This window comes from Chelatococcus sp. XZ-Ab1 (assembly GCF_029309855.1).
Lineage (GTDB): Bacteria > Pseudomonadota > Alphaproteobacteria > Rhizobiales > Beijerinckiaceae > Chelatococcus_A > Chelatococcus_A sambhunathii.
Genome location: NZ_JARKII010000008.1, coordinates 55,603 through 258,288, shown reverse-complemented (window position 1 = coordinate 258,288; position 202,686 = coordinate 55,603). Strand labels below are relative to the sequence as shown.

The 202,686-nt window shown below is 66.5% G+C and carries 193 protein-coding genes, 2 tRNA genes, 4 pseudogenes and 1 CRISPR repeat array (1 of these 200 only partly in view); of the genes and pseudogenes, 100 read left to right on the top strand and 99 right to left on the bottom strand.

Going from position 1 to position 202,686, the window contains the following annotated elements; genetic code table 11:
- Positions 1–128: pseudogene (locus P2T65_RS14180) on the top strand (IS5/IS1182 family transposase); the annotation flags it as partial.
- 561 nt (positions 129–689) lie between these two features.
- On the opposite strand, the gene P2T65_RS14175 reads toward P2T65_RS14180, so the two are convergent.
- From P2T65_RS14175 to P2T65_RS14165, 3 genes are all read right to left on the bottom strand, one after another.
- Positions 690–1,493, bottom strand: a complete 804-nt coding sequence (locus tag P2T65_RS14175) for a DUF1828 domain-containing protein (RefSeq protein ID WP_157672327.1) — start codon at positions 1,491–1,493, stop codon at positions 690–692.
- The gene (locus tag P2T65_RS14170; RefSeq protein ID WP_157672326.1) at positions 1,490–1,795 is read right to left on the bottom strand and encodes a hypothetical protein; all 306 of its coding nucleotides are present in this window, start codon (positions 1,793–1,795) and stop codon (positions 1,490–1,492) included. The genes P2T65_RS14175 and P2T65_RS14170 overlap by 4 nt, the downstream gene beginning before the upstream one ends.
- A 437-nt stretch (positions 1,796–2,232) precedes the next feature.
- Positions 2,233–2,871 carry an FMN-binding negative transcriptional regulator gene (locus P2T65_RS14165; RefSeq protein WP_055460079.1) on the bottom strand — a complete coding sequence of 213 codons (639 nt, stop codon included), beginning with the start codon at positions 2,869–2,871 and terminating at the stop codon, positions 2,233–2,235.
- A 179-nt stretch (positions 2,872–3,050) separates the two neighbouring features.
- Between P2T65_RS14165 and P2T65_RS14160 the strand changes: the two genes are divergently transcribed.
- The 11 genes from P2T65_RS14160 (at position 3,051) to P2T65_RS14110 (ending at position 18,964) form a co-directional block, all read left to right on the top strand.
- On the top strand, positions 3,051–3,653 hold the full coding sequence (locus tag P2T65_RS14160) for an ANTAR domain-containing response regulator (protein ID WP_055460078.1): 603 nt from the start codon (positions 3,051–3,053) through the stop codon (positions 3,651–3,653).
- Complete coding sequence (locus tag P2T65_RS14155; RefSeq protein WP_055460077.1) at positions 3,650–4,888, top strand: CmpA/NrtA family ABC transporter substrate-binding protein; 1,239 nt, start codon at positions 3,650–3,652, stop codon at positions 4,886–4,888. The genes P2T65_RS14160 and P2T65_RS14155 overlap by 4 nt, the downstream gene beginning before the upstream one ends.
- A 496-nt stretch (positions 4,889–5,384) precedes the next feature.
- Positions 5,385–6,695 (top strand): CmpA/NrtA family ABC transporter substrate-binding protein, encoded by a 1,311-nt coding sequence (locus P2T65_RS14150; RefSeq protein ID WP_276200035.1) that lies wholly within the window; start codon positions 5,385–5,387, stop codon positions 6,693–6,695.
- Positions 6,696–6,748: 53 nt separating this feature from the next.
- On the top strand, positions 6,749–7,645 hold the full coding sequence (gene ntrB / locus P2T65_RS14145; RefSeq protein WP_055460075.1) for a nitrate ABC transporter permease: 897 nt from the start codon (positions 6,749–6,751) through the stop codon (positions 7,643–7,645).
- Positions 7,646–7,657: 12 nt separating this feature from the next.
- On the top strand, positions 7,658–8,455 hold the full coding sequence (locus P2T65_RS14140; protein WP_063185682.1) for an ABC transporter ATP-binding protein: 798 nt from the start codon (positions 7,658–7,660) through the stop codon (positions 8,453–8,455).
- A gap of 501 nt (positions 8,456–8,956) precedes the next feature.
- The gene (locus P2T65_RS14135; RefSeq protein ID WP_276200034.1) at positions 8,957–10,246 is read left to right on the top strand and encodes a nitrate/nitrite transporter; all 1,290 of its coding nucleotides are present in this window, start codon (positions 8,957–8,959) and stop codon (positions 10,244–10,246) included.
- A 17-nt stretch (positions 10,247–10,263) separates the two neighbouring features.
- Positions 10,264–12,711 carry a nitrite reductase large subunit NirB gene (nirB, locus tag P2T65_RS14130; protein ID WP_276200033.1) on the top strand — a complete coding sequence of 816 codons (2,448 nt, stop codon included), beginning with the start codon at positions 10,264–10,266 and terminating at the stop codon, positions 12,709–12,711.
- 6 nt (positions 12,712–12,717) lie between these two features.
- The gene (gene nirD, locus P2T65_RS14125; RefSeq protein ID WP_055460073.1) at positions 12,718–13,068 is read left to right on the top strand and encodes a nitrite reductase small subunit NirD; all 351 of its coding nucleotides are present in this window, start codon (positions 12,718–12,720) and stop codon (positions 13,066–13,068) included.
- Between the two features lie 11 nt (positions 13,069–13,079).
- Positions 13,080–15,752, top strand: a complete 2,673-nt coding sequence (locus P2T65_RS14120; RefSeq protein ID WP_276200032.1) for a nitrate reductase — start codon at positions 13,080–13,082, stop codon at positions 15,750–15,752.
- The gene (cysG, locus tag P2T65_RS14115; RefSeq protein WP_276200031.1) at positions 15,724–17,217 is read left to right on the top strand and encodes a siroheme synthase CysG; all 1,494 of its coding nucleotides are present in this window, start codon (positions 15,724–15,726) and stop codon (positions 17,215–17,217) included. The genes P2T65_RS14120 and cysG overlap by 29 nt, the downstream gene beginning before the upstream one ends.
- 301 nt (positions 17,218–17,518) lie before the next feature.
- On the top strand, positions 17,519–18,964 hold the full coding sequence (locus tag P2T65_RS14110; protein ID WP_055460070.1) for an MATE family efflux transporter: 1,446 nt from the start codon (positions 17,519–17,521) through the stop codon (positions 18,962–18,964).
- 76 nt (positions 18,965–19,040) lie between these two features.
- On the opposite strand, the gene P2T65_RS14105 is transcribed toward P2T65_RS14110, so the two are convergent.
- A complete protein-coding gene (locus P2T65_RS14105) occupies positions 19,041–19,775 on the bottom strand; it encodes an SIMPL domain-containing protein (RefSeq protein WP_055460069.1) in 735 nt (244 codons plus the stop codon).
- Positions 19,776–19,942: 167 nt separating this feature from the next.
- Between P2T65_RS14105 and P2T65_RS14100 the strand changes: the two genes are divergently transcribed.
- The 4 genes from P2T65_RS14100 (at position 19,943) to P2T65_RS14085 (ending at position 22,287) form a co-directional block, all read left to right on the top strand.
- A complete protein-coding gene (locus P2T65_RS14100) occupies positions 19,943–20,500 on the top strand; it encodes a DUF2478 domain-containing protein (RefSeq protein ID WP_055460068.1) in 558 nt (185 codons plus the stop codon).
- On the top strand, positions 20,494–21,447 hold the full coding sequence (locus tag P2T65_RS14095) for a formate dehydrogenase accessory sulfurtransferase FdhD (protein ID WP_276200030.1): 954 nt from the start codon (positions 20,494–20,496) through the stop codon (positions 21,445–21,447). The genes P2T65_RS14100 and P2T65_RS14095 overlap by 7 nt, the downstream gene beginning before the upstream one ends.
- Positions 21,440–22,072 (top strand): molybdenum cofactor guanylyltransferase MobA, encoded by a 633-nt coding sequence (mobA, locus tag P2T65_RS14090; protein WP_055460067.1) that lies wholly within the window; start codon positions 21,440–21,442, stop codon positions 22,070–22,072. Before P2T65_RS14095 ends, mobA begins: the two co-directional genes overlap by 8 nt.
- Positions 22,073–22,152: 80 nt before the next feature.
- Positions 22,153–22,287 (top strand): hypothetical protein, encoded by a 135-nt coding sequence (locus P2T65_RS14085; RefSeq protein WP_276200029.1) that lies wholly within the window; start codon positions 22,153–22,155, stop codon positions 22,285–22,287.
- Positions 22,288–22,301: 14 nt separating this feature from the next.
- On the opposite strand, the gene P2T65_RS14080 is transcribed toward P2T65_RS14085, so the two are convergent.
- Positions 22,302–22,553 (bottom strand): sulfurtransferase TusA family protein, encoded by a 252-nt coding sequence (locus P2T65_RS14080; RefSeq protein WP_063185695.1) that lies wholly within the window; start codon positions 22,551–22,553, stop codon positions 22,302–22,304.
- Between the two features lie 17 nt (positions 22,554–22,570).
- Between P2T65_RS14080 and P2T65_RS14075 the strand changes: the two genes are divergently transcribed.
- Together P2T65_RS14075 and P2T65_RS14070 are read left to right on the top strand one after the other, a co-directional pair.
- Positions 22,571–23,890 (top strand): c-type cytochrome, encoded by a 1,320-nt coding sequence (locus P2T65_RS14075; protein WP_276200028.1) that lies wholly within the window; start codon positions 22,571–22,573, stop codon positions 23,888–23,890.
- 153 nt (positions 23,891–24,043) lie between these two features.
- Positions 24,044–25,033 carry an LLM class flavin-dependent oxidoreductase gene (locus P2T65_RS14070; protein ID WP_055460065.1) on the top strand — a complete coding sequence of 330 codons (990 nt, stop codon included), beginning with the start codon at positions 24,044–24,046 and terminating at the stop codon, positions 25,031–25,033.
- A 6-nt stretch (positions 25,034–25,039) separates the two neighbouring features.
- On the opposite strand, the gene P2T65_RS14065 is transcribed toward P2T65_RS14070, so the two are convergent.
- The gene (locus P2T65_RS14065) at positions 25,040–27,118 is read right to left on the bottom strand and encodes a 4Fe-4S dicluster domain-containing protein (RefSeq protein ID WP_245280567.1); all 2,079 of its coding nucleotides are present in this window, start codon (positions 27,116–27,118) and stop codon (positions 25,040–25,042) included.
- Between the two features lie 71 nt (positions 27,119–27,189).
- On the opposite strand from P2T65_RS14065, the gene P2T65_RS14060 reads away from it, so the two are divergent.
- The 12 genes from P2T65_RS14060 to glp all read left to right on the top strand — a co-directional run bounded on the left by P2T65_RS14060 (position 27,190) and on the right by glp (position 38,418).
- A complete protein-coding gene (locus tag P2T65_RS14060) occupies positions 27,190–27,969 on the top strand; it encodes a biotin/lipoate--protein ligase family protein (RefSeq protein WP_276200027.1) in 780 nt (259 codons plus the stop codon).
- Positions 27,966–28,499 carry a DUF6505 family protein gene (locus P2T65_RS14055; RefSeq protein WP_055460063.1) on the top strand — a complete coding sequence of 178 codons (534 nt, stop codon included), beginning with the start codon at positions 27,966–27,968 and terminating at the stop codon, positions 28,497–28,499. Before P2T65_RS14060 ends, P2T65_RS14055 begins: the two co-directional genes overlap by 4 nt.
- Positions 28,496–29,518: a DUF6352 family protein gene (locus P2T65_RS14050; RefSeq protein WP_276200026.1), complete on the top strand. Its 1,023-nt coding sequence runs from the start codon at positions 28,496–28,498 to the stop codon at positions 29,516–29,518. The genes P2T65_RS14055 and P2T65_RS14050 overlap by 4 nt, the downstream gene beginning before the upstream one ends.
- A gap of 12 nt (positions 29,519–29,530) precedes the next feature.
- The gene (locus P2T65_RS14045; RefSeq protein WP_276200025.1) at positions 29,531–30,040 is read left to right on the top strand and encodes a DUF3305 domain-containing protein; all 510 of its coding nucleotides are present in this window, start codon (positions 29,531–29,533) and stop codon (positions 30,038–30,040) included.
- Positions 30,037–30,717 carry a DUF3306 domain-containing protein gene (locus tag P2T65_RS14040; protein ID WP_276200024.1) on the top strand — a complete coding sequence of 227 codons (681 nt, stop codon included), beginning with the start codon at positions 30,037–30,039 and terminating at the stop codon, positions 30,715–30,717. The genes P2T65_RS14045 and P2T65_RS14040 overlap by 4 nt, the downstream gene beginning before the upstream one ends.
- Positions 30,718–30,895: 178 nt before the next feature.
- Entirely contained in the window at positions 30,896–31,678 is a 783-nt protein-coding gene (locus P2T65_RS14035) for a molecular chaperone TorD family protein (protein WP_276200023.1), read from the top strand.
- Positions 31,679–31,703: 25 nt separating this feature from the next.
- Complete coding sequence (locus tag P2T65_RS14030) at positions 31,704–31,901, top strand: twin-arginine translocation signal domain-containing protein (protein WP_071923622.1); 198 nt, start codon at positions 31,704–31,706, stop codon at positions 31,899–31,901.
- A 13-nt stretch (positions 31,902–31,914) separates the two neighbouring features.
- Positions 31,915–34,821 carry a formate dehydrogenase subunit alpha gene (locus tag P2T65_RS14025; RefSeq protein WP_276200022.1) on the top strand — a complete coding sequence of 969 codons (2,907 nt, stop codon included), beginning with the start codon at positions 31,915–31,917 and terminating at the stop codon, positions 34,819–34,821.
- 11 nt (positions 34,822–34,832) lie between these two features.
- A complete protein-coding gene (gene fdh3B / locus P2T65_RS14020) occupies positions 34,833–35,429 on the top strand; it encodes a formate dehydrogenase FDH3 subunit beta (protein ID WP_019400967.1) in 597 nt (198 codons plus the stop codon).
- A 37-nt stretch (positions 35,430–35,466) separates the two neighbouring features.
- Positions 35,467–36,498 carry a formate dehydrogenase subunit gamma gene (locus P2T65_RS14015; protein ID WP_145979740.1) on the top strand — a complete coding sequence of 344 codons (1,032 nt, stop codon included), beginning with the start codon at positions 35,467–35,469 and terminating at the stop codon, positions 36,496–36,498.
- Between the two features lie 146 nt (positions 36,499–36,644).
- Positions 36,645–37,184 carry a molybdopterin-guanine dinucleotide biosynthesis protein B gene (gene mobB / locus P2T65_RS14010; RefSeq protein WP_055460055.1) on the top strand — a complete coding sequence of 180 codons (540 nt, stop codon included), beginning with the start codon at positions 36,645–36,647 and terminating at the stop codon, positions 37,182–37,184.
- On the top strand, positions 37,168–38,418 hold the full coding sequence (glp, locus tag P2T65_RS14005) for a gephyrin-like molybdotransferase Glp (protein WP_276200021.1): 1,251 nt from the start codon (positions 37,168–37,170) through the stop codon (positions 38,416–38,418). Before mobB ends, glp begins: the two co-directional genes overlap by 17 nt.
- Here the strand turns inward: glp and P2T65_RS14000 are convergent.
- Genes P2T65_RS14000 through P2T65_RS13985 form a run of 4 tightly spaced genes read right to left on the bottom strand, consistent with a single transcriptional unit; the run spans position 38,400 to position 42,242 of the window.
- Positions 38,400–39,152: an ABC transporter permease gene (locus P2T65_RS14000; protein ID WP_082464850.1), complete on the bottom strand. Its 753-nt coding sequence runs from the start codon at positions 39,150–39,152 to the stop codon at positions 38,400–38,402. The genes glp and P2T65_RS14000 overlap by 19 nt on opposite strands.
- A complete protein-coding gene (locus P2T65_RS13995) occupies positions 39,149–40,135 on the bottom strand; it encodes an ABC transporter ATP-binding protein (RefSeq protein WP_063185712.1) in 987 nt (328 codons plus the stop codon). The genes P2T65_RS14000 and P2T65_RS13995 overlap by 4 nt, the downstream gene beginning before the upstream one ends.
- Complete coding sequence (locus P2T65_RS13990; RefSeq protein WP_055460051.1) at positions 40,132–41,322, bottom strand: ABC transporter permease; 1,191 nt, start codon at positions 41,320–41,322, stop codon at positions 40,132–40,134. Before P2T65_RS13990 ends, P2T65_RS13995 begins: the two co-directional genes overlap by 4 nt.
- Positions 41,323–41,336: 14 nt before the next feature.
- Complete coding sequence (locus P2T65_RS13985) at positions 41,337–42,242, bottom strand: ABC transporter substrate-binding protein (protein WP_055460050.1); 906 nt, start codon at positions 42,240–42,242, stop codon at positions 41,337–41,339.
- Positions 42,243–42,493: 251 nt separating this feature from the next.
- Here P2T65_RS13985 and P2T65_RS13980 point away from each other — a divergent pair, with 251 nt between their 5' ends.
- The 5 genes and pseudogenes from P2T65_RS13980 (at position 42,494) to P2T65_RS13960 (ending at position 45,901) form a co-directional block, all read left to right on the top strand.
- Positions 42,494–43,147 carry an exopolysaccharide biosynthesis protein gene (locus tag P2T65_RS13980; protein ID WP_071924430.1) on the top strand — a complete coding sequence of 218 codons (654 nt, stop codon included), beginning with the start codon at positions 42,494–42,496 and terminating at the stop codon, positions 43,145–43,147.
- A 108-nt stretch (positions 43,148–43,255) separates the two neighbouring features.
- Positions 43,256–43,762, top strand: coding sequence for a hypothetical protein (locus P2T65_RS13975; protein ID WP_276200020.1), 507 nt, complete (start codon positions 43,256–43,258; stop codon positions 43,760–43,762).
- 50 nt (positions 43,763–43,812) lie between these two features.
- Positions 43,813–44,432: pseudogene (locus tag P2T65_RS13970) on the top strand (L,D-transpeptidase).
- Between the two features lie 23 nt (positions 44,433–44,455).
- The gene (locus tag P2T65_RS13965; RefSeq protein WP_276200019.1) at positions 44,456–45,478 is read left to right on the top strand and encodes an amino acid ABC transporter substrate-binding protein; all 1,023 of its coding nucleotides are present in this window, start codon (positions 44,456–44,458) and stop codon (positions 45,476–45,478) included.
- A gap of 93 nt (positions 45,479–45,571) precedes the next feature.
- Entirely contained in the window at positions 45,572–45,901 is a 330-nt protein-coding gene (locus P2T65_RS13960) for a hypothetical protein (protein ID WP_055460047.1), read from the top strand.
- Positions 45,902–46,284: 383 nt separating this feature from the next.
- Positions 46,285–47,643: a CRISPR direct-repeat array (repeat unit 32 nt; unit sequence GTCGCTCCCCGTGCGGGGGCGCGGATTGAAAC).
- 201 nt (positions 47,644–47,844) lie between these two features.
- On the opposite strand, the gene P2T65_RS13955 is transcribed toward P2T65_RS13960, so the two are convergent.
- The 6 genes from P2T65_RS13955 to P2T65_RS13930 form a co-directional block, all read right to left on the bottom strand.
- Positions 47,845–48,789, bottom strand: a complete 945-nt coding sequence (locus tag P2T65_RS13955) for a zinc metalloprotease HtpX (RefSeq protein WP_144863645.1) — start codon at positions 48,787–48,789, stop codon at positions 47,845–47,847.
- 10 nt (positions 48,790–48,799) lie between these two features.
- Positions 48,800–49,918, bottom strand: a complete 1,119-nt coding sequence (locus tag P2T65_RS13950) for a trypsin-like peptidase domain-containing protein (protein ID WP_144863644.1) — start codon at positions 49,916–49,918, stop codon at positions 48,800–48,802.
- Positions 49,915–50,406, bottom strand: coding sequence for a phosphate-starvation-inducible PsiE family protein (locus tag P2T65_RS13945; protein ID WP_276200018.1), 492 nt, complete (start codon positions 50,404–50,406; stop codon positions 49,915–49,917). The genes P2T65_RS13950 and P2T65_RS13945 overlap by 4 nt, the downstream gene beginning before the upstream one ends.
- A 115-nt stretch (positions 50,407–50,521) precedes the next feature.
- Positions 50,522–51,013, bottom strand: a complete 492-nt coding sequence (locus tag P2T65_RS13940; protein WP_276200017.1) for an Hsp20/alpha crystallin family protein — start codon at positions 51,011–51,013, stop codon at positions 50,522–50,524.
- A gap of 20 nt (positions 51,014–51,033) precedes the next feature.
- A complete protein-coding gene (locus P2T65_RS13935; RefSeq protein WP_276200016.1) occupies positions 51,034–51,432 on the bottom strand; it encodes an Hsp20/alpha crystallin family protein in 399 nt (132 codons plus the stop codon).
- Positions 51,433–51,446: 14 nt separating this feature from the next.
- A complete protein-coding gene (locus P2T65_RS13930) occupies positions 51,447–51,872 on the bottom strand; it encodes an Hsp20/alpha crystallin family protein (protein ID WP_276200015.1) in 426 nt (141 codons plus the stop codon).
- A 201-nt stretch (positions 51,873–52,073) separates the two neighbouring features.
- Between P2T65_RS13930 and P2T65_RS13925 the strand changes: the two genes are divergently transcribed.
- The 11 genes from P2T65_RS13925 to P2T65_RS13875 all read left to right on the top strand — a co-directional run bounded on the left by P2T65_RS13925 (position 52,074) and on the right by P2T65_RS13875 (position 63,916).
- Positions 52,074–52,502, top strand: coding sequence for a MarR family transcriptional regulator (locus tag P2T65_RS13925; protein ID WP_276200014.1), 429 nt, complete (start codon positions 52,074–52,076; stop codon positions 52,500–52,502).
- Positions 52,503–52,518: 16 nt separating this feature from the next.
- Positions 52,519–54,351, top strand: coding sequence for an ATP-dependent zinc metalloprotease FtsH (gene ftsH, locus P2T65_RS13920; RefSeq protein ID WP_276200013.1), 1,833 nt, complete (start codon positions 52,519–52,521; stop codon positions 54,349–54,351).
- A gap of 63 nt (positions 54,352–54,414) precedes the next feature.
- Positions 54,415–57,321: an AAA family ATPase gene (locus P2T65_RS13915; RefSeq protein WP_276200012.1), complete on the top strand. Its 2,907-nt coding sequence runs from the start codon at positions 54,415–54,417 to the stop codon at positions 57,319–57,321.
- 77 nt (positions 57,322–57,398) lie between these two features.
- Positions 57,399–58,541 carry a sigma-70 family RNA polymerase sigma factor gene (locus tag P2T65_RS13910; protein ID WP_276200011.1) on the top strand — a complete coding sequence of 381 codons (1,143 nt, stop codon included), beginning with the start codon at positions 57,399–57,401 and terminating at the stop codon, positions 58,539–58,541.
- Positions 58,542–58,568: 27 nt separating this feature from the next.
- A complete protein-coding gene (locus P2T65_RS13905; RefSeq protein WP_276200010.1) occupies positions 58,569–59,216 on the top strand; it encodes an HdeD family acid-resistance protein in 648 nt (215 codons plus the stop codon).
- 208 nt (positions 59,217–59,424) lie between these two features.
- Positions 59,425–60,063 (top strand): hypothetical protein, encoded by a 639-nt coding sequence (locus P2T65_RS13900; RefSeq protein ID WP_036791994.1) that lies wholly within the window; start codon positions 59,425–59,427, stop codon positions 60,061–60,063.
- Positions 60,047–60,622: an NADH dehydrogenase ubiquinone Fe-S protein 4 gene (locus P2T65_RS13895; RefSeq protein ID WP_026784111.1), complete on the top strand. Its 576-nt coding sequence runs from the start codon at positions 60,047–60,049 to the stop codon at positions 60,620–60,622. Before P2T65_RS13900 ends, P2T65_RS13895 begins: the two co-directional genes overlap by 17 nt.
- A 36-nt stretch (positions 60,623–60,658) precedes the next feature.
- A complete protein-coding gene (locus P2T65_RS13890) occupies positions 60,659–61,411 on the top strand; it encodes a rhomboid family intramembrane serine protease (protein ID WP_026784112.1) in 753 nt (250 codons plus the stop codon).
- Positions 61,402–62,244, top strand: a complete 843-nt coding sequence (locus tag P2T65_RS13885) for an ATP-dependent Clp protease proteolytic subunit (RefSeq protein WP_026784113.1) — start codon at positions 61,402–61,404, stop codon at positions 62,242–62,244. The genes P2T65_RS13890 and P2T65_RS13885 overlap by 10 nt, the downstream gene beginning before the upstream one ends.
- A gap of 52 nt (positions 62,245–62,296) precedes the next feature.
- Positions 62,297–62,719, top strand: coding sequence for a thioredoxin TrxC (gene trxC / locus P2T65_RS13880; protein WP_276200009.1), 423 nt, complete (start codon positions 62,297–62,299; stop codon positions 62,717–62,719).
- 48 nt (positions 62,720–62,767) lie between these two features.
- Positions 62,768–63,916 (top strand): cation:proton antiporter, encoded by a 1,149-nt coding sequence (locus tag P2T65_RS13875; RefSeq protein ID WP_276200008.1) that lies wholly within the window; start codon positions 62,768–62,770, stop codon positions 63,914–63,916.
- A 34-nt stretch (positions 63,917–63,950) separates the two neighbouring features.
- On the opposite strand, the gene P2T65_RS13870 is transcribed toward P2T65_RS13875, so the two are convergent.
- The 13 genes from P2T65_RS13870 to P2T65_RS13810 form a co-directional block, all read right to left on the bottom strand.
- Complete coding sequence (locus P2T65_RS13870; protein ID WP_026784116.1) at positions 63,951–64,202, bottom strand: hypothetical protein; 252 nt, start codon at positions 64,200–64,202, stop codon at positions 63,951–63,953.
- A gap of 162 nt (positions 64,203–64,364) precedes the next feature.
- Positions 64,365–65,039: a D-Ala-D-Ala carboxypeptidase family metallohydrolase gene (locus P2T65_RS13865; protein ID WP_026784117.1), complete on the bottom strand. Its 675-nt coding sequence runs from the start codon at positions 65,037–65,039 to the stop codon at positions 64,365–64,367.
- Between the two features lie 73 nt (positions 65,040–65,112).
- Positions 65,113–65,400: a DUF6127 family protein gene (locus P2T65_RS13860; RefSeq protein WP_026784118.1), complete on the bottom strand. Its 288-nt coding sequence runs from the start codon at positions 65,398–65,400 to the stop codon at positions 65,113–65,115.
- Between the two features lie 19 nt (positions 65,401–65,419).
- Positions 65,420–66,481 (bottom strand): DUF2793 domain-containing protein, encoded by a 1,062-nt coding sequence (locus P2T65_RS13855; protein WP_276200007.1) that lies wholly within the window; start codon positions 66,479–66,481, stop codon positions 65,420–65,422.
- Positions 66,482–66,511: 30 nt separating this feature from the next.
- On the bottom strand, positions 66,512–70,489 hold the full coding sequence (locus P2T65_RS13850) for a glycoside hydrolase TIM-barrel-like domain-containing protein (protein ID WP_276200006.1): 3,978 nt from the start codon (positions 70,487–70,489) through the stop codon (positions 66,512–66,514).
- Positions 70,490–70,492: 3 nt separating this feature from the next.
- Positions 70,493–70,969, bottom strand: coding sequence for an NlpC/P60 family protein (locus tag P2T65_RS13845; protein WP_276200005.1), 477 nt, complete (start codon positions 70,967–70,969; stop codon positions 70,493–70,495).
- On the bottom strand, positions 70,966–71,850 hold the full coding sequence (locus P2T65_RS13840; protein WP_276200004.1) for a DUF2163 domain-containing protein: 885 nt from the start codon (positions 71,848–71,850) through the stop codon (positions 70,966–70,968). Before P2T65_RS13840 ends, P2T65_RS13845 begins: the two co-directional genes overlap by 4 nt.
- Positions 71,851–71,866: 16 nt before the next feature.
- Complete coding sequence (locus P2T65_RS13835) at positions 71,867–72,391, bottom strand: hypothetical protein (protein ID WP_276200003.1); 525 nt, start codon at positions 72,389–72,391, stop codon at positions 71,867–71,869.
- Positions 72,388–73,137, bottom strand: a complete 750-nt coding sequence (locus tag P2T65_RS13830; protein ID WP_276200002.1) for a glycosyl hydrolase 108 family protein — start codon at positions 73,135–73,137, stop codon at positions 72,388–72,390. The genes P2T65_RS13835 and P2T65_RS13830 overlap by 4 nt, the downstream gene beginning before the upstream one ends.
- A gap of 3 nt (positions 73,138–73,140) precedes the next feature.
- Positions 73,141–73,272 (bottom strand): hypothetical protein, encoded by a 132-nt coding sequence (locus P2T65_RS13825; RefSeq protein WP_276200001.1) that lies wholly within the window; start codon positions 73,270–73,272, stop codon positions 73,141–73,143.
- Entirely contained in the window at positions 73,265–73,612 is a 348-nt protein-coding gene (locus P2T65_RS13820; RefSeq protein ID WP_276200000.1) for a hypothetical protein, read from the bottom strand. Before P2T65_RS13820 ends, P2T65_RS13825 begins: the two co-directional genes overlap by 8 nt.
- Positions 73,609–74,235, bottom strand: coding sequence for a DUF2460 domain-containing protein (locus tag P2T65_RS13815; protein WP_276199999.1), 627 nt, complete (start codon positions 74,233–74,235; stop codon positions 73,609–73,611). The genes P2T65_RS13820 and P2T65_RS13815 overlap by 4 nt, the downstream gene beginning before the upstream one ends.
- A gap of 9 nt (positions 74,236–74,244) precedes the next feature.
- Positions 74,245–76,419, bottom strand: coding sequence for a tape measure protein (locus P2T65_RS13810; RefSeq protein WP_276199998.1), 2,175 nt, complete (start codon positions 76,417–76,419; stop codon positions 74,245–74,247).
- 67 nt (positions 76,420–76,486) lie between these two features.
- Here P2T65_RS13810 and P2T65_RS13805 point away from each other — a divergent pair, with 67 nt between their 5' ends.
- Positions 76,487–76,699 carry an AbrB/MazE/SpoVT family DNA-binding domain-containing protein gene (locus tag P2T65_RS13805; protein WP_276199997.1) on the top strand — a complete coding sequence of 71 codons (213 nt, stop codon included), beginning with the start codon at positions 76,487–76,489 and terminating at the stop codon, positions 76,697–76,699.
- Between the two features lie 72 nt (positions 76,700–76,771).
- Positions 76,772–76,972, top strand: coding sequence for a hypothetical protein (locus P2T65_RS13800; RefSeq protein ID WP_053239919.1), 201 nt, complete (start codon positions 76,772–76,774; stop codon positions 76,970–76,972).
- 43 nt (positions 76,973–77,015) lie between these two features.
- Here the strand turns inward: P2T65_RS13800 and P2T65_RS13795 are convergent, their stop codons facing one another.
- The 6 genes from P2T65_RS13795 to P2T65_RS13770 form a co-directional block, all read right to left on the bottom strand.
- Positions 77,016–77,174 carry a hypothetical protein gene (locus P2T65_RS13795; RefSeq protein WP_169507165.1) on the bottom strand — a complete coding sequence of 53 codons (159 nt, stop codon included), beginning with the start codon at positions 77,172–77,174 and terminating at the stop codon, positions 77,016–77,018.
- A gap of 80 nt (positions 77,175–77,254) precedes the next feature.
- Positions 77,255–77,692 carry a hypothetical protein gene (locus tag P2T65_RS13790; protein WP_276199996.1) on the bottom strand — a complete coding sequence of 146 codons (438 nt, stop codon included), beginning with the start codon at positions 77,690–77,692 and terminating at the stop codon, positions 77,255–77,257.
- A 2-nt stretch (positions 77,693–77,694) separates the two neighbouring features.
- On the bottom strand, positions 77,695–78,639 hold the full coding sequence (locus P2T65_RS13785; protein WP_276199995.1) for a phage tail tube protein: 945 nt from the start codon (positions 78,637–78,639) through the stop codon (positions 77,695–77,697).
- A 25-nt stretch (positions 78,640–78,664) separates the two neighbouring features.
- On the bottom strand, positions 78,665–79,084 hold the full coding sequence (locus P2T65_RS13780; RefSeq protein WP_276199994.1) for a hypothetical protein: 420 nt from the start codon (positions 79,082–79,084) through the stop codon (positions 78,665–78,667).
- A gap of 32 nt (positions 79,085–79,116) precedes the next feature.
- Positions 79,117–79,461: a type II toxin-antitoxin system RelE/ParE family toxin gene (locus P2T65_RS13775; protein WP_276199993.1), complete on the bottom strand. Its 345-nt coding sequence runs from the start codon at positions 79,459–79,461 to the stop codon at positions 79,117–79,119.
- On the bottom strand, positions 79,461–79,718 hold the full coding sequence (locus tag P2T65_RS13770; protein ID WP_276199992.1) for a type II toxin-antitoxin system ParD family antitoxin: 258 nt from the start codon (positions 79,716–79,718) through the stop codon (positions 79,461–79,463). Before P2T65_RS13770 ends, P2T65_RS13775 begins: the two co-directional genes overlap by 1 nt.
- A 233-nt stretch (positions 79,719–79,951) precedes the next feature.
- Here P2T65_RS13770 and P2T65_RS13765 point away from each other — a divergent pair, with 233 nt between their 5' ends.
- On the top strand, positions 79,952–80,152 hold the full coding sequence (locus tag P2T65_RS13765; protein ID WP_276200037.1) for a GDCCVxC domain-containing (seleno)protein: 201 nt from the start codon (positions 79,952–79,954) through the stop codon (positions 80,150–80,152).
- A 22-nt stretch (positions 80,153–80,174) separates the two neighbouring features.
- On the opposite strand, the gene P2T65_RS13760 is transcribed toward P2T65_RS13765, so the two are convergent.
- The 9 genes from P2T65_RS13760 to P2T65_RS13720 all read right to left on the bottom strand — a co-directional run bounded on the left by P2T65_RS13760 (position 80,175) and on the right by P2T65_RS13720 (position 88,161).
- The gene (locus P2T65_RS13760; protein WP_276199991.1) at positions 80,175–80,831 is read right to left on the bottom strand and encodes a DUF6441 family protein; all 657 of its coding nucleotides are present in this window, start codon (positions 80,829–80,831) and stop codon (positions 80,175–80,177) included.
- Positions 80,828–81,145, bottom strand: a complete 318-nt coding sequence (locus P2T65_RS13755; RefSeq protein ID WP_276199990.1) for a hypothetical protein — start codon at positions 81,143–81,145, stop codon at positions 80,828–80,830. Before P2T65_RS13755 ends, P2T65_RS13760 begins: the two co-directional genes overlap by 4 nt.
- Positions 81,145–82,167, bottom strand: a complete 1,023-nt coding sequence (locus P2T65_RS13750) for a major capsid protein (RefSeq protein ID WP_276199989.1) — start codon at positions 82,165–82,167, stop codon at positions 81,145–81,147. The genes P2T65_RS13755 and P2T65_RS13750 overlap by 1 nt, the downstream gene beginning before the upstream one ends.
- A gap of 94 nt (positions 82,168–82,261) precedes the next feature.
- A complete protein-coding gene (locus P2T65_RS13745; protein WP_260349164.1) occupies positions 82,262–82,651 on the bottom strand; it encodes a head decoration protein in 390 nt (129 codons plus the stop codon).
- Positions 82,652–82,668: 17 nt separating this feature from the next.
- Entirely contained in the window at positions 82,669–83,988 is a 1,320-nt protein-coding gene (locus P2T65_RS13740; RefSeq protein WP_276199988.1) for a S49 family peptidase, read from the bottom strand.
- A 7-nt stretch (positions 83,989–83,995) separates the two neighbouring features.
- Complete coding sequence (locus P2T65_RS13735) at positions 83,996–85,474, bottom strand: phage portal protein (RefSeq protein WP_276199987.1); 1,479 nt, start codon at positions 85,472–85,474, stop codon at positions 83,996–83,998.
- Positions 85,475–85,477: 3 nt separating this feature from the next.
- A complete protein-coding gene (locus P2T65_RS13730) occupies positions 85,478–85,690 on the bottom strand; it encodes a hypothetical protein (protein ID WP_260349167.1) in 213 nt (70 codons plus the stop codon).
- Between the two features lie 10 nt (positions 85,691–85,700).
- A complete protein-coding gene (locus P2T65_RS13725) occupies positions 85,701–87,677 on the bottom strand; it encodes a phage terminase large subunit family protein (RefSeq protein WP_276199986.1) in 1,977 nt (658 codons plus the stop codon).
- The gene (locus tag P2T65_RS13720) at positions 87,592–88,161 is read right to left on the bottom strand and encodes a hypothetical protein (protein WP_260349169.1); all 570 of its coding nucleotides are present in this window, start codon (positions 88,159–88,161) and stop codon (positions 87,592–87,594) included. The genes P2T65_RS13725 and P2T65_RS13720 overlap by 86 nt, the downstream gene beginning before the upstream one ends.
- 147 nt (positions 88,162–88,308) lie before the next feature.
- Between P2T65_RS13720 and P2T65_RS13715 the strand changes: the two genes are divergently transcribed.
- The 3 genes from P2T65_RS13715 to P2T65_RS13705 all read left to right on the top strand — a co-directional run bounded on the left by P2T65_RS13715 (position 88,309) and on the right by P2T65_RS13705 (position 89,427).
- Entirely contained in the window at positions 88,309–88,530 is a 222-nt protein-coding gene (locus tag P2T65_RS13715; RefSeq protein ID WP_276199985.1) for a hypothetical protein, read from the top strand.
- Positions 88,531–88,632: 102 nt separating this feature from the next.
- The gene (locus P2T65_RS13710) at positions 88,633–89,178 is read left to right on the top strand and encodes a DUF3489 domain-containing protein (RefSeq protein ID WP_276199984.1); all 546 of its coding nucleotides are present in this window, start codon (positions 88,633–88,635) and stop codon (positions 89,176–89,178) included.
- Between the two features lie 3 nt (positions 89,179–89,181).
- Positions 89,182–89,427, top strand: a complete 246-nt coding sequence (locus P2T65_RS13705) for a hypothetical protein (protein WP_276199983.1) — start codon at positions 89,182–89,184, stop codon at positions 89,425–89,427.
- Between the two features lie 52 nt (positions 89,428–89,479).
- Here P2T65_RS13705 and P2T65_RS13700 read toward each other — a convergent pair whose 3' ends face one another.
- The 8 genes from P2T65_RS13700 to P2T65_RS13665 form a co-directional block, all read right to left on the bottom strand.
- Positions 89,480–89,701 (bottom strand): hypothetical protein, encoded by a 222-nt coding sequence (locus P2T65_RS13700; protein WP_260349173.1) that lies wholly within the window; start codon positions 89,699–89,701, stop codon positions 89,480–89,482.
- Positions 89,698–91,020, bottom strand: a complete 1,323-nt coding sequence (locus P2T65_RS13695) for a DNA modification methylase (protein ID WP_276199982.1) — start codon at positions 91,018–91,020, stop codon at positions 89,698–89,700. Before P2T65_RS13695 ends, P2T65_RS13700 begins: the two co-directional genes overlap by 4 nt.
- Before the next feature lie 437 nt (positions 91,021–91,457).
- The gene (locus tag P2T65_RS13690; RefSeq protein ID WP_276199981.1) at positions 91,458–92,333 is read right to left on the bottom strand and encodes a hypothetical protein; all 876 of its coding nucleotides are present in this window, start codon (positions 92,331–92,333) and stop codon (positions 91,458–91,460) included.
- 159 nt (positions 92,334–92,492) lie between these two features.
- On the bottom strand, positions 92,493–92,924 hold the full coding sequence (locus P2T65_RS13685; RefSeq protein WP_276199980.1) for a DUF6362 family protein: 432 nt from the start codon (positions 92,922–92,924) through the stop codon (positions 92,493–92,495).
- Positions 92,917–93,117 carry a hypothetical protein gene (locus P2T65_RS13680; RefSeq protein WP_276199979.1) on the bottom strand — a complete coding sequence of 67 codons (201 nt, stop codon included), beginning with the start codon at positions 93,115–93,117 and terminating at the stop codon, positions 92,917–92,919. The genes P2T65_RS13685 and P2T65_RS13680 overlap by 8 nt, the downstream gene beginning before the upstream one ends.
- Positions 93,114–93,371, bottom strand: coding sequence for a DUF6378 domain-containing protein (locus P2T65_RS13675; protein WP_072602030.1), 258 nt, complete (start codon positions 93,369–93,371; stop codon positions 93,114–93,116). The genes P2T65_RS13680 and P2T65_RS13675 overlap by 4 nt, the downstream gene beginning before the upstream one ends.
- Entirely contained in the window at positions 93,368–93,907 is a 540-nt protein-coding gene (locus P2T65_RS13670; RefSeq protein ID WP_276199978.1) for a hypothetical protein, read from the bottom strand. The genes P2T65_RS13675 and P2T65_RS13670 overlap by 4 nt, the downstream gene beginning before the upstream one ends.
- A 105-nt stretch (positions 93,908–94,012) precedes the next feature.
- Complete coding sequence (locus tag P2T65_RS13665; protein WP_276199977.1) at positions 94,013–95,821, bottom strand: hypothetical protein; 1,809 nt, start codon at positions 95,819–95,821, stop codon at positions 94,013–94,015.
- A gap of 6 nt (positions 95,822–95,827) precedes the next feature.
- Here P2T65_RS13665 and P2T65_RS13660 point away from each other — a divergent pair, with 6 nt between their 5' ends.
- On the top strand, positions 95,828–96,970 hold the full coding sequence (locus P2T65_RS13660) for a hypothetical protein (RefSeq protein WP_276199976.1): 1,143 nt from the start codon (positions 95,828–95,830) through the stop codon (positions 96,968–96,970).
- Here the strand turns inward: P2T65_RS13660 and P2T65_RS13655 are convergent.
- From P2T65_RS13655 to P2T65_RS13595, 13 genes are all read right to left on the bottom strand, one after another.
- A complete protein-coding gene (locus P2T65_RS13655; protein WP_276199975.1) occupies positions 96,933–98,213 on the bottom strand; it encodes an ATP-dependent RecD-like DNA helicase in 1,281 nt (426 codons plus the stop codon). The two genes, P2T65_RS13660 and P2T65_RS13655, sit on opposite strands and share 38 nt — an antisense overlap.
- Complete coding sequence (locus P2T65_RS13650; protein ID WP_276199974.1) at positions 98,210–98,980, bottom strand: hypothetical protein; 771 nt, start codon at positions 98,978–98,980, stop codon at positions 98,210–98,212. The genes P2T65_RS13655 and P2T65_RS13650 overlap by 4 nt, the downstream gene beginning before the upstream one ends.
- 8 nt (positions 98,981–98,988) lie before the next feature.
- The gene (locus tag P2T65_RS13645; RefSeq protein WP_276199973.1) at positions 98,989–99,204 is read right to left on the bottom strand and encodes a DUF6511 domain-containing protein; all 216 of its coding nucleotides are present in this window, start codon (positions 99,202–99,204) and stop codon (positions 98,989–98,991) included.
- Positions 99,205–99,344: 140 nt separating this feature from the next.
- Positions 99,345–99,572 (bottom strand): hypothetical protein, encoded by a 228-nt coding sequence (locus P2T65_RS13640; protein WP_276199972.1) that lies wholly within the window; start codon positions 99,570–99,572, stop codon positions 99,345–99,347.
- Positions 99,573–99,577: 5 nt separating this feature from the next.
- Positions 99,578–100,309, bottom strand: coding sequence for a hypothetical protein (locus P2T65_RS13635; protein WP_276199971.1), 732 nt, complete (start codon positions 100,307–100,309; stop codon positions 99,578–99,580).
- A gap of 6 nt (positions 100,310–100,315) precedes the next feature.
- Positions 100,316–101,149, bottom strand: coding sequence for an ATP-binding protein (locus tag P2T65_RS13630; protein WP_276199970.1), 834 nt, complete (start codon positions 101,147–101,149; stop codon positions 100,316–100,318).
- Positions 101,149–101,448 (bottom strand): hypothetical protein, encoded by a 300-nt coding sequence (locus P2T65_RS13625; RefSeq protein WP_063185816.1) that lies wholly within the window; start codon positions 101,446–101,448, stop codon positions 101,149–101,151. Before P2T65_RS13625 ends, P2T65_RS13630 begins: the two co-directional genes overlap by 1 nt.
- Positions 101,445–101,939 (bottom strand): hypothetical protein, encoded by a 495-nt coding sequence (locus P2T65_RS13620; protein ID WP_276199969.1) that lies wholly within the window; start codon positions 101,937–101,939, stop codon positions 101,445–101,447. The genes P2T65_RS13625 and P2T65_RS13620 overlap by 4 nt, the downstream gene beginning before the upstream one ends.
- Positions 101,939–102,280 (bottom strand): hypothetical protein, encoded by a 342-nt coding sequence (locus P2T65_RS13615; RefSeq protein WP_276199968.1) that lies wholly within the window; start codon positions 102,278–102,280, stop codon positions 101,939–101,941. The genes P2T65_RS13620 and P2T65_RS13615 overlap by 1 nt, the downstream gene beginning before the upstream one ends.
- Before the next feature lie 34 nt (positions 102,281–102,314).
- Positions 102,315–102,890: a sigma factor gene (locus P2T65_RS13610; protein WP_276199967.1), complete on the bottom strand. Its 576-nt coding sequence runs from the start codon at positions 102,888–102,890 to the stop codon at positions 102,315–102,317.
- Between the two features lie 190 nt (positions 102,891–103,080).
- The gene (locus tag P2T65_RS13605) at positions 103,081–103,794 is read right to left on the bottom strand and encodes a hypothetical protein (RefSeq protein ID WP_276199966.1); all 714 of its coding nucleotides are present in this window, start codon (positions 103,792–103,794) and stop codon (positions 103,081–103,083) included.
- 37 nt (positions 103,795–103,831) lie between these two features.
- A complete protein-coding gene (locus tag P2T65_RS13600) occupies positions 103,832–104,812 on the bottom strand; it encodes a hypothetical protein (RefSeq protein WP_276199965.1) in 981 nt (326 codons plus the stop codon).
- Complete coding sequence (locus P2T65_RS13595; protein ID WP_276199964.1) at positions 104,772–106,019, bottom strand: hypothetical protein; 1,248 nt, start codon at positions 106,017–106,019, stop codon at positions 104,772–104,774. Before P2T65_RS13595 ends, P2T65_RS13600 begins: the two co-directional genes overlap by 41 nt.
- Before the next feature lie 357 nt (positions 106,020–106,376).
- Between P2T65_RS13595 and P2T65_RS13590 the strand changes: the two genes are divergently transcribed.
- From P2T65_RS13590 to P2T65_RS13545, 10 genes are all read left to right on the top strand, one after another.
- Positions 106,377–106,823, top strand: coding sequence for a DUF2924 domain-containing protein (locus P2T65_RS13590; protein WP_276199963.1), 447 nt, complete (start codon positions 106,377–106,379; stop codon positions 106,821–106,823).
- A complete protein-coding gene (locus P2T65_RS13585) occupies positions 106,820–108,136 on the top strand; it encodes a recombinase family protein (RefSeq protein ID WP_276199962.1) in 1,317 nt (438 codons plus the stop codon). The genes P2T65_RS13590 and P2T65_RS13585 overlap by 4 nt, the downstream gene beginning before the upstream one ends.
- Positions 108,133–108,537: a hypothetical protein gene (locus P2T65_RS13580; RefSeq protein WP_276199961.1), complete on the top strand. Its 405-nt coding sequence runs from the start codon at positions 108,133–108,135 to the stop codon at positions 108,535–108,537. The genes P2T65_RS13585 and P2T65_RS13580 overlap by 4 nt, the downstream gene beginning before the upstream one ends.
- A gap of 85 nt (positions 108,538–108,622) precedes the next feature.
- Positions 108,623–108,817, top strand: a complete 195-nt coding sequence (locus tag P2T65_RS13575) for a helix-turn-helix domain-containing protein (protein WP_276199960.1) — start codon at positions 108,623–108,625, stop codon at positions 108,815–108,817.
- 1 nt (position 108,818) lies between these two features.
- The gene (gene brxF / locus P2T65_RS13570; RefSeq protein ID WP_276199959.1) at positions 108,819–109,328 is read left to right on the top strand and encodes a BREX-3 system P-loop-containing protein BrxF; all 510 of its coding nucleotides are present in this window, start codon (positions 108,819–108,821) and stop codon (positions 109,326–109,328) included.
- Complete coding sequence (locus P2T65_RS13565; protein WP_276199958.1) at positions 109,325–113,020, top strand: DUF6079 family protein; 3,696 nt, start codon at positions 109,325–109,327, stop codon at positions 113,018–113,020. The genes brxF and P2T65_RS13565 overlap by 4 nt, the downstream gene beginning before the upstream one ends.
- A gap of 5 nt (positions 113,021–113,025) precedes the next feature.
- The gene (locus tag P2T65_RS13560; protein ID WP_276199957.1) at positions 113,026–115,854 is read left to right on the top strand and encodes a DNA methyltransferase; all 2,829 of its coding nucleotides are present in this window, start codon (positions 113,026–113,028) and stop codon (positions 115,852–115,854) included.
- A gap of 8 nt (positions 115,855–115,862) precedes the next feature.
- A complete protein-coding gene (locus P2T65_RS13555; RefSeq protein ID WP_276199956.1) occupies positions 115,863–118,682 on the top strand; it encodes a helicase-related protein in 2,820 nt (939 codons plus the stop codon).
- Positions 118,679–120,733, top strand: a complete 2,055-nt coding sequence (pglZ, locus tag P2T65_RS13550; RefSeq protein ID WP_276199955.1) for a BREX-3 system phosphatase PglZ — start codon at positions 118,679–118,681, stop codon at positions 120,731–120,733. Before P2T65_RS13555 ends, pglZ begins: the two co-directional genes overlap by 4 nt.
- Complete coding sequence (locus tag P2T65_RS13545; RefSeq protein ID WP_276199954.1) at positions 120,730–121,464, top strand: hypothetical protein; 735 nt, start codon at positions 120,730–120,732, stop codon at positions 121,462–121,464. Before pglZ ends, P2T65_RS13545 begins: the two co-directional genes overlap by 4 nt.
- A gap of 271 nt (positions 121,465–121,735) precedes the next feature.
- Here P2T65_RS13545 and P2T65_RS13540 read toward each other — a convergent pair.
- Positions 121,736–121,827 (bottom strand) — tRNA-Ser (locus P2T65_RS13540).
- A 247-nt stretch (positions 121,828–122,074) separates the two neighbouring features.
- Between P2T65_RS13540 and pyc the strand changes: the two genes are divergently transcribed.
- From pyc to P2T65_RS13525, 3 genes and pseudogenes are all read left to right on the top strand, one after another.
- Complete coding sequence (gene pyc, locus P2T65_RS13535; RefSeq protein ID WP_276199953.1) at positions 122,075–125,518, top strand: pyruvate carboxylase; 3,444 nt, start codon at positions 122,075–122,077, stop codon at positions 125,516–125,518.
- Positions 125,519–125,677: 159 nt separating this feature from the next.
- Positions 125,678–126,409, top strand: a complete 732-nt coding sequence (locus tag P2T65_RS13530) for a cold-shock protein (protein ID WP_055460045.1) — start codon at positions 125,678–125,680, stop codon at positions 126,407–126,409.
- Positions 126,410–126,560: 151 nt separating this feature from the next.
- Positions 126,561–126,890 (top strand): annotated as a pseudogene (locus P2T65_RS13525) (acetoacetate decarboxylase family protein); the annotation flags it as partial.
- 3 nt (positions 126,891–126,893) lie between these two features.
- Here the strand turns inward: P2T65_RS13525 and phnF are convergent.
- A complete protein-coding gene (gene phnF, locus P2T65_RS13520; protein ID WP_276199952.1) occupies positions 126,894–127,619 on the bottom strand; it encodes a phosphonate metabolism transcriptional regulator PhnF in 726 nt (241 codons plus the stop codon).
- A 240-nt stretch (positions 127,620–127,859) separates the two neighbouring features.
- On the opposite strand from phnF, the gene P2T65_RS13515 reads away from it, so the two are divergent.
- Together P2T65_RS13515 and P2T65_RS13510 are read left to right on the top strand one after the other, a co-directional pair.
- Positions 127,860–128,750: a PfkB family carbohydrate kinase gene (locus tag P2T65_RS13515; RefSeq protein WP_071923627.1), complete on the top strand. Its 891-nt coding sequence runs from the start codon at positions 127,860–127,862 to the stop codon at positions 128,748–128,750.
- 79 nt (positions 128,751–128,829) lie between these two features.
- Positions 128,830–129,867, top strand: a complete 1,038-nt coding sequence (locus tag P2T65_RS13510) for a substrate-binding domain-containing protein (RefSeq protein WP_055460041.1) — start codon at positions 128,830–128,832, stop codon at positions 129,865–129,867.
- Positions 129,868–129,896: 29 nt separating this feature from the next.
- Here P2T65_RS13510 and P2T65_RS13505 read toward each other — a convergent pair whose 3' ends face one another.
- Positions 129,897–130,481 (bottom strand): cupin domain-containing protein, encoded by a 585-nt coding sequence (locus P2T65_RS13505; protein WP_063185861.1) that lies wholly within the window; start codon positions 130,479–130,481, stop codon positions 129,897–129,899.
- Positions 130,482–130,648: 167 nt separating this feature from the next.
- Here P2T65_RS13505 and P2T65_RS13500 point away from each other — a divergent pair, with 167 nt between their 5' ends.
- Together P2T65_RS13500 and P2T65_RS13495 are read left to right on the top strand one after the other, a co-directional pair.
- On the top strand, positions 130,649–131,152 hold the full coding sequence (locus tag P2T65_RS13500) for a fasciclin domain-containing protein (protein ID WP_055460040.1): 504 nt from the start codon (positions 130,649–130,651) through the stop codon (positions 131,150–131,152).
- Between the two features lie 76 nt (positions 131,153–131,228).
- Positions 131,229–131,450 carry a DUF378 domain-containing protein gene (locus P2T65_RS13495; RefSeq protein WP_055460039.1) on the top strand — a complete coding sequence of 74 codons (222 nt, stop codon included), beginning with the start codon at positions 131,229–131,231 and terminating at the stop codon, positions 131,448–131,450.
- A gap of 63 nt (positions 131,451–131,513) precedes the next feature.
- On the opposite strand, the gene P2T65_RS13490 is transcribed toward P2T65_RS13495, so the two are convergent.
- The 6 genes from P2T65_RS13490 to P2T65_RS13465 all read right to left on the bottom strand — a co-directional run bounded on the left by P2T65_RS13490 (position 131,514) and on the right by P2T65_RS13465 (position 138,783).
- Positions 131,514–132,290, bottom strand: a complete 777-nt coding sequence (locus P2T65_RS13490) for an ATP-binding cassette domain-containing protein (protein WP_055460038.1) — start codon at positions 132,288–132,290, stop codon at positions 131,514–131,516.
- Entirely contained in the window at positions 132,287–134,530 is a 2,244-nt protein-coding gene (locus tag P2T65_RS13485; RefSeq protein WP_276199951.1) for an ABC transporter permease, read from the bottom strand. The genes P2T65_RS13490 and P2T65_RS13485 overlap by 4 nt, the downstream gene beginning before the upstream one ends.
- Positions 134,531–134,683: 153 nt before the next feature.
- Positions 134,684–135,796, bottom strand: a complete 1,113-nt coding sequence (locus P2T65_RS13480; protein WP_245280564.1) for a substrate-binding domain-containing protein — start codon at positions 135,794–135,796, stop codon at positions 134,684–134,686.
- An 86-nt stretch (positions 135,797–135,882) separates the two neighbouring features.
- Complete coding sequence (locus tag P2T65_RS13475) at positions 135,883–136,815, bottom strand: sugar-binding protein (RefSeq protein ID WP_055460036.1); 933 nt, start codon at positions 136,813–136,815, stop codon at positions 135,883–135,885.
- Positions 136,816–136,987: 172 nt separating this feature from the next.
- A complete protein-coding gene (locus tag P2T65_RS13470; RefSeq protein WP_276200036.1) occupies positions 136,988–138,043 on the bottom strand; it encodes an ABC transporter permease in 1,056 nt (351 codons plus the stop codon).
- On the bottom strand, positions 138,043–138,783 hold the full coding sequence (locus tag P2T65_RS13465; protein ID WP_055460034.1) for an ATP-binding cassette domain-containing protein: 741 nt from the start codon (positions 138,781–138,783) through the stop codon (positions 138,043–138,045). Before P2T65_RS13465 ends, P2T65_RS13470 begins: the two co-directional genes overlap by 1 nt.
- 265 nt (positions 138,784–139,048) lie before the next feature.
- On the opposite strand from P2T65_RS13465, the gene P2T65_RS13460 reads away from it, so the two are divergent.
- The 3 genes from P2T65_RS13460 to P2T65_RS13450 all read left to right on the top strand — a co-directional run bounded on the left by P2T65_RS13460 (position 139,049) and on the right by P2T65_RS13450 (position 143,537).
- The gene (locus P2T65_RS13460; protein ID WP_055460033.1) at positions 139,049–139,807 is read left to right on the top strand and encodes an SDR family oxidoreductase; all 759 of its coding nucleotides are present in this window, start codon (positions 139,049–139,051) and stop codon (positions 139,805–139,807) included.
- Positions 139,808–140,561: 754 nt separating this feature from the next.
- Positions 140,562–141,869 (top strand): porin, encoded by a 1,308-nt coding sequence (locus tag P2T65_RS13455; RefSeq protein ID WP_055460032.1) that lies wholly within the window; start codon positions 140,562–140,564, stop codon positions 141,867–141,869.
- Positions 141,870–142,247: 378 nt separating this feature from the next.
- Positions 142,248–143,537 (top strand): porin, encoded by a 1,290-nt coding sequence (locus P2T65_RS13450; protein ID WP_276199950.1) that lies wholly within the window; start codon positions 142,248–142,250, stop codon positions 143,535–143,537.
- A gap of 77 nt (positions 143,538–143,614) precedes the next feature.
- Here P2T65_RS13450 and P2T65_RS13445 read toward each other — a convergent pair whose 3' ends face one another.
- Positions 143,615–144,505 carry an alpha/beta hydrolase gene (locus P2T65_RS13445; protein ID WP_055460030.1) on the bottom strand — a complete coding sequence of 297 codons (891 nt, stop codon included), beginning with the start codon at positions 144,503–144,505 and terminating at the stop codon, positions 143,615–143,617.
- Between the two features lie 64 nt (positions 144,506–144,569).
- Positions 144,570–146,663, bottom strand: coding sequence for a lytic transglycosylase domain-containing protein (locus P2T65_RS13440; protein WP_071923633.1), 2,094 nt, complete (start codon positions 146,661–146,663; stop codon positions 144,570–144,572).
- A 218-nt stretch (positions 146,664–146,881) separates the two neighbouring features.
- Between P2T65_RS13440 and dapA the strand changes: the two genes are divergently transcribed.
- Genes dapA through P2T65_RS13425 form a run of 3 tightly spaced genes read left to right on the top strand, consistent with a single transcriptional unit; the run spans position 146,882 to position 148,725 of the window.
- On the top strand, positions 146,882–147,775 hold the full coding sequence (dapA, locus tag P2T65_RS13435) for a 4-hydroxy-tetrahydrodipicolinate synthase (protein ID WP_063185875.1): 894 nt from the start codon (positions 146,882–146,884) through the stop codon (positions 147,773–147,775).
- A gap of 49 nt (positions 147,776–147,824) precedes the next feature.
- Entirely contained in the window at positions 147,825–148,313 is a 489-nt protein-coding gene (gene smpB, locus P2T65_RS13430; protein WP_055460027.1) for an SsrA-binding protein SmpB, read from the top strand.
- A 28-nt stretch (positions 148,314–148,341) separates the two neighbouring features.
- Entirely contained in the window at positions 148,342–148,725 is a 384-nt protein-coding gene (locus P2T65_RS13425; RefSeq protein ID WP_055460026.1) for a VOC family protein, read from the top strand.
- A 9-nt stretch (positions 148,726–148,734) separates the two neighbouring features.
- Here P2T65_RS13425 and P2T65_RS13420 read toward each other — a convergent pair whose 3' ends face one another.
- Positions 148,735–149,730 (bottom strand): bile acid:sodium symporter family protein, encoded by a 996-nt coding sequence (locus P2T65_RS13420; protein ID WP_276199949.1) that lies wholly within the window; start codon positions 149,728–149,730, stop codon positions 148,735–148,737.
- A gap of 101 nt (positions 149,731–149,831) precedes the next feature.
- Here P2T65_RS13420 and P2T65_RS13415 point away from each other — a divergent pair, with 101 nt between their 5' ends.
- Positions 149,832–150,686: a LysR substrate-binding domain-containing protein gene (locus tag P2T65_RS13415; protein ID WP_063185877.1), complete on the top strand. Its 855-nt coding sequence runs from the start codon at positions 149,832–149,834 to the stop codon at positions 150,684–150,686.
- 6 nt (positions 150,687–150,692) lie between these two features.
- Here P2T65_RS13415 and P2T65_RS13410 read toward each other — a convergent pair whose 3' ends face one another.
- From P2T65_RS13410 to P2T65_RS13370, 9 genes are all read right to left on the bottom strand, one after another.
- A complete protein-coding gene (locus P2T65_RS13410) occupies positions 150,693–151,361 on the bottom strand; it encodes a uracil-DNA glycosylase (protein ID WP_055460024.1) in 669 nt (222 codons plus the stop codon).
- Complete coding sequence (locus tag P2T65_RS13405) at positions 151,339–151,989, bottom strand: NYN domain-containing protein (protein WP_055460023.1); 651 nt, start codon at positions 151,987–151,989, stop codon at positions 151,339–151,341. Before P2T65_RS13405 ends, P2T65_RS13410 begins: the two co-directional genes overlap by 23 nt.
- 476 nt (positions 151,990–152,465) lie before the next feature.
- Positions 152,466–154,673 carry a bifunctional (p)ppGpp synthetase/guanosine-3',5'-bis(diphosphate) 3'-pyrophosphohydrolase gene (locus P2T65_RS13400; protein WP_055460022.1) on the bottom strand — a complete coding sequence of 736 codons (2,208 nt, stop codon included), beginning with the start codon at positions 154,671–154,673 and terminating at the stop codon, positions 152,466–152,468.
- A gap of 170 nt (positions 154,674–154,843) precedes the next feature.
- Positions 154,844–155,227 (bottom strand): DNA-directed RNA polymerase subunit omega, encoded by a 384-nt coding sequence (gene rpoZ, locus P2T65_RS13395; RefSeq protein ID WP_055460021.1) that lies wholly within the window; start codon positions 155,225–155,227, stop codon positions 154,844–154,846.
- A 317-nt stretch (positions 155,228–155,544) separates the two neighbouring features.
- Positions 155,545–155,889 (bottom strand): MmcQ/YjbR family DNA-binding protein, encoded by a 345-nt coding sequence (locus P2T65_RS13390; RefSeq protein WP_063185879.1) that lies wholly within the window; start codon positions 155,887–155,889, stop codon positions 155,545–155,547.
- 4 nt (positions 155,890–155,893) lie between these two features.
- Positions 155,894–156,646, bottom strand: a complete 753-nt coding sequence (locus P2T65_RS13385) for an NUDIX hydrolase (RefSeq protein WP_083586035.1) — start codon at positions 156,644–156,646, stop codon at positions 155,894–155,896.
- Between the two features lie 4 nt (positions 156,647–156,650).
- Positions 156,651–157,070: a DUF983 domain-containing protein gene (locus tag P2T65_RS13380; protein WP_083585926.1), complete on the bottom strand. Its 420-nt coding sequence runs from the start codon at positions 157,068–157,070 to the stop codon at positions 156,651–156,653.
- Complete coding sequence (gene rnr / locus P2T65_RS13375) at positions 157,070–159,406, bottom strand: ribonuclease R (protein ID WP_276199948.1); 2,337 nt, start codon at positions 159,404–159,406, stop codon at positions 157,070–157,072. Before rnr ends, P2T65_RS13380 begins: the two co-directional genes overlap by 1 nt.
- A 130-nt stretch (positions 159,407–159,536) precedes the next feature.
- Positions 159,537–161,222 (bottom strand): acyl-CoA dehydrogenase family protein, encoded by a 1,686-nt coding sequence (locus P2T65_RS13370; RefSeq protein ID WP_276199947.1) that lies wholly within the window; start codon positions 161,220–161,222, stop codon positions 159,537–159,539.
- A gap of 207 nt (positions 161,223–161,429) precedes the next feature.
- Between P2T65_RS13370 and P2T65_RS13365 the strand changes: the two genes are divergently transcribed.
- The 8 genes from P2T65_RS13365 (at position 161,430) to gmk (ending at position 170,194) form a co-directional block, all read left to right on the top strand.
- Entirely contained in the window at positions 161,430–163,520 is a 2,091-nt protein-coding gene (locus P2T65_RS13365; protein WP_276199946.1) for a methyl-accepting chemotaxis protein, read from the top strand.
- Between the two features lie 52 nt (positions 163,521–163,572).
- Positions 163,573–164,520, top strand: a complete 948-nt coding sequence (fabD, locus tag P2T65_RS13360) for an ACP S-malonyltransferase (RefSeq protein ID WP_071924433.1) — start codon at positions 163,573–163,575, stop codon at positions 164,518–164,520.
- Between the two features lie 14 nt (positions 164,521–164,534).
- A complete protein-coding gene (fabG, locus tag P2T65_RS13355) occupies positions 164,535–165,272 on the top strand; it encodes a 3-oxoacyl-[acyl-carrier-protein] reductase (RefSeq protein WP_055460015.1) in 738 nt (245 codons plus the stop codon).
- A gap of 258 nt (positions 165,273–165,530) precedes the next feature.
- On the top strand, positions 165,531–165,770 hold the full coding sequence (locus P2T65_RS13350) for an acyl carrier protein (protein WP_019401507.1): 240 nt from the start codon (positions 165,531–165,533) through the stop codon (positions 165,768–165,770).
- Positions 165,771–165,842: 72 nt separating this feature from the next.
- The gene (fabF, locus tag P2T65_RS13345; RefSeq protein ID WP_055460014.1) at positions 165,843–167,102 is read left to right on the top strand and encodes a beta-ketoacyl-ACP synthase II; all 1,260 of its coding nucleotides are present in this window, start codon (positions 165,843–165,845) and stop codon (positions 167,100–167,102) included.
- A 191-nt stretch (positions 167,103–167,293) separates the two neighbouring features.
- Positions 167,294–168,541, top strand: coding sequence for an endolytic transglycosylase MltG (mltG, locus tag P2T65_RS13340; protein ID WP_245280561.1), 1,248 nt, complete (start codon positions 167,294–167,296; stop codon positions 168,539–168,541).
- Positions 168,542–168,638: 97 nt separating this feature from the next.
- The gene (locus P2T65_RS13335) at positions 168,639–169,526 is read left to right on the top strand and encodes a YicC/YloC family endoribonuclease (protein ID WP_055460012.1); all 888 of its coding nucleotides are present in this window, start codon (positions 168,639–168,641) and stop codon (positions 169,524–169,526) included.
- Positions 169,523–170,194, top strand: coding sequence for a guanylate kinase (gene gmk / locus P2T65_RS13330; RefSeq protein WP_055460011.1), 672 nt, complete (start codon positions 169,523–169,525; stop codon positions 170,192–170,194). Before P2T65_RS13335 ends, gmk begins: the two co-directional genes overlap by 4 nt.
- On the opposite strand, the gene P2T65_RS13325 is transcribed toward gmk, so the two are convergent.
- The 6 genes from P2T65_RS13325 to lptF all read right to left on the bottom strand — a co-directional run bounded on the left by P2T65_RS13325 (position 170,163) and on the right by lptF (position 178,178).
- Positions 170,163–171,344 carry an acyltransferase gene (locus P2T65_RS13325; protein ID WP_055460010.1) on the bottom strand — a complete coding sequence of 394 codons (1,182 nt, stop codon included), beginning with the start codon at positions 171,342–171,344 and terminating at the stop codon, positions 170,163–170,165. The two genes, gmk and P2T65_RS13325, sit on opposite strands and share 32 nt — an antisense overlap.
- 156 nt (positions 171,345–171,500) lie before the next feature.
- Positions 171,501–172,358, bottom strand: a complete 858-nt coding sequence (gene rsmA, locus P2T65_RS13320) for a 16S rRNA (adenine(1518)-N(6)/adenine(1519)-N(6))-dimethyltransferase RsmA (protein ID WP_055460009.1) — start codon at positions 172,356–172,358, stop codon at positions 171,501–171,503.
- Positions 172,355–173,365, bottom strand: a complete 1,011-nt coding sequence (gene pdxA / locus P2T65_RS13315) for a 4-hydroxythreonine-4-phosphate dehydrogenase PdxA (protein ID WP_276199945.1) — start codon at positions 173,363–173,365, stop codon at positions 172,355–172,357. The genes rsmA and pdxA overlap by 4 nt, the downstream gene beginning before the upstream one ends.
- Before the next feature lies 1 nt (position 173,366).
- Positions 173,367–175,925, bottom strand: coding sequence for an LPS-assembly protein LptD (locus P2T65_RS13310; RefSeq protein ID WP_245316320.1), 2,559 nt, complete (start codon positions 175,923–175,925; stop codon positions 173,367–173,369).
- Entirely contained in the window at positions 175,925–177,016 is a 1,092-nt protein-coding gene (gene lptG, locus P2T65_RS13305) for an LPS export ABC transporter permease LptG (protein WP_055460006.1), read from the bottom strand. Before lptG ends, P2T65_RS13310 begins: the two co-directional genes overlap by 1 nt.
- A 1-nt stretch (position 177,017) precedes the next feature.
- Positions 177,018–178,178, bottom strand: coding sequence for an LPS export ABC transporter permease LptF (lptF, locus tag P2T65_RS13300; protein ID WP_276199944.1), 1,161 nt, complete (start codon positions 178,176–178,178; stop codon positions 177,018–177,020).
- A gap of 219 nt (positions 178,179–178,397) precedes the next feature.
- Here lptF and P2T65_RS13295 point away from each other — a divergent pair, with 219 nt between their 5' ends.
- From P2T65_RS13295 to P2T65_RS13280, 4 genes are all read left to right on the top strand, one after another.
- Positions 178,398–179,900, top strand: a complete 1,503-nt coding sequence (locus P2T65_RS13295) for a leucyl aminopeptidase (protein WP_276199943.1) — start codon at positions 178,398–178,400, stop codon at positions 179,898–179,900.
- Positions 179,901–179,910: 10 nt separating this feature from the next.
- Entirely contained in the window at positions 179,911–180,363 is a 453-nt protein-coding gene (locus P2T65_RS13290) for a DNA polymerase III subunit chi (protein WP_055460003.1), read from the top strand.
- Between the two features lie 121 nt (positions 180,364–180,484).
- Positions 180,485–182,053, top strand: coding sequence for a peptidase S10 (locus P2T65_RS13285; RefSeq protein ID WP_276199942.1), 1,569 nt, complete (start codon positions 180,485–180,487; stop codon positions 182,051–182,053).
- A gap of 19 nt (positions 182,054–182,072) precedes the next feature.
- A complete protein-coding gene (locus P2T65_RS13280) occupies positions 182,073–182,441 on the top strand; it encodes a hypothetical protein (protein WP_055460001.1) in 369 nt (122 codons plus the stop codon).
- A 445-nt stretch (positions 182,442–182,886) separates the two neighbouring features.
- Here the strand turns inward: P2T65_RS13280 and P2T65_RS13275 are convergent, their stop codons facing one another.
- The gene (locus P2T65_RS13275; protein ID WP_276199941.1) at positions 182,887–184,758 is read right to left on the bottom strand and encodes an ABC-F family ATP-binding cassette domain-containing protein; all 1,872 of its coding nucleotides are present in this window, start codon (positions 184,756–184,758) and stop codon (positions 182,887–182,889) included.
- 164 nt (positions 184,759–184,922) lie between these two features.
- Here P2T65_RS13275 and P2T65_RS13270 point away from each other — a divergent pair, with 164 nt between their 5' ends.
- The 3 genes from P2T65_RS13270 (at position 184,923) to P2T65_RS13260 (ending at position 186,949) form a co-directional block, all read left to right on the top strand.
- Positions 184,923–185,144, top strand: coding sequence for a hypothetical protein (locus P2T65_RS13270; RefSeq protein ID WP_141659690.1), 222 nt, complete (start codon positions 184,923–184,925; stop codon positions 185,142–185,144).
- 262 nt (positions 185,145–185,406) lie between these two features.
- Entirely contained in the window at positions 185,407–186,099 is a 693-nt protein-coding gene (locus tag P2T65_RS13265) for an aquaporin (RefSeq protein ID WP_071923646.1), read from the top strand.
- A 163-nt stretch (positions 186,100–186,262) separates the two neighbouring features.
- On the top strand, positions 186,263–186,949 hold the full coding sequence (locus tag P2T65_RS13260; protein ID WP_063185915.1) for a Crp/Fnr family transcriptional regulator: 687 nt from the start codon (positions 186,263–186,265) through the stop codon (positions 186,947–186,949).
- Positions 186,950–187,015: 66 nt separating this feature from the next.
- Here the strand turns inward: P2T65_RS13260 and P2T65_RS13255 are convergent, their stop codons facing one another.
- Both P2T65_RS13255 and P2T65_RS13250 read right to left on the bottom strand, forming a co-directional pair.
- Positions 187,016–188,296 carry an FAD-binding oxidoreductase gene (locus P2T65_RS13255; protein ID WP_276199940.1) on the bottom strand — a complete coding sequence of 427 codons (1,281 nt, stop codon included), beginning with the start codon at positions 188,294–188,296 and terminating at the stop codon, positions 187,016–187,018.
- 27 nt (positions 188,297–188,323) lie between these two features.
- A complete protein-coding gene (locus P2T65_RS13250) occupies positions 188,324–189,718 on the bottom strand; it encodes a glutamine synthetase family protein (RefSeq protein WP_055459995.1) in 1,395 nt (464 codons plus the stop codon).
- Positions 189,719–189,880: 162 nt separating this feature from the next.
- Between P2T65_RS13250 and P2T65_RS13245 the strand changes: the two genes are divergently transcribed.
- From P2T65_RS13245 to P2T65_RS13235, 3 genes and pseudogenes are all read left to right on the top strand, one after another.
- On the top strand, positions 189,881–191,056 hold the full coding sequence (locus P2T65_RS13245; protein ID WP_055460089.1) for an ABC transporter ATP-binding protein: 1,176 nt from the start codon (positions 189,881–189,883) through the stop codon (positions 191,054–191,056).
- Positions 191,057–191,079: 23 nt separating this feature from the next.
- Positions 191,080–192,016: pseudogene (locus P2T65_RS13240) on the top strand (ABC transporter permease subunit).
- Positions 192,013–192,804 (top strand): ABC transporter permease, encoded by a 792-nt coding sequence (locus P2T65_RS13235; RefSeq protein ID WP_071923648.1) that lies wholly within the window; start codon positions 192,013–192,015, stop codon positions 192,802–192,804. The pseudogene P2T65_RS13240 and the gene P2T65_RS13235 overlap by 4 nt, the downstream one beginning before the upstream one ends.
- 3 nt (positions 192,805–192,807) lie before the next feature.
- Here P2T65_RS13235 and P2T65_RS13230 read toward each other — a convergent pair whose 3' ends face one another.
- A complete protein-coding gene (locus tag P2T65_RS13230; RefSeq protein WP_071923649.1) occupies positions 192,808–194,670 on the bottom strand; it encodes an AsmA family protein in 1,863 nt (620 codons plus the stop codon).
- A 203-nt stretch (positions 194,671–194,873) separates the two neighbouring features.
- Here P2T65_RS13230 and P2T65_RS13225 point away from each other — a divergent pair, with 203 nt between their 5' ends.
- Positions 194,874–196,832: an acetoacetate--CoA ligase gene (locus P2T65_RS13225; RefSeq protein WP_276199939.1), complete on the top strand. Its 1,959-nt coding sequence runs from the start codon at positions 194,874–194,876 to the stop codon at positions 196,830–196,832.
- Positions 196,833–197,006: 174 nt separating this feature from the next.
- Here the strand turns inward: P2T65_RS13225 and P2T65_RS13220 are convergent, their stop codons facing one another.
- Together P2T65_RS13220 and P2T65_RS13215 are read right to left on the bottom strand one after the other, a co-directional pair.
- Positions 197,007–198,746, bottom strand: a complete 1,740-nt coding sequence (locus P2T65_RS13220; RefSeq protein WP_071923650.1) for an iron ABC transporter permease — start codon at positions 198,744–198,746, stop codon at positions 197,007–197,009.
- Between the two features lie 180 nt (positions 198,747–198,926).
- Positions 198,927–199,955, bottom strand: a complete 1,029-nt coding sequence (locus P2T65_RS13215) for a Fe(3+) ABC transporter substrate-binding protein (RefSeq protein ID WP_055459989.1) — start codon at positions 199,953–199,955, stop codon at positions 198,927–198,929.
- Between the two features lie 303 nt (positions 199,956–200,258).
- Here P2T65_RS13215 and P2T65_RS13210 point away from each other — a divergent pair, with 303 nt between their 5' ends.
- A complete protein-coding gene (locus P2T65_RS13210) occupies positions 200,259–200,648 on the top strand; it encodes a hypothetical protein (RefSeq protein WP_082464847.1) in 390 nt (129 codons plus the stop codon).
- Positions 200,649–200,906: 258 nt separating this feature from the next.
- Positions 200,907–200,980: transfer RNA gene (locus P2T65_RS13205), tRNA-Gln, on the top strand.
- 137 nt (positions 200,981–201,117) lie between these two features.
- On the opposite strand, the gene P2T65_RS13200 is transcribed toward P2T65_RS13205, so the two are convergent.
- Complete coding sequence (locus P2T65_RS13200; RefSeq protein ID WP_157672588.1) at positions 201,118–201,258, bottom strand: hypothetical protein; 141 nt, start codon at positions 201,256–201,258, stop codon at positions 201,118–201,120.
- A 198-nt stretch (positions 201,259–201,456) separates the two neighbouring features.
- On the opposite strand from P2T65_RS13200, the gene P2T65_RS13195 reads away from it, so the two are divergent.
- Positions 201,457–201,678, top strand: a complete 222-nt coding sequence (locus P2T65_RS13195; protein ID WP_055459987.1) for a hypothetical protein — start codon at positions 201,457–201,459, stop codon at positions 201,676–201,678.
- A gap of 230 nt (positions 201,679–201,908) precedes the next feature.
- Positions 201,909–202,686, top strand: partial view of a lysylphosphatidylglycerol synthase transmembrane domain-containing protein gene (locus P2T65_RS13190; protein ID WP_276199938.1) — the 5' portion only. 1,478 nt of this gene lie beyond the right edge of the window; only the first 778 of its 2,256 coding nucleotides appear in the window; it begins with the start codon at positions 201,909–201,911; its stop codon lies beyond the right edge, outside the window.

Sequence of the window (202,686 nt, the reverse complement as noted above, 5' to 3'; positions counted from 1 at the left end):
TCTTCAACAAGATCAAACACTTCCGCCGTATCGCCACCCGCTTCGACAAGACGGCGGAAAACTTCCTCGCCGCCGTGAAGCTCGCGTCCATCCGCATCTGGCTACGCGGTTATGAGTCTACGGCCTAGGTCGTCCTGGCGCACGTGATCAGGATACGCGCGTCGCATTTGGCCTGGTTCACGTGGGGAGACGAACTCATCCGTGCTGATGAGCGGTGCTGCCAAGGCAGACGCAATCGCTTTTGCAATCGTCGTCTTGCCAGCGCCCATGAAGCCTTCTACTCCCACGAGGTGGGTGCCGAGCGGGATAAGCCGGACGATCGACGCGGCGGTCTCGGCCGGTGTGGGGGCTGCATCCACCACGAGCTGGGCGTGGGGGCGGAGGGGCGTGCCGACTGGCATCAGATTGTTCCTACGGCCGGCGAGTATCCACAAGAAACACCAAATAGCACATCGGGTGAGGCTGGGGGGCACCCGTGCTCGGGAGAGGGGCCTTAGATGTTGGTCTTTCTGATGGTCTATGGCGCGTCGGTGGGGAAATTAAGAAATAGCTATCAGGTCGTTATAAGAAAAATGTGAAGCCAGCTCTGGCACCATTCCCCCCAATCATGTTAGAAATTGCTGCGGCGCTCCAACATTGGAGTGGGTGTAGGGGAATAACGCCCGTCCGCAGTTTACGTAGATACTGCGCTAATGGGGCAAACTGTTAATCGTCAGATCGACACCGATCAGCTCCATTAATGCGTGCATCGCTGATTGTTCCTCGCCCCGAAAAACGAGAACCTTGTCGAGCCGGTTCATGGCACGGCCAAGAACACGGGATGATAACGCCGTCGGCCGTTGGCTCTCCACAATCGACACGACTCGAAGGGGGATTTGCGCCTGGTATTTAGCTTCCAGACGTAAGACCTGAGCCTCGGTCAGGCGCATGTCGTTCGTTCCAAAAAAAACGGCTATTGGCGTAACGCCATGCCGTTCTACGACGGCATCTGCAACAATATCAGGTAGATGGTCGCTAACAATTTTGTCGAACGCTAGATGGGCTTTTCCCTCAAGCGCAATTTCCATCGCTCGACGTACGTCGTCTTTGAATGTGTTCGCGACGGATTTTGGATGAAGCAGGAGGAAATCCTGCAGCCGAAGCCGTAGACTGACGAAACGCATTGCAGCTTCCGGCAGCGCCTCTTCGTCAAATGGGCCGCTTATTAGTTCCGCGTCGGACTCGTTAAAGGAAAACCCGTATTCCGCGAGGAGTTCCGATAACGCACTTGCTCGGGTGCTCCCATCGAACGAAATCCCTTGTGCCTCCAGGAATGGAATCGTCGTTCCATCGTCAGATATCCAAAAGCCATCATTCGCGCTTGTAACATAGAAGCCGATGCGATCCCCATCCGAGAGGCTAAATTCGGTGCCGACGGCAATCACGCCGCCAGCGAGATGCCGCGTGGTGATCGTGCCGCAAAGGGCTTTTTGAAGAACGTCGACCGGATTCACAGCAGACCTCCAACGGTCTTGGACGCCACTTTGAAGAAACCATACGCCAGAGACAAGGCATCTTGCTCGGTGAACGCGCCCCGCCGACGATAGTGCCGGTTCGGCAGGCGCTGCATACCCCCGTAGCTCTGACGACCGATCGGGGGTAGCGTTTCTGGATCGCAGCAGACATGAACGTGAAGCCCGGGGTGAGTGCCGTGATCCTCAAGGCGGATCAAGACCAAGATATCGTCATTTAGGTGCTGTTCGGCCAGCCAAGCACCAAAGTTCTCCCGATCCGCTCGGAAGAAGGTCAGAAGCAAGAATTTGCGCTCGCCCGTCTCAAGTCCATCAACGCGCCAACGGAAGGCCGGTCCGAGCTTTATTGCATTCCGCGGATGCAGCGGAAAGGCAGCGTGTGCAATGCGGCCTGAGGTCCACCTGCCAGGTGCTACCAGATGCTTGGGCGCTTTCGCGAGTTGAGCTACACGCATTCGGCAGCGATCCAGCAGTACGTCAGTCAGCCGCTCCAAGAACTATATAAGAAAAGTTCATGGCCTCTTAATCGGCCCTTTCAAGGCTACTAGGCCGTAGACTCATAACCGCGTAGCCAGATGCGGATGGACACGATCTCGCAAAGCTCCCGAAAAGGAGCTTGAATCACAATTGCCACCGTCAGGGAACCCAGAGCCGTTTATGGGTTTACGGTCTAGAGGGAAATGGAGCATATGGTGCTTCATTCGCTGGCAGCCATCACACCTCACACCCCACCATAGTCTCGCACCAGCCGCTCCATCCGGGCAGCCTGCGGGTCGGTCTCGGCGGCGAGGCCTTCGGCGACGCCGATGCGGTCGGGGGCGGGGCGGTTCTGGCTCACCTTCCACTTGCCCTCGATGCTCTCGATCGTCATCTCGATGCCGACGATGCCCTTGAGCTGCGCCGCCACGAAATCCTCCGGCGCGTCCGTCACGGCCCAGGGTTGCGTGCGGCCCTCCTCGTGCTGCGCGGTCAGCGCCGTGATCTGGCGCCGCAGCCATTCCCGGTCTTCGATGACGCGCACCGGGCCGCGCACCTGCACGATCGCATAGTTCCACGTCGGCACGACCTTGCCTGTCTCCTTTTTCGTCTCGTACCAGGAGGGCGTCACATAGGTATCGACGCCCTGGAAGACGGCGAGGGCGGGCTCACCGGCCGCGAGCGCCTGCCATTGCCGGTTGGCGCGGGCCAGATGCGCCCTGACCACGCCCTTCGGGGCCGCTGCCGCATCGAGCAGGAACGGCACCGGATTGGCGAGGGGGCCATCCTCGCCCGAGGAGATCAGCAGGCCGAGGGGATGGGCGCGGATCAGCGCGTGCTGGACCTCGAGCCTCTCCTCGCGGAAATGGGGCGGCTGGTACATCGACGTTCTCCCGGCATGCCGCGATCGCTCGCGTGCCTCGAGCGTATTCTTAAGCGCCTTCGCGCTGCACCGCCACGGCCGTTTTCGGGGCGCCGAACGGCTACGCGAGCGGCAGGCGTGCCCGATCTTTTTGCAGCATGCCGCGTTGCACAAAACGGCGGCATGAGCATGATGCGGGCATGCCCCGTGCGTCGCTCGCCATTCTCGTGATCGATGAGAACCGCATCCGCGCCTCCATCATCGAGGCGGGGCTGCGCGAGGCCGGCCATGATAACGTCACCCTGGTGCATGACGTGACCGGCATCGCCCGCCGCATCGCCGAGATCAACCCCGACGTCATTGTCATCGACCTCGAGAACCCCAACCGCGACATGCTGGAGAACATGTTCCAGCTCTCGCGGGCCGTGAAGCGCCCCATCGCCATGTTCGTCGACCGCTCCGACCAGGCCTCCATCGAGGCGGCGGTCGAGGCCGGCGTATCGGCCTATGTCGTCGACGGGCTGAAGCAGGAGCGGGTCAAGCCCATCCTCGACATGGCCATCAGCCGCTTCAACGCCTTTGCCCGCCTGTCGCGGGAGCTGGAGGAAGCGCGCAGCGAACTCGCCGACCGAAAGCTGGTCGAGCGCGCCAAGGGCATCCTCATGAAGTCGCGCGGCATGACGGAGGAGGCGGCCTATGCGCTCCTGCGCAAGACGGCGATGAACCAGAACCGCAAGATCGCCGAGATCGCCCAGAGCCTCGTCACCGCCGCGGGGCTGCTCGAACCGGGAGACGAGGGATGAGCGAGGCGCCGCACGAGATCGCCGCCGGTTTCATGCCGCTGCTCGACAGTGCGCTCGTCGTGGCGGCGCACGAGAAGGGCTTCGCTGAGGCCGAGGGCGTCGCGCTCAAGCTGGTGCGCGAGACCTCCTGGGCCAATATCCGCGACAGGCTCGCGGTCGGCCATTTCCAGGTGGCGCATGTGCTCGCGCCGATGCCGATCGCCTGCAACCTCGGCCTGACGCCGCTCGCGGCGCGCTCCGTGGTGCCGATGGCGCTCGGCCTCGGCGGCAATGCCGTCACCGTCTCCAATGCCCTGTGGCAGGCGATGGCCGGGCACGGCGCCGTGCTGGACCTCAGCCCGCGCGCGGCGGGGAAGGCGCTGCGCGCCGTGGTCGTGGCGCGGGGCCGGCAAGGCCTGCCGCCGCTGCGCTTCGCCGTCGTCCACCCGCACTCCGGCCACAACTACGACCTGCGCTACTGGCTCGCCGCCTGCGGCATCGATCCCGACCGGTCGGTGGAGATCGTCATCCTGCCGCCGCCCTTGATGGCGGATGCGCTCGGCTCTGGCGTCGTCGACGGCTATTGCGTCGGCGAGCCGTGGAACACGGCGGCCGTGATGCTGGGCACGGGTCGTATCGCGACCGTGAAGGCGAAGATCTGGCGCTCCAGCCCCGAAAAGGTGCTCGCCGCCGACGCGCGCTGGGCCGAGGCCGCGCCCGAGGCGCTGGCGGCGCTGCTGCGCGCGCTCTATCGCGCGGCCGAGTGGTGCGCCGATCCGGCCAACGGGCAGGAACTCGCCGCCATTCTGTCCGCACCCGCCTATGTCGGCCGGCCGGCCGAATGGCTGATGCCGGCGCTCACGGGGCACCTCGCCATCGGACCCGATGCGGCAATGGAGGTCGAGGACTTCTTCGTGCCGCAGGCGCGGGGTGCCACCTTCCCGTGGAAGAGCCACGCGCTGTGGTTCTACAGCCAGATGGCGCGCTGGGGGCAGGTGCTTCACACGCCGGCGAATGCCGCCCTTGCGCGCGAGACCTACCGGCCCGATCTCTACCGCGCCGCGCTGAAGCCGCTCGGCGTCGCGCTGCCCGGCGCCAACGCCAAGGTGGAGGGCGCGCTGACGCGGCCAACCGCCGTCGGCTCGGCCGGCGCCAGCCTGATCCTCGGCCCCGACGGTTTTTTCGACGGCAGCCTGTTCGATCCTGACGATCTCGATGCCTATATCGCAGCGCAGGGGGCGGCCGAGGCGGTGTGAGGGGCGGCTATGATACCAGTTGCCCTGATCGCGACCGTCATGCCCGCGCTTGTCTCGGGCATCCACGCCTTGCACGGTGAGCAAGATCAAAGGCGTGGATGGCCGGGACGAGCCCGGCCATGACGGATTGCATGCGTCGGAAGGCAAGCTGACTGCATTTTCAGCATCCTTGTGCGCTGCACAATAAAGGTGCGGTATGCTGCCGCGATCTGATCAAGCCTTGGTCGCTTGTCCACAGGTCTCTGTTCGCGCTTCCGAGGCATAATCTATTGTGAAACAACGTAATTCTGGCGCATTGGGAACTTGGCACGCTTCCTGCGTTGCCTTTCCGTGAGGCCATAGGGCCCACATAGGGCGTCCAGCGTCGGGCGCTGCTGGCAAGGCTGCCGATCAGGGAAAGCGCGCGTCCGGGAGGAGGGCGCCTGTTCCTGGCCGGCGGCTTTTTTGTTGCACAGCACACCGATCGCGGATGCCGCCTGCTCCAGAGGGGGACGACATGAAACGGACGCAGACGACCACCCTTTCCATGGCTCCCGGGCGCCGCGCCTTCCTGAAGGGGGCTGGCGCCACCGCGACCTTCCTCGCCGCCAAGGCGCTGCTGCCGGCCGGCGCCCATGCCGCCGGCTCGGGTCCCGAGGTCACCGGCGCGCGCCTCGGCTACATTGCGCTCACCGATTCCGCCCCGCTCATCATCGCCAAGGAGAAGGGCTTCTTCGCCAAATACGAGGTGCCGGACGTCGCCATCGAGAAACAGGCCTCCTGGGGCGCGACGCGCGACAACATGGCGCTCGGCGGCGGCGCAGGCGGCATCGACGGCGGCCACATCCTGAGGCCGAAGGTCCACCTCTATTCCTCCGGCGCCGTGATGCAGAACGGCCAGAAGCTGCCGATGTACACGCTCCTCAACCTCAACGAGGACTGTCAGGGCATCTCCGTCGCGCAGGAATATGCCGAGACGGGCGTGAAGCTCGATTCCGGCGCCTTGAAGGAGGCTTTCGCCAGGAAGAAGGCGTCCGGCAAGGACGTGACGGCCGCCATGACCTTCCCCGGCGGCACGCACGACCTGTGGATCCGCTACTGGCTCGCCGCCGGCGGCATCGACCCGGACAAGGACCTCAACCTCATCGTCGTGCCGCCGCCGCAGATGGTGGCCAACATGAAGGTGGGCAACATGGACTGTTTCTGCGTCGGCGAGCCGTGGAACGAGCAGCTCGTCAACCAGAAGATCGGCTTCACCGCGGCGACCACGGGCGAGATCTGGTTCCGGCACCCCGAAAAGGTGCTCGGCATGCGCGCCGACTGGGTGGACAAGCATCCCAAGGCGACCCTTGCCATCCTGATGGCGGTGATGGAAGCCCAGCAGTGGTGCGAGAAACAGGAGAACAAGCAGGAGATGGCCGAGATCATCGGCCGTCGGCAATGGTACAACGTGCCCGTCAAGGACATCGTTGGCCGCATCAAGGGGGACATCAACTACGGCAACGGCCGCACCGTCGCCGGGTCCGACCTGCGCATGAAGTTCTGGGGCGAGAAGGGCGAGACGTCCTATCCCTGGAAGAGCCTCGACACCTGGTTCATGATCGAGAACATCCGCTGGGGCAAGTTCCCCGCGTCGGTCGACGTCAAGGCCATGGTCGACGCCACCAATCGCTCGGACCTGTGGCTCGCGGCCGCCAAGGGCCTCGGCCTCGCCGACCTGCCGGCCGGCGACAGTCGCGGCGTGGAAAAGTTCTTCGACGGCAAGACCTTCGATCCCGAGAACCCCTCCGCCTATCTCGACAGCCTCGCCATCAAGGCCGTCTCGTGAAAGCCGGCCGGCGGCCCGCGCCGGCCCCTTCCGCCAAAACGAGGGCAAGCCCCATGACATTGCCGTCCATCAAGGGCGATGCGATCGCCGCATTTCCCGCCGAGCGCCAGAAGGCGACGGTGGTGACGCTTCCGCCCGCCGTGCCCCGCAGGTTCGATATCATCGCTCTTGCCACGCGGCTCGCACAATCCATCGTACCGCCCCTCGTCGTCCTCCTCGTTCTCCTTGCCGTGTGGCAGGTGGCCTTCTCGGGCCCCGGGTCGTCGCTGCCGCCGCCGAGCGAGATCTGGAACGAGAGCAGCGACCTGATCCTGGACCCGTTCTTCGTCAACGGCACGCAGGACATCGGCCTCGGCTGGCGCGTCATCGTCTCGCTGGAGCGGGTCGCCATCGGCTTCGGCCTCGCCGCGGTGGCGGGCGTGCTGCTCGGCGCGCTCGTCGGACAGTCGGTGTGGATGATGCGCGGGCTCGATCCGATCTTCCAGGTACTGCGCACGGTGCCGCCGCTCGCCTGGCTGCCGATCTCGCTCGCCGCTTTCATGGATTCGCGGCCATCGGCGATCTTCGTCATCTTCATCACGGCCATCTGGCCGGTGATCATCAACACCGCCGCCGGCGTGCGCAACATCCCCGAGGACTATCGCAACGTCGCTCGCGTGCTGCGCCTCAACCAGGTGGAGTTCTTCTTCAAGATCATGGTGCCGGCGGCCGCGCCCTACATCTTCTCGGGGCTCCGGATCGGCGTCGGCCTCTCTTGGCTCGCCATCGTCGCGGCCGAGATGCTGACCGGCGGCGTCGGCATCGGCTTCTTCATCTGGGATGCATGGAATTCCTCGCGCCTCACCGACATCATCGTGGCGCTCGTCTACATCGGCCTCGTCGGCTTCCTGCTCGACCGGCTGGTCGGTTTCGTCGGCGTCATCGTCACCCGCGGCCCCGCGGCCAGCTGAGGGAGAAGACCCATGAGCGGCTATCTCAAGCTCGACTACATCGGCAAGAGCTTCTCGCGCGGCGGCAAGGTGAGCGAGGTCCTGCGCGACATCCGCCTCACCATCGACGAAGGCGAGTTCGTCTCCATCATCGGCCATTCCGGCTGCGGCAAGTCGACCCTGCTCAACCTCGTCGCCGGGCTGACGCCGGTCTCCTCCGGCGCCGTGCTCCTGGAGAACAGGGAGGTCAATGCGCCGGGGCCGGACCGCGCCGTCGTCTTCCAGAACCACTCGCTGCTGCCGTGGCTCAGCGTCTACGGCAACGTGGCGCTCGCCGTCACCAAGGTCTTCCGCGGCCGGAAGAGCAAGGCCGAGCAGCATGCGTGGATCATGGAGAACCTCGACCTGGTGCAGATGGCGCACGCGGCCGACAAGCGACCGGGCGAGATTTCCGGCGGCATGAAGCAGCGCGTCGGCATCGCGCGGGCGCTCGCCATGGAGCCGAAGATCCTGCTGCTCGACGAGCCCTTCGGTGCGCTCGACGCGCTGACCCGCGCCCATCTGCAGGACCAGTTGATGGAGATCCACGCCCGGCTCGGCAACACGATGATCATGATCACGCACGATGTTGACGAGGCCGTGCTGCTCTCCGATCGCATCGTGATGATGACCAACGGGCCGGCCGCCACCATCGGCGAGGTGCTCACCGTGCCGCTGCCGCGCCCGCGCGAGCGGCTGGCGCTCGCCTCCGACCGCACCTACCTGCGCTGCCGCGAAGCGGTGCTGAAGTTCCTCTACGAGCGCCATCGCTTCGTGGAGGCGGCGGCGTAGGGAGCAGCGGGACGTCTCCAATCTCCGCCTTCTGCAGGGGAGGGTAGGGGTTTGGGTGGTCAGCATGCAGGAGGCCGTGTCCTTGCGTCCTGCCCCCCACCCCCAACCCCTCCCCGCGAGGGGGAGGGAAGTAATCGCGCTCCTTGTAGCAAGGCACGCGCCGGGCCGGACGCGTTGTGCGCTGCACAAGAAATGGGCGGATTGCTGCGCCGCTCAGCAATTCGGCAGGGCAGGGCAGAGGCTGCCAAAGCGCCGGCAAGGCGCTCCAACGCATTGTAACAACTAAAAATTCGCCTCCTTCCGTTGAGTTGGCACGCCTCGTGCAGGAAAGAGGGCGAAGGCCGTAACGGCCGACATAGGGCGTCCAAGGGCGGGCGCCGCAGGCAAAGCTGCCGATCGGGTGAACCCGCGCTTCCGCCGGAGGAGGTGCGTGCGGCCCGGCCGGCGGCTTTTTTGTTTTGCTTTTCCCATCGCGGCCGCGAGCCGCCAACGGAGCCGATGATGACCGCACCCCACCAAGCTGCGCCCGGCAAGGACGAAGCGACGCGGGCTCTCGCCATGTCCACCATCGCCTTCACCATCTGCTTTGCGGTGTGGACGATCTTTTCCATCATCGCCGTGCGCATCAAGGACGAGCTCGGCCTCTCCGAAACCCAGTTCGGGCTGCTCGTGGGCACGCCCATCCTCACCGGCTCGCTTGTGCGCGTGGCGCTCGGCGTATGGACGGACCGCTACGGCGGCCGCCTCGTCTACACCGCCACCATGCTGGCAGCGGCCATCGCCACCGTCCTCCTTGCCTTCGCCCAGACCTATCCGCAGATGCTGGCCGCGGCACTGGGCGTCGGCCTCGCGGGTGGAGCTTTCGCAGTCGGTGTCGCCTATGTGGCGCGTTTCTACCCGGCGGAGCGGCAGGGCACGGCGCTCGGCATCTTCGGCGTCGGCAATGTCGGCGCCGCGGTCACCAAGTTCGTCGCGCCCCTCATCCTCATCGCCTGGGGCTGGCAGGCAGTGGCGCTCATCTGGGCGGCGGTGCTCGTCGTCATGGCACTCCTCTTCTGGTTCACTACCGAGGACGATCCCGTCATCAAGGCGCGCCGCGCCGGCCTCGCCCCTGCCCCGAAGAGCTTCTGGTCGGAGTTCGCGCCGCTGAAGAACGTGCAGGTGTGGCGCTTCGCCCTCTACTACTTCTTCGTTTTCGGCGCCTTCGTCGCGCTGGCCCTGTGGCTGCCGCGCTATCTCATCGGCGTCTACGGCTTCGACATCAAGACGGCCGGCATCGTCGGCGCGGCCTATTCGATCCCGGCCAGCATCTTCCGTGCCTATGGCGGCGCCCTGTCCGACCGCATCGGCGCGCGTGCCGTCATGTACCGCACCTTCGCCGTCTCGGCGCTCGCCACGCTCGTCCTGTCGCTGCCGACGGGCGACTACGTGCTGCGCGGCATCAACGGGCCGGTCGCGCTCCATGTCGAGGTCGGGCCGGCGCTCTTCATCGCCGTCGCCTTCGTCCTCGGCTTCGTCATGAGCCTTGGCAAGGCGGCGGTCTACAAGCACATCCCGGTCTACTACCCCTCGAGCGTCGGCGCGGTCGGCGGTCTCGTCGGCATGATCGGCGGGCTCGGCGGCTTCGTCCTGCCGATCGCCTTCGGCGCGCTCAATGATCTCACCGGCCTGTGGTCGAGCTGCTTCATGCTGCTCTTCGCCATCGTCGCCGTCTCCTTCGTGTGGATGCACGTTGCCATCCGCCGCATGGAACGCCGCGCCGCCGGCGGCCTCGGCTACGCCGCCCAATGAACAACGGATTGACGGACATGACCCAGAAACTCGTCGTCGTCGGCGCCGGCATGGCCTCGGGCCGTGCGCTGGAACATCTCTTCGAAGCAGCTCCCGAAGCCTTCGACGTCACGCTGTTCGGCGCCGAGCCGCGCGGCAACTACAACCGCATCATGCTCTCGCCCGTTCTGGCGGGAGAGAAGACCTACGGCGACATCGTCACTCACGACGCCGCCTGGTATGCCGCGAACGGCGTCACCTGCCGCTTCGGCGAGACGGTCACGAAGATCGACCGCAAGCGCAAGGTCGTCGTCTCCAAGGGCGGCGAGACGCCTTACGACAAGCTGCTCATCGCCACCGGCTCGGCGCCCTTCATCATTACCGTGGCCGGCAAGGATCTGCCCGGCGTCATGGCCTTCCGCGACCTCGACGACGTCAACGCCATGGTGGAGGCCGCGCGCAAGCCCGGCGCCAGGGCGGTCGTCATCGGCGGCGGCCTGCTCGGCCTTGAGGCTGCAGCGGCGCTCAGGCTGCGCGGCATGGAGGTCACGGTGCTGCACCTCATGGGCCATCTCATGGAGCGGCAGCTCGACCCCGCCGCCGGCTATCTCCTGAAGAAGGAACTGGAGGGTCGCGGCATCAAGGTCCACGTCAAGGCGCAGACCAAGGCGATCCTTGGTGAGGAGAAAGTGGAGGCCGTGCTTCTGGAGGACGGAACCGTCTACCCCGCCGACATTGTGGTCATGGCCGTCGGCATACGCCCCGAGACGCGCATCGCCGTCGATGCCGGCCTCCATGTGGAGCGGGGCATCGTTGTCAGCGACCAGATGGTCACCTCGGACCCGGACATCCTCGCTGTCGGCGAATGTGTCGAGCATGAGGGCGTCTGCTACGGCCTCGTCGCACCGCTGTATGACATGGCCCGCGTCGTCGCCAAGACGCTGGTCAAGGAGGATGCCGCGTTCCGCCCCGTCGAGACGGCGACACAGCTCAAGGTCACCGGCATCAACCTCTATTCGGCCGGCGACTTCGCGGACGGCGACGACCGCGAGGAGATCGTGCTGCGCGACGCCTCGGCCGGCGTCTACAAGCGCCTCGTCCTGAAGCAGAACCGCATCATCGGCGCAGTGATGTATGGTGAAACGTCCGACGGGGCGTGGTTCTTCGACATGCTGCGCAAGGGGACGGACATCGCCGAGATGCGCGAGACGCTCATCTTCGGCCAGGCCTACCAGGGAGGGTCTCCGCTGGACCCTACGGCGGCCGTTGCAGCCTTGCCGGATGATGCGGAGATCTGCGGCTGCAACGGCGTGTGCAAGGGCAAGATTGTCTCGGCGATCACGAGCAAGGGCCTGACGTCGCTCGATGACGTCCGCGCCCATACCAAGGCCTCCGCCTCCTGCGGCTCCTGCACCGGCCTCGTCGAGCAGGTGATGAAGCTGACGCTCGGCGACAGCTACAACCCGGCCGCCGTGCAGCCCATGTGCACCTGCACTGACCTCGGCCACGACGACGTGCGCCGCCTCATCAAGGCCAAGGGGCTCAAGACCATCCCCGCCGTGATGCAGGAACTCGAATGGAAGACCTCCTGCGGCTGCGCCAAGTGCCGGCCGGCGCTCAACTACTATCTCGTCTGCGACTGGCCCGACGAATATGCCGACGACTACCAGTCGCGCTTCATCAACGAGCGCGTGCACGCCAACATCCAGAAGGACGGCACCTATTCGGTCGTGCCGCGCATGTGGGGCGGCGTGACCAATGCCGCGGAGCTCAGGGCCATCGCCGATGTGGTGGACAAGTTCAACATCCCGGCGGTGAAGGTTACCGGCGGCCAGCGCATCGACATGCTGGGAGTGCGGAAGGAAGACCTGCCGGCGGTCTGGGCCGAGCTCGGCAAGGCCGGCTTCGTCTCCGGCCACGCCTATGCCAAGGGCCTGAGGACGGTGAAGACCTGCGTCGGCTCCGACTGGTGCCGCTTCGGCACGCAGGATTCGACCGGTCTCGGCATCCGCATCGAGAAGTTCATGTGGGGCTCGTGGACGCCGGCCAAGGTCAAGATGGCCGTCTCCGGCTGCCCGAGGAATTGCGCCGAGGCAACCTGCAAGGACGTCGGCGTCATCTGCGTCGACTCAGGCTTCGAGATCCACTTCGCCGGCGCCGCAGGGCTCGACATCAAGGGCACCGAGAAGCTCGGCCTCGTCGCCACCGAGGACGAGGCGCTCGAGGTCATCGTGGCCCTCACCCAGATGTACCGCGAGCAGGCGCGCTATCTCGAGCGTATCTACAAGTGGGCCAAGCGCGTCGGCTACGACGAGGTCCGACGCCAGATCCTCGACGACAAGGACAGGCGCAAGGCCTATTTCGACCGTTTCGTCTTCTCCCAGAAGTTCGCCCAGGTCGACCCGTGGTCGGAGCGCGTCTCCGGCAAGGACAAGCACGAGTTCAAGCCGATGGCGAGCGTCGGCTTTGCAGAAGCCGCGGAGTGAAAGGCGATGAGCGACTGGGTTGAAATCGGCCGGCTGTCCGACATTCCGCGGCGCGGCGCGCGCTGCGTCGATACGCCGATCGGCCGCATCGCGGTCTTCCGCACGGCGGCGGACGAGGTCTATGCCATCGAGGATCGGTGTCCGCACAAGGGCGGCCCCCTGAGCCAGGGCATCGTCCACGGGGCGCAGGTCACCTGCCCGCTGCACAACTGGGTATTTTCGCTCGAGACCGGCCTCGCTCAGGGCGCCGACGAGGGCGCCGTGCGGACCTTCCCGCTGAAGCGCGACGGCGAGCGCATCCTGATGGACGCTTCGGCCATCCTGGCGGCGGCCTCCGCCCGCATCGCGGCCGAATAGGGCAGGCGGCGATGGAGGAAACCGTCCCGACCATCACGAAGACGACCTGCCCCTATTGCGGGGTGGGCTGCGGCATCCTCGCCACGGTCGGTGCGGACGGTACCCTTGCCGTCCGCGGCGATCCCGACCACCCCGCCAATTTCGGCCGGCTGTGCTCCAAGGGTTCGGCGCTTGCCGAGACCGTCGACCTCGAAGGCCGCCTGCTCTTTCCCGAAATCGACGGCCGCAGGGCCGGGTGGGACGAGGCGCTCGACCGGGTGGCCGAGACCTTCTCGCGCACCATCGCCGAGCACGGACCGGATTCCGTCGCCTTCTACGTCTCGGGCCAGCTCCTGAACGAGGATTACTACGTCGTCAACAAGCTGATGAAGGGCTTCATCGGCACGGCCAACATCGACACCAACTCGCGCCTGTGCATGGCCTCCTCGGTCGCGGGCCACCGCCGCGCCTTCGGCGCCGACACGGTGCCGGGCAGCTACCGGGACCTCGAGCTTGCCGACCTCGTCGTCCTCGTCGGCTCCAACCTCGCCTGGTGCCACCCGGTGCTGTACCAGCGCCTCGCCGCCGCCAAGGCCGAGCGGCCTGAGATGAAGGTCATTGTCGTCGATCCGCGCCGCACCATGACGGCCGATATCGCCGACCAGCACCTCGCCATTGCGCCCGACGGCGATGTCGCGCTCTTCAACGGTCTTCTCGCCCATCTCGCCGAGGCGGGTGCGCTCGACGAGAACTACATCGCCGAACACACGACCGGCTTCGCCGAAGCGCTGGCCGCCGCCTGGCGCCTCGACATGGACGGCATCGCCGCCGAGACGGGCCTCGACCGGGCGAGCATCGCGGAATTCTACCGGCTCTTCGCGGCGACGGAGAAGGTCGTCACCGTCTACAGCCAGGGCGTCAACCAGTCGTCGGTTGGCACCGACAAGGTGAGCGCCATCATCAACTGCCACCTCGCCACCGGCCGCATCGGCCGGCCCGGCATGGGGCCCTTCTCCGTGACCGGCCAGCCCAACGCCATGGGCGGGCGTGAGGTCGGCGGGCTCGCCAACATGCTGGCGGCCCATATGGACATCGACAATGCGGCCGATCGCGAGCGTGTGCAGCGCTTCTGGAGGGCGCCGGTCATCACCTCTGCGCCGGGCCTCAAGGCCGTCGACATGTTCCGCGCCGTCGCTGACGGGCGCATCAAGGCGCTGTGGATCATGGCCACCAACCCGGTCGATTCCATGCCGGACGGTGACATGGTCGAAACCGCGATCCGGGCCTGCCCCTTTGTCGTCGTTTCCGACGTGGTCGGCGAAACCGACACGGTGCGCCACGCCCATGTGAAGCTGCCGGCCGCCGCCTGGGGCGAGAAGGACGGCACGGTGACCAATTCCGAGCGCCGCATGTCGCGCCAGCGCCCGTTCCTGCCCCGGCCGGGGGAGGCGAAGCCCGACTGGTGGATCGTCACGGAAGTGGCACGCCGCATGGGTTTTGCCGAGGCCTTTCCCTATGCCTCGCCGGCCGAGATCTTCGCCGAGCACGCGGCGCTCTCCGCCTTCGAGAACCATGGCACGCGCGACTTCGACATCGGCGCCCATGCCGGCATCGATGCCGCCGGGTTCGATGCGCTCGCGCCCTTCCAGTGGCCGGCGCGGGCCGGCGAGACGCCGGCCGATGACATCCGTTTCTTCGCCGAGGGCGGCTTCTTCACGCCGGATCGCAAGGCCCGGCTCGTGCCCGTCACCACGATGGCGCCCGCGCGGACGAGCGAAGGCTTCCCCCTCGTGCTCAACACCGGCCGCGTGCGCGACCAGTGGCACACGATGACGCGAACCGGCAAGAGCCAGCGCCTCTCGCAGCATCTCGCCGAGCCCTTCGTCGAGATCCACCCCGCCGATGCGGCGACATACGGCATCGCCGATGCCGATCTCGTGCGCGTCACCTCTGCCCGCGGCGCCATCGTCGTCAGGGCGCTGCTGACGAGCCGCCAGCGCGAGGGCTCGATCTTCGTGCCCATGCACTGGACCGACCAGTTCGCCGCCGACGGCCGTGTTGATCGCCTCGTGCCGCCCATAATCGATTCGACCTCCGGCCAGCCGGCGCTGAAGCACGTCGCCGTCCGCATCGCACGCTTCACCGCCGCGGCCTACGGCTTCGCCGTGCTCACCGGGAAGCCCAAGCGCATTGCCGCCGATTACTGGGCCATCGCCCGCTGCGAAGGGGGCTGGCGCGTTGAACTCGCCTTCGCCAACGCTGTGGCGGACTGGCCGGCGGTGGCGGACGCCATCCTGCCCGGGGTACCTGATGCCGACACCCTGTCCTTCCAGGATGCGGTCGCCGCCCGCCGACGTTTTGCGCGCTTCGTCGGCGAGCGCCTCATCGGCGCGCTTTATCTCGCAGCCGAGCCGGTCGCCGTGCCGCGCGACTGGGTCGTCGAGCAGCTGTCGCAGGCCCATGCCGACCAGCGGGCGCGCCTCGCCGTTCTCGCCGGCCGGCCGGGCAAGGGCGGTGAGGACAAGGGGGCCATCGTCTGCTCGTGCTTCGGCGTCGGCGTGAGGCAGATCGCGGGCGCCGTCGTCGCCGGCTGCCACACGGTGGAGGCCGTGGGCGATGCCCTGCTAGCGGGCACCAATTGCGGCTCTTGCCGCGCGGAGATCAGGAGCATCATCCATGCGCATCGTCTCCAGGCAGCCGAGTGAGCGGGCACCGGGCGAGCGCGCTCCCGCGCGGATCGCACCGCTCAGCGTCTTGCCGGTCTTCCTCGACCTCGCCGGCAAGCGCGCGATCGTCGCTGGCGGCGGCGACGCTGCGGCCTGGAAGACGGAGCTGCTGGTCGCCGCCGGCGCCGAGGTGCATGTCTATGCTCCGCGCGAAGAGCTGAGCGGGGAGTTCTCTCGCCTTCTCGCCACGGCGGACCTGCCTGGACGGCTTGTCCACCACGACGCCCGTTGGGAGGCGGCGGCCTTCTCCGGCGCCGCGGTCGCCGTCGCCGACGCGGAGGGGGACGCGGAGGCGGCCGCCTTCCGGGCTGCCTCGCTCGGGGCCGGCGTGCCGTGCAACGTCATCGACAAGCCGGCCTTCTGCACCTTCCAGTTCGGCACCATCGTCAACCGCTCCCCGCTTGTCGTCGGTATCTCGACAAGCGGCGCCGCACCCGTGCTGGGGCAGGCTGTGCGCCGGCGCATCGAGGCGCTGCTGCCCGCCTGGCTCGCCGACTGGGCGCGCCTTGCCGCGGACATGCGCGAGCGCGTGATGGCGCGCCTCGGCCCCGGCGCCCGGCGCCGCGCCTTCTGGGAGGCCTTCGTCGACCGTGCCTTCCGCGCGGCACCCGGAGGCGACGACGCCGGCGCGCTGGAGGCCGAGGCGGGCCGCATCGCGCGGGGCGAACGCCATGGCTGCGGTCACGTCACCTTCGTCGGTGCGGGCCCCGGCGATGCCGAGCTTCTGACCATCAAGGCCGTGCGCGCCCTGCAGGCGGCCGACGTCATCCTCTTCGACGATCTCGTCTCCGAGGACGTGCTGGAACTCGCCCGCCGCGAGGCCAAGCGCATCCTCGTCGGCAAGCGCGGCGGCCGGCCGAGCTGCAGGCAGGACGAGATCAACGCCATGATGCTGACGCTTGCCCGCGCCGGAAAGCACGTGGTGCGCCTCAAGTCCGGCGACCCGATGATCTTCGGCCGGGCGGGGGAGGAGATCGACAGTTTGCGCCGGGAAGGCATCGCCTTCGACGTCGTGCCCGGCATCACCGCCGGCATCGCCATGGCCGCCGCGCTCGGCGTGTCGCTGACGCACCGCGATCACGCCAAGTCCGTCCGCTTCGTCACCGGCCATTCGCGCCACGGCGGCCTGCCGGAGGACGTCGACTGGCACGCCATCGCCGATCCTTCCGCCACCACCGTCTTCTACATGGGCGGCCGCACGGCCGCGCAGATTGCGGCCCGGCTCATGGATCATCGCATGGCGGCGGATACGCCCGTGGCGATTGCCGAGGCGCTCGGCCGCCCGGAGGAGGTGCTCAGCCGCTGCCGCCTCGCCGACCTGCCGGCGCGCATGGCCGAGCGGGATGAAAGGCAGCCGCTCGTCATCGGGATTGGCGCGGTCTTCGCCGAGGCGAGGACGGCCGCCTTGGGCGAGGGCCGGCCGGCGGTGGCTTCAGCCGGTTGAGAACACGCGAACGCATGAGAGCGTGGTGGAGCGCCATTCCCCTTTCCCCGCTTGCGGTGGGAGGGGTTTAGGGTGGGGGGCGATGCCGCTGGCCCGATGCGTCCAGTCGCAGTCGCCAAACACGATCGAACCGCCGGCCGGCGGCACTGCCCCCCATTCCAGCCTTGCCCACCAGGTCGTGGAGGGAGAGGACGGCACGCACGGGTCCTTGCAGCAGGATCAAAGCCATCCCCCATTTTCGCTGCCTAATTTTGCGGCAACAGCATGGGCGAACGGGCATTTTACCTATAGATTGCCCGCCATGACGCAGAACGACACCGCGGAGAACGCCGCGCCGAGCGCGTGGGCGAAGGAGTGGCGCGCCACCTTGGCGCTGGCTTGGCCGCTCGTGCTCACCAATCTCGCCCAGACCGCGATGGGCACGACGGACGTGATCATGCTCGGCTGGCTGGGGGCCGAGTCGCTCGCAGCCGGGGCGCTCGGCTTCAACCTCTATTTCGCCATGCTCATCTTCGCCATCGGCATCGTCACGGCGACCGCGCCGATGATCGCGCGCGAGATCGGCCGGCGATCCTACGAGGTGCGGCAGGTGCGCCGCACCGTGCGGCAGGGGCTGTGGGTGTCGGCCGCCATCGCTCTGCCGATCTGGCTTCTGCTATGGCAGGGGGAGGCCATCCTTCTCGCCATGGGGCAGAAGCCGGACCTTGCGGCGGCCGCCGGCACCTATCTGCACGCCCTGCAATGGGCAGTGCTGCCGTTCTGCGGCTATGTCGTGCTGCGCTCGTTCCTGTCGGCGCTGCAGCGGCCCATGTGGGCGCTCGCGGTCAGCATCGCGGCCAATCTCTTCAACATCCTCGCCAACTGGTGCCTCATCTTCGGCAATCTCGGCTTCCCCGCTCTGGGGCTGACGGGCGCCGGCGTGGCCACGACGGCGTCGAGCCTCTTCCTCTTTGCCGGGCTCGTCATCGCCATCGCGCTCGACCGCCGGCTGAGGCGCTATGCCCTCTTCGGCCGCTTCTGGCGGCCGGACTGGTCGCGCTTCACGGAGATATGGCGCATCGGCCTGCCCATCGGCGCCACCTTCGCCTTCGAGGTCACCATCTTCAACGCCGCCGTGTTCCTCATGGGGCTCATCGGCACGGCCTCGCTCGCCGCCCATTCCATCGCCATCCAGATTGCCTCGCTCACCTTCATGGTGCCGCTCGGCATCGGGCAGGCGGTGACGGTCAGGGTCGGCCGCGCCTTCGGCGCCGAGGACAGGCAGGGCGTGCGGGTCGCCGGCTGGACGGGCTTCGTCATGGCCATCGCCTTCATGGCGACGATGGCCTTCTTCATGCTGGTGACGCCGCAGCTGCTCGTCAGCGCCTTCCTCGATGTCCGGGCGCCGGAGAATACAGAGGTGGTCGCGCTGGCCGTCTCGTTCCTGGCCTTGGCCGGTCTCTTCCAGATCTTCGACGGGGCACAGGCCGTGGGCGCGGGCATGCTGCGCGGCCTGCAGGACACCCGCGTGCCCATGGTCTATGCGGCGCTCGGCTATTGGGGCATAGGCCTGCCGCTCGGCGCCGCGCTCGCCTTCCGCGGCGGCCTCGACGGTGTCGGCATCTGGATCGGCCTCGCCGCCGGCCTCGCCGTCGTGGCCGCTCTCATGCTGGTCCGCTGGCTGCGGCGCGAAAGACTCGGGCTCCTCGCCTTCGATGCTGGTCGGCCAGCGGCCGCGCCGGCCGATTGCGTGCCCGGCAGCGCATGAAGAAAGCGGCTGGGCGGCCGGCCGCTTCCTCATTCATGATCCGCAGGCGCGATGGCGGAAGATCGGTGTCCTTCCCTTAATCCGCCAGTTCCCAGGTAAGCCGCACCTGGGCGCGCAGCGTCTGCTCGCCTGCTTCCACGGGCACGGCCTTGGCTTCGGCAAAATCCATCGATCTTGCCATCATCATCGGCCGGGGCGGCATCTGCATGCTGGTTTCGTCAATCTCGATGAGGCGGCCAAGCTTGGCGCCAGCGGCCTGCACGTACAGCGCGGCCTTGCGCTTGGCGTCCTCCACGGCGGCGGCACGCGCCTTGTCGATAAGGACCGCCGGCTCGGCGACGTCGAAGGAGAGCCCGCCCATCTGGTTGGCGCCGGTGGTGACGGCGGCGTCGAGCACCGTGCCGAGCTTGGCGAGCTCGCGCACACGCACGATCACCTGGTTGCGCACCTCGTAGCCATCGATGCGCGGCGGCTGGGTCGAACCGTCCTTCGGCTCGGGATAGACGTAGCGCGGCTGCACCGAGAAGCCGTCGGTCATGATGTCCTTGGCGGCGATGCCGGCCTTCTTGAAGGCCTCGATGACGCCCGCCATCGCCTCGGTATTCGCGTCGAGCGCTTCACGAGCGGTCGACGCCGAAGTGACGACGCCGGATGTGAGCGTCGCCATGTTGGGGACCGCATTGACGGTTCCTTCGCCGACGATGGTGATGCGTCCTGGCGCGCGCTCGGCAGCCGTCTCAGCCGCGGGGGCCGAGGTGGCGGCGGTCGCGACAAGGGCGGCGACGAGGACGGTACGACGAAGATCGATCATTTTCCGTTGGTTCCTGCAATCAATCGGCGCAGTTGCTTCACCATGCAACTGTGACCGAGATGAGACCGCGGCCGGCTGGCTGGCACGGGCAGCCTTTTCTCCCCTCGCCCGACTGCCTAGATTGTCGGGGCGGGCGGCACAATAGAATGGTGCCGTGGAGTATGCCAATGCAACCGGCCATCGGCGTCGTCGTCTATCAATCGCAGCACCTCGTCGACGGCCTGCTCGTCGCGCTGAGCCGGCGCCTCCGGCAACGCGACCTGCGCCTCGCCGGTCTCGTGCAGCACAACGAGGACGATGCCTGCACCGCCTGCGGACACATGGCGCTCGAGGACCTCGCCACCGGCCGCCTCGTCCCCATCAGCGAGCAGCGCGGACGGGGCGCACGCGGCTGCCGGCTCGACGCGCAGGGTCTTGCGACCTCGGCCGGCCTTGCCGCGGCGGCCATCGGGTCGGACCGCGTCGACCTCGTCATCCTCAACAAGTTCGGCAAGGCGGAAGCCGAGGGCAGGGGTCTGCGCGACGAATTCGGACTCGCCGTCGGTCGCGGCCTGCCGACGCTCACGGCGGTCGGCGAGGCGCTGCTGCCGGCCTGGCGATCTTTCGCCGGCGAGGACTGGCAGGTTCTCGAGCCGTCGCTCGAGGCGCTCGAAGCGTGGTGCCTCGCGCAGGTCGCGGACGAGGCTCGCGCCGCCGAGAGGATCACCGGGGGGATCACATGGTAAACGGTCATCCGGACAGCCTGGCGTCGCCGTCACGCGCCGACGAGAGCGAGGACCTCGCCTTCCTTGCCGATTACCTCGTGCGGCCCGATCCGCTCGACCCGCGTCTCGGCATCATCGTGGCCGGCATCGACCAGGGTGGCGTCCCGGTCGAGACCCGCGTCGTCACCGAGCGGGCCCTGACGCTCTATCTCAACGCGCAGGAGATCGTCACAATGATGACGATCGGCGACCATCCGCAGCATCTCGCCGTCGGCTACCTGCTCAACCAGAACATGCTGAAGCCGGACGACGTCGTCACCGATGTCGACTACGACGCCGAACTTGACGTCGTCGTGGTGCGCACCGAGCGCAAGACCAACTACGAGGACAAGCTGCGCAAGCGCACCCTGACGTCCGGCTGCGCCCAGGGCACCGCCTTCGGCGACCTGATGGACGTGATCGACGAGGCCCGCCTGCCGCATGCGGAGTTGCGCACGTCCTGGCTCTACGCGCTCACCCACAAGATCAACCGGACACCCTCGCTCTATCTTGCGGCGGGCGCCATACACGGCTGCGTTCTGTGCGAGCGCGACCGGCCGCTCGTCTATATGGAAGACGTCGGCCGCCACAATGCGGTGGACAAGGTTGCCGGCTACATGCACCGGCACGGCATCGATCCGGCGGACAAGATCTTCTACACAACGGGGCGCCTCACCTCCGAGATGGTCATCAAGACGGTGCGCATGGGCATTCCCGTCCTCGTCTCGCGCTCCGGCTTCACCGCCTGGGGCGTCGAGCTCGCCCGCAAGGCGGGGCTGACGCTCGTTGGCCGCGCGCGGGGCAAGCGTTTCATCGTCCTCTCGGGTGCCGAGCGTATCGTCTTCGATCAGGATCTTGCCTATGTGGCGGAGGAATCGGCGAAGCATCGGCGCAAGGGAGCAAGCGACAAGGAAGGCGCAGATGATTGAAACCTGCCCGCCAACCATCGGCGCGCTGCTCGCCGGCGGGCTCGCCCGGCGCATGGGCGGGGGCGACAAGCCGCTGCGCCATGTCGGCGGCCGTCCGATCCTCGACCATGTCGTCGAGCGCATGGCGCCGCAATGCGCCGGGCTGGTCATCAACGCCAATGGCGATCCGGCGCGCTTTGCGCCCTATGGCCTGCCGGTCGTTCCCGACGACGTGCCCGGCTTCGCCGGCCCGCTCGCCGGTATTCTCGCCGTGCTCGACCACGTGGCGGTGCGCCGGCGCGACGTGGAATGGATCGTCAGCGTCGCCGCGGACACGCCGTTCCTGCCGCCGGATCTCGTCGCGCGCCTCCATGCCGCGCGCCAGGAAGAGGGGGCGATGCTCGCCTGCGCCGCCTCCGGCGGGCGCACCCATCCGGTCGTCGGGCTTTGGCCGGTCGGCATCCGCGAGGATCTGCGCCGGGCGCTCGTTGGCGAGGGCGAGCGCAAGATCGACCGCTTCACGGCCCGCTTCCCGCTCGCCGTCGCCGAATGGCCGACGGAGCCCTTCGACGTTTTCTTCAACGCCAACGCGCCGGCAGATCTAGAAGCCGCCGAGGCGATCCTCGTTCACGCACGCCTGAGTTGACGGGGCGCGCTTTCGCACGCACCCTCCTCAGGCGATGCAGGGAACAGGAAGATTGGGTGGAGACATTGGGGGAGGGAGCAATGCGCGCATTCATCGTTGCCGTGGTCGTCGCCATCGTCGTCGCGGTGGGTGCCGATTTCGTCCTGTCCGATCTGCAGAAGCCCGTTGACGTGGCCTTCACGACGAGCGGCGTGCGCCTCGGTGACATTCACTGAGCGGGACGCGCTTCTTAGGCCTTGCGGATGGAGAAGAGGAGGTTGTCGCCGCGCCTTTCCTGCGCCTCGAGCATGTCTCCCGTCTCGCGCACCAGGTTCGGGATGTCGATGGCGGCCATCGGATCCGTGCATTCGACGACGAGGAGCATGCCCGCCTTGAGGCTGCGCAGGGCCTTGCGGGTGTGAAGGGCAGGCAGGGGGCATTTGAGGCCGCGCAGGTCGAGCGTTTGTCCGGCGGTCGCATCATGGCTGGTCTCGTCGCTCATGGGGAGGCGTCCCTTCGATGATTCGCCCGGATCATGCACCGCGCCGCTTCGCCCGGGCAATGCGGGGCCTCGCCGCGCTGTTCCTCACGCTCTCCCTGACCGGTGCCCCCGAGGCGCAGGAACTGCGCGGCCACGGCGGCCCGGTGCGGGCGATCGCTGTCGATCCCGCAGGAGAGGTGGCGCTGACCGGGAGCTTCGATACCTCGGCCATCCGCTGGCGGCTGGCCTCCGGCGTGGCGGAAGCGGTGCTGCGCGCCCACGACGGCTCGGTCAACGCGGCCGTGGCGCTTGGAGAGGGACGCTTCGCCACGGGCGGCGAGGACGGGCGCATCGCGATCTGGCCGGCCGCAGGCCGCACGCCCGAGCGCGTGATCGTGGCACACGAGGCGCCAATCGTCGCGCTCACGGCCGGTCCGGATGGCACCTTCGCGTCGGCGGCCTGGGACGGCACGGCGGCGCTCTGGTCGCCGCAGGGCGAGGAGCGGCGGCGCCTCGGGGGCCATCAGGGCAACGTCAACGGCGTCGCCTTCATGCCCGCGGGTGGGCTCGTCACCTCCGGCTATGACGCGACGCTGCGCCTGTGGCCGCAGGATCCCGCGCGGCCGCCCGTCGTCGTGACCTTGCCGACGCCGCTCAACGGCGTCGTCGTCGCTCCCGATGGCGAGATCGTCGTCGCGGGAGCCGACGGCAAGCTGCATTTCGTCTCGGCGACGGGGGAGGTGCTCGGCGAGCGCGAGGTGGGCCCGACGCCCCTCATCGCTCTCGCCCTGTCGCCGGACGGTAAGCGCGTCGCCGCCGGTGGCATTCGCGGTGACGTCGCCATCGTCGAGCGCAGCACCCGGGCGGTGGTCGCGACGCTCGTCGGGCCGGGGCTGCCGGTGTGGTCGCTCGCCTTCTCGCCCGACGGCGGCGAGATCTATTCGGGCGGCGGCGACCGGATGGTGCGCCGCTGGGACGCGCGCACGGGCGAGCATATCGGTGCCGTCATTCCGCAGGCGGGAGAGGATCCGCTCGCGGCTTTCTCCGGCGAGCGCGGGGCCGAGGTCTTCCGCGCCTGCGCCGCCTGCCACACGCTGACCCCGGACGGCGGCAACCGGGCCGGCCCGACGCTCTACGGCATCTTCGGCCGGCGCATCGCCTCCGCGCCCGGCTACGACTATTCGCCGGCACTCAGGGCCCTGAGCATCGTCTGGTCGGGCCAGACCATCGCCCGCCTCTTCGAGATCGGCCCCAATGCCTATCTGCCCGGCACCAAGATGCCGGAGCAGCGGGTGACGAGCGAGGCAGACCGACAGGCGCTGGTGGACTTCCTGAGGAAGGCCACTGCGCCGCGCTGAACGCCCGTTGCATCGCTGCAACCTGCCGCCGCTATTCTTCCGAAAGGTGCGCCGGGCGCATGGCTCGGCGCCGGGGCCGGGCGCGTCTGGCGGTTCCGCCTCGTCCGCGGGCTCCCCATCTGGCCCGCACAACGGCTCGACGGGGATGACGACATGGTTGCACTTTCGATTCTCGATCTCGTCCGCATCACGGAGGAGACGGATGCGCGCGGCGCGCTCGACAACGCCCGCGACCTTGCGCGCCACGCGGAGGGCTTTGGCTACCGCCGCATCTGGGTGGCGGAGCACCACAACATGCCGGGCATCGCGAGCGCGGCGACCTCCGTCGTCATCGCCCATATCGCCGCCGGCACCAGCACCATCCGCGTCGGTGCAGGCGGCATCATGCTGCCCAACCATTCGCCGCTCGTCATCGCCGAGCAGTTCGGCACGCTCGAGGCCCTGTTCCCCGGCCGCATCGACCTCGGCGTCGGCCGGGCGCCGGGCACGGACCAGCGCACCCTGCGCGCCTTGCGCCGTTCCCCGGCCAGCGCCGATACCTTCCCGCAGGATGTCGTGGAACTGCAGGCGCTTCTCGGTCCGCCCGCGCCGGACCAGATGATCCGCGCCGTGCCGGGGGCGGGATCGAACGTGCCGATCTGGATCCTCGGCTCCAGCATGTTCGGCGCGATGCTCGCTGCCGAACTCGGCCTGCCCTATGCCTTCGCCTCGCATTTCGCGCCCGAGATGCTGCTGCCGGCGCTCGAGGCCTATCGCTCCCGCTTCAAGCCCTCCGCCCAGCTCGCGCGGCCCCATGCCATGGTGGGCGTCAACATCATCGCCGCGCCGAGCGATGTGGAGGCCCGCCGCCTCGCCACCACCCAGCAGATGTCCTTCGCCAACATCTTCCGCGGCGCGCGCGGGCTGAGCCGCCCGCCGATCGACGACATCGAGACCTACTGGACGCCCATGGAGAAGGCGCAGGCCATGCGCATGCTGGCCCGCTCGATCGTCGGCTCGCCGCAGACCGTCCGCGAGGGCATTGCGGCGCTCGTCGCCGAGACTGCCGCCGACGAACTGATCGTCGTCTCCGACGTCTACGACCATGCGGCGCGGCTCAGGTCCTTCGAGCTCATCGCCGCCGCGGCGCAGGACCCGCGCTGACGCCGGTCAGTGGTGCTTCTTCTCCCGCGCGCGCAGGTAGTCCTCGCTCGTGCGCGGCGCCGGCCGGGCGGGAGCATCGTGCGGGTCGAAGCTCTCGTTGACCACGGCCTCGACGCGGCAGTCCTCGCACATCTTGATGACGGCGATGCGCCGGGCGTGCTCGCCCGAGAACATCCAGTGCCGGCCCTCGAGCCGCGAGACGATCCGCTCGATGGTGGAGCGGGTGCCGAAGGGCTTGCCGCAGGCGACGCAGTGGAAGGGCTCCTCCTCCTTCTTCGTCACCGGCGGGGCGGCCCAGGCGGCGAAGTCGATGCGCGGCTCGAGCGTGATGACCTTCTCCGGGCAGGTGGCGGCGCATAGCCCGCACTGCACGCAGCGGTCCTCGGCGAAGGTCAGCATCGGCTTGTCGGGATTGTCGCCGAGCGCCCCCGTCGGACAGGCGGCGACACAGGCATGACACAGCGTGCAGCCCTCCGTCTCGACATGCACGGTACCGAAGGGCGCGCGCTCGGGCAGGGGCAGGACGTCGACGGCAAGCGGCGCGACATTGCGCAGTTCCTTGAGCGCCATCACGGTGAGCTCGCGCCCCTGGCCGAGCGGCAGGAACTTCGCCGCCCGCCGCTCCGGCACGCCCGCCACCGGCACACCGGCGAGTGCCGCCGCGAGCTGGTCGGGGTCGTCCGTCTCGATCGTCGCCACGCAGCCTTCGCCGAAGCCAAGCGGCGCCGCGATGGCGTCCATATAGGCAAGGTTGCGCACGAGGCCGCCCGTGTCGTGCTTGGGCTTGGCGCGCGTCAGCACGCGGATCGCCGTCGCGCCATAGGCGAGGGCCGCAGCGAAGGCATCGAGCCCGAGTTGCGTCGCCTCGTTGACGGCAACCGGCAGGACATGGGCTGGCAGGCCCTCGCCGTAACGGGCAAGCGCATCGATCAGCTCCGCTCCATGGGTCTCGTCGTGGAAGAGCACCACCGCCCGCTCGCCGCCGGCCTCGGCATAGGTGTGGAGCAGGGCGCGCAGCCGTGCCATCAAGGTGTCGCTCGCCGGCAGGGCATAGGTCGCCGCGCCGGTCGGGCAGACGGCGGCGCAGGCGCCGCAACCGGCGCAGATCTCGGCCGAGATGGCGACATGGTCGCCGTCCGGCGTGATGGCGCCGGTGGGGCACAGGTCGAGGCAGCGCGTGCAGCCGGTCTTCTTCGAGCGCGAGTGGGCGCACAGCGCCGCATCGAAGGTGACGTAGCGCGGCTTGTCGAACTCGCCGACGAGCTGCGACGCCTCGAAGGCAAGGCGCGCCACGGCCGCCGGGTCGCCGGGGTCGGCGCGCAGGTAGCCGGCGCGCAGTTCCCCCGCCGGGAAGAGCGGCACGCCACCGCTGACATCGAGGACGATGTCGCAGCGCGACAGGGCGCCGTCGCGTGGCGCGCCGAAGGCGAGCCTGGCGCGCGAGGACGGGGCCGGATGCGCGAAGTCGTTGACCGTCAGCTCGAAGGCGCCGAGCCAGCCGGTCGCCTGGGCGATAGTGCCCTTGAGCACGGGAAAGTCGCTCCGGCGCGGCGCCGGCACATCACCGGGGCGCGTCAGCAGCACGGTGACGTCCAGCACGTCCTTGAGCCGCTCGGCGAGGGCGATCGCCGTCTCGTCGCGGCCATAGACGAGGGCGACGCCCTCGCTCTTCAGGGGCACCAGCGGCGCCTGCGACGGCGCGATCCGCGCCGCGGCGATCAGCGCCGCCATCTTGGGGCCTGCCGCATCCGCCTCGGCCGACCAGCCGGCGTTCTCGCGCAGATTGACGAAGGTGAGATTAGCTTCCGGGGCGTTCTCGCCCGCTACCTCCTCGAAAAGCGGCGCCTCCTGGGTGCAGCCGACGAGGATGTCCGCCTCCGGGCCGAGCGCGGCCTTGAGCCGCTCCAGCTCGCGCCGGCACAGCTGGTCGGCGAAGCGCATGTCATGGCCCGGGCAGGCCCGCGTCAGCAGCTTTTCGTCCAGCGGCATCGTGCCCTCGCAGGAGCAGACGAAGGCGACGGGCCTTGCCTCGACCACCGGGCCGTTGGCGATGGGGCGCTTGCCGCGACCGGGGCCTTCAGCCATTGCGTTCACCTCCGCGATACCGATACCGACAGCGCTTGCATTCGCACCATTTCGCGTCAGCTTATATCGAATTGGATGAATTCCAATCGAATGGCGAAGGGGAGGAAGCCATTCCGGTCAAGATCACGTCACTCGGCCGCCGCGAGCTCGTGCTGCCGCCCCCGTTCACGCTCATCACCCTGCGCGAGGCAAGGGATGCATTCGCCCACGCCCGGGCGATCGCGAGCGAGGCAGGGGCGGGCACACTCGTGTGGGCGCGCCGCTTCGATCTCGTCGACTGCGCCGTGGTGCTGGAGCCGGCCGAGCCGCTCGCTCTCGCACGCCTCGCCTTCTACCCGGCGATAAATGCGCTCGCCGATGCCGTCGCGGCCCATTGCGCGCCGGAGCATCCGCTGACCTTCGACTGGCCGGGCGGCATCCGCCTCGACGGCGTGCTCGTCGGCGACGGGCAACTTGCCTGGCCGGCGGGCGCGCGCGATGCGGCGGTGCCGGACTGGCTCGTCTTCGGCGCGCGACTGCGTATCGCGACGCTCGACGGTCCGGAAGCGACCAGCGGGAGCCTCGGCATCGATATGGTCGGCGGGCTCGAGGGGGATGCCGAAAGCCTCGTCGAGAGCTTCGCGCGCCACTTGATGGCGAATCTGCATGGCTTCTCGGACGACCACGGCGCTTCTCAGATTTTACATTATGTTGAACGTCTGGCGCCAAGCGATTCCGGCGATTCGTCTTTTGCCATCGACGTGAACGGCGATCTGCTCGTCACGACGGGCCGCGGCCGCCGCCGGCGTCTCTTCGTCGAGGCGCTCGCGCGTCTTGGCGAGCGCGATGCCGAGGGGAGGCGTCCGTCATGAAGCTGCCGCGTACCATCCGGCTCGATGCCTCCGACACCTTCGTCTTCGCCCGTGCCGCTGCACCGGGCGAATGGGCGGTGACCGGCACCTTTCTCTTCACCGATAGCGATGTCGCCTCGCTGCCGACGAAGGAGCGTGTCGCCTTCCGCTCCGGCTTTCTCGGCATCGACAGCTTCGGCTTTTCCACCCTCACGGTGGTGAGCGAGGCGAGCGAAGACGAGATCGAGGCGGCCACGGCACTTCTGGCACAACGCTTCGTCGAGCGGCTCGGCGCCCCCGACGTCGCCACCGCCCTGCCGGCAGCGCGGGAGGAGATCGCCTTCGCCGCCTCGCTCTGCGACCATGCCGTCGGCACGCTCCTTGCCCTGCAGCGCGTGATGGAGAACGGCGAGATCCGCGAGCGATACCGCACGCTCACCCCGCGTGGCGACCGGCCGCGCGCTGGCTTCCGCGCCTTCGACTTCTTCGAGACCGACGACGAGCCGACAGAGGAGGTCGACCTCCTCGCCCTGATGAAGGACAAGCCATGACCGACGCCGCCACCCGCGACTTCTGGCTGTCGAGCGGCCACGTGCTGCTCGACCGGCGCGAGGACGGCGGCCTCGTGGTGACGGATGCCTTCCTGAAGGCCTATCTCGCCCGGCCGGAGCTCATGCCGCCGGAGGAGGCCTGCCCCGCCGAGCGGGCGCTTCATGCCCTGCTGATGGACGATCCCTTCGCCGCCATCTCGCCCGTGACGCTGGCGCAGCTTGCCGATGCCGATGCGCGCGACAACTGGCGGGCGTTTCTCTCCTTCCGCGACCGGCTTCTGGCCGCGCCGACGCTGCAGGCGGCCTATGTGCGCATGATCGGGGAGGGCGTCGCCGGCATCCCGCCGCTCTTCCTCAACCAGCTCGTCCACGTGCTGATGCGTGCCGCGCTCGACGGCTGCGAGGATGCCGAGGTGCTGCGCGCGGGCGAGATCTTCTTCCGCCCGCAGAAGGTGACCGTGCACGAGGGCCACCTTCTCCTCGCCGATGCCGAGACCATCGCGATGCACGAGGAGAACCGCCAGGCCTCGCCGCTGCTCGCCATGCTCGGCGGGCCGGCGGTGACCGAGCTTGACGTGCTGCAGCCGGGCGAGACGGGCTACCAGGAGCGTAGCGATGCCTTCGACATGGTGCTCGACCTTGGCGGCGAAGCCGGGGGCCGCGCGGCCATCGCCCGCTGCATCGAAGCCTTCCTGCGCGAGACGCTGGGGCACGCGGTAGCGGTCGAGCCTGTGCAGCGCATCGAGGACAGAGACTGGCGCTGGTTCATCGGGCTCGATGCCGAGGCCACCGCCATCGGCAACGCCCTGTGGCGGGGAGAGGCGGTGGAGGGGGAGGCTTCGTCGCGCGTTCTCGCCCTCTTCCGCCTGACGGTCGACCCGTCCGTGCCGGTGCGGCCGGATGTGCGCGGCCATCCCGTCTATCTCATCATGGCGATGGACCGGAGCAATCTGCTACGCTTCAAGCCGCAGAACCTCATTGCCGGCCTGCCGCTCGTGGCGGACCAGCCGGTGCATTGAGGAGGCCGGATCATGGCGCATGAGAGATTCAGCGTCGGCGTCGTCGTCGAATGCCGCCCGTTGAAGAGCCGCTGGGTGGATCATGCCTGGCTGCCGGTCGCCGTCATCGCCGGCGTGCCGGAGGCGGCCCCGTGGACCTTGCTCGGCGAGGAAGCCGGCGTGCAGCGCTTCTACGCCGGCGCCTTCGACGTCGATCTCTATCGTGCGGAGACGGCCGGGTACCGCGACAATCTCGAAAGCGGGGCGCCGAAGCTGTGGATCGCCGCCCATGCCACAGGCGTCACGCCGCCGCTCGACATCCTCGTCGTTACGGCCGACCCCAACGAGGGGGCCGCCTATACGGAGGCAGGCGACAACATTGTCGAAGTGGTGCCGATGCCGGACGAGGTTGCCGGCGTCGTCGCCCGCTTCGTCGCCGACCACCATGTGGAGCGCGCCTTCATCAAGCGCCGCCGCGATCGGGCCGATCCCGACGCCTTGGCCCTGCGGCCGGGCCGCGACAAGGAGGGAGGCGAGCCGTGAGCAGCGACGAAGGCTTCCTCACCCGCTGGTCGCGCCGCAAGGAGGCCGCGCGGCGGAGCGAAGACGCAACGGTGCCCGTGAATGTGCCCGCCGAGGCGCCGGACGAGATTGCCGCACCGACGGCCGAGGCAGGGGCGCAGGTCAGCGCTTCCCCGGTAGACGATGCGCCTGTCCCGCTCGAGGAACTGCCGCCGATCGAGAGCATCGGCCCGGAGACGGATCTGACGCCATGGCTGAAGCGCAACGTGCCGCCGGCCTGGCGCCAGGCGGCGCTGCGCCGCCTGTGGGTGAGCGACCCCGGCATCCGCGATTTCGTCGGTCTCGCGGACTACGACTGGGACTGGAACACTCCCGACGGCATGCCGGGCTACGGGCCGCTCGAGATTGGCGAGGCCGTGCGCAAGCGCCTCCTCGCCGCCGTCGAGGGGGCCCCGCCGCCCGCCGATGAGAGGGTGCAGCAGAACGGCGCCTCAATCGAACCTCCGGCCGACGAGCGGGCGCCCGGCCCGGCGCCGGAACCGGATGAGGCGCCGGCTGCCGTCCGGTTGCCCCCCGAACCTTCGCCAGCACCGTCCACCATCGCGCCGACGGGCAAAGATCACACAGATTTGAATAGAGATTTAGGGAAACCGTCAGCCTCTCCCCGCCGCCGTTCGGGTTCGGCGACGCCGGTCTGAGCGAGGCGTCACAAGGGTTTCGCGGACTCGGCGGCGGGGGACGGCACGCGCCGCCGTACGCCTGCCGTTACAGCCATAGCGGGTGCACTGCAGCATTTCATTGGAATGGTTGCAATGTGGAAACGGGGTGATAGGCTCGCCCTATTGCCGTTTCAGACACGGAGGCAACGGGTCGGGAATGCGCGAGGCGGGGCTCAGTCAGGCCATCGAAGCAGCGGGGGGTGTGCGTGCGCTCGCCCGTCAGCTCGGGGTGTCCCAGCCGACAATTTCAGGCTGGCGCCGCGTGCCCGCCGACCGGGTCCTTGCCGTCGAAGCGCTGACCGGCGTTGACCGTGCCTTGCTCCGCCCGGACATGTATCCGCCGCGGGATGCTGCCGCCGCAGCCGACGTCGATCCCATCGATCTGGCCCGTGCCGAGGAATATGCGCTGCTCGCGGCGCTGCTCTGGCGCGCGCCGGGGCAGGACCTCATCGACCGGCTGGCGCAACTGCGGGGCGACGCGAGCGAGATCGGCATGGCGCATCTGGCGCTCGCCGATGCCGCCGCCGGCATGGACGCCGAAGCCGTGAGCCGCGAGTTCTTCGACCTTTTCATCGGTCTCGGCCGCGGCGAGATCCTGCCCTACGCCTCCTATTACCTCACCGGCTTCCTGCACGAGCGTCCGCTCGCCGTGCTACGCGGCGACCTCGCGCGGCTTGGCATCGAGCGTGCCGAGCGGGTGGCCGAGCCGGAGGACCACATCGCCATCCTCTGCGAGACAATGGCCGGGCTCATCCGCTGCGATTTCGGTATCGCCGGCCTCGGCGAACGGGAGTTCTTCGCCCGCCACGTGGAACCGTGGGCCGGGCGCTTCTTCGCGGATCTCGAGACCTCGCGCGCCGGCCGGTTCTACCGGGCTGTGGGCACGCTCGGGCGCGTCATGATGGACATCGAGGCGGAAGCCTTCGCGCTGCCCGCCTGACATGAAGGAACGAGGGGAGGAAGCCATGCAGGACGACAAGAAGAAAAAGGTCCTCGATCGACGCAGCTTCCTCGGCGCTGCCGGTGCGGGCGCCGCCATGACGGCGCTCGCACCGGTCGTCGCCGACAAGGCCGAAGCCATGGCCGAGCCTCCCGGCAACGACCAGACGCGCTATCGCGAAACCGAACACGTCCAGGACTTCTACCGGGTCAACCGGTACTGAGGGGGAGGCCGACATGCTCATCAAGCGCAAGTCCGCTGCGGCCGCGCAGGGACGGCTGCAGGCCGTCGCCACCGGCTTCGGGGGCGCATCCCTTGTCGACCGGCGCGCCTTCCTGAAGCGGGCCGGCTTCGCGGCCGGTGCCCTCGCCGCGGTCGGCACGATCGAGGTGGGCGCCGTGCGCCGCGCGCAAGCCGGCCCCACCGATTTCCAGCAGCCCGTCGAGCGCAAGAAGAACATCTGCACCCACTGCTCCGTCGGCTGCACGGTGACCGCCGAGGTGCAGAACGGCGTGTGGGTTGGGCAGGAACCGTCGTGGAACAGCCCGATCAACCGGGGCTCCCATTGCGCCAAGGGCGCGGCCATCCGCGAGCTGGTGCATGGCGACCGGCGCCTGAAATATCCGATGAAGCTGGTGAACGGCGCCTGGCAGCGCATCTCCTGGGACGACGCCATCAACGAGATCGGCGACAAGCTCATGGAGATCCGCAACACGTCGGGCCCGGAGTCCGTCTACTGGCTTGGTTCGGCCAAATATTCCAACGAAGGCGCCTATCTCCTGCGCAAGTTCGCCGCCTTCTGGGGCACCAACTCGGTCGACCACCAGGCACGCATCTGCCATTCCACCACGGTCGCGGGCGTCGCGAACACGTGGGGCTATGGCGCCATGACGAATAGCTACAACGACATCCGCAACTCGAAGACGATTGTCTTCATGGGTTCCAATGCGGCCGAGGCCCACCCGGTGTCGCTGCAGCACATCCTGACAGGCAAGGAGATCAACCGCGCCAACGTCTTCGTCATCGATCCGCGCTTCACCCGCACGGCGGCGCATTCGACGGAATATGTGCGCATCCGTTCCGGCACCGACATTGCCGTGATCTGGGGCATGCTCTGGCACATCTTCGAGAACGGCTGGGAGGACAAGCAGTTCATCGCCCAGCGCGTCTACGGCATGGATCAGGTGCGCGCCGAGGTGAAGAAGTGGGATCCCGCCACCGTCGAAGACGTGACGGGCGTGCCCGGAGAGCAGTTGAAGCGCGTCGCCGAAACCTTCGCCAAGGAGCGGCCGTCCACCTTTATCTGGTGCATGGGCGGTACGCAGCACTCGGTCGGCACGGCCAACGTGCGCGCCTATTGCAACCTGCTGCTCGCCACCGGCAACGTCGGCGGCTTCGGCAACGGCGCCAACATCTTCCGCGGCCATTGCAACGTGCAGGGAGCGACCGACCTCGGCCTCGATATCACGTCGCTGCCGCTCTACTACGGCCTCACCGAAGGCGCGTGGAAGCACTGGTGCCGGGTGTGGGAGGTCGATTACGACTGGATGCTCTCGCGCTTCGTCGACAAGAAGATGATGGAGGCGCCCGGCATCCCCTCGACGCGGTGGTTTGATGCCGTGCTCCTGCCCAAGGACCAAGTGGACCAACCGGACAATGTCCGCGCCATGATGGTCTTCGGCCACGGCGGCAACACCATTCCCCGCATGCCGGAAATGGTGAAGGGCCTCGAGAAGCTCGACCTCCTCGTCGTCGGCGATCCGCATCCGACGACCTACGCCGCAATCTCGCAGCGCAAGGACGGCACCTATCTCCTGCCCATCTGTACACAGCTCGAGACGTCGGGCTCGCGCACGGCCTCCAACCGCTCGCTCCAGTGGGGCGAGCAGATCGTCAAGCCGATCTTCGAATCGAAAGACGATTACGAGGTCATGTATCGCTTGGCGACGAAGCTCGGCTTCGCCGACGAGATGTTCAAGAACATCAAGGTCGAGAACGGCAGGCCCGAGCCTGAGGACATCCTGCGCGAGATCAACCGCGGCGGCTGGTCCACCGGCTATTGCGGCCAGTCGCCCGAGCGCCTCAAGGCGCATATGGCGAACCAGGACAAGTTCGACATCGTCACGTTGCGCGCGGCGAAGGACGTGCCGGAGGTCGGCGGCGACTACTACGGCCTGCCCTGGCCGTGCTGGGGCACGCCCGAATACCGGCATCCGGGCACGCATACGCTCTACAACACCAACATCCACGTGAAGGACGGCGGCGGGACCTTCCGCGCCCGTTTCGGCGTGGAGCGCGAGGGCGTGACGCTTCTGTCGGAGGGCTCCTACTCGCAGGGTTCCGAGATCACGGACGGCTATCCCGAATTCACTTATGGCGTCCTGAAGAAGCTCGGATGGGATGCCGACCTCACGGAGGCGGAGCGCGCCACCATCGAGGGCATCGGCGGCAACAATCCCGACGCCGTCTCCTGGTCGACAGACCTGTCCGGCGGCATCCAGCGCGTGGCGCTGGAGCACGGCTGCATCCCCTACGGCAACGGCAAGGCCCGCGCGGTGGCGTGGAACCTGCCCGATCCGGTGCCGGTGCACCGCGAGCCGATCTATTCGCCGCGCGCCGACCTCGTGGCGAAATATCCGACGCGGGAGGATTTCAAGAGCTTCCGCGTGCCCAACATCGGCTTCACCGTCCAGAAGGCGGCCGTGGACAAGGGCATCGCGAAGGACTTCCCCATTATCCTGACCTCCGGACGCCTCGTCGAATACGAGGGCGGCGGCGAGGAGACGCGCTCCAACAAGTGGCTCGCCGAGCTGCAGCAGGACATGTTCGTCGAGATCAATCCGGCGGACGCGGCCGAGCGCGGCATCAGCGACGGCGGCTGGGTGTGGGTGACGGGGCCGGAGAACCAGTCCAAGGCCCGTGTCAAGGCGCTCGTCACGGAGCGTGTCGGCAAGGGCGTCGCCTTCATGCCCTTCCACTTCTCCGGCTGGTTCATGGGCGAGGACCAGCGCAAGAACTACCCGCCGGGCGCGGATCCCATCGTCCTCGGCGAAAGCGCCAATACCATCACCACCTATGGCTATGACCCGGTGACGGGCATGCACGAGGGCAAGGTGACGCTGTGCCAGATCAGGGCGGCCTGAGGGAGGATGACATGGCCCGTTTGAAATTCCTCTGCGACGCCGACCGTTGCATCGAGTGCAACGCCTGCGTGACCGCCTGCAAGAACGAGAACGAGGTGCCCTGGGGCATCAACCGCCGGCGCGTCGTCACCATCAACGATGGCAAGCCGGGCGAGAGGTCGATCTCCATGGCCTGCATGCATTGCACGGACGCGCCCTGCAAGGCCGTCTGTCCGGTCGACTGCTTCTACAACACGGCCGACGGCATCGTGCTGCATTCGAAGGATCTGTGCATCGGCTGCGGTTATTGCTTCTACGCCTGCCCGTTCGGCGCGCCGCAATATCCGCGCGTCGGCAATTTCGGCTCGCGCGGCAAGATGGACAAGTGCACCTACTGCGCCGGCGGCCCCGAGCCGGACCTGACTGCCGCCGAGTACCAGAAATACGGCGCGAACCGCATCGCCGAGGGCAAGCTGCCGCTCTGCGCCGAGATGTGCTCGACAAAGTCGTTGCTCGCCGGCGACGGCGAGATCATTGCCGCCATCTACAAGGAACGCGTGCTCAAGCGTGGCTACGGCTCCGGCGCCTGGGGCTGGAAGACGGCCTATCGCGAGACGATCGACGTCTGATCGGGCCGAGCGGCCGACGGGAGGGGAGGAACGAGCCATGACCCGCACAGGACACGATCGGCGCTGGTCGGCCCGCAGCATCGCCGCGGCACTGACGATGCTGATGGCGCTGCTCCTTGCGCTGCCCGCGGCGACGGGCTCCGCTTTCGCCCAGGTCAATCCGACGACCGAGGCGGTGAGGGAAGAGCAGCTCATGCAGGCACTCGACCGGGTCACCGGCCGCGTGTCGATCCCCGACCGGAAGGCGGCGACGCTGATCCAGGTCGAAGGGCAGGAATGGCGGGCCTATCACGAGCGCACGCTAGCCTGGATCGGCGGCATCGCCATCCTCGGCATGCTCGCGGTGCTCGCGGTCTTCTTTCTGGTGCGCGGGCGCATTCGCACGGAGGCCGGACCGTCGGGCCGCACCATCGTGCGCTTCAGGTGGTTCGAGCGCTTCGTGCACTGGCTGACGGCGAGCTGCTTCGTCATCCTCGCGCTGTCCGGCCTCAACGTCGCCTTCGGCAAGTCGCTGCTGCTGCCGCTCATCGGGCCGGAGGCCTTCTCCACTTTCTCGATGGCTGCCAAATACGCTCACAACTATCTCAGCTTCCCCTTCACGCTGGGGCTGGTGCTGATGTTCTTCATCTGGGCGCTGCGCAATATCCCGAGCCGCGTCGACATCACGTGGTTCGCCCAGGGAGGAGGCATCGTCGGCAAGGCGCATCCACCGGCCGGCAAGTTCAATGGCGGCCAGAAGGTGCTGTTCTGGCTCGTCATCCTCGTCGGTGCCGCCATCGCGGTCAGCGGCTATGTCCTGCTGTTCCCGTTCTACGGCACGACCATCGCCGGCATGCAGACGGCGCAGGTGGTGCACGGCCTCCTTGGCGTGCTCCTTACGGCCGTAATTCTTGGCCACATCTATATCGGCACGCTCGGCATGGAGGGCGCCTTTGACGCCATGGGCAACGGCGAGGTCGACCTCAACTGGGCGCGTCAGCATCACAGCCTCTGGGTCGCCGAGGAGGAGCGCAAGGCCACGGCCGACGGCAAGCACGGCGTGCCGCCGACGGCCGTGCCGGCGGAATAGGGCTAACGACCGAGGCCTCTCTCCCTCCCCCACGGGGTGGCGGGGAGGGGGAAGAAGGGCTCGACGCACCCCGTCGCCTTGTGCACAGTCGGGCCGGATGCTTCGCAAGGGGCATCCGGCTTTCTCGTGTCCGGATCGATTTCTCAATGCGTGTCATTGGCCTCGCCGGCTGGAGCGGCTCCGGCAAGACGACCCTTCTCACCCGCCTCATCCCGGTTCTCGTCGCCCGCGGGCTCAGCGTCTCGACCATCAAACATGCGCATCACGCCTTCGATGTCGACAGGCCGGGCAAGGATTCCTTCCTGCACCGGCAGGCCGGCGCGCGCGAGGTGCTGGTGGCCTCGCGCCGGCGCTGGGCACTGATGCGCGAATTGAGGGACGAGCGCGAGCCGCGGCTCGCCGAGCTCGTGGCGCTGATCGACGATTGCGATATCCTCCTCGTCGAGGGCTTCAAGCGCGAGGAGCACGTCAAGGTGGAGGTCTACCGCAAGGCCAACGGCAAGCCGCCGCTCCATCCCGACGACGGCCGCATCGTCGCCGTGGCGAGCGACGTTGCCCTGCCCGATGCAGGGCGCCCGGTCATCGACATCGACGACATCGAAACGATCGCCGATGTCGTCTTGGCCCATGCCGAGCCCGTGGAGCGGCTGATGGAGAGGCTTTCCGCGCATGGCCCAGCTGAGTGACGACTGCTTCGCCTTCGGCGGGCCGCTGATGTCCGTCGAGGAGGCGCTGGCGCTGATCGGCGAGCGCATCGCGCCCGTCGACGGCATCGAGGATGTGCTGGTGCGCAGCGCCGAGGGCCGCGTGCTGGCGCGCGATGTGCCGGCGCTCGTCGATCTACCACCTTTCGACAATTCCGCCGTCGACGGCTGGGCCGTGCGCTATGACGACCTTGCGCGCGAGGGCGAGACGCGCCTGCCGGCCGCCGGGCGGGTGATCGCCGGCAGTGCCGCGGCCGCCATACCCCCCGGCCATGCCGTGCGCATCTTCACGGGCGCGCTGATGCCCGCCGGGGCCGACACCGTCTTCATGCAGGAGGACGTGACGCTCGATGGCGGGACGGTCGTCCTGCCGTCGGGGCTGAAGCGCGGCGCCAATTGCCGGAAGGCGGGCGAGGACATTGCGCGCGGCGCGGTGGCGCTGCCGGCGGGCCGGCTCCTCAGGCCGCAGGACCTCGCGCTCGCGGCGGCCGTCGGCCATGCGAGCCTGCCGGTACGTCGGCCGCTGCGGGTTGCCGTCTTCTCCACGGGCAACGAGTTGGTGGAACCGGGCGAGCCGCTGCCCACGGCCGGCATCTACGATTCGAACCGCTTCGCCCTCATCGCCTTGCTCAGCCGGCTGGGTGTCGCGGTGTCGGACCTCGGCGTGCTGCGCGACGAGCCGGAGCGCCTGCGCGAGGCGCTCGCGGCTGCGAGCGGGGAGCATGACCTGATCCTCACCTCGGGCGGTGTCTCGACGGGGGAGGAGGACCATGTCCGGGCGGCGGTGGAGGCGGCGGGCCGGCTCGTCTTCTGGCGCCTCGCCATCAAGCCGGGCCGGCCGGTCGCCATGGGCGTCATCGCCGGCACGCCCTTCGTCGGCCTGCCGGGCAATCCCGTTGCCGTCTATGTCACCTTCACCTTCGTGGTGCGCCCGCTTCTCGCCCGGCTGATGGGCGCGGAGCTACCGCGCCCGCTCGCCATCCCGGCACGGGCCGCCTTCGCCTATCGCAAGAAGGCCGGGCGGCGCGAGTTCGTGCGCGTCAGCCTGCGGCGGGGAGGAGACGGCACATACGAGGCGGTGAAATACCCGCGCGACGGTGCCGGCGTCCTGACCTCGCTCACCGAGACGGACAGCCTCGCGGCACTGCCCGAGGACATGACAGACCTTGCCGAAGGCGACAGGGTCGACGTCTATCCCTACGCGCTCCTCGGCTGACGCGCCCGCCGCTCGAGGAAGCCGAGGCCGAGGTCGACGAGGATGGCGAGCATGGCGACGAGCACGCCGCCCTGCAGCACATAGGCGAGGTTGTCCGCCTGCAGCCCGGCGATGATGATCTCGCCGAGGCCCCGTGCGCCGACCGTGGAGCCGATCGTCGCCGTGCCGATGCTGACGATGATCGAGACGCGGAAGCCCGCGATGATCACCGGCAGCGCCAGCGGCAGCTCGATCTCCCTGAGGATGCGCCGGCCCGTCATGCCCATGCCGCGCGCCGCCTCGACCACCTGCGGCGAGACGCCCTTCAGCCCGGCGATGGTATTCTCGAAGATCGGCAGGAGCCCGTAGGCGAAGAGCGCGACGAGCGTCGGCCGCGCGCCGAAGCCGGTAAGCGGCACGGCGACCGCGAGCATGGCGATGGGCGGAAAGGTCTGCCCGAGATTGGCGACGGCGCGGGCGAGCGGCAGATATTGCGCGCCGGCCGGGCGGGTCACGAAGATGCCGATGGCGAGCGCGATGACGAGCGCTGCAAGGCTCGCCGCGATGACGAGGCCGATATGCGAGAGGGTCAGCGCCAGGATGCTGTCGCGGTCGTAGATCGCCGGCTGGCCGAATTTCGCCAGCGCTGCGAGCGGCCGCTCGAAGGCCCGCGGGACGAGTACCATGATGGAAAAGAGCGCGACGGCGATCCCGGCCGCCACGATCCGCAGGAGGCCCCGCCGCTGCGCCATCACCGGCTGCCTCCGCCGAAGGCGATGATCCGCTCCATGTCGATCACGCCGACGATCGCTCCGGCCTCGTCGATGACGGGCAACTCGTCGACGCCGGCGAAGACGAGGCGCGACGCCGCCTCGCGCAGGCTCGCCGAGGCGGAGAGGGGGGCGAGGGATACGTTTGCGCCCGCCTTGCGGAAGGTGCCGTCGCCTATCGGCATCCAGTCCATCGCAGGCCCCATCAAAGCGGTGACGCCGGCGAGGGAGAGCAGCTTCAGCCCACGATCCTCGCTACCGATCAGCGACTCGACGAAGGCGCTCGCCGGCCGGCGCAGAAGGCTCTCCGGCGCGTCGAGCTGCACGATGCGCCCCCTCTCCATCACCGCCAGCCGGTCGGCGAGTTTGAAGGCCTCATCCATGTCGTGTGTGACGAGCAGCACGGTCGTGCCCATGCGCCGGCGGATGGCGAGGAACTCGTCCTGCAGGCGCGTGCGGGTGATGGGATCGAGCGCGCCGAAGGGCTCATCCATCAGCAGCACGGCGGGCTTGCCCGCCATGGCCCGTGCCACGCCGACGCGCTGCTGCTGGCCGCCCGACAGTTCGTGCGGATATTTGCGTGCGAAGATGGCAGGCGGTAGGCCGAAGAGCTCGAGCAGTTCCGCGACGCGGGCCGCGATGCGTGGGCGCGGCCAGCCGAGCAGACGCGGCACGGTGGCAATGTTCTGGGCGACGGTACGGTGGGGGAAGAGGCCGATGCCCTGGATGGCGTAGCCCATGCGCAGCCTGAGCGTCGCCGGTGGAATGCCCGTCGTGTCGACGCCATCGATCAGGACACGCCCGGCGCTCGGCTCGATGAGGCGATTGATCATGCGCAGCGTCGTCGACTTGCCGCAGCCGGACGGGCCGATGAGCGCCAGCGCCTCGCCCTCGGCGAGCTCGAAGGAGATGCCGTCAACCGCTCGGACCGGCCCGAAGCTCTTCGTCAGTCCCTCGACCGTGATCATGCCGCCCTCCCTCGCGCACGGCCCGCGACCGCATCGAGCACGACGGCGGCAAGGAAGGCGAGAATGACGATGGGCACAGCGCCGAGCAGCACGAGGTCCATGGCGGTCTGCCCCATGCCGCGGAAGACGAAGGTGCCGAAGCCGCCGGCGCCGATCAGCGCCGCGACCGCCGCAAGGCCGATGTTCTGCACCAGCACGATGCGCACGCCCGTGACGATGACGGGGAAGGCGAGTGGCCATTCGACGCCGGCGAGGCGCCGCAAGGGCCCCATGCCCATGCCGCGCGCCGCTTCCACCACCGCCGGCGGAACGGCCGCGAAGCCCGCCACCGTATTGGCGACGACAGGCAGCAGCGAATAGAGGAACAGCGCAAGGAGGGCGGGCGTCAGGCCGATGCCGCGGATGCCGGCAGCGCCGAGCGCGGGATAGGCGGCGGCGAGCGCGGCGAGCGGGGCCATCATCAGGCCGAACATGGCGATGCTCGGCACGGTCTGGATGACCGACAGCACCGCGAGCACGGCTCCCCGCGCCGCGGCAAGGCGGTGGCATAGATAGCCGAGCGGGATGCCGAGCAGCAGCGCCGGCGCGAGGCTGCCGCCAACGAGCACGAGATGGCGCGCCCCTTGCTGCCAGAAGCTGTCGCGGTTGGCCGCGTATTCGCGCATGATCGACAGGTCGTTCCACAGCCCCGCCGCCAGCACGGCGAGCACCGCCCCGACGGCGGCGAAGGCGAGCGTGATGCGCGCCAGCGGCCCGCCGCGCAGCTTGACGAGCGCATCGGCGAGGATCAGTCCGAAGGCGCCGGTGGTGAGCCAGAAGCCGGAGCCGAGGGAGACGCGCGCCAGCGTCGCGCCCGCCGGCAACAGGGCCGTCGCCGCAAGGCCGGCGCCGAGGAGGGCGGCGAGCGCGCCGGCAGCTCCGGCCAAGGCCTGCACGGCGGCATGATGCGCGAGCGCCGCGACGAGGGCGCAGGCCGTGAGGACGGCGGCAAGCGGCAGTCCGAGCCATGCGGCTGGCAGTGCGGGCAGGGAGAAGCCCTCGCCCGAGACGATCCGGTTGGGCTGCAGCGCGAGGAAGGGCGCAAACGCGACGGCGAGGAGCGCCGCGACGGCGCACAGCCGCGCAAGGCCGCGTCCCTCCGCGGCGGCTCCCGTCGGCACCGGGCGCGCTGTCGGCTCTTCCGTCACGCGAGGGCGGCCCGCTACTTCAGGAGGCCCTTGCTCGTCAGGTAGTCCTTCGCCACAGCACCGGCGTTCTCGCCGCCGACGGCGATGCGCCCGTTGAGCTTCTGCAGCGTCTCGAGGTCGAGCGAGGCGAACACCGGTTCAAGCAACTCCTCGATCTGCGGATATTGCTTCAGCACCGCCTCGCGGATGATCGGCGCCGGTTGATAGACCGGCTGCACGCCCTTGTCGTCCGTCATGACGACGAGGCCGACCTCGGCGATGGCGCCGTCCGTGCCATAGACCATGGCGGCATTGGTGCCGTCCGTCCCCTCGGCCGCCGCCTTGATCGTGGCGGCCGTGTCGCCGCCGGCGAGCGTCAGCAACTGGTCGGACTTCAGGGTAAAGCCATAGGCCTTCTGGAAGGCGGGCAGGGCCGCGGCCGAGTTGACGAACTCGGCCGAGGCGGCGAGCTTCACCGTGCCGCCCTTCGCCACATAGGCACCGAAGTCCGACATCGTCGCGAGCTTCTCTGCCGCCGCGAGGTCGCCACGCACGGCGATCGCCCAGGTGTTGTTGGCCGGGGCCGGCGTCAGCCAGACGATCTTTTCGGCGTCATAGTCGCGCTTCTTCGCCTCGGCATAGCCCTTGGCTGCGTCCTTCCAGACGTCGCTGTCGGCCATGTTGTAGAAGAAGCCGGCATTACCGGTGTACTCCGGGTAGATGTCGATCTCGCCTGCCCTGATCGCGGCGCGCACCACGGGCGTCGCCCCGAGCGAGACCCGGTCGACGACAGGGATGCCGTTCTCCTGCAGCACGAGGCGGATCATCGCGCCGAGCAAGCTGCCCTCCGTGTCGATCTTCGATGCGACGACGACGTCGGCGCGCGCTGTGCCCGTTGCCATGGCAATGACCGCGACGGCGGCCAGGACCGTCTTCTTCATGGAAGCGTCCCCCTTTCGAATGCGCGAGCCGTGACGCGCCTCATGGTCGACAGCATAGGGCGAGCCGTGCCGATGCATCAATGTCCCGGCGCGTGCATGGCGCAGCGCGCAGCCGCAGGCCGCACGATACGCACGCTGTCATGATTCGTCCTTGATGTTCGTCCAGATGTGGCGTGCCGTTGTCGTTGACGACGTGGACCCCATCTGTCCTTCGTAGCGCCCGCATGCCGGGCCTCGTTGCCGGAATTCGCATGCTGGACGATACGAATCGTATGCCGGTCGTGTTTGGGGTGGCGCGCCCGCGCCGCCGTTTCTCGGAGGTGCTGCGGGATCTCGCGGCCTTCCCATCCGAGCGGGTGCGCGTCGCCGACATTCTCGATGCCTTCGGCGACCGGGCCTTTGGCGCATTGATGCTCATCTTCGCGGTGCCGAATGTGCTGCCGCTGCCGCCCGGCACCTCGTCCGTGCTCGGCGCTCCGCTTCTGTTCATCGCGGCGCAGCTCATGCTCGGCCGGCCGGTGCTGTGGCTGCCGCAGTTCATCACGGAGCGCTCGCTGGCGCGCAACGATTTCGCCGCCATGGCCGACAAGCTGCTGCCGCATCTGACGCGGTTCGAGCGCATGCTGCAGCCGCGCCTGACCGGCCTCTTCAACCCGATGCACGACCGCATCATTGGCGGCGCCTGCCTCATCCTCGCGATCATCCTCTTCCTGCCGATCCCCTTCGGCAACATGCTGCCGGCCTTCGCCATCTCGGCCTTCGCTATCGGGCTCATGGAGCGCGACGGCATCGCGGTCGCCGTCGGCTGGCTGGGCAAGCTCGCGAGCCTTGCCGTGCTGGCCGCCATCTCGACGGCGCTCGTTGCTGCCGCCGCCGCCTTCTTCACGCATCTCTGGCCGTTCTGATCCACCCCTTGCACGCCAAGCGGCTTGACCCACCGTCCTTTCGTCGTGATGCTCTTGCCGCCGCCGGCTCGGCCCGCGGCTGCGCAACCTGGCAAAGGGGGGAATGCCATGGGTTTTGCGATCGAGCGTCGGGCGTATCTGTCAACGGCTTTCTGGATTATCGGCGCGGCGCTGCTTGCCGGCTGCGCGGGCGATGACGTCGTCTCGCCCGCCGTGACCACGCCGGCCCTGCCACCGGTGACGGCGGAGCAATTGGTGGGCCGCTGGGGCCTCGGTTCCTATCACCGCGACACCGACCGCGACCGCACGGTCAAGGAAGCGCGCGCCCAGTGCCGCAATCCCTATGTCATCAAGGCGGGGGCCGACGGCGGCGTGATCATGAACCTCGCCGACGAGAAGGAGCCGCGCGAACTCCTCGTCAAGACGACGCGCGAGGGCCGCACCTTCATCGGCCCGGGCGAGCGGCCGGCCGGTGACCTGACGGACATGGAGATCATCGCCGTCGACGATACGAGCTTCACCGTGCAGTGGGTCGATCCGGACGTCTCGTCCCGCTACGGCACGATGGTCTATGTCAATTGCGCGCCACGGAGCGCAAGAACGACGGCGGGGTGAGAGCAACAGCGGCGCGGCTGCGCGCGCCACGAACAAGCGAGGTGATGGCGATGCCGGAAACGGACGTTCTCCTCCAGCGGTTGTTTGGGGTGCTCGTGGGGCTGGTCCTGGCGGTGGCGGTCGCAGTCCCTGCGGTGGCGCAAGTGCAACGGGGCGTCATGGAGATTGAGGATCAACCGGGCTTCGTGCCCGACGAGGCCGACGAGGTCCTCTCCGGGCCCTTCGAGCGCCAGCTCGTCTTCTTCCGCACGACGGAGGCGCCCGGCACCATCATCATCCACACGTCGGAACGCTTCCTCTATCTCGTAGAGGGTAACAACCGGGCCATGCGCTACGGCATCGGCGTCGGCCGCGAGGGCTTCCAGTGGTCGGGCCTGCTGCAGATCTCGCGCAAGCAGGAATGGCCGGACTGGCGCCGCCGCCGGAGATGATCCAGCGCCAGCCCTATCTGCCGCGCTTCATGGCCGGCGGCCCCGGCAATCCCATGGGTGCCCGGGCACTCTATCTCGGCGCCACCGTCTATCGCATCCACGGCACCAACCAGCCGCAGACGATCGGCCATGCCGTGTCATCCGGCTGCTTCCGTCTCGTCAACAACGACATCGTCGATCTTTATGAACGGGTGCCAGTGGGCACCAAGGTCATCGTCCGCCACGCCGCGAAGCTGTGACGGGGCAGGGCAGGGGGAAGGGAATGCGCGTCATCGCAAATGCGGCCGCGGCCGCCGGTTTTGTGGCGGCAGCAGCGCTCGCGGCACCGGCGGCAGCCGGTACGCTCGACACGGTCAAGCAGCGCGGCAAGCTTGTCTGCGGCGTCAGCCAGGGCCTCATGGGTTTCTCCGCCCGGGACGGCAAGGAGCAATGGAGCGGCTTCGACGTCGACTTCTGCCGCGCCATCGCGGCGGCGATCTTCGACGACCCTGCCAAGGTGGAGTTCGTCCCCCTCTCGGCGGCGGAGCGCTTCGAGGCGCTGAAGAGCGGCAAGGTGGACGTTCTCTCGCGCAATTCGACCTGGACGCTGGGACGCGAGGTGGACCACGGCATCGTCTTCACCGCCGTGAATTATTACGACGGCCAGGGTTTCCTCGTGCCCAAGGCGCGCGCCATCGGCTCGGCGCTGGAAATGAACGGGATGAAGGTCTGCGTGCAGGCGGGCACGACGAGCGAGGTCAACCTGCGCGACTTTTCCGATGCCAACGGCATGACGCTCGAGACCGTGGTCGTCTCCTCGCCCGAGGAGGCCGTGAGGACCTACAGCGAGGGGGGCTGCACGGCCATCTCGAGCGATGTGTCGCAGCTGCACGCCGAGCGACTGGCGCTCGAGAACCCGTCCGACCACTCCGTCCTGCCGGACATCATCTCGAAGGAGCCGCTCGCGCCCGCCGTCCGCAGTGACGACATGGTCTGGTTCACCATTGTGAAATGGGTGAGCTTCGCCATGCTCAACGCCGAGGAGCTTGGCGTGTCGTCGACGCGCATCGACGAAGCGCTCCGTTCGAGCAAACCCGACGTGCGGCGTCTCGTCGGCACGGAAGGCGGCTTCGGTGAGAAGCTCGGCCTCACCAACGACTGGGTGGTCCGCATCGTCCGCGCTGTGGGCAACTACGGTGAGGTCTACGAGCGCAACGTCGGCCTCGGCTCGAAGCTCGGCATCCCGCGCGGCATCAACCAGCTCTGGAGCCTGGGGGGAATCCAGTACGCGCCACCGCTCAGGTAAACGAGGAGGCATGTTCACCCGGACCATCCCCGTTGGGGGACGGATTTTGAGATCAATCGTTTCTAATTGCTCATTGCCTTGCCAGGATAGCCGATGTTCATTCTTCTTGCCGCACTGGCCGCTTGTGGCGGCTTCTTGACCGGTATCTTCACCTGTGCTCCCGCCTGGATCGTCACGAGCGGCCTCGCCGGCCTTGCGGCCTGCGCGGCATGGCTCACCTCGACTGTCTCGGGCGCCGAAGCCGTGGCCATGTACCTCGCCTTCTGCGGTGGCCTGACAAGCGCTCTTGGCCTTGCTCTCGTGAGGCATGCGAGGGCGAGGCGGGGGGCGCGGCCGGAAACCCGGGCGGGTTCGGACCCGGCGCAGGAACACCAGATCGCAGCCCTGCCCCACCTGTTTGACGGTGGCGGCACGCGGCGATAGCCCGCAGCGCGATCGGACGGATAGAACCCACGGCGCGAATGGCGGCCGCCCGATCTCAACCCCGGCCGGCGGCTTGCGCGATCATAACATGGCGTGCGTCTGCGTCGGGTGCAGGCGGGGGCAGGGCCGATGACCGGCCGACAGTGCCGCGTTGGCCCGGCCGAGACGCCACCCGCAACCGCAGCACGACCAACTGCGCGTCGGAAGCGCGAACCCCAAGCATGCCGAAAAAACCGGCCCTGTTCGCGCACTCCCTGGCTCCTTGACATCGTTGAAACATCATCGTCACGCAGAAAACGCTTCGCTCTCCTGGGCAGCGGCACGACGCGGTTCGCGCTTCCGGCTCTATTTTGCTTGTTCCTGCAATCGGCTAAGAAGAGGCGGTCGCTCCCCGTGCGGGGGCGCGGATTGAAACGACCATGCGGCCATCGGCCTCGACGATGGACTTGGTCGCTCCCCGTGCGGGGGCGCGGATTGAAACACGGTGATGTCCGAATAGCCGCCCGATCCGCCGCGTCGCTCCCCGTGCGGGGGCGCGGATTGAAACCGACCTCGGTCGATATGCGGTCGAGCGACGCCGAGTCGCTCCCCGTGCGGGGGCGCGGATTGAAACTCCATCCAAAGCGCATAGCGGCTCCTAAATGGATGGTCGCTCCCCGTGCGGGGGCGCGGATTGAAACTCGGATTGGGCGCTCGCCCTCGGGATCGAGCGCCAGTCGCTCCCCGTGCGGGGGCGCGGATTGAAACCCTTGGCCCGCCGCACCGTGGGCTGATCCTGACGGGTCGCTCCCCGTGCGGGGGCGCGGATTGAAACTGCGCCGCGACGACGATCTTTATGACTTCAAGGGGTGTCGCTCCCCGTGCGGGGGCGCGGATTGAAACCGCCGTCCGGCGTCAGCTCGCCGTGCTCCTCTCAGTCGCTCCCCGTGCGGGGGCGCGGATTGAAACCCTGATACGAACGATTATGTGGTTGAGTACGACGGTCGCTCCCCGTGCGGGGGCGCGGATTGAAACGGCGGAAAACTGGAAGGATCACGCGGTTGGCTTCGTCGCTCCCCGTGCGGGGGCGCGGATTGAAACAATGGGGCGCCAGCTTATGCGACCATACAGGACCGTCGCTCCCCGTGCGGGGGCGCGGATTGAAACCGTCGATGTTCGGGATAATGCGCATCTCGCGCTTGTCGCTCCCCGTGCGGGGGCGCGGATTGAAACGCATCGTCATGGAAGACGACGCCGTGCTGCGCCCCGTCGCTCCCCGTGCGGGGGCGCGGATTGAAACACCCGCACAAACCCGTCTCTCGCGGCGATTTTGTGTCGCTCCCCGTGCGGGGGCGCGGATTGAAACCGGAATGTGCTCCATCACGTCGCAGCAGAACCCGGTCGCTCCCCGTGCGGGGGCGCGGATTGAAACCCTGCTCGTCCACACCGAATTGCGGATTGAGCCCGTCGCTCCCCGTGCGGGGGCGCGGATTGAAACGCCTTGCCGGAGATCCAGCCGGCCTTGCCGACCTGTCGCTCCCCGTGCGGGGGCGCGGATTGAAACCCGTCAGAGGCGCCGGATGCGCCCGAGGAGCCGGGGTCGCTCCCCGTGCGGGGGCGCGGATTGAAACTTCGCGACCGGGATAGGCACGGAAACGTTCGGTAGTCGCTCCCCGTGCGGGGGCGCGGATTGAAACGAACGGTACCGCAAGGTCATGAAGGCGCGCCGCGGTCGCTCCCCGTGCGGGGGCGCGGACGGAAACTCGCGGCGGTGCCGGCACTCGCGCCGGTGCTTATTGCCTTGCTATCGCCGCGACCCCGCGCGAGCCTTCACGGGCGGTGGGCTGGCCTTCAATACGTTGATTTTCCTTGATTTCCGCGGAGGGGATGGGTCTGATATCCAACCTTCTCTGCTTCTTTGCCATCGCTGGCCGTCACAGGGAAAGACGGACCGCTGCCGTCTCCTACCAGTAGAGGCCGAAGCTTCGGAAGCGGGGCGCCGTCTTCGGCGCACGAAACCTGTCGCTCGGAAAGTCTGCGAGGGGCGGGATCGGGGCCGTCCTGCGCGCGGCCAGTTCGCGGAGCCTGCGGATCCGGCTGTCGGTCGGCGGATGCGTCCGAAGCAGCGATGGATCGGGCATCCGCCTCCCGGGAAGCAGGATCTCTTCCCAGAAGCGGCCGAGCTGACGGTCGAGCTTGCGCAACGCGCGAACGAGGCCTTCCGGGTCGCCGGTCAGCTCGGCCGCGGCCCGGTCGGCATCATATTCGCGGGTCCGAGACAGGCCAAGCTGGACAAGCGTCATCAGGGTGGGGGCAAGGATGAGCAGCAGCACGATGTGCCAGGGCACATGGACGGCGCCGACAAGGACAAGGGGCAGGTTGAGGATCAGCAGGAACTGTCCGATCCAGCTTGCCAGAGACACGAGCCTCGACATTACATCCGCCAGCCCCATGAGCCAGAGATCGCGATTGGCGACATGGCCGACCTCGTGGGCCAGCACACCGGCCAGTTCGCGCCCGTCAAGTAGCCCGAGCAGCCCGTCGGTGACGCAGATCGCGCTGTCCTCGGGGCTGCCCATGGCGAAGGCGTTGGGCAGGGAGCTCGGCACGCGATAGAGCGCGGGGATGCGCGGCAGGCCGGCGCGGCGCGCCAGTTCGGCGAGGGTGGCGACGAGGCCCGGCGCCTCACGTGCGGTCAGGCGCTGCGCCCGGTAGGCCGACATCAGCATCCGCCGCGAGAGGTCGGGCGCGAACGCGAGGCCCAGGAGCATGCCGAGCGCCGCGAGGAGACCGGCCTGCGCACCGAGGACCGCAGTCACCGATACCCAGGCGATGGCCGCCATGAGGGTCAGCAGAAGCGCAGACTGGACAAGGTTCAACAGCCGGTGCCGGATCAGCATGGTCGTCATGTCGCCCGTCCTACATCGGCTGGCGAAGCGTGATCTCGAGACGCAGGAGCTGTGCGCCGCGCTGGATGTGCAACTCGACCCTGTCACCCGGCCGATACTCTTCGAGAGCAGCGAATAAATCCCGCGAATCACCTATCCTCGAGGCGCCGAGACCGACGATACGGTCACCTACGACGATCAGTCCGTCCTGGGACACCCGCGCCGGGATCAGCCCGGTACTGGCTGCGGGGCTATCCGGTTCCACACCAAGGACCAGAGCACCAGACCCGCCCTCGCGCGCGATCATAGCATCGATGCGGGGATCGGTCAGGATGCCCAGCCGCGGCGGGTCATAGCGGCCGCGCGCGATCAGCTGCGGCACCACCCGGTTGACGGTATCGACCGGCACCGCGAAGCCGATCCCGGCGCTGCCGCCCGAGGGGCTGAAGATGGCGGTGTTGACGCCGATGAGCCGCCCGGCGCTGTCGATCAGCGGTCCGCCCGAATTGCCGGGGTTGATCGCCGCGTCGGTCTGGATCAGGCCCCGGATCGGCGGTCCGCCCTCGCCCGGAAGCTCGCGACCGAGGGCAGAGACGATGCCTGTCGTCATCGTCCAGTCGAGCCCGAAGGGATTTCCGATGGCAAGGACGCTCTGGCCCACGCGCAGATCGCCGCTGGTGCCAATGGGGATCGGCGGCGGCCGGTCCGCGCCCACCCCGATGTGCAGGACGGCAAGGTCGTGCTCGGGGGCGCGGCCGACCAGTCGCGCGGGATAGGCGCGGCCGTCGGCCAGGCGCACGGTCGCGCCGCTCGCCCCGGCGATGACATGGTTGTTCGTCACCACGTGGCCGAGCTCGTCCCAGACGAAGCCCGAGCCGTTGCCGCGCGGGATGTCATAGGCGTTGCGGGTCCAGGGGTCGATCACCCGTTCGGCCGTGGTGATGAAGACGACGCTGTCGCGGGCGGCTTCGAAAATCGCGATGGTGCTCTGTTCGGAGGCGGCCAGATCGCCCCGCGGCGCTACGGTGCGCGGTTCGGCGAAGCGGCCGAGGATGGCGGACTGGAGGATCGGCAGGCTCTGCCAGGCCACCATCAGGACGAGCGCGGCCGCGGTCGCCGCAACGAGCCGCGCATGGAAGCCCCCGCTCATCGCCCGCCTGCCGCCGTTCCGGCATGGTGCTGTTCGCGCCGGTCCTGATCGCGCACCAGCCAGTGGACAGCGCCCAGTGCAAGAGCCGCGCCCGCGAGTGCGGCAATCTTTGCCGGCTCCGTCTCGCCGAGGTCCAGGATGATGAATTTGCGCGCGATGGCGAGGAGCGCGATCAGCACGATCGTGCGGACTTGGAGGATCCCGAAGCTGCGTTCGGTCGCAACAAGAAGGGAGCGCTTGAACTCGAGCGCGATCACCACGGTGAAGATCATGCCGAACACCACCTGGAAGGTGGCGTAATCGAGCGTGTCGAATGCCCCCAGAACCAGGCGGTTCACGACTTCGCGCATCAGCGCCCAGACCGACGCCACGACGATCGCCGCAATGATGATGCTGAGGACGAAGATGACAACTTGCTCGAACTTCTCGTAGAGCGTCATCGTCGACCATTGTTCACGGGTCAGCCCGGATCGTTGCAAGTCCTTCATGATTTCCCCTCGAAGGCCGCCCCGGAGAGACAAGCTCCCCGGGGCTTCGCCAGACGGTGCAATATCGCACGGAGCGGAGGGGACGCCGCAAACCGGCGACCCCCAATGTGACAAATCAGCCGTTCTTCACCTCGATGCGCTTGACCTTCGCCTGCGCCTCGGGTGTCTGGGGCAGCTTGATCGTCAGAACCCCGTTCTTGAAGGATGCCTGCGCCTTTTCGCCATCCACACCGGGGGGGAGCGGAATTGTCCGGTAGATCGCGCCGTAGCTGCGCTCGGAGAGATAGTATCCCTTCTTCTCCTCCTGGCGCTCGATCTTCTTCTCCCCCTTCACAGTCAACATGTCATCGTTGACCGTCACCTCGATGTCCTTCATCTCCATGCCCGGCAGCTCGATCGACACTTCGATCGCCTTGTCGGTCTCGACCATGTCGGATTTGGCTTCGCCGCTGCCCCAGGGCCATTCGAACTGACCGACCCGGTTCCAGAAGTTCTCGAACACATGGTTCATTTCGCGCTGGAGTGTCGCGATCGGGTTGTCTTCGTTGCTCTTGGCGTCTGGCGCGCCGTCCTTGCGCGCCCAGGGGATGAGGTCTTTGATCTGCATGATATGGTCTCCTTCGGTTTTCAGGCGCCCTTGACGGCGATCCTTTTCGGCTGCGCTTCAGGGGCTCGGGGGAGCGTCAGGGTGAGGACACCTCCACGCATCTCGGCTTCGATCCTGTCGGGGTCGAAGTCCTCGGAAAGCGTGAAGGCACGCTCGAAATCGCCCTCGCCATATTCGGCATAGGCAAGTTCGAGGTTTTCCGGCCGCACCGGGTCAACCTTGCCGCGGATCGTCAACACGCGATTTTCCAGCGTGATTTCGACCGCATCGGGGGCGACCCCAGGCATTTCGAGCATCATGGATACGCCCTGATCGGTTTCCACGATATCGGTCAGCGGGCGGTAGATGCGGCCGCTGCCGGTGGTCTCGGGCGCGTCGGTCGGCGTCTTTTCAGTGGCCTGCGTGATGTCGGTGCTCATCGTTCCAGCTCCTCTCAGGCTGCCTTGATCTCGATTTTCTTCGGCTTCTTTTCCTCGGGCCGGGAGATGACGATCCGCAATACGCCGTTCGTCATCCTCGCCTCGACCTTGTCATCCGAGGTCGCGAACGGCAGACGAATGACGCGAGAAAACCTGCCGTAACCGCGTTCGTTGCGGTGCCAGCGCGCACCGTCGGGAACCTCGGGCGCCTTGCGTTCGCCCGAAAGGGTCAGGACGCTGTCCTTGACCGAAATCTCAATGTCGCCCGGTTCGATGCCGGGAAGTTCAGCGGTGACTCCAACGGCCTCAGGGCCTTGCCAGACATTCACCGCCGGGAACGCCGCGCGGGACGGCGGCCAGAAACCACGGTCGAGATCGCGCATCATGGAGCGCATCAGCGCGAAGGGATCGCTGCGGCGCAGATATGTCGGGTAGAGCATTGCTGGCCTCCTGTTGCTGATCGATGCCCCCGAACCGTCGGCATGGACGGACCGGGCAACGGTGCCGGCCGGATGTGGGTTCGGAGACCGCCTATCAAGATAGGCGGTCCCATTTATTATGCAAGCATATATGGTGCATGCATTGCGCCTTGGATGGAGAGCAGTCTATCCTGTTTCTCATGCAGTGGAGGAAGGATACCCATGATCTCTTCTGATCTTGCCCTGATCGGGACGACGATCCACAGGGTCGCGCAGCTCATCCAGCAGCGGATCGACCAAGATATTCGCGGCAGCGGCCTGACCCGCCTGTCCTGGATGGCGGCGGCGCATGTCGAGGATGAGCCTGGGCTGACCATCGGCGATCTGGCCGACCGGCTGGAGGTCGGCCCGGCCACAGCCGGCCAGCTCGTCGATCGCATGGTCAGGGGCGGCTGGGTCGAGCGGTCGCCCTCGCCCGACGACAGGCGGGCGCAGATCGTCACGGCAACGTCGAAGGCCCGGGCGATGCTGAAGGAACTCGCGCCGCGGCAATCGGCGCTCGAACATGAAATCCTGCAGGATCTGTCGGCGGACGAAAGGCGCATTCTGCTGGCGCTGCTCGAGCGGATCAAGTCGCGGCTTTTACGCTAGAGGGGGGCGAATAGGTATGGAAAGGAAGACCGAATACAACATCTGGTACTGGGTGGTGGCTTTCATAGCCGTGCTTTTCATCCAGAACCTGATCGCCGGCTGGCAATCCGTCGCGCCGATCAGCTACAGCCAGTTCGAGAAGTATCTCGCTGACGGGAAAATTTCCTCTGTCGCGGTCGGGGCAGACACTATCACAGGCACCTTCGCCGAACCGGTCGACGGCAAGAAGCAGTTTGTGACGACCGTAGTGAATCCCGCAATCCTGGAGCGGATAGACCGGTCAGGTATCGAGATCACTGGCGTTCCGCAAAACACTTTTCTCGGCACGCTGATTTCCTGGGTGGCGCCAGCGCTTGTCTTCTTCGGAATCTGGATGCTGCTGTTCCGCAAGTTCGCCGACAAGCAGGGCTTCGGCGGGTTCATGCAGGTCGGCCGCAGCAAGGCCAAGGTTTACATGGAAAAAGAAACCGGCGTCAGCTTCGCCGACGTGGCCGGCGTGGACGAGGCCAAGGCCGAGCTCGAGGAGGTCGTGGAGTTCCTCAGGAACCCCGCCGAATACGGAAAGCTGGGCGCACATATCCCCAAAGGCATATTGCTCGTTGGGCCGCCGGGCACCGGCAAGACGCTGCTGGCCCGCGCGGTGGCGGGTGAGGCGGGCGTGACCTTCTTTTCGATCTCGGGATCGGAGTTCGTCGAGATGTTCGTGGGCGTCGGTGCCGCACGGGTGCGCGACCTGTTCGAGCAGGCCCGGAAATCCGCGCCGGCGATCATCTTCATCGACGAACTCGACGCTCTCGGGCGGGCGCGCTCCTCCGGCCAGATCGCTGGCGGCCACGATGAGCGTGAGCAGACGCTGAACCAGCTTCTGACCGAGCTCGACGGCTTCGACCCTTCGGTGGGCATCGTGCTCCTGGCCGCCACCAACCGGCCCGAGATCCTCGACCCCGCGCTTCTCCGCGCGGGCCGCTTCGACCGGCAGGTGTTGGTGGATCGGCCCGACAAGAAGGGACGCGTGCAGATTCTTGGCGTTCACATGAAAAAGGTGAAGCTCGCCCCGGACGTCGATGCCGATAAGGTCGCAGCGCTTACTCCCGGCTTTTCCGGGGCGGATCTTGCCAATCTCGTCAACGAGGCAGCATTGCTCGCCACGCGCCGCAAGGCAGATGCAGTGACGATGGACGACTTCAACAATGCCGTGGAACGCATCATCGCCGGGTTGGAAAAGAAGAACCGCGTTCTGAACCCGCGCGAACGCGAGATCGTGGCGCATCACGAGATGGGGCACGCACTGGTGGCGATGGCTCTGCCGGGGGTGGATCCGGTGCACAAAGTCTCGATCATCCCGCGCGGGATTGGCGCGCTCGGCTACACGATCCAGCGCCCTACCGAGGACCGCTTCCTGATGACGCGGGAGGAACTCGAGAACAAGATCGCCGTGCTGCTCGGCGGGCGCGCGGCCGAGAAGATCATCTACGACCACCTCTCGACCGGGGCGGCGGACGATCTGGTCAAGGCCACCGATATCGCCCGCGCCATGGTCGCACGGTACGGGATGGACGAAGACCTCGGGCATGTCAGCTACGACACCGATCGGCCCGGCTTTCTCGGCACCGGCGACCAGTCGTCCTGGCTGAACCGCCGCTACAGCGACGCCACTGCTGAGCGGATGGACGCGAAGGTGCGCGACATCGTGGATGGCGTGTTCAAGCGCACCCTCACCCTTCTTGAAAGCAATCGGGATCTTCTTGAGCAATCGGCGCAGGATCTCCTGCAACGAGAGACACTGGACGAGCCCGATCTGGTGGCAATTGGGTCCAAGGTGAAAAGAACGGAAGCGGTCGCTGCGTGACACCGTCACTGACGCAGATGATCGGCGGACAACCCTGACTGGATAAAGAAACGGAGAGGAAAAATGGCAAACGGAGCTTGCGATATTTGCGGTCGCCCGGCGACGGCGCGCGTGCGCGCCTCGGTGAACGGCAAAGTTCAGAACATGGAGCTTTGCGACCAGCATTACCGCGAGATGGTGCGCCGGTCGGGCCGCAGCGCCTCGCCGCTGGAGTCCCTGTTCGGGCGGCATTCCCTTTTTGACGAGTTCTTCGGCGACAGCGGATTCGGCAGCCTCTTTGGTGACAGCCCGCTGCGGGGCGGCACGCTCGGCTCCATGGGTGACGGCGATGACGATGTCGTCGAGGCCACTTTCGGTGAGGGTGCGCCGCGGCGTGGATCGCGGCGCGGCGGCGGACGCACCATCGCTGACCGGCTGAGCGAACAGGGCAACAAGCTGTTGCAGGATGCCGCACAGAAGGCCGGAGAGTTCGGGCGCAGCGAGGTCGATACCGAACATTTGCTTTTGGCATTGACCTCGTCCGATGTCGTCAAGACGATCCTGGAACAGTTCAAGGTCGATGTGGACGATCTGCGGCGCCAGATCGAGAAGGAAGCGAAGCGTGGAGAGGCCAAGACGGAGGGCGAAATCGGCGTCAGTCCTCGCCTGAAGGACGCGCTGAACCGGGCCTTCATCGCCTCGAACGAACTCGGCCATTCCTATGTCGGCCCCGAGCATCTGCTGATCGGCCTCGCCGAGGAGGGCGAGGGCCTGGCCGCGTCTATCCTGCGCAAGTACGGCCTCACGCCGCAGGCGCTTCGCCAGCAGGTGACCAAGGTCGTGGGCAAGGGAGCCGAGGAAGGCCGCGTGGAGGCGCCTTCCAGCACGCCCGATCTGGACCAGTTCAGCCGTGACCTGACGAAGCTCGCCCGCGAGGGCAAGCTCGATCCCGTCATCGGCCGCGCCCGTGAGATCGAGACGACGATCGAAGTGCTGGCCCGCCGGAAAAAGAACAACCCGGTGCTGATCGGCGAGCCTGGCGTGGGCAAGACCGCCATCGTCGAGGGACTTGCACAACGGATCGTCGCAGGGGAAGTGCCAGAGGCGCTGCGCGACAAGCGGCTGGTCGAACTCAACATCAACTCGATGGTGGCCGGGTCGAAGTATCGGGGCGAGTTCGAGGAGCGGGTGCAGAAGATCCTCAAGGAGATCACCGAGGAGAAGGACAGTCTGATCCTGTTCATCGACGAGATCCATACCATCGTCGGCGCCGGTCAGGGCGGTGGCGAAGGCGGTCTAGACATCGCCAACACCTTCAAGCCGGCGCTGGCGCGGGGCGAGCTGAACCTGATCGGCGCGACAACGCTCAACGAGTACCAGAAATACATCGAGAAGGACGCAGCACTCGAACGTCGCTTCCAGCCGGTCTATGTCGAGGAGCCTACGGTGGCTCAGGTCATCATGATCCTGCGCGGTCTGCGCGACACGCTGGAGGCGCACCACAAGGTGACGATCACCGACGAGGCCATCGTCGCGGCGGCCGAGCTTTCGGACCGCTACATCACTGGCCGTTTCATGCCTGACAAGGCGATCGACCTGATCGATCAGGCCGCCGCACGTGTGAAGATCAGCGCCACAGCGCGCCCCGTGGACGTCCAGGAGCTGGAGGCCGAGGTCGCGCAGATCAAGCGCGAGCAGGACTATGCCGCAGCCCGCAAGCAATTCGACCGGGCAGCGGAATTGAAGAAGGAACTCGAACAGAAGCAGAAGGAACTGGACGAGCTTCTGGAGATTTGGAAGCGCGACCAGGCCTCCGCCACCGCCGAGGTGCGCGCCGATCATGTCGCGCAGATCGTCTCGAAGATCACCGGCGTTCCGGTCACTGAGCTGACCACCGAGGAGAAAGACAAGCTCCTCAAGCTTGAGGAGAAGCTGCACGAGCGCGTCATCGGCCAGGAAGAGGCCATCCGCGCCGTGGCGGATGCGGTGCGCCTGGCGCGCGCAGGACTGCGCGAGGGACGCGGCCCGACCGCGACATTCCTCTTCCTCGGGCCGACCGGGGTTGGCAAGACGGAACTGGCCAAGACGCTCGCCGAAGTAATCTTTGGCGATCAGGACGCAATCATCCGCATCGACATGTCCGAGTATGGCGAGCGCCACTCGGTCGCCCGGCTGGTGGGCGCGCCTCCCGGCTACGTCGGATACGACGAAGGCGGGCAACTGACCGAGAAGGTGCGCCGTCGGCCCTACTCGGTCGTGCTGCTCGACGAGATCGAGAAGGCGCACCCGGATGTCTACAACATTCTGTTGCAGGTGTTCGACGACGGTCGGCTGACCGACGGCAAGGGGCGCGTGGTGGACTTCACCAACACCATCATCATCGCCACGTCGAACCTCGGTTCGGACATCATCCAGCGCAACCTCAAGAAGCGCGGCACCAAGGAGTTCGACGAGGCAAAGCAGAAGTCCGAGCTGATGGAGGTGTTGCGCGGTCATTTCCGGCCAGAGTTCATCAACCGGATCGACGAGATCATCGTCTTCCACTCGCTGAACCAGTCGGAAATCCGCCAGATCGTCGAGTTGCAGCTGAACCGGGTGAAGCGGACCGCCCTGACCCAGGGTGTCGAACTCGAATTCGACGTGAGCGTCGTGGATCACTTCGGCGCGGTCGGCTTCCGTCCCGAATTCGGCGCCCGCGAGCTGCGCCGGCTGATCCGGTCGGAGTTGGAGACCGAGTTGGCCCGCGAGATGCTCTCGGGGCGGATCGAGGATGGTGACAAGGTCCGCGTCGCCTGGTCGGCGGACGAGCAGAAGGTCGTGTTCGAAAAGATCGCAAAGGACAGCAGTGACCAAAAACCGGACGATCAGGCCGGGGCCCGCGGTGACGTGTCCGGCGAAGTTGTCGAAGACAAGGCGGACGCTCCGACGCCCGACGTCGCGGTCGACGCCAAGGATGAGGTGCAGTCCAAGGACGATAAGTCGACCGGGTGACGTCGCGAGGGACTGGCCGGCGCGATGACGGTCGCGCCGGCTTGTTTCGTCGAAAGGCGACAAGAAGGTTTAACGGCATGAAAGTCATAAGAGCGTTTCGCAATCTCGACCGACACGGGCAGCAGCGCGCGCCGGAGGTCATCGCGGAGGAGGTGCGGCAACTTGAGCCGCATCTCGCGCGCTTTCGCGAGGATCTCGTCCGGCTCGAGGTCGTCGTCTCGCAGACGAGGGGCAAGACGCGCATCCAGGTCAGCCTGCGCCTGCAACTGCCCTCGGGCGTGATCGCGGCGCAGGAAGAGGGGTTCGAGACCGAGCCTGCCCTGCGCAAGGCCTTTGCCGACCTGCGCCACCGGGTCGATCGGCATGTGGCGCGCCTCAAGCACGAGCCGGAGTTCAAGCGTCCCGCCCGCCGGCGCCGGATTGGCGCCCCACTCCCGCCCGCGCGGAATGCGGCGGAGGCGGAGCGGCGCCAGCTTTTCTTCGGCCTGATCGAGGATCATCTCGATACGGTCTACGACACCGTCAGGCGCGAGTTGACCTATCTCGAATGCAGCGGATCTGTGCCGGAGGGTTACCTCAGCGTTCGCGATCTTGTCGATGCAACGATCCTCAAGGGACTGGAAAGGTTCGAGCAGCGGCCCACCGAGTTTTCCATAGGCGACTGGCTGCTGAAACTGGCTTTCGAGACCATCGAGGCCGAGGCGCATGCCGCGCGCCGCGCGGTGCCGGAGGATGCCGCCTCGATCAACGCGAAACCCGAGACTCCGGCCGAGCATCCCACCGAGTCGGACGAGGAGATGTTTGAGTTCTACCAGCCCGACGACGTGCTGCTGCTCGAGGAGCTTATCGCCGACGACGGCGGCACGGATCCTAAGACCGAAGCGAATCGGCATGAGATTGCCATGGCGCTGCACCGGGCAATCGCCGATCTTCCGCCGGTCGAACGCCGCGTTCTCTATCGGCTCCACCTAGACGACGCCACGGTTGCGGAGACGGCGGACCTCCTGGGCCTTTCCGAGGCAGAGGTCAAAGAAATCGCAGAGAAGGCGGGCGAGACACTGCGCGCGAAGCTTGTCGAAACCGGGCTGATCTCCGAGGCGACGGAGGTCGCGCGTGTCGAACGGGAAATCGCCCACGCAACGCGCCTGCCCCAGCCGATCGACGACCGCCGCCGCCTGGCCGCCGCGCTGGCCGGTGAAGGGGCCGGCTCCCGCACCTGACTCGATACCTGACAAGGAGATAGACCGATGACGACAACCTCTGAAACATCTTCGAGCACGATGCAGACCGTGCTGTGCACCCTGTCCCGGAACTGGTGGGCCTTCGTGCTGCGCGGTGTGCTCTCGCTGGTTATCGCAGTGCTCGCCTTCATCATGCCGGCCGAGTCGCTTCTGGCCCTGACGCTGGTGTTCGGCGCCTTCTCTTTCGCCGACGGATTGTTCGGTCTGGTCGCCGCGATACGCAACATCCGCAAGGGCGAACGCTGGGGCTGGCTGATGTTCAGCGGTCTCCTGGGGATCGCCACGGGCGTGGTCGTGGTCGTCTCGCCCTTCGTCGCAACGCTGGTCCTCGCGACATTCCTCTGGGCCAGCATCGCGTTCTGGTCGGTGTTTTCCGGCGTCCTAGAAATCGCGGCGGCGATCCGCCTGCGCAAGGAAATCAAGGGAGAGGTCTGGCTCATCCTGAGCGGCCTCATCTCGGTCGCGCTGGGTGTAATCGTGACCTGGATGCTGCTGACGCGTCCGCTCGAAAGCTTCCTGGCCCTCGGCTGGCTGCTCGGCTTCTACGCCGCCCTTTTCGGAGCAATGATGATCCTGCTGGGCCTGCGGCTGCGGCGCGCGAATCAGGCAGGGCACGACAAAACTCCCGGCGTCAACCTGTCCGCTGGCAAATGACGCGCTTGGGGAAAGCCGGGCGGCCCGTCGGCGATGACGACGATCTCACCCATTGGGACGAGACGATCTTCGAGCGCTGCCTGAGGGCCGGCTTCAATCCCTTCGGCAGCGGACCGACACCGGTCTTTCTTCGACAGGCAGACCAAAAACAAAGCTGCGAGAAGCCTGATGCTTGGCTGGAGTCAGATTGCGAAGAGGACGATCGCCAATGAATTTCGGACTGCGCGACCTTGCCTATATGGTTGTCGCCGCCTCGTTGGGGATCGGCGTCTATTTCATGTTCCGCGCCATGTATTTGGTGGAAGAGCCTCTGCCGTTCGCCCAAGAGATGACACTGGTCTTTCTGGGCGCCGTCGTCACGATCGCGCTGACCGCGGCTCTCCTCAACCGTCAGACAGAACTCGAACTTCGAAAAGAAGGAAGAGTGATCATCCTTCAGCAACAATGCGACATTTACATGTCGTGCATAGAAAAGGTGGCGGAAATTGTCGAGAAATCAGAACATGATGAGAGACTGATCGACGATTTGAGGGTTCTGAACCACAAGCTTGCAGTGGTTGCCAGCGAAGAAGTTCTGACCTGCTTCGAGGCCGTTCTCGACACCTTGTTGGCCGGCCTCACGGATGGCGCGCTTGTCGAAGCTGACGGCGAGAAGGTGATGCAGTCCGTCGCCGATCTGACCTCGGCAATGCGATCTGATGTCGTCCAGAGCACGGCGCCGACTTCTAAAAACACGGCGGAAACAATTCGTCGCAATTCTAGACGAATGGAGCGACTTGACGATCTCAATTTTGAAGCGGAGGTCGCTACGATTAAGAAGGAGGAAGATCATGATGCGCGGCCATAACCGCCCACCCTTTCCGCCGAAGATTCCCGGGACCAACATGAGATCATGGGACGTTCCGACCGCGATCATTTACCGGCCGGCACGTTCCGCGATGACATCGGCGCCGCGGCCCAACTACTGGATACTGGAATTCGAGCCGTCGCGTCCACCCCAAATCGAGCCGCTGATGGGATATACCTCCAGCAACGATCCCTATCGTCCGATCCGGCTGAAATTCCCCGACCGCGAAAGCGCTGTGGCATTCGCGGAGCGGCAGGACTGGCGCTACCTCGTGCGCGAGGACACGACTCACCGACGTGCGCCGCACCACTGGCGGGGAGAGGAGCGGCATCGCCTCTACAAGGGAGCCGACGCCCCGAACGCCTTTCGCATACCGTCCCGCCTGGATCGGGGTCGCACGGACCACCGACTCCGGCGCGCGGTCGATAAGGAAGGCTCGGTGGACCTGTCGTCGCAAGAACAGGCGGAATTCGATCCAGTTATCGAAGCCAGTCTTGAATCCTGCCCGGCCTCCGATCCCCCAGCCTGGACGGGCGTGACGATCGCCGGGAAAAAATAATGAACGGAATGGCCAGCGCGAGCGAGGATCTGCCGCTTGTTTCCCTACCTTGACAGCGTCGCGCGCCGCTACCCGCCCGTCATCGTATGGGCGGTCATCGGCATGAACGTCCTCGCGTTCCTCTATCAGATCAGCCTGCCTCCGCGCGTGCTGGACCGGTTCCTGTTCGAGTTCGCGCTGGTGCCCTCGCGCTTCTTCGGACAGCTAAGCCTCGTCGCCCCGTCCGACTGGACCCCATTCCTGACCAATATCTTCCTGCACGGGGGCTGGCTGCACCTCATCCTGAACATGTGGACGCTCTGGATCTTCGGCCCCGCCGTCGAAGATCGGCTCGGACCGGGTCGATTCACGCTGTTCTATCTGTTCTGTGGTGTGGCGGCCGGACTGGCTCATGCCCTGGCGAACCCCGACTCGGTCGTTCCCGCGCTTGGCGCATCGGGGGCGATCGCGGGCGTGATCGGTTGCTACGCACGCATGTTTCCGGCGGCTCGGCTGGTGGTGATCGTGCCGATTCTGTTCATTCCGCTGTTCTTCGAAGTGCGCGCGTTCATTTTCGCAATGATCTGGTTCTTCATGCAGGTCATTCCCGGCTTTCTGTCGCTCGGCGGCGATCAGGCCACGGGCGGGATCGCCTGGTGGGCGCATATCGGCGGGTTTCTCGCCGGTTGGATTGTCACGCCACTCCTGCGAAGGCGGGCAGCCACCTATCGCCATTATTATCGCGACGAGGGCATCTATGGCTTTCTGCCGGATGGCCGACGGGAAGGGGGACAAGGTCCATGGACATAATGCAGCTTTTCTGGCTGTTCTTCATCATTTCGGCGCTGCAGCCGGTTCTCCAGCGCCGCTATCTTGAGGCGATGCGCACACGCAAGATCGCCAACATCGAGAAGAAGCGCGCCAGTCGCGTCATTCTGCTGATTCATCGGCAGGAGACCATGAACCTGCTGGGTTTCCCCCTGATGCGCTACATCGACGTCAATGACTCGGAGGAAGTGCTGCGCGCGATCCAGATGACCGACGACGAAGTGCCGCTCGACATTGTGCTGCACACACCGGGTGGCCTTGTGCTGGCGGCAACACAGATCGCCCGCGCCATTCAGGGACACAAGGGCAAGGTCACAGTGTTCGTGCCACATTACGCGATGTCCGGTGGCACGCTGATCGCACTCGCTGCCGACGAGATCGTGATGTGTGAACATTCCGTGCTGGGACCCGTAGATCCGCAACTTGGCCAGTTGCCTGCTGCCTCGCTCATCAAGGTCGTCGAGGAGAAACCCATCGCCGAGATCGACGACCAGACCCTGATCATGGCCGATGTCGGTCGCAAGGCCATTGCGCAGATCGAGGCATTCGCGAAGCGTCTGCTGTCGGACAAGATGGACGAGAACCGCGCGGCGTCCGTGGCGGCGAAGCTGGCGACGGGCACCTGGACCCACGACTATCCCATTTCTGCCGATGAGGCCCGCGACATGGGCCTGCCCGTTGGAACGGACATGCCCAAGGAAATACTGGAGCTGATGACGCTCTATCCGCAGCCGGTTCGTCGCCAGGGCGGCGGCGTGGAATACCTGCCCGAGCCGCGGCAGCGAGAGGCGCGCCGCGCCATGTCCACGCGCTGAATGCTTGCATCAGCCGGCCGCCAAGACCGGCTCGTCAACGAGAGGATACAGGATGCCCACGGTCGCTTGCCCGCAGTGCAATTCCACCAACAGAGTGCCGCAAGAGCGCCTGACCGACAATCCCAATTGCGGACGCTGCGGCGCGCCTCTCTTTCAAGGCAGGCCCGTCACGCTTACAGCGGCTAATTTTGACCGTCATGCGAATGCCGAACTGCCCTTGCTGGTCGATTTCTGGGCCGAGTGGTGCGGGCCATGCAAGATGATGGCGCCCCAATTCGAGGCGGCGGCGCAGTCGCTCGAACCAAATTTCCGCCTCGGTAAGCTCGATACGGAAGCCGAACAGCAGATCGCCGGCCGCCACGGGATCCGCGGCATTCCCACCATGATCCTGTTCAGTAGCGGGAAGGAAATTGCGAGAACGAGCGGCGCGATGTCTGCCGCCCAGATCGCGCAATGGGCGCGCTCTCACGTCTAGAAATTGCGGGTAATGGCCTTTCCTGCGCCATGCCATCAGGAGAAGAAGATGCATGGCGTGACCGGATTTATCGAAAGTGCGGCCTTGTTGGTCGGTGCCGCGTTCGTGTTCGTGACAATATGTTCACGGATCGGCGTGCCCGGCATCGTCGGTTACATTCTTGCCGGTATAGTCATCGGACCCGCCGGCCTCGGCCTGATTGCCGAAAGCGCTGCCCTGAGCAGCATTGGCGAGATTGGCGTGATACTCCTGCTGTTCGCGCTTGGCCTGGAATTCTCGTTCGAGAAGCTCGTAAGGCTCAGGAAGCATGTCTTCGGTCTTGGAGCCGTGCAGGTTGCAGTCACGACGATAACGGTGTCGTTGGCAGCGAGTCTGATCTTCGATCTCGCGCCCGTCCCCGCAATCCTCATCGGCGGGGCCGTTGCCATGTCATCCACGGCCATGTGCCTCAAGGTGCTCGCAAGCGCGAACGCTTTGGGATCGGCCCAAGGACGCCTGGCCATTGCAGTGCTTCTGTTTCAAGACTTGGCAGCTGTCGCGTTCCTGCTTCTGCACGATTCGATGAGTGGAGCCGCCGAAGGGTATGGCGTGATAACGGTCGTCGCCAGTGCAATGGCATTGGTTGCAGCTCTGTTCATTGCCCGTGGCCCGTTGCAGGTACTTGCCCGTTGGGTAGCGTCGCGTGGCGATCCGGAACTTGCCCAGCTCCTCGCGCTCACCATTGCACTAGGGTCTGCGATTGTCGCGGCCTCCGCCGGTCTTTCTACGGCACTCGCCGCATTCGCGGCCGGCATGATTATCGGCGAGGGTGACGCGCGCCATGCTGTCGAGAACGAGATTAGGCCCTTCCGCGATTTGTTTGTCGGGATTTTCTTTGTCGGCATCGGAACGCAATTGCCACTTTGGATCATTGCATCTGCATGGCCTGTCGTGCTGATCTGGATCGCGATCATATTCGCGGGCAAGACGCTGATCGTTTTGGTTGTCGCCCGACTATTCGGCGAGTCGCTTCAGACCTCATGGCGGACTGGGATCATCCTGGCCCACGGAGGAGAATTCAGCCTGATGCTGCTGTCGGTTTCTTCGGCATCGGGCATTGTCGCCAACGAGTTCGCCGGCCCCCTCCTTCTTGCGATTGGAGCGAGCATGCTGGCCGGGAGTGTCATGGTCAGATGGGCAGGGCTAAAGGTTCAGTAGGGTCAACATCAAGATAACTATATTTCTCAGTTTACTAAGTGCACGCCCGAGCCTGATCCCGCATGACGCTGTAGTCGGCGAGCATTTCAACGATTGCCGACCCATCCGGCAGCAGATCGAGCTCGTCGGCGGCGCGCGCCTGGATCTGGCCGGTGTACTCGACGACCGGCGGACAGGTCCCCAGCCCGCCACCGTCAGAACCGACCGTCGCGCAGCCGCTCAGCAAGCTCGTTGCGATCGCGAGGACGGCGAGCCGCCGCTTCCAGCATCCGGCGATGGACATCATTTGCCTTCTCCGTGGTCTCAAGGCGTTCGGCGAGGCGTCCCGCTCGCTGGCCGAACCGCCGAAGCGACAGCAGGAACAGGAGCACGGCGAGGACGATGGCGCCGTAGCGCAGCGCCGCCCGCCCCCAAGGGCTGGCTGCGATCCCGGTGAGGAGTGCGCCGATCACCGCCGCCCCCGGTGCCAGTCGTCGAGGCGGGAGTAGATCGTAACCGCGATGCCAACGAGCGCCACGGCGATGAACACCCAGCGGAGCGTATCGAGATACGGCACCAGCGGCAGTATTGCGGACTGGGTCTCCGCCAGGACGCTCTGCGCCACTTCGACACCCGCGGCGCCCAGTGTCGCAACTCCGGCCGCGCCACTGCCCTTCATGGTGCGGCTGTCGGCCAGCACTTCGCGTACGGGCGGAGTCTCGGCTGCAAATGCAGTCGCCCGGACCGGGAACCGCTTGCCCCACTGGCGTGCGGGGCCGAGGTCGACATGGATGAAGCCTGATCGCGGGTAGAAGCCGAACCCAAGGAACCCGACCTCGCGCGCCGCGGCCTCGAAAGCCACCGGGTCGTGGTTCGCCATGGCGATGTCGAAGGCGGCGCCGTCGAGGTGCTTGGAGCGAAGCGCGCCGCCCACGGCGCGATTGTGCTCGGGGCTACGATAGGCCGAGCGGACAATCAGCGGCTTGCCCAGCCGGTCGCGCAGCGCCTGCAGCTTGTCGAGCGCCGGTTCGTTGATCAGCAGCTTGCCGGTGCCCCGGCAGGCGATTTCTGTGGGCGAGAAGTTGGGCCAGCGCCAGGTGCCCGCGGGCACATCGCGCCAATGGCGGTGGAAGGTCGTCGTCATGGGGGTCCTCCGAAAACGAAAAACCCGCCTCGAGGGCGGGTGCGGTTAGGCTGATGGACGGGATGGTGAGCGGCTACGGGCCGCCGCCGAAGATCTTGAGCTTGATCGCGATACCCGCGAGCAGCGCCAGCATGACGCCGGTGGTGATCATCCGGACGGCGGTCTGCATGGCGGTGCGGCGCACCAGCCGGATGCAGTCCACCAGGGAGCGCAGATCGCGGATGTCGAGCGCGGCCTCGTCCCCGTCGAGGCCCACATCGGCGAGCGCGCGCTTCGCGCCTTCCTCCGCTGCCCGGGTCAGGATTGCCTCGAACTCGGCGTCGGGGATGCGCACGAAGCCCTCGGATCGGGGTGGTGTCATCGGAGCCTCCTTCCGCCGTTCAGCCGATCTTGCAGCCCCAGAAGGACGTGTGGTCGGCCGCGAAGTAGCCGTCCGCGACCCGGAAATACCCCTGCAGCTCGACGGTATCGCCCGCGGTCAGCGGCACCATGGTCTGCAGCCAGATCGCGGTGGCGAGCGAGACGTGGGTAGCGGAGATTTCGCCGAGAGAGCCACGGATTTCCGTGGTTCCGTTCAGCACCAGCCGCCCCCGCATGCGCGCGGTCGTGCTGGCGTTGACCTTGTAGAGCAGCGTCGCGCCGAAGAGGTAAGTGCCGGCGACGGGCGCGACGAAGCGGTTGTTGCCGGCGTCGAAGGCGCCCTGATCGTTATAATCGGTGTTGTTGATGCCGATCTTCGTCCAGCTGTCGAGGCCGACATAGTTGTCGTAGTTGGTGTAGCCCTTGAAGCGCGGCAGCCGGGGCTGGTCGACGATGCCGGTGGCGTTATCGACGATCAGCCCGTCGAAGAAGCTGCTGCCATCGGCCGAGACGGCCAGCCGGAACCTGTCCGAACCGAACAGGCCCATCAGCGCCTTGGTGACATAGTTGGTCTGGAAGACATAACCGAGATCTCGGCCTGCTGCCTCTTTGTTCATAGTGTAGAACAGATCGCCGGTGCCACCTTCTGCGATGCTCTTGGCGGTCCAGAGCGCGGCATTGAGCTTGGCCGAGAATGGATTGGCGGCGTCGGCGTTGGTTCCGATGCCGAGCAGCGCCATGTTCTGCAGCTCGGCGGGCGTCGTGCCGATCCAGACGAAGCCGTCGTAGACCAACAGCAGCCCCTCGTCCTCGACCCATGACCGCCAACCCGCGCGTGGCGCAAGCCGCAGCCAGGCCCCGTCGGTCCAGAGCGCGACGTTCAGATCCCAACCCGCCCAAGCTCCGGTGGCGCCCGAAGCGACGATGTAGCGGTCGCCATCGGAGGGACTGCCAGGCGGTGCGGTCAGGTCGCGGTCGTGGACGGAAAGCTGCACGAGCCCGTCGAGGATCCGCAGCGCCTCGTTGTGGGTGACATGCTTCTGGGCCTGCGCGGCCATGATGAAGGGCAGCGCCAGATGCACTGTTGTGTCGGACATGGGTGTCTCCGATGATCAGAACCAGAGGGTAGTAGTGAGCGCAGCACCAGCGCCAAACGTCTGCCCGATCTGGGCAATGCGGACGTCAAGGGAGAAACCCAGTCCGAGCGGTGCGCCCCAGTCGGCGCTCTGGTCGGCTGCGCTGTAGACCACGCTGGTGGTGGCAGTGGTCAAGGACCGCTTGACGGTTGCGCCGTCGAGAATCTCGACCTGCCAGGATTCGCTGGCCTCGCTCATCGGGATTTCAACGGCATTCCAACTGTCTGCGGCGAGCGAGCGATCCCGACGCACCCAGCGAATGGTGAGATCACCAGGCACGCGCGCCTTGCGCCATGGTTGTTCGACATGGACCGGCGCGAAGGGCCGGAGCCCAACACCCTCGGGCGTGAAGGTCTGTGCCACATAGGTCTCGTCGCTGACAGGTTTTGAGGCCGGGCCGATGCGCCAGTTCATCGCCATGCCGAGATCGGCCTCGGTGACCGGCAGGTCGGCGAGCATGCTGTCGAGCACCACCACGCGCGCACCCGCCGGCACCGGATCGGCCATCGCGCCTTCGGTGCCGCGCTGACCGCGCAACAGCCGCGTCAGCCGGTAGCGGCCCGGCGCGATCAGTTCGGCCGATCCTGCTTGCAAGACCTCCCAGATACCTGGTGCGCTTTCCACTGCAAGCGCATTGGCGCCGCCGAGGAGCGCAATATCGGTGACGCTTTCGAGCGTGCCGGTGACGAGATCGACAATCATGACGTTGCCGTGGTCGAAGCGCGAGACCGGTCCGGACCACAGATCATTCGTCAACGTGCCGATGCGGGCACGGGTGCTGAAGTTGGTGACCAGCTCGAAGCCGTCATTGCCGGGGCTGCGGAACACCGCCAGTTGCCCCGGCCATGGTTGTGCCTGCGCGGCGATCAGCGGATGATGCGGGATATGCGCTTCCGTCAGTTGCGGCAGGTCGAGGAACACCACCTCCGGCGCGCCGAAGACGACAGTTTTGGAGAGTGTCGATGGTCGTGCCGCGCCAGGCGGAAGATCGTAATCCTGCCGATCCTGGCGAATCGCCTCGACGCTGCGTGCCTCAGCATCGGCGACCGACACCAGATGGAAATCGATCTCGCGGCCATCATGGTCGAGCCTGATCACGTCGGCCGGATCAATTGCCAGCCGCGATGGCGGCAACCGGAAGACAGCGCTCTCACGCCCTGTCCAGGCTTCCATCAGCGCACGGCGGCAACGGCGTTCGGCCTCTTCCGGCGGCACCGCAAAGGGGAATGTCTCGGAGGAGATGCGAGATGCAGCGACGGTAATGCGGCGGGCTTCGACGATCGCCGCATCGTAATCCTCGTCGGCCCGAGCCACCTGCCATTTGAGCGCCTGGGGCAGTTCGGTCTCCTGGCTGCGGGTCAGCTCCAGAACCTCGTTCTGATCGGCCGCCACCATGGCCTCAGTCGGAATGCTGGCGACGGCCGCCCGGCCGCGCATGACAAAGCGAATCCTGCCTTCACTTTCGACGGCATCGAAGCCGAAGTGACGGGCAAGGTTCGCGATCGACGCCCGCGGGCTTTCCAGTGCGCCGATGACATAGCCCTCGACGGCGCCCCAGAGCCCTGAGACATCGATCTGCTCATCTCGCATACCGGCGCGCCGACACAGATGCCGCACAAGGGCGGCGAGCGAGACCGCACCGAGACGGCCGGTCAGCCAGTGGCCGAGCCGCCAGTTCTCTCCGTCGGTCCAGACATCGGTCAGCTCGGGAAAGAACGGATAGGGTCGCGCATCCCAGGTCCAGGCAGCGCATTCGGGCACATGCACCATGCGGCTGCCTGAGATGATTGAGGTCGGATTGTTGGCCGGATCGCTCCACCACAGATACGTTGCTTCCAGATAGGCGCGCTGGATGGCATCGTCGCGCCAGCCGCGCGAGAAGTGTGGCACCTCGCTTTCCGCCGACTTCGGATCGACGAAAACGTTGGGCTGGTTGGTACCGCGGTCGATGGCCGGGCAACCGAGCTCGGTGAAGCGGATCGGTTTGGATTGCGGCCCCCACGCTGTCGACGTCGGACTCTCCACGCCGCCAGGACGGTCGTAATGCCTGTTCGACCACCATGAGCGCAGATCCTTGGTGCGGAACACCCACGGCTTGGCGGCAGCGCCATCGGTGATCGCTGTGCGAATTTGGTTCGCCCGATCAGCATCCGAGGCGTAGTACCAGTCGAAACCTTCGCCGCCGTTGATGTTGGATAGCAGATAGGCGCGATCATGGATTGCAGGCCAGCCGGCCTGCGCATCGAGATGATCGACACCGTCGCGCCAATCTGAGAGCGGCATGTAGTTGTCGATGCCGACGAAGTCGATATTGCTATCGGCCCACAGCGGATCGAGATGGAAGAAGACATCGCCCGAGCCATCCGCTGGCTGATGCCCGAAATACTCGCTCCAGTCGGCGGCATAGCTGATCTTCGTGCCAGGCCCGAGGATTGGGCGCACAGCCGATGCCAGGTCGCGCAACGCCTGCACGGCGGGATAGCTGCCGGCGCCATCACGAATAGTGGTCAGCTCGCGCATCTCCGAGCCGATGATAAAGGCATCGACGCCGCCGGCCAGTTTGGCGAGCTGCGCGTAATGCAGCACCATGCGGCGCAGACCCCAATCGCCGGTGGGGCCGGTCCAGAGCACGGTGTCTCCGAACGCCACAAACTGTGCCGGTGTCGCCGCACCGAAGAAGGCTGCCACTTGCGAAGCGGCGGCAGCGGTTTTATCGACGCTTCCCGCGTAACCGGCTGCCGGCGAACAGGTGATGCGGCCACGCCAGGGAAACGCCGGCTGACCGGCCTCGCTGGCGTTGTCGGAATACGGGTTCGGCAGGCTGTTGTGAGGCGGCACATCCATCAGGATGAAGGGATAAAGGGTAACCCGCAGGCCACGCGCCTTCATCTCGCGGATCGCCTGCACGACGGCAAAGTCGGCCGGTGTGCCGCCATAGACCGGGCGGTTCTCGGCGTCGCGGCTGACGAGATGGGCATTGGCGCGCGATACGCCGTTGACAGTCCAGGTCTTCGGGAAGGTCAGCTTCGACGCCAATTCCACGCCAGGCCTGATCTGGCAATGACCGGCGCGCAGATCGTTGCCGAACCAGGCGACGACGAGACTGACGCTTTCAATTGCAGGCATCGTCGCCTGCAGATGATCGAGCGCCACCACCATGTCGGCGGTGTCGGACAGCGCGTTGAGATTGGCCGGGATCTGTGTCCAGGCGCTGCCATGGCGGATGCCTTGCGTCGCATAAGTGAATTCGCCCGAAGCCGGAATCATGGTGACGGCGCGAACCAGCCCTTCGGCGGTGTCGGCATCGGCGAGCGGCCGAAACACCTCGAAGGACAGCTGCGGCAGGCGGTTGCCGTAATTGGCGAGCGGCAATTCCTCGAACACAACGTAAGCCGTGCCACGATAGGACGGCGTATCGGCCGCGCCCATCCTGGCGGCAATGAAGGGGTCTGCGGTCTGGTTCTCGTCGCCGGGATACCAGCGCCAGGCAATGCCGGCGGTGTCGAGCAGCTTGCCATCGGCCCAGATACGGCCGATCCCGGTGATCGGACCTTCGCAGAGCGCGACCGCAAAGCTCGCGTAATAGAGATATTCGGTGGTCTGCACCTTGGCGCCACCACCGCCCATCGAAAATCCCTTGCCGCCACCTTGCGTGGTGGTTCTGCTCTCCTCGCGGAAGTCGGTCGCCCAGATGATGTTGCCGCCGATGCGCATGCGGCCATAGAGCCGGGGAATGACGGCGCCTTCGGTCGATGAGGTGAGGCGCAGGCTGTCGAGACGCGCGCCCTCGATCCGCTGGGCAGGGGTGAGCGACGACACGATCCAGCTGTCGACCATGGAGCCGGCGGCGGCGCCGACAAAGCCGCCGATGGTGGCGGCACTGACGCCGAGGATGGTGCCGCCGATGCTGCCGCCAATGGCGGCACCGGCGACACCGAGAACGAGAGCGGCCATGGATCAGGACCTTGTCTTGCGCCGGGCCTTCTTGCGCAGGACAAGGGCCGGCCGCGGAAACAGAAAAGCGAAGGCTATGCGCCGTCGCCAGGGCAAGGTCAGCGGCTGCTCGATCACGCCGAGCCGCTCATAGGCATGAAGGAAGCTGTCGGTGCCGGTCAGAATGCCGACATGCTTGGCGATGGCGCGTGGCGCCATGCGGAACAGCAGCAGCGCGCCGGGGGCGGCATGTTCCGGTGCAATCTCGATCATGGCGCCGCGGGCGCCCTCGGCCAGCACCTCGCGCGGGCCGGTTTCGCCCCAGTCGCGGCTATAGGGCGGGATGATGAAGGGCTCGTCACCCACCACCTCACGCCAGACGCCGCGAGCGAGGCCGAGGCAGTCGCAACCGACACCCTTGAGGCTTGCCTGGTCGTGATACGGTGTGCCGAGCCAGGCGCGCGCGACGGCAATGACCTTTTTGGGGGCAGCCGACTTCACAGCACCGCTCCATTGTGGCCGCCATCGCGCGTTGCATAGCGCAGCACCGCATCCTGGCCGGGGATGTGGGGGAAGCCGCGGAAATTGGCGACGTTGGCGAACTTCGCTGCACAAGTGGCGATACGCTTGTCGCAGCCGGCGCGAATGACGAAGGCATCGGCCTCCGCAATTGGCCGCACTGGCGCCTCGAGCAGTGTCAGGATGGCGATGCCGTCGACGAGATCATGCGCCAGCACCTCGGCGCGCCGCCCGTCATTGACGCCGCTGGTCCATGTTACTGTGCCGAAGGCAAACCAGCCCGCGGCAAAGCCACCAAGCCCCGATGCCGTGAAAGCGCGGTCGCGCAGTATGTCGATAACAGAACCTGTCCCCTTGAAGGAGGGCGCATCGAGATTGACGCGGCAACGGACGTCGCCGAGTTCTGCATCGCAGGTCGCCTGGAACATGCGGCCGACGGTCTGGCCGAGCACATGCGCTATGCTCCGCATCTCGGCGACAAAGGCGAGCCGGCCGCGCCGGATCTGGCCGATGGCGCCGCGGCGCATGAGCACACGCTGCGAGGTGTCGGTCCAGTTGACCCGCCAGAGCTCGACCTCGGCATTATCCCAGCGTCCATCGAGAATGTCGGTCTCAGTGATGCGATCGGAGGTCAGCACGCCTTGTGCGTCCTGTGCATCGACGGCGAGATCGGAACCGGCACGCACCTCCGACGCCGTCAATCCGCTTCCCGGCTCGAACAGAGTGCCACCAAAATCAAGCGTGCGATCATGATCGGTGAAGCCGAATACGGCGCCATCGGCACGGGTGATCTTCCAGCACCAGCTGAGCGTCGTCGTGCCCGCGTCGAGATGGGTCTGCAGAGCTGGAGAGAGGGATTTCATGGTCGATCACCGGCAATCATGACCGCTCCGCCCACTTGGCAGCTAAGTCCTTGACGGTGTGGCCACCCATGTAGAGGCCCATGAACCAGGCGGTCAGCGTCATCATGGTGGACAGGTCGACACCGCCCGCGATGCTGGAGCCAAGGATGGCGTCGGCCACCGGCACCAGCACCAGACGGAACAGGAACAGAAAGCCGAGGAACCACATCCACGCTGGCCGCCAGCCCCAGGTCCACCAGGGTCGCCCCTTGCTCATCTCGGCCAGCATCAGCCTGTTGGCTTCGCGCTGCTGTCCGACCCATGCCGCGACGAGCTGCGGCGCGTCGACCTCGGCAGCGGCAACGGCCGCTTCCAGATCCTTTGCTGGAAGTCCAGGAAGACTATCCGGCGTCACGCCGGCTTTGCCGGCAATGGCGTCGATGACCATGCCGCCAATCTCGCCGGCTGCGCCACCGACATGCTTTTCCAGCAGGCTCTTGACGATCGGCGCGCCGACCCTTGCCGCAACATCGATCAGGATCGACGCGAGAATGGCGCTCATGACATGATCCTTCCTGCCTCGACGGCATAGGCTGAAGCGCGTTGACGGTGGATGATGGCGCGAATGATGAGGATGGCGGCGACCAGCACACCGGCGCTCAGCAGTCCGCCCAGCACCCAGCCGGCGATCTGGTCGACATGATCCGGGTTGAAGAGCGCGTCGCTGCCACCGGCCGTGGTCGCGGTGCCGGCCGCGCTGGCGCCTGCGGTTTGCTTGTTCGAGGTGGCGGTCGCGGTTGTCGCCTCCTTCGCCAACTGCTCACGGACTTGAATCGGACCCATCGATTGCGCCAGCGCCCAGGCGACGCCCTTGGCCTCGATACCGGCGACGCGCGTCGACCAGCCCTTGCCAAACGTGTTCCAGATGGCGAGCGAGCGCATGAAGCCGAGACGTTTGGCGCAGAGTTTCTGGACGGTCTCGTGGTCGGGACCGCCAATCGCGGCCATCAGCCATTGCCTGGCGCGCCCAGAACCGGAGTTCACGCCGGCATCGAAGGTGGCAAGATCGACACCGGCGGCAAGCCGATCACCGCCGACCTTGTCCCAATAGTCGGAGCGGTAGATCTTCGCGACAGTGTCGTTCGAGATGTTGCGCAGCTCGGTCTTGGTCGCACCCGGTTTGAAGCGGCGATAGGTGGCAAGCGTGATGCCCTTCATCGTGGCACCGCCGGGATCGGAGGGATGATCCGACCAGCCGCCCTCATAGCCCAGCGTCACCGCCAGGCAGTTCTGGAAATTCTCGAGCATGGGTTACCTCAGCAGGTAAACGATCAGGATGAGGAGGGCGACGATGACGCCGACGCGCATGCGATGGGCGAACGCCTCGCGCGGATCGGGGCTGTCGCAACGAAGCTGGCGGGCCAAGCGCAGAAGCTCACGCATCGTGATCGCCTCCCTTGTTGCGAAGGCGCGCCAGCGTCACCTCGATGAAGGCAGGTCCGAAGACGCCGACGAGATAGGCGGCGGAGCCTGCCGCACCTCCGGCCGGAATCGCTTCCGACGGCAGGCCGAGCCACCGCGTGACCAGCGCCATCGACAGGCTGCCCATGCCGGCGGCGATGATGCCGCCAAGCAGGATGTGGCGCAGCGCGTCGCGCAGATGCATCTTGGTGGTCAGCGCGTTGGTGGCGCCACCGAGTGCGCCCCAGACGGCGAGGATCACCGCCGTCGATGCCGCAAGGTCGCGCAGCACCGCGGTGATGAAGCCGGGTTCATCATTCATCGTCGGATCTCCACGAGGGGAATGGAGGTGATCGAGCCGAGCCGCTCGAGATCGAGCGTGACGTCGAGCGTGTCGGTGTCGAAGCGAACCGGCACGTCGAACGCGAAGCCGGCGGTGATAGCGACGCCGGAAGCAGGTGCGGATACGAAGGTGACGAGACCGGTGGCCGCATCGACCGACCAGCCGGAGGACGTTGGCGTGCCGTTCAGCGCGATCGCTACGCTGCCGGCAACAGGCTTGGTAATGATGCGTACCCATGCCTGCGCGCCGGAGGCGTAGCGCTTCACCAGCTGGAATGTTTTGGTGCTGGCGTCACCAGTGCCGATCGCCTGATCAGTGGCGGCGGGGATCTGCGACGGCAGGCAGGACTTGTAATCGGCCCAATCCTTGAAGCGAAAGCCATGCAGTCGGCCGTTGCGCGCCTCGAAGAAGGCGACCACTGCGGCCAGATCGTCGGCGCGACGGATACCGTAGGCGACATCATAACGGCGGCGAGAGCTGGCCCAGCTGGCGTTGCGCTCCTCGTCGCCCGAGGCGAGCTCCACGACTTGCGTGCGACGCTGCGGTCCGCCGCGCGCGCCACGCGAAATGTCGTCCGGAAACCGGACCTCGTGGAACGCCATGTTAGGGTCTCAGAGCCCGCGCCGGCCGAGCGACACGGCGCGGGCGATATCGGCGGCGACCTGTGTGCGCGATTGCCGAAAACTTTCCGCATCGCGCGCCATGATGGTGACGTTGACGCTCGGCGCGGATGCGCTACGTGCCGAGGCTGATGCCTCGCGCTTCGACAGCACCCGCTCGCCGCGCTGCAGGATGGCCGGCACTTCGTCTGGCCGCAGGCCTGCCCATCCACCGGCATGCAGGCGCGACGCACCAGCGAAAGCTATGGCCGGCACCATGCGGCTAGGGCTGGGTCCGCCAACGATGCCACCGGTGTGATAAATCGGCGAGCCAAACAGTCCTGCGGCTGCCGTCGCCGGGCTCGGCACGCCAAAGAGGCTGCTGCCGAGGCTGCCCAAGGCGCCAGACAATGCGTTAGCGATGGGACCGAGGATGAAGCGCCGCGCCGCGAGTTTCGCCAGATCAGCAATCAGCGAGGTGACGAGATCGCCGAACTTCAGCTTGCCGGTCTTGACGAACTCGCCGACGGCATCCTCCGCACTCTTGAACGCACCGACCAGCGTCTTGCCGACATCAGCGCCGATCTCGCGGGCCTTCTCCGCATAATCGGCCAGGCTCTTGACCACCGCCGCCCAGCCGGTGACAACTTCTTCTGCACTTTTCTTGTGCGCCTTGCCGGCTTTCTTTGCAGCATTCGCCGACGCATCGAGTGCAGTGGTGACACGGCCCGCTGCATTGGCGGCATCGTCGAGTGCGGCCGCACTGTCCGCTTTGCGCACCGCATCGCCCAGCGCCTGCGCAGCAGGACCGACGGCATCAAAGGCGTGTGCCCGCGTATCCATCGCACGCTCACGATGGCGCTCCGCCATCACACCGGCATTGCTGGCGGCGTGATCGAGCATCGAGGAATGGGACTTTGCCCCGAACCAGTCGATCCGCGTCTCAGCGCCGAGGGTCTCGGCGACCTTGTTGAAAGTCGGACCGATGCTACCGAGAAAGTCGGCCCACTTGTTGGACAGGAACGCCATCAGCTTGAGCCAGAGCTGCTCGACGCTGGCCGTGATCGCGCGGAAATCATCGACAAACGAGCTGGCCGTGATCTTGATGCCGTCCCAGACGGCTCGTGCCAGATTACCCATCAGCTCGAGCGCGCGCCCAAACCCGCCGGCGCCTTTGACCAGCTGCCCGAACCAGTAGATTAGCTCGCCGGCGCCGACGATCAGTGCGCCGATGCCGGTGCGGATGATGGCGCCGCGCAGCAACGCCAGCGCACCCGACAGGCTGAAGGTGGCAATCCGTGCCGCAACGAAGGCAACCACCCAGCGTCCGGCCATGAAGCCGGCAAAAGCGATGCCGATGGCGGCAAGATGCTCCAGATTGTCGGCGAGCAGAATGATCGCGGCTGCGACGGCAGCGGACGTTCCCGCCATCTTGTCCCAGCGGCCCACCAGCTGCAGCGCCGCATTACCCAGAAGCGTGAAGGCATCGCCAATGGTGGCCGGCATCGCGTCGGCTTCCTGGCGCAGGCGCTCGAGATTGCCGAGCAGTGCACGCCGGATCACATCGCCGGTGATGTCGCCTTCCGCGCCAAGAGTGCGCAGCTGATTGACGTTGACCTTGAGCTCCGCCGCCAGCAGTTCGGCGATCCGCCCGCCGCTGGCGATCACGGTGTTGAGGTTCTCGCCCGAGAGCTTGCCGAGCGCCATGGCCTTTGACAGTGCGTTCTGCACGGACGCCGCGCGATCAGCCTTGGCGCCTGAAATCACCATCGCGTTGTTGAGCGCTTCGGTGAAATCCAGGCTCTCCCTGGTAGACAGACCAAGCTCGCGCAGCGCCGTGGCGTTGGCGAGCCAGGATTCCGTGGTCTGCGTAATGCTCGAATAGGTCCGCCGTGCCATGTTGGCGAGCCGCTCCATCACCGCGGCACCGCGTTCCTGCGATCCGGTGGCGAGATCGACCCGGGAGCGCAGATCGGTCCATGTGTTGGCGTAAGTGACGAGCTGCTGGACGCTGATTGCGGCGCCGAGCACGCCCATCACCCGGCTCACCACCTTGCCGGTGATGTCAGCCTGCTTCTCGATCCGCTTGAAGCTCGTCTCGCCAACCTCGCCAACGCCCTCGAACTCGGAGCGGACCAGCCGGCCGCCCTCGGCAACGAGCCGGACGGAGACGCGTTTTTCTGCCATGGGTCAATCTTCCTGTCAGACGGAGACACGCCTTGCGTGACGGTGCCGATCCGCGGAAACTTGAGTCATGTCCGAGATCGTCACCTTGTCCGCCAAATTTGAGATCCAGATCCCCGAGGCCCTCCGCGCTGCGCGGGGCTGGAAGGTCGGTCAGGTCTTCGCACTCATGCCAAAGGGAACTGGCATTCTGCTGATACCGGTGCCGGAACAGAGTTCACTTGCCGGGATCGCAAAGGGTGCTGAAGCGACCGATTGCCGGGATCGGTCGGATCGGTTCTGACCGCCAAATTCCCAACAAGGCTTTGCCTGTGCGTCATTGACATATGCGTCTGGCAACCTGGAGGAAGATGACATGAGCGAAGCTTTCAAGAGTATCGAACAGGGCCTGAAGGAGGCGCTGGCGCATGTGCGTGGTGAGCGGATGGCCACGGTCCACGAAATCGAACTGTCGGAACCGGACGTCCAGGCGATCCGAGCTGATACCGGTCAGTCGCAATCCGCGTCTGACGGCAGCATTGGCAGGAAGAAGAGCAGGCGCCTGAACCGGGGGTAATGCCGCAAGTCCTGACAGGCCGGCGTGCAACAGTCGTATCTGATCAGGCGCGCTCGGCCGCCATCTGTTCGTTGAGCTTGCGCACCATCACCGCCTCGATCTCGGACAGACATTCGGCGGCAATCAGCGGACTGACACCGAGTGCGCGCGCCATGGCTAAGGCAGCGTTCATGTCCCAGCCGATGACGACCGTGGCGCCCATGCCGCCAACCACACGCAATTGTCCAGTCAGGCGCTGGACGAGATCCCAGACCTGCCAACCCTCCGGAGTTTCCGGAGAGTTCAGCCGCGCCGGGCAATCTTCGCACGGGCTTTCGCAGGCTGCGCAGTAGGCCTCGCCCCCGCCGAAGTGCCATTCGGCAAGGGCGATGAGGCGTTTTTTTCCGCATCCAGCATCAGATGCGGCGCGAGGCAGCGGGTCTGGAAGGCCTCGAACACTGGCCAGATGTCGAGCAGCGCGTCGATCCCTTCCGGTGTGACCGACATCGGCATGCCGCTCTGATCGCCGACGCCCTCCCAATCGGTCACTATGCGGCGCGCAACCGCCTTCGCCATGACCACCGCCATCTGCTCCTGGCTGGCGTCCTTGGGCAAAGATTCGACTGTCGGATCGTTGCGGGCCGCGACCATGGTGGCGGTGGTCACCGGCAGAACAAGGAGGCGCAGGCCAGATCCAAGGTCGAGCCATTTCGGCTCAGTGGAAAGGTCGAGACGGATCATGGTCAGTAGTCCTCCACGTCATTGATGAGCACGGCGGTGCACATGCGTCCGAGCGTGGCGTCGCGCGCCGCCTGCCAATCGAACGATGCCTGCACGCCCTGCGGCCCGGAAATCTCCAGGCGCGGTCGCGGCAGATAGACCGCATGCGCTGTGAAAGTCAGGCTCTCGCCGGAGCCGAGGTTGTAGGAGAATTCCAGCTCGCACGGCGTGCCATTGATCGCCTGGCTGACGAGCGTCGAGTCGGCAAAGCGGACCTCGGTGCGGCCGGTGAGCGCGGCAATGGATGGATCGGCGCCATCGATCATGCCGTCGGCACGGATGGTCTCGATGCGGTCGAGATTGTTGGCATAGGTGATCTCGGTCGAGATCACGTTGCCCAAAGCGGTGCCGTTGCGCTTGATCGCGCCGTTGAAGTGCCCGAAGCGGATGAGATCCAGCTCCGCGGGCGTGCCGGCCTGTGACGTGGTGTTGATCGTCTCGCCCTGTGCCACCAGCCGCGCCGTTGCGGTCAGCAAGCCAGAGCGCTGCATTTGCCAGGTCAGTTGATCGAGCACTGCGCCGGAATAGAGTGCGTATCGCGGCACCTCAGGCATTCCGGTCTCGATTGCCATCGACGGCAGGGTCCAGGATCCGGATTGGAAAGTGTGGGTGAAGGGCCCCGGTGCCGTCCCCGTCGTCGTCGGCGCACCAAACGCCGCCTTCAGCCAGAAGCCGAAGGCTTGCGCATCGATCGGCACCACGACGTCGCCATCGGCGGTCACCGCATCCTTGACCGGCGCCAGCGGATCGCGGCCATAGCCCAAGAGCTCGGAATTGAGCAGCGGCTGTTCCGCTCCGAGCGTCGTGCTGGCGAATGGCATGCGGGTGAAGTCGCTCGCCGGCGGGGTGCCATAGGTCGTCTCGAACGCGAGCGCCATCAGCGCCCGCGCCCCTTGGGCTCGTGCCATGGTGTTTCTCCTCGGATTGTCGAGATCAACCGAGCGGGTCGGCCGTCGAATAGTGCAGCACCACCGGGATCATGGCGGCTTTCAGGGCGGCCGCGCCCTCGATGGGCAGATCGACCGGCTGCGGCGCTTCCGCCTCGATCCAGTCGCACAGTCCCCCAAGCGTGCGGTCGCCGGCAATCGCCGCACCAATGCTGGCGCACAGCGCATCAAACGCCGTATCGCGGCCCGCGCCCTGCACGACGGCCTCGATCTCGGCCCGGTGCTGATAATGGTAGATGAGTGGCGACAGCGTCGTCTCCGGCTCACCCGGATCGCCATCACGCAAAATCAATAGCCCTGCCGCAGGTACACGCTCGGGCAGCACCTCGCCGCGCAGCACGGTGGCTGGCAACATTGAAAGCTGCGCGTGTAGCGCGGCGAGGATGGTTTCGCGGGTGGTGGGCATGATGGTCCCGGTTCGCCGGGACCAGCCCGGCGTCAGTGATCCCTGTCGGGCTTCGGTTCCGTAAGGGCCGCGAGCCGCCGCGGCAAATCCGAGCGGCCGTCCAGGAAATCGACGATGATCACCTGATCGGCGTCCTCGACGAAAATGACGAAATGCTGACCCGCTCGCGTGAAACGCAGATCCTCGGGCAGGTCCGGATCGATGAGGCGGCGGCAGTCCTGCGACATAGCCGTGCCCGCCGCAATCGCCGCGCAACGTGCGATCAGGTCTTCCTCGTAGGCGGCAGCCTGTCGCGGACCGAAGGTCTCATGCGTCCAGCGAGCGATTTCGACGAGCGATGTTTCCGCCTGTCGCGTCAGGCGCCAGGGTTTCGGCATCAGGATTGCGCGCGGGCGGCAGTGAAGGCACGGCGAACGGCATCCTCGCCAGAACCCTCGGCCAGATCACCGCGTCGAGCCTGTTCCAACCCGGTCGTCAACCGGTCGCGCAACGCGCCGAGTTCGGCTTCCTCGCGCTCGAGAAGACGCAGCCCTGCACGCAAGGCTTCCGAGGCATTCTGATAGCGCCCCGACGCCACCAGCCGGTCGACCAGAGCAGATTGAGTGTCGGTAAGAACGACGTTGCGGGTGGCCATGCGTGTCTCCATCAAGGATATTGGCAATATATGCCAATGCCCCATGAATGTCGACCGCTGGCCAAATGCAGGTTTGTGGTGCCAGGCCCCCCGATCCATATTGGCGTGGCACCGTGGAAAGGATGATGGTCATGGTACGCAGCCTTCAGGACAAGCTCGCCAGGCTCGACCCGGCCCGCCGCGCGCGGATCGAGGCCGAGGCTAATCGCCTGCACACCGAATGCCGGGCGCCGATTCTTGATAGCACGATTACCTGTCCGCATTGCGGGCATTCGCAAAACGAGACCATGCCGACGGATGCCTGCCAGTGGTTTTACGAGTGCAAGGGCTGCGGCACGCTCCTCAAACCAAAACCGGGTGATTGCTGCGTTTTCTGCTCCTACGGCACGGTACCCTGTCCGCCGATCCAGGCCCATAAAGGATGCTGCAGTTGATAGCCTGACTGGATCGAGCCGCTCAGGAACGCGTTTCCGTCCAATTCGCCACGATCATCCCCGGCAGGGCATTCTCAACCGCACGCGCATCGCGCGCCAGATCGAGGCGTTTCGGCAGTTTCACCTGCGGCACCAGCAAGAAGATCACGGCGGTGGCGCGACCTTGCAGCCGGCTCGAGACCCGGCCGTCCTTATGCCGGGTGATGTTTTCGCGGACCCGGCCCGCCTTGCTGATGCGAACATTGTCGGCCACCAGCAGGCTCGGACCGGTGCGGCGATAGACGAAGCGCAGGAGCATGCCGGTGCGACGCTCCCACGCGCCAGGCGTGACGCGGCCACCACGAGATGATTTGCCCGCTACCGGCATCGGGATCGCCAGCCAAAACCCGTTCTTGGAGCGGATCAGTGGGCCGGTGTCGTGCGCACCAACAATCACTGGTGCTTTCGACCAGACCAGCGCTGCCGCGTTGAGACTCTGCCGACCTTTCGGATACTGCTCGGAGCGAATGGTGCGAGCGAGCCGAGACCCGAGACCCGCACCGGTAATTTGTGCGCGCCAGGCGGACTTGAGACCGGCGCCAGCTTTGCGCATGGCGGCGGTGACCGCCTTTTGGCCGGCGCGGGTTTCCGCCTCCATTGTCCGGGCAATGTCACCGACAATGCTGAGGGCGAGTTTCATGCGGAGCGGAGATCCAAAGTCCAGACGAGCCGCTCGCGATCACGCACCGGCTCGCCCTGAATGATGAAGGTTTCGCCATCGACCTCGATCCGGTCGCCGGGGCGCGGGTTTGCCACCTCGGCAACACGCAGGTCGATACGGGTGGCTTCCGACCACAGCCGCGCCTCACCGAAACCGGTGACCTCGTCCGCACGTCGGGCAATGATACGCACACGCACGGCCGTTCCGCCATCGGGCGTATAGACAGCGTCCCTGCCGATGTTCGGATCGCCGAACAGGTCGTCGATCGCCTTGGCGAAGGCGCTCATACCCATCAGTTGCTCGTGTGGATGCGCACCGCGAGCCGCGGGCGCTTGTTGACCGGTAGGGTCGAGGCCTCGGTCTTGACCTCAATGGCGCTGCCGTCGGGACGTGCGATCTGCCGGGCATAGATCGGCAGGCCGACGGTGTTGACTGTCTCGATCAGGTTCGCCGGCGCGCCGTAGGTCACGAAGGTGTCGAGGGTGCCGAGCGGGAACGCGATGCCCTCGCTCGCCGGGATCAGCGTCTCGGTTTCGCCGGTGGAGAGGGTGACGGTGGCGTTGTACTCCTCGAACATGATGCCGGCGAAGGGGAAGCGCCGGCGCGTATCTTCGCGGAGCGGTTGGGCGCCGGTCGAGGCATAGTACTTGTAGGCGTCCTCGACCTTGGCGTGGCCGATCAGCTTGTCGAAGAACTCAGGGCTGACGAGCGCCAACACGCCGGTCATGGTCTCGCCCTTGAGTTCCGTCTCGACCTTGCGCAGCACCTCGCGCACCTTGGCCTGGACGTTGGTACCGGCGGTGCCGAGCACGAAATCGACCGCCTGCTGGGAAAGCCCGAACTCGGTGAAGTAGTTGTAGAGCGTGGTGCCGGCGCCGTCCTTGACGATGCCGCGCAACGCATTGACCTCCATGTACTCGCGGGTCTGGGCGTGCTTGACCCGCATGCGAGTGAGCTTGCGCTCCATGACGGTGGCGAGCGGGTCGGCCGCGTCGGCAACGCCGAAGCCGCGCACGCCCTGGATGTCCTGGGGCGTGATCACGTCGTCGTGGGGAATCCACGGCACCGTGAAGGAGCGCATCGAGCGCGTGTCGCGGTTGGCGACGGTGGCGGGACCGCCGAGCGGCACGGTCGGCAGGAGGTTTAGCACGCCTTCGGCCTGCTCGATGACGACGGAGCGTTGGGTCACGCCCTCGAAGCGGAACAGGCCCATCTGCCCGAGCCGGGTATAGACGTTGGGCAGGATGTTGATGGCCTGGGTCATCTCGGCGAGCGAATAACCGCCCGCGTCGAAGGGATTGATGATGGCGACCATGGAGTCGGGTCTCCTTGGGATGGAACGGGCATGAAAAAGACCCCGAAGGCGGACGCCTCGGAGCCGGTGACGGATTGGATCTGACGAGCGCGGATCAGGCGGTGTCGCGCGGCACGATACCGGCAGAGCTCAGCTCGGTGTGCTTGACGGTCGTCTTGGCCGCGTCATCGACGGAGGCGTCGAAGACGAGCGCCGCCTTGGAGACGATCGCCGGGCCTCGGGCAACCATGAGGCCGGTCCTATCGCCGGCCGTCGCGTCGACCGCCTCGATCAGGACGGCCGTTGCGACCTCCGCACCCTCGTCTCCGACGACCTCGGCGTCCGGCGACAGGCGGTACTTGCCCGAGGCGGTGATCCGGCCGAGGACGGATCCGAGCGCGTAGTTCGTGCCAGCCTTGAGGGTCACAGCCTCGCGGCAGTAGCTCGCATTGAGCTCGTATTTGAGCAGGTCGCCAAGGGTCGGCGACATGGTGAGAACGGTCATGATGATCCTTCCTTTCCTCAGCTGCGGTTGGCCGAGGCGCGCTCACGCGCACGACGCACGATGGGGCTTTCGCCGCCGTTCGATGCCGGCGAGCCGGCCGGTGACGGCGCCACGGCGACCACAGAGCTCGCCTCGGCGCGTGCCGCGAGGGCGTCGAGGATGGAGCTTCGCAGCGCATGCGGCGCAATCCCCTTGGCCATGGCGTCGGCGGCGTCGATGGCGACGCCCAGTCGGGCACCCTGGACGGCAATGGCGGCGATCTCCGCATATTCGGCGCGCAACCGTTCCGCGGTGTGGCCGGTGGTGGGTACATCGGTGGTCTCCGGCGCCGCGACCGGCGGTGCGGGCTGCGGCGTATCGGGGGTTTCCGGTTCGGGCGCGTTCGTCTCGATGACGGCGTCGCCATCGATCGCCGCACCGGCATTGGGGTCGATGGTCATTTCGGTCTTTCTCCTTGGAGGTTGACGACTGCGGGCGCTCTGCGAAGCACCCCTGATCAGGCGTGGCGGGTCGAGCATCCGGGTGAGATCGGCAAGTGCGTGGCCGACGGTGCCGACTTGGTCGGCAAGGCCGGCGTCGATGCCCCGCTGGCCCCGATAGATCGCGGCCTGCGTCGCGTGGACAGCGCCGGGGCTCATGTTCCGGTTGCGCGCCACCAGGGTGACGAGGTCGGCATGGAGCGCGTCGACATCCGCCTGGATCGCCGACAACGCCGTATCCGAAAGCGGCTCGTGGGCATTGCCCTCGATCTTGCGATCGCCCGCGTGAACGAGCGTCCATTTGAGGCCGGCCATGACGTCGGCGATGCTCTCGTCGACATGGATGGCCACGACGCCGATGGATCCGACCTCCGCCGTCCGGGTGACGTAAAGGCGGTCCGCCACGCTGGCGATGGCAAAGGCAGCCGACAGCGCGCTTTCGCTCGCGACAGCCCAGAGTGGCTTCTGCGCGGCTTCGCGCAAGGACACGAGGCGATCGACCAGATCGAAGAGACCGCCGACCTCACCGCCTGGCGAGTCCAGTTCCAGCAACACGGCCCGCGCAGCTGGATCGGCCAGCGCGGCCTCCACCGCAAAAGCGATCTCGCCATAGTCGCTGGCGCCCAGAAAACCGGTGAGCCAGTCGCCACGCGTCACCAATGGCCCGAGGATCGGCACCACGGCGATGCCGGGACCGGTAACGGAATGGCTCGCCACCTGCGGCGCATCGCGGGCCGGAAGCATGGCCTGGCGTGTATCGAGCATTGGGCCGGCGGCGAGCAGGCCGTCGAGCGCTCGCGGGGCGATCGCCAAGGGCCGACCGCCGAGCCGGGTGAGCAGCGGATTCAATCGCGTCATGGAAACCTCAGTCGGCGGCGACGTTCGCCTGGTTGTCCGCTGGTGCTGCCTCTTGAGCATCGGTCAGCAGCCTCGGGTCGGATGAGGCGCTGCCGAAGGAGAGGCCAAGCTGGCGCTCTCGCGCACGGTCCGCAGCAATCTCGGCATCGACCTGATCGGCGTCATAGCCGCGCTCGGCGAGCGCCTGTGTCCGGCTCTTCAGCCCTGCCTCGATCTGTTCGATCTCGGCGCGCGCGTCCTTCAGCGGATCGACCCAGTCCCATTTGGGCGGCAACCAGGAACAGCCGAGCCAGGTGCGCCGCTGCTGTTCGTAATCAGGCAAGTCGAGCGCGCCTGAGACGACCGCCGTATCGAGCCAGCGCGCCCAGACCCGTCGACAGATCTGCCAGACCATGACCGAGTGCTGGTAGGCCTCAATGCGGCGGCGAAACTCAAGGAGCGCGAGCCGCGAGTTCGAGTAGTTCGCCTTCAGCATGTCGTTTGACAGATACGCATACGGAATGCCGAGCGCCGCCGAGACCTGCAGCAACGTGCGGTACTGGAACGGCTCGTAGGTCTGGCCGACATCGGCAGGCGCCGAGGTCTGCACTTCCTCGCCCGGCTCCAGCATCACGATCTGGCCGGGCTGCAGATCCATCGTCCGCTCGCCGCCTTCGTCGCTCTCGGCGATGTCGAAGGGCTCCGCCGGCGCCGGCGTGGTGATGAAGAGCGCATGCATGGCCGCGACCTTCTTCCGGTCGAGCTCGGCGTCGTCGTACTGATCGAGCAGGAACAGCTTCACGATGCCCGGCGCAAAGCGGGAAATCCCGCGCAACTGCCCAGCATCGACCGGATCGATGACGTGGATGACCTCGGCCGCCGACACCCGCACGATCTCGCCGGCGAGCCCTGGATCGGTCACGTCACCCGGATGGCGGCGCAGGAAGTGGTAGGCGACGCGCCTGCCGATCCGGTCGAACTCAATCCCCTGACGGACGACATTACCGCCGGGAAGCTGCTCGTTGCGGCTGAGCGGCAGCATCTCGGAGGGGATCATCTGCAGCTGCAGCGGCACCATGAGCCCGTCATCGGGCCGGCGCGGACGGAAGCGGAAGAACACTTCACCGGCGATGAATACCTCGCGCGCGGCGCGCCGCTGCTGGCCATAGAAATCGGTGAACCCCTCGGCGTCGCTGTCGTCGGTCCAGTCGAGCCAGAGGCGCTGCACGCGCGCCTTGAGTTCGGCATCGGCGATCAGGGACGACGGTTTGATGCCGTCGCCCACCACATTGCCGGCCCAGCTCTCGATGGCGTTCGCCGCATAGCCGTTGTTGCGCACCAGCCATCGGGCGCGCGCGGTGATGTCGGCGCCGGCGGCCGCGATCAGCGTGTTGAGATGCGCCCGGCTCGGCTGGAAGTGCCGCAGCCTGCGGCTTGCCTGGCCCGCCTCGAAGCCGCCCACCAGAGCGCCGATGCGGCGGCGCCACCGTGTGATCGATTCCAGCACGAGTCAGAGCCCCTTGCTTGCCGTCGTGCGAACGATGCGACGGCGCGCGCCGGTTTGCTCCTCGGCGATCCGCCGTTCGAGGTCGCCGAGGGCGACCGCCATTTCGGCATCGCTCGCATAGGTGATGCGGCGCCCCTCGACCTCGACGGTGCGCACGCCGCGCCATCGGGCGGCGAGCAGCGCATCGCGGCGCGCGATCATGTCCTCAAGCGTCATGGTCTCGGTCTCAACTCAGATAGCTGGGCGTGAACACCCGTCGGCCGCGCCGGGCAGGCGCTCGTCGCACCAGACCCGCGGAGGCGATCTCTGGCGTGCCGGGGTCAGAGGCCGTGGTCTCTGGCCCCACTGTGTTGCTCGGATCGAGCGAGCCGACCTGGCGTTCGAGATCGCGCCATTTCTGCTCGCCCCAGCGGTCGGCACCGGCGATCCAGGCGGCGGCACGGGCATAGACCCGGCAATCCAGCGCCTCGTTGCGTTCGCGGAGCTTCTGCCATTCGAGCCGCTGAAACCCGCGCCTGGTCTTCACCGTCACCAGCTGTTCGGCGACGAACTGCTTGCACCACTCGCTGTCGGCCCAAGCCGGCAGGTGGATGGTCCCTGCGGGAAAGCTGGCGCCTCCGGCACGCTCCTCGTCGGTCGGCCGTTCGAGCCGGAGGTAGCGATAGGTCTCGGCCTTGAAGGTCGAGACCGCGACCGACCACAGCCGCGCGCCGCGCCGCAATCGCTTGCCGCCGGCGGTCGCATCGACATAGGTCGGGCCGGAGACCGGGCTCGCCCGATTGAAACCCTCGACACCCTTGACTGGCGCCACCTGCGCGAAGCCGGCGCGCCGTGCCCAGCCGTAGACCGACGGCGCCTCGAAGCCGGTGTCGATCGCGAGGCGCGACAGGCCCATCGCCACCCCAGAGGCGTGCGGCCAGTTGCGGCTCAAGAGACCGTCCAACGCGGACCATGCGGCGGCGTGTTCGGGGCCGCCCTCAATGACGATGTGGTCGATGAGCCAGCTCTCCAGCCCGCGACCCCATGCCCAGACATCGACCTCGATGCGATCCTTCTGGACGTCGGCGCCGGCGGTGAGAAACAGGCCGCCCATCGGCACCGTGCCGGCCGGCCAGCTTTCCCTACGATCGTAGAGCCGCTGCCAGTCCGGCGCTTCGCCCGTCTCGACCCATGTCTCGCCCAGCGATGTATTGACGAAGGTCTTCATCGCCTCGTCGCCGTGATCCTTCGCCGACAGAAAGGTGCGCACCATGGCTTCCAAGCGGACCCAGGAGGAATAGACCTCGTTCAGGTGAAAGCCGGCGATGCCGTCGAACGGGGCCTCAGCCCGCCATTCGCCCCGGCGCACGGCGGCCCAGCGTTCGGCGTCGCTCCAATGCACGCCGCAATGGCGGCATTGGTATCGCGCGGTCTCCGGCCGGTGGGCGCCGTCCGCGTCGCGGTCCCAGCGAACCTGCTCCCAGACCAGCGTCTGATGCTCGCCGCATTCCGGGCACGGCGCGAAGAAGCGGCGCCTGTCGCTTTCGGTGAACGCCGTCTCGATCCGGCTCGCGCCACGGATGGTCGGCGTCGAGACCAGGACGATCTTGCGGTTCCAGAAGGTGACCGTGCGCTTCTTCGCCAGATTGACCGGATCGCCCTCGGCGCCGGCGCTGAACGGATAGCGGTCGACCTCGTCGCACAGGAGGATGCGGATCGGCCGGCTGGCCAGGCCCGAGGGTGCATTGGCGCCGACGATGGTCAGATGCCCGCCGGGAAACTTCTTGTGCAGGATCTTGTTCGACCCGTCCCGCGACTTCGGATCCGAGATGCGCCCATGCAGACAGGGCGTATCGCGCGCCATCGGCGAGAAACGGTCCTTCGACCAGGTCTCCGCATCGCGTTCCGTCGGCATCACCACCATCACCGGCGCCGGGTCCTGGTCGATGTGGAATGCAACGGTGTTGAGCAGCACCTCCGTCTTGCCGGTCTGGCTCGACGACATCACGACGACGCTTTCGACCGCCGGATCGGAGATCGCGTCCATGATGCCGCGCTGGTAGATGGCCCGCTCGGTGCGCCAGCGGCCGGGCTCGGCGCTGGCTTCGGAACTCAGGCGGCGCCTGGCGTCGGCCCACTCACTGATCGTCAGGGTCGGCGGCGGCGCCAGGATCGTCAGCGCCTTGCGCGTCGCCTGCGCCAGCCGCGCCGGCCCCTTCAGCACCAACGGCGATGGCCGGGAGGCTGGCGAGTTCCGCGAGCGCTTCGGTGATCGCGTCGCGGATCTGCGCGCGCGTGCCGGCAATGGTCGTCTCCTCGTGGACGAGCGGCGCCAGCCTGTCGGGCAGGACCAGCAGACGCGCGCGCAGGCGGGCCAGCACGGCGATCCAAGCCTCCTCGACCTGAGCGGCCGGCAAGAGGTCGCCGCGCCGGACAGCTGCGTCCATTTCGGCGAGATCGGCCTTGGCCTTGATCAGCCGGGCGCGCTCGACACCGAAATCGGCGGCGCCCGTCTGCGACCGCGTCGCCAGTTCGCGCAGGTAGCGCACATAGCCGCGCACCGTGCCGACGAGATCGTAGCGCCCGCGTTCGGGGCCGGTGCGAGCTGACGCCGGGATGATCCCGTCGCGCGCCAGCTGCTGGACCCGCCTTTCGGTCAGGTCCAGGAGCCGGGCGATGACCGCGATCGGTTGGGTATTGGTCGCCATGAACGGGGGCCGCTCCCGGGCAAGATCAGGTCATGTCGGGAGCCCCGCCATCACTGCATAAAAAGCAATGAAATGATGCACTTATCGACTTGATGAGGGTGTCGATCAGAGCCTGTATGGGGTCACCATCAAGCGTTGGAGACCGCCATGACGAAGTCCCGAAACACCGCTTCCGCCTTCGACACTTTCATCGCCAAGAAGGCGGAAATCGACGCGATGCTGGAGCGCATCAAGGCCCTGAGCGACGACCATTTCGACACCAGCCCCGACGAGATCAACTGGGGCCATGTCGGGACACTCACGCACTATGCCGAGCTCCTGAAGCGCATCACCGACGCCGCCTTCAAGGAGGGCGAACACGCCGATTAGACGCGCCGCTTCCCGCCTTCGCCCCGTTGGGTTCGCCCTCGGGGCTCGGGGCAGTAGAAGGCCCGCGATGGTCGCGCGCCTCTCCTGAAGAAGGGCTGCCCAATGACCAAGCTTTCCGACACCCAGATGATCGTCCTTAGCACCGCCGCGCAGCGCGCGAACATGCTGGCGCTGCCGCTCCCGAAGAACCTCAAGGGCGGCGCCGCGCAGAAGGTGATTGCACCGCTGCTCAAGCAGGGCCTGCTCGAAGAGATCGATGCCGACTCGCGGATCGGCGAGCACGTCTGGCGCGAGACCGGCGACGGCCACGGCGTCACCCTCGCAATCACCGAGCACGGACTCGCCGCCATCGGTATCGAGCCGGACGCCTCGCCTGAGCCTGCGGAGCCGAAGCATGGCGTTCCCGCTGCCGCCAAGGCGTCAACGGAGCCGAAGGTCCGCGAAGGCAGCAAGCAGGCCCAGCTGATCGCCACGCTGCAGAGCGCCGACGGAGCAACCATAGCGGAAATCGCCGCCGCCTTCGGCTGGCAACCGCATACGGTGCGCGGCGCCATCGCCGGGGCACTCAAGAAGAAGCTCGGGCTCGACGTGACCTCCGAGAAGGTCGAAGGACGCGGCCGCGTATATCGCCTCAGCCGGGAAGGCTGAGCCATGGCGAAGACCACCATCCACGACCGTCTCGTCGCCGCCCTGCAGCACCGAGGCGAAGCGATCATCGCCGAGACGCGCTCGACCCGCTACACGGTCCTCACGCGAACGCGCCGAGAAACCGGCGAGCAGGTCGGCTTCTATTTTGTCGGCCGTGCCGGCGCGCTCCGGGCCGGCCGCACGGTGGCCGAGAGCCGACCGGTGGGCGCCTACTTCCGGGCGAAGCTGCTCGGAGCGACCGCCAGTTGACACGTCATCATCACTGACGCGCCGCTGCCCGCGATGGGCGGCGGCGTTTCGCTTATGCAGACAAAGCGCGCATCCGTTCGAAGATGCGCCGCACGGCATAGCTGCGTGCCACCGAGACCAGCGTGAACAGAGCGCCGATCAACAGATTGTCGCTCAGGGACACTTGCAGACCGAACAACGGGAAGACCGCGATCTGGGTCAGCACGGCCACGCCGTAGCCGATCGCGACATTGCTCAACGCCTCGATCAAAGACATCCGGCGCGATTGCTTCATGCCGCGTCCTTTGCGCCGTCGCCAGCGCCAAGACGCGCGGCTTTCACCTCTTCGAAGCTGCGATCTTCGTCGTCCAGTTTCGCCGACTTCCCCGTGTATGCCTGCCAGCGGTTGACGATGACGTCGCAGAAGGTCTCGGAGAGTTCGAGCCCAAAGACGCGTCGCCCTGTGCGCTCGCCTGCAATGAGTTGCGAGCCCGAGCCGGAGAACGGCTCGTAGCAGGTTTCGCCTGGCACGGTGTGCAGCTCCATCGGCAGCGTGAACACGCGCACCGGTTTCGAGGTCGGGTGCTCGCGCGTCTCGATCTCGCTCGACGGGATGGACCACACGGTCGTCGGCCAGTTCTCGAAGCCTTCACGGTTGACGCGCGGCTTGTTGCCCGAGCGCCAGCCGAACAGGCAGGGCTCGTGCGCCCACAGCATGATCGAGCGCGTCAGCACCGGACGGCTCTTGGCCCAGATGATCTGTTGGTGATGCAGCACATCGAACTTTGCCCAGCACGCCTCCAGCATCGCCTGGCGCCGCGAGGCGTGCCAGCAATACCAGGCCGCGTCCTCCTTGATGGCGCAGTCGATGGCGACCTGCATGAAGGCCTCATAGAACCGCGGACCCTGGGATGAATCATCCCAATGCTTCTGCTCGATGTAGTCGTCGGACCAGTCCTTGTTGGCGATCTTCTTGGCCCGGGCCGACGCGTTCCTCTTCGTCGGGTGGTTGGTGCCGTCATAGTCGACGAGATAGGGCGGATCGGTTGCGAACAGCGCAGCGCGCTCGCCGTTCATCAGGCGGGTGACGTCCTCGGCCGAGGTCGAGTCCCCGCATAGCAGGCGGTGGTCCCCAAGTAGCCAGAGATCGCCGCGGCGGGTGACGGGCGTGGCGGGCGGCTCAGGAATCTCATCTTCGTCGACCAGCCCCTCGACGGGCGCGTCGGCCAGGAGACGGGCCAGTTCATCGTCCTCGAAACCGGTCAGCGCCAGGTCGAACTCGTCGAGCTTCAGATCGGCCAGTTCGAGCTTGAGCAGTTCGTCGTCCCAGCTCGCATTCTGATGCGAGCGGTTGTCCATCAGCCGGTAGGCGCGCAGCTGAGCCGGCGTCAGGCCGTGTGCGACATGCACCGGCACGCTCGTCATGCCGAGGCGCTTGGCCGCCTCGTACCGAGTATGGCCGACGACGATCACCAAGTCCTCGTCGACGACGATCGGCTGACGCCAGCCGAACTCGGCCAGCGAGGCGGCGACCGTGGCGACAGCTTCCTCGTTGCGCCGCGGGTTGCGGGCATAGGGCACGAGCTTGTCGATCGGGGTTTCGACGACGTCCATGGCCGGTCCGGTGCGATGGGAGAAGGATCTGATCCGGCGGTCGCGAAGCCAGCCGACGCGCTGTGCCGGCGAAACGGGTCCCGCTTCGCCAACAAGCCCGGAGCGAAACGCCCCCGACTGGCGGCTTCGCCATCGCCGAGGTTCGCAGACGCCTAAGTGTTTGAATTCATGAGGCCGACGATGCAGGCGAAACGAAGTGGCCTATTTCGGCACCGTCACTGGGGAAGCGTCGCGCCATTGCCGCCAGCATACGACTTTGGCCAGGGAGGAACCGTGCATCTCGCCGGTCGGAGATCATCGGCGCGCGGCTCGCCCGAGCATGCCCAAGAACTAGCCCAAATCGCCGATGTGTGTCTCGCCGGGAAATGTCTCAGCGAAAATTGTCTCACCGCGTGAATCAATTTGACAGAGTGATTGCGCGTTGAATCTCCGCGCGCTTACCGATTTATGCGCAGCTCCACGCAGGCCTCCATTGTCGGCGGCGCGTAATTTGGATGCTGTCTTAAGAGTTCCTGCTCGCGATCGCCCGCGGGACCAACTTGCAGGACACCGCCTCGCAGCTGTTCGTAATATTGCCTACGTTCTTCATACTTATCGCAATCCGCCTCCACCATCACACGATACGTACCGTTTATCATGGCGGTGAGGTCGATGAGGAGGTCGAAGCCCAGCAGAAGGCGGTGAAAGTCGTGTGGCCGATAAAAGTTGCCTGCGTCCATCCCGTGCAGAACGTAGTGACGATTCAGCACGGACAGTGAGAAGTCCGCACTGGACGTATGCGCGTAAATCCAACGGTCGATGAACGCCGACAATGCATCCCGAAATGCCGATTGCACGGCGTTCATTTCCGAATTGATGTTGGCGAGCGTCAAGTTGGCGATCGTTGCCTTCAGCTGCGCGAAACTGGGCTTGTTAGGCTGGCCAAGGCGCCATCCGTTAATCGAGAGCAGGACGCCCTCAAGCGCCACAAGGAGCAGGCAAACAGCGGCGGCGTACTCTCGCTTGTAATAGGCAAAAACCGCGCTCTCGTACAAATGCGAATAGCCGGAGATATGGGGTGTCCGTAGGGCGAGCCACACATAGCGTGCACGGACCTGCGTGCTGAAGGCCACGTCGAGAAATTCCTTATGGATTTTGTCTTCAATCGCGCGTTTCGCCGCGTCATCCGGTGGCAAGTTCGCCTGAATATAGGCCACCAGATTCTTGATGCGTTCGTGCTCTTCGCCGTTGATGTATGGAGGCACAAACCACCCATAATCCATGAGCACCGGTGTAATCGCGGGGTACTCATTCAGTCTCTTCTGCTGCGACATCTCTTCCTCGCGCGCGCTACGTTAATCATGATGGATACGAGCACGCGCCGTCGCGCCTTTGATCAGCTCCATCCAGCGATGACATTCTAGGCCGGAACCAGTCACGAATCGACGCGTCCGCACCAGCCAACTCGATCCCGCTCCAGCACTACACGACGGTCAAGTTCTCTCGACCCTTTCGATCACGAATCGCCGCGACCGCTTCCCCGGTACCCTCCACTCATTAAGCCGCCAGACGATCAGGCTCAGCGCATACTCCCATCGGCGATGGGCTGTCGCCCGCGCGATGCCGAAGCGCCAGCAGATCGGCTTCCACGGCGTACCCTCGGCGCGCGCCCAGACAAGCCGCGCATCGTCGGGCTCCAACCATCGCAGCCAGGGCAGCGTTGCCTCCATGCGGCTGATCGCGTCCGGCAACGGCGGCGGACGCTTCATGCGCGGCGGCTCCTGACCGACGAGATCAGCGAACTCATGCGCGATCTTCGGCCACACCGAGAAGTAGCCCTGCACCCGAACGTCGGGGAGGCGCTTCATGACGTCGGCAGCTTCGATCAGCCGTTCCTCGACCTGTTCGCGAGTCCAATCAGCCATGCCGTTGCTCCGTCGGCGGGCGCCGTCCGCCATAGAGCTTTTCGCCGAGCTGGCGAACCAGTTCTCGCTCGGGCCAGGTGAGACGCGGATCGGTGGGGCTGACGACGAGGAGGCCCTGCTCGCGCCAGCCCTCACGCTTGACCTCTTCAGCCGACCGGCGTTCGCCGCCATACCCCTTCGGCAGCCATCTCATCGTCCGACCTCCTGCAGCACCGCTGCATAGCCGGCGATGTCGAGGATCGAATCCTGATGCTTGGGATCGTGCCCGAGCCGCGCCAGCTTCAGATCGATGAGGCAGAGCACGACTTCCGCCGGCGTGATAGGGCGGCCAAGTGTGATCGACCAGCGTCTGGCGACTACGGCCATCGCGGCGGCGGGTTCTCCGTAGATCTTGCGGCGCTCGGCGACGACCGACGCGGCATGCCTGAGCATCGTCTCCCCGCTCATCGCACGCCTCCATCAGTCTCGATGGCCCAGAGCAGGATGGCGATGGCGTCGGCTTCATTATCGTCCGCAGGCGAGAATCCCCGGGCACGAACGGCAGCCATTACGGCGACCTTGTCGGCGTTGCCCTTGGCGGCGACGTGCCGCTTGATTGTGCCGACGGGAACGCCCTGATAGGCGATCGCGTGGCTCTCACACCAGGCGCTCAACGTCGCCAGGAAGCCGCCATAGAGATGGGCCGCGTCGGTGCCGACATGGCGGCGAACCTCCTCGAAATAGATCGCGGTGAGACCGTCGGTATCCTCGGCGATCTGGTCCAGCCAGCTTCGGAAGCGCAGGTAGCGCATGCCGCCGCCGTCATAGCGGCTCGGCCGGAACGAGACCGTGCCGCTTGTAATCAGGCCGTCATGGCTGCGCAGCGCCCAGCCGGTCGTGGTGCCGAGATCGAGGCTGAGAATGGCGCGATGCGCATGAGCCGGATGTGGACGGAATGCGATGGCCCCTGCTGCGGCGGGGCCGGTTTCGATGGTCGAAATCATGATTGTCTCCAAGGCGCGAGCAAGGGTCGGGTTTCGGAGCGAAGACCCATCGCGGCGGACCGGTCGCTGCCGCCTGGAGACGGCCGAGTTGACGGAGCATGCCCATCAGAGCACCTCCTTGAGCCAGTCCGGCGCAGCGCCGTTTGGGGAACGTGGTGAGGGATGTTCCCCCGCATGTTCCCCGGTGCAAGCCGTTGAGGGACAAGCGCTTTGGGAAGGTGACGAAGGTGGGGAACGTTTTTCTCCATCCTCCATCGCGTGGGCGCAGCCGCGCACATGCGTTAGTGTCGAAAAACGTTCCCCATGTTCCCCACGTTCCCCGGAGCCTTTTGTTTCAATGGGTTGTGCCGGGGAACGTTGGTTTTCGACGTTCCCCTTTTCGGCGCAACGTTCCCCGGCCGACGGCACGACAGCTTGCGGAAAACGTTCCCCACGTTCCCCTTCGATCGTGAGCTGCCAGCGCTTGGCTTGATGGGAGACGCCCAGCGTTCGCACGCGGATCTTGCGGCCGTCGATGTCGAACACCCGGTCGCGCATGCGGGCGAGCGCCTTGCCGAGCCGTGTGCGCTGTGACCGGTCGCCCCCGGCGCCCAGCGGCAGCGGAGGCTCGCAGACCAACGCCACCTCATAGAGATCGCCGGTGCCGACCTCGGCCGTCCCGAAGCGGTCCCACCAGGCGCCGATGAAGCTACGCCAGATCGCGCCCTCGCCATCGGCGGCAGCGAGCATCTCATCGAGATTGGCGAGAAACCCTTCGATCCCGGCGACCTCGAGGACGCCGCCCATGATTTGTGACCAGATCTCGTAGCTGCCGATCATGCGCGCGCCCCGTGGCCTGCCGGCGGCGATCCACGCCCGGCACAATGTGAGGCAGGCCGCGACAATGCGCGGCCGGTTGGCGCGAACCCAGCTCATGAGATCGGGGTGGCGGAACCCCTCGCGCCGCCAGGGTTGATCCACACGAGCATCGAGCCGGATGCGCACGATGCGGCGCGCCATCTCGTTGGAGAATTCGGGATTGTTGCCGGTCGCGATCCAGACGCAGCGGATCGGCAATCGCGTCATCTCGGACGCACCGAGAATGCGGTCCTCCCAGAAGGGCGCGGTGAGAGCTGCCGCAAGCGCAGAGGAGTCGAGCGGGTGACGCAGATTGTCGATGAGCACCATCGAGGGGATCTGGCGCAGCTTGGCGGTCAGCCGCTTGCGCCACTCTTCATCGTCGCGGCCCTCGGTCATCACGGAGGCGCTGACGCCGGTGAGCACGGTCGCGATCGCGTCGACCATCAGGGTCGCGCCGGTGCCGGGTGTCGGCTTCTCGATCAGATGAAGCGGCGTCGGTGCGTCGATCATGGCGCGAAGAAAGCCGAGCAGCATCAAGGCAACGGCATGCGCCCGCTCCGCGTGGCCGGTGAAGGGGAACTCGCCGAGCATGTCGTCGATGATGAGACTGCGCGCGGTCGCGATCTCCACCGGCGACGGGCGCTCCGGCACCTGCGGCACGGCAAAGCCTGGTGTGGGCTGGTAGAGCAGCCGCGCATCGGGGTGGTAGCCGGGCTCCGTCAGGAGCGCTCCATTGCGGCCGAAGACCGGTGTGGTGACGATCCCCGCCAGCACGGGCAGGCCGGGATCGGGCGTCGCCAACAGCGATTTGATGAGCGGCGTCGGCGGATGCGCGGGGACAAGATCGCTATTGCGGGCCAGACGCCGCCAATCGGCTAGCTTGGCCAGCATGTGTCGCATGCGCTCTTCCGTGACGGGCCGGGCCATGGGCAGGCCGTCATCGTCATGCACGGCCCATGTCGGCATGCTGCCGCTGCGAAAGAGCCAGGGCGTGTTGTTCGAGGCGAGGAGCAAACCCCAGCTGCGTGCGTGGGCGCGGGCGAGATCGCCCTCATCAGCGCGCAGTTGCGGCAAGCGCCCTTGGGGCTCGACGAAGCCGATCGGGCGGTTTCGGGCGCCATCCTGCGCATCCGTGCCATCCGCCACTGCACACGGCTCGGCTGCGTCGATGATCTGACGGACCGCATCCGCGCCGTCGCGCAACAGGACGTCGTTGAAGTCCTCGCCTTCCGCCCGCGGCAGGGCGATGGCGACGCTGCGGCCTTCCGCGAGGAGACGCCGCGCCGCCGCCTCGGCTGCACGAAGGCCCGCTCCCGACGCATCGTGGTCGGCGAGCAGCACGACACGCCGGGCATCTGGCGGCAGGACGACCTGTTCGAGATTGGTGGCCGAGAGCGCTGCCCATACCGCCATGCCTGGACAGGCCGTCATCACGGCGAGCGCCGTCTCGATCCCTTCGCTGAGACCAAGGACAGCGTCGTCGCCGATCGGCGTCAGGCGCACGGCGCCACCGCCGACGCGGCCCAGCATCTTCTTCGGCTTTTCAACCTCGGCTTTCGCCGCCCCATCCGGGCGCAGGTAGATGCGGTGCAGGGCAACCACGCTGCCGGCGCGATCGCGAACCAGGCCGACGATGGCCGGGAAACCGGTCCTCGTATCCCAATGCGCGAGATCCGGATGGAACAGGAGGTCGCACGGTGGCGGGACCGTGAGCCCTCGTGCGCGCAGATAGGCCTCCCCCGGTGTGCCGGCGATCGGGATGGCCCGGGAGAGGATGATCTCGATTTCTCGGGCAGAGTCTTTCTCCGGCCTCGCGGAAGCCGCCGACGGTTCGCGACGCGCTGGCGCCGCGGCCGACCATCCGACCAGATCGGCGGCATAGGCGAAGAGGTCGCGGCCCTTGAGGCCGGTCGCCTGTTCCAGCGTGCTCAGCGGCCCGCCGCCCTGGCCGCCGTCGAAGTCGATCCAGCCGCCGGCGTGCTCGCCTCTGAGCGTGATCACGCAGGAACCGTTCTTTCGCGGCGCCCCGCCATTGATGTGGGCGAGACGCCATTCGTCACCGTTGCGACGGCCGTTTGGAAAGTGCTGCGGCACCCAGACGTCGGTTCTGTCACGCAGGCCGGCCACGATGGCGTCGAGATCGTAATGAACCGCAGGCGTTCTGGCGGGTGCGATGTCGTTGAAGTCAATCAAGGATCACCAGCCCTTGCTCCGCACGCGTGATGGCGGTGTAGAGCCAGCGGGCGCGGTCCTCGGCGGTCCGCCCGAGACCGTCGTCGTAGACGATCACGTTCTCCCACTGCGACCCTTGGGCCTTGTGGCAGGTGATGGCGTAGCCCCAGACGCTCTCGACAAGTCCCCACATGTCGCGCCAATCGCGGCGCAGGCGCTCGGCGTCGTAGGCGACGTGGTCGTCGAAATGCCCCTTGTAGAACCACTGGCGGCCGGGAACGCTTGTCCCGTCCTCGGTGCGCACCGACGCGCTGAAGGCGAGCGGGCTTTCGTCGCGGATGTCCGATAGGTCGAGGAACATGCCGTTGACGAGACCGAGATCGTGCCGGTTCTTGAGGCAGATGATCTTCTCGCCGAGCCCGCGCGGGTAAGCGCCCGGAAAGCCGGCCGCCTGCTTCATCGCGGTATTCAGAAAGAGCCGCGTCGCGTTGCGACCGCAGATCACCTGGCCGCCCTTGAGGAATTGATGCGGGCCGATGTCGGAGCACCGCATCTTCCAGACGAAGTCATCGTGCTCGCCGTAGGGAATGGGCACGCTCTGCCGCGCGAGTGTGGCGAGACGGATGATGGCGCTGGTCTCGGCCTGGCGATGGATGTCGGTCAGCATCACGTCGGGATCGGCATCGGTGAAGGCGCCGTCGCCCTTGATCGGCGGCAACTGGCCGGGGTCGCCGAGCACCAGGATCGGCTTACCGAAGGCGAGCAGATCGCTCGCCATCTCGGCGCCGACCATGGAGACCTCGTCGAGCACGATCAGGTCGGCGTCGCGGACCAGCGACTGCTCGTTCAGAATGAAACGGGGCTGATGGATGTCGGCGAGCCGGAGCTCGAGGCGGCGGATCTGGGTCTCGGCGAAGGAGCGCTCGGCCGGTCCCATGCTCCGCAAGCCTTTGCGCAGCGTCTCCAACTCGCGGGTGACGCGCTCGATTTCTTCCGGTGTCGCCTCGGAGACCTTGTAGATCAGGCTATGAATCGTCGAGGCCGGCGTTCCCTTCCGGGTCATCACCAGGGCCGCTTTGCCAGTGAAGGCGGCATAGAGCACGCCGCCCGCACCACCCGTGCGATCCATCGGTTCGAGACCGAGCTCGCCGATTGCATGCCGGGTGATGGTGGTCTTGCCCGTTCCTGCGTAACCGAACAGGCGGAACACCTGCTGATCGCGCGTGCGGCGCCGAAACCAGTCCTCGATCGCGGCGATTGCCGCCGCCTGCTGCGGAGACGGGATGAAGCTCATCGCTCGCCCTCCCAGCAGCGCTCCGCATAGGCGCACATGCGGCAGAGATAGAAGTCCCGGGCTGCGGCGATGCGCGGGGGGAGTTCGCGGGCTGCCGCGGCGCGCAGGATATCGACGGCCTTGTCGGACAGCGCCTGCGCGCAGGGCGGATCGAACGCGACCACCTCGTGGTGGAGCGCCTCGGTGTCCTTGTTAAGGGCCGTGACGAGGGCGGTCTCCAGCTCCAGGTAGCCCATGTAGAGCTGGACTTGCGCGAAGTAGACCGGCTTGGAGGCGCGCAAGCTACGCTTGACCAGGTCGTTCCAGGATTTGGCGTTCAGCGCCTTGTGCTCCCAGAGCACGGGCCAGCGCAGGCCGACATCGGGGCCGGCGACGATCACGCCGTCGATGTGGCCGCGCAGCTTGCCACCCGCCGCCTCGAACCCGAATTGTCCGCCGTCGGCGCGCTCGGTGCGAAGGTCGAAGCCCGCGCCGCGCAGCCAGCGGATGGAGAGCGTCTCGAACTGGTGGCCGGCGTCGAAGATGCGCAGGATCGCGCCGTCAAAATCCCGTCCCTCATCTTTGGGCGTATGGGTCACCTCGTAGACGAGCTTGCGCGCGCAGGGCTCGCCGATCCGGCTGCCGCCGAGATAGTCGCGCGGCTGCTGCCGCCGATTGCGTGCGACGAGCGCCGCATCGATCAGCGCATTGACCCGATCGGACACGCTGATCGCGTGGCCGATGCGGCCATAGATGAAGCCGGAGCCGTGGTTGAGATCGATTCCCATCCGCCACCTCAAAAGGGAATCGGATCGTCGAGCGGGTCGCGGGCGGCTGCCTGGCGCTGCATCGATTCCTGAAACCCGTCGACGCAGGCTTCGATGATGCGGTCGATCTCGGCCGCGCTCCGGTCGTAGAACGGCGCCATCAGGTCGAGCTCGGTGAGCGTCTCGGCGAGAAACCGGCGCGCCTCCTTGATCGCTCGAGTCTCCATGTCGGTCTTGTCGATCATCCCGTTGTTCCTGTTGGCGAGCGCCGCGCCGACGTCGAGGCAGCGCATCGAGCAGAAGCGGTGGTAGGGAAAGCGGTCCCAGCGCAGCTGGTGGACGTAGCCGAAGCCCCGCGCCTGACGTCCGCAGACGGCGCAGACGGCTACCCGAGCAAGAGCCGGGTCAGGTCCTCGGCGTCGTCCGGCTGATCCTTGATCCGGTGCGAGGCCAAGACGATGAACCGCGCGATCGCGTTCGCCGCCATGGCTTCCAGTTCGGGGAGCGTGAGAGCGGCGATGGGCTGGTGAAGCCTTCCGCGTCCTTCGAGCCATTGTCCCATCGCCCTCGCTGCCTCGCGCGTGACGTGCGCCTGCCACTCATCGGCCGTCATGACGGTCAGGTGTTGAGCCAGGCCGGGCCACTCGGGGCCGGCGTCGCGGCAGGTGCGGCTGCCGGGGCCGTGCCCGGCTGTGCCGGCCGGCTCCAGGCCGGGGCAGCGCTCGCAGGCGGCGATGCGGCGGGCTGCCCCCAGGCCGGGGCTGCGGGCGATGCGGGCGATACAGCCTTCGGCCGCGCGCGGGTGCTGGGGCTCGGCGCCAGGACCTCGCCGTCCATCACCTTCCGCCATTCCGGTTCGCTCGGCAGAACCACGCGGTCGAGCTTGTTGCTGTCGCCGTAGCGCGGGTCGTCGCTGGGCTCGACCTTGATCTTGGCAACGAAGGTGATGCCGTTGAGGTCGGCCAGCCCGCGCAGGATCCGCTTCGACTTCGCCACCTCGCTCATGTCCTGCGGATCGAGCCCGAGCGCGCTGTCGATCATCGCTCGGAAGCTTCCCTTGGAGATCTTCCAGCCGATCGAGACACCGTGCTCGTCGACTTTGCCGCCGGAGACGGTGAACATCTGCCAGAACTTGCGCCGGACGTGCGGACCCTCGGCGACGGTGAACTCGGCATCCACCATCAGCACGTCGCTGCCGGGCGCGTTCGAGGCCTTGAGCAGCCCCCGGTCGATATCGCTCTGGCCATCGGTCCCGCCCGGCCGGATGGTCATGGTGACCTTGGCGAAGGTGCCGTCGGGGATCAGTTCGCCGCTCTTCTGCGGCTCGGCGTCGTTCATGTCGAAGCTCATGGCTCGTCATCCTTTCCGGGTTGCGTTGATCTTGGAGAGCAGCGCGCCGAGGTCGGGCGGCTCGGTGACATCGAGACGACCGCTGCGATCCTTCGCCGGCAGGCCGAAGGGATTACCGGCGCGGCAGACGAGGCGGCGGTCTTCGCCGCGCTCGGGCTCATGCCGCCAGCCGTCGCCGTCGCGCGCGAACAGGCTCATGGTGATGACCTGATCGACGATGCCGGGAAGCTCGCGGCCGGCCTTGCCGCCTTCCATCTGCGGCTGCCAGGTCGTGCGGTTGAACTCGTCGGTGACGCGTTCGAGGATGCCGACGAAGATCACGGTCTTTCCGGAGGCGTGCTGCAGATGCTTGAGCAGGCCGATGACTTCGCGGGCGAGGAGCCCGTAGGCGCCGCGGGTGTCGGGTTTGCCGGTCTTGTCGGAGAAGGCCTCGGGCCGGGTCTTCGCCCAGGCCATCGCCTGGCGCGTAAGATCGGTGATCGAGTCGACGAAGATGATGCGCTTGCCCGCGATCATCTGAACGAGATCGGGATAGCTTTCCCTGAGATGCTGGCAATGCGCCTCGGAGAAGAAGCCGCTCGGATCGGCCGATGGGTTGACCCCGCCGACGAGGCAGCCGATGTCGAGGGCATCGGCAAAGGTACGGACCGGAATGCTGTCGCCGGGCCAGTCCTGAACCGACTTCATGCCCGCCTCGAGGTCAATGCAGAGCGTCTCCGCCGGCGGCAGAGATTTCAGCAAGGATGTCTTGCCGACGCCGCTCGGGCCGAAAATCGCCATGGTGGTCTTGGCGCCGGCCGCGGACAGCCGTTCGTCGGCGCTGACGATGCGCAGCGCCATCAGCGGCCTCCCGCGTTGCGTGACGCGACATCGAGCGCGCACTCACTCCCGCGCGCGCCGGCCTGCCGGGCGAGACCATAGAGTTTGCGCAAGGCGTGCAGGCGGTCGCCGACGGCGCTGAACTCGGCTTCGACACCCAGCAAGGCGAAGGCGATATCGTCGAGCGTGGCGTCCTCGATCGGCTTGACGACCTGTTCGCGGCGGATTTCGCCGAGCACCGGAATGACGATGGTGTCGGGCAGCGCTTCGAGCGCGTAGTGGCGCTTGCGGATCTCGGTCAGGGCAGCAGAGCTGGTCATCGGGTATCCTCGGACTTGATGGTGAGACGGAAGGTCGGCTTGGCGGCCCGCACCGTGCGGGCGGCGGCGAAGGCCTCGCGGATAGCGGTGGGCCAAGCGGTGTATTTGCGCTCGGGGACCTTGAAGCCGATGTCGACGTAGTCGGCCGGGTTCTCCCCGCCCGCACCGATGCGCTCGACGAGTGCGGCGAGCAGCGACTGGTCCCAGTCGACCTTCTTCGGGAGATCGGCAGCGACCACGACGGCACCGTCCTCGAAACGAACGAGGCCGGTGTCCCTGCCTTCGGCCCGGCGCACCGTCGCTGCCGCGTCGGCATAGCGAAGCGCGATCGCGCCTTCGAGCCACTCCTTGAGCCGCTTGGCGGCATCCAGGGCGGCATCGGCATCCTCCTGGAGCAGCGCCAGATGCTCCGCCGGAAGCGTGGCGATCTCGCCGACCGGCATGGTGTGGATGTCGTCGAGGCTGGGGCGGTTGCTGCGAGCTGGTGCCATCACGCCACCTCCGCCAGAAGGAGTGAGGAAAGCGAAACCGAAGCCTGCTTCGGCTTCGGGCGGGCGATGGCCAGATAGCTGTAATCGTCCGACCGGTGGCGACGCTGCACGAGATGGATCAAGCCGCGCTCGGCCGCCCACCAGGCGCGGCGCGCGACGCGGGCGAGTTCCGCCCGCTCCCGTTCGGCAAGGCGCGTGCCCTGGGGCATGGTGTCGAGCGCGAGGAATCCACGGTGATATTCGAGGATGTCGCCGGGTACTGCCTGACCGACCCAGCCGCAGAGATCGATCTCGGTGAGCGGCTTCCGGACAGCGGGGAATCTGGATGCAATGACGTTCATGATGGGCTCCTACTCACGCGCTCGCCGAACCGTCTCACGCGGCATGGACGCCGATCGCCGTCAGGGCGAGGCGGATGTCCTTGACGCGGCGGTAGAGGCTGCTGCGGGCGCCATGCCCGCTCGCGGCAAGGCGATCGGCGGTGGCGCGGGAAAGGGCTGCGCAGAGGGCGCAATCGGCGGGTTCGAGCGAACCGAGACCGCGCTCGACATCGAGACGCTCCTCGGCGGAGGCGAATGCATCGGCGGGCTGGCCGAAGAGCGCTGATAGGCCGTCGGCTTCGGCGATGAGGCCGCCGCGGGTCAGCCCGTCGCTGTCGGGAATGACCTCATCGAGCGAGATCGGCGTCGCGCCATACATCCGGCGCTCCCGCTTCACCTTGTTGGCGATGCGCGTCGCCCTGTTGGTGAGGACGGAACCGGCAAAGGCGCCGAGCGTGCCGCGATCTGCGTCGTAGGCGGGAAGCCGGGCTATTAGATCAACGAGCAGGTCCTGGCGGACATCGTCGAGATCGGCGCGAGGAAGCCGCAGCTGGCGGACGAGGCGGCGGGCCGCGATGTCCGCCTCATGGAGAAGGATCTGAAGGTCAGCTCGGGAAATCGAAGAGTGCATCGGTCAACGCCTCGGTCATCGTTCGTGATGTCCGCAGGTTGCCGATGCGCGCGCCAGCATAGGTGGGCACGACGTGGTGATGATGTGGGCGAACTGTGGGTATGCTTGGCCCGCTCACCGGAGACTTCCTGCGATCAGCCGATCTCAATCGGTGCCGCAGGTTTGACTGACCAGTTGGGCGTTGCGCAGCTTATTTCGTTTGCAACGGTGGTTGAAATACATCCTTTAAGTCGCGCAACTGGCCGTTCTCATCGAACCAGGTCGCCACTCGAGCGATTTCTTTCTCAAAGTCACCGTCGGGGAACCAGCGCATGACTGTGCTCGGCGAAACATTCAGTGCTCCGGCGAGCATCCTGAAGCTCGGCTTGATCCCCCGCGCCTTCAGCTGCCCACCGATTGTGATTGCCGCCCATCGCTTCTGATGGGCATCAGAAGCTTGCTCATACTCAGGGTTGGAGCCACCCAGTCGCTCGCGAATGAGAACGATGAGATCCCTCGGGATGTAGAGGTCGTCGTTCCAGCTCAACGCGTCCAACATGCAGGCAATGAGCCAGTTCACCAGCTTGTCGGGAATGGCGAGCCCACGTCGCGTGAGATGAGTTTGCCCAGCCTTAGCGAGGTTCTTGGCCTCGATCAGCTTCTCCATGATCTGGAGAGAGACCTCGCTGATTGCCTCGGGATCGGCATCGAGGACGGAAGCGATCATTTCCGGATCGAACCCGTACTTCCGCAGCTCTCCCTCCATGAAGTAGAGCTGGTCCATACCACCGATTACGGCGACCTCAATTTCGGCGGACGGGTCAGCACGGCGAAGCTTCACGTAGTGCTCGATGGACGGGGCCTTCTTGTATGCCAAGCTCTGCTCATTGTACCCGCCATCTTCCTTGCTGCCGTATCCGGCCATGGCTTTTGCCTCCAAAGACGGCTTCCCGCTCAGCGAGCTAGGAAAGCAATTCGATTTCCTCCGGAGGCAGAGCCAGCCGGTAGCCGTTCGGATTTCGCCGATTCTCGATCAATGCGCGTACGGACGTGGCATCCGTACTTCCTCGAGCCAGCGCATCCCGAAGCGCGCGCACGGGTTCGCGCACCTGCGACGAAATCTTATGGATGCTCGCTCCCCAGATGTGCGCTTCGATCGCACGATTCTCGACGATAGCGGGCGACTTCAACGCATGTTCCGCCAGAAAGACCAACAGTTGGAATTCCTGATCGGAAAGGGTTTTGGGCGTTCCGTCGAGAGATACCGTCTTGGCGGCGCGTTGAATCACCAATCGGGGCGCCAAGCTCGGTTGCGCTTCCAGTTTGGACTGATCGATGGCCAATCCAGGTGCAGCTCCATCGCAAGCAATGCAGTGGGATACATCGACAAGATGAAGCCCCGCGTCGACCAAGCGCGCCCGGTCATCTGCAGCCATCGCCGGCGCGATCAACGTGATGGGCGATGACCGGGCGACCGAGCGCATCAGGCCGATCATTCCCGGTTGGAGAACCGCATCCCGCGACAGCGCGAGGAACAGCGTCCGCTGGCCGGATGTCTGTCCCAGATGCCAGACGCCGGTGGCGACCGGGGACGGCTCGTCGCCAAACCCAGACCCCATGGCGATTTCGCGGACCAGCGCGGAACGATGAATGCGAAAGCTCCGCAGATCGTCATCGCCGAGAACGACGTCGCTGCGCCGGTCCGTCGGGCAAACCGCGATATGTCGTCCGTTAACCTGCTGGACAGGCCGCGCATCGAGACCGCAATCACAGGCTGGGCACACATCCCACTCTGTTGCCGGCGCTTGCTCGACCAGGACGCCGTGATCGAGCAGCCGCTCGAAATCGCGCCCGGCATGAGGCGCCGCCTGTCGGCCCCATAGAATTGCGGGATCGCCCGCCTCACTCAGCCGCAACAGCAGCTTGGGCAGCGTCTCGGTCATTGAGCAGTCCGTTGCGGCGAAGGAGCATCATGATTCGGCCCTCGAACTGCTGACGCTTGAACATGGCGTGGGCCGGCGGCTTCAGCTTGACGGTTACCTTCTTCGCCGACTTGCCGCCGGTCGCGAAATGAACGCGGATGACGATGTGGTTGAGGCGCCAATCCGACCCGAGACGAGCGCCCCGCATCATCTCGCCCAACCTGGCCAGCGCATTGTCCCGTCCGTCGCGCGCAACATAGGAGTAGAAGGTTCGTGTCTCGCCGGTCTTTGGATCGGCGCCGACGCGGTCGACCTGGACCTCGGTGATCTGGACCCGCTGGATGCCCGGATCGAAATCATGGTTGAACGCGAAGCCGAAGCCCGCGCGCTGCACCGGGTCGAGCGTGTAGAGGTTCTGGGCGTCATCGCCGGCGAAGAATTCGGGCTTGCCCAGGATCTTGTCGGCGAACAGTTCCGCGAGATCGGCGCGGCGCGCCTTTGCCACGCCGCCGATCTTCAACAGGCCCGTCGTGGAGTTGTAGGACAGCACCGCGTGTTCGGCGGCGCGGAAGCTGATCACGCGCTTCTGGTCCTTTTGCAGGACGTCGGTCGTGGTGATCGGAGAGCCATGCTCGATCACCAGGACGAGTTCGTCGGCATCGTCATACCAGCCGGCGCGGCAATAATTGCTGCGGAGGTCCTGTTCGAACATCGCGGCGGCGGCGGTTTCGAATTCGGCCTTTGCGCGATCGTCCATGATCGCCTCGACGCCTTCGTCGCGGCCCACGAACTCGGCGAGCGACGTGCGCGCCATGAGCGCCATCATGTCCGACGCGGCGTCAAAGACGTCGGGATGGTCGAGGAAGACGCGCAGGGCGACGTGCTTGGGATCCTGGTGAGTCTCCGGCTCGTCATCCTTCGCTTCGGGTGTCACCCGGATCCCCAGCCGCGCGGCCTGCTGAAGAATAATGTCGAGGCCTGCCGCGTTGCCGATCTCGGCGATCCGGTGCAGGTCGGCGACGAGCCCTTCCGGATAGTTCTCTTCCGGCCCCGCGAAGAAATCCTGGACGGCGCTGCGTGCCTCGTCCTGCGCGGCCTCGCCCCTGAAGACCCCAAGGTCCAGCCCGTTCAGGGCATCGCCGTGGCGCTCGAACAGGCGGCCCAGCAGGCCGAGATCGACGGTTCGGGTAAACTTGGGATTGACGAATTTCTTCAGGTTCTTAGCCATCTCAGCCGCCCATAATTACCTCGCATTTGTTCATCTTACGTTCTTATCGCAAATGCGTAGCGGAGTCGATTCAAAAGCCATCGCCTTGGGACGGACCGTCGGCACCGTGAGTAGAGGCCAAGGGAATCCAATCCCTTAGGTGATCTCTGCGATGGACATGCCGAACCCGATCCACCCCGGGCATATGACGCCGGACGAGCGAATCGGGGAGGTCTGCAGGATTCTTGCGCGCGGGCTGGTTCGGCTCAAGACACGCCAGTCAAGGCAAGTATCTGGCGACCGCGGAGAAAGTTGCCTTCACTTCCCGCCCGACCGGAGCGGTCATGGAACTCCAATTTGCAATGGAGACGCATGACCATGACAGACAGCATCCTGGCTCGGCTGGCGGCGCTGAAGACCACGCCGACGCCTGACCTCAAGAAGCAGTGGCGCGAACTCTTCGACACGGAGGCGCCACCTTACAATCGGCGCTTCCTGGAAAGCCGGCTCGCCTATCGGATCCAGGAATTGGCTTATGGCGGTTTGAAACCGGCGACCGTCGAACGCCTCGAAGCGCTGGGCGAGCAGCTCGACGGTGGCAACATCGTGCTGCGCCGGATCCGCGCCGACGACAAGCCGATCGCCGGCACGCGGCTGATCCGCGAGTGGCAGGGCGTCGAGCACACCGTCACGGTGCTGAACGACGGTTATGAATGGCAGGGGCGTCCCTACCGCTCGCTCTCCGCCATCGCGCGCGCCATCACCGGGACGCGCTGGAACGGCTGGGTCTTCTTCGGCCTCAAGAACCGGCGAGGCCAATTATGACGAAAACGGCGATCCGGAAACTTCGCTGTGCGGTCTACACCCGAAAGTCCACCGAAGAAGGTCTGGACATGGAGTTCAACAGTCTCGACGCACAGCGCGAGGCTTGCGAAGCCTACATCGCCAGCCAGAAGTCGGAAGGTTGGGTCGAATTAGCTGACCGCTACGATGATGGCGGCTTCTCGGGCGGCACGCTGGAGCGCCCCGCGTTGAAGCGCCTGCTCGCCGATATCGAGGACGGTCGCGTCGACGTGGTCGTGGTCTACAAGATCGACCGGCTCAGCCGGTCGCTGATGGATTTCGCCAAGCTGGTGGAAGTGTTCGATCGCGGCAGCGTCACCTTCGTCAGCGTCACGCAATCCTTCAACACGACGACGTCGATGGGCCGGCTGACTCTGAACATCCTGCTTTCGTTCGCCCAGTTTGAGCGGGAGGTCATCGGCGAGCGCATCCGCGACAAGTTCGCGGCAAGCCGCAAGAAGGGTATGTGGATGGGCGGCTTTGTCCCGCTCGGCTACGAGGTCAGGCACCGCAAGCTCGTTATCAACGAGGGAGAAGCTGCGACCGTTCACATGATCTTCGAGCGGTTCCTCGAAGTGGGCTCGGCGACGGCACTTGCCCGCACGCTCGCTGCCGAAGGGATCAAAACACGACGCGGTCGGTTGATCGACAAAGGCTTCCTCTACAAGCTGGTGAACAACCGGGTCTACATTGGCGAGGCGGTCCACAAGGGCACAGCCTATCCCGGCGAACACGCGGCAATTATCAGTCGCACCCTTTGGGATAAGGTTCACGGGATCCTGCGCGAGAGCCCCAGGGTTCGCGCCGGGCGCACGCGCGCTTCGACGCCAGCACTGCTCAAGGGATTGATCTTCGGCCCGACCGGCTGCGCCATGACGCCAACCCACACGCGGCGTGGCGACAAGCTCTACCGCTATTATGTCAGCCAGTCAGTCCTGAAGCGCGGGCCTGAGGCGTGCCCTGTCGGACGCGTGCCGGCCGCAGAGATCGAGACCGCTGTAATCGACCAGTTGCGCGGCCTATTGCGTGCGCCGGAGGTGATTATCGGCACTTGGCGATCGGCACGGCCCGAGGTCGATGGTTTGTCCGAGGCCGATGTCAGGGAGGCTTTGGAGGGGCTCGACCCGCTTTGGGATGAACTGTTCCCGGCCGAGCAGACGCGGATCATCCAGCTTCTCGTCGAGCGCATCGACGTCGGACACGACGGCGTGGATATTCGGCTCCGCGTCGATGGGCTGGCCCATCTGGTTCGTGACCTTGGCGGCATCGCAGCCAGTCGGCGGGACGCAGCATGACAAAGCGCGGCGCCGCTACGAACGAAGGGCGCACGCTGACCGTCCGCGTGCCGCTGACCCTTCGAAAACGCGGGGGGCGGAAGCAGGTAATAGCGCCGGATGGCGCAACCTGGGGAACGCCGCGCCCGCGGGTCGACAACACCATGGTCAAGGCCATCGCGCGAGCCCATCGCTGGAAGCGGCTTCTGGAGAGCGGCCGATTCGCCTCGGTGGCCGAACTGGCCGAGGCCGAGAAGATCAACCAGTCCTACCTGTGCCGGGTCCTGCGCCTGACCCTGCTCGCGCCGGACATCGTCGAGGCGATTCTGGACGGACGGCAGCCGCCCGGAATTCAACTGGATGTCTTGCTAAACCCTCATCCCGTCGCATGGTCGATGCAACGCGAGCGCCTCTTGGGTTAGTGACAACCCGCCTTCGGCGATTCCTCTGGCGTACTCCGGCAACTTCTGGCACCCTTTGCCATCCTTTCCAGGAGGGACCGGTTCTATGCCGGACGAAATTCTAACGCTGCCGGAGGTGGCCCAATTGCTGAAGGTCGCCGAGAAGACCGTCTACACCATGGCTCAAAAGAGCCAGCTACCGGCCTTCAAGGTGCGCGGGCAGTGGCGGTTCAAGCGCGTCGATATCGACCGCTGGATCGAGCAGCAGAAGGAAGCCTCCCGTGATGAAGGGAGGAACTGACGTGGCCACTTCGCTTTCGACTCAGATCCAGGACGTCCTGCCCAAGACGCAGGACACGTATTACAAGTTGATCTTGGCAGTAGGGCCGGCACGCGCGGGCAAGACCGCCGCCCTCACAGAGCTGGCCGCGCAGCACAAGTGGCCAAGGGTCAATGTCAATCTCTGTTTGTCGGAGAAGCTCCTCGAGCTGACGCATCGGCAGCGTGCTGTCCGAGTCGCGGGCATTCTTGACGACACCCTGCGGGATGAGAATTCCAAGGTCATTTTGCTGGATAATATCGAGCTGCTCTTCGCTACAGAGCTAGCGCAGGATCCTCTCAAGCTGCTTCAATCACTCTCCCGGAACCGGACGATCGTTGCAGCATGGCCGGGACACTTTGATGGTGCCGCTCTGACATATGCGGAGCCCGGCCATCCAGAAGCTCGCCGATATCCGACGCCCCAAGCGGTGATCGTCAAGGCCGGCGACGCCGATCAGCCAGATGGATCGCCTGGGGAGGAGACGAAATGAAATACTCAGACCTCATTCAGTTCGAGCCAATTGAAACGGTCGTCCAGCTCCGGGAAGCCGACACCGCCGCAGACGCCCGTCGTCTGGTCGAAACATTCGTCATCTCCGACCGAATGGCCGATCTGCTCGGCGAACTCGTGTTTCCGCAGCTGCAGTTCAGCAAGCCAGCCGACAACAAGGGCATTCTCGTCGTCGGCAATTACGGTACGGGCAAGTCGCACCTTATGGCCGTCATCTCGGCAATCGCCGAGCATGCCGATCTCGTTTCGCGGATGACGAATCCAAAGGTCGCTGAGAAGGCCGCAGAGGTCGCCGGCCGTTTCCGGGTGATCCGTGCCGAGATCGGTTCCACCACGATGTCTCTGCGGGACATTGTGTGTTCGGTCCTGGAGGATGGACTGGCGCGGCTCGGAGTCACCTACGAATTCCCGTCCACCGACGATCGCCACGAGAACAAGTCTGCTTTCCAGGAGATGATGGCCGCGTTTCAGGCCAAGCACCCCGATCGCGGTCTCATCCTCGTTCTCGATGAGCTTCTCGACTATCTGCGCTCTCGCGCGGACCAAGCCCTAAGCCTCGATCTTTCTTTCCTCCGGGAGCTTGGTGAGGTCTGCAAAGGCTCTCGCTTTCGCTTCATCGCCGGCGTGCAAGAAAGCCTGTTCGACAATCCGCGCTTTCAGTTCGTCGCCGACACGCTCCGGCGCGTGAAGGATCGGTTCGAGCAGGTCCGCATTGCTCGTGACGATGTCGCTTTTGTCGTGGCCGAACGAATTCTGAAGAAGGACGCCAAGCAGCAGGCGTTGATCCGTGAGCACCTGAAGCAGTTCGCGCCGCTCTACGGCTCGATGAACGAACGCATGGAGGAATTCGTCCGCCTCTTCCCCGTGCACCCAGCCTATCTCGACACGTTCGAACGCGTATACGTGGCCGAAAAGCGCGAGGTCCTGAAGACGCTCAGCGCCGCAATTCGCCGCATCATCGATCTCGAAGTCCCGGCAAACGATACCGGACTCATTGCCTACGATTCCTACTGGAGCGTGTTGCGGGACAATCCGTCATTCCGATCCGATCCCGCCATCAAGGAAGTCATCGATCGCAGTGGCGTCCTCGACGCGCGCGTCCAGCAAGCCTTCACCCGCCCGCAGTACAAGCCTGCGGCGATCCGGATCGTGCACGCGCTGTCTGTGCACCGGCTGACAACGTCCGACATCTATGCGCCGATTGGAGCGACAGCGGAGGAGCTGCGTGACGATCTCTGCCTGATGCTGCCCGTTCCCGAAAAGGACGCCGGCTTCCTCCGCACGCTCGTCGAGACCGTGCTGAAGGAGCTGCTGCGCACGGTGAGCGGTCAGTTCCTCAGCTTCAATAAGGAAAACGGCCAGTACTTCCTCGACTTGAAAAAGGATGTCGATTTCGACTCCCTCATCGAGAAGCGAGCCGAGACCCTCAGCGATGCGCAGCTGGATCGCTACTACTTCGATGCTCTGCGGCGCGTGGTCCTCGAAGACCCTGATGCCGCCCCCTATGTCACCGGGTATCGCATTTGGGAACACGAGATCGAGTGGCGGGAACGGCGCGCCGGCCGAAGCGGGTACCTGTTCTTCGGCGCTCCGAACGAGCGCTCGACCGCGCAGCCCGCACGCGATTTCTATCTCTATTTCCTGCAGCCGTTCGACACGCCCTATTTCAAGGATGAGAAGAAGGCGGATGAGGTCTTCTTCAAGCTGAAGGATCGCGACGACACGTTCGATCGGACGTTGCGCCTCTATGCCGGCGCGCGTGAACAGGCCGCCGCCGCTTCCGGCAGCAACAAGAAGATCTATGAGGACAAGGCCGGCGACCATCTCCGCACCCTGACATCTTGGCTCCGCGAACATATGCCGACGGCGGTTGAGGTCGTGCATCAGGGACGGTCCAAGACGCTGCAGGAAGTCGTCCGTGGCAAGCTTCCGCCCAATGCGACGGTCAAGGACTACGTCAACACGGCAGGCTCGGCGCTGTTGGCGCCCCACTTTGCCGATCGAAGCCCAGAGTATCCGATCTTCAGCGTTCTGGTCACGCGGCAGAACCGCGACCAGGCCGCGCAGGAGGCATTGCGGTGGATCGCCGGCGGCGTGAAGAGCAAGCAGGGCACGGCAATTCTCGATGCTTTGGAACTGCTGGACGGCGAGACGCTCAAGCCACGCAACTCTCGCTACGCCAAGCACGTGCTCGACGCCTTGAGCCAGAAGGGCCAAGGCCAGGTCCTCAATCGATCCGAGCTGGTCGCGTCCGAAGCGGGCGTCGACTACTGGACGAAGTTTCGCATAGAGCCTGAGTTTTTGAGCGTGGTCCTGGCCGCGCTGGTTCACAGCGGCGACATCGTCCTCAGCCTCGCCGGCAAGAAGGTGGACGCCGCCAGCATCGACCAATTCGCAAAGATTGGCATCGCCGAGGTCACGGAGTTCAAGCACATTGATCGCCCGCGCGATCTGCCGCTCGGGCCGCTCCAGGACCTGTGCGACCTGCTCGACGTGCCAAAGGGCCTCATCGTCAATCCGGCGAACCGGGATGACGGCGTGGCCAAGATTCAGCAGCGCGCCGGCGAGCTTCTCGGCAAGGTCGTCGCCGCGCAGGCGCGCATTCCCGACCTGGTCTTCTGGGGCCGCCCCATTCTCTCCGACCAGGAGCAGAAGGACTGGAAAGACCGGCTCGGCAGCCTGAAGGGGTTCCTGGAATCGCTCCAGCCTTTCAATACCTCCGGCAAGCTCAAGAACTTCCCACACGATTCCGCGGCGGTGCTCGGCCAGAAACCGGCGATCGACCTCGCCCGCGACATCGACGAGCTTGGCACGGTGCTCCAGCAGACCAACCCGCTGACGTCCTACCTCGGCAAGGCGGAGGCGCTGCTCGACGCCAGCCATCCTTGGCAGGATGCCGTCCGAACTGCGCGTGCCGATCTTATGGCCAGGATCGCGAGTCCCAAGCAGCGCTCGGAAGCCGATTTCAAGCGGCTTCTGACCCAGACGCTGGGCGATCTGAAGACCAAGTATCAAGACGCCTATCTGGCCGCGCACGAGCGCGCCCGCCTCGGCGCGAACGACGACAAGCGCAAGGCAAATCTCGCCAAGGATTCTCGCCTCGCGCAAATTCAGAAGATCGCCAACGTCGAAATGATGCCGACGCCGCAGCTGCGGGATTTCGAGAACAAGCTGTTTGCGCTGAAGACCTGCTTCCAGCTTGGGCGTCCAGACCTGGACAGCGATCCTCTCTGTCCGCATTGCGGTTTCCGACCGGCCGAGGAGCCGGCTGGCAGTGCAGCCGCGAAGAAGACCCTCGCTGATCTCGACGAGACGCTGGACGCCATCGTTCGTGGATGGACGGACACGCTGCGCACCAATCTCGAAGACCCGACCGTGTCGGGCAATATCGAGCTTGTCACCGATCCTGTTGGAAAGCGCGAACTGCAGGGCTTCCTGAAGAGCAAGACCCTGCCAGATCCAGTCAGCCCGGCTTTCGTGAAGGCGTTGCAGGAGGTGCTGGGTGGCCTACAGCCGGTGACGTTCGGCGGCGCCGAGCTGCAAGCCGCACTCTCCGATGGTGGGCTACCGTGCACCATCAGCGATCTGAAGGAGCGCTTCGACCGCTACGTCGCCAACCTGACCAAAGGCAAGGACGCGTCCAAGGTCCGCATCCTCATCAAGCGGGACTGACCGGCATGGCGCAGAAGCGGAAATCCAGGAATGACGACGGTGATCTCTTCATCGAGGGGTCGGGGCAACTCCGCTTGGTCGACAAGTCGGTTGAGCAGCAGGCTCTGGAGAAGGGCAAGATCGAATGTCTCGGAATGACGTTCGAAAGCGAGGACGCGCGCCGGGCCTATTTTACCGATCGGCTGCGGGAGAAGCTGGCCGATCCCGAGTTCCGCAAGACCCCGGGATTCCCCAAGGGGACTGATGAGGACATCGTCCGGATGTCCGACGCTCCTTGGTACACCGCTTGTCCCAATCCCTTCCTCGCCGACTTCGTGCGCGTGTACGGCAAGCCTTACGATCCGAAGGAGCTCTATGAGCGCGACCCCTTCGCGGTCGACACGAGCGTCGGGAAGACCGACGCGCTCTACAAGGCGCATGGCTACCACACGAAGGTGCCGCATCTCGCGATCGTTCCGTCGATCCTCCATTACACGGAGCCGGGCGATATCGTGCTCGATGGTTTCGCGGGCTCAGGCATGACGGGCGTGGCCGCCCAGTGGTGCGGTTTGGCGCCGGCGGAGTATCGCAAGCAGCTCGAGGCGGATTGGTCGAAACAGGGGCTGCCGAAGCCGAAATGGGGCGCGCGCCGAGCAGTCCTAAACGATCTCGGCCCGGCCGCTAGCTTCATTGCTGCGAACTACACGGTGCCATTCAATGTCACAGCCTTTTCCAGAGCCGCGCAGCGCATCCTTTCCGATGTGCAGAAAGAACTCGGATGGATGTATGAGACGCTCCATACTGATGGAAAGACCAAAGGCAGTATCAATTTCACGGTCTGGAGCGAGGTTTTCACCTGCCCGGAATGCGCTGGTGAGGTCAACTTCGTTGAAGAGGCTCTCGATGGGAGTACGAAGCGGACCCGCGATGAATTTCCGTGCCCGCATTGCTCTGCGGAGTTAACGAAGGACAATCTTGAGCGGGATTTTGAGACGCTCATTGATCCGGCGACTAAGCAACCCTGGAAACGAGTGCGATTTCGTCCGGCATTCATAAACTATCGCGTTGGCAATACGACGCACGAGAAGGTGCCAGACCAACAAGACCTCGAGACCATCGAGCGTATAGGCACACTCGAAATTCCTCGCGAATTACCGACAAACGCTTTTCCTATCGAATATATGTCGCATGGCTCACGTCTCGCGCCGAAGGGCTTCACACACGTCCACCATCTTTTTCTTCCGCGTCCAGCACATGCGCTTGCTTCCCTATGGCGCCGGGCATCCGCCGAACGCGATGGCCGCATTCGTAACGCTCTGCTGTTTTTCGTTGAGCAGGCAATTTGGACGATGTCCCTTTTGAACAGGTATCGTCCAACAGGGTTCTCTCAGGTCAATCAGTACTTAACAGGCGTGTATTATGTAGCATCTCAAAACGCAGAGCCAAGCCCATGGTATGTGTTAGAGGGGAAGTTAAAGCGCCTCGATTCAACATTTGCAAAATTGGCGAACAGGAAGAATTTTGTTTCGACGCAAACAGGGACTTGTTCGTCAATTCAGATTGCGGACGATACGATCGATTATATTTTCACTGATCCGCCGTTCGGCGAAAACATCTACTATGCCGATCTCAACTATCTCGTGGAGTCTTGGCATCGCGTCATAACGGACTCCGATCCGGAGGCCATCGTCGATAGCGGCAAAGAGAAGAGCATTCTCGACTATCAGTCGCTCATGCGCGCATGCTTCGATGAGTATGCTCGCGTCCTGAAGCCGGGCCGCTGGATGACGGTCGTCTTCAGCAATTCGGCAAATGCCGTTTGGCGGGTGATACAGGAAGCGCTTGGGACCGCTGGATTCGTTGTCGCGGACGTCAGGACGCTCGACAAGCAGCAAGGCTCCTATCGGCAAGTGACGAGCACCGCGGTCAAGCAGGACCTCGTCATCTCCGCCTACAAGCCGACTGAGGCTTTGACTAAGCGCTTTGCGTTAGGGACGTCGTCGCCGGAAAACGCCTGGGCCTTCGTGACCGAGCATCTCGGCCATGTCCCGGTGTTCTCCAGTGTCGATGGCATCGCGGACGTTGTCGCCGAGCGCACCGCGCAGGTGCTTCACGATCGGATGGTCGCCTTCCATGTGCAGCGCCAACTTTCCGTGCCGCTTTCGACAGCGGAGTTTCTAGGCGGCCTGAACCAACGCTATCCCGAGCGTGACGGCATGTACTTCCTGCCCACGCAGGTCGCCGAGTACGACCGTAAACGCAATACCGCGGCCGAGCTACGCCAGCTGAGCCTTTTCGTGACCGACGAAGCGAGCGCCATTCAGTGGGTGCGCCGCGAGCTTCAAGACAAGCCGCGCAGCTTCCAGGACCTCCAGCCCCTGTTTATGCGCGAAATCCAGAACTGGGCGAAGCACGAGCAGACGGTCGAGCTCAAGGAAATCCTACGGCAGAATTGCATTCATTACGACGGCAATGGACCGGTGCCGAGCCAGATCCATTCGTACCTGTCCACGAACTACAAAGAGTTTCGCAACCTCGCCAAGGATGATCCGGCACTGACCGCCAAGGCGGCGGATCGCTGGTATGTGCCCGATCCGGGCAAGCAGGGTGATCTGGAGAAGCTGCGCGAGAAGGCGCTGCTGACCGAATTCGAGACTTACAAGAACGCCAAGGAACGCAAGCTGAAGCTGTTCCGTACCGAAGCGGTACGCGCCGGCTTCAAGTCCGCCTATGAGGGGCAGGACTACAGGACCATCGTCAACGTCGCCGCGAAGCTGCCGGAGAACGTCCTCCAGGAAGACGAGAAGCTGTTGATGTACTACGACGTCGCGAGCATGCGTCTCGGTGATGAGTGAGGTGACGCATGCAGGCAGGCGAGTGGTGGCACAGCATCGATCATGATGAACCCTGCCGCGTCGTCGATACCGACACGCTGTGGGGACAAGCGACCTGCCTCGTCTGGCTGCCGCGCCGCGGGACTGCCGTCCGGGTGCTGCAGAAGCGTCTCGCTCCACTGAAATCGGGCGAGTCTCATCTCCTCGACCGCCTTTCCTATGTCAGCGCCGCCGCGCGCATTGCCGACTCTCTGGAGCGGGACGCGTTGGTCGCTCCGCTGGAAGGCACGGTCATCCCGCTGCCCCACCAGCTGCTCGCTCTGCAGCGCGCCATCTCCGGCGACCGCATCCGCTATCTGCTGGCAGACGAGGTGGGGCTCGGCAAGACTATCGAGGCTGGTTTGATCCTGCGCGAGCTGAAGATACGCGGGCTCGTGCGGAGAATCCTCGTCGTCGCTCCTGCGGGATTGGTGCTGCAGTGGCAATCGGAAATGAAGACCCACTTCAGCGAGGACTTCCGGCTCATCCTTCCCGGTAGCCTGAGTGCACTCCGTCAGGCGGGCGCCATCGACGAGAACGAGAACCTGTGGCGCATGCACCAACAGGTCATCTGTCCGCTCGACTCGGTGAAGCCGATCGACTCCCGCCGCGGCTGGAGTCAGGAGCAGCTCGCCCGCTACAATCGCGAACGGTTCGAAGACTTGGTCTCGGCAGGATGGGACCTGATCATCATCGACGAGGCCCATCGCATTGGCGGCAGCACCGAGCAGGTCGCCCGCTTCAAACTGGGTGATGCCCTTTCGCAGGCGGCGCCATACTTGCTGTTACTGTCAGCGACGCCGCACCAGGGGAAGTCTGACGCCTTCCGCAGGCTGATCGGCTTTCTCGACGCTGACGCGCTTCCCGGTGACGACGCGATCTCGCGCGAAGCGGTCGCTCCCTTCGTCATCCGCACTGAGAAACGCCGCGCGATCGACGCCGAAGGGAACCCGCTCTTCAAGCCGCGCTTCACGCAGCTGGTGCCGATCGAATGGGGGGCGGCGCACGCGGAGCAGCGCGCACTCTATGACGCTGTGACCGAGTACGTGCGCGACGGCTACAACCGCGCCATCAAGGAAAAGCAGACCGCCGTGGGCTTCCTAATGATCCTCATGCAGCGGCTGATCACCTCCAGCACTGCTGCGATCCGCACATCCCTGGAACGAAGACTGGCGGTGCTCGATCTACCCCAGGGCCAGCTTTCGCTGTTCCCAGAGGATGTGGGGGAGGACTGGTCGGCGCTGGATGGTCAGCAACAGCTCGATACCATCCTGAAGACGCGCCTGAAAGGCCTCAAGGACGAGCGCAAGGAGGTGGAGCTCCTATTGTCGGCCGCGCGCCGCTGCGAAGCCAGCGGTCCGGACGTCAAGGCTGAGGCGCTGCTCGAACGCATTCAGCAGCAACAGCGCGAGGAGAACGACCCGACCCTCAAGGTGCTGATCTTCACGGAGTTCGTACCGACCCAGGTGATGCTTGCTGATTTTCTTGAGCGTCGCGGTTTCACCGTCGTGTCGCTCAATGGCGCGATGGATCTAGAGGAACGGCGGCAAGCACAGCGCCGCTTTGCGACCAACGCACAGATCATGATCTCCACCGATGCAGGCGGCGAAGGTCTGAACCTCCAATTCTGCCACGTGATCGTGAACTACGACCTCCCGTGGAACCCGATGAAGATCGAGCAGCGGATCGGCCGTGTCGATCGCATCGGGCAGAAGCACATCGTGCGCGCCATGAATTTCGCGCTCGCCGATACCGTTGAGCTTCGTGTCCGCGAGGTGTTGGAAGAGAAGCTCGCAAGAATTCTTGAGGAGTTTGGCGTCGACAAGCTGTCCGATGTGCTCGATTCCGAGGACGGCGGCGTACCTTTCGAGACTCTGTTTGCGCAAGCGATGATCGCGCCCGAGGATGCAGAACAGCGAGCGGCCGGTGTCGCGGACGAGATACGCCGGCGAGCAGAGGAGGCCCAAGCCGGTTCCAGACTACTCGGAGCAACCGAGCGGTTGGACCCTTCTGCGGCGCAGAAGATCGCAAGCCATCAGATGCCCTATTGGACCGAGCGGATGACCATCGGCTATCTGCGCAGCCAGGAGTCAGCGGGCGCATCCGCCAAGGCGGCCGCTATGGGCCACGACCTTCGCTGGCCCAATGGGGAGACATGCCTCACGGCAGTGTTCAACCGAGAGGACGCAGATCAGCCAGGCGCCACCCTGCTTTCACTTGAAGACGAGAGGGTCCGGGGACTCACAAATAGCCTGCCCGTCTTCGCGCCGGGCCAACCGATACCGACCATCGTCGTCCCCGACGTTTCCGACAAGACGAGCGGGTTCTGGTCGTTGTGGCGGATCAGCCTGCACACGTCCGGCGGGCGGGAGCAGCGCTTTCTGGCTCTTTTCCTCGCCGAGGACGGCCGCGTGTTTGGACCGACAGCCCGCACGATCTGGGAACGCTTGATCGACCTACCCAACGGTCTGAGCCAACCGGGTGAGGAGATTTCAGGTTCCACCGCGGTGAATGCGTTCGATGCCAGCCGCAAGGCTGCCGAAGCGCAGGGCGCTGCGGTGTTTGAGGAGCTGATTGCTTCTCATCAGATGAGCATCATGCGTGAGCGCAAGAAGGGCACGCATGCATTCTCATCGCGCCGGCGTGCCATCGAGCGGCTCGGGTTACCCCAGGTTCGGGCGCATCGTCTTCGGATTTTGGGGGGCGAAGAACAGGCATGGAACCGAGAACTTGCGGCGCGGGAAGCCGCGCTCCCTGATCTCGCCGCCGTCCTCATGGTTCGCGTGGCGCCGATGGGAGCCCGCGCATGAGCACCTCGCTGCCCAGCGGCACGTGGCGCGAGCCCATTCTGGCGCAGTTCAGCCGCGACATCGCCAGTGTCGCGCGTTTGACTGTCGTGGCGGACCCAGACGAGCTGCTGACGGAACAGGGTATCGTTGATGGTATCCGCCAGCGCGGATTCGAGATCGTGCCTTTCGAGGACCACGTCGCATTTCGGTACGCCTATGAGCGACGTTTCCGGGAGGTTTGGGACAACGGCAGCGACACAAACCTGGTCGTCGTCCTGCGAGCGGCGCGCTCGGACATCAGCGGCCTTCCCTTTGACCTGCTTCAGCAGGCGGAGCGCGACAGGCGGTTGCTTTCGTTCAGTCTCGCGGAGCTTTTCCCTTCGCTCGCCCCGCATGTCCTTTCCGAGCTGGATCGGGGTGATCTTGATGCCGTGTCTGCCGCCCAGCAGCTTTTCAAGCCAGAGCCTATGGGCGAGAACGCGACGCGGGACTTTCTTCTGCGGAACGTGTTTCGCCTCGATCCCGCACAAATACAAAGCGATGCAGACCTGCTCCGCGCCCTTCTGCGGCGCCACTACAGCGGCAAGATAGTTCCCCAGTCACTGGATCAGCGCTTGATCCATCTGCTGCGATCCACCGGGCGATGGCACGATTGGCCGCTCGATCAGATTCTCCCTAGCCGCGCGAGCTTTCTGGAGTTCCTGCAAGAGAGATGGCCGATCTTCTTGCAGGATCGTTTGGACTCGCAAGACGATGGACTGCGCGAGGAGTCCGAATCGTACGGTCTGCAGTTCACAGGTCCCAAGCATCTCCCTTTCGACCACGACGATGTGCGGGTCTACGTCGACAATCTTTTCACGGACGGTTTGCTAACCCCGACGAACACAGTCTCTCGATCGCTCGTCGAAGGAACGTGGATGGCTGTAGGTGTGGCGGGATACCAGTCCGCCGACGACACATCGCGCTTCCGAAGGCTTTTGGACCTATTGCACTCAAACAGCCCAACGCCGAGCAGCGATCATCATGGGTGGGTTCAGGCGGCGGCTCGGTGGGCCGAGATTGTTGCATTGCGTTGGTCTCTGCCCGGAGATGTGGCGCCCGAGGACAAGGATCGCTTCAACGCTGCACACCAGCTGATCGAGCAGAGCTTTTATGCATGGATGGACGCGCACTACGCCACTTTGCACAGCCTCTCGTACTTGCCTCGCCCGGTCATGGTTCATCAGATTCCAAAATACATGGCCCATCGGCTTTCCGCGAAGGGAGCCACGGCGAAGCTGGCTGTCGTTATCATCGACGGTCTGGCCATGGACCAGTGGGCGGTCGTCCGTCAGGAAATGCCGCATCGGCAATGGGTAACCGAGGAATTCGGCGCCTTCGCCTGGGTGCCGACACTGACGTCGGTGTCGCGCCAGTCGATCTTTGCGGGCGATCCTCCGTTCTTTTTTGGGCAGAGTCTCGACACGACGCGCAAGGAAGAGCAGCACTGGTCTCGCTTCTGGGAAGATCGCGGTCTCCGGAAAGGCGACGCCGTCTATGCGTGTCAGGGTACCCTGGAAGACGACGACGCCTTCATCGCCAGGGTTAGCGGGAAGCTCGACGAGCCGCGCTGCAGGATCGCGGGCATCGTGGTCGGGACAATCGATCAGATGCTGCACGGAATTGTCACTGGCACCGATGGGATGCATGCCGGGGTCCGTCATTGGGCCAAGAGGGGTTCGCTTTGGCGCCTCCTGGACGCTTTGCTTGATCGCGATTTTGAAGTTGTTGTCACCGCCGATCATGGAAACGTTGAGGGGATCGGCATAGGAAAGCCAAACGTTGGCGTGACAGCCGACGAGCGCGGGGAGAGGGTCCATGTGTTCCGGGACGCTCTGCTGCGATCCAGTACCTCGGCGAAATATCCGGGAACTCTGGAGTGGCCGAGCGTCGGGTTACCCGATGACTATCTCGCCTTGATAGCCCCACCGCTACGCGCCTTCATTGGTGAAGGAAAAAGAACGGTGGCGCATGGCGGAATATGTATCGAGGAAGCCATCGTGCCCTTCGTGACGGTGGCGAGATCGGCATGAGTACGGGAAGAAAGACCACGATCGGCTTCGATCGAACGATCCATATCGAATGGCTCGATATTGCCGCCGCACGGGTCTCCAGAGGCGAGCTTCCCACGGAGACACGGAAGTTCCTGTGGGACTTTCTCGAAGACCTCGTTCCGGGCAACACCAACAGCAGTGGCCGTGGAAAGACCCTTACGGTCCTGACCCGTATCTGGCTAACGGTGCCGGAGCAGGTCGAACCGTTGCGAGACCGCGCTCTCAAGTGCCTCGTTGCAGCAAATGGCGAGAACCGTGTGGCTGTTCACTGGGCCATGGTGGTGGCTACGCACCCTTTCTTTTTCGATGTTGCCACGCATGTCGGAAAGCTTCTCGCACTGCATGGCCAAGCCAACAGATCGCAGATCAAGCGCCGTATGACGGAATCATGGGGCGACCGCTCTACGTTGGAGCGCACAATCCAGCATGTACTCAAATCCATGGCTCAGTGGGGGGTGCTGAAGCCCGGCTCGGAGAAGGGATCACTGGTCGTCGCTCGCAACCCAATCCGGGTCTCCGAAGAGATCGCGGAGCTCTTGGTGCACGGTGTCATGCTGAGCCAAGGACGCGGCATGTCACTTTCACAGCTGGTCAGCCACCCATCCATCTTTCCGTTCAAGCTGGAGCTGACCGCCGCAACACTCAGGAAGCACCCATGCCTTCGCGTTCAACGTCAGGGCGATCAAAGCGACTTCGTCGAGTTGGCCTGACGATCACCTTCGTCGGCATAGGTTGTTTGCCGAGCGAAGGGGATTCCAACGCTACGGGATAGCCCTGTGCGGAATGTTGTTCAAAACCAATACGTTACAAGTCCGTAGTCGCGCCGGTTTAGTCCAGAGGTCGAGAGAAAAACGGCGGAGAGAGAACGCCAGGGGCGATATCGAATCGTGCCGCAGTCCAGAGGTTTGCGACTGAATCGCGCGCTTCCTTGGGGAATTCACCCACAGCCTCGCGAACGGAGAATGTTCGACGGGGTGAAACTGGCGGAGACGAGGGGATTCGAACCCCTGATACGTGTTACCACGTATAACGGTTTAGCAAACCGCCGCCTTCAGCCACTCGGCCACGTCTCCTGCGGCGGCCAAGCCCTAACCTTTTCGCGGATTCCGGTCAACATGCCAGTTGGGTCATGCACCGCCACTTTGGGCCGCGGCCAGCCTGCTTTCTCGGTGAGGGGCGGGGAGTGCGCGTGGCCGAAGGGATGCTGCAGCGCAGCGGCATGCGTGGGCGCGGAGCCAAATGACATGATGATTCCGTTGTTTGCGCCCTGCTGCATTGCGTGTATGGCAAAAGAGCTTTGCGCTGTTTGAGGGGGCCTGCATGAAGATCAAGCGCCTGTTGGTTGCCAACCGCTCCGAGATCGCCATTCGCGTGTTTCGAGCGGCGACGGAACTCGGCATCCAGACGGTGGCGATCTATGCGGAGGAGGACAAGCTCTCGCTGCACCGCTTCAAGGCGGATGAGGCCTATCAGGTCGGCAGGGGCAAGGGGCCGCTCGAGGCGTATCTTTCGATCGACGAGGTGATCCGTGTCGCGAAAGAAGCGCGGGTCGACGCCATCCACCCCGGCTATGGCTTCCTGTCCGAAAGCCCGGAATTCGCCGAGGCCTGTGCCGCTGCCGGTATCGTCTTCATCGGGCCGAAGCCCGAAACGATGCGCACGCTCGGCAACAAGGTGGCGGCGCGCAACCTCGCCATTTCGGTCGGCGTGCCGGTGATGCCCGCGACCGACCCGCTGCCGGAGGATCCTGCCGAGATCAGGCGCCTTGCCGCCGAGATCGGCTATCCCGTGATGCTCAAGGCCTCCTGGGGCGGCGGCGGACGCGGCATGCGCCCCATCGAGAGCGAGGACAAGCTCATCGACGCCGTCATGAGCGCGAGGCGCGAGGCGAAGGCCGCCTTCGGCAAGGACGAGGTCTATCTCGAGAAGCTCGTGCGCCGCGCCCGCCATGTCGAGGTGCAACTCCTCGGCGACAGGCACGGCAACCTCGTCCACCTCTTCGAGCGCGACTGCTCCATCCAGCGCCGCAATCAGAAGGTGATCGAGCGCGCGCCGGCGCCCTATCTCGACGCGGCGACCCGCGCCGCCCTGTGCGAGGCGGGACTTAAGATCGGCCGGGCGACGGATTATGTCGGCGCCGGCACGGTCGAGTTCCTCATGGATGCCGACACGGGCGCCTTCTACTTCATCGAAGTCAACCCGCGCATCCAGGTGGAGCATACGGTAACCGAGGTCGTCACCGGGCTCGACATCGTCAAGGCGCAGATCCGGATTGCCGAGGGCGGGCGGCTGGGCGTCGCCGCAGAGACCGGCATTCCGCCGCAGTCCGAGATCGTGCTCGACGGCCACGCCCTGCAATGCCGCATCACCACGGAGAACCCGGAGAACAACTTCATCCCGGACTACGGCCGCATCACCGCCTACCGTGGCGCCTTCGGCTTCGGCATCCGCGTCGACGGCGGCACGGCCTATTCCGGGGCCGTCGTCACCCGTTTCTACGACCCGATGCTGGAGAAGGTGACGGCTTGGGCGCCGACGCCGGGCGAGGCCATCGCCCGCATGGACCGGGCGCTGCGCGAATACCGCATCCGCGGCGTCGCCACCAACCTCTTCTTCCTCGAGGCGGTGCTGTCGCATCCGAAGTTCCGCGGCAACGACTACACCACCCGCTTCATCGACGAGACGCCGGAGCTCTTCAGCGCGCCGCGGCGGCGCGACCGAGCGACCAAGCTGCTCACCTATATCGCCGACGTGACCGTGAACGGCCATCCGGAGGTGAAGGGCCGCGCCCGCCCGCCGGCCGAGGCCCGTCCGCCGCAGGCGCCCGTCTTTCCGGCGCCGTCCGGCGTGGAAGGCACGCGCCGGGTGCTCGACCGCCTGGGACCGAAAGGCTTTGCCGAGTGGATGCGCGCCGAGCGCCGGGCGCTCGTCACGGATACCACGATGCGCGACGCGCACCAGTCGCTCCTTGCCACGCGCATGCGCACCTTCGACATCGCCGGCGCGGCGGAGGCCTATGCCAATGGCCTGCCGCAGCTCTTCTCGCTCGAATGCTGGGGCGGCGCCACCTTCGACGTCGCCATGCGCTTCCTCACCGAGGACCCGTGGGAGCGTCTCGCACTGCTGCGCGAGAAGGTGCCGAACGTGCTCCTGCAGATGCTGCTGCGCGGGGCGAACGGCGTCGGCTACACCAATTATCCCGACAATGTCGTGCGCCATTTCGTCCGCCAGGCGGCGGAGGCGGGCATGGACCTCTTCCGCGTGTTCGACTGCCTCAACTGGGTCGAGAACATGCGGGTCGCCATCGACGCCGTCGGCGAGGCGGGCAAGCTGGCGGAAGGGGCCATCTGCTACACCGGCGACATCCTCGACCCTACCCGCGCCAAGTACTCCCTCAGCTATTACGTTGGCCTCGCGAAGGACCTTGAGAAGGCCGGCTGCCACATCCTCGGCATCAAGGACATGGCGGGGCTGCTGAAGCCCGCGGCGGCCAGGGTGCTGGTCAAGGCGCTGCGCGAGGAGGTCGGCCTGCCGATCCACCTTCACACGCACGACACCTCTGGCATCGCGGCAGCGAGCGTGCTGGCGGCGGTCGCCGCCGGGGTCGACGCCTTCGATGCGGCGATGGACGCCATGTCCGGTGCGACGTCCCAGCCCTGCCTCGGCTCGCTCGTCGAGGCCCTGCGCCACACGGACGAGGACACCGGGCTCGACCCGGAGGCCATCCGCCAGCTCAGCTTCTACTGGGAGGCTGTGCGCACCCAATACGCGGCTTTCGAGAGCGACCTGAAGTCCGGCGCCTCCGAGGTCTATCTCCACGAGATGCCGGGCGGCCAGTTCACCAATCTCAAGGAGCAGGCGCGCTCGCTTGGCCTGGAGACGCGCTGGCACGAGGTGGCCAAGGCCTACCGGGCGGCCAACGACCTCTTCGGCGATATCGTGAAGGTCACGCCTTCGTCCAAGGTTGTCGGCGACATGGCGCTGATGATGGTGGCGCAGGGGCTCACGCCGGCGGACGTGCTCGACGAGAAGCGCGACATCGCCTTTCCGGCTTCGGTCGTCGAGATGCTGCGCGGCGACCTCGGCCAGCCGCCCGGCGGCTGGCCCGAGGCCTTGCAGCGCAAGGTGTTGAAGGGCGAGACACCGGCCACGGCCCGGCCGGGATCCTTGCTGCCGCCGGCCGATCTTTCTGCCGCGCGCGCGGAAGCCGAGAAGCGCTGCGGCCGCGCCGTCAGCGAGCGGGAACTGGCCTCCTTCCTGATGTATCCGAAGGTCTTCGCCGAGTTCTGCGGAGCGAGCCGCAAGTATGGACCCGTATCGTCCCTGCCGACGCCGGTCTTCTTCTATGGCATGCAGGTGGGCGACGACATCGCCGTCACCATCGAGAAGGGCAAGACCCTCGTCATCCGCCTGCAGGCCGTGGGCGATACGGACGAGGAGGGGCAGGTACGGGTTTTCTTCGAGCTCAACGGCCAGCCACGCATGATCAAAGTCCCGAACCGCGCCGCCGCGGCGAGCCGGCCGGTGCGCCGCAAGGCCGACGAGGCGAACGAGAAGCATGTCGCCGCTCCCATGCCCGGCGCCGTCGCCACGGTGGCCGTCAAGGCGGGGCAGGAGGTCCGGGCCGGCGACATCCTTCTCACCATCGAGGCCATGAAGATGGAGACCGCTATCCACGCCGGCCGCGACGGGCGCGTCGCCGAGGTCGTGGTGGCGCCCGCCACACCTGTCGAAGCCAAGGATCTGCTCGTCGTTTTCGAATAGAGGCGGTCCCCGCGAAAAGGCAGTCGCGCAAAGCCGGAATCGAGGCTATGATTAGACTGTCGCCGCAAGCACGCTTACGGACGAGACCGCTCGGCCTGCCGCATGGCGTGGCCATGTGTTTTCGGGTATGATGAAAACTCTCCCAGTTGGATATCCTGTATGAACCGATACGATGATAACCGTGACGCCCGCCGCAGGGGTGGTGGCCGTCGCGACAGCTTTGACTCCCGTGACGGCGGTTTCGGGGGGCGCGACGGTGGCTTCGGCGGTCGCGACGGAGGCTTCGGCGGCCGTGATGGCGGCTTCGGAGGTCGTGACGGCGGTTTCGGGGGCCGCGAAGGTGGCTTCGGCGGTCGTCCGTCGCGCGATGCTTTTGCGGCGCCGGCCGGCCCGCCGACGGACGCGACGGTGAAGTGGTTCAATCCCGAGAAGGGCTTCGGCTTCGTCGCCTGCGAGGACGGGTCGGGCGATGCCTTCCTCTCCATGCGCTCGCTCGAAGCTGCCGGCTTCAGCGGGGCCGAGCCGGGAGCACGCATCGTCGTGCGCCTGCGCGAGGGGCCGAAGGGCAACCAGGTCGCCGAGGTGCTCGAGCTTGAGGACCTGCCGCCGCAGCCGCGCGCCCCGCGTGGCCCGCGCGCCGGTGGTGGTGGCTTCGCCCCACGGATTCCGGAAGGGCCGGCCGAGGAGATGGCGGGCACGGTCAAGTGGTACAACCGTGACAAGGGCTTCGGCTTCGTTCAGCCCGACGACGGTGGCCGTGACGTGTTCGTCCACGCTTCGACACTGCAGCGCGGCGGCATCGCCGATCTCGCCGAGGGCCAGCGGGTCAACATGAGCGTTGTCGCCGGCGCCAAGGGCCGCGAAGCCTCGATGATTTCCTACGCCGACTGACCGGCGGCGCAAGCCTCGCCGATCTTCGGGCGTCCATGATGAAAAAGCCGCGGGCGGCTGCGCCCGCGGCTTTTTGCTGCGTTGCGGCAAAGTTTTGCCGTCAGTGAAAGGTCGTTGCAAGATCTCGCCCGGCAAGATCTGCCCCGACAAGATCCGCGTGTGCGTGGCGACCGGAACGATAGGCTACAAGCATCGCAGCGCCGGTCTCGATGCCGTGCGGGCCGCGCTGATGCAGCCGAACTTCCCGCTCAAGATCATCCCGCATGTCGATGGCACGCCGCGCATCTGCGAACTCGTCGTATATTTCCTCGAGGACGTCGTCGTCGAAGGGCCGTGGACGGGGCTCGCGGCCCTGTCGCTCAACCCGCATGCGCTGGCGCCGGTGGCGGAACTGCCGGTGCTCGAAGTCGTGTCCGCCCTGCATCTCGTCGCCGATCTGACGCGCGGGCGAGGGCGCGTCGCCCACGTCTATCTGGCGCGAGGCTCAGGTCGTTTCCACACGCACGCGCACGGTGCCGCCGCGCAGCACTGTGTTGCCGAACAGGACCGGGCGGCCTTCCCCGTCCGTGTCCACATAGCTCAGGACGATCACCGGCTCGTCGAGATCGATGCCGAGCGCCGCCGCCTCGACCTTGCGGGGCATGCGCGTGTCGATCCAGGTGGCGCGGCGCAGGAGTCTGCGGCAGTCGAACTCCGCAAGGGTGGCCGACAGGCTGCGCAGTCGGGCGAAGGCGGTGTCGATGCCGGCGAAACGGGCGGCGTCGAAATAGTGATAGCCGTAGGACAACAGGCGCGAGCCGGCCTGGCGCAGCGTCTCCAGCACCAGCAACTCGCCGCCCCTGTCGATCTGCAGCAGGCCGGCGAGATAGTGCGACGTGGGGCGGCGGTAGGAGGCGATGAGTTCGCCGGTGGTCGCATCATTCATGGCCTGCTCGAGTTCGCTCGTGCTGGGTTGGCGGGCGATGCGGTATTCCGGCTGCTCGTCCGTGACGAAGACGCCGGCCCCCTGCCGCGAGACGACGAGGCCCTTGTCCGCCAGCTTGAGTAGCGCCATGCGGACCGTGTGGCGATTGACCCCGTAGCGCCGCGACAGTTCCAGCTCGGATGGAAGCTTCTGACCCGACGCCACGAGTCCGCCGCGAATCTCGAACTCGATGTCGCTCAGGATCTGTCGCCAGACGGGTACGGAAGCTGTTCGATCAAGAGGCAAGCCATCGGAAAAGGAAGGGCAATCGTTCATAGCGAGCCTGTTCGCTTCTTCATATGCCGAAAAATAAAGTAAAATTCTACTTATCCAAATTAATGCATCCCGTTGATGTAAAAAACCACCCATATATCCGAGGGGCTAGAATGGCGCGCGATCCGCGCAAGGCATCTTGACGTGCGTCCGTCATGCTGGCATCGCCGCTTGTCAAGTCTCGCACGCGTGCGGCCGCATATCGAGCCCTGAATGCAAACCGTCCTGTGTATCGGCATCGCCACCCTCGATTATGTCTACAAACTCGACGCGCTGCCGACACGGGCAGAGAAATATCGCGCCCGGGATGTTGCCGTGACGACGGGCGGTTGCGCCGGCAATGCGGCCGTAGCCATCGCGCGCCTCGGCGGCCGGGCCAGACTCATCGCGCGCCTTGGGGACGATCGCGTCGGTGACGACATCGTGGGCTCGCTCACGGACGAGGGCGTCGACTGCAGCGGTGTCGTGCGCCTCGGCGGGCTGCGTTCGCCAGTGTCGGCGATCCTCGTCGATGCGGCCGGCGAGCGCACCGTGATCAGCTATTCCGATCCGCGCTACCCCGCCGCCGTGGAGAGCCTTCCCGCGGCGCTGCCGCAGGGAACCGGCGCCGTGCTCGGCGACACGCGCTGGCAGGAGGGGGCGGCGCGGATCTTCATGCTAGCCCGCGCGGCCGGCGTGCCGGCGGTATTCGACGTCGACCGGGCCCCGGATCACCCGGGAGTCCTCGATGCCGCGAGTCACATCGCCTTCAGCGCACAGGCGTTGCGGGAACGGACGGGGCTGGAGGATCCGCGGGAAGGGCTCCGCAGCCTCGCCTCGCGCCTCCGTGACAGCTGGCTTGCCGTGACGACGGGAGAAGGCGGCGTCTTCTTCATCGAGGACGGCAAGGTCGCGCACGAACCGGCTTTTGCGGTGGATGTGATTGATACCCTGGGGGCCGGCGATGTCTGGCATGGCGCGCTCGCCCTTGCCCTGGCGGAGGGCATGGCGCCCCGCCCCGCCGTACGCTTTGCAAATGCGACCGCTGCCATCAAGTGCACGCGCTTCGGCGGTGGCCGCGGCGCCCCCCGCCGGGCGGAGGTGGAGCATCTGCTCCGAGGCTAGGCTGGCCGGGCGTTTTCTGTCTTGCCGGGGGTGATCTTGCGTTGCGCACCTCAGAAAATGAGGGCAACATGCCTCTATCATGAGCATGATCGCCGAACGGATAACGCTGGAGGATGTCGCGCGGGAGGCGGGCGTGTCGCTCGCGACGGTGGACCGCGTGCTCAACCGGCGCCCCGGCGTGCGCGAGAAGACCGCCGCCAAGGTGCAGGCGGCCATCGCCAAGCTCGGCTACCGGCCCGATCCCGTCGCTGCGCGTCTGGCGCGCAAGGAGACCTTCCGTTTCTGTTTCATCCTGCCGACGGGCACCAACACCTTCATGAGCAATCTCGAGGAACAGGTGGGAGTGGCGGCCGAGTGGCTCGTCACCCAGCGGGCCTTTGTCGACATGCTGCATGTCGATGTCTTCGATCCCGATGTTCTTGCCACCGCGCTCGAGCGCCTGGAGGGGCGCTATCACGGCGTTGCGGTCATCGCGCTCGATCATCCGCGCGTCCGGGCCGCCATCGACGATCTCGTCGCCCGCGGCTCGGCGGTGGTGACGTTGGTGTCAGACGCGCCGACTTCGCGCAGGCTGCGCTATGTCGGTATCGACAACACGGCCGCCGGTCGCACGGCCGGCACGCTGATGGGGCGCTTCTCAGGGGGGCGCGAGGGATCTGTCGCGCTCATCGCCGGGTCGCTCGCCCTGCGCGACCACGCCGAGCGGCAGTTCGGCTTCATGCAGGTGGTGAACGGAGAGTTCCCCAACCTGAGGACCCTGCCGCTGCGCGAGGGGCGCGACGATTCCGAACTGACGCGCAAGGTGACCGAGGACATCCTCGCCGCCCATCCTGATCTCGTCGGCATCTATAATGTCGGCGCCGGCAACCGCGGCATCGCTGCCGCCCTCGAGGCAGCCGGCCGGGAGCGGGATATCGTCTTCATCGGCCACGACCTGACCGCCTACACCAAGCGCTTTCTCGTGCGCGGCATCATGGACGCGGTCATCAACCAGGACGCGGGCCACGAGGCGCGCTCGGCCGCGCGCTTGCTCCTCGCCCACTGTACAGGCGAGCCCATCCTGCCCGAGCAGGAGCGCATCCGTATCGACATCTTCCTGCGGGACAACATACCCTGATCAGGGCGATTGGCGGCGTTGGCGTCCCCTCACGCCGCAGTCACCACCAGGGCCCTGCAGACGGCACGGCCCCGCCGGCAGTAGCTGTGCGGCGCGCTCGAGTCGAAGTAGACGGCATCGCCCGCCGAAAGAGGCGTCGTTTCGCCGGCCACGGAGAGTTCGAGTTCGCCTTCGAGGATATAGACGAATTCAGCTGAGCCGTGCTGGTGCGGCGCCGATGGCTGCGCGTCGAGCGGGAATTCCGCGTAGAACGATTCCATCCTGCGGTCGGTTGCCGGATAGTCGAGGCTTTCGAACAAGTAGGCCGGAGGCTCGTCACCCGGTGGTGACGGCAGGCGCAGGCGTTCGCTTGCGCGCACCACAGCCACCAGCGGCCGGGGCGTTTCGCGGCTGAAGAAGTGGTCGAGGCCGACGCCGAATACCATTGCGATGCGCAGCAGGGTTGGCAGGGTGGGGAAGAGCTGGCCGCGCTCGATCTTCGAAAGCATCGCGGTGGAGAGCCCGGTATGGGACCCGAGCTGGGCAAGGCCCAGTTTCTTCTTCAGGCGCAAGGTGCGGATGCGCGGGCCGATCTGATAGCGCTGAAGCTCGACCGTCAACGTTTCGGACAGCATGTCCACCTCGATGTTTCTTCTCAATCCGCAGCACGCGATGATATTATCACTGTATGAAAAATCAATTTCACATCACGATAAATTTACAATGACGAAAATCAGTTTTCCCATAAAGTGAATTTGGTCGCGGATAGCGTCGGACAATTCAAGAAAAGGGAGTAGCAGTGATGACCTTCAAGCTCGCCTGCAAGACGGCGGTCGCAGCTGTGACCATCGGCATGGTGCTCGCCGGCTCTCCGGCTCGGGCAGCAGGAGACAAGGACATCGTCGAAACGGCGATGGCGTCCGGTCAGTTCAGCACGCTGGCAACGGCGATCAAGGCGGCCGGGCTGGTCGAGACGCTCAAGGGAGCGGGGCCGTTCACGGTCTTCGCTCCCACCGATGATGCCTTCGGACAGCTGCCGCCGGGAACGGTCGAAAGTCTCCTGAAGCCCGAGAACAAGGAGAAGCTGATCGCGGTGCTGACCTATCACGTCGTGCCAGGCAATGTCGCCTCTGCCGACGTCGTGAAACTCGACAAGGCCACAACCGTGAATGGCAAGATGATCAGCATCACTCAGAAATCCGGAAAGGTCATGATCAACGATGCTGCGGTCACGGCAACAGACATTGCCGCCTCGAATGGCACGATCCACGTCATCGACAAGGTTATCCTCCCGCCGGAATCATGAACTTCGAGAGAATCGTTGCGCCCGCGCTGACGTGGAGTGCCTTGGGCCGGGCGGGCGAGCATCGATGGAGGAGGCAATGAAGATCATCAATTTGACGACGCTCGCCCTCATCATCGTCGGCGGGCTGAACTGGGGCCTCATCGGGCTTTTCGGGCTGGATATGGTGGCAGCCCTGTTCGGCGAGGCATCCGTTCTGTCACGGATTGTCTACACCGTCGTAGGCATTTCTGCCGCCTGGCAGGTCATGCCTCTGTTCTCGGCGATCTCGGCGGGCGAGGTCGTGGCCGAGCGGGGATAGACAGACGATGAAGCCCGGCCGCAGGGCCGGGCCTCTCGCCCTTTATACGGTAGTCAGGCGACATCAAGCAGCCTGCCGAAGAGCCTCGTCAGCGGTCAGCGCGGTGTCGGGCGTGCCCGAGACGATGAGTTCCAGCACCTCCTTCTCGCTCGTGTGGGCGATGTAGCGATCGCCGACGTTCTCGCCGCGCTTCAGCACCATGATGCGATCACCGACCTCGAAGATGTCGGTGAGCCGGTGCGAGATGATGACCTGCGCCACGCCCTGGCGCTTCAGTTCCGCCATCGTTTCCAGCAGCCGCTCCGTCGCCATCACGGAGAGGTTGGCCGTGGGCTCGTCGAAGATGATGACTTTGGGCTCGAAGGAGATGGCACGGGCAATGGCGACGGACTGCTGGCGCCCGCCCGACAGGCTCTCGACCTTCTGGAACACCGAATTGACGTCCACCTTGAGGCGGCCCAGCACCTGTCGTGCCTCCTCATACATCTTCGGTCGGTCAACGAAGAGACCGAAGCGCTTCGGCCAGCGGCCAAGGAAGATGTTCTGTCCGACGTCCATGTTCCCGCACAGGGCGAAGTCCTGGTAGATCATCTCGATGCCACGGTCGCGGCTCTCGTGCGGACTCCGGAAGTGGGTTTCCTCGCCATTGACGAGCACTTCACCCGCATCGCGCTGGTAGGCTCCGGTCATCACCTTCATCAGCGTCGACTTGCCGGCTGAATTGTCGCCGACGAGGCCCAGAATCTCGCCAGGCATGAGGCGGAAGTTGACGTTGTTGAGCGCCTGCACTGCGCCGAAGCGCTTCATGATGCCGCGCATCTCGATGATCGGCGTCGTCATGCGCCTTTGCTCCCTTGATGCAGTCTCAGCTTTTCGGCGGCCGCGAGCTGCCGGCGACGGCGCCACTCGCCGAAGATGTTGTTCTGGCGGAACCAGATGTCCCCGATCACGGCAATCAGCAGGATGAGACCGATGAACACGTTCATCCAGTGCTGCGGCAGCACGAATGAGGCGCCATTGGCGAGGATCACCTGCAGCGACAGCAGCGAGCGGATGAGCGTGATGACGGCAGCCCCCGCGAGCGAGCCGATGATAGTGCCGTAGCCGCCGAAGATGGAGCCACCGCCGATGATCACCGAGGCGATGGCGTCGAGCTCGCGCAGCTGGCCGGCGGACGGGTTGAAGCTGCGGTAGAAGGCGACGTAGATGACGCCGGCCGCCGCGGCGCACAGCCCCGAGAAGACGAGCGACAGGAAGCGCACGCGCTTCGTGTCGATGCCCGCATAGCTCGCCGCTCGCTCGTTGCCGCCTGTCGCATACACCTTCTGGCCGAAGGGCGTCGCCCCGAGGACGATGCCGGCGACAATCGCGACGAGGAGGAGGAACAGCGTCTGCACGCTCACGGCGCGCGTCACCTCCAGCCACAGCCCCGTCTGCGGCGGCATGCCGAAATAGGACAGCACCTCGTAGAGATTGCGGCCGATGAGGTTGAAGCGCTCCGGGAAGCCCGAGAGCTGGCGGCCGGAGACGATCCAGGCTGCAAGTCCGCGGGCGATGTAGAACATGCCGAGCGTGGCGACGAAGGAGGGCAGATTGAAGCGCGTCGTCAGCCAGCCGTTGACGGCGCCGCACAGGGCCCCGGCGGCGAGCGCGAGCGAGATGGCGAGCAGCGGATCGCCCCCCATTTCCTTCATCACATAGGCCGCGACGGCCCCCGACAGGGCCAGCACCGAGCCGACTGACAGGTCGATGTCGCCGTTGGCGATGACATAGGTGAGGCCGAGCGACAGGAGCGCCACCTCGGAGAAGGCGAGCAGCAGGTTGAAGGAATTGTTGAGCGAGCCCCAGAAGTCCGGCCGCAGCCACATGCCGACGAGCCACAGCGCGATGACGAGGACGATGGCCGCCGCATCGCGCCGGTGCAGGAAGGCCCTGAGCCCGCGGGCACCGACGCTGCGCGCGTCGCTCGCCGTGCCAAAGGTCTTGACGCCGACGATGGCCGCGCCGCCGGGATCGAGGCTTGGCGGCGGCTCGGAGCCCGTGAGCCACGCCTTTAGGCGGCCGAAGACATTGCCGCGTACCACCCAGGGCTCGATCAGCACGGCCGCGAGCAGGATAAGGCCAAGGAACGCCGGCACGGCGCCGGGCGGCAGCTGGGCCAGCGCCTGCACCTCCATCTCGACACCGCCCACCGTGATGGTGCGCGTGACGGGAATGCCCTCGCGCAACACCTTGTCGATGAGCACGACGAGGGCCGCGCCGAGGCATGCGCCGATGACACGTCCGCGCCCGCCGGCGATCGCGGCCCCGCCGACGATGACGGCGGCGATGACGATGAGCTCCGCCCCCTGGCCGTATTGCGAGGTGACGCCCTTGTCCTGCGTGACGTTCATCAGCCCGGCGACCGCGGCGCAGAAGGACGAGATCATGAAGCCGCGGATGCGCACGGCCTTGGTCGCGATGCCGGCATATTGCGCCGCCTGTTCGTTGCCGCCCACCGCATAGGTCTCATAGCCGACGCGCGTCTTGGCGAGGACCAAGGCGCCAACGACGGCGAAAACGAGAAAGATGAGGATCTGGTTGTTGAAGCCGAGCGCATTGGTCTCGCCCATGGCGAAAAGCCAGTAGCCCTGCGCCTTGAGGTCGAAGCCGATGGTCTTGCCGCCGGTGAGGCCGAGCACGAGGCCGCGGCCGATGAAGAGCATCGTCAGCGTGGCGATGAACGGCGGCACGCGCAGGATGGCGACGAGCACGCCGTTGACGAGGCCGATGGCGAGGCCGAGCCCGAGGCAGAGGAGGGCGGCGGGCACCGCGTCCAGGCCGTAATGCGTCGGCGAGAAGAAGATCGAGAAGGCGACGGCGGTGAGCCCGAGCGTCGAGCCCACGGACAGGTCGAGGTCGCGGTTGACGATGACGAAGGTCATGCCGACGGCCATCACGCCGTAGCGGGCCGTATCCCGCAGGACCGCCGAGATCGCGTCCGTCGAGCCGAAGAAGGTCGGGTTGAGAAGGACCCCGACGAGATAGAGCAGGGCCATGAAGGCAAGGAGGCCCGCTTCCCAGCCGCCGACGAGCTGCATCGGAAGGTGCTGGGGCGAACGAGGTGTTTCCGGCCGGCCGGCTGTCGCCGCAATTGCCATCCCGATGTTCCTTGTGTCGTCCGTTGCGCGGCTTCGCGCCGCGTCGCCTTGGCCGGCCCGCCGGTGCCGCAGGGGCGCCGGCGGGCAGACGGTTCAGTTCTCGAAACGCTTGCCGACCGTGTCGACGGTCTCCTTGGTCACGAGCTGGGCGCGCGTGTCGAGGTTGGCCGCCGCGATCCCGCGGTCGATCTGCAGGTACAGCTGCGCGACGGGCCAGAAGCCCTGCAGGAACGGCTGCTGGCCCAGCGAGCCGGTGAGCGCGCCGGTGCGGATCTGTTCCTGCTGCTTGGGGCCGAGATCGAAACCGAAGGCGCAGACCTTGTCGTTGAGCTTCAGCTGGCTGATGGCATCGCCCAGGGCCGGCGTCACGAAACCGTTGGCGGCGAAGGCGCCCACCACGTCCTTGCGGCTCTCGATGAGCGTCACCACCGAGCCGACGATATTGTTGGCGTCCACGTCGATGCCGATGTTCTCGGGACCGGCGTCGACCTTGAAGTCCTTCAGCTTGCCGGCGGCGTTGAGGGCTTTGACCGTGGCCTCGAAGGCCGACTTGATGCGGTTGTTCACCTCGACGTTGCCGAGCGTCGTGGTGGAGGGAAAGATGATCGAGCCGCCCTTCACCCCCTTGTCGACGAGGCACTTGACGAGGGCCTCGCCGCCGATGGCGGCCGCCGAGGCGTCCTGCCCCGTGTGCGAAATCTGCGAGCGGTTGAGGAGGTTGGGGTCGTGCGAATTGGTCGTGGCGACGGGGATGCCGCGCTCCATGAGCTTCTTGACGATGTCGTCGTAGGCGCCCGACTGCGGCGTCGTCATGATGACGCCGTCGATGGTCGGATCGTTGATGATCTGGTTGAGGATCTGGATCTCGCGCGGGATGTCGTCGACCGGCGCTTCCGAGCCGAGCATCAGCAGGTTGATGCCGAAGGCGTTGGCCGCCACCTTGGCGCCGACATAGGTCGGGTCGAAGAAGCCGTTGCCAGCCGTGTGGGTGACGATGGCAAAGGTGAGCTTGCCGTCCTTGGAGTTGAAGTCCTTCGTCCCCGGCGCCTCCTTGGCCGCGTCGTCGAAGGAATAGCCGCCCACCGCCCGTTCGAGCGCGCCCGACTGGGCATGCGCTGCAACCGACAGCAGCGATACGCCCGCGGCCAGTGCGGCAGTGGCGAAGCAGCGCGTCATGGTAGCGCGCGTCATCGAAAAGCGCTTCATGGTTTGAACCTCCCCGGTTCGTTCGTTGTCTTCCTGCGCGTCTCCGGCGCGGCGAGCGCCGGAGACGTTGCGGGGCCGGCCGCTGGTTACTTCAGCATCTCCCCGACATTGGCCGGCGTCACGCGGTCGAGGCCCGTAAAGATGAGCTCCTCGACTTTCTCACCCTTCTTGAGTGCCAGCAGCGCATCCATGGATTTCTCGCCCATCTCGAAGGGGCGCTGGCCGACGAGGCCGTTGGCAAAGCCGTCCTTGAGCAGCTCGAGCTGCACCTTCAGCGTGTCGGCGACCACCAGCGTGAACTTGCCGCTCTCCAGGTCCTTCTTGTACTTCGAGGCGAAGCTCCTGAAGCCCTCGGGCGCGAACATTGGCCAGCCACCAACCGGCACGATGGCCGCAAGATCGGGGTTCGCCGTCTTGAGGTCCTGCATCTGCTGCACGGCGAGCGCGATGTCGTCGTTGCAGAACAGGGGCGAACCCGAGATCTCCTCCCACTTCGAGCCCTTCAGCACCTCGCGCACGCCCTCGACGCGCTCGGCGAGGTTCTTGGCCGCCGGACCGCCGGAAATCATGGCGAACTTGCCGCCCTCGGGGCGCATCTGCAGCAGCATCTCGCCGAGCGCGCGGCCGAAGTCCTTGTTGTTGGTGCCGATATAGGCGGTGCGCGCCGAGCCCGGCGCATCGGCATCGAAGGTGATGACGGGAATGCCCGCATCGACCGCCGCCTTGATCGAGCGTGTGGCGGCGGCCACGTCCGAAACCGAGATCGCGAGACCGTCGACCTTCTGGGCGATGAGATCCTGGATGATCTGCGCCTGGCTCGCCGGCTCGTGTTCAACCGGGCCCTTATAGATGCACTCGACGTTGCCGAGCTCCTTGGCGCGTTTGACGCAGCCGTCGCGGGCAAGGTCGAAGAACGGGTTGTTCATCGCCTTGGGAACGACGGCGAAGCGGTAGGTTTGCGCCGTGGCAGGCAGGGTGAGAGCGGCGAGTGCCACCGCCGCCAGAAGCATCTTTCGCATGGGTTTCCTCCTCCTCGGTGATGGGCGCCCCTCGTTGGCGAAGGGTCATGGCCTGTCGTGTCTGTCGCGCTTCAGCTTGTGCTTCTTGGCCCGGCAATCGGGCAGTATCGGGAGCGGGGCAAGGCCCCGCGCCGGATGACGGGTGTTCGCCCCGGCTCGCCGGGGCGCATCCTCAGGCCGCGCGGCCGCTGCGCAGGCGGTCCACGAGCACGGCGAGAATGATGATCATGCCGACGAGCACGATCTGCCAGTAGGCATTGATGCCCGCGAGCACCAGGCCGTTGCGGATGACCTCGATGAGCAGCGCGCCGATGACGGCACCCGCCGGCCCGCCCATGCCGCCGGCGAGGTTCGCCCCGCCGATGACAGCCGCCGCAATGATGGTGAGCTCGTAACCCGTTGCGAGATTGGCCGGTGCAGAGCCGAGCCAGCCCGTCATCAGGATGCCGGCGAAGCCGGCCGAGAGCGAGCACAGCACATAGACCGAGACCTTGACCCGCTCGACCGAGATGCCGGTGAGCGCCGCTGCCTTCTCGTTGCCGCCGAGCGCGAAGACGTGCCGGCCGAAGGCCGTGTGGTGCAGCACGACGCCGAGCATCGCAGCGAGGCCGAGCAGATAGACGACCGCCATCGGCACGCCGAGGATCGTCCCGTCGGTAAAGGCGTAGAAGGCATCGATGTCCGGCCCCGCCGGCGTCTGGCCTCGCCCCTCTGTCACCGCATAGGCGAGGCCGCGCGCGATCGACAGCATGCCGAGCGTGGTCACGAAGGGCGACAGCCCGACGCGCGCCACGAGAAGCCCGTTGGTGAGCCCGACGAGGACGGCGACGCCGAGCCCCGCCGCGATCGCGAGCGTCATGGTGGCGAACGGCACGCTGCCGAGGCCGGTGCCCGCGAGGGCCTGCATCGCCATGGCGCAGGCGATGGCCGACAGCGCCATGACCGAGCCGACCGACAGGTCGATGCCACCGGTGACGATGACGAGCGTCATGCCGAGCGTCACGATGCCGATGAAGGAGAAGTTCTTGGCGACATTGGCAACGTTGCCAGCCGAGAGAAAAGCCGGGCTCATCAGGGCCATGACGATGACGATGGCCAAGAGCGCCGCCGCCACATAGGCGGTCTGGCTGGCGAAGAAACCGCGCTGCCACCAGGCCGCGCGTCCGACATTGGCAAAGTCGCCCGTCTTGATGGCGCCCGCGGACGCAGATGAGGTCTCGCTCGCCATCATGCGGCCTCCTTGGCGCCGGTGATGAGGGCCGTAACTTCCTCGGGGCTGGACTGGGCGATGGCCTTGTCGGCCACCTTGCGGCCGCGCCGTAGCACGACCACCCGGTCGCAGACGCTGAAGACGTCCGGCATGCGGTGGGAGATGAGGATGACGGCGACGCCATGGTCCTTGAGGCGGCGGATGAGGTCCAGCACCTCCGCCACCTGGCGCACGGAGATGGCGGCTGTCGGCTCGTCCATGAGCACGAGCTTGGCGTCCGACAGGCGCGTGCGGGCGATGGCCACCGCCTGGCGCTGGCCGCCCGACATGGCACGCACCACGTCGTTGGCGCGCGTCTCGGACTTCAGTTCCGCAAAGAGCTCGCCCGCCCGCCGGTTCATCGCCCCGTGATCGAGGAAGCTGAAGGGGCCCACGCGGCGCCGGAGCTCGCGGCCCAGGAATACGTTGGCGGCGGCGGTCAGGTTGTCGGCGAGCGCGAGGTCCTGGTAGACGACCTCGATGCCGACGTCGCGCGCATCCACCGGCCGCGTGAAATGAACCGGCTGCCCGTCGAAGGCGATGCTGCCGCTGGTCGGCGCGAAATTGCCGGCGATGATCTTGACGAGCGTGGACTTGCCCGCGCCGTTGTCCCCCATCAGGCCGACGGCTTCGCCCGGCTCGATGGCAAGATCGACGTCGCCCAGCGCCCGGATGGCGCCAAACTCCTTGCCCACTCCCCTCAGTTCGAGAAGCGCCAAATGTCATTCCTCCCCTGGTCTTGGCCGGTCCACGGATGATCCGGCAGGCCGCTCTTCATGGCGGCTCCCTGGGGCTGACGATGCCCAATCGGATGACGGTGCGCAACTCATTTTTGCGGTGCACCTCAAAAATTCTGAGGTGCGCATGTCATTATCGTTGAACATTCGTCGCATGGCGCTAGTGTGCGGGCATCGAAAGGTGGCGGCCGCGGCTCGCGTGGGGCGCGCAGCCGCTTCCAGGCGCTCGGCTCAGGGAGACATGGTCATGGGGGCGATCTATCCGGATCTTGCCGGCAAGGTGGTGCTGGTCACCGGCGGCGGCTCAGGCATCGGCGAGGCGATCGTGCGCCGTTTCGCGCAGCAGAAGGCGAAGGTCGGCTTCATCGACATCAAGGGCGACGAATCGCGCGCCCTTGTCGCCGAACTCGCGCGCTCGGGCGCGCAGGTGCATTTCGAGGAGGCGGACCTGACCGACATCGCCGCCCTGCGCGCGGCCGTCGCGCGCATCCGTGCCGCGCTCGGTCCCGTGGCCGTGCTCGTCAACAACGCGGCGCACGATGAGCGCCATCCGACGGAGGAGGTCACGCCGGAATACTGGGACGATCGTATCGCCGTGAATCTCAAGCATCAGTTCTTCGCCGCCCAGGCTGTGCTGCCGGACATGAAGGCAGCCGGCGGCGGCGTCATCATCAACTTCGGCTCGGTGTCCTGGATGGTCGGGCAGGGCGGCATGGCGGCCTATACCGCGGCCAAGTCCGCCGTGCTCGGCCTCACGCGCTCCCTCGCGCGCGACTACGGGCCGGACAACATCCGCGTGAACGCGATCGCGCCGGGCTGGATCATGACGCAGCGGCAGATCGAGAAGTGGCTGACCCCTGCGGGGGAGGCCGAGCTCATGCAGCGCCAGTGCCTGAAGCGCAAGCTGGTGCCCGACGACGTTGCCCGCGTCGCCGTCTTCTTCGCCTCCGAGGAGGCCTCCGCCTGCACCAACCAGCATTACGTGGTCGACGGCGGCTGGGTGTGAGGGTGGCGGGCAGTCGGCAATAGGCGGTGGGGCAATAGGCAATAGGCAATAGGCGGTAGGGCGGCAAGGCGCCAGCCACGGGCCGTCGAACCGGGAGCCCGCATGCGGTCCGCCTCAACCTCGTTTCCCGGGCGCATGCAGCGAAGCGGAATGCGACCCGGGAACCAGCACAAGAACTTGCCGAAGGCACCGTATCAAGGTGCTCGCGCGGTGCCCCTGGCGGTCCTGTTCCATCGCGTTTTCGGGCTTAACGCCGGTTGGCGCGCTTGCATCCACCCCTCCGGCCCGCTCGGGAGATTCGCCCGAAGGCGTGATTCCCCGGCCCGGGTCTCTTCCTCGCCAAAGCGCGCTGAGCGCAGGTTGCCGGGCATTGCGGGCAGGCCCTGGCTCGTTCCGCCGGCTCACGAGCGCCCCCAAAGGGGCGCCGCCCCCGCGCTCCTCAAGTCGTTAAAATTGTGTAAACAGAACGACTTGCAGGGCGGAGTCAAAGAAAGTGGCGTTTCTGCAACAGCGCCTCGAAAACGCCACAACCGGGCTTGGTTTAGGTTGATCCAAAAGAGGCTGTCGGACATGTTGGCTCTGCGTTCGGGGGCGACCCGGCCGCAGATTCGAGCCTGGCGCTATGCTCAGCCGCAATGCCGAGGATGACGGCAGGCTCGACAGGTTGGGGGACAAGGGGACTTTCCAAGGAGCGGCGTTGCCGGCTGAGGAAAAAGAACCGCTCCCGAAGGGTCTCGAAACTTTGGAGGTCACTATGAAGCTCGCCAAGAGCCTTCTCCTCGGATCGGTTGCCGGCCTCGCCGCTGCCGCCGGGGCTCAGGCTGCCGATCTTCCCATGAAGAAGGCTGCGCCTGTCGAGTACGTTCGTGTTTGCTCGGTGCACGGCGCCGGCTTCTTCTATATCCCGGGCTCGGACACCTGCATCAAGATCGGTGGTCGTGTCCGCGCTGAGTATCGCTACCTCGAGCCGCTTTGGTCGCTGCCGGGCAACGGCCGTAACTCGGATGCCACCGGCACGCGCGCTCTTGGCCGCATCAATGTCGATGCCCGTACGGCGACGGAGTGGGGCACGCTGCGTGCGTTCATCCAGGTCGACGTGAACGCCTTTACCGGCAACTACAACTCGACTGGTCGTAACGGTGCTGGCCCGGCCGCTGAGGTGACCTCGGTCACGCTCGACAAGGCCTACATCCAGTGGGCTGGCATCACCGCTGGTCGCATCAGCTCGTTCTTCGACTTCTATGCCTCGGCCGTCAACTTCGGCTCGGGCTATATGGGCTCGCTCGGCTCGGACGACGGCTCGGTCAACACCCTCGCCTACACGGCGACCTTCGGCAACGGCTTCTCGGCGACCCTCGCCCTTGAGGATCGTAGCTCGCTTGTGCAGCCGCTCTTCGGCGGCGCGCTCGCCGGTCAGCGTACTCCGAGTGTCGTCGCCAACCTGCGCGTCGATCAGGGGTGGGGTTCTGCCCAGCTGTCCGGTGCCGTTCAGCAGCTGAACACGACGGCGCTTGACGCTCTCGGTACCCGCATCGACTCCGAGTATGGCTACGCCATTCAGGCTGGTCTGAAGTTCAACCTGCCGATGCTCGCCGCCGGTGATGCCCTGTGGCTGCAGGCGGCTTATGCTGACGGCGCGCTTGGGCGCCTTGGTCTGACGGGTTCGCCCTCGTTCGCCGCTGTCACGGGCTTCGCGCCGGTTGTCGATGGTGCCGTTATCAACGGCGGCATCAAGCGGACCAAGGGCTGGGGCGTCACCGGTGCGTTCCTGCACTACTGGACGCCGTCGATCCGCCAGGCCGTGTTCGGCAACTTCACGTCGGTTGACTATTCCGGTCAGGCGTTCACCACCTACGGCCTCAACGATTTCAAGATCTGGACCGTCGGCACGAACCTGATCTGGTCGCCGGTCAAGGCCTTCGATATTGGCGTCGAGGTTCTCTACCAAAAGGTTGACCCGCGCGGCACCGTGATCCTCACGAATGGCGCTGGCGACATCGTCGCTACGGCGGGCTCCGAGGACGTCTGGGAAGCTCGTATCCGCTTCCAGCGCGACTTCTGATCTCATCCCGCAAGGGTGATATCGAGACCCCGGCGCGTCAGCGCCGGGGTTTTTCTTTTGGGATCACGCCGGCTGGGAATCGGCCTGTCGGGCGGCAGCGTCAGCTCCGGATGGAGCGCATGATGCAAGTGGCGCGTGCGCCCGGGCTGCACAGGATGCGCGCAGGTCTTATCCCATTCCTTATGCAGTCTGCCCGCTTAGTGTTCATTTTCTTTATTCCGCATTTATTTGATGTTGTTGCCATGCAACAACGTCCCTGAATCCTTGTCTTTGGTCGCCGATCTCTGCGTTTTAACTTGAGCTTCCCGCTGCCGTCGTCAGACTGTCATCCATGGGCGCCGGTTATCGGTCAGGCGGCTCGGATCATGGAGAGGACGAATGCGTGTCGTATCGCAGCTGTTGTTGGGCGGCGTCGCAGGCCTTGCTCTTGCGGGCGGCGCCAAGGCCGCCGACCTGCCGATGACCAAGGCGGCGCCCGTCGAATACGTGCGCGTCTGCTCGCTGCACGGGGCCGGCTTCTTCTACATCCCGGGGTCCGACACCTGCATCAAGATCGGCGGCCGCGTCCGCGCCGAATACCGCTACCTCGAGCCGCTGTGGAACACGCCGGGTGATGGCCGCGAGAATGACGCCACCGGCTTCCGCGCCGTTGGCCGCCTCAATGTCGATGCGCGCACGGCGACCGATTGGGGGACGCTCCGGGCCTTCGTCCAGGTCGACGTCTTCGCCGACACGGGCGTCTACAATGCACAGCCCGGTCCCGCCGGCGACAGCACGGATGTCGTCCTCGACAAGGCCTACATCCAGTGGGCCGGCATCACGGCTGGTCGTGCCACCTCGTTCTTCGACTTCTACGCCAACGATCTCAACTTCGGCGCCGGCGCCCTCGGCAGCCTTGGCTCCGACCTGACGGTCAACCTCCTCGCCTATACCGCCACCTTCGGCAATGGTTTCTCGGCCACCATCGCGCTGGAGGACCGCAGCGCCCATACGCTCAACGGCGTGACCTATGCCCAGGCCGGCCAGCGCATGCCCGACGTTGTCGCCAACCTGCGCCTCGATCAGGACTGGGGCTCGGCTCAGCTCGCGGGTGCGCTGCACCAGCTCAACTCGGTCGATATCGGCGCCGGCCTCGGTGGCGTCGGCTTCGGCTCGGGACCCCTCGGCAGCCGTGTCGGTACCGAATACGGCTACGCCATCCAGGCCGGCGTGCAGGTCAACCTGCCGATGCTCGCGCCCGGCGACACGCTGTGGCTGCAGGCGGCCTATGCCGACGGCGCCATCTCCTATCTCGGCGTCTATGACGACTTCAACATCGGCCCGGTCTCCGGCCTCGTCAGCGAGGGCGTCATCGTCAACGGCGATATCAAGAAGACCAGGGGCTGGGGCGCCACGGCCGCCTTGCTGCACTACTGGACGCCGTCCATCCGCCAGGCGTTGTTCGGCAACTACACGTCGCTCGACTATTCGGCGGCGACCCTGCAGCAGGATTTCAAGGTCTGGACTGTCGGCAGCAACGTGATCTGGTCACCCGTCTCGGCCTTCGACATCGGCCTCGAGGTCATCTACCAGAAGCTCGACGTCGACCGCGACCTTGCCGCGCCGGTCATCGTCAAGCGCTCCGAAGACATCTGGGAGGCACGCCTGCGGCTGCAGCGCGAGTTCTGATCGTCCATCGACAGGCTGATCCGAAGCCCTCGCAGGCCGCTGCGAGGGCTTCTGTTTTCCGATACCGGTCCGCAGTCTCAGCCCAGATGGCGTATGAAGGAGAGGATGGGCCGCCTGACGTCCTTGTGGCTCGTCAGCGGTGCATGGCCCTGGGCCGGGATCTCGACCGCCTCCAGACGCTCGTGCGCGGCGCGCATGCGTGCCAGCGTGTCGGGGGACAGGATGTCCGAATTGGCGCCGCGCAAGGCCAACACCGGCACCCCGGCGAGGCCGCCGAACAGGGGCCACAGCTCGGGCAGCTTCGATTCGAGGTCGAGCGCCTCCAGCGTCTTGAGGAGCGCCGGGTCGTAATCGGGCAGGAGGCGTCCGTCGGCGTCCTGCCGCCAGGTCGCCGCCGCCATCTCGTGCCATTCCGCATAGGTCAGCTCCGGGAACTGCGCATCCTGCAGGCGCCGCAGGATGTCGACGGCCTCCTCGATGGTGCGCGGGCTCGGTAGCTTGCCGATATAGCCGCGGATGCGCATGAGCCCGCGCGCCTCGATGACCGGGCCGATGTCGTTGAGCACGGCGGCGGCGATGGCGGCGGGGCGGGCGGCGGCCATGGCCATGGTGATGAGGCCGCCGCGCGAGGTACCGATGAAGATCGCGCGCTCCACGCCGAGGGCGGCGAGCGCCTGCATGAGATCGTCGAGCTCCACGCGCACGTCGTAGTTGCGCCAGTTGCGGTCGCGCTCGGAGGCGCCGCGCCCGCGATAGTCCACCGCGAGCACCCGGCGCGGGCGCTTTTCGTCGGCGACCAGGTCGAGCGCAAGCGCATGGAAATCCGCCGCCGTCCGGGCGAGCCCCGGCAGGCAGACCACGGGCAGGGCCCGGGCGGGGGCAGTCGGTATATAGTCGCGCACGTGCAGGCGCAGGCCGTCGCGCGCGGTCACGAAACGGCTCTCGTAGGGGTCGGTTCCGGCGTGCAAGGCGGCAGTCCGTGAAGATCGGCGGGGATCGGGCCGGCGCTTGGTCGGCTACCCGCAAGCTGGTCTAGTTGGCGCCGCGGCGCAAGTCCTCGTCGATCAGGAGGGCCGTGCGGCCGTCCACGCGCTCGCGGTAGACCTGCAGGTTTTCCATCACCCGCTGCACGTAGTTGCGCGTCTCGTTAAAGGGGATGCGCTCCACCCAGTCCACCGGGTCGACGCCCGGGCTGCGCGGGTCGCCATAGGCCGCGATCCAGCGGCGCACGTTGCCGGGCCCGGCGTTGTAGGCGGCGAAGGTCAGGATGTACGAGCCGCGCCAGTAGCCGACGAGCTCGCCGAGATGGGCGGTGCCGAGCGTGGCGTTGTAGGCAGGGTCCGCCGTCAGCCGGTTGAGGTCGAAGGCGAGGCCGGCGCGCTTCGCCGTCTCGCGCGCCGTCGCCGGCATGAGCTGCATCAGGCCGCGCGCGCCGGCGGGCGAGATGGCGCCTGGCTCGAATGCGCTCTCCTGCCGGGCGATGGCGAGCACCATGGCGCGCTCGACGGCGCCGGCGTCGTCCACCGGCGGCACCCCGTCGGTCGGGAAGGCCTCGGCGTGGAGGAGGTGCCCCGCATGGAGCGCCCGCTTGCCGACGAGGAGGCGTCCGCGCGTGTCGTTTGCCTCGGCGGCGAGCTCCGCAAGAAGGGCGAAGGCCTCCGCATCGCGCGCCGTGCGCGCGGCCTGGGCCAGCAGCGGCACGCTGAGGCTCGCGTCGCCGAGGCGATAGGCGAGGCGCAGGGCGCCAACGAGCGGCTCGGCCTCCGCGCGGGCCCGGGCGGCGGGGTCGGGCAGGGCCTCCGCCCGTGCCGGCACTTCGGCCGCACCGAGCCTGTGTCGCGCCAGCTGGCCGTAATAGGCGGTGCCGTGCCGCGCCGCCTCCTGGTAGAAGCGCCGCGCCTCCTCGCCTCGCCCGGCCGCCTCGGCGGCGCGGGCGCGCCAGTAGGCGACGCGGGAGACGGAGATGGGCAGGGTGGCGGCGGGCGCCGCCTCGGCGAAATGCGCCGCCGCGCGCTCCGGCTCGTTGAGGAAGCGCAGGGCGATGAAGCCGGCGAAGAAGGCATTCTCGATCTTTGCCGTCTCGCTCTCGGCCTCGTTGATGCGCGCTACCGCATAGGCAGTGTGCGCATCCCCGGCATCGAGCAGGCCACGGGCGAGAATGCGCCGCTCCAGCGCCCAGCTGTCGCCGTCGGCGAGCGCGGCGACGACGCGCGGGGCATCCTCAAGCGCCTCGGCCGCCTCGTGAAGCTTGTCCTGCCGGCGCAGCATGCGAGCCCGCGCGAAGACATAGGCCGGCGTGCTGCGCAGGGCGGCGGGCACGGCGTCGAGCAGCTTGCCGGCGCTCGCCGGGTTCTTCATGGCGGCGCCGAAAGCCTTGAGCAGTGCCTCGTGACCGGGGCCCAGCGCCTTGGCCTCGGGCAGGGCCTCGACGAGTCGTTCGGCGAACAAGAGGCGCTCGAGCCGCCGCTCGTGGTCGGAGCGCAGCAATTCGGAGCCGAAGCGGGCATTGATCCGCTTCTCCAGGGCGTCGCTCATCGCCTCGCGGCGCCAGACCCGCCGGGCGATCTCAGCGGCGTCGCTGTCGTGGCCCTCGGCGGCCAGCATCTCGGCGAGGGCGATCTGCCCTTCGGGGCTTACGGGCTCGCGGGTCGCGAAGAAGCCGCGCACGACGCGGGCGGGCTTCGCCTCTTCGAGCAGGGCCTGTTCCGCCCTCTTCTGCAGACCCTCCTCGCCCGGCCAGCCGGGATGCCGGTTGAGGAAGGTGTTGATCCGCTCGAAGGGCACCGCGCTGGCATTGTGGCGCAGTGCCACCCATTCGGCGAGCGAGCGCGCGGCTGGCGTTTCGAGGGAGCGGGCCAGCGCATCGCCGTCGCTGATGCGGCCGGCGCGATAGAGCTTGATGGTCTCGTCGAGCGTCAGCAGCGGCGAAGGAGCGGGGCTTTGCGCCGCCTCGTTCTCGGGTCGGGCAGGGGGAGCAGGCAGGGAGACGGAGGTGGCCGTGCTTTCCGGGCGCGGCGGCGGCAGCACGGCCGCACCGCTCGGCCGCTGCATGGCTGCAGTGAGGACGACGGCGCCGACGAGCCCGAGCGCCGTGCTCGCGGCGACAAAACGTGTGAACGGCTTCATCGCGCCCTCGTCGCGAAGATGACGGCCTCGATCACGCAGGTATGGATTTTCCCAGCCCTCCGTGAAGGAAATGCTAACGTTGTTCGGACGCTGAAACGGAATGGCGCCCCTTTGCCTCCATCTCAATGAGCGGTATGACTGCGGCAGACGTATGGCCGTCCGACCATGCGCCATTCCCGCAAGGACAACGAACGCAGCTGCGTTTTGGAGCGACAGTAATGACGACGCATCGCCTCTTCACCGGTTCACTGACCGCGCTCGTGACGCCGTTCAGGGACGGGAAACTGGATGAGGCGGCCTTCCGCGGGCATGTCGCGTGGCAGATCGAGAACGGTACGCACGGCCTCGTGCCTGTAGGCACGACGGGCGAGAGCCCGACGCTGACGCACGACGAGCACAAGCAGGTGGTGGCGTGGTGCATCGCGGAGGCGGGGGGCAGGGTGCCCGTCGTCGCCGGGGCGGGCTCTAACAACACGGCCGAGGCCATCGACCTCGCGCGTCACGCGGAGGACGCCGGCGCCGACGGACTGCTCGTCGTCACGCCCTACTACAACAAGCCAACCCAGGAAGGGCTATATCAGCACTTCAAGGCGATCAACGATGCCGTCGGCATCCCGATCCTCATCTACAACATTCCCGGCCGCTCGGTGATCGACATGAGTGTCGACACCATGAAGCGCCTCTCGGAGCTGAAGAACATCACCGGCGTCAAGGACGCGACGGCCAATGTGGCGCGCGTCAGCCTGCAGCGCGAAGCGATGGGGCCGGAGTTCAACCAGCTCTCGGGAGAGGATGCGACGGCGCTCGGCTTCATGGCGCACGGTGGCCACGGCTGCATCTCGGTGACGGCGAATGTCGCACCGAAGCTGTGCTCGGAATTCCAGGAGGCGTGCCTCAGAGGCGACTACAAGGCGGCCCTCGCCATCCAGGACCGGCTGATGCCGTTGCACACGGCGCTCTTCGTCGAGACCAATCCGTCGCCGGCGAAATATGGCCTGTCCATCCTCGGCCGCATGAGCGAGGAGACACGACTGCCGCTCGTGCCGGTGACGGAAGCCACGAGGCGCCAGATGCGTGCCGCCATGGTGCACGCCGGCTTGATCAACGCTTGAGAAATGACCATGTCCGCCGCGGCGGCGAGAGCCGCTGCGGCGAACGGGGATGGGTGACGTGTCAGCGAAGAACAGCAAGACGCCCGGGCCGCGCGTGGTGGCGGACAACCGCAAGGCGCGGTTCAACTACGAGATCCTCGAGAACATCGAGGCCGGCATCGCGCTGACGGGCACGGAGGTGAAGTCGCTGCGCGAGGGCAAGGCTACGATCGGCGAGGCCTATGCCGGGCCATCGGGCAACGAGTTCTTCCTGTTCAACGCCTACATCCCGGAATATCTGCAGGCCAACCGTTTCAATCACGAGACGCGGCGCCCGCGCCGGCTGCTGCTGCACCGACGCCAGATCAACAAGCTGCTCGGCGCCACCCAACGCGAGGGCTTCACGGTCATTCCGCTGCGCGTCTATTTCAACGAGCGTGGCCGCGCCAAGGTGGAGCTTGGCCTCGCCCGCGGCAAGAAGCTGCACGACAAGCGCGAGACCGAGAAGCAGCGCACCTGGGAGCGCGAGAAGGCGCGCGTGCTGCGCGAGCGCGGCTGAGGTCCGGTCAGCGGCGGGGGAGGAGCCTTTGACGAAGCATATCTCGTTCGACCATTGCGTGATCCACGTGTCCGACTGGTCGGCGTCGCGCAAGTTCTATTGCGACGTGCTCGGCGCCGAGGCGGTGCCGGTGCGCAACGGCTTCGCCTTTCGTTTCGGCGCCATGCAGCTCAATTGCCACGGCCCCGGCCAGCTCGGCGAGCCGCGGGCGCGCCTGCCGGTGATGCCGGGCAACAGCGACCTGTGCTTCGAATGGCACGGCACGATCGAGGAGGCGCTTGCCCATCTCGCCGCCCATCACGTCCCTGTCGAACTCGGCCCGGTGGAGCGCTTCGGCGCGCGCGGCCACGGCACCAGCGTTTATTTCCGCGACCCCGACGGCTCGCTGCTCGAGTTCATCGCCTACGGCTGAGGCGCGCCGTCAGGCCTGTGCCGGCAGCGGCTCCTCCGCATCCATCTCCTTGAGCCGCCGGTCGGCGTAATGCCGCGCGAGCACCGCGCAGGCCATCAGCTGGATCTGGTGGAAGAGCATCAGCGGCAGCAGGATGGTTCCCGTGTCCTGCCCGGCGAAGATGACGTTCGCCATGGGCACGCCGCTCGCGAGGCTCTTCTTGGAGCCGCAGAAGACGATGGTGATCTCGTCCTCGCGGCTGAAGCCGAGGAGCCGCGCGGACGCGGTCGTGACGGCGAGCACGAGGGCGAGGAGCACCACGTCGACCCCTACCATGACCGCAAGGTCGAGCGCCGAGAGCTTGTGCCACAGCCCATCCACCACCGCGTGGCTGAAGGCAATGTAGACGACGAGCAGAATGGAGCCGCGGTCGACGAGGCCGAGGATGCGGCCGTTCTCGATCACCCACTTGCCGATCCTGGGCTGCAGGACCTGCCCGACGACGAAGGGCAGGAGCAGCTGGACGAGGATGCTGCCGACGGCCTCCAGCGACGGCCCGCTGCCGCGCGCGCTGAACAGCAGCCCGACGAGCAGCGGCGTCAGGAACATGCCGAGGATGTTGGAGGCGGAGGCCGAGCAGACGGCCGCCGAGACGTTGCCGTGCGCGATCGAGGTGAAGGCGATCGACGACTGGATCGTCGACGGCAGGACGCACAGGAAAAGGATGCCCGCATAGAGCGCCGGGCTGAGCAGCGTCGGCACGAGGAGACCGGCTGCCAGGCCGAGAAGCGGGAAGAGCACGAAGGTGGCCGCGAATACCATGAGATGGAGCCGCCAGTGCGTGAACCCAGCGACAACGGTCGCCCGCGACAGGCGGGCGCCCTGCAGGAAGAAGACGAGCGCGATGGCAATGTCGGTGGCGATGCTAAACGGCTCCACCAGCGCCCCGCGCACCGGCAGGACGCTCGACAGCGCGACGATGCCAAGGAGCGCGAGAAGAAACCTGTCCGCCAGGAGCCGCAACATGATGCCACCTCGGTTGAGAGCCTCGGGGCACATCTAGCCTCCGGCTGGATTATTTGGAATTGTGTTGATGTGGATATCAGTCATCGCGAAACGAGATAGCCATGTACGATCCCGTGCTCCTGCGCACCTTCGCGGCCGTCGCCGAGGCGCGCAGCTTCACCGGCGCCGGGCGTCTTCTCGCCATCGGCCAGTCCACGGTGAGCCAGCACGTGCGCAGGCTCGAGGAGGCAGTCGGCCGGCGCCTCGTCGCGCGCGATACCCATTCCGTGACGCTGACGCCGGATGGTGAGGCGATGCTGGGCTTCGCGCGCAACATCCTGGAGATGAACCGCCGTGTCGAGCGCTATTTCGAGGGGGCGGAACTGCGCGGCAAGCTGCGCTTCGGCGCCTCGGAGGATTTCGTCCTGTCGCGCCTCGCCGAGGTGCTCGGCGATTTTGCCCGGCGCAATCCTTCCGTCGATCTCGAAATCACGGTGGCGCTCAGCGGCATTCTCAACGAGATGCTGCAGGCGGGCGATCTCGACCTCGTGCTCGCCAAGCGGCGCATCGGCCAGGAGCAGGGCACGCTCGTGCGCCGCGAGGCGCTGGTCTGGGCCGCGGCCAATCCGGCCCTGGTGGTGCCGGACCGGCCGGTGCCGCTCATCGCCTTCCCGCCGCCCAGCATCACGCGCGCGGTGGCCATCGAGGCCCTGGAACGGGCCAATGTGCCGTGGCGGATCGTCTGCACCTCCGGTAGTCTGAGCGGCCTGCGCGCGGCGGCCGTGGCCGGTCTCGGCGTCCTGGTGCAGCCGCGCAGCATGCTGCCCGCCGGGCTCGTGGAGCTGCGCGCCGGGCGTCATCTGCCGGGGCTGGAGGAAGTGGAGTTCGTCCTTGCCGCTGCCGGCCGGGAGTTCACGGGGCCGGCACGGGAACTCGCGGCGGACATCCTCGCCGGCAACGCCCGCCTGTCCATGTGAGGCGCCTCACCGGGCGTCGAGATAGGCCTTCATGTCGGTGAAGACGGCACGGAACATGTCGCGCGTGAGGCGGCCGGTGTTCGTGTTGTAGCGCGAGCAGTGATAGCTGTCGAAGAGGCGGACGCGGCCGATGTCGTGGGCCGCCTGATGCGCGAAGGGCACCTTGCCGGGCGAGGCGCCGAGCGCGCGCACCGTGCTCTCGTGGGCGATGCGGCCGAGCGCCAAGATCGCCCTGAGTTCCGGCAACGAGGCGATGGTGGCCGCCAGATAGCTGCGGCAGGTCTTGATCTCGGGGGCGGTCGGCTTGTTCTCCGGCGGCACGCAGCGCACGGCGTTCGTCAGCAGCGCTCCCTTGAGCTGCAGGCCGTCGTCCGGCCGCGCAGCGAAGACGCCGGACGAGAAGCCGAAGTCCGACAGCGTCTCGTAGAGGAGATCGCCCGCATAATCGCCGGTGAACGGTCGGCCGGTGCGGTTGGCCCCCCGCAGGCCGGGTGCAAGGCCCACGACGAGGAGGCGCGCACCCATGTCGCCGAACGAGGGAACGGGGGCATTGTGCCAGAGCGGCTCACGCGCGCGCCATTCGTCGCGGAAGGCGACGAGCCGGGGGCATTGCGGGCAGTCGGACGAAGGCTCGATCATGCCGGGAGAGGTATCAGCCCTCGCTGCTGCCGTCATCCCTCTCCGGCGGCGGCGTCTGGCGGATGCCATAGCGCCGCTCGAGGCCGCGACCGCGCGGGCTGTCCTCGAAGCCGCCGTGCTGCATGCGCTGCATACGCTCGGCCGGGTCGCGGCCGATGCGCGGCTCGAGCTGCATGATCTCGATGAACTCGTCGGCCTGGCGGCGCAGCTCATCCGCGATCATCGGCGGCTGGGTCGAGATGGTGGAAACCACCGACACGCGCACGCCGCGCCGCTGCATAGCCTCGACGAGCGAGCGGAAGTCGCCATCACCGGAGAACAGCACCATCTCGTCGATAAAGGGCGCAAGCTCAAGCGCATCGATGGCGAGCTCGATGTCCATGTTGCCCTTGACCTTGCGGCGACCGGAGGAATCCACGAACTCCTTCGTCGGTTTTGTCACCACACGGTAGCCGTTGTAATCTAGCCAGTCGATCAGCGGCCGAATCGAGGAATACTCCTGGTCCTCGATCATTGCTGTATAATAGAAAGCTCTAACCAAACGCCCCCGGTCCTGAAATTCCTTCAAGAGCCGTTTGTAGTCTATGTCAAATCCAAGTGTCTTTGTTGTTGCGTAAAGATTGGCGCCGTCGATAAATAGTGCGATACGCTGCTTGCTGCTCATGGATTGTACTCGGGGGTCTTTTGGTTTCTGATGGGGCGCTGGCGTTTCTGTTCTACGTCTCGATTCGTGCGTCCGCGGCGCGTGATGGAAGGATCGACGCCTTTGGAGTTTCTGCGACCCCATTCGGCTTATCCAGCATTTCTGGGCAAGGTAGAGTGATTAAACGTAAGGGCATCGTAAATATTATTCTGTTATTTCTACCATTCCGCGCTTGTTGGTCAACAAAGGGCGGCTCTTTCCGGCGCCGCACCGTAACAATGCCCTGCCTTGTCGCGTCCGGCTCGCCGGCGCGGGCAGGCTTTATGGAGATCCTCGTTCACTCCTGCCGAGCGCCGCTACTGCGATTTCCGGTAACTTCGGGCACACTCCCCTGAGGAACCGGCCAGCCGTCAGCCGTAGATTTGAACTTGTCTATCTGTACTAGACGAGTTGCGGGGGCTTGTCATGCGCTGCGTGCCACACCGCATGCAGAATTTTCAGCCCGTGACGCGAGTTACCTTGCTCACCACCCGCTTTGCGCGAAGTTCGCTGATGATGGCGTTGAGGTGTTTCAGGTCCCAGACGGACACGTCGATTGTCAGATCGGTGAAATCCGGTGTCCTGCGGCGCATGATGACATTGTCGATATTGCCGTCGTGCTCGGCGATCACCTGTGCCACGGTGGCGAGCGTGCCCGGTTCGTTGATGGAGTTGAGCGCGATCCGGGCCGGAAAGCGCTGCCGGTTGCCGTCTTCCACCGCCCAGCGCACGTCGAGCCAGCGGTCGGGCGCATCCTCGAAGGCGGCGAGGGAGGGCGACTGGATGGGATAGATCGTGATGCCCTCGCCCGGCGTCAGGATGCCGACGATGCGGTCGCCCGGCACGGCACCGCCCTCCGGCGCAAAGCGCACCGGCAGGTCGCCGTTGAGGCCGCGGATGGGGATGGCGCAACTCGGGCCTTCCTCCCCGCCGGTGCCGGGAACCTTGAAGCGCAGGTTGTCGCCGCCCTTGATGTCGAACCAGCCGACGCCGTTGGTGCTATCGCTGCTGGGCCTCCTGTCCTCGCGGTATTCCGGGTAGATGGCCTGCACCACATCGCCCGAGAACATCTCGCCGCGTCCGACCGCCGCGAGCACGTCGTCGATCGATTGCCGCGCGAGCCGTGGCAACGCCGCCTTCAGCTTGTCGTCGGAGAAGGCCTTGCCGGCGCGCTCGAAGGCTCGCTCCAGGATCTGGCGGCCGAGGCCCGCATATTGCCGCCGCACGGCGCTGCGTGTGGCGCGGCGGATGGCGGCGCGTGCCTTGCCGGTGACGACGAGCGATTCCCAGGCGGCCGGCGGCACCTGTCCCTCCGCGCGGACGATCTCGACCTCGTCGCCGTTCTGCAATTCCGACAGGAGCGGCGCGATTCGGCCGTTGATCTTCGCGCCGACCGCCGTATTGCCGACGTCCGTATGCACGGCATAGGCGAAGTCGATGGGCGTTGCGCCGCGAGGCAGGGCGATGAGCCGCCCCTTGGGCGTGAAGCAGAAGACCTGATCGTGGAAGAGTTCGAGCTTGGTATGTTCGAGGAATTCCTCAGGGCTGTCGCCTTCGGCCAGGAGATCGACGGTGCGCCGCAGCCACTGATAGGCTCGGCTTTCGTTCATCAGCGTGCCGCCGGCGCCGGTACGCCCGTCCTTGTAGAGCGCGTGGGCCGCGATGCCGTATTCGGCGATCTCGTGCATCTCTGCGGTGCGGATCTGCAGTTCGACGCGCTGGTGCCCCGGCCCGATCACCGTCGTGTGGATGGAGCGGTAGTCGTTCTGCTTCGGCGTCGAGATGTAGTCCTTGTAGCGTCCGGGTACCATCGGCCAGGTGGTGTGCACCACGCCGAGCGCCCTGTAGCAGTCATCGATGCTGTCGACGAGGACGCGGAAGCCGAAGATGTCCGAGAGTTGCTCGAAGGCAACGGACTTGCGCTCCATCTTGCGCCAGATGGAATAGGGCCGCTTGCGCCGGCCCGTGACTTTCGCCGCGATGCCCCGCTCGGCGAGCCGGGTTGCCAGATCCCTCTCGATGGTATCGATCAGCGGGCCGTTGCGCTGGGCCACTTCCTCGAGCCGGCGCGTGATCGTCTCGTAGGCTTCCGGCTTCAGATAGCGGAAGGAGAGATCCTCCAGTTCGTCGCGCATCTCCTGGATGCCCATGCGCCCGGCGAGCGGCGCATAGATCTCCAGCGTCTCCTCGGCGACGCGCAGACGCTTCTCGGGGGCGACGTAATGCAGGGTACGCATGTTGTGCAGTCGGTCAGCCAGCTTGACGAGCAGCACGCGCACGTCTGCGGCGATAGCCAGCAGGAGCTTGCGGAAGTTCTCGCCCTGCTTGGCCTTCTTCGACACGAAGTCGAGCTTCTTGATCTTGGTGAGCCCCTCCACCAGCGCGCCGATCTCCTGACCGAACATATGGTCGATCTCTTCGCGCGTGGCGTCTGTATCCTCGATCGTGTCGTGCAGCACGGCGGCGACGATGGTTGAATCGTCGAGCCTCAGGTCCGTCAGGATGGCCGCAACCTCGAGGGGATGGGAGAAGAACAGATCGCCCGAAGCGCGCTTCTGCTGGCCGTGCGCCCGCATGGCATAGACATAGGCCCGGTCGAGCAGGGCCTCGTCCGCATCCGGATGATAACGCTTCACACGCTCGACGAGCTCGTACTGCCGCATCATGGGCCGGTGACCGGGATAAGTTCTCGATTTTTCAAAAAATATCATGAAGATAGGCCGGCCGCGCAAGGGCTGGCGCCGCGCCTCCGGCGCCGCAGCATGCGTCCGCCAACGAAAAAAGCCCGGCTGGATGCCGGGCTTTCCAGCCAGCCGCTGTTGTCACAGCGTGCCGGTCAGTCGTCGTCGTTGCTGTCGGCTGGCGGCACGAGACCCTCGAGACCGCGCAGCAGGTCTTCCTCGCTCATGCGATCGAACTGCACGTCGCTGTCGTCGCCACTCGACGACGGCGTGCCGATCAGCGGCACGGCATCCGCCTCCGGCTCGTCGACCTCGACATAGCGCTGCATCGAATGGATGAGGTCTTCCTTCAGATCTTCCGGCGAGACGGTCTCGTCCGCGATCTCGCGCAGGGCCACCACCGGGTTCTTGTCACGGTCGCGGTCGACTGTCAGCGGAGCGCCGGCGGAGATCATGCGGGCACGATGGCCAGCGAGGAGCACGAGGTCGAAGCGGTTGTCGACCTTGTCGATGCAATCCTCGACGGTAACGCGAGCCATGCTGGGCTCCCTCTCAAGCGACAAAATGTTACGGATCGAACGCGCTACCTACACCCGCGGGCCCGCGAGCGCAAGGGGCGGCAAGACGCGGCGGGCGGCGGAAGGGCCTGGGCACACGCTCGTGCCCCGGACGCACCGCAGCATGAAATGATGCGGTGCTGAGCCGGGGCCTATCAAGCAGCGCCTGCGGCGGATTCTCGCGCTGGTTCCCGGGTCGCATTCCGCTTCGCTGCATGCGTCCGGGAAACGAGGTTGCTTCCGGCTGCCGCGGTCTGCCATCCCCTTCGACTGCCGACTGCCGACTGCCGCTTGATCCCTCACACTCCCGCCGCGAGCCGTTTCGGCGCCGTCATGCGGTAGCTGCGGCGCACGATGGCCTCGACCTCCGCCCAGTCGGTTCCGTCGTCGAGTCGCACCCCGATCCAGCCCTTGTGGCCGACATAAGGCGGCACGAAGAAGCGCGCGGAATCGGCGCCGACGAGCACCATCTGGCTGCCGGGCGGCGCCTTGCACCACAGGGACAGACGGCTTTCGCCGCTCTTCGCCATGGCGAAGATCTTGTTGCGGATACGAAAGGTCGGATCACCCCAGGTCTGCCGCTCCTCGGTCTCCGGCAGCGCAAGGCAGATGCGGCGCAGCAGGTCGAGCGGTTCGCCGGTCACGCCGTCACAGCTCCTCGCGCACGAAGCGTCCGCGGCGTTCGTAATAAAACGGCACGGGCAGCTCCGGCGCGAAGCCGCCGGCGATGCGTGCCTCCAGTTCCTCGATGATCACGTGCGTGATCGTGGGCAGGTCGAGGCGCTTGGCATCGCGTAGCGACACCCAGGCGAGTTCCGTCAGTTCCGACTGCGGCCCGACGATGTCCGGAACGGTGGCGGCGATGGCGGTCGCGTCCACGGCGAAGAAGCGCGTGTCGAAGCGCTTGGGCCGGCGCGGCGGCGTGATGGCGCGGGCGACGAACTGCAGCGCCTCCAGATCGGGAAAGATTCCGTGTTCCAGGAAGGCGCGCCACGGCCCTTCCGGCGCGCTCTCCGGTGGCCCGTACTCGCGTGAGCCGATGATGAGCCCGGTCTCCTCGAAGGTCTCTCGCACCGCGGCGAGTGCAAGCGCCCGGGCGCGCACGAGGCTGGGGCGCGTGACGCGGGAGACGAGGCGCATCTCGGACGCCGGGTTGAGCATGCCGGCCACCGGCATCGTCCGGTCACCGGCCTCGATGCTACCGCCCGGGAAGACGAACTTGCCGGGCATGAACTTGTGGCCCTGGTGTCGCCGACCCATCAGCACCTTCGGTGTGCGGCTGCGCCGGTCGATGATGATGAGCGTCGCCGCATCCCGCGGCCTCTGGTTGTCCCAGCGCCGCTCCCGCGGCGCGTTCGTCAGGAGTTCGGTCGTCGTCAGGTGCCGGGCGTGGTCACTCACGGCGTTATCCTTCATGGCCGCTCATGCGCAGCGGCGCTTCCTCATCGGCATTGTCGCCGAAGCCGTGCATGCGCAGCGCCCACTGGTAGCCGACGACCCCGCCCTTCACCGGCTGCAGCAGCGCAAGGCACAGGCCGAGAGCGAGCAGGGGCCACAGCACCATGTGCGTCCACAGCGGCCACTCGGCCGCGCTCTCGATGGCGAGGTTGGCGCCCACGACGACGTGGCCGACGATGGTGATGACGATATAGGGCGGCAGGTCGTCGGACCGGTGGTGCGACAGGTCCTCGCCGCAGGCCTCGCACTGCGGCCTGACCTTGAGGAAGCCCGAGAACAGGCGGCCGCGGCCGCAGGCCGGGCAGCGGCAGGCAAGGCCGCGCTTGATCGCGCCCTGCCAGTCGCGCCGCTCCTCGAAGGCATTCATCAATCGTCCCGTCGGGGCCATGTCGTATCCTGTTCCGCCCGCTTGTTGCGCGCGCCTTTCTGCCGGGCCGCCTTGCGAGCGGCTGTCCGCTCGGCCGCCTTGGCGCTCTTGCCGGGCCGGAAGGATTTGGCATTGCGGCTGCGCGCGCGCAACTGGGCGCTCTGTCGCGCGCCGGCCTTGCCGTCGCTGAGCATCTCGAAGCGCAGGGCGCCGGCCACGGGCGCGGCTTCGACGAGGCGCACCGTCACCCGGTCGCCGAGGCGGAAGACCTCGCCCGAGCGCGAGCCGACGAGAGCGTGCTGCCGCTCGTCGAAGCGGAAATAGTCGGCACCCAGCGTCGCTGCCGGGATGAATCCGTCGGCGCCGGTGTGGTCGAGCTTCACGAAGAGCCCGGCGCCGGTCACGCCCGCAATCTGCCCCTCGAAGGTCGCGCCGACGTGGTCGGCCATGTAGTGGGCGATGAGCCGGTCGATGGTCTCGCGCTCGGCCGCCATGGCGCGCCGCTCCGCCGCCGAGATGCGCGCCGCGACCTCCGCCATCTCCTCCCGCGTCGTCGAGGCGGGCAGGCCGCCATCGCCGAGCTTCAGGTGGCGGATGAGGGAGCGGTGCACGATGAGATCGGCATAGCGGCGGATGGGCGAGGTGAAGTGGGCGTAGCGGCGCAGCGCCAGGCCGAAGTGGCCGTAATTGTCCGTCGAATATTCGGCCTGCGCCTGCGAGCGCAGCACGATCTCGTTGATGAAGGCCCGGTGCGGCGTCTTGTCCACCGAGGCGAGGATGCGGTTGAAGAGGGAGGGGTGCAGCGCGCCACCCTTCGGCAGCTTGAGGCCGATGGAGGCAAGCACCTCGCCGAGGACGCGCATTTTCTCGAGCGAGGGCTCGTCGTGAACGCGGTAGGTGAAGGGGAGGTCGCTCTTCTCAAGGGTCTCGGCGGCGCAGACATTGGCGAGGATCATGAATTCCTCGATCAGCCGGTGCGCGTCGAGCCGCTCGAGAATGAGCACGTGGTCGACCGTGCCGTCCTCCTTGAGGAGGAGCTTGCGCTCCGGCAGGTCGAGCGCCAGCGGCTCGCGTGCGTCGCGGGCGCGGGCGAGCGCGTGATAGGCGGCCCACAGCGGTCTCAGAACGGGCTCGACGAGTGTGTCGGTCACCTCGTCCGGCCTGCCGTCGATGGCCTTCTGCGCCTGCGGATAGGCGAGCTTGGCGGCCGAGCGCATGAGCACGCGGTGGAAGCTGTGGCGCTTCTTGCGGCCGCTCGCGTCGATGACGATGCGCACGGCGAGCGCCGGCCGATCCTCGCCCGGGCGCAGCGAGCACAGGTCGTTCGAGATGCGCTCGGGCAGCATGGGCACGACCCGGTCGGGGAAATAGACCGAGTTGCCGCGCTCCAGCGCCTCCCGGTCGAGCGCCGAGCCCGGCGTCACATAGGCGGCGACATCGGCGATGGCGACGCGGAGGACATGGCCGCCCGGATTGTCCGGGTCCTCGTCCGGCTCGGCATGGACGGCGTCGTCGTGGTCCTTGGCGTCGGCGGGATCGATGGTGACGAGCGGCAGCGCGCGCCAGTCCTCGCGTCCCGCAAGCGTCGCGGGCTTCGCCGCCTCCGCCTCGCGCAGCACCGCCGGTGGGAACACGTGCGGGATGCCATGGGCGTGGATGGCGACGAGGCTGATGGCGCGCTCGGACTTGAGGGAGCCGAGACGCTCGCGCACCTTGGCCTGTGGCGGGCCGAGGCGCGTGCCGCGCGCCACGGAGACGCTGACGAGATCGCCGTCCTCCGCCTCGCCCTCGGCGCCGGCTGGGATGATGATCTCCCGCCCGAGCGACTTCTTGTCGACGGGCACGAGATAGCCGCCACCACGCTCGCGGTTGGCCCGATAGACGCCGAGCACCTGGGCCTTGATCCTGGCGATGAGCTTGATGATGCGCCCGGTATAGACCTGCGGGCCTTCTTCCCCGGCCGGCTCGACGCGGATGAGCGCGCGGTCGCCGACGCCTGGCGCCGGCTCCCCGGCGCGCTGCCGACGGGACGGAGCAATGATGATGCGCGGCGCCTTGCCGTCTTCCTCCGTGCTCCACTCCGCCGGCTCGGCAACGAGCTCGCCGTCGGTGTCGCGGCCGGTGATGTCGGCGAGCACGACGGGCGGCAGGCGCCCGGCCTTGTGCAGCACCTTGCGCCGCCGGTCGATGACGCCCTCGTCCTCCAGTTCGCGCAGCATGCGCTTCAGCCAGATGCGCTCGCCGCCGCCGATGCCGAAGGCGCGCGCGATCTCGCGCTTGCCGACCTTGCCGGGCGATTCGGCGATGAAGGCGGCGATGGCCTCCTTCGTCGGCATGTGCGCATCGCCGCGGACGGGGCTGTGGTGGTGGGCGGCTTTCGGGGGCTTCAGGCGTCGGGCCAAGGTTCTTGTCCAATCGGTCGTCGGGTCTGTTCTCGCATGAGCCGTGACGGAAGGCCACCCGGCCTCACAGCAGCGGCAGCGCCCGGCCGAGCAGTAGGCCGCCCGAGTCGGCGAGGTCGTTGGCGCCGAAGCCGCGTCGCGGCGTGGCGAGGCGTGTGCGGGCGAAGGCCTCGGCAATCGGCGACGGCGCGGAACACGCAAGCGCCCCCGCAGCGGCCACGAGCGCCAGCGTCTCGGCGATGCGGCGCGCGTTCGGCTCCCGCTCGCTGCCGGCGAGCATCGCCTCGACATCTGCCAGTGCGTGCCGGGCGCCCGGCAGGTCAGCGACATCCTCGCCAAGGGTGACGAGCACGGAGGCCATCGCCTCGGCGTCGCGCTCGGCGGCACGCAGCACGTCGAGCGCCATGACGTTGCCGGAACCCTCCCAGATGGCGTTGACCGGCGCCTCGCGGTAGAGGCGGGGCATCGGGCTTTCCTCGACATAGCCATTGCCGCCGAGGCATTCCATCGTCTCGTAGAGGAAGGCCGGCGCCGCCTTGCACACGAGGAATTTCGCCGCCGGCGTCAGGATGCGCGCCCGGGCCGCCTCGCGCGGGTTCTCGGCGGCATGATCGAAGCTCGCGGCGAGGCGCAGGGCGAGCGCCGTCGCCGCCTCGCTTTCGAGGGCAAGGTCGGAGAGGACGGCCGCCATCACCGGCTGGTCGACGAGCTTGCGCTGCATGACCGAGCGGTGGCGGGCGTGGTGCATGGCGAGCGCGAGGCCCATGCGCATCAGGCCGGCCGAGGCGACGACGCAGTCGAGCCGGGTCAGTTGCACCATCTCGATGATGGTGCGCACACCCTTGCCCTCCTCGCCGATGCGCCAGGCGAAGGCCTTGTGGAACTCCGCCTCCGAGGAGGCGTTGGAGCGATTGCCGAGCTTGTCCTTGAGCCGCTGCAGGTGGAGCGCATTGACATTGCCATCCGGCCGGAAGCGCGGCAGAAGAAAGCAGGTGAGGCCGCCCGGCGCCTGTGCCAGCACCAGGAAGGCGTCGCACATCGGCGCCGACATGAACCACTTGTGCCCGGTGATCTCGTACTCGTCGCCGCTTGCAGGCACCGCGCGAGTGGTGTTGGCCCTGACGTCCGTGCCGCCCTGCTTCTCCGTCATGCCCATGCCGACGGTGACGCCGCGCTTCTCCCAGAAGGGGACGAAGCGCGGGTCGTAGTGGCGCGAGCGGACCATGGGCAGCCAGTCGCGCAGCCGCTCCGGCGAGGCCCCGATCGCGGCGAGCGACGCGTGCGTCATGGTGAGGGGGCAGACGTGGCCGCTCTCCACCTGCGCCGTGATGAAGAGCCGCGCGGCGCGGGCGACATGGGAGCCGGCAGCAGAGCCGATGTGCGAGGAGCCGTTCATCGACTGATGGGCACGGCCGTTGCTGCCCGCGTCCCAGGTCGAGGCGTGCAGGCCTGCCTCGACACCGGCCTCCATCAGCGCGTGATAGGCCGGGTGGAACTCGATGGTGTCGATGCGCCGGCCTTGGGCGTCGTGGGTGCGCAGGCGCGGCGGGTTCTCGTTGGCGAGGCGGCCGAGGTCCAGCCGCTCGGCCGTGCCGCAGCTTTCGCCGAAGGACAGGAGCCCATTGCCGATGGCGTCGACGCCGGCGCTCTTCAGCGCGTCGAGAAGCGCCTGGTCGAGCGCGGCCAGGTTGACGTCGGTGAAGGGGGGCGTCTGGTTGAAGACATCATGCGTGGAGGCCGTATCGGTCACGTTCTTCCTCGAGATCGGGCGGCAAGATCGCGCCACAAGATCGCGCCATGCGCAAGCGAATCGGACCACTTGCAACTCTCACCATCGAGGCATGGCATCATTGGCAAACAATGCAAGCCCGACGTGCGCTTGCCACCGTGCGGCTCTCTACGGAGCGAGTATTTGCAAAATTAATGATCGACTTTCCGACATTTTTAAGAGCCGTGCGTGAAATCTCGTCAAAAGCCGGACATGGCCGACCATGCGAAGGTGAGGGAGCTCATGTGGCGACGATCAGGCGTATCGCTGCGCCTGCGGCTCATGCTGCTGGCGGGGGTGCCTTTTCTGGGCATGCTCGGCGTCACCGCCATCTCGCTCTTCGGCCTTGCCGCCATAGAGAGCGCCCAGGAGGGCGCCGCGCGCGCCTCGCAGCTCGAGCAGACGGCACTCGTCATGCAGTCCGAGCTGCGCGAGATCGATCTGTCGGTCGAGCAACTCCTGCTCGGCCAGGGCGAGGTGAGCCTCGCTCATGTGGAGAGCCATATCGGGCAGGCGGAGAGCCTTCTCGCGCGCCTGACGGCTCTCGACGCGGGGGCTGTGCTGCGCGGCGAGGTCGGCGCCATCCAGGGAGCGCTCGCCCGCATGCGCGAGCGGTTCGCCGACCTCGTTGCGGCGCAGGACCGCATCGGCTTCACGCTCGACGAGGGGTTGCGCGGCACCTTCCGCGAGGCGGCGGGCGAGGCGGAGCGGCGGCTCGTCCCGCGTGCGCCGCAGGAGGCTACCGTGTGGCGCCTGCGAGCCATGAACGCCCTGCTGATGGTACGGCGCTACGAGAAGGACTACATGATCGCCGGCACCCAGCAGGCGCTGGGGCAGCACCGGCAGGCCCTGCAGGCGCTCGAGCAGGAGCTGGCGGCCGTACCGGCGGATCAGCGCTGGCTGGCCGAGCAGGTGACGCCGTATGTCGGCGTCTATCGCGCGGCCTTCGACCGCCACATCGCTGACACGGCGGCGCGGCGCTCCGCGGAGGCCGCCTTCACGGAGCATCTGCGCGACGGCATCGCGGTGGCCCGGCGCATGGTCGGCCTTGCCGCCCAGCACGAAGCGGCGACTCTCGAGGCTATGGGCGCGACGAGTTCGGTGCTGCGGCACGTGCAGGTCCTCGCCCTCGTCATCACCGTCGTCCTGTCCGGCGCCGCCGCCTATCTCATGGCGCGCGGCTTGTCGCGGCCTCTGCAGAGCATGATCGTCGCCATGCGGCGGCTGCGCGCCGGTGAGCGGGACGTGGCCGTGATGGGCGAAGGCCGGCACGACGAGATCGGCGAGATGGCGCAGGCCGTCGCCATGTTCCGCGACCACGCCCGCCAGCGCGACGCGCTCATCGCCGATGCGAACAGGAATGCCATGGTCACGCAGCGGCGTGCGGAGCGGCTGGAGGCCCTCGTCACCCGTTTCGAGGCGGACATCTCCCGCACGCTGGCCAGCGTGCGCGATGGCGTGCGCCTGCTCGACGGCATGGCTGCGGACCTCATGAACATGTCGGCCGGCGTGTCGCACAAGGCTAGAGAGGCCGAGGTTGCCGTCACGGGCGTGTCGGACAACGTGGCTTCGGTCGCGGCCGGCGTGGATCATCTCACGTCATCGACGGAAGGCATCGCTAACCGCGCGGCCCAATCCGATGCCGTCGCCGAACAGGCGGTCGTCGCCATTGGCCACACCGTGGAGACGATCCGCAGCCTGGCAGAGCGCGCGGCCCGCATCGAGGAGGTGACGGACATCATCCACGCCATCGCCGACCAGGTGAACCTCCTTTCGCTCAATGCCGCCATCGAGGCGGCCCGGGCCGGGGATGCCGGCCGCGGCTTTGCGGTCGTGGCGCAGGAGGTGAAGGGGCTCGCCGGCCAGACGGCCGCGTTCGCCAGCGAGATCGCGGCCAAGATCAAGGAGATCCAGGAGGCGTCTGCAGCGGCGGAGCACTCCGTCGGCGCCATGGACGGCCTCGTGGCGGAAGTGTCGGGCGTGGCGACCGGCGTTGCGGAAGCGGCGCGCGAGCAGCACGGCATCGTCGCCCGCATGGCGGCCAAGACCCAGGCCGTCGCGGCCGAGGCGCGCGCCGGCGCGCTGTCCATGCGCAGCGTCGAGAACGAGGTGGTGCGCGCCGGCGCCGCCGCCGCCGCCGTCAGCGAATGGTCGTCACGGCTGTCGCAGCAGGCCTATGCCCTGGAGGCGAGCGTCCGCGCCTTTCTCGCGGGCGTCGAGGCGGCGGAAGCGGAGGACGACACGGCCTCCGGTCCACAAGGAGAAGCTGGCGCGGCTTGACAGCGCGGCAAAACCAATGGCACTGCCCGCCGACGTTTTCTTGGAGTGCCGCATGCCAGTCGCTTTCACCTTTCCGGGCCAGGGCAGCCAGGCCGTCGGGATGGGCAAGGCTCTCGCCGAGGCCTTTCCGGTCGCCCGCGCCGTCTTCGAGGAGGTCGACGAGGCCCTCGGCCAGAAGCTCTCGCAGGTGATGTGGGAGGGGCCGCAGGATATGCTGACGCTGACTGCAAACGCCCAGCCCGCTCTCATGGCCGCCAGCCTCGCCGTGGTGCGCGTGCTGGAGAGCGAGGCCGACCTCGACATCGCGCGCGATGTCGCCTTCGTCGCTGGCCACTCGCTCGGCGAATATTCGGCCCTCGCCGCGGCGGGCAGCCTCTCCGTGGCGGATACGGCGCGACTGCTGCGCATCCGTGGCGACGCCATGCAGAAGGCTGTACCGGCTGGCGAGGGCGCCATGGCCGCCATCCTCGGCATGGATTTCGAGGACGCAGCCAGGGTCGCGGCCGAGGCGGCCGAGGGAGAGGTCTGCGAGGCCGCCAACGACAACGGCGGCGGGCAGGTGGTCGTGTCCGGCCACAGGGCGGCGGTCGAGCGGGCGGTCGCGCTCGCCCCGCAGCGCGGTGCCAAGCGCGCCATGCTGCTCCCGGTGTCCGCCCCGTTCCATTGTTCGTTGATGCAGCCAGCGGCCGACGTGATGGCGGAGGCGCTGTCGACGGTCGCGATCGCGGCGCCAAAGGCGCCGCTCGTCGCCAACGTCCATGCGCGCGCCGTGACCGATCCGCAGGTGATCCGCGATGGTCTCGTGCGTCAGGTAACCGGAACTGTGCGCTGGCGCGAGTGCGTCGCCTTCATGGCCGGCGAAGGGGTTGATTCATTCTATGAGCTCGGCTCCGGCAAGGTGTTGACGGGCCTTGCCAAACGCATCGTCGCCGGGGCCTCGGCCCAGGCCGTGGGCGCGCCCGAAGACGTCGCCGCCTACAAGGCGTCGCGCGGGCTCTGACAGCGGAGGGTCGCATGTTCGAACTCAAGGGTCGCAAGGCGCTCGTCACGGGCGCGACAGGCGGCATCGGTGGCGCCATCGCGCGGGCGCTGCACGCGCGCGGTGCCGAGGTGGCGCTCTCCGGCACGCGCCGCGAGGCTTTGGAAAAGCTCGCCGGCGAGCTCGGCGAGCGGGTGCACGTGGTGCCCGCCAACCTCGCCGACACGGCCGAAGTGGAGGCGCTGGTGCCGGCGGCCGAGCAGGCCCTCGGCGGGCTCGACGTCCTCGTCAACAACGCCGGCATCACGCGCGACAACCTCTTCATGCGCATGAAGGACGAGGAGTGGGACGCGGTCATCGCCGTCAACCTGACCTCCGCCTTCCGCCTGTCACGCGCGGCGGTGAAGGGCATGATGCGCCGTCGCTTCGGCCGCATCGTCGGCATCGGCTCCATCGTCGGCGCCACGGGCAATCCGGGCCAGGGCAACTACGCCGCCGCCAAGGCCGGCCTCGTCGGCATGACCAAGGCCCTCGCGGCCGAGGTCGCGAGCCGCGGCATCACCGTCAATTGCGTCGCCCCCGGCTTCATCGAGACGCCGATGACCGATGCGCTCAACGACAAGCAGCGGGAATCGATCCTCGGCAACGTGCCGGCCGGCCGGCTCGGAACGGGTGAGGAAGTGGCCGCGGCGGTCGTCTATCTCGCCTCCGACGAAGCCGCTTACGTCACCGGACAGACCTTGCATGTGAACGGCGGAATGGCAATGTTCTGAATGAGTTAGAGCGGAATCCGGAATCGTTTCACCGGGCCGGCAAGGCCTCTCGCCTTCACGATCCGAGTGTGTTAACAAGCCGTTCTAACCCTGTCCGTGCCCGCCGATACCCATGGGTTTCGTGCTGGCTGGCCGGGTGCGGGAGGGGGCAGGAGAGCCCGCTCCGCCTTGGCCTCAAGCTGGAAGTTGTGTTTTCCCGGGTCCGCGAGTGAGAGTGATGCTCCCGGGCCTTCGACAAGTGGAACTGAGGACAAACCGATGAGTGATATCGCCGAGCGCGTGAAGAAGATCGTCGTCGAGCACCTTGGCGTCGACGCCGAGAAGGTGACGGACAGCGCCAATTTCATTGACGATCTCGGTGCCGACAGCCTCGACACGGTCGAGCTCGTCATGGCGTTCGAGGAAGAGTTCAGCGTCGAGATCCCGGACGATGCCGCCGAGACGATCGTCACCGTCGGCGACGCCATCAAGTTCCTCGAGAAGAACGTCGCGGCCTGAACAGGCCTTGTCGACCGGCGTGCGGCGCCTCTGCGCCGCGCCGGCCTTGTGGCTTGCTGACAGAGTGATTGCATGAGACGTGTCGTCGTCACCGGCCTCGGGATGGTTACGCCGCTCGGCAGCGGCGTGGACGTGACCTGGCGTCGGCTGCTGGCCGGCGAGAGCGGTGCGTCGCGCGTCGAGGCATTCGAGGTGTCGGACCTGCCCTGCCAGATCGCCTGCTCCATTCCGCGTGGCACCGGCGAGGGCGAGTTTGACGCCGACGCCTGGATGGAGCCGAAGGAGCAGCGCAAGGTCGACCCGTTCATCGTCTATGCGATGGCGGCGGCCAAGCAGGCGCTCGATGACGCCGACTGGCATCCCTCGTCCTACGAGGATCAGATCGTCAGCGGCGTGCTCATCGGCTCCGGCATTGGCGGCATTGGTGGCATCCATGACGCCTCCCTGCTGCTGGACGAGCGCGGGCCCCGTCGCATCTCTCCCTTCTTCATTCCCGGGCGGCTGATCAATCTCGCCTCGGGCTATGTGTCGATCGAGCATGGGCTCAAGGGCCCGAACCATTCCGTCGTCACCGCCTGCTCGACAGGGGCGCACGCCATCGGCGATGCGGCCCGCATCATTGCGCTCGGCGATGCCGACGTCATGGTTGCCGGTGGTACCGAATCGCCCATCAACCGCCTGTCGCTGGCCGGATTTGCGGCCTGCCGGGCGCTGTGTACCGCCTTCAACGAGGATCCGACCCGGGGCTCGCGGCCCTATGACCGCGACCGTGACGGCTTCGTCATGGGCGAGGGAGCGGGCATCGTCGTATTGGAGGAATACGAGCACGCCAGGGCCCGTGGCGCGCGCATCTATGCCGAGGTTGTCGGCTATGGCATGTCGGGCGATGCCTATCACATCACCGCTCCGTCAGAGGATGGCGACGGAGCGTTCCGCTGCATGCAGGCCGCCCTCAAGCGGGCGGGGATCACTGCTGCGGATCTCGACTACGTCAACGCCCATGGTACTTCGACCATGGCCGACGAGATCGAGTTGCGCGCCGTCGAGCGGCTCGTCGGCAACGCCGCGGCCAACATCAGCATGTCATCGACGAAGTCGGCCATAGGGCATCTGCTCGGCGCGGCCGGCGCGGTTGAGGCGATCTTCTCCATCCTCGCGATCCGCGACCAGGTGGCACCGCCGACGCTGAACCTCGACAACCCGTCGGTGGACACGCCGATCGACCTCGTGCCGCACAAGGCGCGGCAGCGCGAGATCGACGTGGTGCTGTCGAATTCCTTCGGCTTCGGAGGGACGAACGCATCACTTGCCTTTCGCAGGGTGGACGCCTGAGTTGTGTCGGGCGGCGTGCTTTCGCCATAATCGATCCTAGTGTTGGAGGCGAAGGCAAGTTCTTCGCGGGGAGGGCCAGCCTGATTCCGATGGGCGACAACGAGCACGCATCGTCGGCGCAGGATCCGGCGCGCAATGTGGACGCGGCGCCGCGCGTCGCCCCACGCAGTCCGAGCGAGGCGATCAAGCCAATGGTAGCACCACCCCCACCGCCGCGTGAGTCCCGCCGCCGCCGTCGTGGCGGTCTGCTGTCCGCGCTCAGCGCCTTCTTCACCTTCATCATGATCGCGGTCTTGGCCTTCGGCGCGGCCGTCTATCTGGGCCAGCGGCAGTTCGATGCGCCCGGGCCGCTCACGGAGGATAAGGCGGTGGTCGTGCGCGGCGGCGGGCAGACGGTTGCCGAGACGCTGCGCCGCGAAGGCGTCATCGATTATCCGCTGCTCTTCGTGCTCGGCCTCTATGTCACGGGCAAGAACGATGAGCTCAAGGCAGGCGAGTATCTCTTCAAGCGCGAGGCCAGCCTGCGCGAGGTCATGGACCTCATCGCCTCGGGCCGGACGCTCCTGCACCCCATCACCCTGCCGGAGGGCCTGACGAGCGAGCAGATCGTCGCGCGGTTGATGGAGAATGACCTGCTCACCGGACAGATCGCCGAGGTGCCGGCCGAAGGCACGCTGCTGCCCGAGACCTACAAGGTCGCGCGCGGCACGCCGCGCCAGGTCCTGATCGACCGCATGAAGGCGGACCACAAGCGCATGGTGCAGGAGATCTGGGCCAACCGCGATCCGGACTTGCCGCTGAAGAGCCCTGAGGAACTCATCGTGCTCGCCTCCATCGTCGAGAAGGAGACGGGGGTGGCGGAGGAGCGGCCGCGGGTCGCGGCCGTGTTCGTCAATCGCTTGCGCAAGGGCATGAAGCTGCAGTCCGACCCGACGATCGTCTACGGCCTCGTCGGCGGCAAGGGCACGCTCGGCCGCGGCATCCGGCGTAGCGAGATCAACCAGGCGACGCCGTACAACACCTATGTCATCCCCGGCCTCCCGCCGGGGCCGATCGCTAACCCCGGCCGGGATGCGCTGCAGGCAGCGGCGCGGCCGAGCAATACGAACGATCTCTATTTCGTCGCTGACGGCAGCGGTGGCCACGCCTTTTCGGAAACCCTCGACCAGCACAACCGCAATGTGCGGCAGTGGCGCCGGATCGAGGCTGAGCGCGCGCCGGCCGGTGCCGCCCCCGAGGTGGATCGGGTCGATCCCGAGGACGATGGAGCCGACGGCGCAAAACCTGTCGACGAGCCGCAGCGGCAGGGCGCGGCAGGCTCCCGCGGGCCCAAGATCTACGACGCCTCGGAAGGGACGCCGAAAGATCCGCTGCGAAACAAGACCTTCGATCTTACCTCGCCCAAGGTGGTGCCGGACGTCAGTACACTGACGGAATAGGTGCCGTCGGCCCGCGTCTTTGCCGTCACGGCCGAAGGGAGGGCGCCGGCGTTCACGGGCCGTGGGGGCGGCCCGCTTTCTCAATGCACGAGGCAACATGACCCTTCGCAGCATGACCGGCTTCGCCCGCGAGGCGGGCGACACGGGCCCCTATCGCTGGGCCTGGGAGATCAAGACCGTCAACGGCCGTGGGCTCGACCTGCGCCTGCGCCTGCCGCCCGGCCACGAAGGGATGGGTGAGACGGCCCGGCAATTGATCGGCAAGATGTTGGGCCGCGGCACGTGTCACGCCAATCTCACGCTCGCCCGCGCCGAGCAGACGCCGGTCGCCCGCATCAACACGGCGATGCTGAACGGGCTCATTGACACCGTCAAAGGCCTCGCCCTGCCGCCAGGTATCGCGCCGGCGACGCTCGACGGGCTCCTCTCGGTGCGTGGCGTCGTCGAGATCATCGACGAGGCCGACGACGAGGCGCTCTTGGCGCGCCTTGCGGCCGATGTCGAGGCCGGCCTGACCCGGGCGCTCGCAGCGCTCGTCGGCACGCGGACCGAGGAAGGCGAGGCGCTCGCCGCCATCCTGTCGGCCCAGATCGACCGCATCGCGGAACTCGCCGCCGCCGCCGAGACGTGCCCGGCGCGCCAGCCGGAGGCGATCAAGGCCCGCCTTGCCGCGCAGGTGGCGGCCCTCATCGACAGTGACCGGCGCCTCGACGAGACGCGGCTGCATCAGGAGGCGGTGCTCATCGCGGCCAAGGCCGATATCCGGGAGGAGATCGACCGCCTGAAGAGTCACGTGGAGAGCGTGCGCGCGCTGCTCGCCGAGGGCGGCGTCATCGGCCGGCGGCTCGACTTCCTTGCCCAGGAGCTGTCGCGCGAGGCGAACACGCTGTGCGCCAAGGCCGGCGATGCCTCCTTGACGGCCATCGGTCTTGACCTCAAGACGGTGGTGGAGCAGTTCCGCGAGCAGGTCCAGAACGTCGAATGAGCAAGCCTTCTTCCGGCCCGGCGATTGAGCGTCGCGGGCTCGTCCTCATCCTGTCCTCTCCCTCCGGAGCAGGCAAGACGACGCTCACGCGCAACATGATCGAGAAGGCGGAGCTCGGGCTGCGCCTCTCCATCTCTGTCACTACGCGCCAGCGCCGCCCGTCCGAGATCGACGGCGTGCACTACCATTTCATCGAGAAGGATCAATTCCTTTTCATGCGCGACCGGGGCGACCTGATCGAATGGGCGGAGGTGCACGGGAATTTCTATGGTACGCCGCGTCGACCGGTGGAGGAGGCGCTGGCCGCCGGCCAGGACATGGTCTTCGACATCGACTGGCAGGGCACGCAGCAGATCGTCGACAGGATGCGCGCGGACGTGGTCACCTGCTTCATCCTGCCGCCGTCGATGGCAGAGCTGAAGGCGCGGCTGGATCGCCGCGCCGAGGATGCCGAGGACGTCATCGCCAAGCGATTGCAGAACGCCCGCGACGAGATCGCCCGCTGGCCGCTCTACGATTATGTCCTCATCAATGATGACCTCGGCCGGGCCTTCAACGAGCTCGTCGCGATCCTCACGGCCGAGCGGCTGAAGCGCGAGCGCCGCATCGGGCTTCAGGCCTTCGTCGACAAGCTGCTCAGCGAGGAGAAGGGCCGGTCGCCCCGCTGATCGTTGCCGGAGCGGCGCGCACGGCCCATCGGCGCAGCCGGCGCATCATCGGCCGCTCGAATCGGCGATGGACGAGGAGCGCGGCGAGCACGGACGCGACGAGGACCAGCGCCACGTAGCCCCAGGCTGCGCCGATGCCCGCAAAGCCGGCCGCGATGACGGCAAGGCGTAGGGGGCGGATGATGAAAGGGTGCACCAGATAGAGCGCGTACGAGGCGTCGCCCAGCGCTGCCATCAGGCGCTCGAGGCGCTGTCCGGCCGTTGCGCCGTGTCCAAGGGCGGCTGCCGCGACAAGGAGTGCCGCCGGTCCGCCGTAGGCCACGAGCGGCGGCAGGACGACGACCCTATCCGGCTGTGCGAGGTCGAGGTGCAGCAGCAGCACGCCCGCGGCGGCGAGGCTGGTGCGCGCCAGCAAGGTCAGCCGAATGCCTTCGGCCCGTAACAGGGCAAGGCCCATGCCCAAGGCGAATTCGAGCACGATGGGATCGCTCCAGAACGCGAGGACGGCCGGTGCCGCAATGCCGGTCCTGTGCACGGCTTCGCCCATGATGACGAGAAGGACGAGGGTCGCCGTGACCGTCGCTACCGCCGCGGCACGCCGCAGCACGAGCGCCGTGGCGAACAGCGCGTAGAAGAACATCTCGTAGTTCAGCGTCCAGCCGAGCGAGAAGACCGGGCGAATGAGCCCATCGCTGCGTTCGACCGGAACGAAGAGGAAGGATGCCACGATCTGCCAGAGATTCGGCGCTGCCTTGTTGAGCGCGTTCGGCAGGAGCACGAGACTGGCGAGGAACAGGAGGGTGGCTGCCCAGTACAGCGGCACGATGCGGATCAGGCGCCGGGTCAGGAAGAGCCCTGCCGCACCGGACATGCCGAAGAGCTCTTCGCTCGCATGCACCATGATGAAGCCGGAGATGACGAAGAAGACATCGACCCCGGCCATCCACGGCAGCAGTTCGCTGTGCTCGAACGTCAGCCCCGCCCGTGCCGCGACGGCTTCCGCATCATACTCGGCGTGGTAGATCACGACGGCCAAGGCCGCAAAGGCGCGCAGCACCTGAACGGCGAGGAGGTGCGCGCCGCTTCGTTGGCCTGTGGCGGCCGCACGCTTGCTCCACCCCTCCTTGGAGGGAGGCGCCGCGGCCGTCATCGCTGATCGCTGGATGGTAGGCGCTGCCGGTGCGAACCGTGAAGGACCCGCACGCCGCAACGCAGAATGGCCTCGGCAGCTTCCCTCATGTCAGCTTCCGCTGATGCGAACAATTTTATGGATTTTTACCACGCCGCCAGAGAGGGGACCAATGGCTCAAAGGTGTAGTTGCCGATCGAGCGCCCGTGCCAGCGCGAGGTAGCCCGCCACGGGAATCTCCTCCGCGCGCGCGGTGGGGGCAAGGCCGGCAGCCTCGATGAGGCGCGTGGCATCGCCGCCGGCGATTCCCTTCAGGCTCTGCCGCAGCATCTTGCGCCTCTGTCCGAAGGCGGCCTGGCTGACAGCCTCGAGGGCGCCGAGTCGGCACGGATCGGGCACCGCCCGTGGCAGGATGCGCACCACCGAAGAGACGACCTTCGGCGGCGGCACGAAGGCGGAGGGGGAGACGTCGAAGGCGATGGAGGCCTGTGCGCGCCAGCCCGTCAGTACGCCGAGGCGGCCGTAGTCCTTTGGGTGCCGTTCGTCGGCGACGATGCGTTCGGCGACCTCGCGCTGGAACATCAGCGTGAGCGATTCCCACCACGGCGGCCACGGCTCGGCCGTGAGCCAGCCAATGAGCAGTGCGGTACCGACATTGTAGGGCAGGTTGGCGACGATGCGCGCCGGCCCGGGCGGCAAATGGGCCGTGGGGTCGAGCTCAAGCGCATCCGCATTGATCACCGTGAGGCGGCCGGGATAGCGCTCGGCGATCTCGGCAAGCGCCGGCAGGCAGCGCTCGTCGCGCTCGATGGCGAGTACGTGCCGGGCGCCGCCGGCAAGAAGGGCGCGCGTCAGCCCTCCCGGTCCCGGTCCGACCTCGACCACGTTGACGCCGTCGAGCGGGCCGGAAGCGCGCGCGATGCGCATGGTCAGGTTGAGATCGAACAGGAAGTTCTGGCCGAGTGACTTCTTCGGCATCAGCCCATGCCGCTGTACCACCTCGCGCAGCGGCGGAAGGTCGTCGATGGCGCTCATGCCTCGGCCGCCGCGAGCCGGCCTGCGAGCCTGATCGCCGTGCACAGGCTGTCCGCCCGCGCCACGCCCTTGCCGGCAATGTCGAAGGCGGTGCCGTGGTCCGGCGACGTGCGGATGAAGGGCAGGCCGAGCGTTACGTTGACCGCCTCGTCGAAGGCGAGTGCCTTGATCGGAATGAGCGCCTGGTCGTGATACATGCACAGCGCCGCATCATAGCTGCGCCGCGCCCGGGCATGGAACATGGTGTCGGCAGGGTAGGGGCCGCCGGCCTCGACGCCCTCCGCGCGCAGGGCCGCGACCGCTGGGGCGATGACGGCCTCGTCCTCCGATCCGAGCGCCCCCTTCTCGCCGGCATGCGGATTGAGGCCGGCGACCGCGAGCCGCGGCCGGGCAATGCCGAAGCGCTCCTTGAGGTCGCGCGCCACGATGCGCCCGGTCTCCACGATCAGCTCGCGCGTCAGCGCCGCCGGAACGGCGGCGAGGGGGATGTGGACGGTGACCGGCACGACCGCGAGCTCCTCGCTCCACAGCATCATGACCGGATGTGGCGCGGGCTCGCCGGGGCCGGCGGCGAGCACGGCGAGATATTCCGTGTGGCCCGGATGGGCAAAGCCCGCCTCGTAGAGGACGTGCTTGGCGATCGGATTGGTGACGACGGCCGCGCAGCGGCCCTCCTGGATCAGGCGCACGGCAAGGTCGATGGCGGCGATGGTGCCGGCCGCCCAGCGCGACGAGGGGACGCCCGGAACGGCATCGACGGCGTGCCCGATGTCGATGACGGGCAGGGCCGTATCGAACAGCGCGGCGGCGGTGTCCGGCGTCGTCTTCGCTATCGCGACGTCGAGAGACAGGCGTTCAGCCAGGCCGGTCATGAACGAGGCGGAGCCGATGAGCGCGAAGGGCGGCAGGGCCTCCTCGCGGCGCCGCAGCCAAGCCCTGAGTGCGATCTCGGGGCCGATGCCTGCGGGATCGCCCTGTGTCAGCGCAAGGACCTTGCCGCGAGCCATGTCAGTTGCTGCTCACCCCGTCCGTGACCGAGGAACCGCTGTCGATTTGGTACTGGTAGCTGACCTCGCCGATCGTCCTGAGCTCGAGCCGGAACATGACCGTCTGGTCGCGGTCTTTCGTGCCTGTCGCCGCGTCCTTGTAGCTCGACGAATAGGTGATGCCGAACAGCGTGCATTCGTCCTGATAGACGGCGCCGAGCGAGACGCCCGCCACGGTCCAGGGATTGGACTTGTTGTAGGGCAGGCTCGGGTTCTCGATGTAGCGCTGGCGATCCTGCAGATAGCGGTCGAGGTCGAGCAGGATCGAGCCGTTCAGTGACCAGTTCTCGGACAGCTTGAGGTTGGCGCTCGTCAGCAGGCCCTCGCGCCGCGTGGGATAGCCGAGCTCGGGCTGGGCGGCGTAGCGCGCATACATCACGCTGGTCGTGACCGGGCCGAGGACCGCATTGGCCTGCAGCTCGAGGCGGCGCAGCCCGAAATCCTCCTCGTCGAAGCGCCCGCGGCCGGTGAAGGAGAGCTTCGAGCTCGGCGCGAGATGGACGCGGCCGACATAGTCCGAGCGCTTCGTCTCGAGGCCTGAATTGAGGCCCACGTGGGCGATGTCGCCCGCGGCAAAGGAGTTCGTGCCGGCGAGCTGGTAGGACTGGCCGAAGAGTACGTCGGCATAGCCGCCATTGTCCATGGCCAGCGCGTATTTCAGGCCGACATTAGCCCTGACGCCGCCCTCGACCCGGTCGTAGCCCGAGAATTTGTTCCACTCGAAGAGATTGGTGTCGTCGAAGACGAGGCTTTGCGCATCCTCGTTCGGCAATTGCCCGATCCTCGTTTCCCGCGGCCGGACCACGATCTGGCCGATCGGCTCGATGGTGTGCGTACCGAGGCCATTGGTGGCGGCGATGAGCGGGTAGCGGTATTCGAGGCCGACGGTAGGCATGGCCCGCGCAAGGAAGTTCTCGCTCGGGTCGAGGAAGTTCGAGATCTCGCTATTCTGGTAGCGTGTCGTATTGATATCGAGCGCATAGGCGTCGACGCGGACGCCGGCAAACGGCGTCCACACCTGGCCGAGCGGGTCGATGAAGCTGCGCCGCCAGGACAGGCCGACGGAGGCGCGCGTCGTCGTGCCGCCGACGCCGCGCACCAGGCAGTCTGCCGAGGTGAAGGTGGAGCAGGTGTAGTAGATCGATCCGTTCGAGAAGCTGAACAGCGGCGTCGACAGCGCGTTGGGCACGCCCGCGTACTGGGCCGCGTCGCGCGTCAGGCTGGTGACGTTGGCGTCGATCGTGACCTCGCCGCCGAGGAAGCCCGGGCCCGGCAGGCGCTTGTTGTAGTCGAGCACCGGATGCACGATCGGCTGCTGCTTCTGCCAGTCCTCGTAGGTCAGCGTGCGGAAGTAGTAGCCGCGCAGGTCGAAGAAGCCGGTGTCGCTGCGGCCCGTCAGGTAGACCGTCGATGTCGATTCCCTGAAGTAGGTTGAGGTGACGCTCTCGCTCTTGATCTTGTAGTTCTGCAGGAACCACTTGTCCGAGAGGACAGCGACATCCCAGCCCCACTTCCATTGCTGGTTGATGTCGAAGCGGCCGGTCGATTCGACCGAGCCGCGGAACGTCTTGTCACCCGCTCCGAACGGTGGCTGAAGAAAGGCGTCCTGATCCTGCTGGAAGATGCCGGCCGCACGAATGTTGTAAGAGCCGTTCATCAGCCGGTGCCGCCATTCCACCTGGCCGAGGAGGCCCTGGCGGCTGAGAATGGTCGGCGTGATGGTGAGGTCGTAGTTGGGCGCCAGATTCCAGAAGAACGGCAGCGAAGCGCCGTAGCCGAGGGACGTGGAGTTCACGAAACGCGGGGCGAGGAAGCCCGTCTTGCGCTTCACCGTCGGGTCGGGCGTCGAAAAATACGGCACATAGAGGAGAGGCACGCCCCAGAACTCGATGGTGGCGTCCTCGTAATAGATCATCTGCTCGCTGTTGTTGTGGATGATCTTGGCGGCCTTGACCTGCCACAGCGGCGGGCGCGTAGGATCCTTCTTGCAGGCCTCGCAGGCAGTGTAGGTGCCCTTCTCGAAGACGGTGGATTCGCCGCTGGTACGCTCGGCGCGCGGCGCGGAGAAGCGGGTCTTGTCGGTTGTCTCGACGCGCAGCGAATCGATGAAGCCGTCGCGGAAGTCGTCCGTGAGTTCGAAGCGCTCGCCGGTGGCGACGGTTCCATCGGTCTCGGTCAGCCGGGCATTGCCCTCGGCATGCACGCGGCGGGTATTGCGGTCATAGGTGACTCTGTCGGCCTCGAGCACGCGCCCCTGGTAGTAGAGGTGCACGTCGCCGACGGCCGAAACCGTGTTCTTGTCGTTGTTGTAGACGATCTCGCGCGCCTCGACGACAAGCCGCTGGTCCTGGTTGCCACTCTGCTGCGCGGTCGCGGCAAGGCGGTCGTTGAGCGTGCCCTGCGCGCTCGCCGGCTCCGACGCGCCGACGCATAGCGCCGCCGCGATCGCCAGCCCTGCGACCGTGCCGTAACTCGAGCGCATACCCACACCCTGCCGGTTCCTGCCTGGCCAAAGACGCATCAGCCATCCTCCTGATAGAGGAGGGCGAGCACCCCGAGCAAGCTGCCAACAACTGCCGGAAACCACGCCGCGACCGGCGGACTGACGAGGCCCGACGCGCCGAGGTCCTTCATGACTTCGGTCGCAACATAAAGCACGAAGCCTGCGACGACGCCACCAAGAACCATCCGCGCTACACCACCAAATCGGAAAAACCTTAAGGAAAAAGATGCGGCCACGAGCACCATGGCGATGAACAGCAAGGGCCGCGCCAGCAGCATGTCGCGCTGCAGGCGATAGCGGGTGGCGTCGAGCCCCGCCCGCTCCGTACGCTCGATGACGCCGGACAGGCTCCAGAACGGCACGGCGTCGGGCGAGGTGAAGCTCTGCCTGACCTGGGCGGGATCCAGCGTCGTGGCCAGGTGATAGCTGTCGTGGCTGCGCGGCTCCGCATCGACGGAGAGGATGCGGACATCCTTCAGGTCCCAGTAGCCTTCTTTCAGCTCGGCCTGACTCGCCTCGATGCGTTCGCGGAAGGAGCCGTCAGGCGCGAACAGGAAGACGGTGACGCGGGCGAGCGTGGTCGAGTTCTCCACCGCGACATCGGCGCGGATGATGGCCTGACCGTCGACGCTGCTCTGACGCAGCCACAGTTCCTGCCCGGCGGAGGAACGGGTGGCGCTCGCGAAAATACGCCCCTCGATCGCACTCGCCTGCTGTTTCATCAGGGCCGACAGCGGGTTGTAGAGCATGACAGAGGCAAGGCCGATGCCGAGCGCCACGAGCAGCCCGGGTTGCAGGAACTGCCAGACCGAGATGCCGGCGGCACGCGCCACCACGAGCTCAAGCCGCCGGCTGAGGTTGAGCAGAGCAGCCATGGCTCCGAAAAGCATGGCGAAGGGCAGCACCTGCTCCGCCACCGCCGGCGTGCGCAGCAGCGACAGCGTGGCCATCAGGCCGCTCGAGGCGCCCTGGGCATCGCCGGCGCGGCGCATCAGCTCGACGAAATCGAGCGTGTAGATGAGGGCGAAGACCGTGCCGAAGACGCCCGCGATCATGACGAGGAAGCGGGCGGAGAAATAGCGCGTCAGCGTCGGGCCGATGAGCTGCATGTCAAGCCCTCCGCACCCGCGGCAGGAAGGCAGCAAGTTGCGCGGCTGCGGCATCGGCGAGGCGCGATATGAGGCGCTTGACGCCGTGCCCGCCGAAGATGAGGAAGAGCGCGCCGAGACTGCCCAGGATCGGCGCCCCATAGACGCCGACGACTGCGGCCGGGGTCCGCACCAGTGCGCTCGAGGCCGCGAAGCCGGCGATGCGCACCAACACGACGGCGATGAGCGCCGCCGCCATGGCCGAGCCGCGGCCCTGGCGTGTGGTGCGCGGCTCGCCGAGCGCGGCAAAGGCGATCAGCGTAAAGGCGATGGCATAGAGCGGGGCCGCGAAGCGCTCGTGCAGTTCGGCACGGAAGCGCCCCTCCTGCATCTTGTAGTAGTTCTCCTCCTTGTCGGGGAAGAGAAGCTCCATCGTGGAACGCTCGCGCGGTTTGTAGACGATCTCGCCGCCATCCTGGCCGAAGCTCGACAGGTCGATGGCGTAGCGCTCGAAGGTGACGATGGCGGAATCGCGGCTGTTCGGCTCCTGCCGCTGCACCGAGCCCTTCTCGAGGATGAGATAGCTCTGGCCGTCGACGTCGACCGTCTGGCCGCGCTCGGCGAGGTAGATCGTCGTCCTTTCCGGATCGCGGCGATCCTGCATGAAGATGCCTAGCAGCGCGTCGCCGGAGCGCTGGCGGAAATGGAAGGTCAGGCCGGATTCGAGCGTGGTGAACTGGCCTTCCTTGACGATCGTTGCGACGAAATCCGCGCGGATCTGGGTGATGAGATCGCGCAGGGCGGCAAAGCTCGCCGGCATGAGATGGATCGTCATGGCAGCGACGACGATGCTCACCACGAGCATGATGGCTGCGAATGGCCGAAGCAGCCGCGCCGGCGCCATGCCGGCCGCGCTCATGACGATGAGCTCCGAATCGCCGTTGAGCTTGTTGAGCGCGTAGAGCGTGGCAATGAACAGGGCGACCGGCGCGATGATGGTGATGAGCGCCGGCAGCGAAAGCATCGTCACCGTGAGGAAGATGGCGAAGGTCTGTCCCTTGCCGGTGACGAGGTCGAGCTCCCGGAGGATCTGCGTGACCCAGATGACGAGCGTGAGCGCCACGAGGCAGGCCACGAAGGCGACGGCCGCATTGCGCATGATGTATCGCTCGATCTGGCCCATCTATCTCGCCTGGTGGCGCCCCGTCCCGTCGCTCGTGCGTTTGGAGCTAATCCCCCTCAGCGGCTTCGGCAAGAGGCAAGACGTGCCGCCTCGCTGTCTTGTCATTGCCGGGCCGGCCTGCCCAAGGCAACCGTGCATGTTATATGTGCCACGGACGACGGGCCGGATTCGCGGCAGCAACGGCCGGGCCGCGCGCCGAACGGCAACGGGGACGACGACATGGCGCAGAACGTGAAGCTCGAGTTCAAGCCTTACGACAAGCTGACGGACGGGGGCGACGTCGTCGTCTTCGTAGGCGCTGATCGCAAGAGCGCGCGCGCCGCTGCCGGCCTCGTCGGGGCGGGGCTCGATGAGACGATCGCGCGCGCCGCCGATCTCGAGCGTTTCAAGGGCAAGGCCAAGAGCCTGCTCGTTCTGACGGCGCCGAATGGCCTTGCCGCCGACCGGCTGATCGTCGCCGGGCTCGGCGAGGGCGAGGAGCGGGCCAAGCTCGACTGGGCTGCCCTGGGTGGGGCCGTCTGCGCGAAGCTCTCGGCCGGTGGCCATGCGCGCGTCGTCTTCGAGGCGCCGGGCGAAGCGCCCCTTTCGGCCGAGGCCGCGGCCGATTTCGCACTCGGCCTCCTCCTGCGTTCCTACCGCTTCGACCGCTACAAGACGAAGAAGAAGGACGACGACAACGGCGGCGCGCCGGCGCGGGTCACCTTGCATGTCGCCGATCCGGCGGCCGCCAAGCGCGCCTGGAAGCCTCGCGCGGCGGTTGCCGATGGCGTCTTCCTCGCCCGCGATCTCGTCAACGAGCCGCCGAATGTGCTTTTCCCGGCCGCCTTTGCCGACCGCGCGGCGGAACTCGCCAAGCTCGGGGTCGACATCGAGGTGCTCGACGAGAAGGCCCTGAAGAAGCTCGGCATGCGGGCCCTGCTCGGCGTTGGCCAAGGTTCGCACAACGAGAGCCGCGTCGTCCTCATGCGCTGGAACGGCACCCGGGATGACGTGAAGCCCGTCGCCTTCGTCGGCAAGGGCGTCACCTTCGACACGGGGGGCATTTCCATCAAGCCCTCGCAGAACATGGAGGACATGAAGGGCGACATGGCGGGCGCCGCCTGCGTCGTCGGCCTCATGCACGTGCTCGCCGCCCGCAAGGCGAAGGTCAATGCCATCGGCGCCATCGGCCTTGTCGAGAACATGCCGGACGGCAAGGCCCAGCGTCCGGGCGACATCGTCAGGTCCATGTCGGGCCAGACGATCGAGATTATCAACACTGACGCCGAGGGGCGCCTCGTGCTCGCCGACGTGCTCTGGCACGTGCAGGACAAGTATGGTCCTGCCTTCATGGTCGATCTCGCCACGCTGACCGGTGCCATCCTCGTGGCGCTCGGCACCGAGCACGCCGGCCTCTTCTCCAACGACGACGAACTCGCCGAGCGGATCGCCGCTGCCGGCAGCGCCACGGGCGAGAAGGTTTGGCGCCTGCCGCTCGCGCCCGAATACGACAAGCTCATCGATTCCAAGTTCGCCGATATGAAGAACACCGGCGGGCGCAACGGCGGCTCGATCACGGCCGCGCAGTTCCTGCAGCGCTTCGTCAACAACACGCCATGGGCGCATCTCGACATCGCCGGCACCGGCATGTCCTCGCCGGCGAGCGACATCAACCAGAGCTGGGGCTCGGGCTGGGGCGTGCGGCTGCTCGACCGGCTGGTCAGGGACCACTACGAGAGCTGACCAGAACGCCATGGCCGAGGTGCTGTTCTACCATCTGCAGCGCCAGCCGCTCGAGGCGGTGCTGCCGGTGCTCGTCACGAGGAGCCTCGAGCGCGGCTGGCGCGTCGTCATAGAGGTGCCGGACGAGGAGCGTCTCGGCGCGCTCGACGATCACCTCTGGACATTCTCGGAGGAGAGCTTCCTGCCTCATGGCACCGAGAAGGAGGCGGATGCGGCGAGCCAGCCCGTTCTCCTCACCACCGGGGCGCACAACCCCAATGGCGCGCAGGTGCGCTTCCTCGCCGCCGCCGCGCGGCTGCCGGAGGCCGTCGACGGCTACGAGCGCATCGTGCTGATGTTCGATGGCAACGACGAGGACGCGCTCGCCGCCGCGCGTGAAGAGTGGAAGCGGGCGCGCCAACTGGGCCTTGCCGCCACCTACTGGCAGCAGGACGAGGCGGGCCGCTGGATCAAGAAGGCTTGAACAGCCTTTTTCCTGCCACGGGTCCGACGCACCACTGCCGCTCGGCCGTTTCCGGCCTCTTGTCGGTACAACCCCATCGCACGCGGAACATGCCTTCCCAATGCGCCAGCCGGACGGACCCATGCTGAAACGCGCCTCTCTCCTGCTTCTGCTTGCGCTGCTTCTTCCGCTCGGCCTCGCCGCTCCACTCGTCGCGCAGGAGGAAGGCGAGGGCGCCCCCGCCGCCGCGGCGCAGGCGGATGACCACGGCGGCGAGCCGCGGAGCGACGCCCGCCGCGAGCGCCCCGAATCCCGGCGCCTGCCGCCGGCCGTCGCCACCGAGCATCAGATCGCGATCGGCGGCGAGACGATCGAGTACCAGGCCATCGCCGGCAGCATCGTGCTCGAGGGCGCGAACGGCCGCGAGGAAGCCGACATCGCTTTCGTCGCCTATTTCAGGAAGGGCGCCGATCCGCAGCGGCGGCCGATCACTTTCGCGTTCAACGGCGGGCCGGGCGCGGCCTCCGCCTATCTGCATATCGGTGCGCTCGGTCCGCGGCGTCTGTCCTTCGGCAACGAGGGCGAGGTGCCGTCGAGCCCGCCCGTGCTGAGCGACAATGCGGAGAGCTGGCTGCCCTTCACCGATCTCGTCTTCGTCGATCCGGTCGGCACCGGCTTCAGCCGCTTCCTGACGAGCGACGGCGAGGTGCGCCGCCGCTACTGGTCCGTGGATGGCGACATCTCGGCGCTCGGCAGCTTCGTATGGCAGTTCCTCAACCGCTACGATCGCCTCGCGTCGCCCAAGGGGCTCGTCGGCGAGAGCTACGGCGGCTTTCGCGTGCCGAAGCTCGCCCGCGCGCTGCAGACGCGCTTCGGCGTAGGCGTCGGCACGCTGGTCATGATCTCGCCGGTGCTCGACTTCCACCTCATCGAGGACGGGGCGGTGTCGCCGCTCGCCAAGGCGTCGCGGTTGCCCTCCTTCGCCGCGACGGCGCTGGAGAGGGGAGGCCGCACCATCACCAGCCGCGACGAGCTCGCCGAGGCCGAGCGCTATGCCGGAGGCCCATTCCTCGCCGATTTCCTGCGCGGCCCGCGCGATCGGGAGGCGACGGAGCGTTTCGTCGCCGAAGTGACCCGCTTCACCGGCCTCGAGGAGGCCTTCGTGCGCCGGCTCGCCGGCCGGGTCGACATGCGCAGCTTCGTGCGCGAACTGCACAGGGATCGCGAGCGGGTCGGCAGCTATTACGACGGCGCCGTCACGGGGCTCGACCCGGACCCCTTCGCCGCCCGGTCGGATTTCGACGATCCCGTGCTCGACGGCTCCGTCGCGCCCCTCACCAGTGCGAGCGTCGACTATCTGGCGCGAGAACTGGGTTACCGGGTCGACGGCCGCTATCACCTGCTCAATCGGCAGGTGAGCGGCCGCTGGAACTGGGGCTCCGGCCGCCGCCAGCCGCAGGCGCTCGGCGACCTCGCCGACGCGCTGGCGCTCGACGGGCGGGCCAGGGCGCTCGTCGTGCACGGCTTCACCGATCTGGTGACGCCCTATTTCGCCTCAAAGCTCGCGCTCGACCAGTTGCCGGCGCTCGGCAGCGACGGCGGGCGGGTCGAGCTCGCGGTGCTGCCGGGCGGCCATATGTTCTATACGCGCGACGTCTCGCGCCGCGCCCTGACGGACGCCGTGCGTCCACTCTACGAAGAGATCAAGTGAAAGATGGGATGACAGCACGATGATGGTGAAGAACGCGCTCGCCTGCGCCACGGCCCTTCTGCTCGGCGCCTGCAGCGCCGACGTGGGCGGCACGGCATTCGTCAACGACCGGTCCGTGACCGTGCATGCCGGCACCAGCGAGCCGGTGCTCGGCCCCGACGGACGCTGCACGGCGGACGCGAGCCTCAATCCGGCGACGGGCGGGCCGGCTGGCATCGCGCTCGGCATGACCGAATGCGCGCTCGTCGGCCTCAAGGGCCAGCCCACCGACGTGCTCATCGGCGAGAGCGGCAAGGGCCAGCGTGAGGTGCAGGTGCTCTATCAGGAGCCGTCGGGCAAGAAGCTCTACCTCTTCACCGACAACCGCCTGACCCGGGTCGTCGAATAGGCCCGGATCGTGGAAAGTTAGGCCGGCAAACGTCCTCGCCGTCATGCCCGCGCTCGTCGCGGGCATCCACGCCTGGCCGTTGCGCAAGGCTGAAAGGCGTGGATGGCCGGGACAGCCCGGCCATGACGGCGCGTGGTAGGCTCGGTGCTGGCGGGAGCGTCTGGTCGTTGGCGGGTAACTGGCAGCGTGGGAGGCATAGGGAGGCCCTCCGCCGCCGCACCCTTGTGCGCAGCCGGCCGTCCTGCCGTCCTGTGGAAAACTCTTTTAATTCCCGGCCGATGGCGTTAATCTTAATTAAGTGGACGCCTGCGAAGGGTGATCCACTTCAGACCCTTCCCACCCTCGGGAAGGGCCTCCGGTGCTATAAGACCGGAATGGGTGGGGCAGAAAATCCCTTTTCAGGGACCCCACCCCCATCCTCCCGCGACGGGTGCCTCTGAACAGATCACGCCGCCGTCGCTGCCTCGATCTCGGCGGAGGCCGCGAGCCATTCCTCCTCTGCCTTCGCCAGGGCATCGGCCGCCTCGGCGCGCATGCGCGACAGCTCGGCCGCCTTCTCCGGGTTCTTCTTGAACGTATCCGGTTCCGAGAGCGCCGCATCGACCTTGGCGATGGCGGTCGAGAGCTTTTCCATCCGCATCTCCAGCGCCTCTACGCGCTTCTTGAGCGGCCCGAGCGCGATGCGCTTCTGCGCCGCCTCGCGCCGCCGCTCCGCCTTCTCGCCGCCAGTGCCTTCGCCGCGTCCGCCGTTGTCGGGGCCGGAAAGCACCATGCGGCGGTAGTCGTCGAGATCGCCGTCGTAGGGCCTTACCGTACCGTTCGCGACGAGCCATAGCCGGTCGGCACAGGCCTCGACCAGGAAGCGGTCGTGGCTGATGAGCAGCACCGCCCCGTCGTAGTCGTTGATGGCCTCCATCAGCATCTGGCGGCTGTCGATGTCGAGGTGGTTGGTTGGCTCGTCGAGGATGAGCAGATGCGGCCCCGCGAAGGCGGCAAGGCCCATCAGCAGCCGCGCCTTCTCGCCGCCCGAGAGATTGGCGACGGGCGTATCCGCCTTGGCGCCGGGAAAGCCCATGCGTGCGGCGCGCGAGCGCTGGCGCGCCTCGGGCGCGTCCGGCATCAGCCTGGCCACGTGGTCGACGGGCGTTTCCTGCGGCACGAGTTCGTCGAGCTGGTGCTGCGCGAAATACGCCGTCGTGAGCTTCGGCGAATGGCGCACTTCACCCTTCACAGGCTTCAGGCGGCCGGACAGCAGCTTGGCGAAGGTCGACTTGCCATTGCCGTTGGGGCCGAGCAACGCGATGCGATCATCCGGCAGGATGGTGAGGTTGAGCCGGTCAAGCACGAGGCGCCCGTCATAGCCGACACCGACCCCTTCCATGGCGACGAGGGGTGGGGACAGCGGCCGCGCGGGGCCGGGCAGGTCGAAGGGCAGGGCCTCTTCCTCGGCGACGGGGGCGATCGGCTCCATCTTCTCCAGCCGTTTGAGGCGCGATTGCGCCTGCCGCGCCTTCGACGCCTTGGCGCGGAAGCGGTCGACGAAAGCCATCAGGTGCTTGCGCTCGGCCTCCTGCTTCACGCGCGCCTTCGCCTGCAGGGCCATCTTCTCGCGCCGCTGCCGGTCGAAGGAGGTGTAGCCGCCGCGGTAGAGCGTCAGCCTGCCCTGATCGAGGTGCAGGATGTGGTCGACGGCCGTGTCGAGCAACTCGCGGTCGTGGCTGATGACGAGCACCGTGTGCGGATAGCGCCCGAGATAGTCGTAGAGCCAGAGCGTGCCCTCGATGTCGAGATAGTTGGTCGGCTCGTCGAGCAGGAGCAGGTCCGGTTCCGAGAAGAGGATGGCCGCGAGCGCGACGCGCATGCGCCAGCCGCCGGAGAAGTCCGAGCAGGGCCGCTGCTGCGCGTCGGCATCGAAGCCGAGGCCGTGCAGGATGGCGGCCGCGCGGGCAGGGGCGGAATGAGCGTCGATGTCGACGAGCCGGGTCTCGATCTCGGCGCGCCGCATGGGATCGCTCGTCGTCTCGGCCTCGGCGAGGAGGGCCGTGCGCTCCTTGTCCCCGGCGAGCACGATGTCGATGAGCCGCTCCGGCCCCCCCGGCGCCTCCTGCGCGACCGCGCCGATGCGCAGGTTGCGCGGAATCGAGATGGAGCCGCTCTCCGGTGCGATCTCGCCGAGCAGGATGCGGAACAGCGTGGTCTTGCCGGCGCCGTTGCGGCCGACGAGGCCGATGCGGGCGTTCGGCGGCAAGGCCGCGGTGGCGCCGTCGAGGATAACGCGGGCGCCGAGCCGGTAGGTGAGATCATTGACGTGCAGCATGGCGTCTTGTCGCGCGCCGCGCCCCGGGGGGCAAGCCCCGGCTCGAGCCCCGCGGACCTCGTGCCGCGCCGTCATGCTGATGCCACAATGCCGCCGCGAAGCCGCCCTGTGGATAAGTCACCCAGAGCCTGTTGATGACCTGTGAACAGCTTGTGATTCGCGCCATGTTGCGTCGCCGTTCCGATACCCAGCATTCTTTCGGCGCTCTCGTGCTTGCCGTCCTCGCGCTGGCCGTCGGCATCGTCTTGGTGCTCGAGAGCGCCTGGGACCGGCGCCTGCCGCCCGCGCCCGCCGCCGCTCCAGTGCGGCAGAACCCGCATGCGCCGATGGGCGAGGACCCCGGCCGTCACGTGGCGCAGGGGCAGGCGCTGGTGCGCCTGTCCTGACCACGACGCGGAGGCGCGAGACGGCAGATTTCCGGTTTGAGGTGACGGCGCGCGCTTCGCCCGTTGCAATCGCCGATTGGAAGATCTGCAATGCCACTGCCTAATCTTCCGACCGGCGGTCCCTGCAATTGTTCTTAATCCAAATCTATTTGCAGATATTGTGATTTATGCGATCGGCGATTGATGGTCCACTTTGGTCTGTTCGCCGGCCTGATTCCTGATGGCCGGCTGTCCGAAGAGCGAACAGGCTCAGGGGGCAGACATGAAGAAATATCTGGCTGAATTGCTTGGCACCGCTTGTCTCGTGCTGTTTGGTTGCGGGTCTGTCGTTCTCGGCGGCTATGGGGCTACGTTTCCGCTCGGCATGCTGCCCGTCGCGTTTGCCTTCGGCCTTGCCGTCACGGCCATGGCCTATGGCATCGGCCCGGTGTCGGGCTGTCACATCAATCCGGCCGTGACGATCGCCGTCTGGTCGGCCGGGCGCATGCCGACTTCCGACGTTCCCGGCTACATCATCGCCCAGTGTCTCGGCGGCATCGTCGGGGCGGCGGTCCTCCTGTTCATCGCCAGCGGCCGGGCCGGTGGCTATGACGTCGCGACCGGTGGCCTCGGGCAGAACGGCTGGGGGGAGGGCTATCTCGGCGCCTACGGCACCGTATCCGCCGCCGTGGCGGAGTTTGTCGCCACCTTCCTCTTCACGACGGTCATCCTCGGCGCAACGTCCAGGGCCGGAGCGACACCGGCGGCCGGCCTTGCCATCGGCCTGACACTGGTCGTCATCCACATCGTCTTCATCAACGTCACCGGCGTGTCGGTCAATCCGGCCCGTTCGCTCGGCCCGGCCGTCTTCGTCGGCGGGCAGGCGCTGGCGCAGCTGTGGCTGTTCATCGTCACGCCCATCCTCGGCGGGCTGTGCGCCGGGCTCGCCTTCCGCTCGCGGGCGCTCGAGGCCTGAGGACGACGCTGCCCCCGCCGCGGTCTTGACCTTGCGGCCCGGGGAAAGAACGATGCGCAGCGCTGGCACGCCGCCAGGGAGCGGTGTGCCGGCCGGTTCGGGCTGACGCGCGGCGCCGTCGCGGCGTGTCCGTTTCGTGCTTCGGCCGCAGGGGGGAGGAACCATGGCATCGCTTGCGCGGGTCGCCTTTTTCAAGGACATCGATATCGATCTCGGCCCCTTTGAAACACGCTGCAACTGGCGCCGTTTCGACGAGGATGAGGTGCTCGTCGACTTCGAGGACGCCTCGACGGATGTCTATTTCCTCGTCGCGGGTGACGTGCGCATCCTGGTGCGCACGCAGTCGGGCAAGGAGGTCATCCTCGGCGAGATGCGCGGTGGCCAGTATTTCGGCGAGCTTGCCGCCATCGACGGGGTCAAGCGCTCGGCCAATGTGACGGCGCTGACGCGCGGTGAGGTGTGCATTATGCCGGCCGCGGTGTTCCGCGAGATTGTCTTCGCCTCCAAGGTCGTCTGCGACAAGGTTCTGCGCCTGCTCGCCGGCCGCGTGCGCGAGCTCAACGCCCGTCTCATGGAACATTCGGTCCTCGACCTGCGGCACCGGCTCTATTCGGAGCTGCTGCGCCTGTCCCAGCCGCGCGCCGGCCATCCCGGCGAGCGCGTGGTCACACCGCCGCCCTATCACCATGTGCTTGCGGCCCGCATCGGCTGCCGGCGCGAACAGGTCACGCGCGAGTTCACCGCTTTGTCGAGCGAGGACCTCGTGGAGCGCACGCGCGGCGCCCTCGTGCTCAAGAAACCGGAGGTGCTGGAGGCCCGTGTCGCCGAGGCGCTGCGCGAGGATCTTTAGGCGCGACAAGGGCCGAGCGGCTACCCTCCGGTGGGAAGAGGAGAGGGGCAGGCCCGCGCGCTACCCTTACAATCTGTCGAGCAGGCCGAAACCGAGCATCGCTGCAATCAGCAGCGGCCGGCGCAGCAGGCGCCCGCCGGGCAGTTTCGGCACGGGAAGATCCGTCATCACCGACAGGCGGCGGTCGTCGCCGAGGATGGCTTCGGCGATGGCCCGCCCGGTGAAGGGGGCGAGCATGACGCCCTGGCCGCTGTAGCCGGAGGCGACGTGGAGGCCCGGTTCGGTCTGGCGCACGAAGGGCAGGCGCGGCGCGGTGATGCCGAGCACGCCGCCCCAGCCATGGGTGATGCGGACATCGGCCAGCATGGGGAAGATGGGCAGCATGCGCCGGCGCACACGCTCGGCGAAGTTCGGTGGCAGCGTGGCGCCATAGCTTTCGCCCCCACCGAAGACGAGCCGCCCGTCCGCCGTGCGGCGGAAGTAATTGACCACGAAGCGCGTGTCCGCGCCCGCATAGGGCCCGGTGAAGACCGCATCCGCCAATGGCCCGAGCGGCTCGGTGGCGATCATGAAATTGACGAGCGGCATGACGTGGTCGGCCACCGTCGGCACGAGCCGGCCGTTGTTGCCGTCGCCGGTGACGATGACCGAAGCCGCGTCGATGTCGCCCCGCGGCGTCGCGAGGCGCCATCCCGCCCCCGTCCTCGCAAGGGCCGTCGCCGGCGTGTCCTCGGCGATGCGGGCTCCCGCCGCAAGGGCGGCCACGGCGAGCCCGCGCGTCAGCGCCAGCGGGTCGAGATGGCCGCCCTCGGCATCGAAGACGGCGCCGTGATAGCCCTCGGCGCCCGTGTAGCGCGGCAGGTCCGCCTGTTCGACCACCGTGAGATGGCTCGCGCCGTAATGCCGCGCGAGATGTTCGGCGTCGGCGGCGAGATCGCGGAAGAGGGCGCGGCGGTGCGCCAGCGTGATGAGGCCGCGCTGCAGCGCGCAGGCGATCTCCTCCTGCTCAATGACTTCAAACAGCCAGCGGTGCGCCTCGGCGGCATAGTCCCACAGGGCGCGGGCGCGCATCTTGCCGACCTTCTCCTCCAGCCAGCGCTGGTCGCGCCTTTGGCCGGGATGGATCTGTCCGCCGTTGATGCCGGAGGCGCCGGCGCCGACGCGGCCCCTCTCCACGACGATGACGTCATGGCCGGCCCGTGCCAGCGTCAGCGCCGCGCCGACACCGGTCAGCCCGGCGCCGACGATGGCGACGTCTGCCCGCGCGGGCCCGTCGAGCGCCGGCTGCGGCGCGAGCGGCGGCGCGGTCGTTTCGTAGAGATTGCCGCCGGCGGAGGGTTTCTGCACGGGCTCGTCCTTCGGCGGGCTCGCCGGTCACACGTTCAGCAGCAGGAACTCGCGCTCCCACGGGCTGATCACCTCCATGAAGGTCTCGAACTCGGCTCGTTTCACGGCGGTATAGGTGCGCACGAAGCTGTCGCCGAACAGGCCGGTGAGCGCCTCGCTCTCCTCGAGCGCCGCCGCCGCCTCGAGGATGCCGCGCGGCAGGTCGTAGTCGAGCGAATAGGCAGAGCCGACGACCGGATCGCTCGGCTTGAGCCCGGCCTCGAGACCCAGCAGCCCGCAGGCGAGAGAGGCGGCGATGGCGAGATAGGGATTGGCGTCGGAGGAGGGCACCCGGTTCTCGACGCGCCGCCCGGAGGGGTCCGACGGCGGGATGCGCAGGCCCGTGGTGCGGTTGTCGTAGCCCCAGGCGACATTGATCGGCGCTACCGAATAGCGTGTCAGCCTGCGGTAGGAATTGACATAGGGCGCGAGCATCGACATGGCCGCCGGCAGGTGCGTCTGCAGCCCGGCGAGGAAGGAGAAGAACTCGTCCGTCGGCTTGCCGTCCTTGTCTGAGAAGATGTTGTGGCCGCTCTCGATGTCGGTCACGGACATGTGGATGTGCATGGCCGAGCCCGGCTGATGCGCGATCGGCTTGGCCATGAACGTCGCATACATGTCGTGCTTCAGAGCTGCCTCGCGGATGGTGCGCTTGAAGAGGAAGACTTGATCGGCGAGGTCGAGCGGGTCGCCGTGGCGCAGGTTGATCTCCATCTGGCCGGCGCCTTCCTCGTGGATCAGGGTGTCGATCTCCAGCCCCTGCGCCTCCGAGTAGTCGTAGATGAGCTCGAACAGGTCGTCGAACTCGTTGACGGCGGCGATGGAATAGGCCTGTCGGCCGATCTCCGCCCGGCCCGAGCGGCCGATCGGAGGCTCCAGCGGATAGTCGGGATCAAGGTTCTTCTTAACGAGGTAGAATTCGATCTCGGGTGCCACGATGGGCTGCCAGCCACGACGGCGATAGAGCTCGATCACCCGCTTCAGCACCTGGCGCGGAGCGTGCTCAACGGGGCGGCCGTCGCGATAGAAGGCCTCGTGGATGATCTGCGCCGTAGGGTCATTCGCCCATGGCACGAGAGCGATGGTCGAAAAGTCGGGCTCCAGCACGAGATCGCCATCCGCCGGGGCGTCCTTGTCGAGCACCTCGTGCGGATAGTCGCCGGCGATCGTCTGGTAGAAGATCGCGCCGGGCAGGCTCATGGTCGGCCCGCCGAAGAACTTTTCCGCCGGCATCACCTTGCCGCGCGCGACCCCGGCCTGATTCGGCACCACGCACTCGATCTCCTCGATGTTGCGCTTGGAGACGAAGGCGCGGGCCTCCTCGATGGAAGCGGCGCCGCGGGTGTGGGATACCTTGTTCTGGTGCGCTCTTTTCTTCGCCATGTCATCCGCCTGATATGCCGGGAGAGGTAACGGTGCGGCCCCCCGGCCTGTCAACTGCCCACCCGCGCCGAGAGCATCGCTCTCGCTGTTGTCGCCGGGCCCGGCTGCGACTAACGTGCGCGCCCGCAACGGTCCGGTTTGGGAGGTAGTGCCGGAATGTCCATGGCTGTCGACGGGCGCAGGCGCGGGTCGCTGGCAATCGGCGCCGTGCGCCGCGATTTCGCCCCCTGGGCCGACCCTGCGGCGACGCCCTTCATCCGCTTCGAACGGGTCACCAAGCGCTATGGCGACGTCGCAGCGGTGGCCGACCTGTCGCTCGACATCTTCGAGCGCGAGTTCTTCTGCCTGCTGGGGCCCTCGGGCTGCGGCAAGACCACGCTGATGCGCATGCTGGCGGGCTTCGAGGCGGCGAGCGAGGGGCGCATCGTGCTCGCCGGCCAGGACCTCTCCGGCGTGCCGCCCTACCGGCGCCCGGTCAACATGATGTTCCAGTCCTACGCGCTCTTCCCGCACATGAGCGTGGAGCGCAACATCGCCTTCGGCCTCGAGCAGGACAGGCTGCCGAAGGCCGAGATCACGGAGCGGGTCGTCGAGATGCTGCGCCTCGTGCAGCTTGAGCCCTTTGCCCGCCGCCGCCCGGCCCAGCTCTCGGGCGGTCAGCGCCAGCGCGTGGCGCTCGCCCGTGCCCTCGCCAAGCGCCCCAAGGTGCTGCTGCTCGACGAGCCGCTCGGCGCGCTCGACAAGAAACTGCGCGAGGAAACCCAGTTCGAGCTGATGGACCTGCAGGTGAAGCTCGGCATGACCTTCCTCGTTGTCACGCACGACCAGGAGGAGGCGATGACCATGGCTGACCGCATCGCGGTCATGGATCACGGCCGCATCGTCCAGGTCGCGACCCCGGGCGAGATCTATGAGCAGCCGGCGAGCCGCTATGTGGCGGAGTTCATCGGCGACGTGAACATCCTCGAAGGCAAGGTGAGCGAAGCCGGGGAGGGGCGCTGCACGCTCGCAGTCGCCGACGCGCCGGCCTCGGTTTCGGTCGCGGGCGTCGCCGAGCCGCTAAAGCCCGGCCAGGAGGTGGCGCTCGCCCTGCGTCCCGAGAAGCTCGTGCTGACCCACGAGGCACCGCCTGCGGGGACGCCGAACGTCTTTGCCGGCACGGTCTGGGACATCGGCTATCTCGGTGACTGGACGATCTACCTGGTGCGCCTGGCGAGTGGCAGGACGTTGCGGGTGTCGCGCGCCAATGCCACCCGCTTCGTCGAGCGGCCGCTGAGCTGGGACGATGAGGTCTTCGTTCACTTCGCGCCCGAGGCGGGCGTCGTCCTGACGCGGTGAAGACGATGAGCGATCAAGAAAGAATGGATGTGGCCCCGCGTCCGCCCGACCGGGGCGCTTTCGGCCGGGCGCTTGGCGCGCTCGTCCCGGCCGTGCCCTTCCTCTGGCTGACCTTCTTCTTCCTCATTCCCTTCGTTATCGTCTTCAAGATCGCGCTGTCGGAGCCCGCGACCGCGCAGCCGCCCTACCGGCCGGTCTTCGACCTCTCCTTCGGTCTCGAGGGCCTCAGCGAAGCCCTCTCGCAGCTCAGCTTCTACAATTTCTCGCTGCTCTTCGAAGACAGCCTCTATTTCTCGTCCTTCATCTCCTCGCTGCGTATTGCGGCGGTTTCGACTGTCCTGCTGCTCGCCATCGGCTTCCCCATCGCCTATGCCATGGCAAAGGCGCCGGAGCGCTGGCGGCCGACGCTGCTCATGCTCGTCATCCTGCCGTTCTGGACGAGCTTCCTCATCCGTGTCTATGCCTGGATCGGCATCCTGAAGCCCGAAGGGCTGCTCAGCGCGCTTCTCATCAATCTGGGGCTCATCGGCGAGCCGCTGCAGATCATGAACACCGACACGGCGGTCTTCATCGGCATCGTCTATTTCCTACCTGCCCTTCATGGTCTTGCCGCTCTACGCGACGCTGGAGAAGTTCGACTACAACCTGCTGGAGGCGGCCGAGGATCTCGGCTGCCCGCCGCTGCGCGCCTTCTGGCGCATCACCGTGCCGCTCGCCATGCCGGGCATTCTCGCCGGCTGCCTCCTGTGCTTCATCCCCGTCGTCGGCGAGTTCGTCATCCCGGACCTCCTCGGGGGCTCCGAGACACTGATGATCGGGCGCACGTTGTGGAGCGAGTTCTTCTCCAACCGCGACTGGCCGCTCGCCTCGGCGGTCGCCGTCGTGCTGCTCGTGCTCCTCGTCGGCCCCATCGTCGCCTATCGCGACATCGAGGCGCGGCGCTGGGAGAAGGCGAAATGAACCGGCGTTTCGGCTTTTTCGACGCGACGGCGCTGACGCTGGGCTTCGCCTTCCTCTACCTGCCCATCCTCATCCTCGTCGTCTATTCGTTCAACGCCTCGCGGCTGGTCACGGTCTGGGGCGGGTTCTCCACGCAATGGTACGTTTCGCTGCTGCAGAACGAGCAACTGCTGCAGGCGGCCTGGATCTCGCTGCGCGTCGCCTTCCTCTCGGCGGCGGCGGCGACGGTGCTCGGCACGCTCGCGGCGCTCGCGCTCGTGCGCTACGGGCGCTATCCGGGCCGCACGCTGTTCACGGGCATGGTCTATGCTCCGCTCGTGATGCCGGAGGTGATCACCGGCCTGTCGCTGCTGCTGCTCTTCGTCGCCGTGGACTTCGACCGTGGCTTCTGGACGGTGGTCCTCGCCCACACGACCTTCACCATGTGCTTCGTCACGGTCGTGGTGCAGGCGCGCCTCGTCGATTTCGATCGCAGCCTCGAGGAGGCGGCGATGGATCTCGGCTGCCCGCCGCTGAAGACCTTCTTCACCATCACGCTGCCGCTCATCGCGCCGTCGGTGCTCGCTGGGTTCCTGCTCGCCTTCACGCTGTCGCTCGACGACCTCGTGATCGCAAGCTTCACGTCGGGGCCGGGCGCCACAACCCTGCCCATGCGCATCTACAGCCAGGTGCGCCTCGGCGTGACGCCCGAGATCAACGCGGTCTGCACCATTCTCGTGGCGCTCGTCACCATCGGCGTGATCATCGCCTCGCTCGCGACGAAGCGCTCGGCCGTCGCGCGCCAGTAGTGCCTACTGCAGCGTGCCGCCTGCCGAAGAAAGATCTGCCGGCGGCACCTGCGGTGGCGGAGTGATGAAGAAGGGAGCCGCCGCGCTCGAGCGCTGGATGAGCGCATCGACATCGGGCAGGACGGCAGGGTCGTCCCAGCTGCCGCGGATCTTGAGCGGAAAGCCAGATGGCACGGCCGATGCCGCGGCCTTTGGCGGCGTGACGGTCGCGTCGAGCAGCAGCCGCCGATCGCCGACAAGGACGTGCCCGGTCATGAGGCCCCGCACACCTGGCGTCGTCATCTCCATCGTGCCGACGTCGGCGATGCCGCCGCTGATCGTTACCTGGCCCGTGATGCTCTCGAAGGGCGTGCGCCCGCCGCGCCATTCGAGCGCAGCGGCGAGCGGGCGCACTTCCGCGCGCCGGGCGAGCTCAGGCAGGTTAACGCCAGCGATGGATCCCGCCGAAATGTCGAACTGGCCTTGGCCGCGAAGGCCATGCGCGAGTTCGGCAAAGGAGGCGCCGGAGGCTTCCATCTGGAACTGGGCGGTGCCGCTTCCAGAGAGACGGGTGATGTTGCCGGCGTCGTTGAGGAGGCCGAGCAGGTCCACCTTGTCCGCCTGGCCGGAGAGCCGCACATCGTAGCCGGCGGGCGAGGGCGAGGCCGTGAGGCGCCCCTTGAGGGTGCCGCCGTAAAGGCCGGCCCGTCCCAGCGCGATTTCAAGCCGCCCGTTCCTGATCTGCATGGAGCCTGCGAGACTGTCGATCGGCATGCGCCCGAAATAGGCCTTGTTGATCGACAGCCGCAGGTCGAGGTCCGCCTGATCGAGGCCACGCGTGCCCAGTTGATCGCGGCTCCAGCCGCCGTCGGCGCCGCGCCTCGGCAGGAGGGGGCGCAGGAAACGCTCGAGCTGCAGCTCTTCGGCTGCCAGAGTGCCCGAGACGGCGAGCCGCGCCTGCTCGAAGCGCGCCGTGAGCGCACCGTCGATGCGGCGCCGGTCGATCTCGATGCTCGCCTGCGGCAGTGACAGTCCGCGCGACGACATGGACACCGAGCCGGCGAGCGAGAAGGTCTCGACGAGATGACCGAGCGGCACGATGCCGCCGAACTGGCTGTCGGCCCAGCGCAGGGACCGCGTCGCGACGCGCAGGTCGCCGTTGAGCTGGGGATCTTCGGCCCCGCGCACATCGCCCTTGAAGGCGAGGTCGCCGAACGGGCTCTGCAGCTGGATGGCGAGGGGAGAGGCGCGCCCGTCGACGATCGCGGCCGGTGAGAGGGAATCGAGGCGGATGTCTACCGGTTCGCCATGCCACTGCGTGGTGCCCGCTACGGCGAGCGGTCCGGTGAGCGAGGGCCAGTAGACGACGAGGTTGACCTGGTTGGCGAGCGCGGGGGCCTCGTCCTTTGCGCGCGTCAGCACGAGCCCGTCGATGATGATGAGCCGCCCGACATGCCGGCCGCGGGCCGTGCCGTTCCGCCGGCTCTCGATCTCGCGTCCGGTATGCGCGTTGAGCATGGCCCACAATTCGCGCAGCGTCCCGACACGGCTGAGGTCAAGCCGCGGCTGCACGAGCGTGACCTCGACGAGTTCCATGCGGCCGAGCAGAAGGGGCAGCAGCCGCAGTTCGCCGCGCAGCTGGCGGGCGCGCGCCACTTCCTCGCCTTGCGGCGTCTGCAGGCTGACGTTCTCCAGCTTGACGCGCGGCACGGGCAGGAGCGCGAAGGTGGCCCGCCCTTCGGTGGCGAGCCCGAGACCGGTCGTGCGCCGCATCTCCTCGCCGATGGATTCGGCGAGCGGCTTCGTGGCCAGCGTCCACGGCATCACGGCCATGACGCAGGCCGCAAGGACGGCGGCCGTCACGAGAAAGAGCTTGGACCTTGTCATCGCCACTCGCGTCCGGCATTGGCCCTGGCTCCGGGCCAATGGCGCAACTCAACCATCAGGCAGTCTGATCCGTTTACGCCGATTCAGACGTCTCGCATAGGATTCTCGTCCAGTTGCCCTCCTTTGCTCCCTGATATTGGCGCTTTATGGACATTGCGAGCCGCGCTATCACCGCGGGCGATGATCGAGGGAGGATAGTGACGATGACCCCTGCCGCACCTTTGTGGACCCCTTCGCCCGAGCGCGTGGCGGGAACGACCCTGCGGCGGTTCATGGACTTTCTCGGCGAGCGTGCCGGACGGCGCTTTGCCGATTACGCCGACATCCACGCCTTCTCCATCGCCGAGCGGGAGGCGTTCTGGTCGGCCCTGTGGGACTTCTGCGGCGTGATCGGCGAGAAGGGCGAGCGCATCCTCGTCGACGACCGCATGCCGGGGGCGAAGTTCTTCCCCGATGCGCGCCTCAACTTCGCCGAGAATCTCCTGCGCCGTAACGACGGCAGCGAGGCCATGGTCTTTGCCGGTGAGGCCGGCTCTTCCCTGCGCCTCACCTGGGCTGAGCTCAATGCCCTCGTCTCGCGTCTGCAGCAATGGCTTGCCGCCCAGGGCGTCGGCGTCGGCGACCGCGTCGCGGCCATGATGCCGAACCGGCCCGAGACCATCGCCGCCATGCTGGCGACCGCCTCCCTCGGAGCCACCTGGTCCTCCTGCTCGCCGGACTTCGGCGTGCAGGGCGTCATCGACCGCTTCGGGCAGATCGAGCCGAAGGTCTTCATCGCCATCGACGGCTATTTTTACGCCGGCAAGCGCCTCGACCTGACCGACAAGGTGCGCGATGTGGTCGCGCGCCTGCCGAGCCTCGCGGCCGTGCTCGTCGTGCCCTATGTCGGCATCGCCGACGAGGTGGCGGCGAGCGTCGGCGACAAGGCGACGGCGCTGCCGGCGCTCACAGCCGAGTATGCAGCCAAGCCGGTGACCTACGAGCGGCTGCCGTTCAACCACCCGTTGTGCATCCTCTTCTCCTCCGGCACGACGGGCGTGCCCAAGTGCATCGTCCATGGCGCCGGCGGCACCCTGCTGCAGCACCTCAAGGAGCACCGCCTGCAGTGCGACGTCAGGGCTGGCGACCGCTTCTTCTACTTCACCACCTGCGGCTGGATGATGTGGAACTGGCTGGCTTCGGGCCTTGCCAGCGACGCGACGCTCATCCTCTTCGACGGCTCGCCCTTCCATCCCGAACCATCGGTGCTTTTCGATCTCGCCGAAAGGGAACGCATCACGCTTTTCGGGACCTCGGCGAAATATATCGACGCCTGCAAGAAGGCCGGACTCGCGCCCGCCCGCACGCACGATCTTTCCAGCGTCCGGCTCATCACGTCGACTGGCTCGCCGCTCGCGCCCGAGAGCTTCGATTATGTCTACGAGGCCATCAAGCCGGATGTGCATCTGGCCTCGATCTCCGGCGGCACCGACATCGTCTCCTGCTTCGTCGGCGGCAGCCCGATCTCGCCCGTCTACAAGGGCGAGATCCAGGCCGCCGGCCTCGGCATGGCGGTCGAGGTGTGGGACGAGGCGGGCAGGCCGATAAGCTCCGGCAAGGGGGAACTCGTCTGCACCCGCGCCTTTCCCTGCATGCCGGTGATGTTCTGGAACGATCCGGGCGGCAAGAAGTACCACGCCGCCTATTTCGAACGTTTCGACGGCATCTGGTGCCACGGCGACTTCGCCGAATGGACCGAGCACGGCGGCATCATCATCCACGGCCGCTCGGACGCCACGCTCAACCCGGGCGGGGTGCGCATCGGCACGGCCGAGATCTACGCCCAGGTCGAGCGCATTCCCGAAGTCGTGGAGGCGCTCGCCATCGGCCAGGAATGGGACAACGACGTGCGCGTGATCCTCTTCGTCCGGCTGCGGGAGGGCGCGGTGCTCGACGAGGCCCTGCAGGACCGCATCCGCCGCGAGGTGCGCTCGGGTGCGAGCCCGCGCCACGTGCCGGCCCGCATCGTGCAGGTGGCGGACATTCCGCGCACCAAATCCGGCAAGATCACGGAGCTCGCCGTGCGCGACGTGGTGCACGGCCGCGAGGTCAAGAACAAGGAGGCGCTGGCCAATCCCGAGGCCCTCGATCTCTACAGGGATCTGCCCGAGCTCAAGAAGTGATTGCGCCTGTCCGGCTTGCACTGTGCGCGCCGGCGCCGGGGCCTTGGGACGCAACCTTTCCGTCCCGCGCTCATCGCAGGCAACCATGCCTTGGCGTTGCGAAAGGCCTGACGGCGTGGATGGCCGGCACAAGCTCGGCCATGACGAAAAGGGACCGTGTCGCCTCCGTGCCGCTCACGGCCGGAACGAGGCCGGCCGGTCGACCTCGGAACTCGAGGCGCGCAGCGAGACGGCGTAGCGCCCACGGCTCATGCGGGCGAGCAGGATCACGGGCACGAGGCCGAAGACGACGATGAGCAGGGCGGCCACCGCGCCGTCCTCGTAGGTGCCGCGCGAGGCCTCGGCATAGAGGTGGGTCGCCAGCGTCTCGAAGTTGAGCGGCCGCAGCAGCAGCGTCGCCGGCAGCTCCTTCATGCAATCGACGAAGACGAGCAGCGCCGCGCCGAGAAGGGCGGGGCGCACCAACGGCAGGTGCACGCCGAACATGGTGCCGAGCCGGCCCTGTCCCAGCGCCCGCGCCGCATGGTCGAGCGAGTGCGGGACCTTGGAGAGCCCGGCCTCGATGCCGCCATTGGCGATGGCGAGGAAGCGCACGACATAGGCATAGACGAGCGCCACGCCCGAGCCCGAGAGGATGAGGCCCGTCGAAATGCCGAAAAGGCTGCGCATCGCCCCGTCGACCGCATTGTCGAAGGCGGCGAGGGGCGTCAGCAGGCCGATGGCGAGCACCGTGCCGGGAATGGCATAGCCGACGCTGGCGAGCCGTGCCAGGACATTGGCCTCCCGCCGCTGCACGATGCGCGCCGTATAGGCGACGACGAGACCGAGCGCGATGGTGACGGCTGTGGCGACGGCCGCCATCGTCACCGTGTTGATCGTCTCCTCGAGAATGCCGGGGGAGATGCCGGCGAAGGACACGCGCTTGTAGGCCTCGTGGGCGAGGTGCAGCGCCGGCACGCAGAAGCCGAACAGGACGGGCAGGAAGCCGACGGCCAGCGCGCCAAGCCCGCGCGCGCCCGCGAGCCGCTGCGGCACGAGCCGCCGCGCCTGCTGCGCGGCCGCCGCGTAGCGCTGGCGGCGCCGCGCCCAGCGCTCGATGAGGATGAGGGAGATGACGAGCGCCAGCATGACGAGGGCGATCTGCGCCGCGCCCGGCAGGCTGGAGCGGTTGATCCACGTGGCGTAGATCGACACCGTGAGCGTGCGCACGCCGAGGAACTCGGAGGCGCCGATGTCGTTGAGCGCTTCCATCAGCGCAAGGCTGGTGCCGACCACGATGGCGGGACGGGCGAGCGGCAGTGCCACGTGGAAGAAGACGCGCCGGCGCCCGTGGCCGAGTGTGCGCGCCACCTCGACGAGGCTCGCCGCCTGCATCAGGAACATCGCCCGCGTCGACAGGTAGACGTAAGGGTAGAGCACGAGGCTGAGCAGGAGAATGCAGCCCCACATCGACCTGACGTCGGGAAACGGCAGGTCGCGCGGGTTGCTGATCGCGAACAGCGCCCGGATGGCCGTCTGCACCGGGCCGATCGGGTGCAGCACGTCGAGATACGTATAGGCGACGATGTAGGTCGGGATGGCGAGGGGCAGCAGCAGCGCCCAGTCGAGCACCGATCGTCCCGGGAAGTCGTAGGCCGTCACCAGCCAGGCCGTTCCCGTGCCGAGGACGATGACGAGCGCGCCGACACCGAAGAGAAGGATCGCCGTGTCGCGGATCGCCTGCGGCAGCACCGTGTCGACGAGATGCGGCCAGAGATCCCCGGAGCCCTGCGCCGCGAACCAGGCGAGCGCCGCGATGGGCGCGACGACGCCGAGCGCGATCACGCCCGCAGCGACGAGCCAGCCGGAGAGCGGAGGCAGGGTGAGGCGCCGTGGTGCTCCGGCGCGTCCCTCGCCGGCGGCGGCAATGGTCATCGGCCGGCTGTCCCGTTGCGCCGTTCCGACGGGAGACCGGCCTCCGCCGGCATGGAACGGAAACGAACAATCCCGGAGCGCTCAAGGAGCGCACCGGGACGGGGAAGCGTCCGCTTGGGGCTGGTCATCGAAACCTCGTGCGGAAGGCAGGCGAAGGAGCTTCGCCTGCCTCGCTGCCGCTCAGTTGTCGAAGCCGACCTTGTCGGCGAGCTCGCTCGCCGCCTTGCGGTGCTCGGCGATGTCGGTCAGCAGGGCGGGATCGACCTTCAGCTCGCCGAAGCTCGCGATGATCGGGTCGGCCTTCACGCCGGCCTTCACCGGATATTCGAAGTTCGCCTTCGCGTAGAGCTCCTGCCCCTCGTCCGACACGAGGAACTCGAGCAGCTTGACGGCCTCGTCCTTATTCGGCGCGTTCTTGGCGATGGCCGCGCCGGAGACGTTCACATGCGTGCCGCCATTGGCGAAGGTCGGCAGCACGACCTTGATGGCCTCGCCCCACTTCTCCTGGTCGGGACCGCCCTTGCCGGAGCGCATCAGACCGACATAGTAGGAATTGCCGATGCCGATGTCGCAGATGCCGCCGAGGATGTCGCGCGCCACCTCACGGTCACCGCCGCCGGCCTTGCGGGCGAGATTGGCCTTGACGCCCTTCAGCCACGCTTCGGCCTTCTCGGCGCCGTCCTTGGCGATGACGGTGGCAAAGAGGGCGGTGTTGTAGGGATGCTGGCCCGAGCGGATGCAGACCTTGCCCTTCCACTTGGGATCGGCCAGCTCTTCATAAGTGAAGGCATCGATGTTGGTGCGCTCCTTCGAGGCGTAGAGCACGCGGGCCCGCAGCGTCAGGGCGAACCAGTTGCCGTCCTTGTCGCGCAGGTTGGCGGGAATCGCCTCCTCAAGCACCTTCGACTGGACCGGCTGGGTGACGTTGCGGTCGACGAGATCGATGAGGTTGCCGAAATCGACGACCATCAACACGTCGGCTGGCGAGTTCTGGCCCTCGGCGGCTACACGCTCGCCGAGCCCGTCCTTGACGAAGACGGTGTTGACCTTGACGCCAGTCTTCTCGGTGAAGGCATCGAGCAGCGGCTTGATGAGGCCGGGCTCGCGCGTCGTGTAGAGGTTGACTTCCTGGGCGAGCACCGCGCCAGCGCCCATCCCAGCAGCAAGGAAAGAAGCGGCGCCGATGAGCGTGCGAGCATAGCGTTGCATGATTGTAGCCTCCCTCGGTCCGGGACGGGGCCCCAGCCTCGATCGCAACTTGCGTATGAGCAGAGGCGTATGCCGCCACGGGCACGGCGCGTCAACAAAATAACCAATCAAATCAATAATTTATAATCTCTCTAAAGAGCGACCGGTCAGAAATCGACTCCCGCCGGCCGCTCCTCGATGCCCTGCGGCATCGGTTGCGCTTGCGTTCCTCGCGGCGCCGGCGCGATCATGCTTACCGGCCGGCGTGGCCGTGCAATGGCATGCCGCGGTGGCGTCGCAAGGCTGGGGGAGACGATCATGGCAATGCCCGATGGCTTCAAGCGCATCACGCTGCACCTGGCGCGCTCGCGGGAGTTCCCACAGGGGTCGGCCCGACATGGCTATGAGATCGTTGCCCCGCTCGATGCGGAGAACCATCTCGATGTGGATGTATGGCGCAAGCACAGGGAGGCCTGTCGGGTGCGCCGCTTTTGGGCCGGCGAGCGGACGGAGCTCGGTCATCTCGTTCATCGCGCCGGCGGCATGGGCGGCTCGACCTGGGTGTTCGATTATGACGCCGCTGCGGGCGACGATGACGAGGCCGGTTTCCGTCTCGGCGACCATGTCTGGGTGCCGGGCGAATATGTCTCGATCCGTGATGATGAAGGCGAGATGCACACGTTCCGCGTCGTGACCGTCGAGGATGTCGGTTGAGGGCCGGAACGGGCGCGCCCTTCAGCCGTGGCCCGCAGTATTCGGCTTGCCGCCCGCAGGTACGGCTTCATGGGCGCCGTGGTACGGGCCCGGCGCAACTATCCACCGTAACGTCCCCTCTTCCACTGCATCTCGGCCATGAGGGTGGTTGACCGTGGCCAAAACGCACTCTATATGCAGCCCACCTACGGCGGTGACCGCAATCGACCGGCACGGTTCTGTCGTGATCGGAATGGTTTAGGCAAATCAACGCCCTGTTGGGGGATAGTTTAACGGTAGAACAGCGGACTCTGACTCCGTTAGTCGTGGTTCGAATCCACGTCCCCCAGCCATATGAAATTCAAGAACAATTCGTCCTGATGAGGAACGGCCGGCAGGGCCGTCCCGACGTTTTTTGCAGGCGTCGTCGTCTGGCCCGCCACGGGGACGCCTTGTGACCAACGAGGTCACGCTGCGCGGGCCGCGTGCTTCAGGGCAGGCCGCCGCGCAGCCAGTTGATGACCAGCGCAAGCAAGACGGCGAGCAGCATCACGGCAAGGATGATGAGGCAGCCGCTCGGTCGCATCTCACGAACGTCGTCCGGCGGCTCCTGTTCCGGCCCGTTGGCCATGGCCATCTCCCAACTGCGAGAATGCGCGTCACACGTCCGCAGGTGCGCCGCGGTTGCGGATTATGCACGGTACGGGCCGAATGCCGACGGCAAAGCCGCCATCGCGCACGTCATCAACGGTCCGCTGACGAGGCCGATTTGTGTTCGAGTGACCCGACATGTGATAACTCCCCGTCAGTTGTGTGCGTCGGAGCGGGCATGGTCGGAACGTCAACCGAGGAAGTCGAGCGACTTGCGCAGCGGCTCATGCAGGAAAGCGCCTCGGCCACGCGCCTGTCGTCACGCGAACGCATGGTGACCGCCGCCAAGATGCTCCGGGCGCTCGCCCGGGAACGGGACCAACTCGTGCAGGCGAGTGCCGCGCCAAGGCCCGTCCGGCGCATGCGGATGCTTCTCGAAGGGTTGCTGCGCGGTCGTTGAGGCCGCAAAGGGCGCCAGCGAGTGTCCGACGCCAGGCACGTGTCTCGAAGCCGACGGCAGCGAAGCGGCGTCGTTTTTGGCGCGCCCGGGCCGTCATCGCGGCCGGCGTTGCTGCCGCCAGCCTCGCCGCAAAAAAGTCCGAATTGCGGCAAGACTGCCCACAAATTGGCGATATTCCAAAGTTGTCATGGCCAAGAGACGCTGCCCGATTCGAGGGAGGGGCTGATGGCATGCGTATTCACCGGGGGCTGACGGTCGTCATTACCCTGCTTGCGGCGATCGCTGTCGCGATGCAGGTTGATCTGTCGGGCCTGCTGGCTGCGATGGAGCGCGGCTTCGGACGCGAGACGATCTTCGCTTTCTTCTGTATATTATTGAATTTCTACCTGTCCTTCGTGCGCTTTCGCTATTCCTTCAGGGCGCTCGGCATCGGGGTGCCGGGAGGCCAGGCAGCGCGTGCCTTCGTGCTCGGCCATCTCGGCAACCAACTCATCTTCAGCGTCGTTGGCCAGGCGGTCGGACGCTCTGCGGTTCTCGCCGGGGCCGGCGTCTCTCCTTCGGCGATCACCTTCCTCAGCTTTCTCGAGCGCATGATCGCGCTCGGCTCTCTCCTCCTCTTCGCGCTGGCCGGGGGCGCCTATACCCTCGGCCGCATCGTGTTCGACGTTGAAGGGGGCGGGGGGTACCTTGCCTATTTCGTTCTTTCGCTGATCGCCGTCGTGCTGTTGTACGGCCTCGCCAACCGGCGCCAGCTCAGGCGGCTCCTCGCCCAGCTGTCGGGGCAATTGGCTTGGCCAGTGCTCGCAGGCTGCTTCCTTCTCTCCGTGGTTGCCCATTGCGCCATGCTGGGTGCCTTCTATGCGCAGTTCTCGGCCTATGGCGAGCCCGTGCCGACTGTTGCGGCGCTTGCCGCCCTGTCGGTGGTCATGTTCCTTGCCGCATTGCCCATCAGCTTTGCGGGCTGGGGCATCCGTGAACTGAGCGCGGCGCATGTGCTCGGCGCGCTTG

Bases quoted from the DNA above. Each gene is read 5' to 3' on its own strand.
- P2T65_RS13505 (WP_063185861.1), bottom strand. From the start codon at position 130,481: ATGCTGTCCGAAACGTTGACGGTCGAGCTTCAGCGCTATCAGATCGGC.
- P2T65_RS13230 (WP_071923649.1), bottom strand. From the start codon at position 194,670: ATGACAAGGTCCAAGCTCTTTCTCGTGACGGCCGCCGTCCTTGCGGCC.
- P2T65_RS14120 (WP_276200032.1), top strand. From the start codon at position 13,080: ATGGAGGAAACCGTCCCGACCATCACGAAGACGACCTGCCCCTATTGC.
- P2T65_RS14015 (WP_145979740.1), top strand. From the start codon at position 35,467: ATGACCCGCACAGGACACGATCGGCGCTGGTCGGCCCGCAGCATCGCC.
- P2T65_RS13225 (WP_276199939.1), top strand. From the start codon at position 194,874: ATGACCCCTGCCGCACCTTTGTGGACCCCTTCGCCCGAGCGCGTGGCG.
- gmk (WP_055460011.1), top strand. From the start codon at position 169,523: ATGAGCAAGCCTTCTTCCGGCCCGGCGATTGAGCGTCGCGGGCTCGTC.
- P2T65_RS14095 (WP_276200030.1), top strand. From the start codon at position 20,494: ATGGTAAACGGTCATCCGGACAGCCTGGCGTCGCCGTCACGCGCCGAC.
- P2T65_RS14150 (WP_276200035.1), top strand. From the start codon at position 5,385: ATGAAACGGACGCAGACGACCACCCTTTCCATGGCTCCCGGGCGCCGC.
- pyc (WP_276199953.1), top strand. From the start codon at position 122,075: ATGAAGATCAAGCGCCTGTTGGTTGCCAACCGCTCCGAGATCGCCATT.
- P2T65_RS13680 (WP_276199979.1), bottom strand. From the start codon at position 93,117: ATGAGATGGCTGCCGAAGGGGTATGGCGGCGAACGCCGGTCGGCTGAA.
- P2T65_RS13715 (WP_276199985.1), top strand. From the start codon at position 88,309: ATGACGAAGTCCCGAAACACCGCTTCCGCCTTCGACACTTTCATCGCC.
- P2T65_RS13720 (WP_260349169.1), bottom strand. From the start codon at position 88,161: ATGGCGACCAATACCCAACCGATCGCGGTCATCGCCCGGCTCCTGGAC.
- P2T65_RS13530 (WP_055460045.1), top strand. From the start codon at position 125,678: ATGAACCGATACGATGATAACCGTGACGCCCGCCGCAGGGGTGGTGGC.
- P2T65_RS13905 (WP_276200010.1), top strand. From the start codon at position 58,569: ATGACGACAACCTCTGAAACATCTTCGAGCACGATGCAGACCGTGCTG.
- P2T65_RS13260 (WP_063185915.1), top strand. From the start codon at position 186,263: ATGGCATCGCTTGCGCGGGTCGCCTTTTTCAAGGACATCGATATCGAT.
- fabD (WP_071924433.1), top strand. From the start codon at position 163,573: ATGCCAGTCGCTTTCACCTTTCCGGGCCAGGGCAGCCAGGCCGTCGGG.
- P2T65_RS14025 (WP_276200022.1), top strand. From the start codon at position 31,915: ATGCTCATCAAGCGCAAGTCCGCTGCGGCCGCGCAGGGACGGCTGCAG.
- P2T65_RS13965 (WP_276200019.1), top strand. From the start codon at position 44,456: ATGCGCGTCATCGCAAATGCGGCCGCGGCCGCCGGTTTTGTGGCGGCA.
- P2T65_RS14140 (WP_063185682.1), top strand. From the start codon at position 7,658: ATGAGCGGCTATCTCAAGCTCGACTACATCGGCAAGAGCTTCTCGCGC.
- P2T65_RS13775 (WP_276199993.1), bottom strand. From the start codon at position 79,461: ATGCCGAAACCCTGGCGCCTGACGCGACAGGCGGAAACATCGCTCGTC.
- lptG (WP_055460006.1), bottom strand. From the start codon at position 177,016: ATGCAGCTCATCGGCCCGACGCTGACGCGCTATTTCTCCGCCCGCTTC.
- P2T65_RS13760 (WP_276199991.1), bottom strand. From the start codon at position 80,831: ATGAAACTCGCCCTCAGCATTGTCGGTGACATTGCCCGGACAATGGAG.
- nirD (WP_055460073.1), top strand. From the start codon at position 12,718: ATGAGCGACTGGGTTGAAATCGGCCGGCTGTCCGACATTCCGCGGCGC.
- trxC (WP_276200009.1), top strand. From the start codon at position 62,297: ATGCCCACGGTCGCTTGCCCGCAGTGCAATTCCACCAACAGAGTGCCG.
- mltG (WP_245280561.1), top strand. From the start codon at position 167,294: ATGGTAGCACCACCCCCACCGCCGCGTGAGTCCCGCCGCCGCCGTCGT.
- P2T65_RS13740 (WP_276199988.1), bottom strand. From the start codon at position 83,988: ATGACGCGATTGAATCCGCTGCTCACCCGGCTCGGCGGTCGGCCCTTG.
- P2T65_RS13455 (WP_055460032.1), top strand. From the start codon at position 140,562: ATGAAGCTCGCCAAGAGCCTTCTCCTCGGATCGGTTGCCGGCCTCGCC.
- P2T65_RS13745 (WP_260349164.1), bottom strand. From the start codon at position 82,651: ATGACCGTTCTCACCATGTCGCCGACCCTTGGCGACCTGCTCAAATAC.
- P2T65_RS13605 (WP_276199966.1), bottom strand. From the start codon at position 103,794: ATGGCCGGATACGGCAGCAAGGAAGATGGCGGGTACAATGAGCAGAGC.
- P2T65_RS13405 (WP_055460023.1), bottom strand. From the start codon at position 151,989: ATGAGCAGCAAGCAGCGTATCGCACTATTTATCGACGGCGCCAATCTT.
- P2T65_RS13730 (WP_260349167.1), bottom strand. From the start codon at position 85,690: ATGACGCTTGAGGACATGATCGCGCGCCGCGATGCGCTGCTCGCCGCC.
- P2T65_RS13770 (WP_276199992.1), bottom strand. From the start codon at position 79,718: ATGGCCACCCGCAACGTCGTTCTTACCGACACTCAATCTGCTCTGGTC.
- P2T65_RS13350 (WP_019401507.1), top strand. From the start codon at position 165,531: ATGAGTGATATCGCCGAGCGCGTGAAGAAGATCGTCGTCGAGCACCTT.
- P2T65_RS13910 (WP_276200011.1), top strand. From the start codon at position 57,399: ATGAAAGTCATAAGAGCGTTTCGCAATCTCGACCGACACGGGCAGCAG.
- ntrB (WP_055460075.1), top strand. From the start codon at position 6,749: ATGACATTGCCGTCCATCAAGGGCGATGCGATCGCCGCATTTCCCGCC.
- P2T65_RS14070 (WP_055460065.1), top strand. From the start codon at position 24,044: ATGGTTGCACTTTCGATTCTCGATCTCGTCCGCATCACGGAGGAGACG.
- P2T65_RS13840 (WP_276200004.1), bottom strand. From the start codon at position 71,850: ATGAAATCCCTCTCTCCAGCTCTGCAGACCCATCTCGACGCGGGCACG.
- P2T65_RS13480 (WP_245280564.1), bottom strand. From the start codon at position 135,796: ATGAAGCGCTTTTCGATGACGCGCGCTACCATGACGCGCTGCTTCGCC.
- P2T65_RS13865 (WP_026784117.1), bottom strand. From the start codon at position 65,039: ATGACGACGACCTTCCACCGCCATTGGCGCGATGTGCCCGCGGGCACC.
- P2T65_RS13335 (WP_055460012.1), top strand. From the start codon at position 168,639: ATGACCCTTCGCAGCATGACCGGCTTCGCCCGCGAGGCGGGCGACACG.
- P2T65_RS13940 (WP_276200017.1), bottom strand. From the start codon at position 51,013: ATGCAGATCAAAGACCTCATCCCCTGGGCGCGCAAGGACGGCGCGCCA.
- P2T65_RS13935 (WP_276200016.1), bottom strand. From the start codon at position 51,432: ATGAGCACCGACATCACGCAGGCCACTGAAAAGACGCCGACCGACGCG.
- P2T65_RS13510 (WP_055460041.1), top strand. From the start codon at position 128,830: ATGAGCATGATCGCCGAACGGATAACGCTGGAGGATGTCGCGCGGGAG.
- P2T65_RS13685 (WP_276199980.1), bottom strand. From the start codon at position 92,924: ATGGCTGATTGGACTCGCGAACAGGTCGAGGAACGGCTGATCGAAGCT.
- P2T65_RS13950 (WP_144863644.1), bottom strand. From the start codon at position 49,918: ATGAGCGGGGGCTTCCATGCGCGGCTCGTTGCGGCGACCGCGGCCGCG.
- P2T65_RS13400 (WP_055460022.1), bottom strand. From the start codon at position 154,673: ATGATGCGGCAGTACGAGCTCGTCGAGCGTGTGAAGCGTTATCATCCG.
- P2T65_RS13810 (WP_276199998.1), bottom strand. From the start codon at position 76,419: ATGGCAGAAAAACGCGTCTCCGTCCGGCTCGTTGCCGAGGGCGGCCGG.
- P2T65_RS13585 (WP_276199962.1), top strand. From the start codon at position 106,820: ATGACGAAAACGGCGATCCGGAAACTTCGCTGTGCGGTCTACACCCGA.
- pglZ (WP_276199955.1), top strand. From the start codon at position 118,679: ATGAGCACCTCGCTGCCCAGCGGCACGTGGCGCGAGCCCATTCTGGCG.
- P2T65_RS14030 (WP_071923622.1), top strand. From the start codon at position 31,704: ATGCAGGACGACAAGAAGAAAAAGGTCCTCGATCGACGCAGCTTCCTC.
- P2T65_RS13490 (WP_055460038.1), bottom strand. From the start codon at position 132,290: ATGACGACGCCGATCATCGAGATGCGCGGCATCATGAAGCGCTTCGGC.
- P2T65_RS13945 (WP_276200018.1), bottom strand. From the start codon at position 50,406: ATGAAGGACTTGCAACGATCCGGGCTGACCCGTGAACAATGGTCGACG.
- P2T65_RS14155 (WP_055460077.1), top strand. From the start codon at position 3,650: ATGAGCGAGGCGCCGCACGAGATCGCCGCCGGTTTCATGCCGCTGCTC.
- P2T65_RS13285 (WP_276199942.1), top strand. From the start codon at position 180,485: ATGCTGAAACGCGCCTCTCTCCTGCTTCTGCTTGCGCTGCTTCTTCCG.
- P2T65_RS13545 (WP_276199954.1), top strand. From the start codon at position 120,730: ATGAGTACGGGAAGAAAGACCACGATCGGCTTCGATCGAACGATCCAT.
- P2T65_RS14055 (WP_055460063.1), top strand. From the start codon at position 27,966: ATGAAGCTGCCGCGTACCATCCGGCTCGATGCCTCCGACACCTTCGTC.
- P2T65_RS13325 (WP_055460010.1), bottom strand. From the start codon at position 171,344: ATGACGGCCGCGGCGCCTCCCTCCAAGGAGGGGTGGAGCAAGCGTGCG.
- P2T65_RS13195 (WP_055459987.1), top strand. From the start codon at position 201,457: ATGGTCGGAACGTCAACCGAGGAAGTCGAGCGACTTGCGCAGCGGCTC.
- P2T65_RS13620 (WP_276199969.1), bottom strand. From the start codon at position 101,939: ATGGCACCAGCTCGCAGCAACCGCCCCAGCCTCGACGACATCCACACC.
- P2T65_RS13515 (WP_071923627.1), top strand. From the start codon at position 127,860: ATGCAAACCGTCCTGTGTATCGGCATCGCCACCCTCGATTATGTCTAC.
- P2T65_RS14110 (WP_055460070.1), top strand. From the start codon at position 17,519: ATGACGCAGAACGACACCGCGGAGAACGCCGCGCCGAGCGCGTGGGCG.
- P2T65_RS13245 (WP_055460089.1), top strand. From the start codon at position 189,881: ATGGCTGTCGACGGGCGCAGGCGCGGGTCGCTGGCAATCGGCGCCGTG.
- P2T65_RS13850 (WP_276200006.1), bottom strand. From the start codon at position 70,489: ATGGCCGCTCTCGTTCTCGGTGTCGCCGGTGCCGCCATTGGCGGCAGC.
- P2T65_RS13610 (WP_276199967.1), bottom strand. From the start codon at position 102,890: ATGCACTCTTCGATTTCCCGAGCTGACCTTCAGATCCTTCTCCATGAG.
- P2T65_RS13895 (WP_026784111.1), top strand. From the start codon at position 60,047: ATGATGCGCGGCCATAACCGCCCACCCTTTCCGCCGAAGATTCCCGGG.
- cysG (WP_276200031.1), top strand. From the start codon at position 15,724: ATGCGCATCGTCTCCAGGCAGCCGAGTGAGCGGGCACCGGGCGAGCGC.
- P2T65_RS13495 (WP_055460039.1), top strand. From the start codon at position 131,229: ATGAAGATCATCAATTTGACGACGCTCGCCCTCATCATCGTCGGCGGG.
- P2T65_RS13900 (WP_036791994.1), top strand. From the start codon at position 59,425: ATGAATTTCGGACTGCGCGACCTTGCCTATATGGTTGTCGCCGCCTCG.
- P2T65_RS14135 (WP_276200034.1), top strand. From the start codon at position 8,957: ATGACCGCACCCCACCAAGCTGCGCCCGGCAAGGACGAAGCGACGCGG.
- P2T65_RS13885 (WP_026784113.1), top strand. From the start codon at position 61,402: ATGGACATAATGCAGCTTTTCTGGCTGTTCTTCATCATTTCGGCGCTG.
- P2T65_RS13955 (WP_144863645.1), bottom strand. From the start codon at position 48,789: ATGACGACCATGCTGATCCGGCACCGGCTGTTGAACCTTGTCCAGTCT.
- P2T65_RS13860 (WP_026784118.1), bottom strand. From the start codon at position 65,400: ATGACACCACCCCGATCCGAGGGCTTCGTGCGCATCCCCGACGCCGAG.
- P2T65_RS13265 (WP_071923646.1), top strand. From the start codon at position 185,407: ATGAAGAAATATCTGGCTGAATTGCTTGGCACCGCTTGTCTCGTGCTG.
- P2T65_RS14050 (WP_276200026.1), top strand. From the start codon at position 28,496: ATGACCGACGCCGCCACCCGCGACTTCTGGCTGTCGAGCGGCCACGTG.
- P2T65_RS13825 (WP_276200001.1), bottom strand. From the start codon at position 73,272: ATGCGTGAGCTTCTGCGCTTGGCCCGCCAGCTTCGTTGCGACAGCCCC.
- P2T65_RS13560 (WP_276199957.1), top strand. From the start codon at position 113,026: ATGGCGCAGAAGCGGAAATCCAGGAATGACGACGGTGATCTCTTCATC.
- P2T65_RS13565 (WP_276199958.1), top strand. From the start codon at position 109,325: ATGAAATACTCAGACCTCATTCAGTTCGAGCCAATTGAAACGGTCGTC.
- rpoZ (WP_055460021.1), bottom strand. From the start codon at position 155,227: ATGGCTCGCGTTACCGTCGAGGATTGCATCGACAAGGTCGACAACCGC.
- P2T65_RS13690 (WP_276199981.1), bottom strand. From the start codon at position 92,333: ATGTCGCAGCAGAAGAGACTGAATGAGTACCCCGCGATTACACCGGTG.
- P2T65_RS13450 (WP_276199950.1), top strand. From the start codon at position 142,248: ATGCGTGTCGTATCGCAGCTGTTGTTGGGCGGCGTCGCAGGCCTTGCT.
- P2T65_RS13675 (WP_072602030.1), bottom strand. From the start codon at position 93,371: ATGAGCGGGGAGACGATGCTCAGGCATGCCGCGTCGGTCGTCGCCGAG.
- P2T65_RS13555 (WP_276199956.1), top strand. From the start codon at position 115,863: ATGCAGGCAGGCGAGTGGTGGCACAGCATCGATCATGATGAACCCTGC.
- P2T65_RS13695 (WP_276199982.1), bottom strand. From the start codon at position 91,020: ATGGACGTCGTCGAAACCCCGATCGACAAGCTCGTGCCCTATGCCCGC.
- lptF (WP_276199944.1), bottom strand. From the start codon at position 178,178: ATGGGCCAGATCGAGCGATACATCATGCGCAATGCGGCCGTCGCCTTC.
- glp (WP_276200021.1), top strand. From the start codon at position 37,168: ATGGCCCAGCTGAGTGACGACTGCTTCGCCTTCGGCGGGCCGCTGATG.
- mobA (WP_055460067.1), top strand. From the start codon at position 21,440: ATGATTGAAACCTGCCCGCCAACCATCGGCGCGCTGCTCGCCGGCGGG.
- P2T65_RS13755 (WP_276199990.1), bottom strand. From the start codon at position 81,145: ATGGGTATGAGCGCCTTCGCCAAGGCGATCGACGACCTGTTCGGCGAT.
- P2T65_RS13700 (WP_260349173.1), bottom strand. From the start codon at position 89,701: ATGAAGCAATCGCGCCGGATGTCTTTGATCGAGGCGTTGAGCAATGTC.
- P2T65_RS13310 (WP_245316320.1), bottom strand. From the start codon at position 175,925: ATGCGTCTTTGGCCAGGCAGGAACCGGCAGGGTGTGGGTATGCGCTCG.
- P2T65_RS13710 (WP_276199984.1), top strand. From the start codon at position 88,633: ATGACCAAGCTTTCCGACACCCAGATGATCGTCCTTAGCACCGCCGCG.
- P2T65_RS13440 (WP_071923633.1), bottom strand. From the start codon at position 146,663: ATGAAGCCGTTCACACGTTTTGTCGCCGCGAGCACGGCGCTCGGGCTC.
- P2T65_RS14165 (WP_055460079.1), bottom strand. From the start codon at position 2,871: ATGTACCAGCCGCCCCATTTCCGCGAGGAGAGGCTCGAGGTCCAGCAC.
- fabF (WP_055460014.1), top strand. From the start codon at position 165,843: ATGAGACGTGTCGTCGTCACCGGCCTCGGGATGGTTACGCCGCTCGGC.
- P2T65_RS13630 (WP_276199970.1), bottom strand. From the start codon at position 101,149: ATGGCGCTGCGCATCGTCAGCGCCGACGAACGGCTGTCCGCGGCCGGC.
- P2T65_RS13795 (WP_169507165.1), bottom strand. From the start codon at position 77,174: ATGGGCGCCACGGTCGTCATCGGCTGGGACATGAACGCTGCCTTAGCC.
- P2T65_RS14065 (WP_245280567.1), bottom strand. From the start codon at position 27,118: ATGGCTGAAGGCCCCGGTCGCGGCAAGCGCCCCATCGCCAACGGCCCG.
- P2T65_RS14045 (WP_276200025.1), top strand. From the start codon at position 29,531: ATGGCGCATGAGAGATTCAGCGTCGGCGTCGTCGTCGAATGCCGCCCG.
- P2T65_RS13705 (WP_276199983.1), top strand. From the start codon at position 89,182: ATGGCGAAGACCACCATCCACGACCGTCTCGTCGCCGCCCTGCAGCAC.
- P2T65_RS13650 (WP_276199974.1), bottom strand. From the start codon at position 98,980: ATGGGAATCGATCTCAACCACGGCTCCGGCTTCATCTATGGCCGCATC.
- P2T65_RS14035 (WP_276200023.1), top strand. From the start codon at position 30,896: ATGCGCGAGGCGGGGCTCAGTCAGGCCATCGAAGCAGCGGGGGGTGTG.
- P2T65_RS14080 (WP_063185695.1), bottom strand. From the start codon at position 22,553: ATGAGCGACGAGACCAGCCATGATGCGACCGCCGGACAAACGCTCGAC.
- P2T65_RS13785 (WP_276199995.1), bottom strand. From the start codon at position 78,639: ATGGCACGAGCCCAAGGGGCGCGGGCGCTGATGGCGCTCGCGTTCGAG.
- fdh3B (WP_019400967.1), top strand. From the start codon at position 34,833: ATGGCCCGTTTGAAATTCCTCTGCGACGCCGACCGTTGCATCGAGTGC.
- P2T65_RS13280 (WP_055460001.1), top strand. From the start codon at position 182,073: ATGATGGTGAAGAACGCGCTCGCCTGCGCCACGGCCCTTCTGCTCGGC.
- P2T65_RS13415 (WP_063185877.1), top strand. From the start codon at position 149,832: ATGTACGATCCCGTGCTCCTGCGCACCTTCGCGGCCGTCGCCGAGGCG.
- P2T65_RS13625 (WP_063185816.1), bottom strand. From the start codon at position 101,448: ATGACCAGCTCTGCTGCCCTGACCGAGATCCGCAAGCGCCACTACGCG.
- P2T65_RS13595 (WP_276199964.1), bottom strand. From the start codon at position 106,019: ATGGCTAAGAACCTGAAGAAATTCGTCAATCCCAAGTTTACCCGAACC.
- P2T65_RS13930 (WP_276200015.1), bottom strand. From the start codon at position 51,872: ATGCTCTACCCGACATATCTGCGCCGCAGCGATCCCTTCGCGCTGATG.
- P2T65_RS13875 (WP_276200008.1), top strand. From the start codon at position 62,768: ATGCATGGCGTGACCGGATTTATCGAAAGTGCGGCCTTGTTGGTCGGT.
- smpB (WP_055460027.1), top strand. From the start codon at position 147,825: ATGGGTGACGTGTCAGCGAAGAACAGCAAGACGCCCGGGCCGCGCGTG.
- P2T65_RS13485 (WP_276199951.1), bottom strand. From the start codon at position 134,530: ATGCAGCTCGTCGGCGGCTGGGAAGCGGGCCTCCTTGCCTTCATGGCC.
- P2T65_RS13980 (WP_071924430.1), top strand. From the start codon at position 42,494: ATGCTGGACGATACGAATCGTATGCCGGTCGTGTTTGGGGTGGCGCGC.
- P2T65_RS13915 (WP_276200012.1), top strand. From the start codon at position 54,415: ATGGCAAACGGAGCTTGCGATATTTGCGGTCGCCCGGCGACGGCGCGC.
- P2T65_RS13270 (WP_141659690.1), top strand. From the start codon at position 184,923: ATGTTGCGTCGCCGTTCCGATACCCAGCATTCTTTCGGCGCTCTCGTG.
- P2T65_RS13235 (WP_071923648.1), top strand. From the start codon at position 192,013: ATGAACCGGCGTTTCGGCTTTTTCGACGCGACGGCGCTGACGCTGGGC.
- pdxA (WP_276199945.1), bottom strand. From the start codon at position 173,365: ATGGCTCGCGGCAAGGTCCTTGCGCTGACACAGGGCGATCCCGCAGGC.
- P2T65_RS13820 (WP_276200000.1), bottom strand. From the start codon at position 73,612: ATGAATGATGAACCCGGCTTCATCACCGCGGTGCTGCGCGACCTTGCG.
- nirB (WP_276200033.1), top strand. From the start codon at position 10,264: ATGACCCAGAAACTCGTCGTCGTCGGCGCCGGCATGGCCTCGGGCCGT.
- P2T65_RS13615 (WP_276199968.1), bottom strand. From the start codon at position 102,280: ATGAACGTCATTGCATCCAGATTCCCCGCTGTCCGGAAGCCGCTCACC.
- P2T65_RS14100 (WP_055460068.1), top strand. From the start codon at position 19,943: ATGCAACCGGCCATCGGCGTCGTCGTCTATCAATCGCAGCACCTCGTC.
- P2T65_RS13295 (WP_276199943.1), top strand. From the start codon at position 178,398: ATGGCGCAGAACGTGAAGCTCGAGTTCAAGCCTTACGACAAGCTGACG.
- P2T65_RS13995 (WP_063185712.1), bottom strand. From the start codon at position 40,135: ATGATCACGGTCGAGGGACTGACGAAGAGCTTCGGGCCGGTCCGAGCG.
- ftsH (WP_276200013.1), top strand. From the start codon at position 52,519: ATGGAAAGGAAGACCGAATACAACATCTGGTACTGGGTGGTGGCTTTC.
- P2T65_RS14105 (WP_055460069.1), bottom strand. From the start codon at position 19,775: ATGATCGATCTTCGTCGTACCGTCCTCGTCGCCGCCCTTGTCGCGACC.
- P2T65_RS13975 (WP_276200020.1), top strand. From the start codon at position 43,256: ATGGGTTTTGCGATCGAGCGTCGGGCGTATCTGTCAACGGCTTTCTGG.
- P2T65_RS13275 (WP_276199941.1), bottom strand. From the start codon at position 184,758: ATGCTGCACGTCAATGATCTCACCTACCGGCTCGGCGCCCGCGTTATC.
- P2T65_RS14075 (WP_276200028.1), top strand. From the start codon at position 22,571: ATGATTCGCCCGGATCATGCACCGCGCCGCTTCGCCCGGGCAATGCGG.
- P2T65_RS13500 (WP_055460040.1), top strand. From the start codon at position 130,649: ATGACCTTCAAGCTCGCCTGCAAGACGGCGGTCGCAGCTGTGACCATC.
- P2T65_RS13460 (WP_055460033.1), top strand. From the start codon at position 139,049: ATGGGGGCGATCTATCCGGATCTTGCCGGCAAGGTGGTGCTGGTCACC.
- P2T65_RS13835 (WP_276200003.1), bottom strand. From the start codon at position 72,391: ATGAGCGCCATTCTCGCGTCGATCCTGATCGATGTTGCGGCAAGGGTC.
- P2T65_RS13420 (WP_276199949.1), bottom strand. From the start codon at position 149,730: ATGTTGCGGCTCCTGGCGGACAGGTTTCTTCTCGCGCTCCTTGGCATC.
- P2T65_RS13600 (WP_276199965.1), bottom strand. From the start codon at position 104,812: ATGACCGAGACGCTGCCCAAGCTGCTGTTGCGGCTGAGTGAGGCGGGC.
- P2T65_RS13870 (WP_026784116.1), bottom strand. From the start codon at position 64,202: ATGATGTCCATCGCCGGATGCTGGAAGCGGCGGCTCGCCGTCCTCGCG.
- mobB (WP_055460055.1), top strand. From the start codon at position 36,645: ATGCGTGTCATTGGCCTCGCCGGCTGGAGCGGCTCCGGCAAGACGACC.
- P2T65_RS13790 (WP_276199996.1), bottom strand. From the start codon at position 77,692: ATGATCCGTCTCGACCTTTCCACTGAGCCGAAATGGCTCGACCTTGGA.
- P2T65_RS13670 (WP_276199978.1), bottom strand. From the start codon at position 93,907: ATGATTTCGACCATCGAAACCGGCCCCGCCGCAGCAGGGGCCATCGCA.
- P2T65_RS13750 (WP_276199989.1), bottom strand. From the start codon at position 82,167: ATGGTCGCCATCATCAATCCCTTCGACGCGGGCGGTTATTCGCTCGCC.
- P2T65_RS13200 (WP_157672588.1), bottom strand. From the start codon at position 201,258: ATGGCCAACGGGCCGGAACAGGAGCCGCCGGACGACGTTCGTGAGATG.
- P2T65_RS13215 (WP_055459989.1), bottom strand. From the start codon at position 199,955: ATGCAACGCTATGCTCGCACGCTCATCGGCGCCGCTTCTTTCCTTGCT.
- P2T65_RS13805 (WP_276199997.1), top strand. From the start codon at position 76,487: ATGTCCGAGATCGTCACCTTGTCCGCCAAATTTGAGATCCAGATCCCC.
- P2T65_RS13220 (WP_071923650.1), bottom strand. From the start codon at position 198,746: ATGACCATTGCCGCCGCCGGCGAGGGACGCGCCGGAGCACCACGGCGC.
- P2T65_RS13250 (WP_055459995.1), bottom strand. From the start codon at position 189,718: ATGGCGAAGAAAAGAGCGCACCAGAACAAGGTATCCCACACCCGCGGC.
- P2T65_RS13640 (WP_276199972.1), bottom strand. From the start codon at position 99,572: ATGACGGCCGATGAGTGGCAGGCGCACGTCACGCGCGAGGCAGCGAGG.
- P2T65_RS13410 (WP_055460024.1), bottom strand. From the start codon at position 151,361: ATGACGGCAGCAGCGAGGGCTGATACCTCTCCCGGCATGATCGAGCCT.
- P2T65_RS13780 (WP_276199994.1), bottom strand. From the start codon at position 79,084: ATGCCCACCACCCGCGAAACCATCCTCGCCGCGCTACACGCGCAGCTT.
- P2T65_RS13470 (WP_276200036.1), bottom strand. From the start codon at position 138,043: ATGGCGAGCGAGACCTCATCTGCGTCCGCGGGCGCCATCAAGACGGGC.
- P2T65_RS13635 (WP_276199971.1), bottom strand. From the start codon at position 100,309: ATGAGCTTCGACATGAACGACGCCGAGCCGCAGAAGAGCGGCGAACTG.
- P2T65_RS13580 (WP_276199961.1), top strand. From the start codon at position 108,133: ATGACAAAGCGCGGCGCCGCTACGAACGAAGGGCGCACGCTGACCGTC.
- P2T65_RS13815 (WP_276199999.1), bottom strand. From the start codon at position 74,235: ATGGCGTTCCACGAGGTCCGGTTTCCGGACGACATTTCGCGTGGCGCG.
- P2T65_RS13290 (WP_055460003.1), top strand. From the start codon at position 179,911: ATGGCCGAGGTGCTGTTCTACCATCTGCAGCGCCAGCCGCTCGAGGCG.
- P2T65_RS14085 (WP_276200029.1), top strand. From the start codon at position 22,153: ATGCGCGCATTCATCGTTGCCGTGGTCGTCGCCATCGTCGTCGCGGTG.
- P2T65_RS13210 (WP_082464847.1), top strand. From the start codon at position 200,259: ATGCCCGATGGCTTCAAGCGCATCACGCTGCACCTGGCGCGCTCGCGG.
- P2T65_RS13655 (WP_276199975.1), bottom strand. From the start codon at position 98,213: ATGAGCTTCATCCCGTCTCCGCAGCAGGCGGCGGCAATCGCCGCGATC.
- P2T65_RS13475 (WP_055460036.1), bottom strand. From the start codon at position 136,815: ATGCGAAAGATGCTTCTGGCGGCGGTGGCACTCGCCGCTCTCACCCTG.
- fabG (WP_055460015.1), top strand. From the start codon at position 164,535: ATGTTCGAACTCAAGGGTCGCAAGGCGCTCGTCACGGGCGCGACAGGC.
- dapA (WP_063185875.1), top strand. From the start codon at position 146,882: ATGACGACGCATCGCCTCTTCACCGGTTCACTGACCGCGCTCGTGACG.
- P2T65_RS13960 (WP_055460047.1), top strand. From the start codon at position 45,572: ATGTTCATTCTTCTTGCCGCACTGGCCGCTTGTGGCGGCTTCTTGACC.
- P2T65_RS13985 (WP_055460050.1), bottom strand. From the start codon at position 42,242: ATGAAGAAGACGGTCCTGGCCGCCGTCGCGGTCATTGCCATGGCAACG.
- P2T65_RS13645 (WP_276199973.1), bottom strand. From the start codon at position 99,204: ATGATCGACAAGACCGACATGGAGACTCGAGCGATCAAGGAGGCGCGC.
- P2T65_RS13575 (WP_276199960.1), top strand. From the start codon at position 108,623: ATGCCGGACGAAATTCTAACGCTGCCGGAGGTGGCCCAATTGCTGAAG.
- rsmA (WP_055460009.1), bottom strand. From the start codon at position 172,358: ATGAGCGCCATCGACGACCTTCCGCCGCTGCGCGAGGTGGTACAGCGG.
- P2T65_RS14160 (WP_055460078.1), top strand. From the start codon at position 3,051: ATGCCCCGTGCGTCGCTCGCCATTCTCGTGATCGATGAGAACCGCATC.
- P2T65_RS13830 (WP_276200002.1), bottom strand. From the start codon at position 73,137: ATGCTCGAGAATTTCCAGAACTGCCTGGCGGTGACGCTGGGCTATGAG.
- P2T65_RS13380 (WP_083585926.1), bottom strand. From the start codon at position 157,070: ATGAATGCCTTCGAGGAGCGGCGCGACTGGCAGGGCGCGATCAAGCGC.
- P2T65_RS13800 (WP_053239919.1), top strand. From the start codon at position 76,772: ATGAGCGAAGCTTTCAAGAGTATCGAACAGGGCCTGAAGGAGGCGCTG.
- rnr (WP_276199948.1), bottom strand. From the start codon at position 159,406: ATGCCGACGAAGGAGGCCATCGCCGCCTTCATCGCCGAATCGCCCGGC.
- P2T65_RS13925 (WP_276200014.1), top strand. From the start codon at position 52,074: ATGATCTCTTCTGATCTTGCCCTGATCGGGACGACGATCCACAGGGTC.
- P2T65_RS13590 (WP_276199963.1), top strand. From the start codon at position 106,377: ATGACAGACAGCATCCTGGCTCGGCTGGCGGCGCTGAAGACCACGCCG.